At 70.7% G+C, this 228760-nt stretch carries 205 protein-coding genes, 3 tRNA genes and 4 pseudogenes (2 of these 212 only partly in view); 99 read left to right on the plus strand and 113 right to left on the minus strand.

Features of this window, described 5'->3' with window-relative positions:
- Positions 1–767, minus strand: partial view of a D-alanyl-D-alanine carboxypeptidase/D-alanyl-D-alanine-endopeptidase gene (dacB, locus tag PH203_RS16715; protein WP_289920778.1) — the 5' portion only. Its footprint begins 619 nt before the window's first position; 767 of the gene's 1386 nt are visible here — the first part of the coding sequence; it begins with the start codon at positions 765–767; the stop codon falls past the left edge of the window.
- Between the two features lie 260 nt (positions 768–1027).
- Here dacB and PH203_RS49670 point away from each other — a divergent pair.
- Positions 1028–1204: pseudogene (locus PH203_RS49670) on the plus strand (STAS domain-containing protein); the annotation flags it as partial.
- A gap of 170 nt (positions 1205–1374) precedes the next feature.
- Complete coding sequence (locus PH203_RS16720; RefSeq protein ID WP_289920779.1) at positions 1375–1626, plus strand: hypothetical protein; 252 nt, start codon at positions 1375–1377, stop codon at positions 1624–1626.
- 243 nt (positions 1627–1869) lie between these two features.
- Here PH203_RS16720 and PH203_RS16725 read toward each other — a convergent pair whose 3' ends face one another.
- Together PH203_RS16725 and PH203_RS16730 are read right to left on the minus strand one after the other, a co-directional pair.
- Positions 1870–2268, minus strand: a complete 399-nt coding sequence (locus tag PH203_RS16725) for a DUF5994 family protein (RefSeq protein ID WP_289920780.1) — start codon at positions 2266–2268, stop codon at positions 1870–1872.
- A gap of 42 nt (positions 2269–2310) precedes the next feature.
- On the minus strand, positions 2311–2550 hold the full coding sequence (locus tag PH203_RS16730; RefSeq protein WP_289920781.1) for a hypothetical protein: 240 nt from the start codon (positions 2548–2550) through the stop codon (positions 2311–2313).
- 312 nt (positions 2551–2862) lie between these two features.
- Between PH203_RS16730 and PH203_RS16735 the strand changes: the two genes are divergently transcribed.
- A complete protein-coding gene (locus PH203_RS16735; protein WP_289920782.1) occupies positions 2863–3210 on the plus strand; it encodes a hypothetical protein in 348 nt (115 codons plus the stop codon).
- Between the two features lie 304 nt (positions 3211–3514).
- Here PH203_RS16735 and PH203_RS16740 read toward each other — a convergent pair whose 3' ends face one another.
- Positions 3515–3910: a DUF5994 family protein gene (locus PH203_RS16740; protein WP_289920783.1), complete on the minus strand. Its 396-nt coding sequence runs from the start codon at positions 3908–3910 to the stop codon at positions 3515–3517.
- 628 nt (positions 3911–4538) lie between these two features.
- On the opposite strand from PH203_RS16740, the gene PH203_RS16745 reads away from it, so the two are divergent.
- The 5 genes from PH203_RS16745 to PH203_RS16765 all read left to right on the plus strand — a co-directional run bounded on the left by PH203_RS16745 (position 4539) and on the right by PH203_RS16765 (position 8327).
- A complete protein-coding gene (locus tag PH203_RS16745) occupies positions 4539–4742 on the plus strand; it encodes a cold-shock protein (RefSeq protein ID WP_004986771.1) in 204 nt (67 codons plus the stop codon).
- A 181-nt stretch (positions 4743–4923) separates the two neighbouring features.
- Positions 4924–6372, plus strand: a complete 1449-nt coding sequence (locus PH203_RS16750; protein WP_289920784.1) for a DEAD/DEAH box helicase — start codon at positions 4924–4926, stop codon at positions 6370–6372.
- 102 nt (positions 6373–6474) lie between these two features.
- On the plus strand, positions 6475–6822 hold the full coding sequence (locus PH203_RS16755; RefSeq protein WP_289920785.1) for a CBS domain-containing protein: 348 nt from the start codon (positions 6475–6477) through the stop codon (positions 6820–6822).
- A 61-nt stretch (positions 6823–6883) separates the two neighbouring features.
- Positions 6884–7213, plus strand: coding sequence for an SCO5918 family protein (locus tag PH203_RS16760; protein ID WP_289920786.1), 330 nt, complete (start codon positions 6884–6886; stop codon positions 7211–7213).
- Between the two features lie 769 nt (positions 7214–7982).
- Complete coding sequence (locus PH203_RS16765; protein WP_289920787.1) at positions 7983–8327, plus strand: MerR family transcriptional regulator; 345 nt, start codon at positions 7983–7985, stop codon at positions 8325–8327.
- A 405-nt stretch (positions 8328–8732) separates the two neighbouring features.
- On the opposite strand, the pseudogene PH203_RS16770 reads toward PH203_RS16765, so the two are convergent.
- The 4 genes and pseudogenes from PH203_RS16770 to PH203_RS16785 all read right to left on the minus strand — a co-directional run.
- Positions 8733–8915: pseudogene (locus PH203_RS16770) on the minus strand (sensor histidine kinase); the annotation flags it as partial.
- Between the two features lie 173 nt (positions 8916–9088).
- A complete protein-coding gene (locus PH203_RS16775) occupies positions 9089–9481 on the minus strand; it encodes a VOC family protein (protein WP_289920788.1) in 393 nt (130 codons plus the stop codon).
- Positions 9482–9963: 482 nt separating this feature from the next.
- A complete protein-coding gene (locus PH203_RS16780) occupies positions 9964–10566 on the minus strand; it encodes a hypothetical protein (RefSeq protein WP_289920790.1) in 603 nt (200 codons plus the stop codon).
- A gap of 124 nt (positions 10567–10690) precedes the next feature.
- A complete protein-coding gene (locus PH203_RS16785; RefSeq protein WP_289920791.1) occupies positions 10691–10891 on the minus strand; it encodes a hypothetical protein in 201 nt (66 codons plus the stop codon).
- Between the two features lie 199 nt (positions 10892–11090).
- On the opposite strand from PH203_RS16785, the gene PH203_RS16790 reads away from it, so the two are divergent.
- Positions 11091–11660 carry a TetR/AcrR family transcriptional regulator gene (locus tag PH203_RS16790; protein ID WP_289920792.1) on the plus strand — a complete coding sequence of 190 codons (570 nt, stop codon included), beginning with the start codon at positions 11091–11093 and terminating at the stop codon, positions 11658–11660.
- Positions 11661–11990: 330 nt separating this feature from the next.
- On the opposite strand, the gene PH203_RS16795 is transcribed toward PH203_RS16790, so the two are convergent.
- Entirely contained in the window at positions 11991–12692 is a 702-nt protein-coding gene (locus tag PH203_RS16795; RefSeq protein ID WP_289920793.1) for an SDR family oxidoreductase, read from the minus strand.
- 160 nt (positions 12693–12852) lie between these two features.
- Between PH203_RS16795 and PH203_RS16800 the strand changes: the two genes are divergently transcribed.
- Positions 12853–13395 carry a CBS domain-containing protein gene (locus tag PH203_RS16800; RefSeq protein WP_289920794.1) on the plus strand — a complete coding sequence of 181 codons (543 nt, stop codon included), beginning with the start codon at positions 12853–12855 and terminating at the stop codon, positions 13393–13395.
- 20 nt (positions 13396–13415) lie between these two features.
- Here PH203_RS16800 and PH203_RS16805 read toward each other — a convergent pair whose 3' ends face one another.
- The 3 genes from PH203_RS16805 to PH203_RS16815 form a co-directional block, all read right to left on the minus strand.
- Positions 13416–18269 carry a DNA repair ATPase gene (locus tag PH203_RS16805; RefSeq protein WP_289920796.1) on the minus strand — a complete coding sequence of 1618 codons (4854 nt, stop codon included), beginning with the start codon at positions 18267–18269 and terminating at the stop codon, positions 13416–13418.
- An 81-nt stretch (positions 18270–18350) separates the two neighbouring features.
- Entirely contained in the window at positions 18351–20417 is a 2067-nt protein-coding gene (locus PH203_RS16810) for a flotillin family protein (protein ID WP_289920797.1), read from the minus strand.
- A 102-nt stretch (positions 20418–20519) separates the two neighbouring features.
- Positions 20520–20933 carry a hypothetical protein gene (locus PH203_RS16815; protein ID WP_289920798.1) on the minus strand — a complete coding sequence of 138 codons (414 nt, stop codon included), beginning with the start codon at positions 20931–20933 and terminating at the stop codon, positions 20520–20522.
- 241 nt (positions 20934–21174) lie between these two features.
- On the opposite strand from PH203_RS16815, the gene PH203_RS16820 reads away from it, so the two are divergent.
- The 6 genes from PH203_RS16820 to PH203_RS16845 all read left to right on the plus strand — a co-directional run bounded on the left by PH203_RS16820 (position 21175) and on the right by PH203_RS16845 (position 25868).
- A complete protein-coding gene (locus PH203_RS16820; RefSeq protein ID WP_289920799.1) occupies positions 21175–22233 on the plus strand; it encodes a helix-turn-helix domain-containing protein in 1059 nt (352 codons plus the stop codon).
- Between the two features lie 79 nt (positions 22234–22312).
- Positions 22313–22777 (plus strand): SRPBCC family protein, encoded by a 465-nt coding sequence (locus PH203_RS16825; protein ID WP_289920800.1) that lies wholly within the window; start codon positions 22313–22315, stop codon positions 22775–22777.
- A 7-nt stretch (positions 22778–22784) separates the two neighbouring features.
- On the plus strand, positions 22785–23114 hold the full coding sequence (locus PH203_RS16830; protein ID WP_289920801.1) for a TfoX/Sxy family protein: 330 nt from the start codon (positions 22785–22787) through the stop codon (positions 23112–23114).
- 276 nt (positions 23115–23390) lie between these two features.
- Positions 23391–23978: a hypothetical protein gene (locus PH203_RS16835; protein WP_289920802.1), complete on the plus strand. Its 588-nt coding sequence runs from the start codon at positions 23391–23393 to the stop codon at positions 23976–23978.
- A gap of 116 nt (positions 23979–24094) precedes the next feature.
- Positions 24095–25297: a hypothetical protein gene (locus PH203_RS16840; protein WP_289920803.1), complete on the plus strand. Its 1203-nt coding sequence runs from the start codon at positions 24095–24097 to the stop codon at positions 25295–25297.
- A gap of 1 nt (position 25298) precedes the next feature.
- Positions 25299–25868 (plus strand): hemerythrin domain-containing protein, encoded by a 570-nt coding sequence (locus PH203_RS16845; RefSeq protein WP_289920804.1) that lies wholly within the window; start codon positions 25299–25301, stop codon positions 25866–25868.
- A 92-nt stretch (positions 25869–25960) separates the two neighbouring features.
- Here PH203_RS16845 and PH203_RS16850 read toward each other — a convergent pair whose 3' ends face one another.
- Positions 25961–26575, minus strand: coding sequence for a hypothetical protein (locus tag PH203_RS16850; RefSeq protein WP_289920805.1), 615 nt, complete (start codon positions 26573–26575; stop codon positions 25961–25963).
- Positions 26576–26775: 200 nt separating this feature from the next.
- Here PH203_RS16850 and PH203_RS16855 point away from each other — a divergent pair, with 200 nt between their 5' ends.
- Positions 26776–28002, plus strand: coding sequence for a sensor histidine kinase (locus PH203_RS16855; RefSeq protein WP_289920806.1), 1227 nt, complete (start codon positions 26776–26778; stop codon positions 28000–28002).
- 3 nt (positions 28003–28005) lie between these two features.
- Entirely contained in the window at positions 28006–28665 is a 660-nt protein-coding gene (locus tag PH203_RS16860) for a response regulator transcription factor (protein ID WP_289920807.1), read from the plus strand.
- 64 nt (positions 28666–28729) lie between these two features.
- Here the strand turns inward: PH203_RS16860 and PH203_RS16865 are convergent, their stop codons facing one another.
- Positions 28730–29488, minus strand: coding sequence for a DUF4232 domain-containing protein (locus PH203_RS16865; protein WP_289920808.1), 759 nt, complete (start codon positions 29486–29488; stop codon positions 28730–28732).
- A 226-nt stretch (positions 29489–29714) separates the two neighbouring features.
- Between PH203_RS16865 and PH203_RS16870 the strand changes: the two genes are divergently transcribed.
- Positions 29715–31064, plus strand: coding sequence for a helix-turn-helix transcriptional regulator (locus tag PH203_RS16870; protein ID WP_289920809.1), 1350 nt, complete (start codon positions 29715–29717; stop codon positions 31062–31064).
- Positions 31065–31067: 3 nt separating this feature from the next.
- Here the strand turns inward: PH203_RS16870 and PH203_RS16875 are convergent, their stop codons facing one another.
- Complete coding sequence (locus PH203_RS16875) at positions 31068–32393, minus strand: DUF5933 domain-containing protein (protein WP_289920810.1); 1326 nt, start codon at positions 32391–32393, stop codon at positions 31068–31070.
- Between the two features lie 301 nt (positions 32394–32694).
- On the opposite strand from PH203_RS16875, the gene PH203_RS16880 reads away from it, so the two are divergent.
- The 3 genes from PH203_RS16880 to PH203_RS16890 all read left to right on the plus strand — a co-directional run bounded on the left by PH203_RS16880 (position 32695) and on the right by PH203_RS16890 (position 36853).
- On the plus strand, positions 32695–32898 hold the full coding sequence (locus tag PH203_RS16880) for a cold-shock protein (protein ID WP_289920812.1): 204 nt from the start codon (positions 32695–32697) through the stop codon (positions 32896–32898).
- Between the two features lie 89 nt (positions 32899–32987).
- Positions 32988–34685 (plus strand): DEAD/DEAH box helicase, encoded by a 1698-nt coding sequence (locus PH203_RS16885; RefSeq protein ID WP_289920813.1) that lies wholly within the window; start codon positions 32988–32990, stop codon positions 34683–34685.
- A 161-nt stretch (positions 34686–34846) separates the two neighbouring features.
- Positions 34847–36853 carry a BTAD domain-containing putative transcriptional regulator gene (locus PH203_RS16890; protein ID WP_289920814.1) on the plus strand — a complete coding sequence of 669 codons (2007 nt, stop codon included), beginning with the start codon at positions 34847–34849 and terminating at the stop codon, positions 36851–36853.
- 57 nt (positions 36854–36910) lie between these two features.
- On the opposite strand, the gene PH203_RS16895 is transcribed toward PH203_RS16890, so the two are convergent.
- The 3 genes from PH203_RS16895 to PH203_RS16905 form a co-directional block, all read right to left on the minus strand.
- On the minus strand, positions 36911–37708 hold the full coding sequence (locus tag PH203_RS16895; protein WP_289920815.1) for an SGNH/GDSL hydrolase family protein: 798 nt from the start codon (positions 37706–37708) through the stop codon (positions 36911–36913).
- Positions 37709–37924: 216 nt separating this feature from the next.
- Complete coding sequence (locus tag PH203_RS16900; RefSeq protein ID WP_289920816.1) at positions 37925–38611, minus strand: hypothetical protein; 687 nt, start codon at positions 38609–38611, stop codon at positions 37925–37927.
- A 614-nt stretch (positions 38612–39225) separates the two neighbouring features.
- Positions 39226–39849: a phosphoribosylanthranilate isomerase gene (locus PH203_RS16905; protein ID WP_289920817.1), complete on the minus strand. Its 624-nt coding sequence runs from the start codon at positions 39847–39849 to the stop codon at positions 39226–39228.
- 86 nt (positions 39850–39935) lie between these two features.
- On the opposite strand from PH203_RS16905, the gene PH203_RS16910 reads away from it, so the two are divergent.
- A complete protein-coding gene (locus tag PH203_RS16910) occupies positions 39936–40262 on the plus strand; it encodes an antibiotic biosynthesis monooxygenase (RefSeq protein WP_289920818.1) in 327 nt (108 codons plus the stop codon).
- Between the two features lie 40 nt (positions 40263–40302).
- Here the strand turns inward: PH203_RS16910 and PH203_RS16915 are convergent, their stop codons facing one another.
- From PH203_RS16915 to PH203_RS16925, 3 genes are all read right to left on the minus strand, one after another.
- Positions 40303–40623, minus strand: a complete 321-nt coding sequence (locus tag PH203_RS16915) for a hypothetical protein (RefSeq protein WP_289920819.1) — start codon at positions 40621–40623, stop codon at positions 40303–40305.
- Between the two features lie 111 nt (positions 40624–40734).
- Positions 40735–41802, minus strand: a complete 1068-nt coding sequence (locus PH203_RS16920) for a substrate-binding domain-containing protein (RefSeq protein ID WP_289921291.1) — start codon at positions 41800–41802, stop codon at positions 40735–40737.
- Positions 41803–42048: 246 nt separating this feature from the next.
- Complete coding sequence (locus PH203_RS16925) at positions 42049–43737, minus strand: lysyl oxidase family protein (RefSeq protein ID WP_289920820.1); 1689 nt, start codon at positions 43735–43737, stop codon at positions 42049–42051.
- Positions 43738–44001: 264 nt separating this feature from the next.
- Between PH203_RS16925 and PH203_RS16930 the strand changes: the two genes are divergently transcribed.
- Entirely contained in the window at positions 44002–44373 is a 372-nt protein-coding gene (locus PH203_RS16930) for a luciferase family protein (protein ID WP_289920821.1), read from the plus strand.
- Positions 44374–44400: 27 nt separating this feature from the next.
- Here PH203_RS16930 and PH203_RS16935 read toward each other — a convergent pair whose 3' ends face one another.
- Positions 44401–45444 carry an NAD-dependent epimerase/dehydratase family protein gene (locus PH203_RS16935; RefSeq protein ID WP_289920822.1) on the minus strand — a complete coding sequence of 348 codons (1044 nt, stop codon included), beginning with the start codon at positions 45442–45444 and terminating at the stop codon, positions 44401–44403.
- Between the two features lie 105 nt (positions 45445–45549).
- Positions 45550–46476: a superoxide dismutase gene (locus PH203_RS16940; protein WP_289920823.1), complete on the minus strand. Its 927-nt coding sequence runs from the start codon at positions 46474–46476 to the stop codon at positions 45550–45552.
- Positions 46477–46598: 122 nt separating this feature from the next.
- On the opposite strand from PH203_RS16940, the gene PH203_RS16945 reads away from it, so the two are divergent.
- On the plus strand, positions 46599–46964 hold the full coding sequence (locus PH203_RS16945) for a DUF6479 family protein (protein WP_289920824.1): 366 nt from the start codon (positions 46599–46601) through the stop codon (positions 46962–46964).
- A 249-nt stretch (positions 46965–47213) separates the two neighbouring features.
- On the opposite strand, the gene PH203_RS16950 is transcribed toward PH203_RS16945, so the two are convergent.
- Entirely contained in the window at positions 47214–49478 is a 2265-nt protein-coding gene (locus PH203_RS16950) for a LuxR C-terminal-related transcriptional regulator (protein ID WP_289920825.1), read from the minus strand.
- A 67-nt stretch (positions 49479–49545) separates the two neighbouring features.
- Positions 49546–50049, minus strand: coding sequence for a hypothetical protein (locus PH203_RS16955; protein WP_289920826.1), 504 nt, complete (start codon positions 50047–50049; stop codon positions 49546–49548).
- A gap of 124 nt (positions 50050–50173) precedes the next feature.
- Here PH203_RS16955 and PH203_RS16960 point away from each other — a divergent pair, with 124 nt between their 5' ends.
- Entirely contained in the window at positions 50174–50641 is a 468-nt protein-coding gene (locus tag PH203_RS16960; RefSeq protein ID WP_289920827.1) for a hypothetical protein, read from the plus strand.
- A gap of 348 nt (positions 50642–50989) precedes the next feature.
- A complete protein-coding gene (locus PH203_RS16965; protein WP_289920829.1) occupies positions 50990–54412 on the plus strand; it encodes an AAA family ATPase in 3423 nt (1140 codons plus the stop codon).
- Positions 54413–54430: 18 nt separating this feature from the next.
- Here the strand turns inward: PH203_RS16965 and PH203_RS16970 are convergent, their stop codons facing one another.
- Complete coding sequence (locus PH203_RS16970) at positions 54431–55207, minus strand: carboxypeptidase regulatory-like domain-containing protein (RefSeq protein WP_289920830.1); 777 nt, start codon at positions 55205–55207, stop codon at positions 54431–54433.
- A 201-nt stretch (positions 55208–55408) separates the two neighbouring features.
- Here PH203_RS16970 and PH203_RS16975 point away from each other — a divergent pair, with 201 nt between their 5' ends.
- Positions 55409–56158, plus strand: coding sequence for a DUF4142 domain-containing protein (locus PH203_RS16975; protein ID WP_289921292.1), 750 nt, complete (start codon positions 55409–55411; stop codon positions 56156–56158).
- Between the two features lie 10 nt (positions 56159–56168).
- Here PH203_RS16975 and PH203_RS16980 read toward each other — a convergent pair whose 3' ends face one another.
- On the minus strand, positions 56169–57818 hold the full coding sequence (locus PH203_RS16980) for an alpha-amylase family glycosyl hydrolase (protein WP_289920831.1): 1650 nt from the start codon (positions 57816–57818) through the stop codon (positions 56169–56171).
- A 292-nt stretch (positions 57819–58110) separates the two neighbouring features.
- Between PH203_RS16980 and PH203_RS16985 the strand changes: the two genes are divergently transcribed.
- The gene (locus PH203_RS16985) at positions 58111–59031 is read left to right on the plus strand and encodes an LAETG motif-containing sortase-dependent surface protein (RefSeq protein ID WP_289920832.1); all 921 of its coding nucleotides are present in this window, start codon (positions 58111–58113) and stop codon (positions 59029–59031) included.
- A 131-nt stretch (positions 59032–59162) separates the two neighbouring features.
- Here the strand turns inward: PH203_RS16985 and PH203_RS16990 are convergent, their stop codons facing one another.
- On the minus strand, positions 59163–60131 hold the full coding sequence (locus PH203_RS16990) for a nucleoside hydrolase (protein WP_289920833.1): 969 nt from the start codon (positions 60129–60131) through the stop codon (positions 59163–59165).
- A gap of 28 nt (positions 60132–60159) precedes the next feature.
- On the minus strand, positions 60160–61659 hold the full coding sequence (gene thrS, locus PH203_RS16995) for a threonine--tRNA ligase (protein WP_289921294.1): 1500 nt from the start codon (positions 61657–61659) through the stop codon (positions 60160–60162).
- 6 nt (positions 61660–61665) lie between these two features.
- Between thrS and PH203_RS17000 the strand changes: the two genes are divergently transcribed.
- Entirely contained in the window at positions 61666–62454 is a 789-nt protein-coding gene (locus tag PH203_RS17000; protein ID WP_289920834.1) for a hypothetical protein, read from the plus strand.
- A gap of 282 nt (positions 62455–62736) precedes the next feature.
- Here PH203_RS17000 and PH203_RS17005 read toward each other — a convergent pair whose 3' ends face one another.
- From PH203_RS17005 to PH203_RS17030, 6 genes are all read right to left on the minus strand, one after another.
- The gene (locus PH203_RS17005; protein ID WP_289920835.1) at positions 62737–63495 is read right to left on the minus strand and encodes a GAF and ANTAR domain-containing protein; all 759 of its coding nucleotides are present in this window, start codon (positions 63493–63495) and stop codon (positions 62737–62739) included.
- A 57-nt stretch (positions 63496–63552) separates the two neighbouring features.
- Positions 63553–64614: an ANTAR domain-containing protein gene (locus tag PH203_RS17010; protein WP_354671250.1), complete on the minus strand. Its 1062-nt coding sequence runs from the start codon at positions 64612–64614 to the stop codon at positions 63553–63555.
- 615 nt (positions 64615–65229) lie between these two features.
- A complete protein-coding gene (locus PH203_RS17015) occupies positions 65230–66036 on the minus strand; it encodes a GAF and ANTAR domain-containing protein (RefSeq protein WP_289920836.1) in 807 nt (268 codons plus the stop codon).
- Between the two features lie 523 nt (positions 66037–66559).
- Complete coding sequence (locus tag PH203_RS17020) at positions 66560–67282, minus strand: TIGR03943 family protein (protein WP_289921296.1); 723 nt, start codon at positions 67280–67282, stop codon at positions 66560–66562.
- Positions 67279–68286: a permease gene (locus PH203_RS17025; protein WP_289920837.1), complete on the minus strand. Its 1008-nt coding sequence runs from the start codon at positions 68284–68286 to the stop codon at positions 67279–67281. Before PH203_RS17025 ends, PH203_RS17020 begins: the two co-directional genes overlap by 4 nt.
- 74 nt (positions 68287–68360) lie before the next feature.
- The gene (locus tag PH203_RS17030; RefSeq protein WP_289920838.1) at positions 68361–69704 is read right to left on the minus strand and encodes a tetratricopeptide repeat protein; all 1344 of its coding nucleotides are present in this window, start codon (positions 69702–69704) and stop codon (positions 68361–68363) included.
- Between the two features lie 153 nt (positions 69705–69857).
- Here PH203_RS17030 and PH203_RS17035 point away from each other — a divergent pair, with 153 nt between their 5' ends.
- A complete protein-coding gene (locus PH203_RS17035) occupies positions 69858–70031 on the plus strand; it encodes a hypothetical protein (RefSeq protein ID WP_289920840.1) in 174 nt (57 codons plus the stop codon).
- Between the two features lie 7 nt (positions 70032–70038).
- Here the strand turns inward: PH203_RS17035 and PH203_RS17040 are convergent, their stop codons facing one another.
- A complete protein-coding gene (locus tag PH203_RS17040; protein WP_289920841.1) occupies positions 70039–73851 on the minus strand; it encodes a hypothetical protein in 3813 nt (1270 codons plus the stop codon).
- 441 nt (positions 73852–74292) lie between these two features.
- Between PH203_RS17040 and PH203_RS49675 the strand changes: the two are divergent.
- Positions 74293–74382: pseudogene (locus PH203_RS49675) on the plus strand (hypothetical protein); the annotation flags it as partial.
- Between the two features lie 610 nt (positions 74383–74992).
- The gene (locus PH203_RS17045; protein ID WP_289920842.1) at positions 74993–75772 is read left to right on the plus strand and encodes an NPP1 family protein; all 780 of its coding nucleotides are present in this window, start codon (positions 74993–74995) and stop codon (positions 75770–75772) included.
- A gap of 73 nt (positions 75773–75845) precedes the next feature.
- On the opposite strand, the gene PH203_RS17050 is transcribed toward PH203_RS17045, so the two are convergent.
- Complete coding sequence (locus tag PH203_RS17050) at positions 75846–76427, minus strand: tellurite resistance TerB family protein (protein WP_289920844.1); 582 nt, start codon at positions 76425–76427, stop codon at positions 75846–75848.
- A gap of 106 nt (positions 76428–76533) precedes the next feature.
- Between PH203_RS17050 and PH203_RS17055 the strand changes: the two genes are divergently transcribed.
- From PH203_RS17055 to PH203_RS17065, 3 genes are all read left to right on the plus strand, one after another.
- Positions 76534–77061 carry a GNAT family N-acetyltransferase gene (locus PH203_RS17055; RefSeq protein ID WP_289920846.1) on the plus strand — a complete coding sequence of 176 codons (528 nt, stop codon included), beginning with the start codon at positions 76534–76536 and terminating at the stop codon, positions 77059–77061.
- A complete protein-coding gene (locus tag PH203_RS17060; RefSeq protein ID WP_289920847.1) occupies positions 77058–78293 on the plus strand; it encodes an amidohydrolase in 1236 nt (411 codons plus the stop codon). The genes PH203_RS17055 and PH203_RS17060 overlap by 4 nt, the downstream gene beginning before the upstream one ends.
- Before the next feature lie 132 nt (positions 78294–78425).
- Complete coding sequence (locus PH203_RS17065) at positions 78426–80378, plus strand: WD40 repeat domain-containing protein (RefSeq protein ID WP_289920848.1); 1953 nt, start codon at positions 78426–78428, stop codon at positions 80376–80378.
- Position 80379: 1 nt separating this feature from the next.
- Here PH203_RS17065 and PH203_RS17070 read toward each other — a convergent pair whose 3' ends face one another.
- Together PH203_RS17070 and PH203_RS17075 are read right to left on the minus strand one after the other, a co-directional pair.
- A complete protein-coding gene (locus PH203_RS17070; protein WP_289920849.1) occupies positions 80380–81438 on the minus strand; it encodes a hypothetical protein in 1059 nt (352 codons plus the stop codon).
- A 69-nt stretch (positions 81439–81507) separates the two neighbouring features.
- Positions 81508–82677, minus strand: coding sequence for a PP2C family protein-serine/threonine phosphatase (locus PH203_RS17075; RefSeq protein ID WP_289920850.1), 1170 nt, complete (start codon positions 82675–82677; stop codon positions 81508–81510).
- A 107-nt stretch (positions 82678–82784) separates the two neighbouring features.
- On the opposite strand from PH203_RS17075, the gene PH203_RS17080 reads away from it, so the two are divergent.
- Positions 82785–83234 carry a hypothetical protein gene (locus PH203_RS17080; protein ID WP_289920851.1) on the plus strand — a complete coding sequence of 150 codons (450 nt, stop codon included), beginning with the start codon at positions 82785–82787 and terminating at the stop codon, positions 83232–83234.
- A 56-nt stretch (positions 83235–83290) separates the two neighbouring features.
- Here the strand turns inward: PH203_RS17080 and PH203_RS17085 are convergent, their stop codons facing one another.
- Positions 83291–83833 carry an SH3 domain-containing protein gene (locus PH203_RS17085; RefSeq protein ID WP_289920852.1) on the minus strand — a complete coding sequence of 181 codons (543 nt, stop codon included), beginning with the start codon at positions 83831–83833 and terminating at the stop codon, positions 83291–83293.
- 178 nt (positions 83834–84011) lie between these two features.
- Here PH203_RS17085 and PH203_RS17090 point away from each other — a divergent pair, with 178 nt between their 5' ends.
- Positions 84012–84542 carry a hypothetical protein gene (locus PH203_RS17090; RefSeq protein WP_289920853.1) on the plus strand — a complete coding sequence of 177 codons (531 nt, stop codon included), beginning with the start codon at positions 84012–84014 and terminating at the stop codon, positions 84540–84542.
- On the opposite strand, the gene PH203_RS17095 is transcribed toward PH203_RS17090, so the two are convergent.
- Positions 84457–85785: a PLP-dependent aminotransferase family protein gene (locus PH203_RS17095; protein ID WP_289920854.1), complete on the minus strand. Its 1329-nt coding sequence runs from the start codon at positions 85783–85785 to the stop codon at positions 84457–84459. The genes PH203_RS17090 and PH203_RS17095 overlap by 86 nt on opposite strands.
- A gap of 94 nt (positions 85786–85879) precedes the next feature.
- Here PH203_RS17095 and PH203_RS17100 point away from each other — a divergent pair, with 94 nt between their 5' ends.
- From PH203_RS17100 to PH203_RS17110, 3 genes are read left to right on the plus strand one after another with little or no spacing between them, the layout of a single operon-like run.
- On the plus strand, positions 85880–86656 hold the full coding sequence (locus tag PH203_RS17100) for an alpha/beta hydrolase (RefSeq protein ID WP_289920855.1): 777 nt from the start codon (positions 85880–85882) through the stop codon (positions 86654–86656).
- 10 nt (positions 86657–86666) lie between these two features.
- Positions 86667–87668 carry an endonuclease/exonuclease/phosphatase family protein gene (locus PH203_RS17105; RefSeq protein WP_289920857.1) on the plus strand — a complete coding sequence of 334 codons (1002 nt, stop codon included), beginning with the start codon at positions 86667–86669 and terminating at the stop codon, positions 87666–87668.
- Positions 87669–87682: 14 nt separating this feature from the next.
- On the plus strand, positions 87683–89623 hold the full coding sequence (locus PH203_RS17110; protein ID WP_289920858.1) for an FUSC family protein: 1941 nt from the start codon (positions 87683–87685) through the stop codon (positions 89621–89623).
- Between the two features lie 76 nt (positions 89624–89699).
- On the opposite strand, the gene snpA is transcribed toward PH203_RS17110, so the two are convergent.
- Complete coding sequence (gene snpA / locus PH203_RS17115; RefSeq protein WP_289920859.1) at positions 89700–90335, minus strand: snapalysin; 636 nt, start codon at positions 90333–90335, stop codon at positions 89700–89702.
- Between the two features lie 173 nt (positions 90336–90508).
- Between snpA and PH203_RS17120 the strand changes: the two genes are divergently transcribed.
- Positions 90509–91435 (plus strand): LysR family transcriptional regulator, encoded by a 927-nt coding sequence (locus tag PH203_RS17120; protein ID WP_289920860.1) that lies wholly within the window; start codon positions 90509–90511, stop codon positions 91433–91435.
- A 17-nt stretch (positions 91436–91452) separates the two neighbouring features.
- On the opposite strand, the gene PH203_RS17125 is transcribed toward PH203_RS17120, so the two are convergent.
- A complete protein-coding gene (locus PH203_RS17125; RefSeq protein ID WP_289920862.1) occupies positions 91453–93546 on the minus strand; it encodes a PhoX family protein in 2094 nt (697 codons plus the stop codon).
- 283 nt (positions 93547–93829) lie between these two features.
- Between PH203_RS17125 and PH203_RS17130 the strand changes: the two genes are divergently transcribed.
- A complete protein-coding gene (locus PH203_RS17130) occupies positions 93830–95767 on the plus strand; it encodes a VWA domain-containing protein (protein ID WP_289920863.1) in 1938 nt (645 codons plus the stop codon).
- 134 nt (positions 95768–95901) lie between these two features.
- Positions 95902–97623: a methionine--tRNA ligase gene (metG, locus tag PH203_RS17135; RefSeq protein WP_289920864.1), complete on the plus strand. Its 1722-nt coding sequence runs from the start codon at positions 95902–95904 to the stop codon at positions 97621–97623.
- Between the two features lie 609 nt (positions 97624–98232).
- On the opposite strand, the pseudogene PH203_RS17140 reads toward metG, so the two are convergent.
- Positions 98233–98738 (minus strand): annotated as a pseudogene (locus tag PH203_RS17140) (pectate lyase); the annotation flags it as partial.
- A gap of 192 nt (positions 98739–98930) precedes the next feature.
- Between PH203_RS17140 and PH203_RS17145 the strand changes: the two are divergent.
- Positions 98931–99407 (plus strand): hypothetical protein, encoded by a 477-nt coding sequence (locus PH203_RS17145; RefSeq protein ID WP_289920866.1) that lies wholly within the window; start codon positions 98931–98933, stop codon positions 99405–99407.
- Between the two features lie 117 nt (positions 99408–99524).
- Positions 99525–99890, plus strand: a complete 366-nt coding sequence (locus PH203_RS17150) for a PH domain-containing protein (RefSeq protein ID WP_289920868.1) — start codon at positions 99525–99527, stop codon at positions 99888–99890.
- 2 nt (positions 99891–99892) lie between these two features.
- Here the strand turns inward: PH203_RS17150 and PH203_RS17155 are convergent, their stop codons facing one another.
- Positions 99893–100099 (minus strand): hypothetical protein, encoded by a 207-nt coding sequence (locus PH203_RS17155; protein ID WP_289920869.1) that lies wholly within the window; start codon positions 100097–100099, stop codon positions 99893–99895.
- Here PH203_RS17155 and PH203_RS17160 point away from each other — a divergent pair.
- On the plus strand, positions 100088–103186 hold the full coding sequence (locus tag PH203_RS17160; RefSeq protein ID WP_289920870.1) for a VCBS repeat-containing protein: 3099 nt from the start codon (positions 100088–100090) through the stop codon (positions 103184–103186). The genes PH203_RS17155 and PH203_RS17160 overlap by 12 nt on opposite strands.
- Before the next feature lie 132 nt (positions 103187–103318).
- Here the strand turns inward: PH203_RS17160 and aspS are convergent, their stop codons facing one another.
- The gene (aspS, locus tag PH203_RS17165; protein WP_289920871.1) at positions 103319–105082 is read right to left on the minus strand and encodes an aspartate--tRNA ligase; all 1764 of its coding nucleotides are present in this window, start codon (positions 105080–105082) and stop codon (positions 103319–103321) included.
- 183 nt (positions 105083–105265) lie between these two features.
- Here aspS and PH203_RS17170 point away from each other — a divergent pair, with 183 nt between their 5' ends.
- Positions 105266–107431 carry a SpoIIE family protein phosphatase gene (locus PH203_RS17170; RefSeq protein WP_289920873.1) on the plus strand — a complete coding sequence of 722 codons (2166 nt, stop codon included), beginning with the start codon at positions 105266–105268 and terminating at the stop codon, positions 107429–107431.
- On the opposite strand, the gene PH203_RS17175 is transcribed toward PH203_RS17170, so the two are convergent.
- The 3 genes from PH203_RS17175 to PH203_RS17185 form a co-directional block, all read right to left on the minus strand.
- On the minus strand, positions 107389–108447 hold the full coding sequence (locus PH203_RS17175; RefSeq protein WP_289920875.1) for an AI-2E family transporter: 1059 nt from the start codon (positions 108445–108447) through the stop codon (positions 107389–107391). The genes PH203_RS17170 and PH203_RS17175 overlap by 43 nt on opposite strands.
- Positions 108448–108519: 72 nt before the next feature.
- Entirely contained in the window at positions 108520–108768 is a 249-nt protein-coding gene (locus PH203_RS17180) for a hypothetical protein (RefSeq protein WP_289920876.1), read from the minus strand.
- The gene (locus PH203_RS17185; protein WP_289921297.1) at positions 108756–108956 is read right to left on the minus strand and encodes a hypothetical protein; all 201 of its coding nucleotides are present in this window, start codon (positions 108954–108956) and stop codon (positions 108756–108758) included. Before PH203_RS17185 ends, PH203_RS17180 begins: the two co-directional genes overlap by 13 nt.
- Before the next feature lie 119 nt (positions 108957–109075).
- Between PH203_RS17185 and PH203_RS17190 the strand changes: the two genes are divergently transcribed.
- The 3 genes from PH203_RS17190 to PH203_RS17200 all read left to right on the plus strand — a co-directional run bounded on the left by PH203_RS17190 (position 109076) and on the right by PH203_RS17200 (position 111083).
- Positions 109076–109924 carry a helix-turn-helix transcriptional regulator gene (locus tag PH203_RS17190; protein ID WP_289920877.1) on the plus strand — a complete coding sequence of 283 codons (849 nt, stop codon included), beginning with the start codon at positions 109076–109078 and terminating at the stop codon, positions 109922–109924.
- Positions 109902–110108, plus strand: a complete 207-nt coding sequence (locus tag PH203_RS17195) for a DUF397 domain-containing protein (protein WP_289920878.1) — start codon at positions 109902–109904, stop codon at positions 110106–110108. The genes PH203_RS17190 and PH203_RS17195 overlap by 23 nt, the downstream gene beginning before the upstream one ends.
- A 159-nt stretch (positions 110109–110267) precedes the next feature.
- Positions 110268–111083 (plus strand): Bro-N domain-containing protein, encoded by an 816-nt coding sequence (locus tag PH203_RS17200; RefSeq protein WP_289921298.1) that lies wholly within the window; start codon positions 110268–110270, stop codon positions 111081–111083.
- Between the two features lie 86 nt (positions 111084–111169).
- Here PH203_RS17200 and PH203_RS17205 read toward each other — a convergent pair whose 3' ends face one another.
- The 3 genes from PH203_RS17205 to PH203_RS17215 all read right to left on the minus strand — a co-directional run bounded on the left by PH203_RS17205 (position 111170) and on the right by PH203_RS17215 (position 114873).
- Positions 111170–112141: a pirin family protein gene (locus PH203_RS17205; RefSeq protein ID WP_289920880.1), complete on the minus strand. Its 972-nt coding sequence runs from the start codon at positions 112139–112141 to the stop codon at positions 111170–111172.
- Between the two features lie 126 nt (positions 112142–112267).
- Positions 112268–114193, minus strand: coding sequence for an Ig-like domain repeat protein (locus PH203_RS17210; RefSeq protein WP_289920881.1), 1926 nt, complete (start codon positions 114191–114193; stop codon positions 112268–112270).
- Positions 114194–114408: 215 nt separating this feature from the next.
- Positions 114409–114873 carry an SseB family protein gene (locus PH203_RS17215; RefSeq protein WP_289920883.1) on the minus strand — a complete coding sequence of 155 codons (465 nt, stop codon included), beginning with the start codon at positions 114871–114873 and terminating at the stop codon, positions 114409–114411.
- Between the two features lie 122 nt (positions 114874–114995).
- Here PH203_RS17215 and PH203_RS17220 point away from each other — a divergent pair, with 122 nt between their 5' ends.
- From PH203_RS17220 to PH203_RS17230, 3 genes are all read left to right on the plus strand, one after another.
- A complete protein-coding gene (locus tag PH203_RS17220) occupies positions 114996–115844 on the plus strand; it encodes an intradiol ring-cleavage dioxygenase (RefSeq protein ID WP_289920884.1) in 849 nt (282 codons plus the stop codon).
- A 195-nt stretch (positions 115845–116039) separates the two neighbouring features.
- Positions 116040–117866: an acyl-CoA dehydrogenase gene (locus tag PH203_RS17225; protein ID WP_289920885.1), complete on the plus strand. Its 1827-nt coding sequence runs from the start codon at positions 116040–116042 to the stop codon at positions 117864–117866.
- 229 nt (positions 117867–118095) lie between these two features.
- A complete protein-coding gene (locus tag PH203_RS17230; protein WP_289920886.1) occupies positions 118096–119415 on the plus strand; it encodes a M18 family aminopeptidase in 1320 nt (439 codons plus the stop codon).
- A gap of 128 nt (positions 119416–119543) precedes the next feature.
- Here the strand turns inward: PH203_RS17230 and PH203_RS17235 are convergent, their stop codons facing one another.
- Positions 119544–120539 (minus strand): LuxR C-terminal-related transcriptional regulator, encoded by a 996-nt coding sequence (locus PH203_RS17235; RefSeq protein ID WP_289920887.1) that lies wholly within the window; start codon positions 120537–120539, stop codon positions 119544–119546.
- Between the two features lie 172 nt (positions 120540–120711).
- Here PH203_RS17235 and PH203_RS17240 point away from each other — a divergent pair, with 172 nt between their 5' ends.
- On the plus strand, positions 120712–121014 hold the full coding sequence (locus PH203_RS17240; protein ID WP_289920888.1) for a hypothetical protein: 303 nt from the start codon (positions 120712–120714) through the stop codon (positions 121012–121014).
- Between the two features lie 528 nt (positions 121015–121542).
- The gene (locus PH203_RS17245) at positions 121543–122667 is read left to right on the plus strand and encodes a beta-eliminating lyase-related protein (RefSeq protein ID WP_289921299.1); all 1125 of its coding nucleotides are present in this window, start codon (positions 121543–121545) and stop codon (positions 122665–122667) included.
- A gap of 47 nt (positions 122668–122714) precedes the next feature.
- On the opposite strand, the gene PH203_RS17250 is transcribed toward PH203_RS17245, so the two are convergent.
- From PH203_RS17250 to PH203_RS17270, 5 genes are all read right to left on the minus strand, one after another.
- Complete coding sequence (locus PH203_RS17250) at positions 122715–124088, minus strand: metallopeptidase TldD-related protein (RefSeq protein WP_289920889.1); 1374 nt, start codon at positions 124086–124088, stop codon at positions 122715–122717.
- Positions 124085–125377, minus strand: a complete 1293-nt coding sequence (locus PH203_RS17255) for an MFS transporter (protein ID WP_289920891.1) — start codon at positions 125375–125377, stop codon at positions 124085–124087. Before PH203_RS17255 ends, PH203_RS17250 begins: the two co-directional genes overlap by 4 nt.
- Before the next feature lie 110 nt (positions 125378–125487).
- The gene (locus PH203_RS17260; RefSeq protein ID WP_289920893.1) at positions 125488–126678 is read right to left on the minus strand and encodes a ThiF family adenylyltransferase; all 1191 of its coding nucleotides are present in this window, start codon (positions 126676–126678) and stop codon (positions 125488–125490) included.
- Positions 126675–127583: an HEXXH motif-containing putative peptide modification protein gene (locus tag PH203_RS17265; RefSeq protein ID WP_289920894.1), complete on the minus strand. Its 909-nt coding sequence runs from the start codon at positions 127581–127583 to the stop codon at positions 126675–126677. Before PH203_RS17265 ends, PH203_RS17260 begins: the two co-directional genes overlap by 4 nt.
- A 218-nt stretch (positions 127584–127801) precedes the next feature.
- Positions 127802–127978: a hypothetical protein gene (locus PH203_RS17270; RefSeq protein ID WP_289920895.1), complete on the minus strand. Its 177-nt coding sequence runs from the start codon at positions 127976–127978 to the stop codon at positions 127802–127804.
- Between the two features lie 302 nt (positions 127979–128280).
- Between PH203_RS17270 and PH203_RS17275 the strand changes: the two genes are divergently transcribed.
- The 3 genes from PH203_RS17275 (at position 128281) to PH203_RS17285 (ending at position 129577) form a co-directional block, all read left to right on the plus strand.
- Positions 128281–128520 (plus strand): helix-turn-helix transcriptional regulator, encoded by a 240-nt coding sequence (locus tag PH203_RS17275; protein ID WP_289920896.1) that lies wholly within the window; start codon positions 128281–128283, stop codon positions 128518–128520.
- 97 nt (positions 128521–128617) lie between these two features.
- On the plus strand, positions 128618–128854 hold the full coding sequence (locus tag PH203_RS17280) for a DUF6458 family protein (RefSeq protein ID WP_289920898.1): 237 nt from the start codon (positions 128618–128620) through the stop codon (positions 128852–128854).
- A gap of 225 nt (positions 128855–129079) precedes the next feature.
- Complete coding sequence (locus PH203_RS17285; RefSeq protein ID WP_289920900.1) at positions 129080–129577, plus strand: LURP-one-related family protein; 498 nt, start codon at positions 129080–129082, stop codon at positions 129575–129577.
- A 3-nt stretch (positions 129578–129580) separates the two neighbouring features.
- On the opposite strand, the gene PH203_RS17290 is transcribed toward PH203_RS17285, so the two are convergent.
- Positions 129581–130402, minus strand: a complete 822-nt coding sequence (locus PH203_RS17290) for a carbon-nitrogen family hydrolase (RefSeq protein WP_289920902.1) — start codon at positions 130400–130402, stop codon at positions 129581–129583.
- Positions 130403–130584: 182 nt separating this feature from the next.
- Between PH203_RS17290 and PH203_RS17295 the strand changes: the two genes are divergently transcribed.
- Together PH203_RS17295 and PH203_RS17300 are read left to right on the plus strand one after the other, a co-directional pair.
- Positions 130585–131409 (plus strand): maleylpyruvate isomerase family mycothiol-dependent enzyme, encoded by an 825-nt coding sequence (locus PH203_RS17295; RefSeq protein ID WP_289920905.1) that lies wholly within the window; start codon positions 130585–130587, stop codon positions 131407–131409.
- A gap of 483 nt (positions 131410–131892) precedes the next feature.
- Positions 131893–132660 (plus strand): class I SAM-dependent methyltransferase, encoded by a 768-nt coding sequence (locus tag PH203_RS17300; protein ID WP_289920907.1) that lies wholly within the window; start codon positions 131893–131895, stop codon positions 132658–132660.
- A 109-nt stretch (positions 132661–132769) separates the two neighbouring features.
- Here PH203_RS17300 and PH203_RS17305 read toward each other — a convergent pair whose 3' ends face one another.
- The gene (locus PH203_RS17305) at positions 132770–134086 is read right to left on the minus strand and encodes an MFS transporter (protein ID WP_289920909.1); all 1317 of its coding nucleotides are present in this window, start codon (positions 134084–134086) and stop codon (positions 132770–132772) included.
- Positions 134083–134778 (minus strand): GntR family transcriptional regulator, encoded by a 696-nt coding sequence (locus PH203_RS17310; protein ID WP_289920911.1) that lies wholly within the window; start codon positions 134776–134778, stop codon positions 134083–134085. The genes PH203_RS17305 and PH203_RS17310 overlap by 4 nt, the downstream gene beginning before the upstream one ends.
- A 208-nt stretch (positions 134779–134986) precedes the next feature.
- Here PH203_RS17310 and PH203_RS17315 point away from each other — a divergent pair, with 208 nt between their 5' ends.
- Positions 134987–135886 carry a serine hydrolase gene (locus PH203_RS17315; protein ID WP_289920913.1) on the plus strand — a complete coding sequence of 300 codons (900 nt, stop codon included), beginning with the start codon at positions 134987–134989 and terminating at the stop codon, positions 135884–135886.
- Between the two features lie 121 nt (positions 135887–136007).
- On the opposite strand, the gene PH203_RS17320 is transcribed toward PH203_RS17315, so the two are convergent.
- Genes PH203_RS17320 through PH203_RS17330 form a run of 3 tightly spaced genes read right to left on the minus strand, consistent with a single transcriptional unit; the run spans position 136008 to position 138602 of the window.
- The gene (locus PH203_RS17320; RefSeq protein WP_289920914.1) at positions 136008–136469 is read right to left on the minus strand and encodes a GNAT family N-acetyltransferase; all 462 of its coding nucleotides are present in this window, start codon (positions 136467–136469) and stop codon (positions 136008–136010) included.
- On the minus strand, positions 136466–136954 hold the full coding sequence (locus PH203_RS17325; RefSeq protein WP_289920915.1) for a hypothetical protein: 489 nt from the start codon (positions 136952–136954) through the stop codon (positions 136466–136468). The genes PH203_RS17320 and PH203_RS17325 overlap by 4 nt, the downstream gene beginning before the upstream one ends.
- A gap of 25 nt (positions 136955–136979) precedes the next feature.
- Positions 136980–138602: a protein kinase gene (locus PH203_RS17330; protein WP_289920916.1), complete on the minus strand. Its 1623-nt coding sequence runs from the start codon at positions 138600–138602 to the stop codon at positions 136980–136982.
- A 336-nt stretch (positions 138603–138938) separates the two neighbouring features.
- On the opposite strand from PH203_RS17330, the gene PH203_RS17335 reads away from it, so the two are divergent.
- Positions 138939–140501, plus strand: coding sequence for a protein kinase (locus tag PH203_RS17335; protein WP_289920917.1), 1563 nt, complete (start codon positions 138939–138941; stop codon positions 140499–140501).
- Positions 140502–140541: 40 nt separating this feature from the next.
- Here PH203_RS17335 and PH203_RS17340 read toward each other — a convergent pair whose 3' ends face one another.
- From PH203_RS17340 to PH203_RS17350, 3 genes are all read right to left on the minus strand, one after another.
- Complete coding sequence (locus tag PH203_RS17340; RefSeq protein WP_289920918.1) at positions 140542–141627, minus strand: phosphotransferase; 1086 nt, start codon at positions 141625–141627, stop codon at positions 140542–140544.
- A 92-nt stretch (positions 141628–141719) separates the two neighbouring features.
- On the minus strand, positions 141720–142142 hold the full coding sequence (locus PH203_RS17345; protein WP_289920919.1) for a pyridoxamine 5'-phosphate oxidase family protein: 423 nt from the start codon (positions 142140–142142) through the stop codon (positions 141720–141722).
- A gap of 62 nt (positions 142143–142204) precedes the next feature.
- Positions 142205–142870 (minus strand): response regulator transcription factor, encoded by a 666-nt coding sequence (locus PH203_RS17350; RefSeq protein ID WP_289920920.1) that lies wholly within the window; start codon positions 142868–142870, stop codon positions 142205–142207.
- Between the two features lie 323 nt (positions 142871–143193).
- Between PH203_RS17350 and pdhA (PH203_RS17355) the strand changes: the two genes are divergently transcribed.
- From pdhA (PH203_RS17355) to PH203_RS17365, 3 genes are read left to right on the plus strand one after another with little or no spacing between them, the layout of a single operon-like run.
- Positions 143194–144342, plus strand: coding sequence for a pyruvate dehydrogenase (acetyl-transferring) E1 component subunit alpha (pdhA, locus tag PH203_RS17355; protein WP_289920921.1), 1149 nt, complete (start codon positions 143194–143196; stop codon positions 144340–144342).
- A gap of 1 nt (position 144343) precedes the next feature.
- The gene (locus tag PH203_RS17360; RefSeq protein ID WP_289920922.1) at positions 144344–145324 is read left to right on the plus strand and encodes an alpha-ketoacid dehydrogenase subunit beta; all 981 of its coding nucleotides are present in this window, start codon (positions 144344–144346) and stop codon (positions 145322–145324) included.
- Positions 145325–145334: 10 nt separating this feature from the next.
- Positions 145335–146768 carry a dihydrolipoamide acetyltransferase family protein gene (locus tag PH203_RS17365; protein WP_289920923.1) on the plus strand — a complete coding sequence of 478 codons (1434 nt, stop codon included), beginning with the start codon at positions 145335–145337 and terminating at the stop codon, positions 146766–146768.
- A gap of 126 nt (positions 146769–146894) precedes the next feature.
- Here the strand turns inward: PH203_RS17365 and PH203_RS17370 are convergent, their stop codons facing one another.
- Positions 146895–147431 carry a bacterial proteasome activator family protein gene (locus tag PH203_RS17370; protein WP_289920924.1) on the minus strand — a complete coding sequence of 179 codons (537 nt, stop codon included), beginning with the start codon at positions 147429–147431 and terminating at the stop codon, positions 146895–146897.
- A gap of 184 nt (positions 147432–147615) precedes the next feature.
- Entirely contained in the window at positions 147616–148167 is a 552-nt protein-coding gene (locus tag PH203_RS17375; RefSeq protein WP_289920925.1) for a PadR family transcriptional regulator, read from the minus strand.
- Between the two features lie 78 nt (positions 148168–148245).
- Here PH203_RS17375 and PH203_RS17380 point away from each other — a divergent pair, with 78 nt between their 5' ends.
- The gene (locus tag PH203_RS17380; protein ID WP_289920926.1) at positions 148246–149031 is read left to right on the plus strand and encodes a hypothetical protein; all 786 of its coding nucleotides are present in this window, start codon (positions 148246–148248) and stop codon (positions 149029–149031) included.
- A gap of 83 nt (positions 149032–149114) precedes the next feature.
- Here PH203_RS17380 and PH203_RS17385 read toward each other — a convergent pair whose 3' ends face one another.
- Positions 149115–150095: an NAD(P)H-quinone oxidoreductase gene (locus PH203_RS17385; RefSeq protein WP_289920927.1), complete on the minus strand. Its 981-nt coding sequence runs from the start codon at positions 150093–150095 to the stop codon at positions 149115–149117.
- 208 nt (positions 150096–150303) lie between these two features.
- Between PH203_RS17385 and PH203_RS17390 the strand changes: the two genes are divergently transcribed.
- Both PH203_RS17390 and PH203_RS17395 read left to right on the plus strand, forming a co-directional pair.
- Positions 150304–151296 (plus strand): ATP-binding cassette domain-containing protein, encoded by a 993-nt coding sequence (locus PH203_RS17390; RefSeq protein WP_289920928.1) that lies wholly within the window; start codon positions 150304–150306, stop codon positions 151294–151296.
- On the plus strand, positions 151293–152141 hold the full coding sequence (locus PH203_RS17395; RefSeq protein ID WP_289920929.1) for an ABC transporter permease: 849 nt from the start codon (positions 151293–151295) through the stop codon (positions 152139–152141). The genes PH203_RS17390 and PH203_RS17395 overlap by 4 nt, the downstream gene beginning before the upstream one ends.
- Positions 152142–152144: 3 nt before the next feature.
- On the opposite strand, the gene PH203_RS17400 is transcribed toward PH203_RS17395, so the two are convergent.
- The 6 genes from PH203_RS17400 to pdhA (PH203_RS17425) all read right to left on the minus strand — a co-directional run bounded on the left by PH203_RS17400 (position 152145) and on the right by pdhA (PH203_RS17425) (position 159030).
- Entirely contained in the window at positions 152145–153242 is a 1098-nt protein-coding gene (locus PH203_RS17400; protein WP_289920930.1) for a potassium channel family protein, read from the minus strand.
- Positions 153239–154615: a molybdopterin molybdotransferase MoeA gene (locus tag PH203_RS17405; protein WP_289920931.1), complete on the minus strand. Its 1377-nt coding sequence runs from the start codon at positions 154613–154615 to the stop codon at positions 153239–153241. Before PH203_RS17405 ends, PH203_RS17400 begins: the two co-directional genes overlap by 4 nt.
- Positions 154612–155484 (minus strand): NTP transferase domain-containing protein, encoded by an 873-nt coding sequence (locus PH203_RS17410; protein ID WP_289920932.1) that lies wholly within the window; start codon positions 155482–155484, stop codon positions 154612–154614. The genes PH203_RS17405 and PH203_RS17410 overlap by 4 nt, the downstream gene beginning before the upstream one ends.
- A gap of 86 nt (positions 155485–155570) precedes the next feature.
- A complete protein-coding gene (locus tag PH203_RS17415) occupies positions 155571–156899 on the minus strand; it encodes a dihydrolipoamide acetyltransferase family protein (protein ID WP_289920934.1) in 1329 nt (442 codons plus the stop codon).
- Positions 156899–157903, minus strand: a complete 1005-nt coding sequence (locus tag PH203_RS17420; protein WP_289920936.1) for an alpha-ketoacid dehydrogenase subunit beta — start codon at positions 157901–157903, stop codon at positions 156899–156901. Before PH203_RS17420 ends, PH203_RS17415 begins: the two co-directional genes overlap by 1 nt.
- A complete protein-coding gene (pdhA, locus tag PH203_RS17425; RefSeq protein ID WP_289920937.1) occupies positions 157900–159030 on the minus strand; it encodes a pyruvate dehydrogenase (acetyl-transferring) E1 component subunit alpha in 1131 nt (376 codons plus the stop codon). The genes PH203_RS17420 and pdhA (PH203_RS17425) overlap by 4 nt, the downstream gene beginning before the upstream one ends.
- Before the next feature lie 189 nt (positions 159031–159219).
- Between pdhA (PH203_RS17425) and PH203_RS17430 the strand changes: the two genes are divergently transcribed.
- Positions 159220–159705, plus strand: coding sequence for an Lrp/AsnC family transcriptional regulator (locus tag PH203_RS17430; protein ID WP_289921300.1), 486 nt, complete (start codon positions 159220–159222; stop codon positions 159703–159705).
- A gap of 81 nt (positions 159706–159786) precedes the next feature.
- Here the strand turns inward: PH203_RS17430 and PH203_RS17435 are convergent, their stop codons facing one another.
- Positions 159787–160377, minus strand: coding sequence for a TetR/AcrR family transcriptional regulator (locus PH203_RS17435; RefSeq protein ID WP_289920938.1), 591 nt, complete (start codon positions 160375–160377; stop codon positions 159787–159789).
- On the minus strand, positions 160374–161891 hold the full coding sequence (locus tag PH203_RS17440) for a 3-hydroxyacyl-CoA dehydrogenase (protein WP_289920939.1): 1518 nt from the start codon (positions 161889–161891) through the stop codon (positions 160374–160376). The genes PH203_RS17435 and PH203_RS17440 overlap by 4 nt, the downstream gene beginning before the upstream one ends.
- A 213-nt stretch (positions 161892–162104) precedes the next feature.
- Between PH203_RS17440 and paaN the strand changes: the two genes are divergently transcribed.
- On the plus strand, positions 162105–163811 hold the full coding sequence (paaN, locus tag PH203_RS17445; protein WP_289920940.1) for a phenylacetic acid degradation protein PaaN: 1707 nt from the start codon (positions 162105–162107) through the stop codon (positions 163809–163811).
- A gap of 53 nt (positions 163812–163864) precedes the next feature.
- On the opposite strand, the gene PH203_RS17450 is transcribed toward paaN, so the two are convergent.
- The 3 genes from PH203_RS17450 to PH203_RS17460 are packed head-to-tail and all read right to left on the minus strand — an operon-like array spanning position 163865 to position 166646.
- Positions 163865–164614, minus strand: a complete 750-nt coding sequence (locus tag PH203_RS17450; RefSeq protein WP_289920942.1) for a TrmH family RNA methyltransferase — start codon at positions 164612–164614, stop codon at positions 163865–163867.
- Positions 164611–165837 (minus strand): HTTM domain-containing protein, encoded by a 1227-nt coding sequence (locus PH203_RS17455; protein ID WP_289920944.1) that lies wholly within the window; start codon positions 165835–165837, stop codon positions 164611–164613. Before PH203_RS17455 ends, PH203_RS17450 begins: the two co-directional genes overlap by 4 nt.
- Positions 165834–166646, minus strand: a complete 813-nt coding sequence (locus PH203_RS17460) for a DUF5819 family protein (RefSeq protein ID WP_289920945.1) — start codon at positions 166644–166646, stop codon at positions 165834–165836. The genes PH203_RS17455 and PH203_RS17460 overlap by 4 nt, the downstream gene beginning before the upstream one ends.
- A gap of 280 nt (positions 166647–166926) precedes the next feature.
- Between PH203_RS17460 and paaA the strand changes: the two genes are divergently transcribed.
- The 6 genes from paaA (at position 166927) to PH203_RS17490 (ending at position 171742) form a co-directional block, all read left to right on the plus strand.
- Complete coding sequence (gene paaA, locus PH203_RS17465) at positions 166927–167922, plus strand: 1,2-phenylacetyl-CoA epoxidase subunit PaaA (RefSeq protein ID WP_289920946.1); 996 nt, start codon at positions 166927–166929, stop codon at positions 167920–167922.
- Entirely contained in the window at positions 167919–168206 is a 288-nt protein-coding gene (paaB, locus tag PH203_RS17470) for a 1,2-phenylacetyl-CoA epoxidase subunit PaaB (RefSeq protein WP_103554257.1), read from the plus strand. The genes paaA and paaB overlap by 4 nt, the downstream gene beginning before the upstream one ends.
- Positions 168203–168925 (plus strand): 1,2-phenylacetyl-CoA epoxidase subunit PaaC, encoded by a 723-nt coding sequence (gene paaC, locus PH203_RS17475; RefSeq protein ID WP_289920949.1) that lies wholly within the window; start codon positions 168203–168205, stop codon positions 168923–168925. Before paaB ends, paaC begins: the two co-directional genes overlap by 4 nt.
- Positions 168919–169464 (plus strand): 1,2-phenylacetyl-CoA epoxidase subunit PaaD, encoded by a 546-nt coding sequence (gene paaD / locus PH203_RS17480; protein WP_289920950.1) that lies wholly within the window; start codon positions 168919–168921, stop codon positions 169462–169464. Before paaC ends, paaD begins: the two co-directional genes overlap by 7 nt.
- Complete coding sequence (gene paaE / locus PH203_RS17485) at positions 169464–170522, plus strand: 1,2-phenylacetyl-CoA epoxidase subunit PaaE (protein WP_289920951.1); 1059 nt, start codon at positions 169464–169466, stop codon at positions 170520–170522. The genes paaD and paaE overlap by 1 nt, the downstream gene beginning before the upstream one ends.
- 86 nt (positions 170523–170608) lie before the next feature.
- Positions 170609–171742 carry an acyl-CoA dehydrogenase family protein gene (locus PH203_RS17490; RefSeq protein WP_289920952.1) on the plus strand — a complete coding sequence of 378 codons (1134 nt, stop codon included), beginning with the start codon at positions 170609–170611 and terminating at the stop codon, positions 171740–171742.
- Positions 171743–171764: 22 nt separating this feature from the next.
- On the opposite strand, the gene PH203_RS17495 is transcribed toward PH203_RS17490, so the two are convergent.
- The 5 genes from PH203_RS17495 to PH203_RS17515 all read right to left on the minus strand — a co-directional run bounded on the left by PH203_RS17495 (position 171765) and on the right by PH203_RS17515 (position 175658).
- Entirely contained in the window at positions 171765–172112 is a 348-nt protein-coding gene (locus PH203_RS17495; protein ID WP_289920953.1) for a rhodanese-like domain-containing protein, read from the minus strand.
- Between the two features lie 189 nt (positions 172113–172301).
- The gene (locus PH203_RS17500) at positions 172302–173147 is read right to left on the minus strand and encodes a J domain-containing protein (RefSeq protein WP_289920955.1); all 846 of its coding nucleotides are present in this window, start codon (positions 173145–173147) and stop codon (positions 172302–172304) included.
- Positions 173128–173538, minus strand: coding sequence for a hypothetical protein (locus PH203_RS17505; RefSeq protein ID WP_289920956.1), 411 nt, complete (start codon positions 173536–173538; stop codon positions 173128–173130). The genes PH203_RS17500 and PH203_RS17505 overlap by 20 nt, the downstream gene beginning before the upstream one ends.
- Before the next feature lie 158 nt (positions 173539–173696).
- The gene (locus PH203_RS17510; protein WP_289920958.1) at positions 173697–175106 is read right to left on the minus strand and encodes a DUF2252 domain-containing protein; all 1410 of its coding nucleotides are present in this window, start codon (positions 175104–175106) and stop codon (positions 173697–173699) included.
- A 192-nt stretch (positions 175107–175298) separates the two neighbouring features.
- On the minus strand, positions 175299–175658 hold the full coding sequence (locus PH203_RS17515) for a helix-turn-helix domain-containing protein (RefSeq protein WP_289920959.1): 360 nt from the start codon (positions 175656–175658) through the stop codon (positions 175299–175301).
- A 108-nt stretch (positions 175659–175766) separates the two neighbouring features.
- On the opposite strand from PH203_RS17515, the gene PH203_RS17520 reads away from it, so the two are divergent.
- Positions 175767–176420 carry an NAD(P)H-dependent oxidoreductase gene (locus PH203_RS17520; RefSeq protein WP_289920960.1) on the plus strand — a complete coding sequence of 218 codons (654 nt, stop codon included), beginning with the start codon at positions 175767–175769 and terminating at the stop codon, positions 176418–176420.
- Positions 176421–176533: 113 nt separating this feature from the next.
- Here PH203_RS17520 and PH203_RS17525 read toward each other — a convergent pair.
- Positions 176534–176617: transfer RNA gene (locus tag PH203_RS17525), tRNA-Leu, on the minus strand.
- Between the two features lie 475 nt (positions 176618–177092).
- Between PH203_RS17525 and PH203_RS17530 the strand changes: the two genes are divergently transcribed.
- The 6 genes from PH203_RS17530 (at position 177093) to pknB (ending at position 185251) form a co-directional block, all read left to right on the plus strand.
- Positions 177093–177965: a DUF3662 and FHA domain-containing protein gene (locus PH203_RS17530; RefSeq protein ID WP_289920961.1), complete on the plus strand. Its 873-nt coding sequence runs from the start codon at positions 177093–177095 to the stop codon at positions 177963–177965.
- A 10-nt stretch (positions 177966–177975) separates the two neighbouring features.
- Positions 177976–178488, plus strand: coding sequence for an FHA domain-containing protein (locus PH203_RS17535; protein WP_289920964.1), 513 nt, complete (start codon positions 177976–177978; stop codon positions 178486–178488).
- A gap of 98 nt (positions 178489–178586) precedes the next feature.
- Positions 178587–180158 (plus strand): Stp1/IreP family PP2C-type Ser/Thr phosphatase, encoded by a 1572-nt coding sequence (locus PH203_RS17540; protein WP_289921301.1) that lies wholly within the window; start codon positions 178587–178589, stop codon positions 180156–180158.
- Positions 180159–180185: 27 nt separating this feature from the next.
- Entirely contained in the window at positions 180186–181625 is a 1440-nt protein-coding gene (locus PH203_RS17545) for an FtsW/RodA/SpoVE family cell cycle protein (RefSeq protein WP_289920965.1), read from the plus strand.
- Positions 181622–183094 (plus strand): penicillin-binding transpeptidase domain-containing protein, encoded by a 1473-nt coding sequence (locus PH203_RS17550; RefSeq protein ID WP_289920967.1) that lies wholly within the window; start codon positions 181622–181624, stop codon positions 183092–183094. Before PH203_RS17545 ends, PH203_RS17550 begins: the two co-directional genes overlap by 4 nt.
- 168 nt (positions 183095–183262) lie before the next feature.
- Positions 183263–185251, plus strand: a complete 1989-nt coding sequence (pknB, locus tag PH203_RS17555) for a Stk1 family PASTA domain-containing Ser/Thr kinase (protein WP_289920968.1) — start codon at positions 183263–183265, stop codon at positions 185249–185251.
- A 122-nt stretch (positions 185252–185373) separates the two neighbouring features.
- On the opposite strand, the gene PH203_RS17560 is transcribed toward pknB, so the two are convergent.
- Genes PH203_RS17560 through PH203_RS17585 form a run of 6 tightly spaced genes read right to left on the minus strand, consistent with a single transcriptional unit; the run spans position 185374 to position 189575 of the window.
- Positions 185374–186117, minus strand: a complete 744-nt coding sequence (locus PH203_RS17560) for a class E sortase (protein WP_289920969.1) — start codon at positions 186115–186117, stop codon at positions 185374–185376.
- Positions 186118–186130: 13 nt separating this feature from the next.
- Positions 186131–187240, minus strand: coding sequence for a class E sortase (locus PH203_RS17565; protein ID WP_289920971.1), 1110 nt, complete (start codon positions 187238–187240; stop codon positions 186131–186133).
- A complete protein-coding gene (locus PH203_RS17570; protein ID WP_289920972.1) occupies positions 187237–187875 on the minus strand; it encodes an aminodeoxychorismate/anthranilate synthase component II in 639 nt (212 codons plus the stop codon). The genes PH203_RS17565 and PH203_RS17570 overlap by 4 nt, the downstream gene beginning before the upstream one ends.
- A complete protein-coding gene (locus tag PH203_RS17575) occupies positions 187872–188069 on the minus strand; it encodes a hypothetical protein (protein WP_289920975.1) in 198 nt (65 codons plus the stop codon). Before PH203_RS17575 ends, PH203_RS17570 begins: the two co-directional genes overlap by 4 nt.
- A 17-nt stretch (positions 188070–188086) precedes the next feature.
- A complete protein-coding gene (locus tag PH203_RS17580; protein ID WP_289920977.1) occupies positions 188087–188776 on the minus strand; it encodes a class E sortase in 690 nt (229 codons plus the stop codon).
- A 19-nt stretch (positions 188777–188795) separates the two neighbouring features.
- Positions 188796–189575 carry a DUF881 domain-containing protein gene (locus PH203_RS17585; protein WP_289920978.1) on the minus strand — a complete coding sequence of 260 codons (780 nt, stop codon included), beginning with the start codon at positions 189573–189575 and terminating at the stop codon, positions 188796–188798.
- A 141-nt stretch (positions 189576–189716) separates the two neighbouring features.
- Between PH203_RS17585 and crgA the strand changes: the two genes are divergently transcribed.
- Positions 189717–189971, plus strand: coding sequence for a cell division protein CrgA (crgA, locus tag PH203_RS17590; protein ID WP_289920980.1), 255 nt, complete (start codon positions 189717–189719; stop codon positions 189969–189971).
- Between the two features lie 269 nt (positions 189972–190240).
- Here the strand turns inward: crgA and PH203_RS17595 are convergent, their stop codons facing one another.
- Positions 190241–191152: a rhomboid family intramembrane serine protease gene (locus PH203_RS17595; RefSeq protein ID WP_289920982.1), complete on the minus strand. Its 912-nt coding sequence runs from the start codon at positions 191150–191152 to the stop codon at positions 190241–190243.
- A gap of 111 nt (positions 191153–191263) precedes the next feature.
- Complete coding sequence (locus tag PH203_RS17600; RefSeq protein WP_289920983.1) at positions 191264–191797, minus strand: peptidylprolyl isomerase; 534 nt, start codon at positions 191795–191797, stop codon at positions 191264–191266.
- 365 nt (positions 191798–192162) lie between these two features.
- Between PH203_RS17600 and PH203_RS17605 the strand changes: the two genes are divergently transcribed.
- Positions 192163–192864: a DUF5324 family protein gene (locus PH203_RS17605; RefSeq protein WP_289920984.1), complete on the plus strand. Its 702-nt coding sequence runs from the start codon at positions 192163–192165 to the stop codon at positions 192862–192864.
- A 464-nt stretch (positions 192865–193328) separates the two neighbouring features.
- Here PH203_RS17605 and PH203_RS17610 read toward each other — a convergent pair.
- A tRNA-Ala gene (locus PH203_RS17610) sits at positions 193329–193401 on the minus strand.
- A gap of 182 nt (positions 193402–193583) precedes the next feature.
- Here PH203_RS17610 and PH203_RS17615 point away from each other — a divergent pair.
- Together PH203_RS17615 and PH203_RS17620 are read left to right on the plus strand one after the other, a co-directional pair.
- A complete protein-coding gene (locus PH203_RS17615; RefSeq protein WP_289920986.1) occupies positions 193584–194132 on the plus strand; it encodes a DNA-binding protein in 549 nt (182 codons plus the stop codon).
- A 327-nt stretch (positions 194133–194459) separates the two neighbouring features.
- Positions 194460–195965 (plus strand): protein kinase, encoded by a 1506-nt coding sequence (locus PH203_RS17620; RefSeq protein ID WP_289920988.1) that lies wholly within the window; start codon positions 194460–194462, stop codon positions 195963–195965.
- Positions 195966–196082: 117 nt separating this feature from the next.
- Here PH203_RS17620 and PH203_RS17625 read toward each other — a convergent pair whose 3' ends face one another.
- The 3 genes from PH203_RS17625 to PH203_RS17635 all read right to left on the minus strand — a co-directional run bounded on the left by PH203_RS17625 (position 196083) and on the right by PH203_RS17635 (position 198840).
- A complete protein-coding gene (locus tag PH203_RS17625; RefSeq protein WP_289920989.1) occupies positions 196083–197141 on the minus strand; it encodes a restriction endonuclease in 1059 nt (352 codons plus the stop codon).
- A 145-nt stretch (positions 197142–197286) separates the two neighbouring features.
- Positions 197287–198549, minus strand: coding sequence for a hypothetical protein (locus tag PH203_RS17630; protein ID WP_289920991.1), 1263 nt, complete (start codon positions 198547–198549; stop codon positions 197287–197289).
- 162 nt (positions 198550–198711) lie between these two features.
- The gene (locus tag PH203_RS17635) at positions 198712–198840 is read right to left on the minus strand and encodes a DLW-39 family protein (protein ID WP_003999697.1); all 129 of its coding nucleotides are present in this window, start codon (positions 198838–198840) and stop codon (positions 198712–198714) included.
- A 338-nt stretch (positions 198841–199178) separates the two neighbouring features.
- Between PH203_RS17635 and PH203_RS17640 the strand changes: the two genes are divergently transcribed.
- Together PH203_RS17640 and PH203_RS17645 are read left to right on the plus strand one after the other, a co-directional pair.
- Positions 199179–199556, plus strand: coding sequence for a DUF6344 domain-containing protein (locus tag PH203_RS17640; RefSeq protein WP_289920992.1), 378 nt, complete (start codon positions 199179–199181; stop codon positions 199554–199556).
- A gap of 643 nt (positions 199557–200199) precedes the next feature.
- Complete coding sequence (locus PH203_RS17645; RefSeq protein ID WP_289920993.1) at positions 200200–204258, plus strand: AAA family ATPase; 4059 nt, start codon at positions 200200–200202, stop codon at positions 204256–204258.
- Positions 204259–204406: 148 nt separating this feature from the next.
- Here the strand turns inward: PH203_RS17645 and PH203_RS17650 are convergent.
- From PH203_RS17650 to dnaA, 9 genes are all read right to left on the minus strand, one after another.
- Positions 204407–204483 (minus strand) — tRNA-Ile (locus PH203_RS17650).
- A gap of 88 nt (positions 204484–204571) precedes the next feature.
- On the minus strand, positions 204572–205411 hold the full coding sequence (locus tag PH203_RS17655; RefSeq protein ID WP_289920994.1) for a DUF3566 domain-containing protein: 840 nt from the start codon (positions 205409–205411) through the stop codon (positions 204572–204574).
- 18 nt (positions 205412–205429) lie between these two features.
- Entirely contained in the window at positions 205430–208027 is a 2598-nt protein-coding gene (gyrA, locus tag PH203_RS17660; protein ID WP_289920995.1) for a DNA gyrase subunit A, read from the minus strand.
- A 42-nt stretch (positions 208028–208069) separates the two neighbouring features.
- The gene (gene gyrB, locus PH203_RS17665; RefSeq protein ID WP_289921302.1) at positions 208070–210109 is read right to left on the minus strand and encodes a DNA topoisomerase (ATP-hydrolyzing) subunit B; all 2040 of its coding nucleotides are present in this window, start codon (positions 210107–210109) and stop codon (positions 208070–208072) included.
- 416 nt (positions 210110–210525) lie between these two features.
- Positions 210526–211062, minus strand: coding sequence for a DciA family protein (locus PH203_RS17670; RefSeq protein WP_289920997.1), 537 nt, complete (start codon positions 211060–211062; stop codon positions 210526–210528).
- Positions 211059–212180 carry a DNA replication/repair protein RecF gene (gene recF, locus PH203_RS17675; RefSeq protein WP_289920999.1) on the minus strand — a complete coding sequence of 374 codons (1122 nt, stop codon included), beginning with the start codon at positions 212178–212180 and terminating at the stop codon, positions 211059–211061. The genes PH203_RS17670 and recF overlap by 4 nt, the downstream gene beginning before the upstream one ends.
- 53 nt (positions 212181–212233) lie before the next feature.
- Complete coding sequence (gene gnd, locus PH203_RS17680; RefSeq protein WP_289921001.1) at positions 212234–213109, minus strand: phosphogluconate dehydrogenase (NAD(+)-dependent, decarboxylating); 876 nt, start codon at positions 213107–213109, stop codon at positions 212234–212236.
- A 266-nt stretch (positions 213110–213375) separates the two neighbouring features.
- Positions 213376–214506: a DNA polymerase III subunit beta gene (gene dnaN / locus PH203_RS17685; RefSeq protein WP_289921003.1), complete on the minus strand. Its 1131-nt coding sequence runs from the start codon at positions 214504–214506 to the stop codon at positions 213376–213378.
- An 857-nt stretch (positions 214507–215363) separates the two neighbouring features.
- The gene (dnaA, locus tag PH203_RS17690) at positions 215364–217334 is read right to left on the minus strand and encodes a chromosomal replication initiator protein DnaA (RefSeq protein WP_289921005.1); all 1971 of its coding nucleotides are present in this window, start codon (positions 217332–217334) and stop codon (positions 215364–215366) included.
- 374 nt (positions 217335–217708) lie between these two features.
- Between dnaA and rpmH the strand changes: the two genes are divergently transcribed.
- The 9 genes from rpmH to PH203_RS17735 all read left to right on the plus strand — a co-directional run bounded on the left by rpmH (position 217709) and on the right by PH203_RS17735 (position 224657).
- Complete coding sequence (gene rpmH / locus PH203_RS17695; protein ID WP_015659252.1) at positions 217709–217846, plus strand: 50S ribosomal protein L34; 138 nt, start codon at positions 217709–217711, stop codon at positions 217844–217846.
- A 21-nt stretch (positions 217847–217867) separates the two neighbouring features.
- Positions 217868–218239, plus strand: a complete 372-nt coding sequence (rnpA, locus tag PH203_RS17700) for a ribonuclease P protein component (RefSeq protein WP_289921012.1) — start codon at positions 217868–217870, stop codon at positions 218237–218239.
- Positions 218236–218589: a membrane protein insertion efficiency factor YidD gene (yidD, locus tag PH203_RS17705; RefSeq protein WP_171142191.1), complete on the plus strand. Its 354-nt coding sequence runs from the start codon at positions 218236–218238 to the stop codon at positions 218587–218589. The genes rnpA and yidD overlap by 4 nt, the downstream gene beginning before the upstream one ends.
- 3 nt (positions 218590–218592) lie before the next feature.
- On the plus strand, positions 218593–219861 hold the full coding sequence (gene yidC, locus PH203_RS17710; protein ID WP_289921015.1) for a membrane protein insertase YidC: 1269 nt from the start codon (positions 218593–218595) through the stop codon (positions 219859–219861).
- Between the two features lie 15 nt (positions 219862–219876).
- A complete protein-coding gene (locus PH203_RS17715) occupies positions 219877–220389 on the plus strand; it encodes a R3H domain-containing nucleic acid-binding protein (protein ID WP_289921016.1) in 513 nt (170 codons plus the stop codon).
- A gap of 127 nt (positions 220390–220516) precedes the next feature.
- A complete protein-coding gene (gene rsmG, locus PH203_RS17720) occupies positions 220517–221236 on the plus strand; it encodes a 16S rRNA (guanine(527)-N(7))-methyltransferase RsmG (protein ID WP_289921017.1) in 720 nt (239 codons plus the stop codon).
- Between the two features lie 307 nt (positions 221237–221543).
- On the plus strand, positions 221544–222617 hold the full coding sequence (locus PH203_RS17725) for a ParA family protein (RefSeq protein ID WP_289921303.1): 1074 nt from the start codon (positions 221544–221546) through the stop codon (positions 222615–222617).
- Positions 222614–223714, plus strand: coding sequence for a ParB/RepB/Spo0J family partition protein (locus tag PH203_RS17730; protein ID WP_289921018.1), 1101 nt, complete (start codon positions 222614–222616; stop codon positions 223712–223714). The genes PH203_RS17725 and PH203_RS17730 overlap by 4 nt, the downstream gene beginning before the upstream one ends.
- A gap of 325 nt (positions 223715–224039) precedes the next feature.
- On the plus strand, positions 224040–224657 hold the full coding sequence (locus tag PH203_RS17735) for a GNAT family N-acetyltransferase (protein WP_289921019.1): 618 nt from the start codon (positions 224040–224042) through the stop codon (positions 224655–224657).
- Positions 224658–224751: 94 nt separating this feature from the next.
- Here PH203_RS17735 and trxA read toward each other — a convergent pair whose 3' ends face one another.
- The 5 genes from trxA to PH203_RS17760 form a co-directional block, all read right to left on the minus strand.
- Positions 224752–225084 carry a thioredoxin gene (gene trxA, locus PH203_RS17740; RefSeq protein WP_003991504.1) on the minus strand — a complete coding sequence of 111 codons (333 nt, stop codon included), beginning with the start codon at positions 225082–225084 and terminating at the stop codon, positions 224752–224754.
- Between the two features lie 47 nt (positions 225085–225131).
- The gene (trxB, locus tag PH203_RS17745; RefSeq protein ID WP_289921020.1) at positions 225132–226100 is read right to left on the minus strand and encodes a thioredoxin-disulfide reductase; all 969 of its coding nucleotides are present in this window, start codon (positions 226098–226100) and stop codon (positions 225132–225134) included.
- Between the two features lie 161 nt (positions 226101–226261).
- A complete protein-coding gene (locus tag PH203_RS17750) occupies positions 226262–227125 on the minus strand; it encodes a hypothetical protein (protein WP_289921021.1) in 864 nt (287 codons plus the stop codon).
- Positions 227122–227847 (minus strand): RNA polymerase sigma factor SigM, encoded by a 726-nt coding sequence (gene sigM, locus PH203_RS17755; protein WP_289921023.1) that lies wholly within the window; start codon positions 227845–227847, stop codon positions 227122–227124. Before sigM ends, PH203_RS17750 begins: the two co-directional genes overlap by 4 nt.
- A 29-nt stretch (positions 227848–227876) precedes the next feature.
- A protein-coding gene (locus PH203_RS17760; RefSeq protein WP_289921024.1) for a serine/threonine protein kinase crosses the window boundary here: on the minus strand, positions 227877–228760 show its 3' portion. 841 nt of this gene lie beyond the right edge of the window; only the last 884 of its 1725 coding nucleotides appear in the window; its start codon lies beyond the right edge, outside the window; its stop codon occupies positions 227877–227879.

Consider the following 228760-nt stretch of genomic DNA (forward strand, 5'->3'; position numbering starts at 1 on the left):
CCGTCCACGGTGACGCCGGCGTCGGCGAGTTGCTCGGCGAAAACCTGTCCCGCGTCGATCGAGGTGTCGTTGACGGCGTGTCCGTCGACGACGAGGGCACGGACGGGAGCGACGTCGCCCGGGAAGTAGTCGGGCTTCCAGCCGTTGGCCAGGGTCGAGTCGGAGAAGAGGCTGTCGTCCACGGCGACCTTCACGGTCGTCAGACCCGCGGCCTTCAGGCCTGCCACCGCGTCCTTGGCCATGTCGGCGAGGTCCGCGGCGGTCAGCGTCCGGTCGCCGCCGCCGACGAGGGTGAGGGTGCCGTCGCCGTAGACGACCTTCGTCTTGAACCGGTGATCCGGGCCGAGCACGGTCAGGGCGGCGGTCGCGGTGGCGAGCTTGGTGTTGGACGCCGGCATCAATGCGGTGGCGCCGTTGTGGTCCCACACCGTGGCGTCCGACTCGGCGTCCAGCACCACGCCGCTGACGTTGTTGCCCAAGCGCGCGTCGTTGACCCGGGTGTTGAGGTTCGCGGCGATCGCCTGGTCGGCGGGGTCGAGGTCGTCGTCCGCGCCCGGGGCCGCGTCGGGGGCCGTCGCGGTGGTGTTTGCGTTGGCGGCGAAGGCCGAGGGACCGGCGAGCACGGCCGACGCGACGGGCACGGCCATGGCGAGGACCAGCGCTCGGCGGGCGCCCGCGCCGAGCTGCTTCGGCTTGCGATGCCGGTGGCGACCGCCCGGGGTGAAGGCGGATGGGGGCACGGCTTCGGGGTCGGGTTCGGGGTTCATGGGGGGCTTTCCGTGATGTACGCCGACGTAAGGACAAGCCGGCGCAGTGGGGAAGGGTGTGGCTCTGTGACGCGAAATGACCAGCGTGGCACAAGTGGTGGCATGAACCCCACGGCTCACAAAAGCCAACTCACAAGTAAGAGACAGAGATCACAAGCTCGCGCACGCCAATCGGCCGGGATTCCAGGGGGAGTTGGCCGAAGTCCGTTCCGCGCAACAGAGGCCCTGCGCACGGCGAAAGCCGCGGCCGGTGGTTCCTGATCGTCGACCTGAGCGACGTGACGTTCATGGACGGCGGCGTCCTGGGCCCGCTGTGCGCGGCATGGCGCGACTGCGACCGGCGGCACGGAGGGGTACGCGTCGTCCACACCCGGCCGGGCCCCGGTCTGGTGTTCCTGGCCTGGGGCCTGGCGGAGCTGTTCCCGCGGTACGCGAGCGCCCAGGACGCCTGGCACGACGTACCCGCGGACCGCGGTGCATCAAGGGCCCCGGACGCCCGGCGCACGTACTCCCCGGCCGTCGGCCACCGGGGCGCCCGCGGGGCACGCCGGAGCAGGGTGGCAGGACCGGCGCGTCTCCCACCGGGACATCGAACTCCGAGGTCGCCATGCAGTCCACGCAAGCACCCTCGGACGGACATGCCGAGGTCCGTATCGTCGCCGCCTCGCCCGAGGTCGCCCGCCGGGTCGCGGAGGCTCTGCGCCGTTGTTCCGCCGCCACCGAGCAGCGCAGCTGTCCCGCGGGCGCCGACGGCGGAACCCGACTAACCCTCACCGTGGACACCACGCGCGCGGCGGAACCCGAACAGTCGTGGCTGGAGAGCAGCCGGTCCGCTCAGGACAGCCGGCCGCGCAGCTGAGCCGGTGCCCGGGAGACGGTCCGGCGGGTCTGCGACGGCGCCCCGGGGGAGGGTCCGTCCGGTCCCTGCGGGGAGTAGCGTGAACTCATCGGGAGCACGTCGCACACCGGCCCCGGCGCCGGTGCCGTTCCCGGTGAGCGACGACACCGGGCGGCTGCCCTCCCGCAGGGCCCGGAGACAGGTTCGACCGCCATGCTCACCTCTCTGGCCGTCAGCGCCGTGCTGATCCTGATCGTCGTCGCGTCACGTCTGGCCGTCCGCCGCGGCCGCCATGAGGAGTTCCGCGGCCTCCTCGGTCGTGTCCGGAGGCACCACCAGCAGGTCCCAGCGGCCCCGGCCGGGAGCGAGCAGGACGATCGTGTGCGGAGCTGAAGCGGTGAGGGACCTGCGCAGCCGTACGACCTGGTTGAAGACGAGCATCCGGCCGGGCACGGCGGACCACGCGGCCCCGTGGACCGTGACGCTGGTGATGTGACCCCAGGCACGTGGCAATCCGGCGAGGAGCTGGGGCAGTTCGGCGAGGAGGTCGTACGAGCGTGGCCACCACGCTCCGTCGATGGGCCGGGGCATGCCCCCGCCGGGCGCCAGGCGCAGACGCAGGAGGGGTAGGGAGGGAATCGGGGGCTGCAGTGCGGTGGTCATGAGGGCTCCTGCCAACTGCCTTACGGGGGCGGATGATCGCGGTCAGGCGCGGCGGGCGGCGACGCGGGCCGGGCTCGGCCGGCGCACGTCGTGCACCCGGCCGGGCCGTTCGAGGAGGCAAGCGCTGGTGGGTTCGGCGCGGCGGAAGTGGTGCCGGCGGTCGCCGAACGGCCGGCCGACGCGGGCGTGCAGCGGCCCCCTCGGCAGGCCGCGCAGACGGGTGCCGTAGCGGTACGGGGAGTGCGGGTCGTAGCCCGGGGGCGGGGGTGGACTGAGCGGCATACGTGACTCCTCGGCCTGGATGCGGATGGCGCGGCCGGGGTCACGGACTGCCCATGAGGACGGGTGACGTGCTCCGGAGGGAACGTGGTCCGGTGGACCCACTGGAACACGAGGCGACGGTCCGAGCCGGTTCGAGTTCCGGCATACGGAAAGTCCTCGTCCTCTCCACCGTACTCCCGTTCGTGCGACAAACGCTTCGGTCCGGCTGCGGCGCCACGTTGACACAGGCCGGCACGGGACGTTGACTGACCGCACGGCTCACGGCCACGCCGCTACGGACATCCGGCACCACGCACAGGAAAGCGGCACTTGATGATGTACGACCAGACACGCGCCCAGCAGCCCGCGGACCAGCCCCGGGGTGTCTCGGGGCGTCGCGCCCCGGGACCGGAGCCGCTGTTCCCGGCGGACGAGCGGGAGAAGATCCTGCGCCGTCTCGGGCGGGCGCTCAACACGTTCCCCGACACCCCGCTCGAGTCGCTGGAGGAATCCGAGGGCGCCTTCGACGAAGCCGTCGCCCAGCTCATGGCGGCCCTCGCCGAACAGCGCCGGCTCCTGCGCGCCGGCTGGCAGGACCAGGACCCGCAGGCCCGGTCCGCCGAACTCCATCTCGCGCTGCGGCGGTACCGGGAGATGACCCAGCGGCTGCTGGGTCTGTAGCCGTCGGCGGGGGCCTCGCTCCGACTCGTCGCCGAGTCCGGCCTGCCGCCACCGTGGACGAACGCGGGTCCGACGGTCCTGTCACCCCCGGCAGCCGGGCGGGCCGGTGGTGGGCAGGGACGGGCGTGCGGTGCGGCCCGGTCCCTCTCGCCGGGCCGGCCCGCCGGACAACCCCGCCACTCGCCGCCGCGAACGGCAGCCGGAGGGTGTTCGCGGCCTGCCCGGCCGCCGCCAAATCCTCCGCGACGACACAGACCTCCACCCCACTCCGAACGCTCGGCCGGCCCCGCTCGCCGACGTCGGGTCACAGGCCGTAGGCCGCCACGGCCGCCATGAGGTACTCGGCGTCCGCCGCGGCCAGTTCGGGGGGTACGACGAGCAGGTCCCGGCGGCCGTGGTCGGGTTCGAACAGGCCTATGGTGTGCCGGCGCTGCCAGACGGACTCCCTGCGCAGTCGCACGACGTGGTGGCCGGCGAGGATCCGGCCCGGCGCCTCGGACCACATCGCGGTGTTCACGGTGACGGTGACGATCTTCCCCCACTCCGGGGGCAACGCGCTGATCAGCGGCGGGAGTTCGGTGAGCGGCTGGTGCGAACGGGGCCACCACGCGCCGTCGACGCGCAGGGACACCGCGCCGCGCGGCGCCAGCCGCAGACGGGCCGTGGGAAGGGGGGACGGGGGCTGAAGGACGGCGGCCATCAAGGCACTCCTGTCTGGGACAGGGCCGTGTGGCCGTGCCCGGGTGTCCGCGGCTGAGCGCGGGACGAGAGGGAACGGACCGGCGTACGACGTTCCCTCGCCTGCTCACCGTAACCCCGTCGGCGGGGGAGGGAGCCGTGGCCGACGAGCCCGATGTCCCTGGGGGCTTCGGTCGTCGACCCGCGTTCTGCGAACTCCCCCGTACGGGGCACACGGCCGGCCCCAGGAAAGCAGGACCTCCAGCATCCTGATGTCCCCGCGGCACACGAGCGTGACGACGAGAGCCGCGCCGTGATCGTGATCGTGATCGTGAAGCAGCCTCTTCGGTGTGACATGTCTCGTCGAGGGAGGTCAGAGGGCCGCGGGTGAACGTCACGGCAGGAAAGCCGCGCCCGCGGAGAGCAATATCTGTACTCGCGAAATGAGAAATAGGAGGGGGCTACGGAGAATATTTTTCGACAGCCCGGACGAGCAAAATTTCGCATCGTGCAATGCCGATCGCAGCGTGCTACTGTCGAACCCAGTTGCAGGTGTGGTTGCCAGAAGGTTTTTCCGACGGCCGATCATCACGGCGACACGGAATGCGCACACGGCGCATTCCCGTACACCGCCTCCGGAGGAGAAAACAATGGCTACTGGTACTGTGAAGTGGTTCAACGCGGAAAAGGGCTTCGGCTTCATCGAGCAGGACGGCGGCGGCGCCGACGTCTTCGCCCACTACTCGAACATTGCCGCCCAGGGCTTCCGCGAGCTGCTGGAGGGCCAGAAGGTGTCGTTCGACATCGCGCAGGGCCAGAAGGGCCCGACGGCCGAGAACATCGTTCCCGCCTGACGTACCGGCACTGACGCATACTTCGTAGCTGGGGCCCGCACCTTGGGGTGCGGGCCCCAGCTCGCTTCATTTCCAGGGTGATTTTCCCCTGCCATTTTTCGGCCCGTTCTCGCGATTATCTGCGCCGCTCATTCTGTTGCGGAAATTCCTTGATACGTGCCCGCATCGAGGAAGGTTCCGCATGAACCGCACACGTACGGCTCACGCACGCACAAATCGCAATTTTGACCGCTCCGGCGCTCCACGCAACGCCAAGGGTCACAGAAACCGACAGCCTGCCCGGGGCGAGTTCGCACTGCCGAAGACGGTCACGCCCCCGTTGCCCGCTGTCGAGGCGTTCGCCGATCTCGCCATGCCGGCTCCGTTGCTGGCCACGCTCGGCCGTGAAGGTGTGACGGCACCGTTCCCGATCCAGGCGGCGACTCTGCCCAACTCCCTGGCCGGCCGTGACGTACTCGGTCGCGGCCGCACCGGGTCGGGCAAGACCCTCGCCTTCGGCCTCCCGGTGCTGGCGCGTACGGCGGGACGGCGAGCCGAGCCGCGTCGGCCGCTGGCCCTGATTCTCGTCCCCACCCGTGAGCTGGCCCAGCAGGTCACCGACTCGCTCACTCCCTATGCCCGCTCCGTGCGCCTGCGGCTCGCCACCGTCGTCGGCGGCATGTCCATCGGCAGGCAGGCCGGTGCGCTGCGGGCCGGCGCGGAGGTGGTCATCGCGACGCCCGGTCGCCTCAAGGACCTCATCGACCGGGGCGACTGCCGACTCACCGACGTCGACGTCACGGTTCTCGACGAGGCCGACCAGATGACCGACATGGGATTCATGCCCCAGGTCACCGCCCTGCTCGACCAAGTGCGCCCCGCTGGTCAGCGGATGTTGTTCTCGGCCACCCTGGACCGCAACGTCGACCTGCTGGTCCGCCGCTATCTGACCGACCCGGTGGTGCACTCCGTCGACCCGTCGGCCGGTGCCGTCACCACGATGGAACACCACGTACTCCACGTGCACGACACGGACAAGCACCGCGCGACCACCGAGATCGCGGCCCGGGACGGCCGGGTCATCATGTTCCTGGACACCAAGCACGCCGTGGACCGGCTGACGAAGCACCTGCTGAACAGCGGTGTCCGCGCCGCCGCCCTGCACGGCGGCCGGTCCCAGCCTCAGCGCACCCGGACACTCGCGCAGTTCAAGGACGGTCACGTCACCGTCCTGGTGGCCACCAACGTCGCGGCCCGCGGCATCCACGTCGACAGCCTCGACCTGGTCGTCAACGTGGATCCGCCCAGCGACCACAAGGACTATCTGCACCGTGGCGGCCGTACCGCCCGCGCCGGGGAGTCGGGCAGCGTCGTCACCCTGGTGACCCCCGGACAGCGCCGCGGCATGACCCGGCTGCTGGCCCTGGCCGGCATCAGCCCACGCATCACCCCGGTCCGCTCGGGCGAGGCGGAGTTGAGCCGCATCACAGGCTCCCAGGCGCCCTCCGGGATCCCTGTGGTCATCACCGCGCCGGTCGTGGAACGCCCCCGCCGCACGTCATCGCCGTCCGGGGACCGCCAGGGCCGGCCCGTCGGCCCGAGGACGCGCCGCAGGACACAGCGGCGGCCCGGCACCAACTCGGCCGCCTAGGCCGGCGCAGCCCCCGAAGCCCCTGTGGCCTCTGGCAAGCCACAGGCCCTCCGGGGCCGCAGGGGTCACCGAGCCGACCATCCCTTACCGAAGGAGACACCCTTGACGCCAGCGCGGACGCACCACAGCACGCCGGACCCCGCCCCCGTGACCGCGGTCGAGGACATCGAAGATCACGGGCCTCAGGTAGGTGACGACATGACCGTCGAGGTGGCTCTGGCCGTCATGGCGGGTGCCCGGGTCGAGTACCTGACCGTGTGCGACGGGGACCACCAGAGCATGGGGTTGATCACCCGGGTCCGGCTCGCCGTTCTCCGCGACAGTTCCGCGTACACGGACCGGATTCGCCTGCGGGACGTTCTCAACGAATCGCTGCCCACGCCCGGCGACCGCTCGGGCGGCTTCGCTGCGTACGGCCGGGTCCCGGGCGTACCCGCCCTCTCATGCTGATCCGCCTTGCCCCGGGCGGCCCGTTCCCCTTCTCCCCGCGGCTTCTCCCCTGTGAGGCATCATGCGCTGTGTCATCGCCCGGTACCCGTTCGACCTGACCAAGACCGGGGTGCTGGCCTTGATGAAGGGCGTCAGACCCGAGCTCGTCACGGGTGCGGCCGTGACCATCGGCCGCACCCGCTACCCCGTCAAGCAGGTGGGCCAGATCATCACGCGACAGGACCCCCGTGACTTCACCGCCGGCGAAGTCGTGCGGGCCATGACGCGTCTCGGCTTCACCTGCCACGACCGCCCCCAGGGCACACCCATGGGCGAGAGTGGACCCGCTCTCCTCTCCCCCCTCGCCACCGCGTCCGCACTGCTCGGCGGCGCCGGTCCCATGGCCGTGTGAGGCCGGGCGGGAGACCGCCCCAGGATCCCGATGGGGGCCCTGCCGACGCGCGTCGGCAGGGCCCCCATCGCTGTGTCGCCGTCCGCTGGGAAAGCGCCGGCGGGGCAGCTGGGCGGAGGCAGCGTCTCACCCGTCGAAGGTGCAGATGCGCGGGCCTCGCCGCGCCCGGGCCGGCTCCCTCGCGGACCGGGCGCAAAGACGTCCGAGAACAGGCCGAGACGGTCCGAGTCCTTCAGGACCTCTGCCACCCGCTCCCTCCACACGGCCTCCGGAGCCGGCCGGCCGGTCTGACGGCACCGTCGACGAGCAGGTGGCTTCCGCCCACCGGTGAGGGCCGGTCACGGCAGGGTTCCTCCCCCACCAGAAGAGTGAAATCTTCTCTTGCTGGAGTAGCTTTTCGTTCCCGACGTGGGTATGCTTCTTCTCGTAGACACGGTCAATGAGATCCGCCAGACACGAACTGGCGGGTGAACGAACAAGAAGTACGCAGGCCGCGATCAGCGGTTGGTTCAGAAGGAACGGAGGAGTAGACGCCATCAGGATCGCCCGGCCCGAGAAGTGACTCGGCCCGGGTACCGCAAGACCCCGGAATGGATGGTGGTCCCCGGTCAAGCAGCTGCGATCCCCCCGCACCCCCCTCTGCCGGGCCGGGTAGCGGGAAACCGAAGGTCGGCACAGCAGTAGGGCCGACAGATGGTGTTCAATTCCCTTCGGGGCCCTGGTGCCGTACGGCACCAGGGCCCCTCGACGCGTTGCACAGCGAGGTGACATGACATCGGACAACCCCCTGAATGATCGTCTGGACGACGACGACTACCCCGCGTACTCAATGGGCCGGGCGGCCGAGATGCTCGGCACCACCCCGGCCTTCCTTCGAGCCATCGGCGAGGCTCGTCTGATCACTCCGCTCCGCTCGGAGGGAGGACATCGCCGGTACTCCCGCTACCAACTACGAATCGCCGCGCGCGCCCGGGAGCTCGTCGACAAGGGGACTCCGATCGATGCCGCTTGCCGCATCGTCATCCTTGAGGACCAGCTCGAGGAAGCGCAGCGCATCAACGCCGAGTACCGTCGTGCCGCCGGCGAATCGGCGGGCCGTGCCGGCTCCAGCTGAACACGCGGGCGCGGCCGTGTCCCGAACGCCGTCTTGCGGCCGGGGCGGAGCGCGGGCCGAAAGATCGCCGGTCCGCTGCTGCCGAGCCGACGCCGCCCTCGCCCCGGAAGGCACTTCGCCAGAAGCGTTGTGCACTCGCCAAGGGTCCCCGGCGGATCAACGCAGACACCGGCGCCAAGCGCAGAGCCGGTTCACGCAAACGCTTCGGCCGGCGTCCTTCGACGCCGTGCCCATAGCGTGCCCATAGCGTGGCCATAAGAGCGGACAGGACAAAGGCCCGGGTTGTCGACCGGGGCCTTTTTGCTGTCCGCTGTGATCAGTCGCGGCGTGCCTTGCGTACGGTCGGTCGAGCCCGGCGGCGACTTCCCGCTGTCGGTCGCAGCCGGGGAGCCGGGGGGCGATCTTCCGGGCCGCGATGCCCGACAGCGCGGCGTCGAGGCCGCGATCCTCCAGTACGGCCGGGTGCAGCCCGCGCACCTGATCGTTCAGCTCCTCCATCACCTCCTTCGCCTCCCGGTGCGCCTCGTCGAGCGCACGGCGGGTGTCCTCGCTCAGGTAACCGAGCGTGGCCTTGGCGAGCCCGAGGTGCTTCCTCGCCCCGGGCACCACCGTGGCGGCCTTCCGGGAGCTGCGGCCGATGCTCTGTCCGGCCGTGGCGCCCTTCCTGCGGGACACTCGAGCCGAGGGCCTGATGCTGTGTCGCGGCTCAGCATCGCCGCAACCCTCATCAGCTACCGCCGGCTCACCACCTGACCGGCCTGTCAGGCGCTCGGGCCGGTGCGTACGAAGAGGCAGAACGGGTGGCCCGCTGGGTCGCACAGGACGCGTACGTCATCCTGAGGCTGGAAGTCCATCACCTTCGCCCCCAGAACAAGAGCATGCTCGACGGCCGATGACAGATCGTTCACCTCGATGTCCAGATGCATCATCATCTGCTGCTCGGACCGTGTGGAAGGCCACTGCGGGCGAGTGAAGAGCGGCTCGGTCTGGAACGACAACCCGGCACCGCCGTCAGGCGGAGCGATCTCAACCCAGCCGGGTTCCTCCTTCCGTATCGGCCATCCGAGCAGGCCCTGATAAAACTGCGCCAACTCGTGGGCGTCCGGTGCATCAAGAGTGGTCGCGTCCAGCCTGAAACGCGGTTGCGGCTCCATACAGTGCTGCTGCCCCGTTCCGCTGCTCCGAGGCCCGGGCAACCGGCAGGAAGCACGCCCGGACCGAGCCAGGTGAACGCCCCTGCACACACGTCGGTGTTGCTCGACCCCAGCGCAGACATCGGCGGTCGGGACGACGCCGCGATGGACTTGTACGCAACGGATGATCCCCGTGCACGCGCAGCCCTGCCGAAGGTGGCCAGTGACGTGAGCATGCCCGATGTCGTGCGGGCGAGTGCCGGTGAGTCCCTGGGCCAGATCGCCGTCGCGACAAGTCGTCCGCTGTCGAAGGCGGAGCGGACACCACTCATGCCGGAGGCACAACGCGAGTACGACGGGTTCCATGAGGTTGCGTGCACCACAGCCGCACCAGATCGCGCGGAGGACAGCGGCGAACCAGGGTGAAACCCGCGGGGCCGACGAAACAGCGCCCACTCCGTTCGCCCAGGCCAGCACCCGGCGCATGCCCAGGCTCTCCGAAGTCAGAGAAGGTCCCGCCAGAAGAGGGCCGTCGCTCGGGGGTTCCAGCTCTCGTCGACCTCGCCCCGCGCCTCGTCGAACTCCTGGTGCATGTAGTCCGCCAGGTCCAGGCCGTAATAGATGATGTCGGTCTGCCACATCGAGAGCACCGGATGCCCGAAGCTTCCCCGGCCGGCGGGCAGGTATCGGTGGGCATACACGGGCACCAGCACCGGCGCTTCCGCCAGATGATGCCGCGCCACAGCCAGTGCAGCCGCCCCGTCGGCTGGACGCTCGCCCCAGCCCTCGTACCAGAACCCGTTGTGCTCGACGCCGAGCAGAACACCCTCGACCGGCCAGCCGAGCTGTCGACGCATGCTGTTCAGATCGCCACCGCGCCACTCCGGCCAGGGCCTGGCCCAGGCCTGCCCGTCCTCGGGAGGGACGTTGACCGGGAGCCCGGCCGCGAGGAACGCTCGGTGGTCGTCCGCGAACTCGAAGCCGTACTCGCGCTCGATGCGCGTGAACTCGGCATCCGTCAGCCCCGGCTCGAACTCATAGGGACCTGTCTGTGCCAGGCGACGTGCGGCCTCCGCACCCAGGCGTACTCCCTCATTGCTGATCACCGCCGCACGGTAGCGCCGACGGGCTCGTTCAACGGGGTTGTCAGCGCGCCGGCGAGCAAGAGATTGCGTTCTCAACTTGGTTCCCCACCCTCGTTTTCCACTGCGGGCTGTGGCCTACGGCCGGTCAGCCGCCCGTCATGACAGGGACGATCACTGCAGCGATCGCCGAGGCCAGGCCCGCCACGGCCAAGAAGCCGTTGAACTTCTCTTTCGCCGTCGGGAACACGATCATCTTGATCTTCTGCCACCGGTGTTGGCGATTCCGGCACCCCATCAGTACGCCGTAGGCGTTGTTCCGGCAGTAGGTGCGTCCGTCGCGGTTCACCGCACCGCACCAAACCGGTACTTGGAAGGAGGCGTAGGCGAACACTGCTACAGACAGGGCTGCGACCTGGGCCGTCCGACGCCCCTCAACGGTGACCGATGTCGGCCGGAACGAGCCTCCGAGCCGCGCTCAGGTGACCGGAAACCCTTACGGAAACCGATCGGTTTTCTTTTCGTCCGCTGCGGGTTAACCTCACGGCATGACCACCGAAGTGAAACCGAGCCCCAGGGAGCGCCTACTGGAGGCGGCGGCCGCGCTCACCTACCGAGACGGCGTGCACATCGGCGTCGAGGCGTTGTGCAAGGCGGCGGGGGTGTCGAAGCGTTCGATGTACCAGCTGTTCGACAGCAAGGACGAACTCCTGGCGGCGAGCCTGGAGGAGCGTGCCTCCGCTTACGTGGCGACTCTCCTGCCCACCGCGGACGACGGTCGGTCACCCCGCGAGCGGATCCTGCACGTCTTCGAGCAGGTGGAAGCGCAGGCGGGGGCGCCCGAGTTCCGGGGCTGCCCGTATCTGGCCGTACAGGTCGAGCTCAAGGACCCGGGCCACCCCGCGAGCCGCGTGGCCCATCAGATCAAGGCGAATCTGACGAGCTTCTTCCGCGCCGAGGCCGAACAGGGCGGGGCCGGGGATCCGGATCTGCTGGCCCGGCAGCTCAGCCTGGTCTTCGACGGCGCGAGCGCCCGCGCGGGGATCCAGGCCGACAACCTGACCGGGCTCGTCGCACCCACTGTGACCACGCTGCTCGACGCGGCAGGCGTGCGCTGACGGCGTAACCGCCCGGGAGACTCCCTCACCTCACCTCACGGCATCCGGCGGAAGCCCGGTGGCCGTCGACGTGGTGCCGGATGTGCCGTCGGCGAAGAAGCGGGCGGTCCTGTCGGGGGCGGCGCCGGGCGACAGCGGCGCGGTTTCCCTCCTGCCGCGCATGCGCGCTCAGCGCCGCGGCGGAAGCCAGGGCGTGAGCACCGCACCGCCTGTGCGCCGTCGAGCGATACGCCGGCGGGGTCGCTCATGTCGGAACCGTCGAACGTCTGCCAGATGCAGGCGGCTGAAATACGCGAGACACCTCTCCAGTCCCGGACCGGAACCCGCGGTCTACTGGGCGAGCTGCGGATACAGCGCGGCCAGGTCCCCGGCCAGGCCCGCCTTGACCTGCCGTGAGATGTCGTCGGCGAGGACCTCGTGCGCACCCGACTCGACCCCGTCGAGGGCGAGGGAGGCGACGTCGCGCGGGTCGGACTTGAGCCCGTCGACGCCCGAGGCCAGGTCTGTGTCCACGTAGCCGACGTGCAGTCCGGTCACCGCGATGCCGCGCGGCTTCAGTTCCAGGCGCAGGGAGTTGGTCTGCGACCACAGGGCGGCCTTGGAGGCGCTGTAGGAGCCGCCGAGCGCGAGCCAGGACAGCACGGAGTGCACGTTGAGGAGGTGGCCGCCGCCGTTGCGCTCGATGACCGGCGCGAAGGCTCGGGTGACCAGGAGCGGGCCGTAGAAGTTGGTCTCGAACTCCCGGCGTATGTCGTCGACCGGGGAGTCGAGGAAGGACGCGGCGACCGAGGCACCGGCGTTGTTGATCAGCACGGTCACGTCCTGTGCCTGTGCGGCGGCGGCCGCCACGGAAGCCGGGTCGGTGACCTCCAGCGCCACCGGGACCGCGTCCGGGTGCGTCACGGTGCGCGGGTCGCGGGCCGTGGCGTAGACCTTGCCGGCACCGCGCGCGTACAGCTCTTCCACCAGTGCCTTGCCGATGCCGCGGCTGCCGCCGGTGACGAAGACGTTGGCGCCCTTCAGAACGGTCATGACTCTCTCCCGGGGAATGAGAAACCGATCGGTTTCCAGAAGAGTAAACCGATCGGTTTCCCAACGCAAGCTCAAGCGCCGGCCCAAAGAGTCCCGGAGTCTGTTTCTGCCGGGATCCGGCAAGGAACTGGCGCGCCGAGTGCACGTCAATGACCTGTCAATGCCGCGTAAAGAACGTGCGGTGCTGTTGTCGGGGCTGGCCGCCCGGACCGTGTTGTCCACCTCCCTGCTCTTCCTGGTCGGTGGCGCGCTCGTCAGCGACGGGTTCCTCGGACTGATCCACATCACCCCGGACAGCGAGATCGTGTCCGTGACCGCCGATCGCGCCCTGTTCGCGGTGCTGTTCACCGACGGCATGCACGTCTCCTTCGCCGAGCTGCGCGCCAACTGGCGCAACCCGGCCCGGGCGCTCGGGCTCGGCATGCCGCTCGCGGTCGTCGACGAGAAGCACGCCGACCGGCTGTGCGAGGCACTGGCCGGTCGCCGGGTCGGTGACTGCCTCTCCAGCAAGGCCGAGCCGCCGCCGGTCGCGGACCCCGACGACACCGCGCTGGAGGTGGCCGCGCTGATGGCCCAGGTGCGTAGTCCCGTCGTCGCGGTGGCGGAGAAGGCGGGGGGCCGGACGCGTCTTCTCGGGGTGATCACCGCCTCGCATCTGCTGCATGAGCTGCTGGGGGTGGCGGGGACCGCGCGCGGGGACTGACATGGGGCTCCGCACCGGTCTCAACGGCCCGGCATCGGGCGACCGGCTGCGCTGGTGATCGCCGATTCCACGGCCGCGAGCCGGTCGCCGAGCAGGCCGAGGGCGGCGACCGCGCGGGTGAGGGGGTCGTCGTCCGGGCCGCCGAGGGTCCGGGTGCGGACGTGGGCCGCCTTCACCTCGCTCCAGCGACGGGCCTGTTCGGGGGTGAGCGTGCCGCGCAGCTCGGCCAGTTTCAGCAGGTCGGCCTCGGCGCCGGTGGCGAGGGTCTGGGCCTCGGACCGGTAGTGGTCGTCGATCAGTGCGGCCAGCTCGGTGTCGTTCAGGACGGGCCGGATGCGCTGGGCGAGTCTGTTCATGGTGCGGTAGGAACCCTGGAGCCGGAAGGGCGGCTCGGTGCGGGTGGCCTCGGACTGGGCGGCGGAGGCGATGTAGGCGGCGTTGACCGCCAGGACCGTCTCGCGGGCGGTGAGCAGATGGCGCAGGACGGCCAGGATCCGCTCCAGTTCGGCGCGGGCGTAGGGGTGCGTCAGGCGGTCGGCGCGGGCGGCCGGGTCGCCGGCGGCGAGACGGACGAGCAGGTCGAGGTCGGTGCGGTCGCGCCCGGCGAGCGGGGCGAGGACCGGGTTGGCGGTGAGCGCGTTCTCGATGAAGCTGAGCGCGAAGGAGTCCTCCTTGCCGGTCAGGACGTCGCCGAGGTTCCACACGTCGGCGCGGTTGGCCAGCATGTCGGGCACGCGGAACCGGCCGCCGGACTCGGTGTAGGGGTTGCCGGCCATGCACACGGCGAAGCGCTTGCCGCGCAGGTCGTAGGTGCGCGGTGTGCCGTTCCGTACGCCCTCGATGCGGCGGGTGGCGTCGCACAGCGGGATGAACTTCTGCAGCAGCTCCGGCGAGGTGTGCTGGATGTCGTCCAGGTACAGGAGGGTGTTGTTGCCTGCCTCCAGCGCGAAGTTGATCTTCTCGATCTCCTGGCGGGCGGTGGCGTTCGGGGCCTCGGCCGGGTCGAGCGAGGTGACGGCGTGGCCCAGCGCCGGGCCGTCGACCTTGACCAGGATCAGCCCGAGGCGGTCGGCGACGTACTCCATCAGCGTCGTCTTGCCGTAGCCGGGCGGGGAGATGAGCAGGAGCAGGCCGCCGGTGTCGGTGCGCTTCGTCTCGCCGGTGGTGCCGAGCTGCTTGGCGAGGCTGTCGCCGATCATCGGGAGGTACACCTCGTCGATGAGGCGGCCGCGGACGAACGCCGACATGGTCCGGGGCCGGAGCTCGTCCAGGCGGAGCCGGGCGCGCTCGGCGGCGACCACCTCGGTACGGCGGCGCTGGTAGGCACGGTGGGCGGGGACCTCGTGCGTGCGGAACTCCCTTGTGCGGGCGAGGAATTCGTCGATCCGCAGGGACAGCGCCCGGTCGGTGATGCGCGGGTGGACACCGAGCAGCCCGTCGACCGTCCCGGTCAGCGGTGCTTCGGAGTCGTAGCGCGGCAGCTCGGGGCAGAGCTCGGCGGCCACCGCCTCGGCCAGGTCGCCCGCCGGGACGTCGGTGCCGGTCGAGGCGGTGTACGAGGTGAGCCACGCCTCGACGAGCTGGCGCCGGGCGGCCGGCTCACCGAGGGCGGCGAGGTCGTCGTCGTACGCCGAAGTGCCCACGGTGCGGCGGAACTTGTCGAGGAGGGTGCGCGCGGCGGCGCTGATGACGAAGCCGTCGGGGCCGCTGGTCAGTTCCTCGAAGAGGTATCCGGCGGCGGCGCCCGCCACCTCGCCTCCGATGGCCTGCGCCAGCTCCCGCCGCAGGTCGTCGATGGCGGGTGCGAGGCCGAAGGTGTCGCGGGCGCGGGCCAGCGACACCGCGCGGCGCTGCCAGTCGCGGCGCGCGTCGGCGGTCGTGCCGTACGTCCAGAAGAGCTGGGCGGCCGCGCGGGCGGCGGGTTCGTGGCGGAGCAGCCCCGCGCCCTCGTACAGGCGCAGGGCCGTCGTGAGGATCAGCGCCGCGTCGTGGTCGTGGACGCCGCGCTCGTAGCCCTCGTCGTACGCCGACTCCGCCGCCTGCCGCACCAGGGCGGGCAGGTCGGTGTCGGCGAGCGCGGCCGGGCCGCGTTCGTCCAGGAGCCGGGCGGCGAGGTGTTCGGCGCGGTAGACCTGCGGGGACTCCGACGGCAGGGGGCGGTCCCAGTACGGGCGGCTCGCCGCGAAGGCGGGGTCGGTGACCGGCGAGCGGTAGTCGGTGCCGGTCAGGGCGAAGGCCAGGCCGTCGCCGTGCGGGACCAGCGTCAGGTCGAGGGGCTGGGTGTTGACGGCGAAGCGATGGGCGCCGAGACGGAGGGTGCGGCCGCCGTCGGCGTAGAGGTCGATGCGGTCGCGCAGGGCGCGCAGGGCCTCCTGGCGGGCGGACTTCAGACGGCCGTCGAGCTCCTCCGCCCTGACCTGGTCGCCGAGTTCGCGCAGCTCGTCGGCGATGCGGGCGACCTTCGCGGGCATCGGGTCGGAGGTGAAGTAGGTGGCGACGGCGTCCGCGTCGGGGAGCACGGCCGCCCGGCGGGTGACGGTCCGCAGCACCCGGGCGGCCGAGTCGGCGAGGCGTTCGGCGCGGCGGGCGCGGGCGTCGGCGAGGGTCTGCTTGCGGGCGGAGAAGGTCTCGTGGATCTCGTCGCGCTGGTCGGCGAGCCGGCCGAGGAAGTCGTCGGACTCGGCGAACCGGGACTCCAGGTTCTCCACCTGGACGAGCAGACGGGCGAGTTGCTCGTCGCAGGCGTCCACGGTGTCGGCCGCCGCGAGGGCGCCGGTGACGGACTGGCCGAGCAGGGCGAACTCGGCGGCGAACGCGGCCCGTCCCTCGGTGTCGAGGAGGGTGCGGCGGCGGCCTTCGAGGGTGGCGCGGGCGCGGTTGACGCCGCCGAGGACGTCGGCGATGCGGGCCAGGATGCCGGTGCGGACGGTGGCGTCGGCGATGTCGAGTCCGGCGACGACCTCGGTCACCGTGCGCAGCCCGTCGGCGAGTTCGTCCAGCCGGGCCGTGAGCGGGGCGGCCTCGGCGACGGTGGCGATGGCCTCGGCGTCGGCGACGAGCCGCTCGATGTCGGCCCTGTGGTCGGCGAAGGCGTCCTCGCGGGCGAGGTGCGCGCCGGCCCGCCGGCCGGAGGAGGCCAGGTCGGCCTCGACCTCGGCGACCAGTGCGTCGATGCGGGCGCTGTCCGCGTACCGCAGGTCCTTCAGGGTCAGCACGTGGCCCTGGGCGTGACGGAGTTCGGTCAGGCCGGTGACCCAGGCGGCGGCGCTGCGGGGTGCCTCGCCACGCAGCCGCCGTACCACCGAGGCGACCCGCGCCGCCGCCTCCGTGAGCGCGTCGGCGGCCTGGCGGGTGAGGGCCTGGACGGTCTCGAACTCGGCCAGCACCTGTTCGGCGGTGACCCGGACCTGCGTCAACGGCGTGCGCAGATCGCCGAGTTCGGGCTCGCCCAGCCAGTGGTAGGAGTCGGCGGTCCGGACACAGGCGGCGGCCAGCACCTCGTACACCTCGCTCGTCGGGGTCGTCTCGGCGACCGCGCGGGTGAGGGACAGACAGTCGGAGATGCCGCGCACGAGGTCGGTGTTGCCGACGCGGGCCAGCGGGCCGGTGCCGGCCGGGCGGGTGGCGGCGTGGGTGTCGGAGACGTACGGGGAGTTCCACAGCTGAACGGGGTGCACACGCTGCGGCTCGTGGCCGTCGGCCCGCAGCACGGTGAGCGTGCCGTCGTCGAAGAGGGCCCAGCCGTGGCACGAGAGCGGGGTGGCGACCTCCTTGCGGATCATGTTGTAGGGCAGCAGCAGACTGCGTCCCGCCACGCGCGCGTGGAAGGCGTACAGGACGTCCTCGCCGTTCGGTGAGCGCACCTCGCGCTCGAACTCCAGGTCGGAGGTGTCGAGTTCATACGTCTTGTGGGCGCCGGTGGCCAGGCAGTAGCCGCCGGGGAAGACGATGCCCTGGTCCTCGGGCAGTCGGCGGCAGGCCCGGCCGATGCCGTCGAGGCGGACGACGGTCCTGGTGAGGGTGTTGAACACCAGGTGGCGGTCGGTGTCCTCGTTGTAGGGGCGGATGCGCAGCAGGATCAGCACGCCCACGCGCGCGTACGCGATGTCCGCGTCGGCGAGGGACTGCAGCGGCTCGGCGACCGGTTCGGCGTAAATGCCCTCGCCGGACCCGGTGTCGTTCTCGGCCTTGACCGTGAGGGTGCCGCCGACGGTCTCGACGAAGACCTCGTCCTCGATGGAGACGTGCGGATGGCGGCCGAGGACGTGGTCCTCACGGGTGGCCGGGGTCCACTCGAAGTCGTGTGAGGCCGGGAAGACGTGGTCGCGGTCGCCGCGCGCGTCGAGGAAGGCCGCCGAGCCGTCGTCGGTGACCGCCCAGCGCAGGACACGGATGTCGCTGGGCTTCTCGCCGGTCTGGAAGACGGCCAGCACCTTGCCTTCGACGCGGCGGAGTTGGAGGAGGTGGGCCTGGCGGTAGTAGCGGTAGAGGACGGTGAACTCGCGGACGAAGGCGGGGTCGTCGAGGAGGCCGGGCACGGCGTCGTCGGGCAGTCGGTTCAGCTCGCGGTCGTGCAGGGCGAAGACGTCACCGACGGTCGTCTCCGGCTTCAGGCCCAGGAACACGTTGTGGCCGAAGAGCAGGGTGTCGCCGACGGCGACGATGTCGCGGGGCACGCAGGCGTGCTCGGTGCGCAGCCGCTCGGTGCCGGCCAGTTCGAGCCGCAGCGCGCCGAACTCCTCGGCCCGGCGGGCGTTGAGCGCCTCGGCACGGCGGGCGAGCTCGGCGGCCTGCGCCGTGAGGCGGTCGCGGAGCACCTCGTAGGTGCCGGTGTCGAGCGCTTCGTGCGTGTGGGTGGCCGGGCCGGTGGTCATGGGGTCCCTCTCAGGAAGTCGGTGGGAAACGCGGGCCGGAGCTGCCGTCCCCTCGTGCGGCAGCTCCGGACCACGGGCCTGTCAGCTCCCGGCACTGCCGTTCAGGGCGGTCGGCGAGGCGTCGGCGACGCCCAACTCGCCTGCCGCGTCCAGCAGTTGCTGGAGCCGTCCGGCGTTCGCGCCGTCCTTCTTCATCAGCTTCATCAGCAGCGCGGAGACGGTCAGGTTCTGCACGTCGGCCGTGGACACCGAGCCCAGGACGCGCCCGAGGTCGTCGGTGAAGCTCGACGTGCCGTCCAGCCAGGGCTTCGCCAGCGCCTGCGCGGTCTCGGAGTGCTGGACGAACCCGTCGACGCCCTTGCCGAGCGCGATCGACCCGACCAGCCGGTCGAAGAACACCGACTCGCCGCCGACGATGTCGATGTCGGCGTTCTCCAGCCCGGTGGCCAGCACCGTGGCCTGCGCCTCCGCCACCTGCCGCTGCACCTCCAGACCCGCGAGCCGCACCTCCTTGTCCGCCTGGATCCGCAGCCGGTACTCCTCGTGACCGCGCGAGGCGTCGTCGAGCGCGGCCATCGCCGCCGCCTTCTCGGTGAGCCCGGCAGCCTCCGCCTTCAGCTTCTCGCCGATGCCCTCCGCCTCGGCGAGGGCCTGCGCCTTGCTGCCCTCCGCCGCGGCGAGCGCCTTCGCCCGGGCGCCCTCCGCCTCGGCCCGCATCCGCGCCTGGGTCGCCTCGGCCTCGGCACGGCCGGCCTTCTCGATGACCTCCGCCTCCTTGTCCCGGACCTGGACGGCGGCCAGCCCCTCGGCGGCGGCCTCCGCCTGGACGCCCTCGGCGAGCCGCAGCTTGGCCCGGGCGTCGAGGTCGGCGGTCTTCAACCGGGCGTCGGCCAGGGTGAGTTCCTCGGCGGCGCGGTGGGTCGCGGCCTGCTCGGCGGCCTCGGCGGCCTTGATGTCCTTGACCAGCTGCTCCTGCGCCTCGGCCTCGGCGGCGATGACGACCGCCTGCCGCTGCCGCTCCGCCTCCTCCACGGCCCGCAGGGTCTTGACGGCCTCCTCCTGCTCGGCGACCGTACGGTCCACCGCGACCCGCTCCCGGATGACCTCGGCGATCTCCCGCCTCTCCGCCTCGACCTCCTTCTGCGCGGCGATCTGCGTCAGCTGGGTCTCCCGCTCCCGGGCGATGACCTCGAGCTGCCGGTCCTTCTCGACACGCTCGTTCTCGACGGCGACGACCCGCTCGCGGTTCTTCGCCGCTACGGCGATTTCCCGGGCCTGGTTCTCGCGCTGGATGCCGAGCTGTTCCTCGGTCCTGAGGAACGCGCCCTGCGCCCGCAGCCGCTCCTCCTCCACCACCCGCGCGGTCTCCGCCTCCTCACGGGCCCGCACGGTGTCGATCTCCCGCTTCTGCTTGATCTCGGCGTCGGCCTGGCGGCGCTGAAGCTCCAGGATGGCCTCCCGGGCGTCGACGTTCTGCCGGGTGATCTCCTTCTCCTCGGTGCGCTGGGCCTCGTTGGTGCGGACGTGCTCCACGGCCGTCAGCTCGGTGATCTTGCGGATGCCCTGGGCGTCGAGGACGTTGGCCGGGTCGAGCTGGGTGAGCGGCGTCTGCTCCAGGTAGTCGATCGCCGCGTCCTCCAGGTGGTAGCCGTTGAGGTCGACGCCGATGACCTCGATGATCCGGTACCGCAGCTCCTCGCGCTTGGTGTAGAGGTCGGTGAAGTCCAGCTGCTTGCCGACGGTCTTCAGCGCCTCGGAGAACTTCGCGTGGAAGAGCTCCTGGAGGGTGTTCTGGTCGCTGGCCCGCGCGGTGCCGACGGCCTGGGCGACCTTGACGACGTCCTCGACGGTCTTGTTGACCTTCACGAAGAACGAGATCCGGATGTCCGCGCGGATGTTGTCCTTGCAGATCAGCCCGTCCTTGCCGGCCCGCGTGATCTCGATGGCCTTCACCGAGATGTCCATCACCTCGGCCTTGTGCAGCACGGGCAGCACGACCTGCCCGGTGAAGGTCACGTCGACCTTGCGCAGCTTGGAGACGATCAGCGCCTTGCCCTGCTCGACCTTGCGGAACAGCCGGGAGACGACGAAGAGGGCGAGCAGGCAGACGGCGATGAGCACGCCGATGCCCAGGGTCATGGCATTCATGGCATACGTCCTTCAGGCATGAGGAGGTCGAGGGAGTGGCGAAGACGGTCCGGGAGACGGCGGTCCGCGAGAGGGCCGTCCGGGGCTCAGGCGGGCCGGGGCTCAGACGGGCCGGTTCCGGGCCGTGCCGCCGCCGGGGCCGGGGCCGGGTTCGTCGGGGAAGAGCCGGTGCAGCGGCCGGACGAACAGACACGTCAGCCACCAGGCGGCGAGGAGTCCGGCCACCGGCACCACCAGCCGCAGCATCCCGGCCGCGGGACCGGTCGGTGCGAGGGCCGCGAGCGTCAGGGCCGCGCCGACGCCCAGGAGCCAGGAGAGTGCCGCCAGCAGGGAGAGCGCGACCGCGACCGGCACACCGCCCATTCCCAGGGCGCCGAGATCGATGTCCGTGTCGAAGCTGTCCACCGTCGCGGCACCGGAGACGACCAGCAGCCAGAAGACGGCGACCACGACCAGGGCGGCGGTGCACACGAGGACGGGAAAGCCGGTGGCGGCCTCGACAAGTGCCGTCCGCATCTTCCGACCCCCTTCCCGCCGATCCCCGGCACCCCTGGACGCTTCTCGGCTCGCTCTCGGTTCCGGTGCCTGCACCTGCCGGTGCCCGGCACCGGAACCGTCCGCAGTGCTCCCCGCACGGCATGATGCCCGTTGGGCACAGGGCCGCGCATTGCCGGTTCCCGGCAGTGTTGATTAGGGTCTGCATGCCGGTGAGCCGCTAAGAAACCGTCACCGGGGCATCAAGATCGCGGGGGACGGCATGACGGAGCGGGAGATACCCGAGCAGTATCTGGACGGCTATGCCCGCATCCTGGCGGAGGTCTCGGCCACCGGCCGCCGCCTCACCCGCGAGGAGATCGAGTCCCGGCGCGCGCTCGGGGAACAGGCGGCGGACGCCGGGCACGGGCTGCGCACCCTGGTCGTCGCCCACCTCTCCGCCGCCCGCGCCGCCTGGCCGGACGCCCCCGGCTCGGCCGACAGCACACTCGCCGCCGTGGAGCAGGTCGTCGACGCCTTCGCCGAAGGTTACGAACGCGCGCAGCGCCTGGCGGTACGTCAGGAGGAGGCTGCGCGCCGGGAGTTCATCGACGACCTCCTCTACGGCCGCAGCGACCTGGGCCGCCTCGCCGAACGCGCCGAGCGCTTCGGGCTGCGCCTGTCCCACGCCCACGCCGTCGCCGTCGCCCAGGGCCCGGCCGCCTACGACGAGGGCGGCGCGGTGCCCCGGCAGGTGGAGCAGGCCCTCATGGCCCGCTTCGGCAACCGCAGCGTCCTGCTCACCACCAAGGACGGCCGGCTGCTGTGCATCGCCCCCGGCCACGAGGACGAGGTCCTGCCCTACTTCGCCAAGCAGGCGCACGCCGCCACCGACGGCGGCCGGGTCGCCATCGGCCGCCCGCAGCCGGGCCCCGGCGGGGTCGTCCAGTCGTACGAAGAGGCCCTGAGCGCGCTGGAACTCGCGGAGCGTCTCGGTCTCGACGAGCCGGTGCTGCGCGCCACCGACCTGCTCGTCTACCCCGTCCTCACGCGCGACCGGCAGGCCATGGCCGACCTGGTGGTGAACACCCTCGGCCCGCTCACCGCCGCCCGGGGCGGCGCCCGGCCCCTCCTGGACACCCTCACCGCCTACTTCGACTCCGGCTGTGTCGCCGCCGAGGCCGCCCGCCGGCTCTCCCTGAGCGTGCGGGCCATGACGTACCGCCTGGAGCGCATCCACCAGCTCACCGGTGCCGATCCGGCGGACCCGGCCCACCGTTACATGCTCCAGACCGCCGTCATCGGCGCCCGGCTGCTGGACTGGCCGGCCGCGGAGCTGTGACAGGGAACGGCGGGGTTCCGCAGGCGGTCCGGCGCCGACCGGGTGGTGGCCGTCCGCGGTGCGGCGGAGACTCGATGTCATGACGATCGACGTGACGGCCGAACGGGTCGTCCCGCTGCCGCCCGGCCGCGTGGCCGGGTACGCCATGGACTGGCGCCACGACGCCGACTGGACGCAGGGAATCCGTACGGCGGAGCTCACCGCGCAGGCGGAGGGCGGCGGGTTCGGGGCGGGCGCCGAGGTGACGCGTACGGCGTACTTCCTGGGCCGGCGCATCGACTACGTCCTGCGGGTCGCCGCGTACGAACCGCCTCGCCTGCTGGACATGGTTTCCGTGGCGGGCCCCCTGCCGATGCACATCACGCACACCTTCGACCCGCACCCCGACGGTACCCTCGCCCGCATCCGGGTCCGGGGCGGCAAGGGCGGGTTCCACCGGCTGGCGGCACCGCTGCCGGCCCGCCAGGTCCGCTGCAGTCTGGTCAAGGACCTGCGTGACCTCGAAGCGCGACTGCTGGAGCAGGAGCCCGCCGAACAGGGGTGAGACGACGATGGCGTACGACGAAGGGCTCGCGCAGCGGATCCGGGAGCGGCTCGGTGCGGATCCGGCCGTCACCGAGAAGCGGATGTTCGGCGCAGTGGCGTTCCTGTACGGCGGCAACATGGCCGTCGGCGTCACCGGCGACGACCTCATGGTCCGGGTCGGCCCCGACGCGACCGGCACCGCCATCGCCCGGCCGGGCACCCGCGTCTTCGACATGACCGGCCGTCCGATGCGTGGCTGGGTCGTGGTCGACGGGGCAGCGGTCGCGGAGGACGACACGCTCGGCGCCTGGCTCGACGAGGGATGCGCCTTCGCCGCGGGCCTGCCGCCCAAGTAGACCGCGGCGAGGGGCACGGGGCCGGGGCGGGCAGAACAGGTCGCTCAGCCGAGCCGGTCGCCGGGCTCTCCCACCCGGGAGGGGCCGGCCGCCGGGCTGGTGAGGATCTTGAGGCGGTCCTCGGAGGGGCTGCCGGGTTCGACGAGGACACCGGCCCCGTCTCCTCACCAAGAGTCTCACGCGACCCCGGCCGCCGGTTTCCGCGGGCCGTGCGGTGGACCGGCCCCGCGGGGGCACTCGGAGACCGTCACAGGACTCGGCAGCCGGAGGGGAACCATGAACACGACAGCGCGAATCTCCGAGGACGGTACGGCCCGGCAGAAACGGCTTGTCATCTATCTCAACGACCATCTGGCGGGCGCGACGGCGGGCGTCGAACTCGCCCGCCGCACGGCCCAGGAGCATCGGCGGTCGCCCTTCGGCGAGGCGCTGGAGAACCTGCGGAAGGAGATCTCGCAGGACCGGCAGGCCCTGGTCCGCCTCCTCGGCGACCTCGACGTCCCCGTGCGGCGCTACAAGGTGTACGGGGCCTGGCTCGGCGAGAAGGCCGGACGGGCCAAGCCCAACGGGCGGCTGGTGCGCCGCTCCGGGCTCTCCGTGCTGATCGAGCTGGAGGCTCTGCGGCTGGGGGCGCAGGGCAAGGCGGCCCTCTGGCGGGGGCTGCTCGCCGCCTCGGCACAGGACACGCGCCTGGACGCCGACCGTCTGGAGGAGCTGCTGCGCAGGGCCGAGCGGCAGATCAAGACGCTGGAGTCGCTGCATTCCAGGGCCGCCACGGCACTGCTGTTCCCGACGAAGCAGACCAAGGCGACGAAAGCGACAGGGCCTGCCTCGGCGGGCGCCACGCGGAGCACCTCGGCGTAGCCGAGCCTCCTCTCGGTCCGGCTGAATCCTTCCGCCCCGGCCTTCACACATCGGTTACACCGGGAAGGCACGGGTACCCGCGCGGCTCGCTCCGGCCATCAGCCGAGGAGACCCTCATGGGATTCAACCCGCTGGACCATCAAGGCATCCCTCTGGAACGCCAGTTGCGCAACTGGCGCGAACTCGACGTCGAACCCGTCGATCCCGACCACGGTGACCCGTACACCAAATGCCGCATCATCGCGATGAACGGGATCGAGGTCGAGGCGATCCTCTTCAGCCATCAGTTCGCCCGCCACTGCCCCGACCCCGAGGTGAAACGGCAGCTGGCGCAGGTCCGTTACATCGAGGCACAGCAGCAGAAGGCGGTCAACTGGCTGCTGCCCGGCCTCGCCTCCGTGCTGGAGACGACCATCTCCTACGAGCAGGTCGCGGTGGACCTCACGGGCTGGATCGCCCGCCACGAACCCGACCCGTACTTGAGGCAGGCGTACGAGTTCGGCGTGCTGGAGGACTTCGACCATCTGTACCGGTACGCCAACCTGTACGAGATGATCGAGCACCGCAAGGCGGAGTCGATCGTCGAGGGGCTCACCGAGGTCATGCCGGGCCGGCCGACCAAGTTCCACCACCGCGATCCGGCCGACAACGTACGGGAGCCGTACGACCGTACGACGGTCAACCCGCTCTCCCGGCTGCACGCCCTGACGATCATGTCGGCGGAGCAGCAGACCATGAACTTCTACATGAACGTCGGCCCCCAGTACATGGAGCCGATCGCCCGCCAGCTGTACCAGGAGATCGGGCTGATCGAGGAGGAGCACGTCACGCACTACGAGTCGCTGGTCGACCCGGGTGAGTCGTGGTGGGAGCAGCTCGTCCACCACGAGTACAACGAGTGCTACCTCTACCACTCCTTCATGGAGCAGGAGTCCGACCCCAAGGTGCGCACGATCTGGGAGCTGCACCTGAACATGGAGCTCGAACATCTGCGCATCGCCTGCGATCTGCTGCGCCGTCACGACGGCCGCGAGCCACGGGAGTTCCTCGCACCCGAGCTGCCGAACGTGCTGACCTTCGAGGAGAACAAGCAGTTCGTACGGGGTCTGCTGGACACCCAGATGGACCTGACCACCCTCGGTACCGGCTATGTCCGGGACGCGCACGAGCGGTTCGAGCAGATGCAGGAGCGGATCCACGGCGGCGAGGAGCCGCCCAGCGAGCGGGTGATGGCCCAGCACCGGGAGATGTTCGGCCGCGAGTACCGCATCGAGACGGAGGGCGAGCACCCGGACGTCGCCTCACGGGAGAGGAGCTGACATGGCCGGGATCGCCGCGAGCGACGCCGACGTCGTCGCGCTGCTGATGCGTCAGCACGGTGACATCCGCAACCTCTTCGACGAGGTGGAGCGGACGGGCGGGGACGAGCGCCGGTCGGCGTTCCGGCACCTGGTGCGGCTTCTCGCCGTGCACGAGACGGCCGAGGAGGAGGTCGTCCGTCCCTTCACCCGCGCGTCCGTGCCGGACGGCGCGAAGGTGGCGGACGAACGGCTGGCCGAGGAGCGGGCCGCGAAGGAACTCCTGTCCCGCCTCGACGAGATGGACACCGACGACCCCAAGTTCCTCACCGAGCTGCAGACTCTGCGCCTGGACGTCATGAAGCACGCCCGCGCGGAGGAGCGCTACGAGTTCAACCACATCCGCCGCCACGCGGACAAGGCCCGCCTGGCCGCCATGGCCACCGCCCTGAAGGCGGCCGAATCGGTGGCCCCGACCCACCCGCACCCCGGGACCGAGTCCACGGCCAAGAATCTCATGCTGGGCCCGATCGCCGCCCTGATGGACCGCACACGGGACGCCGTTCGCAAGGCCATGGGCAAGGACGGCTGACAGCCACCACCGGATCCGGCCCCCGCGGCACCGCCGGGCGGCACCGCGGGGGTCGGACTCCGCGCGGTGCCGCCGGCCGGCGGGGGCGGGCCTCAGCCCTGCGGGGACTTCGCCAGCGCCGACTTCACCGGGGAGGTCGCGGCCTCCCCGTCGCCCATGCCCCACAGCGCGACCGAGAGCCGGATCAGCACGACGCCGACCACGACGTGCAGCGAACTGGTGAGCAGGGATTCGGGGAAGGCGGTCAGGAAGGCGAAGAGCGGGAGGACGACGGCGTACGACCATGACGGGAGCCTCGGGAAGACCCGGGCGCGGATCATGGCGGTGCCGAACAGGGCGCAGCCGGCTGCGAAGACGGTCGCGGAGGCGAGGAAGACGGGGACGGTGGGGCTGCCGGCCAGGGTCTCGTCGACGAGGTGCTCGTCGAAGTGGAAGAGCACCAGGTTCGAGGCGAACGCGGCACCGCCGAACAGGCCGAGGCCGGTCAGGTTCAGGGCGATGGCGATCCGGCCCAGGCTCCCGGCGGCCGCGTCCTGGCGCTGGTGCAGTGCGATGAGCAGGGGCAGGGCGACGGCGGGGGCGAAGGCCAGCGGGACGCCGGTCGCCGAGGTCTCTCCGGTGAACGCCTCCACCAGGCCGGGTACGGCGGTCAGCAGGCCGGCGAGAACCCCGCAGAGGGCGCCGATGCGAGAGGTCGATGAGGACATGGGGCCGCTCCGGTTGCTCGGACGGTAGGTGGTCGCCACCGTAGGAAGCCGCCGGGCGGGGTCGGGAGGTGCAGAACGGCACGCATCGGCGGACGGAAGTCACCGTCCTGCGTGCCGGGTTGTGCCGTTCGTCAGGTGCCGTCGGGCTCGAACCGGGCTCGAACCGGGCGGGATGTGGTCGGCGGTGTCCCGTGACGGTCGTGCGCGGCCTAGCCTGGCGGGAGCGGGTGGAGGGGGTGCGCATGGTGGCGTATGTGCCCGTGCGGTGGGTGGCTCCGGTGCTGTACGGCGTCGTGCTGGTGGGCGGGCTGTACTCGGCGGCTGCCGGACTGGGCGACGGGCCCGGGGTGGTGGGGTGGCGGACCGCCGGATTCGTCGGTGCGGTGGGTGCGTTGTTCGGACTGGAGGCGGTGGCGTCACGGCGTACCGGACCGTCGCGGCCGTCACCGTCCTCCCGGGCGGCGGTGCTGGCGGCCCGCTGTGTGCTGATCGGCGCGGTGGTGGTGCTGGATTCCTCGGGGCTGTCGCAAGTTCTGTTCGTGCTGGTGCCGTTCACCGCCTACTTCGCCTTCGGCCGGGGCGTCGCACTGGCGTTGGGCGCGCTGTGTGTGGCCGGGCTGCTCACCGCGTATGTGCTGACCGCGCCCGGTTGGTACCGCGAACAGGAGCGGGTGGCCGACCTGTTGATGCTCAGCGTCGGGCTGGTGCTGGCGGTCTCGATGGCGGCGGTGGCCGTCGGTGAGCAGCGGGCGCGGATCGAGGTGGAGGCGTACGCCGCTCGGGTCGCCGAGCTGTCCGCCGCCACCGAGCGCAACCGGCTGGCCCGGGACATCCATGACAGCCTCGGACACCATCTCACCGCGATGTCCGTTCAGTTGGAGATGGCCGCCGAGTTCCAGAGCCTGGACCCCGACGCGGCCCGGCGGGCCCTGGAGGAGGCGCGAGGGTCGGTACGGCTCGCGCTGGCCGACGTACGGCAGTCCGTGCGCGCGCTGCGCGACGAGGCAACGCGTCCCTCGCTGGCGGCGGCGCTCGCCGGGCTGGCGCGGGACGGTACGGCGGCGCGGCCGCGGGTCAGGGTCGAGGTGAGCGGTGACGAAGGGGCTTATGGCGGGGCGGAGTTGACCACCCTGTACCGGGCCGCACAGGAGGCCGTGACCAATGCGCGCCGCCATGCGGAGGCCTCGGAGGTGGTCGTCGTGGTCCGGCTGGACGGGGGCGCGGCGCGACTGGAGGTGATCGACGACGGTCGCGGTTTCGTCCCGGACTCGGCCTCCGGCGGGGTCGGGCTGGTCGGGATGCGGGAGCGGGTGCAGCTGGTGGCGGGGAGCGTCGACGTCGAGAGCGGTCCGGGGGCCGGCACCCGGGTGACGGTGACCGTGCCGCGCGGGACGCCGTCCGACACGGGCGGGGAGGCGGTGGCGTGAATCGTGAATGACGAGGCGCCCGTAAGGGTGTTGGTGGTGGACGACCAGCGGCTCATCCGGGACGGCATCGCCTCCCTGCTGTCCATCCGGTCGGGGATCGAGGTCGTGGGCACCGCGGTCGACGGCCGGGACGCCGTCGCGAGGGCACTGGAACTGGGGCCTGACGTCGTGCTCATGGATGTCCGGATGCCGGGCATGGACGGGGTCGAGGCGGTCGCCGTGCTGCGCGAACGGGCGCCCGGATGCCGGGTGGTGATGCTGACGACGTTCGACGACGAGGAGTACGTCGTCCAGGCGCTGCGGGCCGGGGCGCACGGCTATCTCCTCAAGGACCTGCCCGCCGAGGAACTCGCCCGCGCGGTCCGCCTGGCGCACGCGGGCGTCACCCAGCTCGACTCGTCCGTCGCCCACCGGCTGACCGCCTTCCTCCCGCGGCCGCTCCCCGGATCCACCGCCGCCGAGGCTCCCGCCGTCGGCCTCAGCCCGCGCGAGACGGACATCCTGCGGCTCGTGGCCCACGGCCACACCAACCGGGAGATCGCCGAACGGCTCTACCTCAGCGAGGGCACGGTCAAGAACCACGTCTCCCGCATCCTCAAGCGCCTCGCCCTGCGCGACCGCACACAGGCGGCGCTGCGGGCGCGGGACCTCGGGCTGCTGTGAGGGGCCCGGGGTTCTCACCCCGGGCCCCTCCTCGTGCTCTCAGCCGGTCGCCGTGCTCAGCGCGTCACCAGGCCAGCGCGTCGGCCATCGTGGACTGCCAGTACGTGACCTGGATCGAGGAGTCGATGTAGACGCCCTTCTTGGGGAGGGACGGCTTGGCGGCGCTGTTCGCCTTGAGGTTGAAGTAGACCTCGAGGGACTTGGCCGTGTAGCCGTCGTTGCCGTCGGCGGCGGAGAGCAGGATGCCCGCGTAGCCCGACTCACCCGGGGCCAGCGTCACGACGGCCTGCGGGATGGAGTCCCTGATGACCGGCGGGACGGACTGGGAGCCGGTGAACTTGACCGCCGGGTAGTCGACGAGGGTGCAGATCTTCGAACCGGTGTTGGTGACGGTGAGGAGCATGTGGTTCAGCGGCCGGGAGACCTCCGTGGCGGTCGTCCGGGTGGTGGCGGGGGTGCAGGCGACGATGTTGTCGGAGTCGGAATCCGAGTCCTGGGAACCCTTGGAGCCGGAGGAACCGGACGCCCCGGAGCCCGACGAACCCGACGTACCCGTGGCGCCCGAGCCGCCCGTCGTACCGCTCGAAGCGTTCGAACCGCCCGTCGAGCCCTCGGAGTTCGCGCCCGTCTGATCGGCCTTGCCCGTACCGCCGGTCCCCTCGCCCGCCCCGGTCGAGGGCGAGCCGGAGGACGTGGACGCCGAACCCGCCGGTGCCCCCTCGTCGTTGACGCCGTCCCCGCTGTTGCACGCGGTCAGCGTCAGCGTGGCGGCCATGAGCGCGGCGGCGGCGAGCACACGGGTGCGGTGGGTGCGAGTGAACATGGTGGTCCCCCTTGGGTGTTACGGACTTCGGTATCGGTCCCGCATGGGCCGCTCGACCGGGTGCCGGGAGCGGCGTGCTTGGATGACCACAGCTTGTGCGGTGATCCGTCCCGGCCGCCACAACTGCCCGGGCATCCGGGACGCCGGAATGCTTGCAACGCCTCTGACCTGGGGAAATGACCTCCCCCTGGAACGACGGCACGGGACGCGGGGAGAGGGAGGAACCGTGGCGCGGGACGATTTCCCGGAGCTGCTGGGCCAGTTGAAGGAGCGCTCCGGGCTCAGTTACGGGGTGCTCGGGAAGCGGCTGCACATGAGTGCGTCCACGCTTCACCGGTACGTCAACGGGGATGCCGTACCGACGGATTACGCGCCCGTGGAACGGCTCGCGCGCCTGTGCAAGGCGACGCCCGAGGAGCTCGTCGAGCTGCACCGGCGGTGGGTGCTCGCGGATGCGATGCGGGGGCGGAAGTCGGGGGGCGGGGCGGCTGCGGCGGCCACGGCGACCGAGCCGTCCGAGGCGACCGAACCGTCCGAGCCGTCCGGCACCACCGGAGCGAGCGAGCCGGCCACAGCGGCAGCGGCGCCCGCGGCAGCCGCCGAAGCTCCCGCCGAGGTCGAACCTCCCCTGGCGGAGGCCCCCTTGGCGGCCTCCCCCGGCCCCCGTCGCCGTACCGTCGCCCTCGCCGGTGCCGCCGTCGCCGCCGTCCTTGTGACGACGGCGCTCGTCGCGGCGAACCTCGTGCCCGGCGGCGGCGGTGACGACGACCGGTCGGGGAAGGGGTCCGTGGGAGCCTCCCGGTCCGCCGGCGCGAGTGCCGGCGCCTCCGGGTCGCCGGGGGCGACGGCCGGTTCCGCGTCACCGTCCACATCCACATCCGCTTCGGCGTCGGCGAGCGGCGGTCCTGCGGCCGCGCCCTCCCGGAGCGAGGCCGCTCAGGGCGACGCGGTCCGGGACGGGGCCACGGCGCCCGCCGTCGCCGTCAACCCGTACAAGTGGGAGAACCCCTGTGGGCCGCACATCCTGATCGACCGGGCGCCCGAGCAGGTGCCCCCGCCGCCGACCGAACCGGACGCCCGCGGGTGGACCACCGCGCTCGGCGGGGTCACGGGCGGGCAGCAGATGGTCGCGCTGACCGTGCAGGGGAAGGGGAAGGCGACCGTCGTCCTCGACGCGCTGCATGTGCGGGTGGTGGAGAAGAGCGCGCCGCTCGCCTGGAACGACTTCACGATGGGCGTCGGCTGCGGGGGCGACGTGGAGAGCGCGGCGTTCGAGACGGACCTCGACGCCGGGCGGCCCGTGATCACGCCCAGGACCGGTCAGCGGGACTTTCCGTACAAGGTGAGCGAGTCCGACCCCGAGGTCTTCTACATCTTCGCGAACGCCCGGACGCACAACGTCAGCTGGTATCTGGAACTGGAGTGGTCCAGCGGCGACCGGCACGGTGTGGCCCGTGTCGACGACAACGGCAAGCCCTTCCGCACCAGCGGAAATGTGGGCCGCCCCGCGTACGACTACCCGCTCGGCGCCTCCGAATGGGAGCGCAACGAGTACGAGCCCGACATTCCCGGGTGACGCTCAGACCGTCTCGGGTTGCGGCTGCGGCTGCCGTATCTGCTCCGCGGCCGGTTCCCAGCGTGCGGTGGTGCGGATGTAGCCGTAGATCACCGAGGCCATCGCCAGCAGCAGGAGCGGCCCGGAGAGCCAGGGCCGCTCGGCCATCTGCACCGGCAGGAAGCGGTACGACAGCAGGAGCGCGGTGAAGACCGCGGCGCCGTACGCGACCAGCCGGAGCCCCGAGCGGTCCCAGCCCTGGTCGTAGGTGCGCAGGGCCGCCTCGATGGTGAGCACGAAGACCACGCCGGCGACCAGGTCGACGCCGTAGTGGTAGCCGAAGCCCAGGGTCGCGGTGAGGGTGGCGAGCAGCCAGAACGTGCCCGCGTACCGCCCGGCGCGCGGGCACTTGCGGGTGTGGATGTAGATCGCGACGGCCCAGGCCGTGTGCAGGCTGGGCATGCAGTTGCGCGGGGTGATCCCGTCGAACGGCATGAGCTGGGGGGTGGTGATCGGCGGCAGCGTCCGCGGCCACAGGTCGGCGACCGCCCAGCGGGCGGTGTCATGGGTCTCCGCCCACAGGGCGACCCCGGCCCAGTGCTCGGTGCCGTTGCCGTAGGCGAAGATCGGGCCGACCACGGGGTAGATCATGTAGACGGCCGGGCCGAGGAGGCCGATCACCACGAAGGTGCGGACCAGGTGGTGGCGCGGGAAGCGGCCCTCGGCCGCCACGTTGCGCAGCTGGTAGAGCGAGGCGACGACCGCGGCCACGGCGAGGTTGCCGTAGACGAAGTCGAGGGTGTTGAAGCCGATCGGGCCGGTGGCCCCGACGATCCGGCCGACCAGCCAGGACGGTTCGCCGAGCGCGTGGTCGGCGGTCGCGACGTACTGGTCGAGCACCTTCGGGAGGGCGCTGGAGGTCAGGAGCAGCCAGGTGTCGCCGACCTTGCGGCCGGTGATCAGCAGCAGGGCCATCCCCACGCCCTTGAACAGGAGTGTGCGTTCCGGGCCGGTGCGGCGGGTGTATGCAATGACGCCGTAGCCGAGGATCACCCACAGCGCGCCGGTGCCGAAGGCGTGGCCGCCGTGCAGGGGGATGTCGGCCGCCCAGCGGACCAGGGCGAGGCCGAGGTCGATGCCTATGGCGGCGCCGAGAGCTTGGAACCGCTGCCGCCAGGGGAGCACGACCAGCATCAGCGCCAGGCCGGCGTAGAGCAGGCCGCCTGACTTGGGCGGGAGGGCCAGCTCGCGCAGCTGGTAGGTGAGGGGTCCGCGCAGGCCGTAGTGGCGTGCGGCGATCTCCAGTACGACGAAGAGTCCGAGGAACGCCACGCCCGCAGCGCCGAGCACTGCTCTTCTCGTTATTCGCGAAGACGCCCGCGATGATTCCGGTATCAAGATATTTGACCAGTTTGGTAGTTATGCCCGATTCGGTTGCTCATCGCGCCAGATGGGGGGTTCGTCGCGAGCCCGAACATGCTAGCGGATGCACGCACAGGGTTCACCAAAGTTTCGTCTCGGTTTCCAAGGAACCTGTGATAGCTTGGTATGAAGTGGCAGTTTTGGTTACCAGAGGCTTCTGAGTGCTCTTCGACCTTCCGTCGGCGGGCACTCTTTTTGTTTCCGGTGCCTATTCCTTAGGAGATTCAAGATGGCGACCGGCACCGTGAAGTGGTTCAACTCGGAAAAGGGCTTTGGCTTCATCGAGCAGGACGGCGGCGGCCCCGACGTCTTCGCCCACTACTCGAACATCGCGACGTCCGGCTTCCGTGAGCTGCTCGAGGGCCAGAAGGTGACCTTCGACGTCACTCAGGGCCAGAAGGGCCCCCAGGCCGAGAACATCGTTCCCGCCTGACGCTGACGCGTACACAAAGGCCGGGGCCCGCACCTTCGGGTGCGGGCCCCGGCGTATGCGCGACAGTGCCGTATCGAGGGAAGGTCCCCATGAACCGCTCGGCCCGTACGAACACCGGCTCCTCCCGCTCCCGTCGGCAGGGCGCTCCCGCCCGTTCGGCCAGGACCGGGCGTGGCGCTCGCGGCGGCCGGCCCGCGGCGGCCGGTGGGGAGTTCGCCCTCCCGGTGACCGTCACCCCGGCGCTGCCGGCGGTCGAGACGTTCGCCGAACTCGATCTGCCCGACCGGCTGTTGACCACCCTGGACGCCGAGGGGGTCACCGTCCCGTTCCCGATCCAGGGCGCGACGCTGCCCAACTCGCTGGCCGGCCGTGACGTCCTCGGCCGTGGCCGCACGGGCTCCGGCAAGACCCTCGCCTTCGGCCTCGCGCTGCTGGCCCGTACGGCGGGACAGCGGGCCGAGTCCAGGCAGCCGCTCGCGCTGGTCCTCGTCCCCACCCGGGAGCTGGCCCAGCAGGTCACCGACGCCCTCACCCCGTACGCCAAGGCGCTGCGGCTCCGGCTCGCCACGGTCGTCGGCGGGATGTCGATCGGCCGCCAGGCGTCGGCTCTGCGCGGCGGCGCCGAGGTCGTCGTCGCGACGCCGGGACGGCTCAAGGACCTCATCGAGCGGGACGACTGCCGGCTCGACCGGGTCGCGATCACCGTCCTGGACGAGGCCGACCAGATGGCCGACATGGGCTTCATGCCGCAGGTGACCGCCCTGCTCGACCAGGTGCGGCCCGACGGCCAGCGGCTGCTGTTCTCGGCGACCCTGGACCGCAACGTCGACCGGCTGGTCCGCGACTACCTCGACGACCCCGTCGTGCACTCCGTCGACCCGTCCGCGGGCGCCGTCACGACCATGGACCACCATGTGCTGCACGTCGAGGACGACGACAAGCACGCCACCACGACCGAGATCGCCGCCCGCGACGGCCGGGTGATCATGTTCCTCGACAGCAAGCACGGCACGGACCGGCTGGTCAAGAAGCTCCTCGCGGTCGGCGTACGGGCCGCGGCCCTGCACGGCGGCAAGTCCCAGTCCCAGCGCAACCGGGCCCTCGCCCAGTTCAAGGACGGCCAGGTCACCGCCCTGGTCGCCACCAACGTCGCCGCCCGCGGCATCCACATCGACGCCCTCGACCTCGTCGTCAACGTCGACCCGCCCGGCGACCACAAGGACTACCTCCACCGCGGCGGCCGCACCGCCCGCGCGGGCGAGTCCGGCACCGTCGTCACCCTGGTCCTGCCCCACCAGCGCCGCGACATGACCCGGCTGATGGCCGACGCGGGCATCACCCCGACGACCACCAAGGTCCGCTCGGGCGAGGCCGAACTGAACCGCATCACGGGCGCGCGGACACCCTCCGGCGTCCCCGTCGTCATCGCGCCGCCGGTCACGGAGAACCAGCCGGGCCCCACGGGTTCGGGCAAGGGGTCGGGCTCGGGCTCCCGCCGTGGCCGCCGCAGCCGCTCCGGCCAGGGCCGCCGCGGCGGCTCCGCCACGACGGGCGGCGCCTCCCCCACCACGGGCGGCACCTCGTCCACGGGGCGCTCGGCCTCGGCGGGACGCACGGCGGCCGCGGGACGCACGGCGTCCACAGGGCGTACGTCGTCCACGGGCCGTGCCGCATCCACGGGCCGTGCGGCGACCACCGGCCGTACCGCGTCGACCGGGCGCTCCTCGTCCGCCGGGCGTTCGTCGTCCTCCGGCCGTTCCAACTCCGGCAAGGGGCAGGGCCGTTGAGACACGGCTACGGCGTCGGCGGCGCCGGGGTCTGACCGCGGCGGCCGTCGACGCCGACGCCGTACCGAGTCCTGTGGCCGATTGTGACCATTTGATGACCGCCGAAAGTGCTTTCGTGTTCAAGGAGTAGCCTGCATCCGCGTCAGGAGGAGGCCCGCCCGTTGAACTCATGTCATGTACCCGCGTTGCGGTTCGGTGTCCTCGGCGCCGTCGAGGTCACGAAGGACGGCGTCCCGCTCGACCTCGGCCCCCGGCAGCGCCGACTGCTGCTGCTGCGACTGCTCGTCGAGGACGGACGGCCCGTCGCGCAGGAGATCCTGCTGCGCGACCTGTGGCCCGTGGACCGGCCGACCGGCGCCGCCTCCTCGGTGCGCGCCCACATCAGCCGGCTGCGCGCGGTCCTCGACCCCAGCCCGTCCACGCTGCTGGTCAGCGAGCCTTCCGGGTACGCCCTGAAGGCACCCCGTGAGGCCCGCGACAGCGCACTGTTCGAGGACTCCGTCGGCCGGGCGCGCGAGGCCCTGCGGGTCCGTCAACTCCCGCTCGCCCGCCAGGAGATCGACGCCGCGCTCGCCCTGTGGCGCGGCGAGGCCCTCGCCGAGGCCGCCGAGCACGCCTTCGCCCGGCGCGAGCGGACCCGGCTCGACGCCGCCCTGCAGGACGCCAAGGAACTGCGGGCCACGATCCTCGTCCAGCAGGGCGAGACCGAGCAGGCCATCGACGTCGCCGAGGACCTCGTCCTCGGGGAACCGCTGCGGGAGACGTCCTGGGCGCTGCTGATGCGGGCGCTGTACGCGGCCGGGCGGCCCGTGGAGGCGCTGCGGCGGTACGAGAAGTTCCGCGACATGCTCGCCACCGACCTGGGCCTGGACCCAAGCCCGCAGTTGAGGGACCTGCACACCGCGATACTCCGGCACGACGCCGTCGTACTCGGACCGCAGTCCCTGGGCTCTGCCGGTGTTTCCGGTGTTTCCGGTGTTTCCGGCGCGCACGACCGGGGTCCTTCCGGTACGGGCCTCTCCGCCGGGCCCGACTCCGCCGCCCCCCGTCCGCTGTCCGCGCCGGTGCCGTTCGTGGGCCGGCGGGCGGAGACCGCGCAGTTGACCGCCCTGTTGCAGGTCGCCGCCGCGGGGCGGCCGCAGTGGGCCGTGGTGCACGGGGGGCAGGGATCCGGCAAGACGCGGCTGATGGAGGAGCTGTCCGCACGGGCCGCGGCGGCCGGGTTCACCGTCGCCCGCACCAAGGCAGGGCAGGCGCTGAGCGGGAACCGCGGAATCTCCCAGACCTGTCCCACCGTCCAGCTCCTGGACGCGCTGCGGCAGGACGGCCGGGACTCCGCCGAGGACGAGGTCGCGCAGAAGGACCCGCTCGCCACGGTGGTCCGTGAGCTCACGGCGGGCCCCACCCTGCATGTCGTCGACGACCTCGACCAGGCACCGCAGGGCTACCACCGGCTGCTGCTGAGGCTCGCCAAGGTGGTGCGGGAAGCCCCGGTGCTGTTCGTGTGCACCCTGCGCAACCCCGACGCCCCCGTCTCCAGCAAGCTGCTCGCGGAGCTGGCCCTGCTCGGCGCGACCTGGCTGACGCTGGACCCGCTGACCACCGACGACGTCACCGAACTCCTCACGGCACACGGCGAGAACAGCACGCCCGAGGAGGCGGCGGCACTCAACCGGCGCGCTGAAGGACACCCCTTCACCCTCGCCGAGCTGCTCAAACTCCCCCCGGAACAGCGCGGCACACAGATCCCGGCCGCCGTACGGGGCATCCTGCACGCGCGTTTCCTCGAACTCCCTGAGCAGGCGCGGACGTTGCTGACCTACGCCGCCGCCGACGGGGAGTGGCTGGACATCCGGCTGCTCGCCGAAGTCCAGGGCCTCGCCCCCGACGAACTGCTGCCCCTGATCGACGCCGCCGTCACCGCCGGCATCCTGGTCTGGGACGCGGACCCCACCGCGGGCGGCACCGGCCGCTACCGGCTCCCCGAACTCCCCCGCGACGTCGTCCTGAGCACCCAGACCCCGTCCTCCCGCCAGCTCCGCCATGCCGCCCTGGCCCGCGAACTGGCTTCCCGCGACGACACCGACCCGGCCCATCTGGCCCGCCACCTCCACGAGGCGGGCCCCATGGCCCCGGCCACCCCGCCTCACCACGCGGTGACACCATGAGAAACCCCCGGGCCGACGGCGGGGGTGGCCGCCGACCCGGGGGTGCATGGGGGGGCTTCAGCTCAGCTCGGCCTCGAGTGACCCGTAGTACCCGCCGATGTAGCCCGCCGGCGTGGGGTGGAAGACCTCGGTCCCGGCGGTGAGGTCGTTGATCCACGAGTCGGATCCGCACGCGCCGTGGCCCTTGAAGGCGTCCCGCACATCGAGGAAGGTGACCGGCTCCTTGGCCGCCGCGGCCTCGGCGCCCACGGCCAGCGCGTCGGCGAGGTTGTTCATGTAGGTGCGCTTGGCCGCGCTGAGGTCGATCACCGGGCAGGTCCCGATGGTGGAGAGCGCCTGCGGATAGCCGAGGACGATGATCTCGGCGTGCGGGGCGCGTGCCTTGATGTCCTTGTAGAGCGCGGCGAGTTCGTCGACCAGCTGGTTCTTCGCGTAGTACGACATCCAGTCCGTGGCCGTCCTGCAGTAGCTGTCGGACTCGGTGAGACAGGCCTTGACCACGGAGGAGAACTGGGCGTCGTTGCCGCCGACGGTGAGCGTGACCAGGTCGGTGCCGGTGTTCAGGGCGGACAGCTGGCCGGCGCGGACGTCCGCGATGGTCGCGCCGCTGCAGGAGACGTCCGTCAGCCGGGCCTCGTCGTGCACGGCCGCCCAGAGGGCCGGGTAACTGAGCGAGCTGCGCTTGCAGTCACCGGCGGCGCTGTCGTAGTGGCCGGCGCCGACACCGGCCGCGTACGAGTCGCCGAGGGCCACGTAGTCCACGCCGGTGGCGGCGTGGGCGGGGGCACCGGCGGTCGCCGCGAGACCGGCGAATGCCAGAACGGCACTGACTACTGCTGACTTGAATCTCCGCATGATCGGGGATCGTACAGAGTTTCTTCGATACGTCGACTTGCCTTTGTTGTCAGTGAGTTGCCGGTGAGTTGCCGGGGTGTTGTCGGGGTGTTGTCGCACGTCCGAGGGGGTGCGTGAGCCGTCCCTTGCAGAAATTCGGTGCGCGGACGGGTTTTTGGCTCATGTGCCGTTCCGGGAGCGCTTCGAGAATTGATCTCCGCTTATTCGGACGGAATTTCAGCGCACGACCAGCACCCGGCACGACGGCGCGAGGAGCGGCTCGTGTGCCGCCGGGACATATCGCCAGCCCCAGGACCACAGCGCCTCCAGCAGCTCGGAGTCACCGCGGTTGACCAGGGTGACGCCGAGGGTGGCGGCGTGGTCGGTGAGCAGCCGTTGCTGGAGCCGCCGGGCGAGGTTCCAGTCGCGGTCCTGGTCCTGGGTGCGTACCCGGCGTCCGACGAGGATCTCGGAGATCGCGAAGAGCCGGCCGGCCTCGGCGACCTTCCGCAGGCTCAGCGGGAGGGAGTCGTACAGACCCCGCCACCAGGGTCCGTCGCCGCGTACGGGAAAGCCATGGGCGCAGCCCGTCAGCACGGTGCCGCCACGGGAGGCGGCGCACTCCGCGACCAGCAGGGCGAACCCCGGCCGTCGTACATCGGCCGCGAGCCGCCGCAGGAAGGCCGAGCGGGCCCGGGCCTCCGCCCACGGCTCGCCGCCGGAGATCCGTGCGTACAGATCGCCGAGCTCGGGCGTACGGTCCTCGACCTGAAGCCGGGTCAGCGGGCGCAGACACTCACCGGCCAGCGGCGACGGGCCCTGCCGGCGCCGCGAACGCCCCGGTTCCCCGAACCGCCGCCGGCCCGCCGCGGGCTCCCGCCCCTGACCCCCGCTGGTCGTCCGGTCCGGCACTTTCGCAGTCATGGGGCGAGCCCTGCCCCGGGCACGGACCACATCCGCCCCGGCATCAACGTTCCCCGAGAACGGCACCGGCGAGACGACCGACGCACGAAGAACCCTCGGTTTCTCCAGCGTACGCCGGACCGCGGGACCCTTGGCCTTCGCGCCTTCGGGGGCGCGCCCCGGCTTGGACCGACGCCGGGCGGGGGCCACGGGCGACCGGCCACCCGCCACCGGCCACCGGCCACCGGCCACCGGCCACCGGCGAGTCAGCCTGCCTCTTCGGGCCCGGCCCAAACCACACCCGGGGGCCCAGACCCGAGCCCCCGCCTGAGCCCGCGTCTGCGCCACGCGCCCGCACCCTCGGCCGCGGAACGTCCTGCCGAGGCCGAGCGCCCCGTGGACGAGGTGCCGCCCGAGGTGGGGGAGGCTCCGCCCGTCGTGGCGGAGCCGCCGCGGCGGCCCTGGCCGGAGCGGCTGCGGCGGCAGCCAGAGCCCGCGCCCGCAACACGAGCCCCAAGGCCACGCGCCCGACCCCGCACCACGAGCCCCAAGCCACGCGCCGGCCCCGCACCCGTCTCACGAGCCCCGAGCCACGCGCCCACGACCCGGCCCCTCAACCAACTCCCACCCCGCCCTCAGCCCTCCGCCCGCGCCGCCTTCACGAACGCCGTGATCAGGGCCGGGTCCTTCACGCCTCGGCTGTGTTCCACGCCGCTGGAGACGTCCACGCCCCAGGGGTTCGTCGCGGCGACGGCCTCGCGGACGTTGTCGGGGGTCAGGCCGCCGGCGAGGAGCCACTTCTCGCCCGGGGCCGCGAGGGGCTTGCTGGACCAGTCCCAGGCGATGCCGGAGCCGGGGATGGGGGCGTCGAGGAGGAGCATGTCCTCGCCGTACTCGCCGACACGCGGCACCGTGTCGCCGAAGGCGGCCGCGCGGATCAGGGTCCGGCCGGCGGACGCGAGGGCGTCGTAATAGGCACGGTCCTCCGGGCCGTGCAGCTGGACGGCCCCGATCCCGGACTCGACGGCCGAGGAGCGTACGAAGTCCAGGGGGTCCTTGCGGAAGACACCGACCGTCAGGACGTGCTCCGGCACCCGGCGGACCAGCCGGGCGGCCGTGGCGGCGTCGATCTGACGCGGGCTGTCGGTGAAGACGAAGCCGATGGCGTCGGCCCCCGCCTCGACGGCCGTGTCGACGTCCCGCTCGGTCTTCAGACCGCAGATCTTGATGAACAGAGGTTCGCTGGAGTTGTTGCTCACGGGTCCCAGACTGCCGTATCCCACCGCGAAGGCCCGGCTCGGGGTTTCGCGGACCGACGTCCGGCGCACGGCGCACAATGGGAGCCATGAGCATCGTAAAGATCAACGTACTCACGGTCCCGGCGGAGCAGCGCGAGGAGCTGGAGAGGCGGTTCGCCGCTCGCGCCGGTGCGGTGGAGGGGTCGGACGGCTTCGAGTGGTTCGAGCTCCTCCGTCCCGTCGAGGGCACCGACACCTACCTCGTGTACACGCGCTGGCGCTCCGAGGAGGACTTCGAGAAGTGGCGGTCCAACATGGGCGCCTCGCACGGGGGCGGCGGTGCCAAGGGCGGGGAGCAGCAGAAGCCCGCGGCGACCGGGGCGACGCTGTGGTCGTTCGAGGTGGTGCAGTCGGCGGGGCCGAAGGAGGCCTGATCAGTCCTGGGCCGCCTTCGTCACGCGGCGGTGGCGGGCCTCAGCGCTCCAGGAAGGGCGCCGTGTCCAGGACGGGATACGGCGCCGGCAGCGGCTCGCCCAGGTCGACCTTGACGTCGGTGTCGTAGTACGCCTCGGTGGGGTCGTCGCCGGGGAGGATCGGGTTCGTGTAGCAGTGGGCCGTCTTGGAGTGGCGGTCGATGAGGATGTGGACGGGGGCTCCTGCGGCGGCGTAGGCGCGGAACTCGGGGCCGGTGTCCGTCCAGTGGTCGGTCGAGGTGGCCTCGCCGAACAGGGCAAGCAGGGCGAGCAGGTCGATGGGTACCAGCCCGGGTGATTCTCGTAGTGCGACTCGTCGCATTCCGGGCGCACCGGCATCGGCGACACCTGCTCGTACCGGCCGACCATCACGACCGGCTCCGTCTGCGGCAGGAGGCGCACTTCACTCGAACGAGACGGCTGAACCGGTCCGCTACTCCAGCCCGATGGCCGCGCACTCCGCCGCATACGCCGCCGTACAGATCTCCTTCACGGTGTAGACGCCGTCCTTGACCACCGTGTCCTTGATGTTGTCCTTGGTCAGGGCGACCACCGGGACCAGCATGGACGGGATGTCCTTCTGGGTCGGGCTGTCGACCGTGTTCTGGGCGAGGGAGTCGAAGACGATGCTCTGGCCCTTGACCTTGGCGACCGCCATCTCCGCGGCGCCGTTGGCCTCTTCGAGGAACGACTTGTAGACGCTCATGTACTGCTCGCCGGAGATGATCCGCTGGACGGCCGCGAGGTCGGCGTCCTGCCCGGTGACCGGGGGGATCTTGGTGGCGCCGGCCTTCTTGAGGGCGTCGATGGCGGCACCGGCCATGCCGTCGTTGGCGGAGTAGACGGCGGCGATGTCGTTCAGGCCGATCGCCTCGATGGCCTTGGTCATGTCGGCCTCGGCGATGGCCGGCTTCCACTCGTTGACGTCGTACGACTTGGCGATGACGACGTGGTTCTGCAACTCGCTGAGCGCGCCGTTCTTGAAGCGGGCCGTGTTGGGGTCGGCGGGCGAGCCGTTGATCATGACGATCTTGCTGCTGCCGGCCTCGTCGCCGAGCGCCTCCATGATGGAACGGCCCTGGACCTCGCCGACGAGTTCGTTGTCGTGCGATATGTAGGAGTCGATCGGCCCCTCGGCGAGACGGTCGTAGGCGATGACGGGGATGGCCGCGTCCTTCGCCTTCTGGACCTCCGGCGCGATCGCCTTGGCGTCCACCGCGTTCACCAGGATCACGTCCACCCTGGCCGCGATCATCTGCTCGAACTGCCGGCTCTGCCGGTCCGCACTGGCGCGGGCGTTGGCGTACCGCACCTTGCCCTTGCCGTCGGTGAGTTCCGCGAACCGCGCCTCGATGAGGGGGTAGTCGAACTTCTCGAACCGCTTGGTCTCCTTGTCGGGCATCAGCAGGCCCAGCGCGATGTCGTCGCCCTTCTTCGGACTCGCGGAGCTGTCACTTCCGCTGACGGCGTCGACGGCACTGCACGAACTGAGCAGGAGCATCGAGGCGGCGGCGAGAAGGGCGGTCCTGTGGGGGGTGGTACCAACGTTCACTTACGTGCCTTCCGAGCAGTGGAGCGGCCGAGCGCTCCGAGCGTCTCGCGCCAAAACCGCTCACAGGAGACCCGTACCGAATCTCCCCCACCCACCACGCCTTGTTTCACATTTGACCAACTGACGGCGCAAGGCCTTCCGGCTGTCCCCGGAGCCCGTCACGGACCCCGGGGACACCCCACGTACTGCGTACTGCTACTGCGCGTTGACCAGGCCCAGCGCCGGTACCTTCACCGTGCGCTTGCCCGGCTCGCCGCCCAGGATGACCTTGCGGAGGGCGACGTTGTTGTTGAGGTTGGTCTCCTGGAGACGCTTCTCCGGGTTGGCGATGACCTGGATGTGGTACGTGCCGTTCGGCAGGTCCGTGATGTCGAAGGACTGGCCGGGGCGGTACTGGGTGTAGGTGTCGCCGGAGCCGACGTCGAGGACCTCACGGACGGAGATGGAGTTCTGCTGGCCGCACGCGGTCGACAGATCCGTGTTGTACGGCTTCCAGTTGGCGTTCTTCACCGTGTAGTCGACCGCGTCGGTGTTGGCGAGACAGAACGCCTCCTTGCCGCTGCGCACCTCCTTCGTCTGGTCCTCGCTCAGCAGCCGGTAGCTGGCGAAGTCGGTGAAGTGCCAGTGCTCGTGGCCGATGCGCGGGTCCCACTCCATGGTGCCGGTGGGGGTGTAGCCGACCTGCTTGCCCTTGGCGTCGTAGAAGTACTGGTACGCGTCCATCAGATCGGCGCCCTGCTTGCGGAAGCCGTCCACCACGAGGGGCGCCGGGCCCGCGTTCCAGACGTTGGCGCTGAAGGCGAGGTAGTCCTTGCCGGGTACGTCCCCGTCCTCGCCGTCGGTGATGGCGATGTCCCAGGCCGGGAGCGAACGCAGGTCCGGCTTCGGGACGTTGGAGGGCACGCTCGCACGGCCGGTGGGCCGCTTGGCGTTGGGCGTCAGCGCGGGCGCGATGCGCGAGCCGTCGGTGTGGCCGCGGCCGTCGCCCAGGTGGTGGGCGAGACCCCGGTCCTCCAGGGCGTGGGAGAGGGCACCGGGCGTGGGCTCGTCGGCGCCGCGGGGGCCGTAGTGGTGAGCCATGCCCTGTGCGCTGCCGTGGCCCGAGCCGTGCCCGGCGCCGTGGTGGGAGGTCATGCCCCGGCCGACGCCGCCCTCCCCGCCGCCGTTGCCGACCTGGCGGACCGTCACCTTCACGGTCGGCCGGTCATTGGGGATGCCGAACAGATCCCGGTACTTCTTGGCGACCGACACCTTGGCCGTGTACTCGCCCGCCGGAAGGTCGACCGGCTTGTCGTAGTCGACCGTGCTGGAGTTGGACGCCCAGCCCTTCTCGACGCCCCACACCGAGCCGAGCGTGAAGGGATTGGTCGGGCAGCTCTCCGGATAGTGCGAGGTCGCCGGGGCGTCGGGCCGAATACGCCCGGAGGCGTTGTTCGGGCAGAAGTTGCCCTTGCTCTTGGCCACCTCCTTGCCCGTCGCGTCCTTGACGGACACCTCCAGGAACCCGGGCAGTCCCGAGAAGTCCTTGACCAGCCCGGCGGGCAGCGTTCTGGTCTGCGTCCTGGTGCCGTCGCGCAGGATCTGCTGCGCGACCACGGGGTCCTTGTACGACTTCCGCTTCACCTTGAACTCCAAGGGCGCGTTGTCGACGGTCACATACGTGCCGAGGTCGAGATAGACCCCGTTCTCCCCCTGGTACCGGTCGAGTGTCACGGAGTTCGACGCGGCGATCAGCTTGAGCTGCGGCTTGCCCGGTGTGGCGGCCGGTGCGGCGCCGGCGCCCGGAGCGGCCCCGGCGCCGGTGACGACGACGGTGAGCGCGGCTCCGGCGGCGAGCGTGGAGCGCTTCAGCCGGGTTCGACTGCGGTGTTGCTGACTGGTCATCGGTTCCTCGTCTGCGAACGCCCTGGTCAGGGGCATCGGACTGGACAACCCACGAACGACCGGCGTCGTCCCGACACTACGAACGCACCCCATGCGCCCCGGTCATATCTGTGAGCAACCTGTGAGAGCCGTAAAGAGGGTGTCCGGGTTGCCTGTTGAGCGGGAAATCAATCGATCGGTCGGCGTGCGCCTGCGTACCTCACGCGCCGGTTACTTTTCCCTCAACCCCTGGTTGCGCCGGGGTGAGCAGGCGACCATGGGCGTATGAATCTCGCCGAGCGCGCCTTCGAGCGCCTCCACGTCTGGCCCGACCTCCGTGCGGGACAGCCCAGTTGCGGCACCGGCGTCGCGCTGCGCTCCGTCCACGGCGAGATCGTGCACTTCCACTCCGACCGGGACGTGGACCTGCATCTCACCGGCCACACCATCGAGCGGTTCGCGCAGGACCTGCGGGAGTCCACCGCCATCCATCTCGTCCCCGGCTCCCGCTGGGTCACCGTCCACCTGGACTGCGACACCGACGTCGACCTGCTGCTGAGCCTGGTCAGCATGGCCCTCAAGGCCTACCAGGGCCAGCAGGCCGAGTCGGCGGCGGCGTGCAACTTCCGCCGCGTGACGGTCGTCCCACGGGGCTGAACCCCGTCCGGCAGCGGGATCGGGGGGTCATCCCGCCGGTGCCCGCCATGCCCGGTAGTGGTCGAGGACCGTCTCCTCGATGGGGCGGTAGGTGAGGCCCAGCTCCCGTATGCCGCGGGAGTTGTCGACGGCGAAGCGGATGCCGAGGTGCTTGCTGATGTAGTCCTGGGTGAGGCCGAAGGCGGGGCCGAGGACGCGAACCGGCCAGTGGGGCAGGCGGGTTCGGGGCAGGCGGAGGTCGCGGGGGTGGTGGGCGCGCAGGATGCGGGACATGTCGTGGAAGGACGTCATGGTCTCGGCGGCGAGGATGTACCGGCCGTGCGCCTCGGGCTTCTCCGCCGCCGCGATGTGCGCGTCGGCCACGTCCCGCACGTCCACCGTGGTGAAGCTGAAGTCCGGGGCGCCGTAGAAGAAGTAGCCCTTGAAGAGCTCCTCCAGGAGGAAGAGGCTGCCGGAGTCCGAGGCGGGCGTGAGGGAGGGGCCGAGGATCAGGCCGGGGTTGACGGCGACCATGTCCCAGCGGTCCTGTGCCTTCGCCGCCTCCCAGGCCGCCTGTTCGGCGACGGTCTTGGCGTAGTGGTACGGGTTGTTCTCGATCGTGCTGGTGGTGTTGAAGTACTCCTCCGTGAGCGTCCGGTCCTTCATCGCCAGTACGTCGGCGTAGTCGCCGAAGATCGCGCCGACGGTGGAGGTGAAGACGAGCCGGCGGACGGCCGGGGTGCGCTCGATGGCACCGAGGACGTTGCGGGTCCCGTGCAGGGCGGGCTCCACGACGTCCTTCCGGCCGTCCTTGATCTTCTCCGGTACGAGGAACGGGGAGGCGACATGGAAGACGGTCCCGCAGCCTTTCGCGGCCTCGTCGAAGGAGCCCTCGACGAGCAGGTCCGCCTCGAACAGGTCGAGCCTGCCGGGGTGTTGGGCCTGGAGTGCCAGCAGCGGCCGGGTCTTCGCCTCGTTCGCCGTGCTGCGGACCGTCGTACGGACCTGGTAGCCGCGTTCGAGAAGCCGTTTCACCAAGTGGCTGCCCACGAACCCGCTGCCGCCGGTCACCAGGACCGGGGTCCTCCCCATGTCGCCCACCCGCGCTCCTCGATCCGTCTCTCGGTGATCCGCGTTGCCGACCCGGCGCTCATGAGGAAACCGCACCGGCCGGTCGGCGTCCAGTCATGGAAGTGATCACAGGGACACGGCGACCGCGCTGTACGTCGTCTCCGGCGTCGGCGGGGTCGTGAAGCGCGCGTTGACCAGGTACAGCCGGTTCCCGAAGCGGGCGGCGGTGGTCGGCACGTCGAAGCGCGGGTCGGTGATCGTGCCGGTCAGCGTCGCGGTGGTGGCCCCGGCGTCCAGGTGCCAGACGCTCACCTTGTTGAGGCGGTTCTGGACGACGTACAGCGTGCGGCCGATCCGCCACAGACCGTCGCCGTTGGCCACGTCCGCCTGGCCGGTCAGGGTGATCCTCCTGGCCGCCCCCGTCCTTGGATCGACGTGGTACAGCTCGCCGGGTGTGGACTTGACGACGATCAGGCCGCGGCCGTCGGGGGCGGAGACGATGCCGTTGGCGTTGTTGACGTCCGGCAGCTGCACCCAGTCGCCGGTGAGCGGGAGGGTGCGGACGGCGCCGTCGCGGCCGCGGGGGACGCTGTAGAGCTGCGCGGCGCGGGAGTCGGTGAACCAGGCGCGGTCGCCGACCAGGCTGACGTCGTTGACGAAGTGGCCGGTGGCCTCGCTCAGTTGGAAGGCGCGCACGATCTCGCCGGTGCGTGAGTCGTGGACGCGGGCGACGCCGGTGTTGCCGGCGACGTACAGCAGGCCGTCGCGGTCGATCTTCAGCCCGACGGCGATCTGGCCGGCGGCACCGGCGTAGAGGATCCTGCCCTCGCCGGTGCGCAGGTCGACGCAGAAGATGCCGCCGTTGCCGCGGGAGCCGAAGTACGCGTACGGCTTGGCGCCGATCGCGATGCCCTCGGGCAGCCAGCCGTCGGGCAGCGGGAACTCGGTGGGCCACTCGGCGGTCCCGGCGGCGGCGGGAGCGGCCGTCACCGCCAGGGCGGCCAGTGCCGCGGCACCTCCGAGGACGGCTCTGCGGGTCGGGTTCTGGACCATGGTGGGGCCTCCGTGAAATCCAACTCCGTTTACTGTTCCTTTAGTTGGCAACGACACGGCGGATATCCGAGTTCCCTGAATTCAGGACTCCCCTTTTGTGCGATTTCGGCGATAATTGCAATATGAGTACGGCAGCCTTTGTAGGAGCGGCCGCGGGGAGCGACGTGCTCAACGTGATCGCCGCTTTTGTCGGTGGCGCGGTCATCGCCGGTGCCCTGATCTGGGCCGTACAGCTCGGTATGCGGGTGATGGACCGGGAGGCCGTCCGGCCGCGCCCGGAGGAACAGCCCAGCCTTCCCAGCACCGGCGCGATCCACGAGATCAGAGAGATGCGGGAGCCGGACGAGGTCCCGCTCGCGGAGCAGGAGCGGCTCATGCCGTACCAGCTCCACCACTCCGGAAGCAGACGAGGCAAGGACCAGCACCGCAAGAGGTGGCTGCCGGGGTCCAGCGGATCCTTCGGCAGCGGCGGCCTGGGACACGTATGACGGCGTGACGGTGCGACGGCCAGGGCTGCCCCGCCGACCAGGGCAGCCCCTCTGCGCCGATGCCGTCCGGAGGACGCGCGAGGGCGGACGCCTTTGCCATGACAGCGTGCGGTAGCGCTGCCGGCGTCCGGCACGTCCGTCCTCCGGGCGGCCGTTCCAGGCTGCCCGGACGCGCGACCGGGTGCGGGCCGCTTCCGCGAAACCCCGTACGAAGATCCGTATACCTACGCCCCGCGCCCGCCTACCTACTCACGGCCCCGCGACGGCCGGGATCTCGGTGCGCGAGGCGATACCGAGCTTGGCCAGGATGTGCTCGACATGCGCGTCCACGGTCCGCTTGGAGATGACCAGCCGCTCGGCGATCTCCCGGTTCGACAGCCCCTGCGCGACCAGCGCGGCGACCTCCCGCTCCCGCCGGGTGAGCAGATCGGCGGGGGCCCGGGGCGCGGGCGGCCGGGCCTCGCTCAGGGGCAGGTCGAGATCGGCGCGTACGGCGTCCAGGATCTCCCCGGCCGACAGCCGGGCCCCGACAGCCCGCCACCGGTCGTGGTCCGTCGCGCCGAGCGCCGCCCGCACCGACTTCTGCACCGCCTCCTGCTCCTCCAGGAGCCGGGGCAGCATGGCCACCGGGTCGCCGCTGAGCCTGCGTGTCGTCTCCCCGTAGCCCAGCAGCCAGCCGGCCCGGACGTACCGGCCGGTGCGGGCCGCGTCCCAGGCCAGCGCCATGCAGGCGAGCCCCGCGACCAGCACCTCGCCGACCTCGACCGCGGCCTCCAGTCCCCGGCGCAGCTGCGTGACGCTCTCCTCGTACCGCCCGGCGAGCGCGAGGACGACTCCCTGCGCGGTGAGAGTGGCGCCGTACAGCTGGCGGTCGCCGCTGCCCTCCAGGAAGCCCAGGCCCTCCTCGGCGAGCCGCAGCGCGCCCTCGGTGTCGCCGAGCACGCCCAGCAGCAGCGCGCCCTCGTAGTGGACGACGCCGATGGTCATGAGGTCCCCGGAGGCGATGATCCGCAGCCGGGCCTCCTCGAACGCCGCCAGCGCCCCGGGCTCCCCGCCGAGCGCGGCCAGCGCCGAGAGATAGGCCTCCGTGAGGGTCACCACGTAGTGCTCGCCGGTGCTCCGGGCGACCTCCCTGGCCTGCGGGAACCGCTCCAGAGCCATCTCCAGGTCGCCCGACCACACGCCCAGCGCGCCGGTCATGAGCAGCCCCCACGCCCGCTCGCCACGGTCGGGCGGGGTGCGGTCCAGCCCCTTGTCGATCCAGTAGCGCCCCTCGGAGATCGCGCCGGCGGCCCGCCAGTACCCGCCGAGCCGGGCCGCCATCCACACCGCCCGCGCCGCCCGGTCGCCGCCCGCCCCGCACCCGTACTCCAGCGCGGCCCGCACATCGGCGACGTCCTCCCGCAGCGTGCGGTACAGCTCCACCTGGGCGGGGGTGGCGAACTCGTCCCAGAACCGGCCCACGAGCTCCTCGTAGAGCGCGAAGTGCCGCTCCCGTACGGCCTCGGCGTCCCCGCCCTCCGCCAGCCGCCCGGCCCCGTACTCCCGGATCGTGTCCAGCAGCCGGTACCGCCCGCCGTCCTCCCCGATCCTGCGGACGACGGACTTGTCGACGAGCCCGATCAGCGCCTCCACGACCTGCCCGGCCGGCAGCCCGTCCCCCGCGCCGACCCGCTCGGCGGCCGACAGCCGGAAGGACCCGGCGAACACGGACAGCCGCGCCCACAGGATCCGCTCCTCGGGGGTGCACAGGTCGTACGACCAGTCGATGGCGGTGCGCAGGGTCTGGTGGCGGGTCAGCGATGTGCGCCGGCCGCCGTTGAGGACCTCGAAGCGGCGGTCGAGACGGGCGACGAGTTCGGCGAGGGGGACGGCCCGCAGGCGTACGGCGGCGAGTTCGAGGGCGAGCGGGATGCCGTCGAGCCGTTCGACGAGGGCACGGGCCCGCTCGCGGTCGGTGGCGGTCGCGGTCACGGCGGCGGCGCGCTGCAGGAACAGTTCGACGGCGTCCTCGGCCGGCAGCGGGGCGATCGGCACGCAGTGCTCGCCGGGGACGTCCAGGGGCTGGCGGCTGGTGGCGAGGACGCTCAGACCTGCGGCCTCGCGCAGCAGGATGTCGCAGAGCATCGCGCAGGCGTCGACGAGGTGTTCGCAGGTGTCGAGGAGGATCAGCGACCGCCGGTCCCGCAGATGTTCGACGACGGCGTCCAGGGCCGACATCCCCGACTGCTCGGGGAGTCCGAGGACTCCGGCGAGGGTCGCGGGGATCAACTCCGGGTCGTGCAGGGCGGAGAGCTCGACGAGGCGGACGCCGTCGGGGAAACGGCCGGTGAGGTCCCCGGCCGACTGTAACGCCGTACGGCTCTTGCCGACGCCTCCGGGGCCGACGAGCGTGACGAGTCTCGCCCTCTCCAACGCGTCGTCGATGAGGGCGAGTTCGTCCGTCCGTCCGACGAAACTGGTGAGCTCGACGGGGAGTTGTCCGCCGCGCCGCTGCCCGAAGCCGAATGCCATGCGACAAAGCGTAGCCAGCCGGACGCTTAGGGTGAATGGCGCACGGGCATACCGGGGCCGGGAAACACTAGGAAACCCTGGTCCTGGCCGGGTCTGGAGCGGTGGCCAGCGCCCAGATCACGAAGAAGTCCACGCCGATCATGATCACGGACCAGACGGGCGCGTACGGCAGGAACAGGAAGTGCAGCACCATGGCCGCCGAGGCCAGGAAGATGCCGGTCATCCGGGCCCACCAGGCACCCTTGAGGACGCCGTAGCCGACGCCCACCAGGACCGCGCCCAGGACGAGCATGATCCAGCCCCAGCCGGTGAGGTTGATCTTGTAGACGTAGTCGCCGATCACGTCGTAGATGTCGTCGGCGGCGATCGCGGAGATGCCCTGGAGGACCGCCAGCACACCGTTGACCAGCATCAGGACGCCGGCGAAGACCATCCCGCCGGTCGAGAAGCCGCTGCCGGCCGGCAGATCCGCCGGTGCGGGTGCGGCCTGCCGGTGTTCCTTGTCCCATACGGGCGGTGCCGCGGAGGACGGCGTCGCGGAGGGCGGTGTCGCGTGCGGTTGCTGAGTCATGGTTCGACGATCCGTCCGGGCCCCGGGGTGCACCACGGAGACTGGGCCGTTCGGGTGACGGCCCGGGTGCGGCCGCGGGCGGGCCGATCTTCACTGGAGGGACCCGCAGCACCCTGGAGGCGATATGACCGGCTACCGCCGGGCACCGGCGGCGGCCGCGGCCGCCGTGCTCACCGCACTCGCCGGGCTCACCGGTTGCTCCGACGACGACACCCCCGCGTCGGTGGCCAGCAAGGCCGCGTCCCTCGCCTCCCAGGGCGCGGACGTGTTCGCGTCGGCGACGGCGGAGGTCGGCGAGAGGTTCGACGACATCAAGAACGGCGTCGACGTCAAGGACGACGTGAAGGTGGGCACGCCCACCAGCACGGGCGGGCGTGCCGAGGTCGAGGTGACCGCGGCCAACACCGGCGACTCGCAGAAGTCCTTCCTGGTGCAGGTCGACTTCACCGACGGCGACGGCAACTTCCTCGACGCGGTCGCGGTCACCGTCTCCGACGTGGCGGCGGGCGCCTCCGGGACGGCGACGGCCCGCAGCAACCGCGATCTGTCGGGCGAGGTGAAGGCGGAGGTGGGCCGGGCGGTCCGCTACTGATGCCGCGGCCCGGCACCGAAGCCTCGCCCCCGAGCACCGGTAATTCACCAGTAACGCCCGCTGCCTAAGCTCCCGCGCATCGGCCCTGTTCCGACACATTGGCCACGAGCAGGGCCGTGTAAACCCTTCGGGACGGGAGCCGCCGTATCCCTCCTGTGGGGGGTAGGGATACACGCCGGGAGCCCCGTGAGGCCGATGAGGATGATCGACGGGGGAGCACCGCGGGGCCCTCGGTCGTCCGTCCATGCGCACGTCCGTCCACGCACCCACGGATGCACATGTACGGACATTTTCTTTGTCCGGTCATATTCCGGTGCAAACGGGTACTCGGGCTAGAGTGCGGCCCTCATGAGCAGCGACAACGCCGGAACGCCGGACGGTGCCGTGCGCCGAGCGGCGCCGCCCGTCCTGCGGCTGTACCTGCTCGGCGGCTTCCGCGCGGAGCGTACCGACGGCGCCCCCGTCGCCGACCGCTGGCCCCGCCCCAGCTCCCGCCGTCTCGTGGAACTGCTGGCCGTCTCGCCGGGCCGGGTCCGGCACCGCGAGGAGATCATCGAGATGTGCTGGCCGGACACGGCCGGCACCCCCGCCGCCCTCGGCAGCCTCCGCGTCGCCCTGCACGCCGCCCGCCGCGCCCTGGAACCCGAGCTCGCGGCCCGCGCCCCGTCCGCGTACCTCATCAGCGAGGGCGCCCTGCTGCGGCTGGCCCCCGACACGGTGTGGATCGACGCCGACCAGGCCGAGACCCTCGCCGAGCGCGCCCTGCGCGGCGGCGGCACCGCGGAACTGGCCGCGGCCCTGGACACCTTCACCGGCGGACTCCTCCCCGAGCACCGCTACACCCCCTGGGTGGAGGCCCGCCGCGAGCGCCTGGACGCCCTGCGCGAATCGGTGCGCCTCACCCTCGCCGAGGCCTGTCTGGCCGACGGCGACCCGGAACGCGCCGCGGCCACCGCCCGCCGGGTCCTCGCCGACAGCGCGGCCGAGGAACGCGCCCACCGCGTCCTCATCGCCGCCTACCTCCACCAGGGCATGCGCCGCCGCGCCCTCGCCCAGTACCACCAGTGCCGCCGCGCCCTGGACGCCGAGTGGGGCATCCGCCCCGGCCCCGAGACGGAGGCCCTGCACCGCGCGGCCCTGGGCACGGCCGCACCCGCCCCGGAACGGCGATCCGCCCCCGCAGGGCCGACGCCGCCGCCCCCGGTCGTCCACACCCTCTCCGCCGCCGCGCCCTTCGTCGGCCGCCGCACCGAACTGGAACGCCTCCTCGACCCCGCCCGCCCCGCCCTCTGGCTCGTCGGCGGCGAGGCCGGCATCGGCAAGACCCGGCTGGCCGCCGAGGCATCCCGCCGGGCCGCGGCGGACGGGACGGCCGTCCTGTGGGGCGCGGGTCACGAGACCGCCGAGCAGGCCCCGTACGGCCTCTTCGTCGAGGCCCTGGAGGGCTGGCTCGCCGGCCGTCCCGCGGCGGAACGGGCCCGGGCGGGCACGGAGTATCCCGAGCTGGCGGCCCTGCTGCCGTCCCTGGGCCGGACAGGCCCGCTCCCCGGACGCCTCGGCGGCCCCGCATACGAACGCGAGCGCGTCTTCGCCGCGGTCTCGGGCCTGCTGTCCGCCGCCGCGACCGGATCGCCGGGCGGCGCCCTGGTGGTCCTGGACGACGTCCACGCCGCCGACACGGCCTCGCTGCACCTGCTGAGCCGGCTGGCCCGCCGTACGCAGGGGCCGGTGCGGTTCCTCGCGGCCTACCGCCCCGAGGACCTCCCGGAGACCGACCCGCGCCGCACCCTCCTCGACACCCTGGTCCGCCAGGGCGCCGCGAGACGCCTGCGCCTGCCGCGGCTGGACCGGACGGACTGTCTGGCGCTGGCGGCACAGGCGATGGGCGATGCCGGTGAGCCGTCGGCACCGGCACTGGAGCGGGTCTGGGAACTCTCCCTCGGCCATCCCCTGTTCGCCCTGGAACTGGCCAAGTCGACGGGCGGAAGGTTCCCGTACGAGGACATGACGGCTCCGGAGGGCATCCGCCTGCTGGTCGCCGAACGGCTGTCCCGGCTGAGCCCGGCCGCCCGCCGCGTGGTCGAGGTGGTGGCCGTGGCCTGCGGCGGGGTCGCGACCCTGGCGGAGGTGGAGGAGATCGCGGGCTCCGAGGCCCTCGTCGACGGCGTCGACGCCGCCCTCGCCGCCGCCGTACTGGAGGAACGGTCCGTGCCGGCGGACGGCCGGACCGTGGCCGGAGTGGGTTTCCGGCATCCGCTGATCCGGCTGGTGTGCCGGGAGCGGCTGTCGAGCGCCCGCCGCCGGCAACTGCACTCCGCGTACGCCGAGTTGCTGCTGCGCAGCCGCCCCGGAGCGGTCGACGCCGTGGCCGCGCACCTGGCCGGCGCCGACGACCCCCGAGCCGCCGACCACCTCCACCGGGCGGCCCGCCGAGCCGCCGCCGTCGGCGCCGACGACACCGCCGACCACTACTACGGCGCCCTGACGGCCCGCCTGGACACGATCGCCGTCGAGGCCGCGCTCATCCGCCTCGACCATGCGGCCGTGCTCCGCCGCATGGCCCGCCACGAGGACGCGGTGTGTGTGCTGCGGGAGGCGCTGACCGACCTGAGGCGCCACGGCAGCGCGGACGAACAGGTGCGGGTGGCGGCACAGTTGGCGGAGGCGCTGGCGAGGACGGGGGCGGCGGCGGAGGGTTTCGGCCTGCTGGACACATACCGTCCGAGCGCCGGGACTCCGGGGGAGACGGTGGCGGCGCACTGGATGGCGAGGGGTGTCCTGTGCTTCGTGACGGGGGACTACGAGGGTTCGCTGAGCGCGGCCCGCGCCGCCGAACGAAGCACCGGTGCCGGTAGCCCTTTCAGGGGCGCGACCGGCCCCCGCCGACCCGCGGCCGCCGACGGCGAGCACACCCCCTCCGGCCTGCTGGCCCGCGCACTGGCCCAGCAGTCCACCTCCCTCGCCCTCACCGGAAACCTCCGCCAGGCCCGCGCGGCGGCTGACGCCGCTCTCCCCCACGCCGAGGCCCACGGCGACCCCCGCCTCCTCGCCACCGTCCTGTCGGTCCTGCGCGAACACGCCCGCCGCGCCGGCCGCATCCATGAGGCCCTGGCCACCGGCACCCGCGCCCTGGACCTCGCCGACCGCTGCGGCGACCCGGAGGCGGCGGCGTTCGAGAGGGCCAACCTCGCCGAAGTACACCTGCTCCTGGGCGAGTTCGAGGAGGCCGCGGCACTGGCCTGCGAAGCGGTGGACGAGGCCGAGGCCCACGCCGGCTGGTGTCTGCCGTACGCGCTCACCGCCCTCGCGAGGGTCCAGCTCCGCGGCGGCCCCCGCCCCGCGCTGCCCGGCCCCCGGGAACTCCTCAGCCGCGCCGCGGACTGCCTCGCCCGCCGCCCCGACCACCAGGCCGAGTACGAAGTCCGCACCGCGCAGGCGGAGTTGGCCCTCCGCGACATCCGCCCCGAGCGCGCCCTCGCCCTGCTGTCCACGGTCTCCGGCACCGGTGTCCCCGTCCTCGCCGCGTGGGCCCACCTCACGGCGGGCGACCCCGCACGCGCGGTACGGGCGGCGCAGGAGGAGGCGGCACGGGCCGCCGGAGCCGGCGAGGCGGTCACCGAGTGCGAGGCCCGCACCGCCCAGGCGGCCGCCCTCGCGGTGCTGGGCCGCACGGAGGAGGCTGGCCGCTGTGCTGACCGGGCACGGGAGCTCGCCGCGGCACTGCCGTATCCGTCGGTGCTGCGCAGGGTGGCGCACTCGAACCCGTCGTGACGGCAGCCCGGGCGCCGCTCAGCGCGTCGCGGTACCGACCGTGACATAGATCTGCTCGCTGACCGCGCTGACCCCGTTGAGGGTGGCGGTCGCCTGCAGTCGCCCCGGCCCGGCGGGCAGCGCGGCGGCGGGCTGGCAGGACCACTTGCCGTCGGCGCCCGCCGTCGCCGTACAGACCTCGGCGCCCGGCTCCGGCCCCTGCCCCGTGACCCCCTCGTCCTGCGCGTCCTCGTGCCGCACGGTCACCTGGGACCCCGGATGGGCGGTCCCGGCCGTCTCCGGCCGTGCGACGAGGGCAACGCCCGACGCGGGCCGGGTCAGCGTGGGTTCGGGCAGACCGACGGTCACCGCGCAGACCCCGTGGTCCTTGCGGGTGCCGCGGGCGTCCGTGAGCCGCATCGCGCAGCCGGTGAGCCTGGTGCCGGGCACCGCGTCGGCCGGAACGGCGATGACGAAGGGGAAGCTCTGCTCCTGCCACGGCCTGCCGGCCGCGGGGCCCGTGTAGGTGTACGTCGCGCTGTCGCCGTCGGTGTCGACAAAGCCGCGGTAGCCGCTGGCGTCGAGGGGGGTGTCGGTGACCTCGGTGCCTTCGGGGGCGGTGAGGGTCAGCCGTGAGCCTCTGCCCAGGGCGGGACCGGTGTATCCGCTGACCTGCACGATGCCCTGCCGGCCGGGGACGATGCTGACGGCGCCCCAGAGCTCCCGTCCACCGGTCGCGAGTGCCTTCGGCGATTCGGCGGCCGTGAGGACCAGGGTGAGTGTGGCGATACCCAGGGCGAGTGTCTTCCAGCTCATTGCTCGATTCTGACGGGGCAACGGGGGCGGGGCCCGCGCTGCGCGTCCGGATGGGCGGTCTTCGCCCCGAAGTGACGTACGCGACGCTCCTGAGCAACATCTGAACAACGGTGGCTTCTGGTCCGTACTCGAGGGTCGACCATTCCCGACCGGACAGGAGCCACGGTGCGCTTTTCGCGGAATGCCACGGGAACGCTCTTCGTGGGCGGTGCCCTCAGCCTGACCATCGTCGCGCTCGCGTACCCCGCGATGCTCGGCTTCGACAAGGTGTCCACCGCACAGGACCGAGTGATCGCCCAGACCCAGTGGGGTCCGCTGACCGAGCAGGACCGGGACTTCGTGGTGAAGGTACGGGCGGCCGGGCTGTGGGAGTACCCGCTGGGCAACGTCGCCCTGCAGAAGGGGACGACCGAGGAGGTCAAGGAAGCGGGACGGCATCTGCTCGACGGTCACGCGGCCCTGGACGCCGCCTGCCGCAAGATCGCCCCGATGCTCAACGTCACCCTGCCGAACGTGGCCAGCCCGCAGCAGGTGGCCTTCGTGAACCAGATCCAGACCGCCAACGGCCGGGAGTTCGACTCGACCTTCGCCAACATCCTGCGCACGACTCACGGTTCGATCTTCAACACGATCGCCAAGATCCGCTCCACCACGAAGAACTCACTGGTGCGGTCCCTGGCCGACATGGCCAACAACACGGTCCTGGACCACATCACGGTCATGGAGAAGACCGGTTTCGTCAACTTCGACCAGGCCCTCTTCCAGCAGACCACCCCGCCGAAGCTGCCCACGGACGACCTCACCCCGCCGGCGCCGCAGCCCGGCGAGCCCATGGTCGTGCTCAGCCCGCCGGCGAACCCGACGTCCACACCGATCGCGATCCCCGGCGAGCAGTCGAGCGGCACCGCCGCCCCGAACACGGGCCCGCTCCCGACCCCGACCCTCGGCTAGCCGCCGGCCGCTAGCCGAGCCAGACGGTCGTGTCCGGTCCCAGCAGCCCGTCCTCCAACGGGCCGCTGGAGACCAGCACTTCACCGGCGGGCAGCGGGACCGCGGCCGCGGACAGATTGGCCACACACCGCCACCCGTCGTGCCGTACGAAGTCCAGCACGCCGTCGGGGGCCCCGTCCGACCAGGTCAGGGTCTCCCCCTCCAGCAGCTTGCGGCGCAGCTTCAGGGCCGTGCGGTACAGCTCCAGGGTCGAGCCCTCGGTGCCGTCCTGCGCCTCGACGGCGTACTGCGCGAAGCTCTCCGGCTGCGGCAGCCAGGCACCACCCGCCCCGAAGCCGTACGACGGGCCCGTGCGCGTCCACGGCAGCGGCACCCGGCAGCCGTCGCGCCCCTTGCGGACCCGTCCCGTCTGCTCCCAGACCGGGTCCTGGAGCACCTCGAAGGGCAGGTCGGCGACCTCGGGCAGCCCGAGTTCCTCGCCCTGGTAGACGTACGAGGACCCGGGCAGCGCCAGCATGAGGAGCGTGGCGGCGCGAGCGCGCCGTAGCCCTGCCGCGGTGTCGACGGCCGGGGCATTGCCGCCGGAGAGCAGCCAGGCGTTCTCGTCGGTGCCGGGCGGGAGCATCAGGCGGGAGGTGTGGCGTACGACGTCGTGGTTGGAGAGCACCCAGGTGGCCGAGGCGCCGGCCTCGCGGGCGCCGGCGAGGGAGTCGACGATGACCCCGCGGAGTTCGGCCGCGTCCCAACCCGCCAGCAGATAGGCGAAGTTGAAGGCCTGTCCGAGTTCCTCGGGGCGGGCGTAGAGGGCGCGTCTGGCCGCACTCGGGACCCAGGCCTCGGCGACCGCCATACGGGGCGGGCGGTAGGAGTCGAAGACCTTCCGCCAGTCGCGGTAGATCTCGTGGACCTCGTCGCGGTCGAAGAAGGGGTGGGTGCCGGGCGCGAACTCGGCCAGCGCCTCCTCACCGCTCAACTCCGGTGCGCCGAGGTCGCGCAGGGGTTCGGCGAGGTCCTTGGCGAGCGCGTGCGCCACGTCCACGCGGAAGCCGTCCACGCCCCGGTCGGACCAGAAGCGCAGGGTGGTGCGGAAGTCGGCGCGCACCTCTTCGTTGCCCCAGTTGAAGTCGGGCTGTTCGGGCGTGAAGAGGTGGAGGTACCACTGCCCGTCCGCGACCCGTCTCCACGCGCTCCCGCCGAACACGGACTGCCAGTCGGTGGGCGGGAGTTCACCGTGCGCGCCGCGTCCGTCCCGGAAGACGTACCGGTCGCGGGCGGCCGAGCCGGGCCCGGCGGCGAGGGCCTCCTGGAACCAGACGTGCCGATGGGAGCTGTGGTTGGGCACGAGGTCGACGATGACCTTGAGCCCCAGCCGGTGGGCCTCGGCGACCATGGCGTCGAAGTCGTCGAGCGTGCCGAGCCGCGGGTCGACGTCCCGGTAGTCGGCGACGTCGTAGCCGCCGTCGGCCAGTTCGCTCGGGTAGAAGGGGCTGAGCCACAGGGCGTCGACGCCGAGGCCGCTGAGGTGGGTGAGGCGTTCGGTGATGCCGTTCAGGTCCCCCAGCCCGTCGCCGTCGGCGTCACCGAAACTGCGGGGATAGACCTGGTAGATGACGGCCTGCCGCCACCAGTTCGGGTCCTTGGACGAGAGGTCGATCGTCACGCATTCTCCTGGCTGATCCGAGCGGGCGGAAAAGACCAACAAAAGGGAATCTGTCCACCGTGGCGGAAGGACAAAACCCCGCACTACCGGAGGGGCCCGTTCCTCGTGTGGCGGAATTGTGATGGCTTATGAACAGACCTTGCATTCCCGCAGGTTGACACCGTTCCGGGCCGAGATCCACGATGTCCGCACGCTGTCGCGCATGTGACCAATGGGCTCAGTGTTGCGCGGGCTTCCTCGCGCCCTTTCAACGTTCTCAGATCGATCCACTCTCCACCCTGATGGGATACGCATGTCCATAGCGAGACGTGTCACCGTGCGCCGCCTGCTGGGGACGGGCGCCGCGACGCTCGCCCTCTGCGCCTCGGGCGCATCCGCCGCGTGGGCCACCGGGCCCGGCGGCGACGGCTGGAACCACGGCGGTACCTACAAGCCCGGCACGGGCGCGGGTACGGAGACCGGAACCGACCGCTGCCAGTTCTCCCTCGACGGGACCGGCTTCTTCGACTCGGTCAAGGTCGACGACCAGAACCTGAAGCCGACCGAGGACGGCAAGGTCCACATCAAGGTCCGCGCGGCCCAGGACGCGGCCACCTGCACGGCCTCGCTCGCCTCCTACATCGCCCACGGTCCGACCTTCGAGACCTCCGGCGAGCAGGTCTTCGTCGACTTCGACACCGTGACCGTCAAGCCGGGCCAGACCGACTCCCTCGACATCGCGGTGCCGGACGCCGGCTGCTTCGCACAGATCGACCTCTACCGCGGCGCCACGAAGTTCGACGGGAACCTGGACGCCAATGACGGCTTCACCCACGGCGACCTGCCCAAGGGCCCGGACCGCCCGGTCATCAAGGACAAGCTGATCGCGGCCTGGAACGGCGGCACGAAGGACTGCACGAAGACGCAGACCACGCCCCCGCCCGCCGAGTCGACGCCCCCGGCGTCCGAGTCGACCCCGCCGGCCTCGGAGTCCACGCCCCCGGCGTCGGAGTCCACGCCGCCGGCCTCCGAGACTCCTTCGACGACCAGCCCGACCCCGTCCGCCTCGGAGTCCACGACGGCTCCCGCCGCCACCCCGAACGGCGGCGGCGACCTCGCGGAGACCGGCGCCAACAGCAACACCCCGGTCATCGTCGGCGGCGCTGCGGTGCTGCTGGTGGGCGGCGCGGGCATCGTCCTGGCGACGCGCAAGCGCAAGGCGACGCGCGCGTAAGCCCCAAGGGCAGGCCCTCAAGGGCAGGCCCCCAGGGGCAGGCTCACAAGGGCAGGCAGAACGCCGGGCACTGGGCGACCAGGCCCGGCGTTCGTCTTGAGGGACGCGGTGGCCGGCAGCCACCACACGCCCTACGCCCCCTCCACCGCCGACAGCCACAACTTCACATACCGCTCGACATCGACGTCCAACGCCACGTCCACCAGCTGGAGTTCACGCCCGCCCTCATGGATCTCCGACTCCCCGGGACGCGGCCGCCGGTCGACGACCGTCTGCCCCCGGGTCGGGCCCGGCGCGAGGGACACCTCGACAGGCAGGTTCCGCGTCCAGATACCGGCCGGATCGACCACCGCGCACACCGCACCGGCGTCCCCGAGACCGCCGTCCGGGTCGTCGCCGTCCGGGTCGGGCGACGCGGGCCGGTGAGCGAGGAGTTCACCGGCGAGCCGGGTGCCCGGTTCCTCGCTCGCGCGAAGCCGCCGTACGTCCGCCGCGGGCACCACGACCCGGGTGAAGACATCGAGCCCGTACATGGTGATCGGCACCCCCGCGGTGAGCAAGATCGCCGCCGCCTCCGGGTCGTGCCAGACATTGAACTCCGCGACGGGCGTGGCGTTCCCGCAGGCCACCGCGCCGCCCATGAACACGATCCGCTCGATGTTGCGGACCACCTCAGGGTGGGTCCGCAGCAGCAGCGCGATGTTCGTCAGGGGCGCGGTGGGGATGAGGGTGACCGGGGTCGGGGAGGCGAGGATCTCACGCCGCAGCAGGGTCACGGCATCGACGTCGACGGACTCCCGGGACGGCGCCGGCAGCCCCGGGATGTCCCCCATCCCGTCCTCCCCGTGCACATGCCGGGCCGACCGCGCCGGCTCGATCAACGGCCGCGCCGCACCCCGCGCCACCGGGATGTCCCCGGCCCCCGCCAGCTCCAGCACCGTCAGGGTGTTGCGCACCACCCCGTCCACGTCGGTGTTCCCGGCCACGCAGGTCACCGCGCGCAGATCGAGCCCCGGGTGGCGTACGGCGAACAGCAGGGCCAGCGCGTCGTCGACACCGGTGTCGCAGTCGATGATCACGGGGATGGGCTTGGCGGTCACGGGGACTCCTTCCGTCGTGTGGTCGACCTTACGAGGCCGCCCACAGTTCGGCGCCACGAGCCGCCACGACGGCCCCCACCCGCCGCAGCAGCTCCTCCGCCGGTACGGCCCCGGGCCTGCGCCCGTCCCGCAGCCGTACGGCGGCCAGGTCGCCGTCGGCCTCCCGCGCCCCCACCACCGCGACGTACGGCACGAGCCGCGCCTCCCTGATCCGGGCGCCGAGACTCCCCTGCCCGGGCCCGGCGAGCTCGGCCCGCAGCCCGAGGTCGAGAGCCCGTCGCAGGACCCTCTCGGCCTGCTCGGTCTGCTCCTCCGCCACCGGAAGGACGACGAGCTGCACGGGCGCGAGCCACGCAGGGAACGCCCCGCCGTGCTCCTCGATGAGATGCGCGACGGCCCGCTCCACGCTGCCGATGACGCTGCGATGCACCATGACCGGGCGGTGCTTGGCGCCGTCGGGGCCGATGTAGTGCAGATCGAAGCGTTCGGGCTGGTGGAAGTCGATCTGCACGGTGGACAGGGTGGACTCGCGTCCGGCACGGTCGGCGATCTGCACGTCGATCTTCGGCCCGTAGAAGGCGGCTTCGCCCTCGACGGCCTCGTACTCGACGCCCGCGCCCGCCAGCACCTGTTCGAGGAGTGCGGTGGCCCGCCGCCACAGCTCCGGGTCGGCCACGTACTTGTTGCCCTCCCCCGGCAGGGACAGCCGGTAGCGGGCGGCCCGGATGCCGAGGTCGGCGTAGGCGCGGCGGATGAGGCCGAGGGCGGCGCGGGCCTCGTCGACGGCCTGGTCGAGGGTGCAGAAGATATGGGCGTCGTTGAGCTGGATGGCCCGGACCCGGGTGAGCCCGCCCAGCACACCCGACAGCTCGGACCGGTACATGCCGCCCAACTCGGCGATCCTCAACGGCAGTTCGCGATAACTGTGCGACCGGGACCGGTAGATCAGGGCGTGATGCGGACAGAGACTGGGCCGCAGGACGACCTCCTCGGCGCCGAGTTTCATCGGCGGGAACATGTCCTCGCTGTAGTGGTCCCAGTGCCCCGAGATCTCGTACAGCTCCCGCTTCCCCAGCACGGGCGAGTACACATGCCGGTACCCGGCCCGTCGCTCGGCCTGCCGGACGTACTCCTCCAGGGTGTGCCGTACAACCGCCCCGTCCGGGAGCCAGTACGGCAGCCCCGCGCCCATCAGCGGGTCGGTGTCGAACAGATCGAGCTCGCGGCCGAGGCGGCGGTGGTCGGACATGGTGAGTTCCTCTCGGGTCGGAACGAGAGGGCGAGCGCCACACAGCGGAAAACCCCGGGGCCCTCGCCCCGGGGTTCGCGTCAGCTCATGGTTCAGCGCGCCGGGACGTGGTCCGGCGTCGTCGTGAGATACGGGTTGGCGCGCTTCATGGGGCGAGGATAGCGGCGGGGGCGGCCGGGCCACGAACGGTTTTCGGCGGGCCCGCCCACTCCTCGGCCGCAACGCCGGTAACCCATACGGCTCGCCGCGCTGGTGGCCCGCCACCCCCGACGCTCCCATGGACACATGAGCCGCCCTCTCCTCGCCGCCCTCCCCCTCGCCGCGCTGCTCGCCACGACCGCCTGCTCCGCCATCGCCACGGACAAGGCGCTCCCCGCCAAGCAGCCCAAAGCCTCCCCGACCACGGCCTCCCCGACGGCCGCCCCCTCCACCGCGCCCCCGTCCCCCACCACGGCCCCCGCCCTCTCCCCCTCCCAGGCCCAGGCGGCCCTCGTCACCGACACCGACCTCGGTGAACCCTGGGCCCCCACCGAGGGCGCCGCCACCTGGCGCGACGGCCTCCTCAAGGCGACCACCGACGCGCCCGACTGCCAGCGCCTCCTCGACGCCCTGTACGCCGAGGAACTCTTCGGCGCGGACGCCCGCGTCACCGCCGCGACCGGCCTCGACGACACCTGGAACGACGCCCAGCTGCACCACCAGGTCGTCGCCGACCGCCCCGCCGACGTGGACAAGACGCTGGCCTGGCTGAGGACCCTGCCGAAGAAGTGCGGGAAGTTCACGGCCGCCACCACCACCGGCGCGGTCCAGAACGCCGAGGTCACCGAGGCGGACCTGCCCGGGAATCTCGGCGACGCCCGCCAGGCGCTGCGGCTCACGATGAACGGCGAGAGCCCCGACGGCGAGCCGACCACGCTCACCTTCGACGTCGCCGCCGTACGCGTGGGCGACGACGTACTCGTCCTCACCAACGGCGGCCTCGGTGACGTGTACGCCGAGGTCACCCGGGCGGTCGCGGAACTGGGCACCAAGCGCCTGGCGGACGTACACAAGCAGGCCCGGGTACAGGTCTGACGGCGACAGCGGACCGGCGGAGTGAGCCCGCGCCCGCCGAACGGGTCGGGTGCCTGCACCGGACTGGTCGGGCGGTGCGCTGCTTCGCCGGAGCGATGGGGCGCGCTGCTTCGCCGGACCGACCGGGTGCGGTGCATCGCCGGACCGGCCAGGTGCGGTGCATCCGCAGATCGGGCATGCGCACTGCCCGGACCACTCACGCACGCCACGCCCACCTGACCGCTCCCGCCCGCCCGGGCGTACCCACCCGGACCGGTCAAGTGCGGCGCATCGCCGGATCGGTCACCCGCCGGGAGGCCCCCGCAGGGCTTCGCTCGGGGATCCCTCCAGTACCTCGGCCGGGGTGAGCACGCGCTCCGCGAGCGCGCGGGCGACGACCGTCATGGGCAGCCGCTTCCGCGAGGCGTGGCCGGCCAGCAGGTCGAGGGCGGCGGCGAAGGAGACGTCGGCGTACTCCGAGAGCAGCCCCTTGGCCAGCTCCACGGCCGCCTTCGCCGACAGCGCCGCCTGAAGGAGCGTCAGCAGATCGTACGGGCGCGCGTGTTCGCCCGGCCCGTGGGTCAGGGTGAGCGCGGTGACATCGCTCATGCCCTGGGCGACGACGAGGTCGGCGTCGGGCAGCACACCGCTGCGCCGGTTGGCGAGGGCGACCGCGCCGATCGCGCCGCCGTCCAGCCGCAGCGGCAGGACGTGCACGGAGACATAGCCGGCCGCGAGGGCGCCCGCCGTGTACTCGGGCCATCGGGTGCCGATGCGCAGATCGTCGGCGGTGACGGCCTCGCCGGAGCGGAAGCAGTCCACGGAGGGGCCGTCGTCCTGTTGGAGCTGGAGCAGGTCCAGTCGGCCCAGGTCGACGGCGGACGAGGACATGGTGCGCAGTTCGCCGCGCGCGTCGGACATCACCACGCCCACCGCGTCGACGGCCAGCAGGCCCAGGCAGTGCTCGCCGAGCCGGGTGAACAGATCGAGCGCGTCGTACTCCGCGCCCAGTGTGTCCGCCAGGTCGACGAAGGCCCGTGTGAGCCTCAGTTCCCGGTTCATCCGGTCCTCCTCACGCCGCCGCCGAGGCCGGTCGTCGGCTGTCGTGCCGGGGCGTACTCAGTCACGGTCGAACCTCTTCCTGTGCGAGACCACGTCACGCGCCACCTCCAGGGCGGTGCGGTTGTGCGCGAAGGCGTGCGCGCGGAGCCGGGCGAGTGCCTCTTCCGAGCCCACTCCGAGCTGCGCCATGATCATGCCGATGGCCTGGTAGACCTCGTCGTAGTCGGTGGCCAGCCCGCTCAGCCAGGGTTCGTCGCCGCCGGGGCCGTTGTCGTCTCCGTGGGGCAGCGCCATCAGGGCCACCGTGATGACGCCCGCGACGAGTTGGGCGGTGCGCAGTTCGCGGTTGGTGAGCTCTCCGGGGGTGTCGCGGTAGAGGTCGAGGGTGCCTACGCACACGGCGTCGTTGCCGAGCGGGATCGAGTACACCGCCGCCACGCCGACGGCGATCGCCTGCTGGGCGAAGACCGGCCAACGGCGGTTGTCCCGGCCCTCGGTGAGGTCCGCGGCGAGCACGGGGGCGCCGAGCCGGGCGGCGTGCAGGCAGGGCCCGTCGCCCAGGGTGGCCTGGATGTCGGCGAGCCGGGCGGCCTGATGGCTGCTCGAACTGAGCTGCACGGGAAGCCCGTTGCTACGAAGCGACACACTCGCGCCGGTCACCGGCAGCAACGTGACTGCCACGTCGCACAGCCGCCCCGGCATCTCCGCGGGCGCCGCCCCCCGCACCCCTTCAGCGATCACGGCGGTAACCCGCGCCCGATCCCCCTCCCCGCTCGCCCCCCACCCACGCCGCTCCACCACACCCCGCCCGAACTCCAGCCCCCGCTCGGCCACGGACTCCTGCGCCCACTCCGGCGCCACCACATCCGGCCCCCGCCCACGCTCCGCGCCCGAGCCCGACCCACGTTCCCGCTCCGCCCCCGGTTCCCCCGCCCGCTCCCCCGCCGCGCTCCGCCCGTGCTCCTGGGACCGCTGTCCCGCAGCATCCCGCCCACGCTCCACATCCGAGCCCGACCCGCGCTCCCGCTCCGCTGCCGGATCCTCCGCCCACTGCGCCGCCGAGTCCTCCGGCCCCCGCTTGCGCTCCCGCCCCGCCCCAGCCCCTTGCCCGTCCGCCACGGAGCCCGGCCCAAGCCCCTCCGTCGAACTCCGCCCGTGCTCCCGCCGCCGCTCACCTGCCTCGTCCCGCCCGCGCTCCTCATCCGGGCCCCCGCTGCGCTCTGCCGCCCAGCCCGGCCCACGCCCCTCCGTCGGGCTCCGCCCGTGCTCCCGGCGCCGTTGTCCCGCCGTATCTCGCCCTGGCTCCGTATCCGAGGACGGCCCGCGCCCCTCGACCGACCCCCGCCGCCGCTCACCCCCCGCACCCCGCCCAGGCTCCACATCGGAGCCCAGCCCACGCTCCCGCTCCCGCTCCGCCCCCGGATCCCCCGCCCACCCCGCCGCCGAGTCCTCCGGCCCGTGCCCGCACCCCTCCGCCGACCCCGGCCCGCACCCCTCCGCCGCCCTCGGCCCGCGCCCCCCGCCCCCATCGTCACCGGAGTCCCCCCGACCCCGACCCTCGCCCGACTGTTCGCGCAGTTCTGGGTCGTTGCCGAGGTCGTCGTAGTGGTCGTCCCTGGGCCGCACGGCCACCGCCTCCTTCGCTCGGCGCGGCCGGTGGTCGTCCCCGGCTCCCGGCGCGGGCTCACCCGGAGCGTGGGACGGCTCGTGGCCTGCCCGCTCGCGCACCCCCGACTACCCCTCGCCCGTCGGGCGAAACGCTCCGGGACGGTCGTCGGCCCGTGATCGGCGTGGCCGCGGCGGCCGGGAGGAGGGCGGCCGCCCGGTGACGCTCTCGACGATGTCGGCGGCGAGGTCGCGCAGCTTCATGTTGCGGTTCTGCGAGGCCCGGCTGAGGAACTCGAAGGCCCGCTCGGCGCCGCAGCGCTCCTGGGACATGAGGATGCCGAGAGCCTGGTCGATGACAGTGCGCGAGGCGATCGCGTGCTGCAGGTCGAGACTGAACTGCAGATGCCCGGCGATCTTCAGGGCGACGCCCAGCGCGCCGGCCACATGCCCGGCGAACACGGCGGCCTCCTCCCGCACGGGCCGCGTGAAACTGCCCGGCTCGGTGGAGTACAGGTTCATCACCCCGGCCAGCTGCTGGCGCGGCGGCACCAGCGGCAGCGCGAGCATGCTGCGCAGACCGCTCTCCCGGGCGATGCCGGGAAAGTCCCCGAACCGCTCCTCCAGGTCGACGTTCTCGACATGGTGCGGGTCGCCCGTGCGCAGCGTCGCCAGACAGGGCCCGTCGCCCACGGCGTACTGCCGCTGGTCGAAACGGTCCACCAGCTCGTCGCTCGCGGCCGCCGTGTAGGGCTTGGTACGCCCCTCCGAGCCGAGGGTGATCGAGCAGTGCGCCGGGACGGGCAGCTCGCTCGCGGCGAGGGTGACGAGTTCCTTCAGGAAGTCCTCCAGCCGGTCCGCCTCCAGCAGAAGCGTCTGCAGCCGGCAGAGAAGACGCTCGCCGGGTGCCGGCCCTAGGGGTTGCGGGTCCGTCACGACGTCTCCTCCATCGGCGGAAAAGCTCCGGACCGGACGCCGGGTACCCCCGTCACGGCCGGACATGGCCCGTTTCCGGCGGGGGAGCGGCTCGGAGAAGGTCTTCACAGGCGGCGAGCGGGTCGCTACCTTCGGTGGTGGTGCGAGTCAGGAAGCGGCCGCCCACGAGATCGCCCGTGCTGGAGTGCCGCTCATGCCCCTGCCCACTCTCCCCCGGACGTACCCGCCACGGACCGCCGCCGCCTGCCGGCTGTCCGGTCCGTAGCGCCGTCCCCTTGAACCAGCGTCTCCGTGCCCGCGACGCCGACCGGGGCGTTCCCGCCGCCCCGCGCGGGAACGGGGATGTCCGGCGAGGACCCGCAGGGGAGCGGTGCGTCCTCGCGAGGGCGGTCGCCACCGGCCACCAGGAAGGCGACCGCCCTCACCTTCCGCCGCCGCGCACTTTCCGCCACCGCGAACCGTCTGCCGCCGGTCACCTCTCCCGGCCGTTCACCGCTCCCGGCCGTTCACCGCTCCCGGCCGTTCACCGCTTCTCGTACGGGTCCGCCGGCTGCTTCGCCTGCTTCACCGCCGTCGCGTCCAGTACCGGCGGCCACGCCGAGTCCGTGCCGAGCTTCCCCTCGGGGTGCCAGGTCCCGGTGACGGTGACCCAGCTGTCGGCGGGCGACGCATCCTCGCCCCGCACCTCGACCTTGCTCGTGGTGGCGTCGGCGGCACAGCAGGAGACGAGCAGCCGGGTGACGTACCAGCTCCCGTCGTCCCCATGCGTCACGAACCCGGTCATCCGGACGGTACGGCCCTTCAGCGACCGCCCGCTGTCATAGACCGCCCGCGACGCGAACTCCCCCACCGCGATCTCCACCGGATCCCCGGCCGGCAGCGCGGGAAAGGTCCCCACTGCCCGAGCCGCCCGCTGGGCCGCCTCCCGCTCGGCGCTGTAGGACCCGAGCGCGGGCGGCGGGAAGAGCAGCAGGGCGAGGGCGGGAAGGGTGAGAAGCCAGGCGACACGGGGCCCATGACCATGACCGTGCCCCGGATCATGCTCGCCCCCGTCCTCATCGTCCCGTGCCGACCGCCGTACGACGGCCATGGCGGCCCCCAGCAGCACCAGCGCCGCCCCGGACACGATCAGATACGGCCGCAGCCCCGCCTGCACATACCGCAGATACAGCGTGCTGAACGCCGAGATCCGCAGGATCGCCGCCCCGACGAGCATCAGCAGCAGGGCAGGCCCGTACCGCCTCACAACAGCCACCACCCCACGAGCACACTGCTCATCACGGCCACCACCCACGTCACGGCCGAGAACCGCACCGCGAAGCCCCGCCCGAACGTCCCCGCCTGCAACGCGATCAGCTTCAGGTCGACCATCGGCCCCACCACCATGAACGCCAGCCGCGCGGTCGGCGAGAAGCCGCTCAGCGAGGCCGCGACGAACGCGTCCGCCTCGCTGCACACGCACAGCACCACGGCGAGAACCGCCAGCAGCAGCACCGACAGCCAGGCGGACCCGGTGAACACATCGAGCACCGACCTCGGTACGACGATGTTGAAGGTCGCCGCGGCCGCCGCACCGAGCACGAGGAACCCGCCGGCGTGCAGAAAGTCGTGCTGGAGTCCGGCGCCGAAGGCCTTGAGGCCGCGGGCCTCGGGAGCGTGCCGCTTCGGGGGCCGCAGCCACTCCTCCTTGCCGAACCGCGCCCACAGCCACCCCATCACCACGGCCGCCGCCAGCGAGGCGACGAGCCGGCCCAGCACCATCTCCGGCTGGGTGGGAAAGGCGATGGACGTGGCGACGAGCACGACGGGGTTGATCGCGGGCGCGGAGAGGAGGAAGGCCAGCGCGGCGGCCGGGGCCACGCCCCGCCGCATCAGGCTCCCGGCCACGGGCACGGACGCGCACTCACAGCCGGGCAGTACGACTCCCGCCGCCCCCGCGACCGGCACGGCGAGGGCCTGATTGCGCGGCAGCAGCCGGGTGAAGACGCGCTCCGGCACGAACGCGCCGATCGCCGCCGAGACGACCGTCCCCAGCAGCAGGAACGGCACTGCCTGGACGGTGATCGCGGTGAAGACGGTCCACCAGGCGGCGACGGGCGGGGTGTAGAGGTCGAGGGCGAGGGTGGGCCCGAGCACGGACACGACGGTCGCGATGGCGAGCAGCGCGGCCCCGCCGAGGACGGCGTGGACGAGCGCGCGCACGACGAGCCGCAGCCCGTCGGCCGCGGTCCTCTGGTTCTCCACGCGCATGCCCCGTCGGTCGGTCAGCGTTCCGCTCCCCCGCGAAGGCTAACCGGTGGGCGCTGTGCGCAGGATCGGGACGGTCATAGCGGAGGTTGTGCGGGCGCGGGCCCGAGGGTGGTGGTGCCGGGGGCCGTACGGTGTCCAAGTCCCGTCCGGTAGGCGTCCAGTGCCGCCTCCACGCGCCCCTCCCGTCGCAGCAGATCACCGAGGAGCCGGCACAGGTCGGCCAGGTCCCCGGCGGCCCCGGCCCGCTCCAGCAGACTCAGGGCGCGTACGTAGTGCTCCTCGGCGGCCTCGGGGTCACGGGCGTCCTCGGCGATGATCCCGAGCAGCCGGTGCGCGGCGGCGGAGTGCACGGCGCCGCGCTCGGGGGAGAGGTCCCCGAGGACGTCCTGGAGCAGGGCGGCGGCCTCCTCCGACTTGCCGCGCCGGTGCAGTACGTCGGCCAGCTCGACGGCGGCCTGGCTGCTGTAGAGGGCGGCGCGGGAGGCGGAGAGCATGGCGAGGGCCTGCCTCAACTCGGCTTCGGCCTGCTCCAGTTGGTTGTTCTGCGCGTACACGTACCCGCGCATCCAGTGGCAGTTGGCGAGTTCGGTGCGCAGCTGGAGCTGCCGGTAGAGCTCGGCCGCCTTGGCGAGCGAGGCGTCGGCCTCGGCGACCCGGCCCTCGGCGATGAGGGTGCGGGCGACGGACCGGTGCATCCGGGCGACCAGGGCGGGGTCCCCGGCCTGCGGGGCGAGCGCGAGCGCGAACTCGGCGGCCTGGGCGGCCCGTGCGTGGGCGCCCATGTCCATGTAGGGCCCGATGATGCTCGCGTAGAGCAGGAGCAGTGCGTCGGGGTCGTGCAGTCCGCCGCGGTTCAGCTCGTCGAGGGTGGACTCCAGCAGATAGACGGCGTACCGGAGTTCACCGGCGAGATAGTGGGCGACGGCCCGGCCGCGCAGGGCCGGGACGCGGGCGGGCAGGGGCGCGTCGGCCATGGTGACCTCGGCCCGCTCGAAGTACGTACGCCCCTCCACGAGTTCACCCGTCTCCAGGGCGCACTCCCCCAGTCCGAGCAGTGCGGCGGCCCGTACCTCGTCGAGCCGGAGGCGCTCGGCCTCCTCCAGGAGCGCGGCGTACTGGCGGGCGGCCTCCTCGGCGGCGCCGGTGGCGAGGGTGCGCTGGGCCTCCACGATCCGCAACCGCAGATCGGTCACGAGATGGGCGGGCCGCCCGGTGGCCAGCTCGTCGAACTCGACCCCGAGCCGCTCGGCGAGATGCCGCAGCGCCTGGTCGGAGGGGCGCACCCGTCCCGCCTCCAGCGTCGAGACATAGGCGGCGGTGTAGGCGGGTTCGGCGACCTGCCGCTGGGTGAGGCCCCGTTCGACGCGCAGTTGCTGGACTCTCCGCCCGATGGTCTCCGGATCGTCACGTTCAACCATGAGCCAACTCCCCCTGCGCCTCTTGCCGTTGGGCATCACCGGGCTCTAGGTTAAACGGCGTATTAAGCCTGCTTAATACGTGGTCGCCGATGTAGCCGTTGTTGCTGTTGTTGCTGTTGTTGCTGTTGCAGCTGTCGTCACTGCGAGGTCGTCGTGCTCGAACGCACCAGCACCACCGAGCGTTACGCAAGGAGCATCATCGCCGCCGTGGTCGCCGTGGCCGCCCTGGTCCTGGCGGCGAACGCGGGGCCTGCGCGAGCGCTGGAGCAGGGCCCGGACCGGCAGGCCGACCAGGTGCGACACGTCGAGCACGTCCAGCGGAGCTGAGCACGCATCAGTCGCCGCACACCTCGCGGTACGGAACGTCACGCGCGTACGTCCGCCACTGCGCCCGCGTCAGCTCGCGCGCTCCCGCCCGCGCGCACACCGATCGGACCGCCTGGGCCGGGTCGATGACATAGCGCTGGAGAGGCACGTGCGCGCTTCCCGCGTACACCGTGCCGCTGTCCGGGCCGAACGCGACCGTGTCGATCGCGTCGCCGGGTGTGGACAGGAGACCGCCGAGCGGCTGGTGGGTGGCGATGTCCCACAGCTGGAGGCTGCCCGCCTCGCCGCCCACCGCGAGCGTGCGGCCGTCGGGGCTGACGGCCAGGGCGCTGACGGCCTCGGAGGTGTCGTCGAAGACCGGGTCGGGGCCGCCGTCCGTCCGGCCGGTCTCTCTTTCCTCTCCCTCGGGGAAGACGTTCGGCAGGATGCCCTCCCGCTGCCGGACCGCCGCGTCCCACAGCGCCACCCGGCCCGTCTGGTCCCCCGCCGCGAACCGCGAACCGTCCGGGGCGAAGGCGAGGGCGCCGATCTCGTCGCCCTGGACCAGGTCGCGTCCGGTGGTCCTGCCGCCCGGCAGGTTCGCCGTCCGGTTGTCGCCGGCCAGGAGGCGGCCGTCGGGGCGGACGGCCAGGTGACTGCTGGACAGGCCGGTCAGGACGGTCGTCCGGCGGTGGCGGGCGATGTCCCACGTCTCGTTGGTCAGCTCGCCGATGGCGGTGGTGCGGGTGAGGTGGAGCGTGCGGGCGTCCGGGCCGAGGGCGATGGTGATCACCGCACCGGCCGAGGTCTTCTCCGCCAGGTCCAGTGTCGTGCGGACCCGGCCCCGGGCGACGTCCCAGACCGTGAGGCGCTGCGGGGAGGCCTCGTAACCGGGCGCCGCGACGGTGTACGCGAGCGCCTTGCCGTCGGGGGAGAAGGCCAGACCGGGGAGGGTGTACTCCGGGAGTACCGGACGGGCGGGGTCGTGCGATACACCGAGCGGTATGGACGGCAGTGTCCTGAGCAGGCGTCCGATGGGGGTCTCCCCGCTCGAGCGAAGCCGAGAGTGGGGGAGGGTGTCGCGCAGCTCGAAGCGGTAGGTGTCGCCGGTGCGTCGCGCGGTGGCAAGCGTGCGGCCGTCCGGGCTGATCAGCACCTTGTCCACCGGCCGGTCCTGCCAGGCGGACGTCACGGCCGTCGCCACGTCCAGGGTGTGGACCGTGCCGGCCTCCAGATAGCGCAGTACCGGGCGGGCGGGGTCCCAGGCCAGACCGCCGAGGTGCTGGTTGTTGAGGGAGTACCGGAACACCGGGGAGCCGAAGCCCAGCCGCCACAGCGTGATCTCCTCCCCGTCGGCGATCGCCAGGAACTTCCCTTCCTCGTCGAAGGCGGCGTACCTGACTCCGGCGCCGGGGAGGTCGGGCAGCCGTTTCCCCGACCGGACGTCCCAGAGCCGCACGCCGCTCGGGACCACCGCGGCGAGCCGCCGTCCCCCGCCACCGAGCACCAACTGCAGGCGCTCCCGGTCCTGGCCGCAGATGTCGCCCTCGCGTTCCCAGGGCCCGTGCACCGTGCGCCGGCCCGTGAGGTCCCGCACCTGCGGCGCGCCGCCTTTCCCGAGGGGGCAGTCCGCGATCAGCCGGCCGTCCTCGCTCGGCACCGCGGTGTCCTGCGCCTCGAACAGCAACTTCCCGTCCGCGGCCGAGTGCACCACCGCCCGGGACCCGTCCACACCGCGCACGGTGTACGTGCTCGTGCCGAAGTCCACGACGGACGACACCGGCAGCGGGTCACCCGCCCAGCGTCCGGCGGCCGTGTCCCACAGCCGCACCCCGTCGCCCCGGCCACGCCCGTAGAGGGCCAGCAGCCGCCCGTCCGGGCTCGCCCCGACCGCGATGCCGGCAGCCGGCAGCCGCCCCTCGGCGATCCGCCGGTGCCGTGCCACGTCCCAGGTCCGCCAGGTGCGCCCCTCGACACTGAGCAGGGTGCGTCCGGAGTCCGTCAGACGGCGGAAGGGACCGTCGCCCGGTGCCGGTTCGCTGAACGAGTCGAGCTCCTGCTGGTGGAGCGCTCCCAGCAACGCCTGCCGGGTCTCCGGCAGGCGGGACACGCGCCAGGCGGCGACGCCCAGCAACTGTGCGGTGCGCGGATCGGTGGTGGTCAGGCCCTCCGCGACGGAGGCGATACGGCGGGCCGCGTCGTCGACGCGGTGGCGTTCGTTGTCCCGGCCCTGTGTCCACGCGGCGAGACCCGCGATCAGCGCCACCGTGAGAACGGCCGACAGTACGCCCACCGCGGCCCGCGCCTGGCGCGTGGAGCGGGCGGCGGCCCGGCGTTCCGCCTCGCGGGCGGCCAGCGCGGCGGTGAGGAACTCGCGCTCCGGCGCGGTCAGGGAGAGGTCGTGCTCGTGGTCGGGGAACAGCTCCGCCACCCGGTCCAGGCGGGTGCCCCGGTACAGGGCGCCCAAGTCGCGGTCGTGCTCCAGCCAGACGCGGGCGGCCTCGGTCAGCCGCCGGTGGTGGCGCAGCCGCTCCCGGTCCCCCTCGATCCAGCAGCGCAGCCGCGGCCAGCTGGTGATCAGCGCCTCGTGGGCGAGCTGCACGGCGTCCTCGTCGACCGTCAGCAGCCGGGCGCGGGCCAGCCGCTCCACCACCACGGGCACGTGGGGACACGCCCAGTCCCGGCACTCCGCCCGGATCAGCGGGCGCCGGGTGTCGGGGGTGCCCTGGCCGGGCTCGACCATCCGCAGCAGCAGCCGCCGCGCGGCGTCCGCCTGCTCCCCGGTCAGCTGCCCGTACGCCTCCTCGGCGCTCGCCGCGATGGCGCCGCGCACCCCGCCGGCCGCCTGGTACGCGGCCAGGGTGAGCACCCGGCCCTTGCGCCGCCGCCAGGTCTCCAGCAGGGCGTGCGAGAGCATCGGCAGCCCGCCGGGCTCGTCGAGGACCTCCTCCACGATCCGCGCGGTCAGCTCACGCTCCACCAGGAGCCCGACCTCCTGCGCGGGCTTGACGACCGCCTCCCGCAGCTCTTCCGCGGTCATCGGTCCGACCAGCAGTCCGGCGCCGCACAGCGTGTCCGCAAGGCCCCGGTGCTCGCCGCAGCGGGGGTAGAAGTCGGCCCGTACGGAGATGAGCACCCGCAGCCGGCTGTCCGGGTCCCGGGCGGCGAGCAGCAGGTCGATGAAGCGGGAGCGCTCCCGCTGGTCGTGGCAGAGGGTGAAGACCTCCTCGAACTGGTCCACGACCACCCAGCTCTCCGGCTCGTCCGCGGCCGGGGTCAGCAGATGGCCGTAGGTGGCGGCGGGCCGGTCGCCGGGCGTGAGCACGCGCAGCACCGCCGGACGCCCCCGGCCGGCGATCTCGTTCTGGAGCCGGGGTATGAGCCCTGCCCGCAGCAGCGAGGACTTCCCGCTGCCGGAGGCGCCGAACACCGCGGCGAAGCGGTGCCCGCACACCAGCTGGAGCAGGTCCTCCGTCAGCCGGGCCCGCCCGAAGAACAGCCCCTGGTCGGCCGGCTCGAACCGGGCGAGACCCCGGTACGGCACCCCGTACTCGTCATCGTCGCGGACCTCCCCCGCCGCCTGCGCCTCGGCGTCCTTCCACCGCGGCTCCCACGCGTCCGGGTCGCCGCCGCAGGCCCGTACATAACCCAGGACGACGGCGAGGGACGGCAGCCGTTCGCCGGCCGCGGCCTGCGACAGCGTTGTCGCGGAGAAGCCCGCCGACTCGGCCATCTTCCGGTACGAGGGGCTCCCCGCCGCCTTGCGCAGCTCGCGCAGTTCGTGCGCGAGCCGCGGCACGGGCCCGGCCGTCGGGTCCAGCGGTCTTTCCGGGCGCCCCATGCGCACACCTCCGTACAGCTCGCGAAAGGGACATCGAGCGCGACGAACGTACAAGTCACGCGGTGACGCACAGGTTGCCGACAGGTGACGTACCGGCGATACGGCATGTGATGTCCATCAACACCCTTCCGCCCGCAAGGTTGATTGATCCGATAAAAGGGACATGTCAATCAACATTCCGGTTGCGAACGTCGGTGGAACAAGGCCGCGAACGCCGCCGAAGGTGCGGGGGCGAGCCGCGGGCAGGTCCTCCTTCGACCCGCTCACAACCGCGACGAAGGCCTACGCCGCCGACGGCAACCCCACCTTCCGGATCGGCATCGACGGGACAGACGAGTACAAGCGATTCATCCAAGCGGTGGCCGACCGAGCCGGCAGCGGCCCCAGCACAACGTCAACACGGCGGTCTGGGACCTCTACAACGCCAGAGACCCCAGGACGATGGCGCGCGCGTTCCTCACCATGACGCAGTTCGTGGCGGAAGCGGCCCGGTTCCGGCCGATCGCCTATGACATCGGCCTGGTCATGGGCCACGACGGCGGCCAGCTGCGCCTCCCCAGGAACTTCATCGAGCAGGAGAACTCGTGGGACGCAACTACGGCAATCCGGTCGCCTTCCGGCTCCTCACGGCGATCATGTACGCCGACTACCTCCTTTACACGGCGAAGGGCGGGAACCGCTGACCCCCACAGGGTGTCCGCTCCACCGCCCGACCGCTGCCCCGGCGCCGTCCCGCCGGGGCAGCGGTGTTCCCGGGATTGATCACCCTGATCGGACGGGCTGCAGATCAACTCTCCGGCTGCCAGTCTTGGACCCGTGCCGCTCATCCCCCCGAGGGGCACACCCAGGCCGGAAACCTCGTCATCCCCCTGACCGAGTCCCGGCCGGCCGCCGGTGGACACCCCCCGTCCACCGGCGGCTTCTTGCATGGCGCGGGCGCCGCGCGCTCCTCGGCGCCGGCCGGTCTCCATGACGTCGCTGTCCACAGCTGTGGACGAACTCGCCGAGGATGATTGAAAACCCTGTTCAGAGCATGCCGCCAATCAACTCCCGGTGCTCCAGTCTCTGTCTCGTCCCGCCGGGATCCCGGCCGAACGAACCAGCAGAACGAACCAGCACAACGAACCACTGGAGCACCCACATGCCGCAGACAGCCACGCCCCGCCGACGGTCCCGCCTCGCCCGCGCCGCCCTCGTCCTGGGCAGTGCCGCTGCCCTGACCGTCGGTCTGACGGGAAGCGCGAGCGCCGAGATCCTGAACCCGCTGCCGTGGAACGCGAGCACCTTCCAGAACAAGTACATGCCGCTGTTCGACTACGACACCGACGGCTGCTTCCCCGCGGCGGCGGTGGACGCGAGCGGACACCTCAACGGCGGCCTCAACCCCAGCGGCTCGATCACCGGCGGCTGCCGGACCGACCACCTGGGCAGAGCCAACACCTACTCGCAGTCCCGGTGCGCGAACGGCTGGTGCGCCTACGTCTACGCGCTGTACTTCGAGAAGGACCAGACGCTCAACGGTGCCGACGCCTTCGGGCACCGCCACGACTGGGAGTGCGTCGTGGTCTTCCAGAAGCAGGGCGAGGAGCGGCCCCGTTACCTGGCTGCCTCCCGGCACGGCGGCTTCAGCACCCACCCGATCAACGAGGTGCCGATGGACGGCAACCACGTCAAGATCGTCTACCACAAGGACGGCGCGAGCACGCACGCCTTCCGCTTCGCCAAGTGGGGCGAGGACACGGAGGCCTGGGGCCCGGGCAACCACTGGGACACTCCGGGCCTGGTCACCATGGAGCAGATGGACAAGGCGCCGCGCGACGCCCTGTGGAACTCCCAGTGGGGCAGGGCCAACTTCCCGCTGACCAACAACCTCGTCAGCAACATCAACAAGGCCCGGCCCTCGGAGGTCCCCGCCTTCTGACGTGCACCGAGACGCCGCTGCCCCAGGCGGCCGACGCTCACTTAGCCTTGTGCGTCGGCCGCCGGGGCCGCGGTCAGAGCTGGAATTCCGCCGGGTTGAGGCCCAGGGCCGCGCAGGCCTCCTGGAGGACCATCTGCTCCGCCTGGGAGAAGTGGCCGTCGGCGCCGGCGATGACGATGCCGGTCTGGACGACCGCGCGGGCCTCGGTCGGCTTCTTGGCGGCCTTGGCGATGTCCTGGAGCGCCTCCGCCTTGCCCTGCGCGAAGTTGCGGGTGAGCTGGTCCACATGCTTGTGGAAACGCGTGCGCAGCTGCTCCGGCGGGAAGTTCTGCAGCACCTCGTTGCTGAGGATCATCGACTCCATCTGCTGCATCTCGGTCGCGTCCACATGCCCGTCGGCCGCCGCGACCAGCGCACACATCGCCATGCTGGCGTCGCGGTACGCGCCGCTCTTCAGCTCGGTCTTGATCGAGCCGAGCTGGTTCTTCAGCAGCCCGACCAGCTGGGCGCGGGAGCCTGATCCGCCATGCGACCCGGTCCGCGAACCGCTGCTCGAACCACCGTGCGAACCGAGTCCGCCGGTCGCGCCGCGTCCGCCCTGCGCCTGCTGCTGCAGGGCCTTGGCCTGGTCCTTGAGCCGGTCGAACAGTGCCATTGACGTCACCTCGGTACTCGTCTGAGCGATCTCATCCGCACAACGGCCCCGCCCCGGCAAAGGTTCCATCGAGCCTGGGCTCAGCGGCCGCGATACGTTGCCCGGCATGAGTGATCCAGGACCCGTCGCCTGGCCACCCGCCCCGATACGGACCGAACGGCTCGTCCTGCGCGCCGCCGAGGCACGGGACCGCATGACGTTCATCGAGCTGCTCGCCTCGGCGGACGTGCACACCTACCTCGGCGGACCCCGATCGCGCGACGAGCTCGAACGCGAGACTCCCGAGGTGCCCGCGCGATGGCCCGGGAGTTTCGTCGTCGAGGCGGAGGGGGCGATGATCGGTCAGCTCCTGCTGAGGCGGGCGCCGGAGCACGCTCGTCCGGCCGCCGCGGGGAAGGTCGATCTCGGCTACCTGTTCCTGCCGCGCGCGTGGGGGCACGGATACGCCGGCGAAGCGTGTACGGCCGCGCTCGGCCGGCTCGCCGAGGCGCTGCCCGGGGAGCCGGTGGTGCTGCACACCCAGACCGCCAACGCCCGCTCGATGCGGCTCGCGGCGAGGCTGGGGTTCACCGAGGTGGAGCGGTTCCGTGCCTGGGACGCCGAGCAATGGCTCGGCATACGCTGCCCCGCATGACCTCCGCCGCCGCCCGTACCGCGCTGGAACTCACCGCCGACCTCCCGCTCCCGGACCTGGAGGATCTCTACCGGGACCTGCACCGCCACCCCGAGCTCTCGGGCCGGGAGCACCGCACGGCCGGGCTGCTCGCCGAGCGGTTCAAGGCGGCCGGGTACGACACCGTCGAGGGCATCGGCGGCACCGGGGTCGCGGGGGTCCTCCGCAATGGCGACGGGCCCGTCGTGCTCCTGCGCGCCGACATGGACGCGCTGCCGGTCCAGGAGGAGACCGGGCTGCCGTACGCCTCCGGGACGGCCGGTGTGATGCACGCGTGCGGGCACGACCTGCATGTCACCTGGCTGGCCGGGGCCGCCCGGGCGCTGGCCGCCGGGCGGGACGCCTGGTCCGGGACGCTGGTGGTGGTCGGGCAGCCCGCCGAGGAGACCGGGGGCGGGGCGGCGGCGATGGTCGCGGACGGGCTGTACGCGCGCGTGCCGCGCCCCGACGTGCTGCTCGGCCAGCACGCGGCGCCGGGCCCGGTGGGGCTGTACGCGCATGTGCCCGGGCTGATCCTGTCCGCGACGACGGACGTCGACATCGTGGTGCACGGGCGGGGCGGGCACGGGTCGAGGCCGGAGACCACCGTCGATCCGGTGGTGACGGCGGCGTACATCGTGACGCGGCTGCAGACCGTCGTCAGCCGGGAGGTGGCCCCGCGCGAGTCGGCGGTGCTGACCGTCGGGCGCATCGAGGCCGGTACGGCGGCGAACATCATCCCCTCCACCGCCCGGATCTCCCTCAATCTGCGCACCCGGTCCGAAGCCGTACGGGACCGGATGATCGCCGCGATCCGCCGTATCGCCGAGGGCGAGTGCCTGGCCGCGGGCTGCCCGCGCGAGCCCGAGGTGACCCTCGGCGGCTCCTTCCCGGCGACCGTCAACGACGCCGGGACCGACCGGCGGGTGGCCGCCGTTCACCGCGAGGTCTTCGGCGACGGCACGGTCATCGACCCGGGCGCGGCGATGGGCAGCGAGGACTTCTCCCTGCTGGCGGCGGACGGACAGCCGTACGCCTACTGGTTCGTCACGACCACGCCGGCCGAGGTCTGGGACGCGGCGCCCGGCGGTGACGACCTGCTGGCGCGGCTCGACGCGGTCCCCAGCAACCACAGTCCGCACTTCGCACCGGATCTGTCGGTGGTGGGGCCGGGGGTGCGGACGCTGGTGTCGGGTGCCCTGGCCCACCTGTGACCCCTGTGGCGTCGTTGTCCGTGGCATGACTTACTCTTCGCTCACTCGCCACACGCGACGCACAGGTCCCGCACGTGACCGGCCGCGTGCGGCCTCCACATTCGTTCCGGGGGGTTCGAAACAGAAGTGCGTATGCGCTCCCTCGCGGCCGCCACCACGCTGGCGGTCCTCTTCAGCTCGGCGGCGCTCACCGCCACTCCGGCGTTCGCCGACTCGGTCAAGCCCCTCACGGCCATCGAGGACGCGGCCGTCACCGTCGTGGACGGCACCCACCAGCGGGTCTTCATCAGCGATGCGTCCACGAACCGGATCGCCGTCACCGACGACGCGGGCAGCCTCATCGGCACGCTCACCGGCCTGCCCCAGGTCCTCGGCCTCGCGCTCAGCCCGGACGACAGCACCCTGTACGCCGCGGTCCACGGCGCCGACAAGATCGTCGCGTACGACACGGCAACCCTCGCGCAGACCGCCGAGTACGCGACCGGCACCGGGACCACCCCGTCCAGCCTCGCCCACGCCGACGGCAAGCTGTGGTTCGGCTACGGCGACCAGTGGGACTCCGACCTCGGCGTGGTCGACCTTTCCGCCGAGACGCCGACGGTCACCCTGGGCCTCGCGGTGGGCCACGACTTCGCGAGCCCGCCCGCCCTCTACGCCGACTCCGACAACCCGGGCATGCTGCTCGCCCTGGACACCAACATCAGCTCCGGCCCGATGGTCGTCTACGACATCTCCTCCGGCACGCCCGTGCTCCGCGTCGCCGAGGACAAGGGCGGCACCTACACGGGCGCGGCCCTCACCCCCGACGGCCAGAACGTCGTCGTGGCGGGACCCGGCATCCGGACTCTGATCGAGTACCGCCTCTCCGACCTGGCCGAGGTGCGCACCTACCCCCTCGCGTCGAATCCGCTGAACGTCGCCGTCGCGCCGGACGGCACGATCGCGGCCACCGTCCTCGACACGGACGACGTGGGCGACACCTACGTGTTCCCCACCGATCCGAGCAAGCCGGTCAGTGTGCGCAACCTGTCGCACGCATGGATGCCGGGCGGGAAGCTCACCAGCTGGTCGGCGGACGGCAGCAAGCTGTTCGTGGTCACCGACACCTACTACACACCCCAGTTCCGCGTCGTCGACGAACCCCGCAAGTACGCCGCCACGCTCAAGGTCGACGCCCCCGCCTCCGCCCCCCGGGCCAAGACCCTGACGGTCACCGGCACGCTCACCGCCGACCTGGCCCTGCCCTCCGGCACGCCGATCACGGTCACCCGCACCGACACGGAGTCGCCGAACGGCAAGCCGCTCGGCACCAAGTCCCTCGGCACGGGCGGCAGGTTCAGCTTCACCGACGTCCCGCCGGCCGGCGGCAAGGTCAAGTACACGGTGACGTACGCGGGCGACGCCGAACACACGAGCGCTTCCGCCACCGACACCGTCGACGTCTCACGCGCCACCCCGACCCTGACGCTGAACAACAACGGCAAGGTCTACTCGTACGGCCAGGACGTGAAGTTCACCGCGCACCTGGGGACGACGTACAAGAACCGCACGGTGGAGATCTGGGCCGACCCCTACGGCGCGGACAAGCCCAACAAGCTGGTGAAGACCGGCACCGTCAACTCCGACGGCAACCTGTCCGTCGTCGTGGACCTCAAGCGCAAGACCAAGCTCACGGCGAAGTTCGCGGGCGACGCCCGCTACGCGCCGAAGTCCACGCAGAGCACGGTCGGCGCCAAGGTGTCGATCTCCACGTCGGTCAGCGGCGCCTACAAGTCCAAGTACACGTGGAACCACACGTACTTGTTCTTCCGCCAGTCCAAGGACCCGGTCGTCACGGCGACGCTGCCGCCGTACGGGGGCCGCACCCAGCTGCTCCAGATCCAGTACTGGTCGGGCACCGGCTGGGTCACCACGTACCGCGAGTACTTCAAGCTCGACTCGGCCGGGAAGTCCGCCGTGCAGCTCACGGGCACCCCGCCGAAGGGCGTCCGCTTCCGGGTCCGCAACTCCTATGTCAGCGGCTCGGGCGACAGCGTGAACACCACGACGTACGGCTCCTGGAAGTACTTCACCTTCACGAGCTGATTCACGAGCTGAGCGTCTGCAACTCCCGCAGATGCCTGTGCACATGGTCCAGGGCGCCCTCCCGGCGCCCCGGCACCCGCGCCCTCAGGTCGGCCAGCGCGGGCCCGAGTTCCCGGGCCCGTGCCGGGTCGCCGATCCGCCCCCACTGGTGGTGGGCCCGGTCGACGGCGGCCTCCACGGCGGGCGCGTCGGGCGCCTGTCCGGCGGCGAGCCGGGTGGTCGCCACCGCCAGCCACGCCCGGCAGCTGCGCGCCGGATCCCCGGCGAACATCGCCAGATCCGCCCGCACCTCGGTCCAGTGCAGCGCCTCCTCGGACGCCGGCCCGTGCGCGCGTACGGCGGTCAGCTCGTGGTGCGCGGCGAGGGAATCGGCGTCCCCGTGCCGCCGGGCGGCGACGGCGGCGGAGATCAGCACATGCGGGTCACCGGCCGCCGGTCCCTGTGCGGTCAGGGTGTATCCCACGCTGTCCTGCGGGATCCGGCTCAGCGCCTGCTGGTGCAACTGCTCCGGCGGGGGCCGGTGTCCACTGCGCAGGATCGTCGCGACCGCCTTCATGTACGCGGGCGTCGCCACCGTACGTCTGGACGGCGGCGGCGCGATCCTGCCGTACACCGCGTTGTTGCGGCCCGTGTCGAAGGGGTTGGCCCGCAGCCACTCCCAGGTCTCCGCATCGGCGTGCAGATCGAGGACGAAGGTCGTCGCGCCGGCCGGGCGCAGGCGCAGTTCCTCCCTGAACCAGTGCCAGGGGAAGGCGGTGTAGCGGACCGTCGAGGGTGTGGTGCGGGCGAGCGCGAGGTGGGGCAGGTGCTGGCGGCGGTCCAACTGGAGCTGCCCGGTGACGAACACGGTCAGCGGGCCCGGTGCCGCGGCGGCCGCGCGCAGTCGCGTCAGCACCGCCTGCGGCTCCAACGGGTCGGCGAGCTCAACCACGTTGGCCGTGTCCGTGCCGGACAGGACGGCGGGCGGTACGGCGGCGAGGACGGGGAGCACGGAGGCCGCGTCGACCAGACACCCCTTGCCTGCCGGTGCGGCGGCGAGCAGCAGCACGGTTCCGGGCATCGGTCCCTCCCCATCCCCCGTCGATCACGTACGGCAGCACCGTAACCGCTGCGGCTGCAAAGGTGGACCTCAGGACTGCAAACGTCCCTTTCCTGCCGGGTCGCCCAGCTGTTGCCGTGCGGGCCGCCGTACCGCGAACACCGTCGTGTCGTCCGCAAGGCGCCCGCCGCAGTGCCGGAGCGTGCCGTCGCGGACGAGGTCGACCAGGCGGCGGGGTTCGGCGGTCCGCGGATCGGCGGCGACGGCGTCGGTGACCTCGGCGGCGAGCGGGTAGAACAGGCCCTCGGCGTCGCGGGCCTCGGTGACCCCGTCCGTGGTGAGCAGCAGGGTCTCGGCGGCGGCCAGGGGCACGCGCCGCACGGGCGGCGGTCCGTCGGCGGCGAGTTCAGCGAGGCCGAGCGGGAGCCCCTCGCCGGCCGGCAGCTGGCGTACGCCGTCGGGGCCGACGATCAGCGGGGGGTCGTGGCCGAAGACGATCACGTCCACCGCGTCGGGAACGTCGTCGGGGAAGCCGAGCAGTACGGCGGTGGCGAACCGGTGCTCCTCGTCGCCGCGGCCGAGGGCCTTGATGTGCCCGCGGTGCCGGAGCATCCGTGTCTCCAGCCGGTCGGCGACCGTCCGGAGGTCCGGCTCGTGGTACCCGGCCTCCCGGAACGTGCCGAGCAGCGCGGCCGCCGTCTCCACCGCGCCCAGCCCCTTGCCCTGGACGTCGCCGACCAGCACGCGCGTGCCGTGCGGGCCGGGCTGGATGTCGTAGAAGTCGCCGCCGACCCGGGCGTCGACGTCGGACGAGAGATAGACCGCCGCGTGCTCCAGACCGGCCCAGTCGGAGGGCAGGGGGCGCAGCACGGTGCGGCGGGTGGTGTCGGCGACGTCCCGCATGTGCAGCATCTTCCGCTCGCCGCGGACCCGGACCGCACAGGCCAGCACGGCGAGGACGCCGCCGATGCCGACGAGGAGGAAGTCGGGCAGGCCGCTCTGGTACCGGTTGGGGTACGAGGTGTCGGCGAGGAGGTAGGTCAGCAGCGCGAGCACGGCGAAGACGGCGGTGCCCCGCACCCCGCAGATCGCGGCGGCGATGCCCGGCACCAGCACGACCCAGGTGATCATCCGGAACTCGCCCGCGGTGTTGAAGTCGATCAGCGTGATCCCGGCGAGCAGCAGCAGCGGCGGCACCCAGGCGACGCTGCGGCCGCGGATCCGCAGCAGCTCGCCGCGGCTACGGACGTCGCCCTTCATGACGTTCAGCGAAACACGGGCGGTCCGGGGTCGCCATCCGACTTGCCAGGGCTGCTCGGCAGGTGTGCTCTGGAATCCGGGGGCGAGGAGAGAGAAGGAGTCCTCTCATGGCTCATGCGGCACCCGCGTCCGGCGGGATCAGCGGACCGGCCGGCGGCACCCGACTGCCCGACATCTTCAGCGAGCGCGCCCACCTGGCGGCGCGCTACGGCATCCCCGTGGTCCTCGGGCTCGTCTACGGCTACTGGGCCGCGGCGAACCGGCGCGGCGGCGGCGAGATCACCGGCTGGAACATCCTGTTCGGCTTCGTGACCGCGATCGCGTTCATCGTGCTGTGCATCGCGGTGGCGACCTTCGCGCCCCTGCTCAAGCGGGAACTGCACTCGCTGGTGAAGTCCGCGTTCGCGGGGGCGGCGATCGGGTTCCTGTACAGCCAGACCGGGGAGAGCGTGCTCCGGTCGACGGCCCTGGGACTGGGCGTCATGGCGGGCATCTTCATCGGGTTCTTCTACCGGTACTACACACATGAGGACGCCGAAGGGAACCGGCTGTACTGAGAGTTCCCCGCGCCCCCCGCGCCCCCGCGCCCCTCAGGAGGCGCGGGGAACGGTTCTCACCACCCGCCCGGATACGGCCCCCACGCGTCCGCCGAGGATCCGGCCGCGCTCCAGCTCCACGAGCCGGACGCGCTCCACGAGCCGGATCCCGACGCGCTCCACGAGTCGTTCCAGTACGGGTCGTCCCAGTTGCTCCAGGAGCCGTCCTTCCACTCCGGGCATGGATCGGAACAGCTCGGCACCCAGCGGCCGCCGGTGTCGACGAACGCGGCGCTGGCCCAGCCCTGGGCGCCGACGAGCCAGTACCAGTACGGGTTGCCGTTGACGCTCTGTCCCCGGACCCTGCACTCCACGCGGTCCTGGCTCCAGGGTGAGAGCCGGTCGACGACGGGTGAGTGCGTGGTGGGCGCGGCTCTCACATTGAGGGCGACGCCGGAGACGATGGTGCCCCAGATCGGACCGCCGGATCCGCCGTGTTGTCCGTCGGCGTATGTCGGCGGGGTCGCGGCTGCCGCTGATGTCCCCGCCGCCGCGGCGGCCAGGGTGCCACCGGTGAGCAGGACAGCGGCCAGGGTCCGCAGGGCCGGAGTGGTGCGCATGATCGGCCTCCTTCTCCCCAGAACCAGGAAACACCCGTTCGGGTGAACCCTCCACCGGAGAGCGGAATCCCCAGTTCCGCCAAGGGCGACCGCCCGTGCACCGGCCCGTAAACCGCCCGTACACCCGTATGCAGTCACCCCGCTCGCGCCCCCGCCCGCACGCGCCTTGCCTGGAAGCGTGCGCCCACGTACCCGCGACGCCGCCTCGGCCGTCCTGATCGCCCTGGCCTGTCTCCTCGTGCCGTTCGGGGTCCTCGCGGCCTGGGCGACCTACGGCAGGAATGCCGAGCTCCCCCGGCTGCGGCACCAACTCACCGATCCCTACGTGCCGTTCGAGCTGGCCGGGCTCTGGCTCCCCGTCAGCGCGCTGGCCCTCGCGGCCGCCGGGATCGCGGTGGCCGTCTGCCGTCGCCGGGCGGTGACGGCGACCTCGCTGGGGACGGCGCTGGGCGGTGCGTTCCTGGGGCTCGCGGTGGCACTCGGCCGCCGGCTGACCCTCTCCGATCTGCACGAGCTGCACCGCCCGGCCGCGGGCGCCGTCTACGACACCCTGACCGCCACCCTGCGCACGGTCTCCTGGCTGCTGGTCGCTCTCGGGCTCACCGCGGCCGCCGCGACCCGCCTCACGGCTCTGTGCGCGCGACGCCGGCGAGCGTCCGAAGCGCCCGTCGCAGATCCGGCGGTGCGGTCGACGCGAGTCCGAGCCTGACCGCGTCCGGCGTCCGGTTGGGATCGACGGCGAAGGCGGGCCCCGGCGTCACGGCGATCCCGTGCGCCGCCGCGGCCGCCGTGAAGGTGTCGGCCCGCCAGCGCGCGGGCAGCTCCCACCAGGCGTAATAGCCCTGCGGATGGGCCCGTACGGCGAAGCCGTCGAGCTCCTGCGCCAGCAGCCGCTGCCGCTCCGCCGCGTCCGCCCGCTTGGCCTCCACGAGCCGTTCGACCACCCCTGCCCCGGCCACCCGCACGGCCGCCTCCAGCGCGAACCGCCCCGCGCTCCACCCCCCGGACCGGATCGCGGCGGCCACGGCGTGCACCCGGTCGTGCGGTACGACGACGAAGCCCACGGTCAGGCCCGGCGCGACCCGCTTGGAGAGGCTGTCGACGACGTGGGTGAGGGCGGGGGCATGTGTGGCGAGGGGGTCGGGGGTGTGCGGGTGGAGGAAGGACCAGACGCGGTCCTCGACGACGGGCAGGTTCAAGTCGGTGACGGTCAGGGCGAGTTGACGGCGGCGCTCCCAACTGGTGGTCAGGGAGGTGGGGTTGTGGAGCGTCGGCTGGAGGTAGAGGGCGGACAGGGGAGCGGTGCGGTGGGCGGCGGTGACGGCCTCCGGCAGCGGGCCGTCCGCGTCCATGGCGAGCGGGACGAGGCTGATGCCGAGCCGGCCGGCGATCTCCTTGACCAGCGGATACGTCAGCTCCTCCACCCCGACCCGGCCGCCGGGCCTGACCAGGGAGGCGAGGGTGGCGGCGATGGACTGCCGGGCGTTGCCGGTGAACAGCACCGAGGCCGCGTCGGGCCGCCAGCCCGGCGTCGCGAGCACCTCGACCGCCGCCGCGCGCGCCGCCGCGGTACCGGTGGCGGCGGCCGGGAGCAGGGCCTCGGCGAGGACGTCGGGCCGCAGCAGCGGCTCCAGGACCGGGGCCAGCAGCTTCGACTGGCCTGGCGCGGTCGGGTAGTTGAGCTCCATGTTCACGGGCGCCCGGGTCGCCTGCTCGGTCAGTGCCCGCCCGGAGGGCCCGGCCGGGGCCGCCCGTACGAAGGTCCCGCGCCCGACCTCCCCCACCACGAGGCCCCGGCGCACGAGTTCGCCGTACACCCGGCCCGCCGTCGATCCGGCGATCCCGCGCCGCCGTGCGAACTGCCGCTGCGGGGGCAGCCGTTCACCGGGTTTGAGGCGTCCGGCGGCGATGTCGTCGGCGAGCCGGTCGGCGATGCGCCGGTAGTCGTCCATGGTCACGGTCCCCCTGTGGTGACGGCTGTCGCGATTGCACCGAGGGCAAAGATCTTATTGCACCGAGGAGTTGAGCCGATCTAGGGTCGTGGCCATGGCAGAAGAAGCGGCAAAAATCCCCTTGGTCCTGGTTCACGGCCACCCCTTCGACCATACGATGTGGGACCCGCAGCGCACGGCCTTCGCCCCCTCCCGCCGGGTGCTCGCCCCCGACCTGCGCGGCTACGGCAGTGCACCGCGGGGCCCCGAGATCACGGACTTCGGTCAGTTCGCGCAGGACATCGAGGCGCTGCTGGACGAGCGGGAGGTGGAGTCCTGCGTCCTGGCCGGCCTCTCCATGGGCGGCCAGATCGTCATGGACTGCTACCGGCGGTTCCCCGAGCGCATCCGGGGCCTGGTCCTCGCCGACACCTTCCCGGCGGCGGAGACACCCGAAGGCGTCGAGTCCCGGCACGCCATGGCGGACCGGCTGCTGCGGGAGGGCATGCGGGGGTACGCCGACGAGGTGCTGGAGAAGATGGTCGCGCCCTACGCGGACGCCGAGATCAAGTCGCACGTCCACCGCATGATGACGGCCACCGACCCCAAGGGCGCCGCAGCGGCCCTGCGCGCCCGCGCCGCCCGCCCCGACTACCGCGACCTGCTGACCCGGGTGACGGTCCCCGCGCTGGTCGTCGTGGGCAGGGACGACGAGTACACCCCCGTGAGCGACGCCGAGGCGATGCACGCGGCGCTCCCCGACTCGACCCTGCTCGTCGTCGAGGGCGCCGCCCATATGCCGAACCTGGAGCGGCCCGCGGAGTTCGACGCGGCGCTCGGGGCGCTCCTGACAAGGGTGGACTCCCTGACAAGGGCGGACAGGGCCTCGTAGGCTCGGGACCGTGACATACCAGTCCATTACGGGGGACCCAGATGTCCGGACGGGTCCGGAGACACGGGGTGGACGGCGGATCGGCGCCTGGTTCGCGGGACTGCTGTTCGCCGGGGTGAGCACGGTCGTCGGCTGCCGGGTCGCGGACGTCGACGGGATCACACCGGTGCCGCAGCTGCTCGCGTTCCTGCCGTGGCTGCTGGCGCCGACCGGGGTGGGGCTGGTGTTCTCGCTGCTCGGCCGGTGGTGGACCGGGCTGGTGTGGGGGGTCGCACTGCTGGGGCTGCTGGCCTGGTTCATCGAGCCCTACGGCAGGAGCGGGCAGCCGGACGGGCCCGCGGTCGCCTCGCTCGACGTGCTCACCTCCAACGTGGAGTTCGGTCAGGCCACGGGGGCGTTGATCGACACCGTGCGGCGGCAGAAGCCCGACCTCGTCTTCGTACAGGAGTGCGAGTACATGTGCGACGCGGAGCTGAAGCGGACCCTCGGCGGTGACTACCCGTACCGGCAGGCCGTCGCGGGCGGAGGCTCGGCGGGGTCGGTGATCCTCAGCCGGTTCCCGCTCAAGGCGGCCGCCCCGGTCCCCGGCACGATGGGCATGCCGGGCGCCGTCGCCGAGGTGCGCGGGCACGACGTACGGCTTCAGCTCGCGCATCCGATGCCCCCGCTGCCCGGGCAGGTCGACGTGTGGCGCCGGGAGCTGGGCGCGCTGCGGGACTTCGCGGCCGGGCAGCGGGACGCGTCCGTGATCCTCGCCGGTGACTTCAACGCCTCGCAGGACCACGCCGCGTTCCGCCGCATCCTCGACGCCGGGCTGCGTGACGCCGCCCGGCTCGCCGGGTCCGACCGCACCCCGTCCTGGCCGGCCCGGACCGCGCCCGCGCTCGGGGCGCAGATCGACCACGTGCTGCTGTCCGCGGACTTCTCGGCGGGCGAGGCCCGCTTCCTGGACCTCGCCGGCACCGATCACCGCGCCCTGCTGGTCGAGATCACGCTGCACGACCGGGAATGACGTGTAATAGCGGCATGTCCCGAGAGTTCCCCATCGGCCTCACACCCCCCGACTGGCTGGTCAGGAACCTCCGGCCCCAGAAGGCCCCGCCGGTCAACTGGGCGGCCGTGGCCCGCGCGGCGATCGCGATGGCCCTGCCGCTGGCGATCGGCCTCGCGGCCGGCGAACCGGCGTACGGCGCCCTCGCCTCCATGGGCGCGCTCTCGGGCGTCATCGGCGACACCGCCGACGCGTACCGCATGCGCATCCTCAACATCGCGATCCCCCAGCTGTTCGGCGCGGTCGGCGTGACCCTCGGCTCCCTGGTCCACGGCCACGGGTGGGTGGCGGTCGTGACGGTGACCGCCGTGGCGCTGGTCTCGGGGATGATCTCGACGATCGGCGCGGTGGCGTCGGTGTCGGGCCTGCTTCTGCTGCTCAACTCCGCGGTGGGCGCGGGCCTGCCGATGCCGGGGGACTGGTGGCTGGCGCCGCTGCTGATGACGGGCGGCGGGCTGCTGGTCCTGGCGCTCGCCCTGCTGGCCTGGCCGCTCCGATCCGGGGTGCCGGAGCGGGCGGCGGTCGCGGGAACCTATCGCACGGTGGCCGACCTGCTGGCGGCCTGCGGCACCCCGGACTACGACGAGGCCCGCCAGGCCGTCACCCAGTCCCTGAACCAGTCGTACGACCTCGTCCTCGCCCGCCGCGCCCGCCACCACGGCCGCAGCCCCGAACTCACCCGCCTCCTGGCCCAGTTGAACGCGATCACCCCGGTCGTGGAGGCGGCTCCCGCGGCCCACCTCACCGGAAAGGAGCTGGCCCCGGAGATCCCGGAGGCGGTCCGTCATCTGGCCCAGGCGGTGGAGACCGGCTACACGGGCCCCATAGGGCTCCGGCTGCCGGCGCCCGCGACGGAGACGACCCGCGCGGTCGACCACGCCCTGCGCCACGCGGCGGACGTCGTGACCGCCCCCGACATCGACCCCCGCGGCATCGACGACCGCCTCGGCCGCCCGGGCTCCCTGCGCTCCCGCGCCGCGAGGGCCGCCCGCGACGTGGCTCTCTCGGCGGCCTCCTGGCGCTACGGACTGCGCCTGGCACTGTGCATCGGCGTGGCCCAGGCACTGGTGTCGATCATCCCGGTGCCGCGCTCGTACTGGGTGGCGCTGACCATCACCTTCGTCCTGAAACCGGACTTCGGCTCGGTCTTCTCCCGCGCGCTGCTGCGGGCCCTGGGCACGGTGGCGGGCCTGGTGATCGCGGCGGCGGTGCTGGCCGAGCTGGAGCGCGGCTGGTGGGACGTACCGGTGATGCTGGCACTGGCCCCGCTGATCCCGGCACTGACCCCCCGCGGGTACGGCTACCAGACGGCGGCCATCACCCCGGTCATCCTGCTCCTGTCGGACGTCCTGAACCACCAGGGCACGGGGCTGCTGATGCCGAGACTGGTGGACTCGCTGATGGGCTGCGGGATCGCCCTGGTCGCGGGCTATCTGCTCTGGCCGGAGAGCTGGCACACCAGGGTCGGCGACCGTCTCGCGGACGCGGTCTCGGACACCGCCCACTACGTGGAGGCCGCCTTCGGCCCGGAACCCGTGGACCCGCCGGCCCGCGCCCGTATGCGCCGCCGCCTGTACCGCGACCTGTCCGTCATCCGTACGGAGTTCCAGCGCGCGCTGACCGAGCCGCCGCCGACGGGACGCCGGGCGGCCGCGTGGTGGCCGCTGGTCGTGGCGGTGGAACGGATCGTGGACGCCACGACCGCGGCACGGGTGCGGACCAGACACGGGGCGCCCGCGCCGTCGGCGGCCGAGGTGACCCAAGTACTGCTTCAGCTGCGGGAGTTGGCGGAGGGCGTACGGGAGGCGGAGACGCTGTACGCGGTGCGGACGGATCTGACGGGGCCGGCGGGGAGCGTGCTGGAGCCGTTGCGGCAGGAGGTGGCGGCGGCGCGGGCGATCGCTTCGCCGCGGTGACCGGGGCTGCCCCCGCCGACGAAATGGGTGCGGCCGCCCTGTGCAGGAGGGCGGCCGCACCGGTGGGGGGTGGCGGTCAGTCGTTCTGCAGGGCCTTGTCCATCGCGGCGGCGAGGCCGTTGGCCCAGAGCTGGTTCACCCGGGAGCGCTCGGCCGAGTTGGGCTGGGCGTTGGTGCAGGAGGGACCCGGACCGCCGCCCGACATGAGCTCGCTGCACGGGCCGGAGTAGTGGTCGGGGAGGCCCAGGACATGGCCCGTCTCATGGGCCGTCACCCGGGTCGGGTCGTACTGCTGGTTCTGCCGGTAGTCCAGGAAGATGTAGCCGCTGCCGTGGCCGTCCGTGGAGGCGTAGGAGCCCCGGGAGTCGTTGCCCTCCCGGTAGGAGAAGTCGGCCGTGCCCGCCGAGCCGGACTGCAGCTTCACGTTCGACACCGCGCTGTTCCATATCCGGGTGCTGGAGGCTATCTGCGAGGCGAACGTGGGGGCGCGGGAGGCGTCGTAGACGACCGTCACGGCCGCCGTACCGGTCGGGTCGGCGGCGCGCTTCTCCGCGACCGACTTCAGGACGGCCTGGAAGAAGGCCTCGCTGCTCTCCGCGTTCGCGGTCGAGGTGTAGCCGGCACCACCTGCCGCGTTCGCGGGAACCGCCGTACCCAGGCCGAGCGTTGCCAGACCCAGGCTCAGTGCCGCCGCGATGACTGACTTGCGCATCGATGACTCCTTGGTGGGGGGTGAGTCGTCGATGGTGAGTCTGAGGTCCCGTGCGGCCGCTGTGATGATGGCAATCGGGGATAGGACCGGGTTATCGGGAACCCGATTCGCCTGCGTAGACGGCGAATTGTGCGTCTGGTGGAACCCGTGGGGCCGCTTTAGTCTTCCCGTGCATGGAGCTCGAGGTGAGGCACCTCCGCGCGCTGTGCGCCATAGCCGACACCGGCAGTCTGCACCGGGCCGCCCGCCAACTGGGCGTGTCCCAGCCATCGTTGAGTACGCAGCTCAGACGGATCGAGCAGGAGCTGGGCGGCGCGCTGTTCCGCCGGGAGCGGACCGGGTGCCGGCCGACCCCGCTGGGGCGGCTGGTGCTGAGCCGGGCCAGACCGCTCGTGACCGAGATGCGGGCCCTCGTCGCCGAGGCGCGGGCCGCCGCGGTGGGCGGGCCGCAGCTGCGGGTCGGATCGACGGCCAGCAGAGCGCTGGCCGGGTGGCTGCGAAGACTCAGGGCCCGGGGCCAGGAGCCCACCCTCCACATGGACGTCTCCCCCAACGCCCTGCTCTGCATGGTCGCCGACGGGCAGCTCGACGTCGCCTTCGTGCACGAGGTGGAGGGGTCGCCGCTGCGGATGCCGGAGGGTCTGCGGCTGCGGGTGCTCATGGAGCGGGAGCCGCAGTTCGTGTGTCTCGCCGCCGATCATCCGGCGACCGCCAAGCCCGTCGTCGACCTCGCCGATCTGGCCGGGGACCGGTGGATGATCGACCCGACCGTCGACGGCGAATGGGACGCCGTGCAGCGGATGTTCCGGGCCTCCGGGGTCAACCCCCGGGTCCTGCACGGGGATTACCACACCGCCGCCGCCCTGGTCACGACCGGCGAGGTCGTCACCGTCTGCCAGCCGTCCTGCCTGCCCCGCCCCGACATGGCCGTACGCCGGCTGCGGGGCGACCCGCTCGGCGTACGGCTGCTGCTCGCGGCCCGCACCGAGACGGACCTGGACGGGGTCCGTCCGGCGCTGGAGGAGGCGTACTGGGAGGCGGCGCGGCAGGCACCGGCGTACCGGGAGTGGCTGGAACAGACGGCTCCAGCCACTCCATAGGCCATGGGCGGGCGACCTCAGACGCCGATGCAGCCGCCGTCGGTACGCCACACCGCCACGACCGCCGGGCGGACGAACTTGCCGGGCCCGTCGGGCCACACGGACGCCGGCTTCTCCACCGTGGCGCCGTCGACCTCGCCCGGGTGCTGGACGGCGACCAGGACACGGCGGTCCTGGATGATCGGGCCGCAGGTCTCGGCGCCGACCGGCATGGTCAGGAACTGCTTGAGCTCACCGCGCCGGTCGCCCTTGGTCGCGACGCCGAAGAGACCGTCGTGGTAGCCGAGCTGGGCGCCGTCCGTGGAGATCCACAGGTTGCCGTACGGGTCGAAGGCGACGTTGTCCGGGCAGGAGATCGGGCTGACCTTGCCCTTCGGGAAACCGGCGAAGTAGGTCGCGGGGTCGTTCGGGTCACCGGCGACGAGGAACAGCGACCAGGCGAACTTGGTGCTCTCGGCGCGGTTCCAGCGCTCGGTCAGCTCCAGGATCTGGCCGTGCTTGTTGCTGTTGCGGGGGTTGGCCTCGTCGGCGGCGGCGAAGCCGGTCTTGCCGCGGTTGGAGTTGTTGGTGAGGGCGACGTACACCTTGCCGGTGTGCGGGTTGGGCTCGATGTCCTCGGGCCGGTCCATCTTGGTCGCGCCGACCTTGTCACCGGCGAGGCGGGTGAAGACGAAGACCTCGTCGGCGGTCATGCCCTCGACGTGCGAGACGGCCCCCTTGGCGGTCGCGGTGGCCAGCGGTATCCATTCCCCGCTGCCGTCGAACTCGCCGTCGGAGGGCAGCTTGCCGGTGCCGTCGATCTCGATCGCGGGGGAGTCGCCGGTGAGCTTGGCGACGTACAGCGTGCCCTCGTCCAGCAGCGAGAGGTTGTGCTCGCGGACGGCGCGGCTGGTGCCCTTCTTCATCCGCTTGCTGCTGACGAACTTGTAGAAGTAGTCGAAGCGCTCGTCGTCACCGGAGTACACGACCGGGCGGCCGTCGTCGGTGAGCCGGATGGTGGCGCCCTCGTGCTTGAAGCGGCCGATGGCGGTGTGCTTGCGGGGCGTGGAGGTCGGGTCGTACGGGTCGAACTCGACGACGTAACCGAAGCGGTGGACCTCGTTGGGCTCCTGGGCGACGTCGAACCGCTTGTCGAACCGCTCCCACTTGCGCTCGCTCGCGCCCGTGCCGATCCCGTACCGCTTGTCGGTCGCGCGGCTGCTGTTGGCGAAGTACTGGTTGAAGTTCTCCTCGCCGTGCAGGGAGGTGCCCCAGGGGGTGGTACCGCCGGAGCAGTTGTTGAGGGTGCCGAGGACCTTGGTGCCGGTCGGGTCGGCGGAGGTCTTGAGCAGGTCGGACCCGGCGGCGGGCCCGGTGAGCCGGAACTCCGTCGTGGCTGTGATCCGCCGGTTGAGGGGATGCCGGGGTACGACGGTGAGCTTGCCGTTCTTCCGATTCTCCTCCACGACGACGGCGGACAGCCCATGCGCCGCCCAGGCGATCTCGACCTGCTCACGGGTCGGGTTCGCGGCGTCGTAACCACGGAACATGAGCACCTCGTCGGTGTACTCGTGGTTGGCGACGAGGAGCTGCTTGCCGTGGCCCAGCGGGAGGAGGGTCAGGTAGTCGTTGTTGTACCCGAACTGACCGGCCTGCGCGGCGGCGGTCTGCTTCTCCGGGTCGAAGGCGGGCGCACCGCGCAGGATGGGCTCGCCCCAGCGGATCACGACGTTCTGGGCGTAGCCGTCCGGGATGGTGACCTGGTCGGCGGTGTTGGGGGCGACGGGGGTGAACCGGAGCCCGCGGGCGGCCTTGCCGGCGCCGGGCTTGTAGGAGGCGGCGGTGACGTCGGCGGCCTCGGTGGCGGCGGCGGCCTGCGGGGCGTTGCCGACGACGGCGGCACCGGCCGCGGCGGTGACCGTCACGACGGCGGCGGCCTGCATCACCGTACGACGGCTCACGGCGCCGGCGATGACGTCGCCGACGTACTCGTTCGCGCTGGTGTTGGGCGCCTCGTGGAAGCAGGCATTGCCACAGCGGTAGAGGCAGGTCAGGGCGGAGCGGCCACCCGCGTGAGTGCCCGACGAGTCCGGGTTCGACGACGTTCTGACGATCGGCAGCAGTTTGCGCATTTTGTGTTCCCCTTGCTTCCCCATGGAATCCCCTTGAATCCGCGTCACGGACGCTAGGAGCACGTGTGTGCGGGAGCAGGGCCGCGTGGTGAACTCTCGGTGAACTGGAGGTGGCTTTACGGGAGTTGCGCTGGACGATCTACCCGCGTCCGAGTGCACCCCTTGACGCGGGCCGTTTCCGGGCCCCCGCCCCTCCCCAAGATCCCCACCGGGGGCCGCTAACCTTACGTGTCCGTCCTGGCCAGGGATTTACGGGCATCAACTCATGCGAAGGGTTGCGCACATGGGCATTCTCACTCTCCTGCGGAACGCGTTCGGCGGCCGGTCACGCAAGGGGCGTACCGCCGAGGCAGAGGGTGCGGAGGGGACGACGCAGCCGACGACTCCGACGACTCCTACGGTGCCGTCCCCGTCGCCCGAGCCGGGGTCGTCCCGGGATTCGGCGGAGGCCCCGGAGCGGGAGTCGTCCCGGGTCTCGGCGGAGGCCCCGGAGCGGGAGTCGTCCCCGGTCTCGGCGGAGGTCCCGGAGCCGGGGGCGTCCCGGATCTCGGCGGAGGTCCCGGAGCAGCGTCCGGCGTCGACGTCCCTGTCGACCAAGGACGAGCACGACCTGGTGGCGGCGGCCTTCGACAATGTGACGGTGCCGAAGCCGGCGGGGCCGGTGGGGGAGGAGGCGCCTGTCGCGGCGGAGGAGAGCGTTGCGGCGGAGCCGGTCGTGGAGGAGCCGGTCGCGGCCCAGGAGACCGTTGCGGAGGAGCCGATCGCGGAGGAGGCGACGCCGGCTGCGGAGGAGCCGACACCGGTCGCCGAAGAGCCCGAGTCGGTGAAGGCGGAGGAGTCCGCGCCGGTGACCGTGGAAGAGTCGGCGGCTGAGACGGAGGCGGAGCCTGCGGCGGTGGTCGAGGAGGCTGCTCCGGAGGCCGATGTGGAGGCGCCGGCGCCGGTGGCCGAGGTTGCCGTGGAGCAGCCGGCTGCCGAGGCCGTCGCGGAGGAGAAGGCTGCCGAGGCCGCCGCGGAGGAGGCCGCCGCCGTCGAGGAGACGGTGGCCGAGGAGGCACCCGTCGCTGAGGAGACGGAGCCTGCTGCGGAGGTCGAGCCCGAGGCGGAGGTCGAGCCCGAGGCGGAGCCCGAGCCGGTGGCTGCCGAGCCTGCGGTCGCCGAGGAGCCCGCTGCGGAAGAGTCCGCCCCGGAAGCGGAGCCCGAGGCGGAGCCCGAGGCCGAGGACACCACGGCGGAGCCCGCCGCGGCGGCCGAGGCCGAGACTGCCGTGGAGACCGAGGGCGCCGAGCCCGTCGTGGAGACGGAACCCGAGCCGGTCGCGGAGACCCAGCCGGAAGCCACCCCGGAACCGGCCGCCGAAGTCACGCCGGAGCCGGAGCCCGTCGTAGAGCCGGAGCCGGAGCCCGTCGCGGAGACGACGCCCGAACCGGCCGCCGTCCCCGACACGACCCCCGCCCCCGAACCGATCGCCGCAGCCGCCGACGACGAGTCCGCCCCGCAGGGGCCACCCGCAGACGACATCGAAACTGTCACGGGTGGTGCGGGTGGGAACACGGACGCCGAAGGCGAAGCCGAGGCGCCCCTGGTCACACCCACCGTCGCCAACGACGCCGCCGCCCTCGCCCTCGCGAAGGCCGGCCTCACCACCGCCCGTGCCCGGACCTACCTGGTCCTCGACCGTTCCGCGAGCATGCGCCCGTACTACAAGGACGGCTCGGCCCAGGCGCTCGCCGACCAGACGTTCGCCCTGGCCGCCCAGCTCGCGCCCGACGCCCCCGACGTGCACGTCGTCTTCTTCTCCACCGAGGTCGACGGCACCACCGACCTCACCCCCGCCTCCCCCAAGGACGCGATCGACGAGGCGCACGCCGGTCTCGGCCGTATGGGCCGCACCAGCTACCACGCCGCCGTGGAAGCCGTACTCGCCCACTACGACAAGACGACGACCCCCGACGCGAAGACGCCCGCTCTGGTGATCTTCCAGACAGACGGCGCCCCGGACGCGAAGACCCCCGCCACCCAGGCCCTGACCGACGCCGCGAAGACGCACCCCTCCGTCTTCTTCTCCTTCGTCGCGTTCGGCGACCACGACAACAAGGCCTTCGACTACCTCCGCAAACTGAAGACCGACAACACGGCCTTCTTCCACGCGGGCCCGACCCCGAAGGAACTCACGGACGCGGAGCTCTACGACGGCGTACTGATCGACTGGCGCCCGTAGCCACCGGAGATCGACAACACCCCCGGGCCGTCCGCCTTCCACCCTGCAATACGGAAAGCGGGCGGCCCACCCGTGTCGGCTACGATTTCTTGGTTCGTAAAGCGTCACGAAATCCGACCTGGGAGCAGCCCCCGATGGCTCGACACCTCATCACCAGCGCCCTTCCCTACATCAACGGGATCAAGCACCTGGGCAACATGGTGGGGTCCATGCTCCCGGCGGACGTGTACTCCCGGTACCTCCGCCAGCGCGGCCACGACGTCCTCTACATCTGCGCGACCGACGAGCACGGCACCCCGGCGGAGCTGGCCGCGAAGGAAGCGGGACTGTCGGTCGCCGAGTTCTGCGCCCAGGCCCACGACGCCCAGAAGGCGGTCTACGACGGCTTCGCGCTCGCCTTCGACTACTTCGGCCGCAGCTCCAGCCCGCAGAACGTCGAGATCACCCAGCACTTCGCCCGCCGCCTCAACGAGAACGGCTTCGTCGAAGAGCGGGCCATCCGCCAGGTGTACTCCCCCACGGACGGCCGTTTCCTCCCGGACCGCTATGTCGAGGGCACCTGCCCCCACTGCGGCTACGACAAGGCCCGCGGCGACCAGTGCGAGAACTGCACCCGGGTCCTGGACCCGACCGACCTGATCAACCCGCGCTCGGCGATCTCCGGCTCCACGGACCTGGAGGTCCGCGAGACCAAGCACCTCTTCCTCCTCCAGTCGAAGCTGCAGCACGAGGTCGAGGAGTGGGTGGCGGCCCACGAGGCCGAGTGGCCGCAGCTGGCGTCCTCCATCGCCCGCAAGTGGCTGACCGAGGGCCTGCACGACCGTGCGATCACCCGTGACCTGGACTGGGGCGTCCCGGTCCCGGCCGACACCTGGCCGGAGCTCGCGGCCGAGGGCAAGGTCTTCTACGTCTGGTTCGACGCCCCGATCGAGTACATCGGCGCGACGAAGGAGTGGTCGGACGCGGCCCCCGCCGGAGAGACCCGCGACTGGAAGTCGTGGTGGTACGAGTCGGACGAGACGGTCCGTTACACGGAGTTCATGGCGAAGGACAACGTCCCCTTCCACACGGTGATGTTCCCGGCGACGGAGCTCGGCGTGCGCGAACCCTGGAAGAAGGTCGACTACGTCAAGGCCTTCAACTGGCTGACGTACTACGGCGGAAAGTTCTCGACCTCGCAGAAGCGGGGCGTCTTCACGGACCAGGCCCTGGAGATCCTCCCGGCGGACTACTGGCGCTACTTCCTGATCGCCAACGCCCCGGAGTCGGACGACTCGTCCTTCACCTGGGAGCACTTCACGGCGACGGTCAACAAGGACCTCGCCGACACCCTCGGCAACTTCGTCAACCGCGTCCTGTCCTTCTCCCGCAAGCGCTTCGGCGACGACGTCCCCGCGGGCGGCGAGCCGGGCGAGGCGGAGACGAAGCTGGGCGAGCAGATCGCCGAACTCCTCGCCGAGTACGAGACCCAGATGGAGTCCCTCCAGTTCCGCAAGGCGGCAGCCGCCCTCCGCGCCCTGTGGTCGGCGGGCAACTCCTACCTGGAGGAAAAGGCCCCCTGGCTGGAGATCAAGACCAACCCGGAGGGCGCGGCCCTCACCCTCCGCACGGCGATGAACCTGATCCACCTCTACTCGGTGGTCTCGGAACCCTTCATCCCGGCCTCCTCGGCGGCCATGCGCCAGGCCTTCACCCTGAAGGACGACACGGCCACCTGGATCACCGAGGCCGAGGCGAAGTCCCTCACCGCCGTCCCCGCCGGCACCCCCTTCACCGTCCCCCCGGTCCTCTTCGCCAAGCTCACGGACGAGGACCTGGAGACGTACAAGGAGCGCTTCGGCGGCGAACCGGCGTAACGCGTCAAGCCACGAGGGGCCCGAAACCGACACCCGGTTTCGGGCCCCTTCTGCGCCCTGTTCAGGCCGACCACTCGGCGAACCCGCACCTGTCCCGCCCACCAGGGCGGAACGGCTACAGAATCCTGGGCTCGTGCATCGCGCCCGTGTGCCGTCGTTGCCGTCAGTGCTCGCCCGCAGCGTGCTCGACACCGGCGAAGCCGAGCCCACCCAGGAAGCCGACATACGTCCCGCGCTGCGGCACGGTGTAGACGTACCCGAGTTCCCGCAGATGCCGCCAGCGGGCCGGACTCGATGTCCCGAATGATCTCCGCGGCGATCTGCTGATACGGCGGGGTCGGCGCGTCGTAGTCGATGCTCGAGCTCATGGTTCGTGAGCGTGGCCATCGGCCCACGGCTGCGCCCGCATCCGTACGTAGGTAGACGAACGTGACTGTCGACGCTGCCCCTGTACGCCGACCCCCTCCCTGGAGAGTTGACCCACCGCGTAGTCCAACCTTCGAGCCCAGGCCTCCAAACCACGGGCCTTTGATCCTGTGATTGGCAGATCCGTTCCCCTTCAGGGCAACGAATGAGCAGGTCGCCGCTACCCGCTGTGGAACATATCTGCCAATCGCCCCCTACGCCGTCCGTCGGGGCCCACTGCGGGAAGCAGGTCTCGGTGGCGGCGAAGGTGAGGGTGCGGACGAGGGCGTTGTCGACGTTCTGGATCTGGAGCATGCCGCTCGTGAGGCCGGCGTTCGGCCCCGGGACGCCGACGATCGTCGTGTCCGCCGGGACCTTGAAGACGATGTTCGCCGCCTGCTTCTTCTGCGCCGCCGCCCGCGCCGTCTCCTGCGTGCCCAGCCCGTACCCGCCGCGTAGTTCGCGCACGTCGGCTTCTTGCCCGCGGCATCCGTGATGGCGTCGATCGTGCCCTTGATCCTGATGATCCGGGGAGTGGTGCCGGAAGCCGAGCCCAGCGCCTTCACCAGCTGGGCACCGGTGGACACTGTGAACGTGTGCGCCGCGTCGGCCTTCGAACCACCGGTCGTGCCCGAACCCGAGGCGGCCCAGCCATCCTTCGCGGCGAGGGTCTCGTGATACACGTCGACGGTGCCGGCGTTCGCGTTCATCACGACCACGCCCGCGCTGGCCCCAGCCGCGACCACGGCGGCGGAGACGACGAAGGTGCGGCGCCTGCGGAGGGACCGGCGGCGGGTGAGCCGTGGAGATCCAAAAGGCTGCGGTAAAAATTTCGGCCGATCGGTGTTCAACTGGTGGATGGGGGGCGGAACTTGCCAGAGAACATACGTATGGTTTGCGCCATGGCAGTACCTGGGATCATCCCGATCGCCTACGAGCCGCACGGCCGTACCGAGGCCATCGGGCTGTACGCGGAAGGGCAGTTCCTGGGGTCGGTCACCTACGCCTTCCCCAAGGGGTTCCAGCTGGACAGCGGCTGGGAGGAGCACAAGCGGCTCTACGCCGTGCTGCACACCTTCGACGCGGAGGGCAACCACCGCGACTCGGAGATCTGGTGCGCCGGCACATGGGCCGCCCAGCAGCGCGCCCCGCACCCTTCCGTCTCCCCCCTCGCCCGCGCCCGCGCCCACCTCGCGACACAGCTGCGCAGCCTGCCCCGGCGCACGTACACGGACATCGCCGTACGCCCCTTCCAACTCACCGTCGACGGCGTGCTGTTCGGGATGGTCGCCGGGGAGGAGGACGGGGAGGGCTGGGCCGAGCTGTACCCGGACAATCTGGGCTTCGGGCCGCCCTGGGACGGGAGTTACGACACCTGATGCACACCGGTTACACACCATTTCCCCACCTGATCTAGGCACACGCACCCACAAGGCGCTATACATGCCCGAAGATCACTGAAGATCACCAGTGGTCACGAGTGGGGGGTTTCATCCATGGCACTTTTCGGCAACGCGCACACCATCGACCCCGGCCAGGCGGCCTCGGACTTCGCCAAGCTGCTGGGCGCCGGTGAGGGCGTACAGGCCGCGTACCAGCTGGTGCGCGACGTCATCATGTTCACCGACCGCCGCCTCATCCTGGTCGACAAGCAGGGCATCACCGGCAAGAAGGTCGAGTACCACTCGATCCCGTACCGCAGCATCACGCACTTCGCGGTGGAGACCGCCGGCACCTTCGATCTCGACGCCGAGCTGAAGATCTGGGTCTCTGGCAACTCCGTGCCGATCCAGAAGACCTTCACCAAGGGCGTCGACATCTACGAGGTGCAGGCGATCCTCACCCAGTACGTGGCCCGCTAGCACTACGTGACCCGCCAGCAGCACCTGGCCGCGGTGACCGTGGCGATCTCGGCGGCCCCGTCGAGATCGCCCGCCGCGTACATCCCGCCGGTGTCGTCGCCGGTCACCTCGCCGCCCGGGTGCAGTCCCCGACGCTTGGTAATATCCGGCCACTTGTGCGAGAGCAGGGGGCTCTCGTGGCGGGAGGGACTACATACGTGGGCAGACACGCCCTGAGACGGGGCGGTCTTGCCGCCGCCGTCTCCTCGCTCGCGGTCGCCGTGGCGGCCGCGTCGGTTGTCGTGCTGGGGGAAAGCGGGAGCTCCGCGGAAGCGGCCGAGGCCGGGACCACCGCGGTGACGCTGGTCGACCCGAGTTCGACCACACCGCGGGCCGTGCGCCCGTTCGTCGCCGGTGACAGCGGCTTCCTTCACCGGCAGACCGGCTTCACCGACCTGCGGTGGACCGACTACGCGACCGGCCGCAGCGTGCCCGTCGTGGACGCCGACGGGGCCTACACCCCGGTCATCGCCTGCGAGTACCTCGGTACCGAGTGCACGATGCCCGGCTGGTACGGCTCGGACAGCGACCTCGTCGCCCTTCCGACGACCGAGTCCGACACCTACGCCACCCTCTGGGACCCGGCCACGGCCACCTCCAGGAAGGTCAGCTGGACCTCCGGCAACGGCTACTACCAGGCGCTGGCCGGGAACAGGATCGTCACCACCTACTCCGTGATCGACAAGGTCGACGGCGCGTGGCGGGCCCGCAAGGTCACCGGCGACACAACCGGCGTGGAGACCGGCGAGGTACGCGCCGCCGACTCCACCGGCGTGCTCTGGTCACCCGACAGCAGCACCCTCGTCTACCTCGACACCGCGTCGGCCGTGAGCACCGACGTCTTCACGGACGTCGACACCGACGGGCAGTACGTGATGAGCGCGGACCGCATCGGCTGGTACCACGAAGACACCGCCGAGCTGCATCTGAAGTCCCGCACCGACCTCACCGCCGCCGAGCAGGTCATCACCCTGCCCGCCAACCCGGGCACCCTCGACGGCGACCCGGTCCTGGTCGGCGACTGGCTGCTGCTGCCGCTGGCCACCAGGTCGGTGAGCCCGAAACTCCTCGCGGTCGACGTCACCGACCCCTCCGTGCAGCAGACCTTGCTGGCCGCCTCCGGCGAGTACTCCGTGGAGTCCGGCGACGGCACCGCCCTCATCACCGGCGGCACCGACGCCGACGACTGGTGGGTACAGCGGGTCAGCCAGGCCGAGGACGGTTCGCTCAAACTGGAGAAGGTGCACCAGTCACCGGCACCGGAGAACGCCAAGACGGGCATCGCGCTCAGCCGCGGCAGCCTGCGGGTCGCCGAGTCGAACCGTACGACGTCCGTGCGCACCCTCACCACCAACGGCTCCACGGAGCTGACCGCGTCCGCAGCGACGGCAAGTGCCTCCTACAACTCCGCGGTCGTCTGCCCGTACGCCGGCACCACCTGCGCACCGCTGTGGGGCAACCTCTCCGGCGAGGACGTCTACCTCGACACCAACGGCGAGACCGACAACCCCGAGGCCGGCGGCGCCGACCGGCTGGTGGCCATCGGCGGCCATCAGCTGGAGTTCGGCACCACGGGCGGCTCGATCGTCGACGCCGCCGACGACTACGCCGTCTACAACTCCGGCGGCACGAGCCCCATGCAGTACGTCGGCGAGTTCGGCCAGGGCCAGAAGCTGAAGCGTTCCGTGCGCGCCGCCGCCCTGAGCGGCTCCACCCTCTGGAGCGCCACGACGACCGCGGGCAAACTCACCTCGTACAGCATCCCGCTGGAGAAGACCCTCTCCACGGTGACCGTCCCGGGTCTGGCCTGTGTTCCGAGTGAACTCCAGGCGGCGGGCCGCTGGTTGTACTGGGCGTGCGGGACGGATTCGGCGGGGGTGTACGACACCAAGGCGGGGACGTCGAGGGCGGTCACCCCCGGTGACGTACTGCTCGGCGACGGCTTCACGGTCCGCCACGACCACACCACCGACACCCTGGACCTGACCGAGGCGGCCACCGGCACCACGCGGACGATCGCGTCCGGCCTGCCCGACAAGGGACTGACCGTGGACCGGCGTTACCGGTGGACGGTGGACGAGTACACCGGTCTGGTCGCCTGGTTCGACGACTACGAGCGCACCCACGTCACGACCACGGGCATCGCCCCGTCCGCGGTGACGGTCTTCGACGCGGAGACCCACAGCTACCTGGACGCGTCCACACCCCTCACGGGCTCCTGGGTCCTGTCCCGCCCGGTCACCTCCTGGTCCCTCGTCTTCACCTCGGTGCAGAGCGGCCCGACCGGCAAGGGCACCCGCACGATCACAGGCGGCGCGACCGCGGCGCGGGTGTCGTCGACCTGGAACGGCAAGACGGCGAGCGGGAGTTACTTCCCCAACGGCTGGACCAAGTGGACCCTGAAGGCGACCGGCCTCGGCACCGCCACGACGAACACGGTCACCTCCGGCGAGGTGTTCCTCCAGGGCGGAGCGCCGGTACGCCACGACTACGTCAGCCCCGACGGCCCCGACGGCCGCGGTGACCTGCTCACCCTCAACTCCTCCGGCGGACTGACGTACCACTCCGGCACCGGCACGGGGAAGTTCGGCGAGAAGACCACCGGCACCGGCTGGGCGACGAGCATCAAGGCCATCCCGATCGGCGACCTCAGCGGCGACCGCTACAACGACGTCCTCGTGCGGTACAGCAGCGGCGCCCTGCGCCTGTACAAGCCGGGCCGGGGCGCGGCGCTGAAGCCGTCGACGTCGTACACCACCCTCGGCACCAGCGGCTGGACCCAGTACGACATCCTCACCTCCCCCGGCGACGTCAGCGGCGACGGCCGCCCCGACCTGATCGCCCGCAACGCGTCCACGGGAACCGTGTACCTCTACAAGGGCACCAGCACCGGCAAACTGTCGTCGCGCGTGAAGCTGTACGACAACTGGAAGGGCTACAAGAAGATCGTCGGCGCCGGGGACCTCAACGGCGACGGCATCGGCGACCTGCTGGCCCAGGACAAGTCCAACGTCCTCTACCGCTACGACGGCAAGGGCGACGGCACCTTCAAGGCGCGCGTGAAGCTGTTCGCCGACTGGGGCGGCTCGTACAACGCGGTCGTGGGCGTCGGCGACATCACCGACGACGGCAAGGCCGACCTCGTCTCCCGCGACACGAGCGGCAACCTGTACCGCAACAGCGGTGACGGGAAGGGGTCGTTCGGCGGCCGTACGAAGATCGCGACCGGCTTCGGGGCCTACAAGTTCCTTTCCTGAAAAAGCAGTTCGCAGGTTGCACGAGTTTGAGGCGCCCGGGGTCCGCACGGTCCCCGGGCGCCCTTGTGCTCTGCTAGGAAAAGAGGAAGGGCTCGAAACCGACGCCGGTTTCGAGCCCTCCACCCTGACTTCCTACTTCGGCTGCGGCTTGCGCACCGTCAGGTGCAGCTCCTTCAGCCGCGCCTCCTCCAGCTCCGTCGGCGCGCCCATCATCAGGTCCTGGGCGTTGCCGTTGAGCGGGAAGGCGATGGTCTCGCGGATGTTCGGCTCGTCCGCGAGGAGCATCACGATGCGGTCCACGCCCGGCGCGATGCCGCCGTGCGGCGGGGCGCCGAAGCGGAACGCGCGCAGCATGCCCGCGAACTTCTCCTCGACGGTCTCCCGGTCGTAACCGGCGATCTCGAAGGCCTTCAGCATGATCTCGGGCTCGTGGTTCCGGATCGCGCCGGAGGACAGCTCGACACCGTTGCAGACGATGTCGTACTGCCAGCCCAGGATGTCCAGCGGGTCCTGGGTCTCCAGGGCCTCAAGGCCGCCCTGCGGCATCGAGAACGGGTTGTGCGAGAAGTCGATCGCGCCGGTGTCCTCGTCCTTCTCGTACATCGGGAAGTCGACGATCCAGCAGAACCGGAAGACGTTCTCCTCGAAGTGCCCGGCACGCTTGGCGGCCTCGACGCGCACCGCGCCCATGATCTTCGAGACCTCGTCGAACTCGCCCGCGCCGAAGAACACCGCGTGCCCGGCGGCCAGCGAGAGCCGCTTGGTCAGCTCGGCGACGTTCTCCTCGGTGAGGAACTTCGCGATCGGGCCGGACAGCGAACCGTCCTCCTGGACCCGCACCCAGGCCAGGCCCTTCGCGCCCAGCGTGACGGCGAAGTCGCCGAGCTGGTCGAAGAACTTCCGCGGCTGGGCGGAGACGTCCGGCACCGGCAGCGCACGCACGTGCTTGCCGGCGAAGGCCTTGAACTCCGAGCCCTCGAAGATGTCGGTGATGTCGACGAGCTCCAGCTGGGCCCGCAGGTCCGGCTTGTCGGAGCCGTACTTCAGCATCGCCTCACGGAACGGGATCCGCGGGAACGGCGAGGTCACATGACGCCCGTTGCCGAACTCCTCGAACAGCTCCGTCATGAGCTTCTCGATCGGCTGGAAGACGTCCTCCTGCTCGACGAAGCTCATCTCGACGTCGAGCTGGTAGAACTCGCCCGGCGAACGGTCCGCGCGCGCGTCCTCGTCACGGAAGCAGGGTGCGATCTGGAAGTAACGGTCGAAGCCGGAGATCATCAGCAGCTGCTTGAACTGCTGCGGCGCCTGGGGGAGGGCGTAGAACTTGCCCGGGTTCAGACGCGACGGCACGACGAAGTCACGCGCGCCCTCGGGGGAGGTGGCGGACAGGATCGGCGTCGCCATCTCGTTGAAGCCGAGAGCCACCATCTTGGAGCGGATCGAGGCGATGACCGACGACCGCAGCATGATGTTCTTGTGCATGCGCTCGCGGCGCAGGTCCAGGAAGCGGTACTCCAGGCGCCGCTCCTCGTTGACCCCGTCCTCGGTGTTGATCGTGAACGGCAGCGGGGCGGCCGCGCCGAGCAGCTCCACCTCGGAGACCTCGACCTCGATCTCGCCGGTCGGCAGATCCGGGTTCACGTTCTCGGTTCCACGTGAAACAACGCGGCCGTCGATCCGGACGGTCGACTCCTTGGAGACCTTGTCCAGGGCCTCGTAAGCGGGCGTACCCGGCCGGGCGACCAGCTGCGTGATGCCGTAGTGATCGCGCAGATCGATGAAGAGGATGCCGCCCAGGTCGCGCCGATTGTGCAGCCAGCCACTCAGCCGGACGTCGGTGCCGACGTCAGAGGAGCGGAGCTCGCCGCAGGTGTGGGACCTGTACCGATGCATCGTCGTTCATCGTCCTTACAGTGTGGGCGTGTGCCGAGGGTCACTCCCCGACAGGAACGGGCCATGGTGCCCGGACCTCCCAAGGGTACCGGCCGCCCCAAGATCGGCTCCCCACCATTAATCGCGGCCACAGCGACCGCGCAACGGTGGCGGCTGCCGATCAGCTGTTCCTACAGTGGTCCAATGCGCACTGGTGAGCCCCTGCCCGCCGTGGGGGAGGTCCTCGCCGCCCTCGCGACCGGCCTGTGGCACTGGGACACCGCAACGGGCCAGGTCACCGTGGACGCCGAGGCCGCACGACTGCTCGGGCTGCCCGCCGAGCCCACCACCCTCACCGAGGTCCAGGCACGCGCGCGCATGCACGCCGTCGACTGGAACGAGATCACCGGCGTCATCCAGCTCGCCGTCGCCGAGGGCACCCTCGCCGAGGTCCGCATCCGGATCATGGACGAGCAGAACCGGGTGATCCGCGTCGTACGCAGCCGCTCGAACCCCACGTACGACGCCGAAAGACGCGCCTTCGTCCTGATCGGCACCCTGCAGGAGGTCACCGAGCCGTCCCCCGGCACCCCGGCCGCCCGCAGCGCGGTCACCGGCGACTGGCGCCGCTCCAGGGAGGCGTTCCTGCTGGACGCGGGCCGCGCCCTCGCGGAGGCCCGCTCCACCGAGGAGGTCCTCCGGGTCGCGGCAGGCCTCTCCATGCCGGGCTTCTCCCCGGACGGCCTGGCCGTCTTCGGCGTCGAGGGCGACCGCCTGAAGATCATCGGCCACCACGGCCAGCAGCCCGGCGACGAGGGCCCCTTCTCCCACATGGCCCTGGACACCGACTACCCGGCCGCCGAGGTGGTCCGCACCGGCCGGGCGGTGTACCTCTCCACCCCCGAGCAGTACCGCAACCGCTACCCGGTCACCTGGCCCCTCGCGGCCCACTTCGGCCGCCAGTCCTGGGCCTTCCTGCCCCTGACGGTCGCGGGCCGCACGATGGGCGCCTGGATGGCGGCGTTCACCTACCCGGTCGCCTTCACCCCCGACGAACGCTCGGTCCTCACCACCGTGGCCCGCATGCTCGCCCAGGCCCTCTCCCGCGCCGAGGCCGCGGAATCGGCCCGGGCGCTCACGGACGGCCTCCAGCGCTCCATGCTCCCCAAGCTCGGCCCCGAGATACCCGGCATGCGCGTGGCCGCCCGCTACGTCCCGACCGGCGGCGGCCTCCAGGTCGGCGGCGACTGGTACGACATGATCCCGCTGCCTGGGGGCACCTCCCGGACGGAGTCCGGGGGAGGCCGCTTCGCCCTCGTCATCGGCGACGTGCAGGGCCACGACGTACACGCGGCGGGTCTGATGGGCCAGCTGCGGATCGCATTGAGGGCATACGCGTCCGAAGGGCACCGCCCCGACGCGGTCCTCTCCCGCGCCTCCCGCTTCCTCCACGGCATGACGCACGACGCCGACGACCCCGCCGACCTGCGCTTCGCCACCTGCCTCTACGTCGAGGTCGACCCCGCCACCGGCTGCCTCGACATCGCCCGTGCCGGCCACCCCGACCCCGCCGTCCGCATGGCCGACGGCACCGTCCTGATCCGCCGCACCGACGGCGGCCTCCCCCTCGGCATCGACCCCGACGCGGACTACCCCACGACCCGCCTCACCCTCGAACCCGGCGAGACGATGCTGGTCTGCACCGACGGCCTGATCGAAACGGGCGGCCACGACCTGGAGACCGGCTGGGTGCGGGTCCGCACGATCCTGGAGGGCCACAAGGGCGACCTGGAGGAACTGGCGGACGCCCTGGTCCAGGCGGTCCACGGCCCGTCCTCCCACCACACGACGGGCCCGCTGGCCGACCGCCGCGAGGACGACATAGCGGTCCTGCTGCTGTGCCGCGAGGGAGAGGGCTGCGGATGCGGCGACACGGTCGTGACCGCACCCCAGGTCCGCCGCACGATGCTGTCGGTGGCCCAGGCGGAACCGGAGAGGGTGGCGGTGGCCCGTCAGCAGCTGAGAGAACTGCTGCACGACTGGCAATCGGAGGACCAGGTGGACTCAGCGGTCCTGCTGCTCTCGGAGATGCTGACGAACGTGCTGGTCCACACGGACGCGGACGCCCTGCTCCTCGCGGAGGTCCGAGGCGCCCCCGGCGAACGCCGCATGCACGTGGAGGTGACGGACACCAGCGACGACCTCCCCCACAAGCGCCGCCCCGGCGAACTGGCCTCGTCGGGCCGCGGCCTGATGCTGATCGAACTGCTCGCGGACGCGTGGGGGGTGGACCCGCGGGGCGAGGGCAAGAGCATCTGGTTCGAGCTCTACGAGTCGACGGCGGCGGACTCCCCGGAGCCGCCGGAGTAGAGCTCCCGCAGCTCATGGGCGATCCCGAAGGCGGCGGCGGTGAGCGGTACGGCGAGCAGCATCCCGAGAATCCCGGCGACGGACGCCCCCGCGGTGATCGCCAGCATGACGACGGCCGGATGCATCTGCACGGTCCGGCTCTGGATCATCGGCTGCAGCACATGCCCTTCGAGCACCTGCACGGCGAGCACCACCCCGAGCGCCCACAGCGCGATGACGAACCCCCGGTCCGCCAGCGCGACGAGCACGGCGACAGCCCCGGAGATGAAGGCGCCAAGGTAAGGGATATAGGCCCCGACGAAGACGAGCGCCCCCAGCCCGACGGCCCCGGGGACATCAAGGACGAGCAGCCCGACCGTAATGCAAAGGGCATCGATGAACGCGATGATCGTCGTCCCCCGCATGAACCCCTCCACCGCCTCGTAGGCCCGCCGCCCCATGGCCTCGGCGACATCGGCGGAGGAACGGGGAACGAGGGAGCGCAGGGTCCCGACGGCCCGATGGGAATCACGCAGAAAGAAGAAGACGAGCAGCAGCGCCAGCACGGCCATGGCAATGGTCTCGCCGACGACACTCACCCCACTGATGACCCCCGACGCCGCCGTCCCCCCGAACTTGCTCAGCAACTCCTTGGCATTGGAGGCGATGTCATCGAGCGAGGTCCCCGCAGCCCCGAAGTGATCGGCAAGCCCCTGAGCCGCGTCCTTCAGCGAGGCGAGGATCTGATCCCCGGTGTCGATGAGCGCGGCGACGACGATATAGACGGCCCCACCGACGACGGCGACGACCGCGACACAGGTGAGCCCGGCGGCAACGGACCGATTGACCTTGCCCTTGACGAGCCACCGATGAAGCGGCCCAAGAAGCGCGGTCCCCAGCAGCGCGAGCAGCACGGGCACGACGGCGGTACGGAACTCCACACACAGCCGGATCCCGACGTAGACGACACCGGCGACGAGCAGGGTGACGGCACACCAGGCGGCGAGACGACGAACGGGATCGGGAAGCAGTTGCACACACCCAGCGGATCACGCGCCCACGGCCTTGTCCTGCGCGGACGGCCGGTCAGGTGACGGAATGTCAGCGCTTCAGGCCTTCCACCAAGCACGCCAAGGCCGGACGATGACCTCCCGATAGCTGTGATGCGACGGATTCCGCCCGCCGTGCGCCAGCACCCACCCCTGCGGCACCCCGAAGTCCACGCTGGCCTCCGACCGCTCACCGCACACCGCACACTCCATCGCGTACGTGACCGGCTCGGCATCCGGCTCCCGGTCCGGCTCCAGCGTCCACTGCACATGCCGTACGACGGAACGCGGCCCGCTCACTTCCCCCACCTCGCATTGGCGACGGCCACCTTGGCGCTCAGCACCTCACCGGGCTCCGGCTCGCGGAGGAGGTCCGGGGGCACGTCCCACTCGACCCCGCCCTGCGGGGGCCGCAGCTGCACATACGGCCCCTCGTTCCCCATGACCACACCGACCCGCCCGTCACGGGTGTCGACCATCAACGCCCCGGTGTCCATCTCCGCCGCCTCCCACCTGCCTGATCTCACTGTTCGTATCCACAGCGTGACGATGCGCGGCTACCGTGGACAGAGTGATCGGCTCTACAACGCGGCCGTCAAGAAGGGGCGTTGCGCGGATGACAGGTCGAGCAGGACACCACGAACCGCTCTCCAACGAGCAGCGATACGGCGACGAGTTGCGCCGAAGAAGAGAGGCGGCCGGCCTCACCCAGGCCGAACTGGCCGAGCGAGTCGTCTGCTCACCGTCCCTCATCGCCCACTACGAGGCGGGCCGCCGCACCCCCTCACACGCGGACGCACAGCGACTCGACCAGGTCCTGGGCACCGACGGCTTCTTCACCCGCTGGCGCAAGACCCTCGCCAAGTCCCGTTTCGCCGAGCACTTCCAGGAGGCGGCCGAGGCGGAGCAACTGGCGGTTTTCATCGAGGAGTACGCGGTTTCGCTGGTGCCGGGGCTGTTGCAGACGAGGGCGTATGCGCGGGCTGTGTTCCGCGGTTTCCGGCCCCACGCCACGGCGGACGATGTTGACAAGAAGGTCGTCAACAGGCTGGAACGCGCCCGCATCCTGGAGCACCCGGAAACCCCTCGCGTATGGGCGATCCTGCACGAGAGTGTCATCCGCACCCTTGTCGGCAGCCCGGAGGTAATGACCGAACAGCTACGCCACATCGCACAGTTGGGACGCTCCGGTCGGGTTCTGGTCCAGGTGGTCCCGTTCAGTGCGGGAATCCACGCGACCATGAACAGCATGGTGAGCCTGATGCGTTTCGCCGACGCTCCTGACATGGCCTATGTAGAGGCGCTGCACACCGGTTCACTGACCGACGAACCGTCACTGGTCCGCCGTTACCGCGACGCATACGATCTGACCAGGGCCGCCGCGCTGCCGCCGGAGGCGTCCCTGGACCTGATCGAGTCGGTGGCGGAGGACTACGGCAACCATGAGCGCCCACCACATCCCTGACGCGTCGGCCCTCAGCACCTGGCGCAAGTCCAGCCACAGCGGCGGCGACAACGGCAGCTGCGTGGAGGTCGCCGACGGCCACCCGAACCTCACCCCCATCCGCGACAGCAAGAACCCCACCGGCCCGGCGCTGCTCTTCGGCCCGACGGCCTGGTCCGCGTTCGTCACCGGCGTGAAGGGCTAGCTCACCGTTTCGGGTGAACATCCTTTATCTGTAAGCGAGTTGCACCTTCGTTGTCTCTAGGTTCCGACACGGAGGTGATGCTCGATGAACGAGCAGAACATGCAGAAGCCGGACGCGATCGACATCAACGACTTCGTGTTCGCAGCCACTGGGGCGCGGATGCGGAGGGTGACCACGCCGGACGGGGAACATTGGTTCGTAGCGGCGGACGTAGCCACGGATCTCGGCTACGCGAACACGCGGCAAGCACTCGGGTGGCATGTTGCACCCGAGTGCCAGATGAACTTGGGCGATCTTGCACGAAGCGTCTATGGAGTAGACGCTTCGAGCAAAATTGCAGGTCACGGGCTCAAGAAGTCAATGCGGATGGTGAATCTTCGCGGCCTCATCGCACTCGTCAACGGTTGCACCAAGCCCGAGTGCGAGCCGTTCAAGACCTGGGTGGCCGAAGTCATCGAGACGATCCACCGCGACGGCTCCTACGCCCTGGAACCGTCTCCCGCCCAAACCCCCGCCACAGGCACCCCCGCCTACGTCATGCCCCAAGCGGTCGCCGACGCCATCGTCCGACTCGAACAGCGCAACCTCGAGGCGGACGAGAGGCTGGCCGCCATCGCCGGGGAGCGCAATGAGCTGCTGCGGCAGATCAGCGGCAGCCTGAGCGACATCGCCGAGTCCCTGAGGAACCGACGCAACGACCGGTCCACCCCGGCCCCGAAGTTGACGCCCCAGGAACTCCTTGCCGCCTGGAAGGCGAAGAACCTCGTCGTCACCGAGGACGTCCACTCGGTGGCCGCCTACCTGGCCCCGGCCCTGCTCAACGGCGGTGCCCACTACCGCGTGACGGAGATCGCCAACCGGACCGGGCTGTCGCACGACCGCGTCCACGACTGCCTGCGGATGCTGCTCAAGCGCGGCTGCATGCGCCAGGCCGGCTGCACTCCTGAAGGTGCGCCGGTGTACGTACTGCCGTAACAGCGCCCGAACGAGACAGGCCCGAAGCCGCAATCCGAACTTGCGGCTTCGGGCCTGTCCTGCAACCTACCGAGTCTCAGCCCGTCTTACAGGCCACCCTCCGACATCCCATGCACGGCGGGGATCGTCCCCAGCCGTCCCTTCTGGAAGTCCTCGAACGCCTGCTGCAGTTCCTCACGGGTGTTCATGACGAACGGGCCGTAGTGCGCCATGGGCTCACGGATCGGCTGTCCGCCCAGGAGTACGACCTCCAGGTCCGGCGCGTTGGAGTCCTGCTTCTCGTCCGCGCGGACCGTCAGGGAGCCGCCCGCGCCGAAGACCGCCGTCTGGCCCAGGTGGATGGGGCGCCGGTCGGTGCCGACCGAGCCGCGCCCGGCCAGGACGTAGGCCAGCGCGTTGAAGTCCTCACGCCACGGCAGCGTGATCTCCGCACCCGGCGCCAGCGTCGCGTGGATCATCGTGATCGGCGTGTGCGTGATGCCGGGGCCCTCGTGGCCGTCCAGCTCACCCGCGATCACCCGAAGCAGCGCGCCACCGTCCGGCGAGGTCAGAAGCTGGACCTGGCCACCGCGGATGTCCTGGTAGCGCGGGTCCTTCATCTTGTCCTTGGCGGGGAGGTTGACCCAGAGCTGGAGGCCGTGGAACAGGCCGCCGGACATCACGAGCGACTCGGGCGGGGTCTCGATGTGCAGCAGGCCCGAGCCCGCCGTCATCCACTGGGTGTCCCCGTTCGTGATGGTGCCGCCACCACCGTTGGAGTCCTGGTGGATGAAGGTCCCGTCGATGATGTACGTGACGGTCTCGAAGCCGCGGTGCGGGTGCCAGGGGGTCCCCTTCGGAGTGCCCGGAGCATAATCCACCTCCCCCATCTGATCCATCATGATGAACGGATCCAGATGCCGGTAATGAATCCCCGCGAACGCCCGGCGCACCGGGAAGCCCTCGCCCTCGAAGCCGCTCGGCGCGGTCGTGACGCCGACTACGGGACGGGACACGGCGTCGGCCGGGGCGGCCACGCGCGGGAGCGTCAGCGGGTTCTCGACGGTCACTGCAGGCATGTCGGTACCTCCTTGGTGCGTCCAGTTTAGTTGAGCGTTGAACTTTCTGCCACCCCTAACGGAGAAAACCCGGAGGGCATTCCCTCCGGGTCTCCCCGTCAGAACCACGTCCGAGCCGGACCGGTGTCAGTTGCTGAAGTACAGGTACTTCCACGCCCCGTACGTCGTCGAGTTCACGCTGTCACCGGACGAACCGTTGACGTACACGGACCGCACGCGCGCCTTGATCCCGGACTCGCCGGGTGCCTCGAGGGTGATGGCCGACTTGCCGTTGCTGCCGAGCGGGAAGTACTCCTGGCCCAGCGTGTGCCAGGCGCCGTTGTAGTAGGCCTGGAGGTCGAAGCGCTGCTGGCGGCCCGGGTAGTAGGACATCGTCGTGGTGAGCAGCGGGTCGGTGCTCTTGTGGAACCAGTAGTAGTTCTTCGTGCCGATCTTCGCCGTCTTGTAGTGCTTGGAGACGGCGGTGGAGATCTTGACCTTGGCGTAGGCCGTGGACTTGACCGTCTTCGGCTTGTAGCGGGCGTCGCCCGAGAAGACCGCGGTGACGGCCGTGTCCCGGGTCATGTCCACCCAGGCGCTGATGTTGCCGTCGGCGTTGACCGTGCCGGTCTTGATGAGCTTCTTGCCCTTGTCGCTGCCGAAGGGGTCGGCGTAGATCGAGACCGAGCGGTTCTTGTACGTCGTCCCGAGGTGCGCCGTGAACTTCACGTCGGCGCCGTACGAGTAGAGCTTGCCGTTGTTGTTGAGGCTGAGCGTGGTGGCGGCGCGGGAGACCTCGACGGTGTCGGAGGCGCTCACGGCCGTGTGCTGGGCGTCGCCCGCGTACTTGACCGTGTACTTCACCTTGCCGCCGGCCGGCGGGGTGTTGGTGAAGGAGTACGTGCCGTCCGCCTTGACCGTCACCGGCGCCAGCGCCTTGCCGTTCGGGCTCTCCAGGTCGGTGCGGGTGACCGTCAGCTGGACCCCGGCCGGCAGCGGTACGGTCGCCGAGAGCTTGCCGGTGACGGTGAGCGGCTTGGCGCGGGTGGCCGTGGCGGGGGCGTTGACGGTGAGGGTGGGGACGTTGAGCGTGGTGCCGGTCAGCGCCTTGAGGGTGTAGCCGGAGGAGGAGGCGACCAGCGCGAAGATCCGCGAGGCGTCCGGGGACCAGGTCAGGTCGGCCGTGCCGTTCGTGCTGGTGGTGTAGGTCCGCAGCGGCTGGGTCGCGCCTGGCTGGTATACGGCCACCTTGTCGCCGTTGATCTGGGCGACCAGGCCGTTGGCGGCGATGTCGGCGCGCTGGCCGGACGGGTAGGAGCCGGCGAGGGTGAACTTGCCGTCGGCGTACTTGGCCCGGTCCTTGCCGTTGAACAGCACCTGCGGGGCGCCGGGGACGAGGTCGATGTCGCCGATGCCGTTGTTCAGCGAGTAGTCGCCGTTGTGCCAGGCGAGCTGCTGCGGGGTGCCGCTGGAGACGTCGAGGACGGCCATGGAGTCGGTGGACAGGCCGGTCTCGCCGACGGCCAGCAGACCGGGTGCGGTCGGGTCGGTGTCGAGGAGCGCCTGGCCCCAGACCTTGCCCGAGAACTGGCCGAGCGCCACCGGATCGGTGCCGCTCGCCGGGTCCACCGCGGGGTCGACCGAGCCGATGTCGCCGGACCACTGGTCGCCGTAGCTGAACCAGACCTTGCCGCCGGCGACGGCGACATAGCGCGGGCCGTCGGTGGTGGCGACGGTGTAGCGGGCCTTGACGTCGAGGGTGGCCGTGTCGAGGGCCACGATCTCGTGCAGTTCCGGCGTGGCGGCGTACAGCGTGCCGCCGTCGGCCGACAGGGCGAGGTCGGTGACGCCGGGGATGCCGCTGACCGAGTCGACGACATTGCCGGCGTGGTCGGCGGCCAGGACGGTGCCGGAGCTGTTGTCGCCGAGGAAGACGCGGGTGGCGTCCGCGACGAGACCGCCGGGCGTGGTGACGGAGGCCGTCGCGGCCGACGCGGAGCCGGCCGCGGCGACGCTGAGTGCCGCCGAGCTGAACAGGACCGCGAGCGCCGTCGCGGCCGAAGTGCTGCGCATGCGCACAGTGATGAACCCCCACGGAGAATCCCGGTGGTGCCGGGAAGGTGAAAGCGCCGCGCGGCGCCCGACGCGGACCGTGAAAGCGGTGGCGTGCGGGGCGCGGCTGCCAGGGGGCACTCTATGGCATGGCTGTGACAACGGGGGAAGGATATTCCGGCGGCCGGGCCGCGGGGCGGTGACGCCGCGGCCGCTCCAGCCGTAGATCAGCTAGATCAGCCGTACATCCGCCGCATCGCGAACTCGACCATCTGTTCCACGGCCTTGGCGTCGAAGACCATCCGGTGCTCGCCCTCCATGTCGAGGACGAAGCCGTAGCCGGTGGGCAGCAGGTCGATCACCTCGGCGCCGGTGATGACGAAGTACTTGGACTCCTTGCCCGCGTACCGGCGCAGTTCCTTCAGCGAGGTGAACATGGGGATCACCGGCTGCTGGGTGTTGTGGAGGGCGAGGAAGCCGGGGTTGTCGCCGCGCGGGCAGTAGACCTTCGACGTGGCGAAGACCTGCTGGAAGTCCTCGGCGGTCACCTGTCCCGTGGTGAAGGCGCGCACCGCGTCCGCGAGGGACGGCGGGGACGGCTCGGGATACAGCGGCGGCTGCTGGCCGTACCCGCCCGGCATCTGCTGCTGCGGCGTGGCGTACTGCTGCTGCGTACCCGCGCTCTGGTCGTAGCCGTACATGGGCGCAAGCGTACCGAGCGGGGCGGGGTGGCGGACGGCTATGGGGTGGCCGGTAAACCGACAGTGACTTGACAGGGCCTTTCCCTGGGATTCCCGGGGGCCCGGCTTCTAGCGTTTCCTGTATGCGCGAACACCGTGACGACGAGTTGCACGAGCACGACAGAGGTCTCTCCCACGACCTGCCCGTCCTGGCCCGGCGGCGGATGATCCGGCTGATGGCGGGGGCGGCTCTGGTGCCGTTGGTCGGGTGCTCCGCCGACGAGGACGCGGCCGCCGGTTCCCCGAGCGGTTCGTCCGCCTCGGCCGGGGGCTCGTCGGCCGCTGCCGGTGGTGGCTCCGAGTGCGCCGTGATCCCCGACGAGACGGCCGGTCCCTTTCCCGGCGACGGCTCGAACGGTGTGAACGTGCTGAAGGAGAGCGGTGTGGTGCGCAGCGACATCACCCGGAGCTTCGGCGACTCCGCGGGCGGTACCGCCGCGGGCGTGGCCCTGACCGTCACCCTCACCGTCGTGGACGCGGCCTCCGGCTGCGGTACGCCGAAGCAGGGCGCGGCTGTGTATGTGTGGCACGCGGACCGGGAGGGGGGTTACTCCCTCTACAGCGACGGCCTCACGGACGAGAACTATCTGCGGGGCGTGCAGGAGACCGACGAGCGGGGTCAGGTCACCTTCACCAGTGTCTTCCCGGGCTGCTACCCGGGCCGCTGGCCGCACATTCACTTCGAGGTCTACGGGAGCCTGGCGGACGCGACGGCGGCCACGTCGATCACGAACACCTCGCAGCTCGCGTTCCCGAAGGACGTGTGCGAGGACGTGTACGCGACGGAGGGTTACGGCGACAGCGTGACCAACCTGGAGTCGCTGTCCCTGGAGGAGGACGGCATCTTCAGTGACGGCTACGAGCAGCAGCTGGCGGTCATGAAGGGCAGTGTGGACGCGGGGTACACCGCCACGCTCACCGTGCCGGTGTGACGCTCCCGTGCGGCGTTCCCGTGTGATGTTCTGCTGCGTTCCCGTGTGACGTTTCGGTGTGAACCGTCACAGATGGCGGGATCAGGGTTGCGGTTTATTACTGGCGGGTAGCATCATCGTGTCGAAGCTACTTGTTGGTATGTGAACTAGCGCGAGGATCCAGTGCCTCGCCCGCCTCTCCAGGGAGCCGTAGCCATGGGGCACTACAAGTCGAACCTCCGCGACATCGAGTTCAACCTCTTCGAAGTACTCGGCCGCGACAAGCTGTACGGCACGGGTCCGTTCGAGGAGATGGACGTCGACACCGCGAAGAGCATCCTCGACGAGATGAAGCGCCTCTCGGAGAACGAGCTGGCCGAGTCCTTCGCGGACGCCGACCGCAACCCGCCGGTCTTCGACCCGGAGACCAACACCGCGCCGGTCACGCCGTCCTTCAAGAAGTCGTACAAGGCCTTCATGGAGTCCGAGTACTGGCGGCTCGGCCTGCCCGAGGCCATCGGCGGCACGACGGCGCCCCCGTCGCTGATCTGGTCGTTCGCGGAGCTGATCCTCGGCTCGAACCCGGCCGTGTGGATGTACACCTCCGGTCCGGCGTTCGCCGGGATCCTCTACGACGAGGGCAACGACGTACAGAAGAAGATCGCCCAGATCGCGGTCGAGAAGACCTGGGGTTCCACCATGGTCCTCACCGAGCCCGACGCGGGCTCGGACGTCGGTGCCGGCCGCACCAAGGCGATCCAGCAGGAGGACGGCTCCTGGCACATCGAGGGCGTGAAGCGCTTCATCACCTCCGGTGAGCACGACATGGAGGAGAACATCCTTCACTACGTGCTCGCGCGTCCCGAGGGCCACGGACCGGGCACCAAGGGGCTGTCCCTCTTCCTCGTGCCCAAGTACCTCTTCGACTTCGAGACCGGCGAGCTGGGCGAGCGCAACGGCGTCTATGCCACGAACGTCGAGCACAAGATGGGCCTGAAGGCCTCCAACACCTGTGAGATGACCTTCGGCGACCAGCACCCCGCCAAGGGCTGGCTGATCGGCGACAAGCACGACGGCATCCGGCAGATGTTCCGCATCATCGAGTTCGCCCGGATGATGGTCGGCACGAAGGCCATCTCGACGCTGTCGACCGGCTACCTCAACGCCCTTGAGTACGCCAAGGAGCGCGTCCAGGGCTCCGACCTGGCCGCCTTCGGCGACAAGACCGCGCCCAAGGTCACCATCACGCACCACCCCGACGTGCGCCGCTCGCTGATGACGCAGAAGGCGTACGCGGAGGGCATGCGCGCCCTCGTCCTCTACACCGCCTCGATCCAGGACGCGATCGCGGTGAAGGAGGCGGCGGGCGAGGACGCGAAGGCCGAGCACGCGCTCAACGACCTTCTCCTCCCCATCGTGAAGGGCTACGGCTCCGAGAAGGGCTACGAGCAGCTCGCCCAGTCGCTGCAGACCTTCGGTGGCTCCGGGTTCCTCCAGGAGTACCCGATCGAGCAGTACATCCGTGACGCCAAGATCGACACCCTGTACGAGGGCACGACCGCGATCCAGGGCCAGGACTTCTTCTTCCGGAAGATCGTCCGCAACCAGGGCGCGGCGCTGAACGGTCTCGCCGAGGACATCAAGAAGTTCCTGGCGCTGGGCACGGGCGGCGAAGAGCTGGCCGGGGCCCGCGAGCACCTCGCGAAGGCCGCCGTCGAGCTGGAGGCGATCGTCGGTCTGATGCTGACCGACCTCGCGGCCACCGAGTCGGACGTCAAGAACATCTACAAGGTGGGCCTGAACACCACCCGCCTGCTGCTGGCCTCCGGCGATGTCGTCGTCGGTTACCTGCTGCTCAAGGGTGCTGCGGTCGCCGCCGAGAAGCTGGAGACGGCCTCGGCGAAGGACAAGGCGTTCTACGCCGGCAAGATCGCGGCGGCGAAGTTCTTCGCGGCCAACGTCCTGCCCGGCGTGACCGGTGCCCGCAAGCTGGCCCAGGGCGTCGACCTGGACCTGATGGAGCTGGACGAGACGGCGTTCTGAGGCTCCGCCTTCCGGCAGACCTCCGACTCGCTGAACGGCGACGGCCGTTTCCCTTCTCATGGAGGGGGACCGGCCGTCGCCTTTCTGGCTCTGTTTTCTGGCACTGCGCCGCTGATCCACAAGGGCCGAGGGGGCGTTCCGGGACACACCCGTACAGCCTCACACCATCCCCGCGGGGGCCCTCTTCCATCGCCGGGAGCGGGCCCTCGTACGTCGTTAAGGTGAACCCATGAGCCATGCCTCCCGCTTCGACCGCGGCCACACCGACGACCTGATGTCCTTCCTCGCGGCCAGCCCCTCGCCGTACCACGCGGTGGCGAACGCCGCCGAGCGGCTGGAGAAGGCCGGCTTCAAGCAGGTCGCCGAGACGGACGCCTGGGACGCGGAGACATCAGGGGCTTCCGCCGTGGGCACCGGTGGCAAGTACGTGCTGCGCGGCGGCGCGATCGTGGCCTGGTACGTCCCCGAGGGCGCCGAGGCGCACACGCCGTTCCGGATCGTCGGAGCGCACACCGACTCCCCCAACCTGCGGGTCAAGCCGCTGCCCGACACCGGGGCGCACGGCTGGCGGCAGGTCGCCGTCGAGATCTACGGCGGCCCGCTCCTCAACTCCTGGCTCGACCGCGACCTCGGCCTCTCGGGCCGGCTGGTCCTGCGGGACGGCTCGACGCGACTGGTGAGCGTCGACCGGCCTCTGCTGCGTGTCCCGCAGCTCGCCATCCACCTGGACCGGAACATCTCGGCGGAGGGCCTCAAGCTCGACAAGCAGCGGCATCTGCAGCCGATCTGGGGCCTCGCCGACCATGTCCGCGAGGGCGATCTGATCGCCTTCCTGGAGGAGGAGAACGGCCTGGCCGCGGGCGAGGTCACCGGCTGGGACCTGATGGTGCACTCCGTCGAACCGCCCGCCTACCTCGGCCGCGACGAGGAGCTGGTGGCCGGGCCGCGCATGGACAACCTGCTCTCCGTGCACGCCGGCATCGCCGCGCTGGCCGCGGTCTCCGCCACCCCGGACCTGCCGTACATCCCCGTACTCGCCGCCTTCGACCACGAGGAGAACGGCTCGCAGTCGGACACCGGTGCGGACGGCCCGCTGCTCGGCAGTGTGCTGGAGCGTTCGGTGTTCGCGCGCGGAGGGTCGTACGAGGACCGGGCGCGGGCCTTCGCCGGTACGGTCTGTCTCTCCTCCGACACCGGCCACGCCGTCCACCCCAACTACGCGGAACGCCACGACCCCACGCACCACCCGCGCGTCAACGGCGGCCCCATCCTCAAGGTCAACGTCAACAACCGCTACGCCACGGACGGTTCGGGCCGGGCGGTCTGGGCGGCGGCCTGCGAGAAGGCGGGCGTCCCGTTCCAGTCCTTCGTCTCCAACAACTCCATGCCGTGCGGCACCACGATCGGCCCGATCACCGCGGCCCGGCACGGCATCAAGACCGTCGACATCGGTGTGGCGATCCTGTCGATGCACAGTGCGCGCGAGCTGTGCGGCGCGGACGACCCGCATCTGCTGGCGAACGCGCTGGTGGCGTTCCTGGAGGGGTAGTTGCGAGTCGGTCCTGGTCGAGGAGTTGGCGGTGCCGTGGCAGGCCGGGGCCGAGTCGTCGCCATGGTGCGCTAGGCGGGGCCGCGAGCGGGCCTGGCCTCAGGGATGTCTTCCGGGGCTGACCGACGTCACCGCGATGAAGGCAGCCAGCCGTCCTGCACGGCGTGGACGCCGGCCTCGAAGCGGCTGCGGGCCTCCAGTCGCTCCATGAGGTCGGCGGCGATACGGCGGGCGGTACGGGGCGAGACTCCGAGCCGATTGGCGATCGCCTCGTCGGTGTAACCCTGGGCGAGCATCTTGAGGACGGCGCGCTCTTGGGGCGGCATCTCGTCGGCATCGGCCTTCGGCATGGTCCCCAGCGGAATGGAGCTGCTCCATATGCCCTCGAACAAGGCGCACAGAGCCGCGACGGTGCCCGCGCCGTGCAGGATGACGGCTCCTGCCCGAGCGTCGACGGTGTCGATGGGCAACACCGCCTGCCGGCGGTCGGAGATGACCATGCGGATGGGCAGGGTGGGAGCGGTGCGGACCTGTCCGCCCCGGGCGTTCAGCCAGGTGACATGGTCCAGAGTCGGCTGGTGATTGCGCACGCTGTCCAGATAGACGGTGCGCATCCGGACGCCACGCTCAAGAAGGGCCGCGTTCGGGATGCGGCTTGCCTGGAGGTCCTCGGCCGAGTGCGCGCCGCCCGGAGCGAAGGTTGCGATCTCCTGCTTGGTCTCCTCGGCCAGCTGCGCCAGTCTGTCGCGGATGGCCTCGGGACCGATGAGACGCTCGGAGTCGTCATCGAGCACACGGGGGCGCAGGGTGGAGCATTCTGCGATCAGCTTGGCCGCAGCAGCACGCGAGGCTTCCACTCGCATCTGCTGTGCGGCCAGCTCCGCTTGCTGGCGGGCCAGCAAGGCTTCCATCGCGGTTTCCGGACTGATGGTCCGAAAGCCGGTTCCTTCTTGGGCCGAGGGTTGGATCAGAGCCAGTGCGCTGAGCCGGTCCAGGCCGGCGCGGACTTGTTCTTCCGAGAGCTGAAGTCGGGTGACCAGGTCGGCGACTCCGTCATGGGGATGGCTGAGCATGGCCCGATAGATCGTTTCTGCTTCCCCGTCGAGCCCCAAGACGTCGAGCACGCTGCCTCCCCCTGGTCGCGATAGTCACGTACATGTCGCGTACATGCCCTTACTCGGCGCCGATCCTATGGGAGTAACGATCATGCGGCAATGCTGGCCTGTTCATGCGGTGGCACAAAGAGGCCAGTCCGGACGATTGCATGTTCCATCCAGTGGCTAAACCATTGAATTCATGTATCTCATTCACGTCCGACTTCGGGCTCCAGCTGGTACGGCAATGCCTTCCATCGCATCCGGAGCCTTCTCGCCGTTCTTCGGACGTGGCGATGGCGTGGAGCACATTTCCGCCCATCTGGATGCGCCGGAAGGGCCGACTCTGGGTTTCTTCATCGTCTCCTCCGATCTGGCAGCCGCCGAAGAGACCGCCTTCCATGTCTCCCGTCAGGTCGTGGCCGAGCGCGCCGACCTGCAGGGCTTCACCGTTGTGTCCAGCAAGGCAACACTTGCGCCCGGTCCGTGGTGGGACGAGGAATGACCCGAGACGGCGGTGGACGACTTATGCCACTGCATATTCCGTCCACCCCGGATCGCTTCCCTCCGCTCCTGCAGCCGATCAGAGTAGAGGCATCGGCAGGTCCACTGAAGCCGAGAAGCCAAGGAAAGCAGCCGGGCAAGTAATCCACTTCTGGAGGAATTCCGTGATGGTCAAGTGTGTCGCGCGGGTCGCCGCAGCATTTCTCATCGCCTTCGGCGGACTTACGACCGCCCTGACTGTCACGCCCCATGGCTCCGACTCCGAACGAGCCGCCGGCACCAGCGAGAGCCACACCCTGGCCACCACTGCCGGGAAGGGAGACGTCACCTGGGGCCCCTGACTCGCCCGGGGGACTTCTCCCAGGTGCCGGTTGCCTCGCGGAGACGGCCCATGGATCAGCAAGAGAACCGATGTGAGCGGGCCGGTTGAGCCGGCGGTACCGGAGGTGACGTGATGAACGAAATGACCAAGGTCGGCGCCAGTGACGGGCAGGTGACCGCGGTGGCCGCCGGCGAAGAAGAGCCGGGCATGGAGACGCCCGAGAAGCGGACCGCGCCGGAAGCGAAGCGTCTTCTCGCCCGACCGTCGGCGACCATGTCGTTGGGAGAACGGCTCGCCGCGCTCGTCGAGCAGGCGCCGGGGGCTTATGACCTCTCCCTCTCCACCGATGTCTACGGCGACGGAGTCGTGTCCGAGGTGGAGAACCGGATCGCGAAGCTGTTGGGCAAGGAGGATGCGGCCTTCTTCCCGACCGGCACCATGGCACAGCAGATCGTCCTGCGATGCTGGGCGGAGCGCACCGGCAACAGATACGTCGCCCTCCATGCGCTGTCCCACCCCGAGGTCTTCGAGGCGGACGCCTTCCGCAGGGTGAGCAATCTGCACCCGCTGCGCCTGACGGGGGCCCCGCGCCAAGTGACCGGCGAGGAAGTCCTCTCCTGCCCGGAACCGTTCGGCACGCTGATGCTGGAACTGCCTCTGCGTGACGCCGGATATCTGCTGCCCACCTGGGACGAACTGGTGGAGGTCACCCAGGCGGCACGTGAGCGCAATGCTGTCGTGCACTTCGACGGGGCGCGGCTGTTCGAGTGCACCACGCACTTCGGACGCCCGCTGCAGGAGATCGCCTCCTTGGCCGACACCGTGTACGTCTCGCTCTACAAGTCGCTCGACGGGCTGTCCGGTGCCGTCGTGGCCGGCCCGAGCTCGCTCATCAAGGAGGCGAGGATCTGGCGCCACCGCTACGGAGGAAGAGTCTTCCATCAGTTCCCGGCAGCGCTGTCCGCGCTTGCCGGACTCGACCGTGAACTGCCGCGACTGCAGGAGTACGTCGGGCATGCGAAGGCGGTCGCGCGCGCCATGGCGCAGGGGTTCGAGGAGGCCGGGGTCGGGTGGTCCAGAGTGCAGCCCGAGGTGCCGCACATCCACCAGTTCCAGGTATGGCTTCCTTTCCCCGCCGAGAAGTTGAACGACGCGGCCGCCCGTCAGGTCGGGGAGAGCGGTGTCGCCGTGTTCCAGATGCCCTGGTGGGAACCGGGCATGCCACCGGGAGTCTCCGTCACAGAGGTGACCGTGAGCGAGGCCGGTCTCGACTGGGCGGCTGCCGAAGTACGTGACGCCGTCATCGACTTCGTCCGGCACATCGACCGATAGGAACCCGACGCCGGCGGGCGGCGGGCGGCTTCGAGTCCGTACGCCGGTCAGGGCCTCGTGGGGAAACCGTGTTCCAGTGTGGTCAGCGGGCCGGTGAGTACCGTGGGTGTGCTCGCACCGACGGGCAGCCGGCCGGAGGTGGCAAGGCAGTAGGCCGACCATGTCGCCATGGTGTCCGCGCCGCCCACGGCCTGGATCCCCAGGAGGACTTGGCGCGCCTCCGCAGTGACCCGGAACGGCGGTAGCCGCTGAAGACCGGAGTCCTGCACGTAGGTGGCGTCCTTGACCTCCAGCACGACTGTGCCGTCGCGGTGATCCAAAGAGCCTGCACCGAGCCGGTGGACACGGACGATCGGTGCGCGGGCGTTGCCCAGCGCACGGTCCAAGGTGACAGGGCAGGGCGCGGGCGTCAGTTCCAGGTGACTCATCCGGGGCTGGGGCATGCGCCGCGCGTCCTCGGCGCGCCATGGCCCGTGGGGGCAGTCCTCCAGCAACCCTGCGAGCAGCCCTGCGCTCAGCAGAGAGCGGCGGCGCGTGTCCGTCCCCAACAGGGTGTATCGATGCGAACCGAAACCAGCGTCGTGGCGCGGGTTGTCGTCAACGCTCAGCTGATGGTGTGCCACCTGCCGGCTTCGGTGCCGGGCCAGCAGTGACGGGCGCTGACGCGAGCTCTCCAGCAGGTGGCCGCACACCTCGTGCAGGAGTGCGCCTGCGCTGCCGTCGACCAGCAGCATCTGCACACGGGAAGGCACTGCTCGCCGCGGTGCTCCGGCCCGTTTCAACGCCTGTTCCACGCGCGCGCCCAGTTGGTCGATGTCGGGCAGGACATCGCCGCTCCAGGCAACGTCCACATCGGCCACCAGGGAATCTCCCCTCAGGACGTCGATGACGGCCGCTCCGGTGTGCACGGTCTCGCCCACAGGTGTCCGTCCTGCGGGAATCAGCAGTCGGCTTTCGGTGGTGACATGAGCCTGGGCGGCCACCTCGAAGCCGTCGAAGGACAGCTGTCCGAGGAGTTTCTCCACCAGCTCAGCCGGCTGCCGGTCAGGGTGGGGCCGGGTGACCAGCGCACTGCCGGGGGGAGGTGCGAGGGCAGGGGCGGGCCACGGGCGTCCGAGTCGTTCGGCGGCCAGACGCACGGCGTCACGGACGGCGTGAGACCCGCTGCCCCGGACGGCGGCGTAGCGAACTGCGCTCTCTTTCGGACCGGCGGATCCATCGAGCAGCAGGGCGGCGGTGGTTTCCTCGGCGTGGTCGCGGCCTGAGCCGATCCGCGAGGCTCCGCCCGAGCGGGTGCCCGCCGCGGTGGTGATCCGGTGGCTGCGCACGGTCACACAACCGTGGTCGTCCGGCTCTGCCGAGGTCGTGTCCCCGGTGCCCGAAGGGTCGAGGACACAGCTCGCGGTCGTCGTTGCGGTCACGGTGTGACTCCTGCGCAGTTCTCGACCGGCACGGAGGGCGGTACCGCCGCCTTTGCCCGGTGACGTCGCAAGGCGGGCACGAACGCTGTGGCAGCGACCAGGCTGGCCGCGATACCCACGGACCAGGCAGCCGTCGGAGTACCGACCGCGGCAATGGTCGCTCCCAGGATGGTGCCGCCCAGAGAGAAACCTCCGGTGATGGCCGACTCGACCAGCCCGTACACCGGTCCGGAGTCGGACTCCTTGACTTCCTCCGCGTAGGAGGTCCAGTACATCGGCTCCGGCAGGTTGGCGGCCACACCCACCAGGGCTGCGCATCCCAGGGCGAGTGGCAGGCTCGGGCTGGAGCCGAGCAGACCGAGGATCACGCCCATCGTGACGACGCTTGTGACGCACATCAGAAGTCGCCCCTGGCGAGCGATCGCACCACCGGCCAGGACCCCGAGCAGGGAACCGATTCCGATCGCGGTGGTCAACCAGCCGATCGCGCCGTCGCCCGCGTGCAGCCGGCTGCTGAGCGGAGGCAGGAGTACCAGTGCAGCGCCGGCGACGGTACATGCTGCGGCCTGGGTGATGAGGCAGGCGGTGACGACCGGCTGCTCCTTGAGTACCCGCGTCAGCGTGGCGAGGGTTCCCTCGCGGCGGCCGACGGCCGGCTCGGGCTGCGCCTGCTTCTGCGAGGCCGTGGATGTCGCGGCGGGTGTGGCAGTGCGGACGCCGGCCACGATGAGTGCCGACATGATGAAACTGATGGCGTCGACGACCAGGGAACCCACGTTGCCGAGGGTCGTCGCCATCACGGCTCCCGCCGCCGGGGCCGCGATCATGACGGTGGTGGCCGTCGCACCGATGACGGCGTTGAAGTCGGCGCGCTGCTCCGGAGCGATGGCGTCGCGCTGGAAGCGGCGCTCGGCCGGGGAATGGAAAGCGGCCAGGACCGCGCATCCCACGACGAGAGCCTCCAGCAGCCATACGGACTGGTGCGTGTGCGCGGCGGCCGCAGCCAGCAAGAGCAGCACGCAGCGGCCGAGATCGACGCTGATCATGAGGGTGCGCGGTGCCAGAACCATTCCCCAGCTGCCTGCCCAGGGTCCCAGGAGAGCGGGGATCAGGACCCGGGCGAGGCTGAACAGCGCCAGCGCCTGGGCCCCTCCGGCCTCGAAGACGAGTGCGCTCATCGCGACGAAGAGGACCCAGTCGCCGGCCTTGGAGATGGCGTCGGCGGCCAGCAGCCGTCGCGCATGGGGGAGATGTGCGATGTTGTTGTACTTCACCAGGGCGGTCTTCACAGGTGGCCTCGCTCTGTTTGCCTGGGCCGGTGGCACGGTGCCGCCCCTGGGCGTGGAGCCGTCCAGGGGCGGCACCGTGTCACCGGCACCGGATATCCGAGGGAGTGGGTTCAGGAGAGCGCGTGTGCGGCAGCTGTCGGGGCCGAGCACGCGCAGGCGGGATGCCCGGGGAACGGCTCGACCACCGTGTTCGGGTGCTGGTAGCGCAGAATGCCACCGGCCGAGGGAGGGATCGCGGCACCCGTCAGATGGAGCACGATCTCTGTCGTCATGAGATGTGAGACAGTCAGCGGCCCGGAGACGAAAGCCGGATATCGCCAGGACTGCTTCGCAGCCAGCGCATCGACGACCATGTCGTAGCGCTCGCCCAGCTCCTCGCGCAGCCTGTGTTCGAAGCAGCTGAAGCAGCCCGCTGATCCGGGCCGGTACATCGGCCCGACGGAGCCCGCGAAGGCACCGAGATAGGGCACCGCGCTCTCCTTGCAGGCGGTGTCGATCCACCGGTTGAGGGTGAAGCGGGGTGCGTCCGCGCAGACGGCCACGAAGTCAGCACCCTCGATGCACGTCTGGACGTCTTCAGGCTGGCTGACGTACTGCTGTATGACCCGGTACTGGGTGTACGGGGAGAACCGCTCGAGCTGTTCGACCAGGCAGTCCGCCTTGCTGAGGCCGTCCTGGCCGGGGTGGTAGAGGATCTGGCGCGTGAGGTTGGAGACCTCCACGGTGTCGCCGTCCACCAGAGTGAGTTGGCCGATGCCCGCCGCGGCCAGAGCGAGGGACAGCAGGCTCCCGGCCCCGCCCAGGCCGATCACGGTGACCGAGGCATTCCGCAGGCGCTCGAAGTAGTCCCAGTGTCCGTACGGTGTGGTGGACAGGGTGCCGAGCCACTCGATCTGTGTGGAGAACCGCTCCGTCAGGGCATCGTCCGCCCAGTCGGGGCGCTGGTCCTCGCGCAGCGGCACGAGGATGCCGGCCTTGGCGAGAGGCAGCAGGAGCCGTTCGATGCTCTCGACCGTCGCTGTGTCGGCGTGGCCGGTGAGGCGCTCGGCGACAGCCTGAAGTGTCGGCTTGCTTTCCTCGATCATCAGGAGGATCCGCCGCAGCGCATCGGAGGGCGCGGAGATCGCCCGGTGATCGGCGTAGGTGCTGTCGAAGAACAGCGATCCGTCGGCCAGTTCGAGCATCTCCCACTGGGTGCTGAACTGCCAACGCTGTCCTGGCCGGCCCAGGACGACCGTGCGCTCCGCTCTGGAGCGTCCGCTGATTCCCAAGCGGGGGCCCGTCACTGTCGCTGTTGTCATGACCGCACCTCCAGATCCGCGGCTTCACGCCGCGCGCAGGTTTCCAGGGCGGCCTTCAGGACCAGTCCGTCCTCGGTCCACTGAGCGGATTCGTTCAGGAGCGTCAGCGCCGCCTGCAGCGACTGCAGGGCGAAGGTGCGCCGCTCGCTGACGGGACAGCCGTCCAGCGGGCCGCCGGCGGGATGGCTGTGCTCGTAGCGACGAAGTCCTTCGGCGATGCGGCACATGACGAATGCGGCATGCAGGACACCGCGCAGTGGCCGCGGGTCGGGGCGCAGCGCATGGGTGCCCAGGGCGTCGGGGTTGTCGATGAAACGCGTGAACTGTTCCCGGAGAGAGAGGGCGTGATGTGCCGTCTCGTGCAGAAGCAGCTCGAACATGCGTAGCGGGTCGCCTGCCTCCTGCAGCTCGGCGTAGATGGCGCCGAAGGTGCTCTGCAGCGTCGCCGAGCGCACCGGGCCCTGCACGAAAACCAGGTACTCCACGAGTGTGTTGTGCTCGCTCCACGCTTCGGGCCAGGCCGAACGCAGCGCCAGACGGGCCAGTTCGAGCGAGCGTCGTACGTCGTGCGGCAGCACGGTGACCACGGAGCCGACGTTTTCGTCACCCCAGTCGAGGGAGTTCAGCACCTCCCGCAGCCCGTCCCGGAGCCACCGGGGATCGTGTGCGCCCGTGTAGACCGAAGTCGGAGCCGGCGAGCCGGCCCTTTCCAGCTGGCGTCTGGTCTCAGCCAGGTCGGCGTCACCGACGTCCTTGTACAGGAAGTGCACGGCAGCGGGCGTGAGCCGCCGGGTGTGTCGGACGAGGTCCTCCACCTCGGGCCGCTGAGCCTCACCGAGTTTGCTCGCCGCACGGCGGGCGAGGCTGCGGTGGAATATCGCCGCGAGTCGCACGGTCGCGGTCATTTCTATACCCACCGAGCACACTTGCTCGGCAAGTTCAGCGGGTATTGCCTTCACTGCTCCTCCAGCGTGATGTGCCTTTTCTCCTCCGGTGTCGCAGCACGCGAAGAGCTGGGGGCGGGACCCTGAGGTCCCGCCCCGATGCGGCTGCCTGTCGTCCGGATATCCGGAACCGCGGAAGAGGAGGTTTCCACCGTCTCCACGTCCGCGCCGAGATCGGGCTAGAGAGCGCGCGGCTCGCCGAAGGTGAAGGAGGTGTCCGCCGTCTCCAGCTCGACCTCCGTGTCGAGGTCGAGCGCGAGGGCACGCGGCTCGCCGAAGGTGAAGGAGGTGTCCGCCGTCTCCAGCTCGATCTCCGCGCCGAGGTCGGTGTTCACGGGGGCGATGTTCTCAGACATTTTCGATCTCCTCTCGTGGCCCGCTGTTCGGGCCTGAGAAGATCCTGCGCCACGCGGCAGCGCCGAACTAGTCACAAACTTTCATGACTTGACGCAACGCCACTTCGCATCTATAAGAGCCGGCTACTTGCCTGCCAGCAGAGGTGGACGGCTTATGCCATTGCATAAGCCGTCCACCTCAGAGCTATTCCGTCCGCCCCGGCGAACTGCGAGGTTGCAGATAAGCAGCAGAGCCTGTTCACCGGACATGCTTTACCCCTTACTCCCGGAGTCGGCTCAATCGCCTGTCAACGGAGGAATGCATGAACACAGTTGCGTTTTCGCCCAGCCGGACGGACGCTCCGACCGACGACGTCGGCCTGTCCCCGCGCGAACTGCAGGTTCTTCGTCACATAGCGTCGGGACACACCAGCCAGCAGACGTCGCGCCGGTTGGGGATCAGCCCCAGCACTGTCGAGACGTACCTGATCCGACTGCGGACAAAACTGGATGCTCCGACTCGTGCCCATCTCATCAGGGCCGCGGTCCGGTTGGGCCTCTAGCCGCGAACGCGCAGCTCGTGAGGAGTGGGTAGTTCGTGAGGAGTGGGTACCCGGCGTCCGGACCGGAACGACCGGACCGGACAGGGAGGCGACACTCATGGGCCTCGGCGGATGCATCATCCTCATCGCCGCGGGAGCCATCCTCACGTTCGCGACCGACTGGGAGATGCAAGGCGTCAACCTCGACCTGGTCGGCGTCATCTTCATGATCGTCGGGCTGATCGGCGTGGCGACGTTCAGCAGCATCGCCAGGCGCCGGCGCGTGGTGGTACCGCCCAACTCGCCGGTCATCGACGAGGGGCGGCACACCGGACGCGACGGTTACGGCGCCTGATCACCGGCATCGTCCACACCGGCGTGCGAAGGACGGGGGCGGCCGGTCGGTCCCACCGCGGTGAGACGGACCGGCACCCCCCAGTCCTGCTGTCCTGCTGTCCTGCTGTCCTGCTGTCCTGCCGGCCTGCCGGCCTGCCGGTGGACATGGCAGGCCGGGTACGCGTCGGCGACGAATCCATGGCGACCCGTGATGATCTCCACCCCACAGGGAAGCCGTACCGGCATGAGATTCCTCGTACGCGACCGGCTCCTCGGCTTCGGTGACGACTACTGGATCGAGGACGACAACGGCAACAAGGTGTTCCTCGTCGACGGCAAGGCCATGCGGCTCAGGGACACCTTCGAGCTGAAGGACACGCGCGGGCGCGTCCTGATCGACATCCGCCAGAAGATGTTCGCCCTGCGGGACACGATGGTGATCGAACGGGACGGCGAACCGCTGGCCACCGTCAAGCGCAAACGCCTGTCCCTCCTGCGCAACCACTACCGCGTCGCCCTCGCCGACGGCAGCACCGAACTCGACGTCAGCGGCCGGATCCTGGACCGCGAGTTCGCCATCGAGTACGACGGCGAACTGCTCGCCGTCGCCTCCCGGCGCTGGCTGCACGTCAGAGAGACCTACGGCGTCGACGTCGTACGGGAGGACGCGGACCCGGCGCTGCTGATCGCGGTGACGGTGTGCGTGATCCACCTGGCGGACAAGGAGCGCGAGTCGGACTGAGACCTACGGCCGGCGGGGGACGTCGAGCCCCAGCACACGGTCCTTCAGCGCCGGGAACTGCTCGCGTGTCACGGCCACCTTCCCGGGGTCGAACTCGACGGTGAGGACCTCCTCGCCGGCCCCGGCCTCCGCCAGCACCTCGCCCCACGGATCGACCACGATCGAGTGACCGGCCTGCGGAACTCCCGCATGTGTCCCGGCCGTTCCACACGCGAGCACATACGCCTGGTTCTCGACCGCCCGCGCCCGGGCCAGCAGCGTCCAGTGCGCCCGGCGGCGCTCCGGCCAGCCCGCGGGGATCACAAGGGTCTCGGCGCCGGCGTCGACGAGGCCGCGGAAGAGTTCGGGGAAACGGAGGTCGTAGCAGGTGGCGAGACCGAGAGTGGTCTCGGGCAGCCGGACCGTCACCAGATCCCGGCCGGCGCCCATCAGCACGGCCTCGCCCTTGTCGAAGCCGAAGCGGTGGATCTTGCGGTAGGCGGCGATCAGATCGCCGGAGGGGGAGAAGACGAGAGAGGTGTTGTAGAGGGAACCATCGCCCGTGGCGGAGCCGCCGTCGGATGCCGCCCGCTCGGGAATCGACCCCGCGTGCAACCACACGCCCGCGTCACTCGCGGCCTTCGCCATGGCCTCGTACGTCGGCCCGTCGAGCGGCTCGGCCTCACTGCCGAACCCCTCGTACGCGAACGCGCCCGTGGTCCACAGCTCCGGCAGCACGACCAGATCGGCCCCGGCCTGATCCCGTACGAGCGAGGCCATTCGCCGTCGGCGCGATTCGACCGATTCGCCCTCACTTACGGCGATCTGGATCAACGAGGCGCGCACACTACCACCGTCCTGGCATTCGAGCCGTTCACACGGGCCTACGATCGTCACACGAAAGCACTGCCGGGGTGCCTCACAGCAGCGTAACTTAGCGTTCCAAGACACCCGCCGACAGCCACCACCTCCCACTGGCAACGCCGCCAACACCAGCCCGTGCTCCGACCGCCGAGGGGTCCCGTTCCGTGAGTCTGCATCCCACCCTCCAGCCCTACGCCGACGCCTGGACCCACTCCATCGAAGCGATATCCGAGCTGGTGGGGCCGCTTGTGGAGGGAGAGTGGAACCGGCGCACACCCTGTCCCGGCTGGTCGGTCCGTGACGTGGTCTCCCATGTCATCGGACTGGACTGCGAGATGCTCGGCGACCCGCGGCCCATCCACACCCTGCCGCGCGACCTCTACCACGTGACCAACGACCACCAGCGGTACATGGAGATGCAGGTCGACGTCCGCCGCCACCACACCGCGCCGGAGATGACCTCCGAGCTGGAGTACGTGATCATCCGCCGCAACCGCCAGCTGCGGAACGAGTCGCGCGACCCCGGCACGAAGGTCCGCGGTCCCCTCGGCAGCGAACTGACTCTCGAAGAGTCCATGCGCAAGCACGCCTTCGACGTCTGGGTCCACGAACAGGACCTCCGCGCCGCCCTCGGCCGCCCCGGCAACCTCGACTCCCCGGGCGCCCCCATCGCCCGGGACGTCCTCCTCGCCGAACTCCCCGCGATAGTCGCCGAGAAGGCCGACGCCCCGCGCAGCTCTGCCATCGTCTTCGACGTCCACGGCCCGATCGAGTTCCTCCGCACCATCCGCGTCGACATCCAGGGCCGCGGCACCCTCGAAACCGCCCCCGCCCTCGGCCCGGCCGCCACCCTCACCCTCGACTGGGAAACCTACGTCCGCCTCTCCTGCGGCCGCGTCCCCCTCGACACGGTCGCAGACCGAGTAAAGGCAGAGGGCGACCCAACCCTGACAAAGGCGATCCTGCGCAACTTCACGGTCACGCAGTAACGCGGTGGCGGTGGGGGTGAGTTGAGCGGGGCGAGGCCTGAGGGGGCACGCTCCGACGGGCCGCGGTCTGAGAGGGCACGGCCTGAAAGCCGGGGCGCCGCCTGAGGAGGGCGCGGCTTTAGAGCGGGGCGCGTTCTGAGAGGACGCGGTCGGGGAGCGGGCCGCGACGAGAGCGGGGCGCGGTCTTGAGAGCCGGGTGGGTCACCGGGTGCCGTGACGCGGGTTTGCGGGCGGTCCGGCCTGCGCTCGCAGCCACCCACCGAGCCTGCGGGCATTCGTGCCGCCTAGGGCGGCACGGGTGGGCCCTGGGGGTCCCCCTCTGGGGGAGGCACCCCGTCCCGCCGGGCTGCGCACCCACCCCGCCCCAGCCCTCACCCCGCCCCCACCCCGGGCAACCAGTCACCCCCGGGCAACGCACACCCCACCCCCACCCGCCCGAATACTCCCTGTCCCCCACCCCCCACACCGCGCTACCGTCCGCCCATGACCGAACTCGACACCACACCCCCACCCCGCCTCACCCGCCTCACCTTCCACAGCCCCCTCTCCACCCCCCGCGCGAACGCGATCGTCCACCGCCTCGCCACCGCCACCCCCACCACGGTTCTGGACATCGGCTGCGGCTGGGGCGAGCTGATGCTGCGAGTCCTGGAGGCCGTACCCGAGGCACACGGCGTAGGCGTGGACATCAAGGCCGAAGACCTGGACCGGGGACGGCACAACGCCAAGGCACGGGGCCTGTCCCAGCGCGTCGAGTTCGTCGAGGAGTCGGCCACCGGCACCACCAGGGCCCCGGCCGACCTCGTCCTGTGCGTAGGCGCGGCCCAGGCCCTGAGCGACGCCACCCCACCGCACCACACCGCCGAGGCCCTCCGCGAACTGCGCCGCCTGGTCAACGACGGCGGCCGCGTCCTGCTCGGCGAAGGCTTCTGGCACCGCACCCCCACCCCCACCGAGCTCGCCAGGATGTGGCCCGGCGCCGAAGCAGGCGAGCACTACGATCTCGCGACCCTCGTGGACCTCACCGTGGAGGCGGGTTTCCGCCCGGAGTGGACGGAGACGGCGACCGTCGAGGAGTGGGAGGAGTTCGAGTCGGCGTACCAGGCGGACACCGAGGTGTGGCTGGCCGACAACCCGAAGCACCCGCTGGCGGAGGAGACCCGGGAACGTCTGGACCGCCACCGCGCCCAGTGGATGGGCTACCGAGGCATCCTGGGCCTGGCCTACCTGACCCTGGTCCCGATCCGCTGACCCGACCAGACCGGACCTGACCCGACCCGGCCGAGCCCCCGGACCCGGCTGGGTCACCCAGGCCGCCCTGAGCCGCCGCCCTGAGCCGCCCTAAGCCACCCCACACGCCCTACGCCGGAACATGCACCGTCTCCACCCGGCTCGCCACCAACCGCTCCCGCTCCCGGCGGATCGCCCGCCTCCGCAACCGCAGGATCTGGCTCACCCCCAGCGCCTGCAGCACGAACACCGCGGAGAAGGCGATCCGGTAGTTGTCACCGGTCGCGTCCAGCAGCACCCCGACCGCGAACAACGTCGTCATCGAGGCCATGAACCCACCCATGTTGGTGATCCCGGACGCGGTCCCCTGCCGCTCCGGCGGATTCGCCGGCCGAGCGAAGTCGAACCCGATCATCGAGGCCGGCCCGCACGCCCCCAGCACCGTGCACAGCACCACGAGCAGCCACATCGGCGCATGCTCGCCCGGGTACGCCAGCGTCACCGCCCACAGCAGCCCCGTCGCCCCCACGGTCCCGAGCGCCAGCGGCAGCCGCGCCTCGTGGTGCCGGGCGACGACCTGGCCGTAGACGAGCCCGACCACCATGTTGGAGAGCACGACGAGGGTCAGCAGCTCACCGGCGGTCGCCCGCGACAGCCCCTGCGCCTCGACCAGGAACGGCAGCCCCCACAGCAGCAGGAACACCATCGCCGGGAACTGGGTCGTGAAGTGCACCCACAGCCCCAGCCGAGTCCCCGGCTCCCGCCAGGACGCGGCGATCTGACGTCGTACGTAGGCCGCCCCCTGGTGCGGGAAGGGCTCCGGCTCGTGTCCCTCGGGATGGTCCTTGAGGAAGAGCAGCAGCAGGACCAGTACGACCACCCCCGCGAGCGCGCTGCCCGCGAAGGCCGCCGTCCAGCCGATGCCGTGCAGCAGCCGGGCGAGGACGAGCGTGGAGACCAGGTTGCCCGCCATGCCGGCCAGCCCCGCGAGCTGCGCGATCATCGGGCCGCGCCGGGCGGGGAACCAGCGTGTGCCGAGCCGCAACACGCTGATGAAGGTCATCGCGTCGCCGCAGCCCAGCAGCGCGCGCGAGGCGAGGGCCATGCCGTACGAGGGGGAGAAGGCGAACCCGAGCTGTCCGGCCGTGAACAGCACGACCCCCATGGCCAGCACCTTCTTGGTGCCGAGCCGGTCGACGAGCAGGCCCACGGGTATCTGCATGCCCGCGTACACGAGCAGCTGCAGGATCGAGAACGTCGACAGCGCGGAGGCGTTGACGTGGAAGCGGTCGGCGGCGTCGAGGCCGGCCACCCCCAGCGACGTACGGAAGATCACGGCGACGAAGTAGACGGAGACGCCGATCCCCCAGACGGCGAGGGCCCGCCGCCCGCCGGGAGGATCCCCCGGCAGGACCGCGCCACGGCTACTGCCGGTGCTGCCGCTCATCGGACCTCGCCCCGGGCCAGGTGCGAGAACCACTCCACATGCCCGTGGACGATCCCGACGACCGCCTCCGCGTCCCCGGCGCGCAGCGCGTCGAGGATCTGCTCGTGTTCGACGAGGGTCTTGGTGATGCGGTCGGGGTGGGCGTGCATGACGGCGACGCCCATCCGCAGCTGCCGGTCGCGCAGCTGGTCGTAGAGGCGGGAGAGGATCTCGTTGCCCCCGCTGCGCACGATCTCGGCGTGGAAGCAGCGGTCGGTGACGGCGGCGCCGGCCAGGTCCCCGGCGGCGGCCTGTTCCTTCTGCTGGGCGAGGAGCTCCTCAAGGCGCGCGATGAGCTGCGGAGACGCCGGTACGGCCTTCCGCGCGGCGTGCTCCTCGACAAGCTGGCGGGTCTCCACCACGTCGGCGATCTCCTGCGCGGAGACCGGCAGGACCAGGGCGCCCTTCTTCGGGTAGAGCTTGATCAGCCCCTCCACCTGGAGCCGCAGCAGCGCCTCGCGCACGGGCGTCCGCGAGACCCCCACGGCCTCGGCGAGCTCGCCCTCGGTGAGCAGGATCCCGCCCTCGTAGCGGCGCTCCAGCACCCCCTGCTTGACGTGGTCGTAGACGCGGTCGGCGGCGGGTGGCTGCTTGACGGGAGCGGGGTGGACGGCCGGGCCGACCGAGGGGGCCGGGGAGGGAGCTGAGGGCATGCGCACATCATAGATACAACACGTACGCATGACAGGGGCCGTCCACGATCCGGACTTCAGGAGCCCCATCCATGGCGCACAGCCACACCCGGCCCAGAAGCCGCGCAACCATCCGTGCTAAATACGTGTCTCACATGTGCGGCCCTATCTTCCTCCCGTCCAACTCGGCCGCATTTCAGGGGCATTCGACGTATTCGGGGTATTTCAGTTGATAACCGCCACCAAGGGCTTCCGCTTCCGCAGGGCCGCAGCCGTCGCCGTGACGACCGGCGCAGTGCTCGCGACCGGAGCTCTCACCGCGGCACCCGCGCAGGCTGTCACCGCGCCCACCATCACCGCCAAGAGCGGCTTCCTGATGAACAGCGCCACGGGCACGACCCTCTTCAGCAAGACCGCGAACACGCACCGTCTCACCGCGTCGACCACGAAGATAATGACCGCGAAGGTCGTGCTGACGCAGTCGAACCTGAACCTGGACGCCAAGGTCACGATCAAGAAGGCGTACAGCGACTACATCGTCTCCAAGGGCGCCTCGTCCGCGAAGCTGATCGTCGGCGACAAGGTCACCGTCCGTCAGCTGCTCTACGGGATGATGCTGCCGTCCGGCTGTGACGCCGCGATGGCGCTGGCCGACAAGTTCGGCACGGGCACGACGGTCGCGGCCCGTACCAAGAACTTCATCGCCAAGATGAACAAGAAGGCCGATCAGCTCGGCATGACGAACACGCACTTCGACTCGTTCGACGGCATCAGCAACGGCTCGAACTACTCGACGGCGAAGGACCTCACGCTGCTCGCCCGCAGCGCGATGAAGCACTCCGCCTTCAAGTCGGTCGTGAAGACCAAGTCGTACACGGCGAAGACGATCACCAAGACCGGGTCCACCCGCACGATGGCGGCCTGGAAGAACACCAACACCCTGCTCGGCTGGAACGGCACGCTCGGCGTGAAGACCGGCTCCGGCACCGAGGCCAAGTACTGCCTGGTCTTCGCCGCCACGCTCAACGGCGAGTCGGTGATGGGCGCCGTCCTCACGGCCTCCTCGGCGGACAACCGCACGGCGGACGTGAAGAAGCTCATCAACTACGGCTACGCGAAGATCAGCTGACGCGCGGCACGAAAGCGGCATGAAAGGAGGGGGGCTGCGGCGGCAGGCCCCCCTCCTTTCATGCGAGGGCTTTCATACGAGGGCTTTCGTGCGAGGGCCCTCAAGCGAGGGCGCCAGGGCGTCAGTCGACCGGCAGGGAGAAGCGCCGCTTGTCCTTCGCCACGGCCCCGATCCGCTCGTAGAAGCGGATGGCCCCGTCGTTCCACGCGGGCGTCTGCCACTCCACATGCCCCAGCCCGAGGGCCCGCGCCTCGTCGCGTACGGCGTTCATGAGCGCCTCCCCGATGCCGAGCCCGCGATGGCCGTCCCGCAGGAACAGACAGTCCATGTGCAGATACTCGGCCCCGTCCCAGGTGGACACCTCGGCGGAACAGGTGGCGTATCCGAGGACGCGCCCGTCCGACTCCGCGACGAAACAGCGCAGCCGGGGCTCGGAACTCCCGAACAGCAGCCGCTCCAGGCGCCCTTCGAGCCCGGCGGCGGGCGGATCGGCCTTCTCATAGGCGGCGTGCTCGCCGATGAGCGCGACGACCTCCGCCAGATCCCCGACCCGGGCCGGCCGCACCACGGGGCGACGGCTCACCGGACCTCACCCTCCAGCACATCCGCGGACCAGGCCGCGAGCCGCTCGCCGATCTCCCCGTCCCCGTCCAGCACATGCCGCACCCAGGCGTCCCGCTCGTACGCGAACACCGCCGCCTCCCACACGCACGGAGCCAGCCCCTGCCGCCCGGGCCGCAGCCCCTCCGGCCCACCGACGGGGCCGACGAAGACCGCGAGATCGGACATGTCCCCCTCGATCCAGGTGTGCACGAGGACGTAGTCACCGTCCCCGCCCGCGTGCACGAGCAGCACGGCGACCCCGAGCGAGCCACGGAGCGCGGCGCCGGCGAGATGCGCCTCGGCGATGGAGAGCCCGGCCGCGACGTCCTCTACCGCCCGCCCGGGCGCCTCGATCCCGTACGCCTTCACCAGGTGTCCGGCGACCTCGTGCACCCCGAACGGCCGCACGGCCCGGGCGTGGTGGGTGTCGGCGAGCACCTTCAGCGCGACCTCGTCGACTGCCATGGCGTTCCTCCGGCTCGTCCCTCCGTCAACTGGCGGGCAGACCCGTCGAGACGCCGAACTCCATGTCCGGCGGCTCCTTCGGGTCGAAGTCCGTGCCGGCCGTGGGGAACTGGTTCATGACCGTCCCCTGGCCGTACGTGTTCTCCGGATAGTCCTTGTCGGTGTATTTCCAGCCCGCGGCCTGGAGGCACTTGAGAACCGAATCCCAGTTCTTGAACTGGAAGTCCGGCATCTCCACCTTGTCGGGGTCGTTGTACGACTCCCGCGGCTCGGTGCACTCGGTCGTCTCCACCGTGCGGCCCGCGTCGCCGGTCCGGTAGCCCGACGGCGTCGAGGACGTGCTCGCGCTGCCGCCGCCCTTGGCGTCGTCGTCCGTCCCGCCGCCGTTCAGCGTCAGTGCCGCGATCAGACCGCCCACGGCCACGACGGACACGATGATCGAGCCGAGGATCACCGGCCGGTTGCCCCTGCCGCCGCCACCGCCCGAGGCGGGCGCGTGCTGGGGCGTGATGTTGTACGGCGGAGGAGTGGACGCATACGCGTTCGGCGCCGGCGTCGGCGCCTGGTAGCCGCCCTGCTGCGGGTAGCCGTACGCCGGAGACGGCGGCGGCGTCGGGGTGCCGTACGGGTTCGGGGCCGGCTGGTACGGGGTCTGGACCGGGCCCGCCGGCGCCGGCGTCGCCTGGTCGACCGGCGGGAACACCGCGGAGCCCACGCCCGCGCCGCTCGACGTCTGCGCGCCGGGCACGATGCTCGGCGCCGCCGCCTGGAAGGAAGCGGCCACGCGCAGGCACTCGTCGCGCATGGAGTCGGCGCTGGGGAAGCGCTCGTTCGGGTTCTTCTTGAGGGCGCGGGCGATCAGCGCGTCGACGGCCGGCGGCAGCGATCTGTTGATCGACGAGGCCGCCACGGGCTCTTCCTGCACATGCGCGTACGCGATCGCCAGCGGCGAGTCCGCGTCGAACGGCAGCCGCCCGGTGACCAGTTGGAACAGCATGATGCCGACCGAGTAGAGGTCGGAGCGGGCGTCCACACCGCGGCCGAGGGCCTGCTCGGGGGAGAGGTACTGGGGGGTGCCGACGACCATGCCGGTCTGCGTCATCGACGTCACGCCCGACTGCATGGCGCGCGCGATGCCGAAGTCCATGACCTTGACCACGCCGCGCTTGGTCATCATCACGTTGCCGGGCTTGATGTCGCGGTGGACCAGGCCCATCTCGTGGCTGATCTCCAGCGCCGCCAGCACATCCGCGGTGATCTTCAGCGCCTTGTCGGCGGGCATCGCGCCGTACTGCCGTACGTCCTCGTCGAGCACCGAGCCGAGCGGGCGGCCCTCGACGTACTCCATGACGATGTACGGCATCGTCGTGCCGTCGAGGGTGTCCTCGCCGGTGTCGAAGACCGAGACGATGTTGGTGTGCGTGAGCTTGGCCACGGCCTGGGCCTCGCGGCGGAAGCGCTCGCGGAAGGCCTGCTCGCGGCCCAGCTCGGTGTGCAGCGTCTTGATCGCGACGGGGCGGTCGAGCACGGTGTCGTGCGCGAGGTGCACCGAGGCCATGCCGCCCTCGCCGAGCAAGTCGCGCAGCTGATAGCGGTTGTTGGCGATCGCCCGCCCCGCGTACCGGCCGTGTGCGCCGTCCTGGCTCATGTTCCGTGTCCCCCATCGGCCATCAGGCGCCGGCCCGACTGTCGTTGATCGAATGGCTCATTCCCGGCCAAGTCTGCCCCACGGCACTGACAGGTCAAGCCGGGTGCCCGTTCCGTGACCGTACGCGAAAGAAGCGTCGCGGAAGCGTTACAGGTGCCGTACTGCCGGTACACAGAATTTGCACGACAGCGCGTGCTACCGCTTTGATGGCCGGTCCGTCTCGGACCGGTCCCCGGGGTCGTCCCGGACCGGAGGCTTGCGCGGAGGCTGTAGCGTGGCCGACGGAGACCGTAACAACACCGCGCGCACCGCGGGCAGAAACGACGGCGAGGACCGATGGCACAGCAGCAGCGCGCTCAGGGCCCGTCCGACCCCGAGGCGACTGGCGGCGGAATGTCGGATGCGCCGGAGCTGTGGGGTAACGGCGGGCTGGTCGGTGACGGCCGTTATCGGCTGACCCGCAGACTCGGCCGCGGCGGCATGGCCGAGGTGTTCGCCGCCGAGGACGTACGCCTGGGGCGGACCGTGGCGGTCAAGCTGCTGCGCGCCGACCTCGCCGAGGACCCGGTCTCCAAGGCCCGCTTCACGCGCGAGGCCCAGTCGGTGGCCGGTCTCAACCACCATGCGATCGTCGCCGTGTACGACTCCGGCGAGGACCATGTGAACGGCCAGGCCGTTCCGTACATCGTCATGGAGATCGTCGAGGGACGGACGATCCGCGATCTGCTGATCAACGCCGAGGCGCCGGGCCCGGAGCAGGCCCTGATCATCGTCTCCGGCGTCCTGGAGGCGCTCGCCTACTCGCACCAGCACGGCATCGTGCACCGCGACATCAAGCCGGCCAACGTCATCATCACCAACAACGGCGCCGTGAAGGTGATGGACTTCGGCATCGCCCGCGCCCTGCACGGCGCGCAGTCGACGATGACGCAGACCGGCATGGTCATGGGCACCCCTCAGTACCTGTCCCCCGAGCAGGCGCTCGGCAAGGCCGTCGACCACCGCTCCGACCTGTACGCGACGGGCTGCCTCCTCTACGAACTCCTCGCCCTGCGGCCCCCGTTCACCGGCGAGACGCCGCTGTCGGTGGTCTACCAGCACGTCCAGGACATCCCGACCCCGCCGTCCGAGGTCTCCGACGCGACCCCGCCGGAGCTCGACGGCCTCGTCATGCGCTCCCTCGCCAAGGAGCCCGACGACCGCTTCCAGACCGCCGAGGAGATGCGCGGCCTGGTCCAGTACGGCCTGCAGATGCTGTACGAGCAGGGCGGTCACACCGGCACCTGGAACACCGGCCCGGTCGCGATGCACGAGGGCCGCAACACCCCGGCGGGCGGCTTCGCCCACACGACCGTCATGCAGCACCCCGGGGACGCTTCCGGCACCAACCAGATCCCCCAGCCGATCCTCCCCGCCGGCTACGGCGGCGGTGACGACGGCGGCTTCGAGGGCCACGGCAACCGGGGCAGCGGCCGCGGCAAGCTCTGGATCCTCGCCGTCCTCGCGGTGATCGCCATCGCGGCGGGCGTCGCGCTGGCCCTCAACGGCGGCGGCGGGGGCGGCGGGGGCGGCGACACCACCAAGTCGCCGACCACCTCCACGACGCCGTCGGAGACGACCAGCGAGTCCCCGACCGACGACCCGACGGACGAGCCCTCCGACGACCACACCGACGACGGCACGAGCAACGGCGGTCCCTCCTGGACGCCGTCGTCCAAGCCCTCGTACACGCCCTCGGCGACACCTTCGGAGACGGCCACGCAGCCGACGGAGGACCCCACGACCGCGGACCCGACGACCGCGGACCCGACCACCGCGGACCCGACCACCGCGGACCCGACGGAGACGGGCGGCACGGACGCGGGCACCACGGACGGCGGCAACGAGGGCAACCCCTGAGCCCTTGAGTCTGTGAGCCTTGGGCCTGTGAGCCGGGCCGTCAGTCCGCGAAGGCCTCGCACACCGTCTCGTACTCCCGGGTCCACCACACCGCCAGGGCCGAGGCCGCCGGGAACTGGGGGTCCGCCCGGGTGTCGCCGCGTTCGTAGTGCCAGCGGAGCATCCAGAAGTCGTTGAGGCGCTCCCACCACACGCGATGGACGGCCGCCGCCAGTTCCGAGGGCGTGGCTCCCGCCGCACGCCGGTACGCGCGCGCGTACGCCCGCACCTTCGGCAGGTCGAGCGCCCCCGTGGGCCGTACGAAGAAGATCGCGGCGGCGCGTACGGCCTCCTCCGCGCGTGGCTGCACGCCGAGCCGGTCCCAGTCGACGATCGCGGCGGGCGCGTCCCCCTGGTAGAGCAGGTTGAACGGGTGGAAGTCCCCGTGCACCCACCCCACACACCCGCCCCGCGGCGGCCTCCGGTCCGCGTGCCGCTCCAGCAGGGCCTGCCGCTCCAGAAGCCGGTGCCGCGCGAGTTCGTCGAAGGAGTCGGCCGGGCGGTGGCGGCGTACGAGGGTGAGGAGGCCGTCGATGAGGGCGAAGGTGTGGACGGGGTCGGCGCTCTCGGCGCGGGGGCCCGCCGCGGGCGCGGGCGCGCCGCTGGTCGGCCCGGCGCACTCCTCGCCCCGTGCGCCCCGCCCCTGCTCCGGCATCACCTGCGCCGACATCGCCTGCCCCGGCATCACTCGCTCCAGGCTCGCGTGCACCACCCCCAAGAGCGCCCCCAGCCGCCCGCACTGCTCCGGCGTCAGCTGGCCCCCGTGCCGGTGCCGCCCCTCGATCCACGGGTGCAGCGCGTAGGCGTGGCCGCCGACCACCGCGACCGTGCGGCCGTCACGGCCGGGCAGGGGAGGGGCGACCGGGACGCCGAGGGCGGCCAGCCGCTCGGTGGCCCGGTGCTGGCGGGCGATGGCGGCCGGGTCTGCGGTGTCGGGGTCGAAGTGGTGCTTGAGGAAGTAGCGGCCGCGGGTCGTGCACAGGCGGTAGCCGCGGTTCAGGAGCCCCTGGTCGACGGGGTCGCAGGTGACGGCGGAGCCGGCGGCGTACTGGCTGAGGAGGGCGCGCAGCGGGGGCGCGGAGGGCACAGGGGGTGGTACACAGGGGCGCGGCACGCGCCAGATGCTAGGGCACGAGCCGGGCCCGTGAGCTGGGCGTTGTCACACACAGCCACTTTCGATCACGCTATGTGCGCGAAGTGACTTTCGAGGGCGCCGTCGGTCGAATGGACCGTCCCGAACTGCGGCTCGACGCGCAGATAGACGGGCTCGTACGGCGCACCGTCGACGGTCCGGGGCGCCGGGCCGAACCGCTCCAGCTCGGCCGCCGTCGGCTCGTACGCCGTGCACGCGCCGACGACCTGGACGGACCACAGCCCCTCACCGGGCCGCGCCGAGCTCAGATTGTCCGAGCCGTACGCCACGACGCTGCCGACGCACGCCCGGTGGTAGTCGCAGCTCCTGGGCAGCCGCAGCAGCACCCGCCCGTCGTCCACGATGTGCCGGGCGAAGGCGAGGAAGGGCAGGGCGCGCATGCTGGTGGCCACCCGGCCGTAGTCGGTGCGGGCGAGCAGATCGACGGCGAGCTGTTCGTCGGAGGGCATGCATCCAATGTCGGACCTGCGCGCCGTTCGGTGGAGAGGTCTTTGGTCCTCAATGCGGGCACTTAATGCCGCTGCTGTTCCGCCTGCATACGCGCCACATAGGCCGCCGCCTGCGAACGCCGCTCCATACCGAGTTTGGAAAGCAGACTCGACACATAGTTCTTGATCGTCTTCTCGGCGAGATGCAGCCGCTCGCCGATCTGGCGGTTGGTGAGCCCCTCCCCGATCAGATCGAGGATCTTGCGCTCCTGCTCGGTGAGGTGCGCGAGCCGGTCGTCGCCCTTGGCGCTGCCGCCGTCCCGCAGCCGCTCCAGCACACGCGCGGTGGCCACCGGGTCGAGCAGGGACTTGCCGGCGGCGACGTCACGGACGGCCGTGAGGAGCTCGTCGCCCCGGATGGCCTTCAGGACGTAGCCCGAAGCGCCCGCCATGATCGCGTCGAAGAGCGCCTCGTCGTCGGCGAACGAGGTCAGCATCAGGCACTTGACGTCCTCGTCCCGGGACCGGATCTCCCGGCAGACCTCGACCCCGCTGCCGTCCGGGAGCCGTACGTCCAGCACCGCCACATCAGGGCGGGTGGCCGGAATGCGTACCAGCGCGTCGGCCGCGGTACCGGCCTCGCCGACCACCTCGATGTCGTCCTCGACCGAGAGCAGCTCATGGACGCCGCGGCGTACCACCTCGTGGTCGTCGAGGAGAAATACCCGGATTTTTCCGTTATCGCGCACGCGGTAAGTCAAACACAGAAACTCTTCCCGTGACCTGGGCACCCGGGATAACGTGCCGTTGCTCCGGCCTCCTGCAAGGCTGTGACCAGCGACTGTTCCCGATTTTGCGTTCTTTACTTGGAAATCCAAGTAAAACCGCAGGTCAGGAGGGGTTTCACAGAAATGTGCAGCACTGGGTAACGTGCCTTTTGCAGGGCGCTCGCCGGGGCACCTGTCACGCCTGTTCCCGACCGAACCGCACCCACCCCGTGCGTCGTAGGGCTTCAGGTGAGCCGCACTGGCGCCCGGCGAACCCGGGTGGCCGGACCGACGGAGGAGCACACGTGACCGTGGAGAGCACTGCCGCGCGCAAGCCGCGACGCAGCGCCGGGACCAAGAAGTCCCCCAGCACCGAGCCCGAGCTGGTTCAGCTGCTGACCCCCGAGGGCAAGCGCGTCAAGAACGCCATCTACGACAAGTACGTCGCCGGCATCACCCCCGAAGAGCTCCGCGGTCTGTACCGCGACATGGTGCTCACCCGCCGCTTCGACGCCGAGGCCACCTCCCTGCAGCGCCAGGGCGAGCTGGGCCTGTGGGCCTCGCTGCTCGGCCAGGAGGCCGCCCAGATCGGCTCCGGGCGGGCCCTGCGCGACGACGACTACGTCTTCCCGACCTACCGCGAGCACGGCGTCGCCTGGTGCCGCGGAGTCCCGCCGGAGAACCTGCTGGGCATGTTCCGCGGCGTGAACAACGGCGGCTGGGACCCCAACAGCAACAACTTCCAGCTCTACACGATCGTCATCGGCTCCCAGACGCTGCACGCCACCGGCTACGCGATGGGCGTCGCCAAGGACGGCGCCGACAGCGCGGTCATCGCCTACTTCGGCGACGGCGCGTCCAGCCAGGGCGATGTCGCGGAGTCCTTCACCTTCTCCGCGGTCTACAACGCCCCGGTCGTGTTCTTCTGCCAGAACAACCAGTGGGCGATCTCCGAGCCCACCGAGAAGCAGACCCGCGTCCCGCTCTACCAGCGCGCCCAGGGCTTCGGCTTCCCGGGCGTGCGCGTGGACGGCAACGACGTGCTGGCGAGTCTCGCGGTGACGAAGTGGGCGCTGGAGCGCGCCCGCGCCGGCGAGGGCCCGACGCTGGTCGAGGCGTACACCTACCGGATGGGCGCCCACACCACCTCCGACGACCCCACCCGCTACCGCGGTGACGAGGAGCGTCTGTCCTGGGAGGCGAAGGACCCGATCCTGCGCCTTCGCCGGTTCCTGGAGGCCTCAAACCACGCGGACGAGGGATTCTTCGCGGAACTCGAGGCCGAGAGCGAGGCGTTGGGCAAGCGAGTACGTGAGGCGGTCCGTGCCATGCCGGACCCGGACCACTTCGCCATCTTCGAGCACGCGTACGCGGACGGACACGCGCTCGTCGATGAGGAGCGCGCTCAGTTCGCCGCCTACCAGGCGTCGTTCGCTGACGGAGAGGGGGCCTGACATGGCGACCGAGAAGATGGCTCTGGCCAAGGCGATCAACGAATCGCTGCGCCGCGCCCTGGAATCCGACCCCAAGGTCCTCATCATGGGCGAGGACGTCGGCAAGCTCGGCGGCGTCTTCCGTGTGACGGACGGCCTGCAGAAGGACTTCGGCGAGAGCCGCGTCATCGACACCCCCCTCGCGGAGTCCGGCATCGTCGGCACCGCGATCGGCCTCGCCCTGCGCGGCTACCGCCCGGTGGTGGAGATCCAGTTCGACGGCTTCGTCTTCCCGGCCTACGACCAGATCGTCACGCAGCTCGCGAAGATGCACGCCCGCTCGCTGGGCAAGGTCAAGCTCCCGGTCGTCGTCCGCATCCCCTACGGCGGCGGCATCGGCGCGGTCGAGCACCACTCCGAGTCCCCGGAGGCGCTCTTCGCGCACGTGGCGGGCCTGAAGATCGTCTCGCCGTCCAACTCCTCCGACGCGTACTGGATGATGCAGCAGGCCATCCAGAGCGACGACCCGGTCATCTTCTTCGAGCCCAAGCGCCGCTACTGGGACAAGGGCGAGGTCAACACCGAGTCCATCCCCGGCCCGCTGCACAAGGCCCAGGTGGCCCGCGAGGGCACCGACCTGACGCTGGTGGCGTACGGCCCGATGGTGAAGACCTGCCTGGAGGCCGCGGACGCCGCGGCCGAGGAGGGCCGCTCGCTGGAGGTCCTGGACCTGCGCTCGGTCTCCCCGCTGGACTTCGACTCCATCCAGACCTCGGTCGAGAAGACCCGCCGCCTGGTGGTCGTCCACGAGGCGCCGGTGTTCTTCGGCTCGGGCGCGGAGATCGCCGCCCGCATCACGGAGCGCTGCTTCTACCACCTGGAGGCCCCGGTGCTCCGGGTCGGCGGCTACCACGCCCCCTACCCGCCGGCCCGCCTGGAGGAGGAGTACCTGCCGGGCCTGGACCGGGTGCTCGACGCCGTCGACCGTGCCCTGGCGTACTGAGGAGAGGGTCGTGACGACGATGACGGAAGCGTCCGTACGCGAGTTCAAGATGCCGGACGTGGGCGAGGGCCTCACCGAGGCCGAGATCCTCAAGTGGTACGTCCAGCCCGGCGACCAGGTCACCGACGGCCAGGTGGTGTGCGAGGTCGAGACCGCCAAGGCGGCCGTCGAACTGCCCATCCCCTACGACGGTGTCGTCCGGGAGCTCCACTTCCCCGAGGGCACCACGGTCGACGTGGGCACGTCGATCATCGCGGTGGACGTGTCGGGCGGGGCGGCGGCAGCTCCGGCTGCGGCCCCTGCGGAGACCGCTCCCGCGCCCGAGAAGAAGCCCGAGGGACGCCAGCCGGTGCTCGTCGGGTACGGCGTCGCCGCGTCCTCGACGAAGCGGCGGCCCCGCAAGGGCCCCCAGATCCCGGTCCAGGAGGCCTCGGCGGCGATCCAGACCGAGCTGAACGGCCATGGGGCCACGGGAGCCACGGAGACCGCCAAGGCTCTCCAGACCCCCCAGGCCCCCCAGACCCCCCAAGCCGCTGTCCAGGAGCGCCCGCTGGCGAAGCCGCCGGTGCGCAAGCTGGCCAAGGACCTCGGCGTCGACCTGACCACGGTCGTCCCGTCCGGCCCGGACGGCATCATCACGCGCGAGGACGTCCACGCGGCGGTGGCCCCGGCACCGGAGGCGACGCCCGCACCGGCACCTGCGCCGGTCAAGGCCCCCGCGCCCGTGCCGACGTACGACACCGCGCGCGAGACCCGTGTCCCGGTCAAGGGCGTCCGCAAGGCGACGGCGGCGGCGATGGTCGGCTCGGCGTTCACGGCGCCGCATGTCACGGAGTTCGTGACCGTCGACGTGACCCGGACGATGAAGCTGGTCGAGGAACTCAAGCAGGACAAGGACATGCAGGGGCTGCGGGTCAACCCGCTGCTGCTGATCGCCAAGGCCCTGCTGGTCGCGATCAAGCGCAACCCCGAGGTCAACGCGTCCTGGGACGAGGCCAACCAGGAGATCGTGCTCAAGCACTACGTGAACCTGGGCATCGCCGCCGCCACCCCGCGCGGCCTGATCGTCCCGAACATCAAGGACGCCCACGCCAAGACCCTGCCGCAACTGGCCGAGTCGCTCGGCGAGTTGGTGTCCACGGCACGGGACGGCAAGACTTCCCCGGCCGCGATGCAGGGCGGCACGGTGACGATCACCAACGTCGGCGTCTTCGGCGTCGACACCGGCACCCCCATCCTCAACCCCGGTGAGTCCGCGATCCTCGCAGTCGGTGCGATCAAGCTCCAGCCGTGGGTCCACAAGGGCAAGGTGAAGCCGCGTCAGGTCACGACCCTGGCGCTGTCCTTCGACCACCGCCTGGTGGATGGGGAGCTGGGCTCCAAGGTGCTGGCGGACGTGGCCGCGATCCTGGAGCAGCCCAAGCGGCTGATCACCTGGGCGTGAGACCTGGGTGAAGGGGCCGGCGTCCGATGACGCCGGCCCCTTCACGATGCCTGTCCTGAGCTGTCTTTGCTTAGCTGTCTGTTGCTGAGCTGCCTGTTGCTTAGCTGCCTGTCCTGAGCTGTATGTCTAGAGGTACGGCCCGCCGGAGCGTCCGCCCGGGTGCCCGTCCTCGCCGTCGTGGCCCACGCCCGGCGGCAGCGCCCGCCGCATCTGCTCCAACTGCGCCCGCGCGGCCATCTGCTGGGCGAACAGGGTGGTCTGGATCCCGTGGAAGAGACCCTCCAGCCAGCCGACCAACTGAGCCTGGGCGATCCGCAGTTCGGCGTCGCTCGGGGTCGCCCCGTCCGAGAAGGGCAGGGAGAGCCGCTCCAGCTCCTCGACGAGCTCCGGCGCCAGACCGTCCTCCAGCTCCTTCACCGAGCTGCGGTGGATCTCCTTCAGCCGGACCCGGCTCGCCTCGTCCAGAGGAGCCGCGCGCACTTCTTCCAGCAGCTGCTTGATCATGCTGCCGATCCGCATGACCTTGGCGGGCTGCTCCACCATCTCCGTCACCGGAAGCTCGCGGGAGTCCTCGTCCCCGGTGCCGCCGAGCGCCATTCCGTCCTGGCCCACGACCAGGATCTGCGGCTGTTCGGACGACCGTTCGTTCCTCGGCATCTCCATGCCGCCATTCTCTCGCACCACTACACCTCACCACTGAGGTGCCCCCGGTGGAGGGTGATCCACCGTTTACGGGGTGGCAGTTTCCGTCGGTGGCGTTTCCGTCGGTGGCGGCGAGGCCCGGGGAGCGCGGCGGAAGGGCCAGGGGAACGTGGCGGAAGGGACCGGGGAACGTGGGCGAGGGCCGTCAGTCCTCGGAGCCCCGGGTCTGGGTGAGCCGCAGGAGGCGGGCCTCGCAGTGGTCGAGCCAGCGCAGCTCGGCCTCCGTGTGGCAGACGAGCTGCTCCAGCACCAGCAGCCGGGCCACCTCGTCCGGATGCTCGGGCGCCCGCGCCAGAGCCTCGGCCCGTTGCCGCAGATGGAGGTGGAGCACCCGGGAGACATGCCGCCGCTGGGCCTCGACGACATCCCGTACATCGACACCGGCCGTCCCCACCGCCATCACCAGCTTGATCGCCAGCTCGTCGCGCGGCGGCGTCTCCCGCTCCACGGGCCCCGCGAACCAGCCCCGCAACTCGTCCCGGCCCGCCTCCGTGAGCCCGTACAGCGCGTGCCCCGCCTCGTCCGCGCCCTCCTGCACGACCATCCCGTCCCGCTCCAGCCGGCCGAGCGTCGTGTACACCTGCCCGATGTTGAGCGGCCAGGCCCCGCCCGTACGCGCCTCGAACTCGGTGCGCAGCCGTGACCCGTAGCGGGGGCCGCTCTCCAGGAGGGCCAGCAGTCCGTGTCGTATCGACATACCCGGATTGTGCGGCCGTCCGCCGACTTCGGCGGCTCCCGGAATGCCGGAATCCCGACCCGGTGTGACGCTGGTCCAGTGACGCGATGGCTGCACACGGTGCGCGCTACGGGACTGCTGCTCGCCCTGGGAGCGGGGGCGGCAACGGTGCCGTGCGGGGCGGGGGCGTCGTACGGTGCCGAGTGGGTGCGGGGGGTCGAGCGGGGGGCGGAGGGGCGGAGTGACGAGACGGTGTCCCGCGTGCGGAGCAGCGAGGCCGGCCCGGTCACGCCCGGCGGCGGCAGAACCACGCCTGGTACCCAGATCGCCCAGCCCCCGCCGGGGACACCGGGTGGCGCGACCGCCCCTGTCGGGCGGGGCGGCGGGAACCCGCCCCCGATCAGGGACAACGGGACCGCACCCGGGGCGCCGGGCAGCAAGGCCACGCCGGGCGGGCGGGTCACCCCGTCCGCACAAGCGGTGCACGGCGGCCGGTCCGAGGCGCGGGTGAAGACCGCTGCGTCCCCGTCCGCCGCCGAGCCGTCCCGGGCGGGAAGCCGGGCGGGTGAGGGACGGGAGCGGCCGGGACGGCAGGAGGCGGCCAGAACCGGCGAGGAGGACCAGGGGCCTGCCGAGGACGCGGACACGGGCGCAGAGCCCGACAGCGAGACCGACGGCGCCGCCGACGTCGTACCGGAGCCGTCGCGGGATGCTTCCCCGCCGGTTGCCTCCGCGCCGCCGCTTCAGCCTGCCCAGCAGGCCGTCGCGCGCGCGCAGCGCCCGGCCGAGCCCGTCCTGCGGATACTGCCCCTCGGCAGCGGCATGGTCCTGATCGGGCTCGGTCTGGCACTCGCCATGCTGGGCGTACGACTTCGCAGGGGCTGACGACCGGCACCGCCGCCCCGGTCCCCACCGGGCCCCCGCGAGCCCTGCGACCGGCCCCAGGCCCCGGCCGGGGAGCCGCCCGTCTACTCCACGACCAGCAGCACCTTCCCCACGTGCCCGCTCTCCTCCACCACCCGGTGCGCAGCCGCCGCGTCGCTCATCGGGATCTCGCGGTCCACCACAGGACGGACATGGCCCCCGTCCAGCAACGGCCAGACATGCTCGCGTACCGCCGCCACGATCGCCGTCTTCTCGGGGAGCGGGCGGGCCCGGAGCGAGGTCGCGCTGATGGCGGCGCGCTTGCCGAGGAGGGCCGCGATGTTCAGCTCACCCTTGATGCCGCCCTGCATACCGATGATCGCGAGGCGGCCGTTGACGGCGAGGGTCTGGACGTTGCGGTCGAGGTACTTCGCCCCCATGTTGTCGAGGATGACGTCGGCCCCCGCACCGTCCGTGGCCTTCTTCACCTCGGCGACGAAGTCCTGCTCGCGGTAGTTGATCAGGACGTCGGCGCCCAGGTCGGCGCAGTGCGCCAGCTTCTCCTCCGTGCCCGCCGTGACCGCGACCTTCGCCCCGACGGCCTTCGCGAGCTGGATCGCCATCGTGCCAATGCCGCTGGAGCCGCCGTGCACGAGCAGCGTCTCGCCGGGACGGAGGTGGGAGATCATGAAGACGTTCGACCAGACCGTGCACGTCACCTCGGGCAGCGCTGCGGCGTGCCGGACATCGACCCCCTTCGGCACGGGCAGCAGCTGCCCCGCCGGGACGACGACCTTCTCGGCGTACCCGCCGCCCGCGAGCAGCGCGCACACCTCGTCGCCGACGGCCCAGCCGGACACACCGGGCCCGACTTCGGCGATCCGGCCGGAGCACTCGAGTCCGGGGTAAGGGGAAGCGCCGGGCGGCGGGTTGTAGAAACCCTGGCGCTGCAGGATGTCGGCCCGGTTGACGGCACTGGCCACCACCTCGACCAGTACCTCGCCCTCACCGGGCTCGGGCTCGGGGACCTCGCTCCAGACCAACGCCTCGGGACCACCGGGTTCAGGAATCGCGATCGCATGCATGCCCCCGACGCTACAACCGGCGCCGCCCGCACCGCCCAAGGGCCGGGGGACCGCGTCGATGCGTGGCTCGGCCGCCTGGATGCGGGCGGCGACGAATATCCCCGGAGGAAATCGAATGCGAAACCGATGAGTTTGCGCGACGGTAAAGGTCTCCTCATGCGTAGCCCAAGCACGCGCAAGCGACATGCACGCGGAAGGAAACCCCACCATGAGCCAGCACACCTCCGGCCTGGCCATCGAGACCGCGGGACTGGTGAAGACATTCGGCGAGACCCGGGCCGTCGACGGAGTCGACCTCGCCGTCCCGACCGGCACGGTCTACGGCGTCCTCGGCCCGAACGGCGCCGGCAAGACGACCACCGTGAAGATGCTCGCCACCCTGCTCCGCCCCGACGGCGGAGAGGCCCACGTCTTCGGCCATGACGTCGTCCGTGAGGCCGACGAGGTGCGCGGCCGGGTGAGCCTCACCGGTCAGTACGCCTCCGTCGACGAGGACCTCACCGGCGCCGAGAACCTGATCCTGCTCGCCCGTCTCCTCGGCCACCACAAGAAGGCCGCGCGGGTCCGTACCGCCCAGCTCCTGGAGGCCTTCGGGCTGACGGAGGCGGCGAACAAGCAGGTCAAGCACTACTCGGGCGGCATGCGGCGCCGTATCGACATCGCCGCGTCCATCCTGAACACCCCCGACCTGCTGTTCCTCGACGAGCCGACGACCGGTCTGGACCCGCGCAGCCGGAACCAGGTGTGGGACATCGTGCGTGCCGTCGTTGCCCAGGGCACCACCGTGCTGCTGACCACGCAGTACCTGGACGAGGCCGACCAGCTGGCGTCCCGGATCGCCGTCATCGACCGCGGCAAGGTGATCGCCGAGGGCACGAAGGGCGAGCTGAAGGCGTCCGTCGGCGCCGGATCCGTCCATCTGCGGCTACGGGATCCCGCACAGCGGCCGGAGGCGGAGCAGCTGCTGCGGCTCGCGCTCGACACCGACGTACAACTGGAACCGGATCCGGTGGCCCTGACCGCGCGTCTGTCGGGAACCAACAGCGACTCCGCCGCCGAGCAGGCGTCCCGTGCGCTCGCCGAACTGGCCCGCACCGGCATCACCGTCGACAACTTCTCCCTCGGCCAGCCCAGCCTGGACGAGGTCTTCCTGGCCCTGACCGGACATGACACGCGTGACACCGAGGAGGTGGCGGCGTGAGCACCGCTACGACAACGGAGACCAAGGACCTCGCCCCCGTCAGCGCCGAGTCCCTCGCCGCGCTGCTCGTCACCGGGGAGCGGCCGCCACGGCCCAGCGCCCTGTCCGCGTCGCTGACCTTCGGCTGGCGGGCGATCCTCAAGATCAAGCACGTCCCCGAGCAGCTCTTCGACGTCACCGCGTTCCCGATCATGATGGTGCTGATGTACACGTACCTGTTCGGGGGTGCCCTGGCCGGGTCCCCGAAGGAGTACATCCAGTTCCTGCTGCCGGGCATCCTGGTGATGTCGGTCGTGATGATCACCATGTACACGGGTGTCTCGGTGAACACCGACATCGAGAAGGGCGTCTTCGACCGCTTCCGGTCACTGCCCATCTGGCGGCCGTCGACGATGGTCGGCTATCTGCTGGGCGACGCCCTGCGCTACACGATCGCGTCCCTGGTGATGCTCACCGTCGGCATGATCATCGGCTACCGCCCGGACGGCGGGGTCGGCGGTGTCCTCGCCGGGATCGCGCTGCTGGTCGTCTTCTCGTTCGCGTTCTCGTGGATCTGGACGATGTTCGGGCTGCTGCTGCGCACCGAGAAGTCGGTCATGGGCGTCAGCATGATGGTGATCTTCCCGCTGACGTTCCTGTCCAACGTCTTCGTCGACCCGAAGACCATGCCGGGCTGGCTCCAGGCCTTCGTCAACAACAGCCCCGTCACCCATCTGTCCTCGGCCGTGCGCGAGCTGATGGCGGGCGAGTGGCCCGCCGACGAGATCGCCTGGTCGCTGGGGTGGGCGGGTCTGTTCGTGGCGATCTTCGGTCCGGTCACGATGCGGCTCTACAACAGGAAATGACGGTCAGTCGTGCGGTAGCGGACGGACGTCGGGTGCGACCTGCGTACCCGGCGTCGCCCGCACGATCGTGATCAGCCGGTCGGTCAACTCCAGTGTCCCGACGGCCGCGTCGTCGTATCCGAGCACCCGGTGCCCGCGTACGACGCTCACCACCAGGTCGTTCGTCTCCCGTGGGCTCTTGCCCACCTCGGCCTTTATGACCGGCCGTTCGATGATGTCGAGCCCACTGCCCTGCTGAATGAGGTCCTCCATCACCATGCCGGCGGCGGGGCTCAGCACGGAGAGTCCGAGGAGCCGCCCGGCGGCACTGGCGCTGGTGATGACGGCATCCGCACCGGACTGCTTGAGCAGCGGCGCGTTCTCCTCCTCGCGGACCGCGGCCACGATCTTGGCGCCCTTGTTGAGCTGCCGGGCGGTGAGCGTCACAAGAACGGCCGTGTCGTCCCGCTGCGTGGCGATGATGATCTTCCGCGCCTTGTGCACCTCGGCCCGCTTGAGCACCTCGCTGCGCGTCGCGTCCCCGACGATCCCCGCATAACCCTCGGCGGTCGCCGCGTCGATCACCTTGGAACTGGGGTCGACCACCACGACCTGCTCCTTCTTCAGTCCCGTCGCACAGACGGTCTGGATCGCCGACCGCCCCTTGGTGCCGAATCCGACGACGACGGTGTGGTCACGCAAGGTGGACCTCCAGCGATTCAAACGCCATTCCTCCCGGGTGCGTTCGGTGAGGACTTCGAGCGTGGTGCCGACCAGGATGATCAGGAACAGCACCCGCATGGGCGTGATGAGGAAGATGTTGGTGAGCCGGGCGCCGTCGCTGACCGGGGTGATGTCGCCGTATCCGGTGGTGGAGAGCGAGACGGTCGCGTAGTAGAAGGCGTCGAGAAGGTCGACATCGCCGTCGGAGTTGTCGCTGTAGCCACCGCGGTCGGCGTAGACGATCAACGCCGTGCCCACGAGCAGCAGCAACGCCATGATCACCCGCCTGGCGACCTGCCGGAACGGGTGCTGCACCACCTTCTTCGGGAGTTTCACCCGATGGGTCACGAGATGTTCGTCCGCCTGGCGGGCGATCGCGTCATGGCCCGGAAGTTTCACGTGAAACACACCTCGATTCCGGCGGACGCCCAGGGCAGATCGAGCAGTTCGAGCTCCTGACCGGGACGGGCACCACCGGGTGGTACGACGGCCAGCGCATCCGCCGCCGCGATGCCCCGCAGCATGGCCGGACCGTTGTAGTGCAGCGGCACGGCACCTTCGCCGCGCAGTACGACGGGGACCAGCCGGGTGTCGTACGGGTGACCGTGCACCTCGTCCCGCAGAGGCAGGGCGTACGGCTCCGGCGCGGGGCGTGCGGCGAGCGTCCGCAGCAGCGGCTCGGCGAGCGTGAGCAGGCCGGAGACGGCGGCCAGGGGGTTGCCGGGCAGGCCGACGAGGTGCTGGTCGTCCTTGAGGCGGGCCAGCAGCATGGGGTGACCGGGGCGCACCTTCACGCCGTTGACCAGGAGTTCGGCGCCGATCCGCTGCAGGGTGGGGTGGACATGGTCGACGGGCCCGGCTGCCGTGCCGCCGGTGGTGACGATCAGATCGGCATCGGAACCGGTGATCGCCCTGTGCAGGGCGCTCGCGTCGTCCCCGAGCCGGCGTACGGCGATGACCTCGGCGCCGAGCGCGCGCAGCCACGGCGGAAGCATCGGGCCGAGCGCGTCCCGGATCAGTCCGTCGCGCGGGCGCCCCTCGGTGAGCAACTCGTCGCCCAGGACGAGGACTTCGACACGGGGGCGGGGGATCACGGTGAGGGTGTCGTACCCGGCGGCCGCGGCGAGCCCGAGGACGGCCGGGGTCACGAGGGTGCCCAGGGGGAGGAGTTGGTCGCCGCTGCGGCACTCCTGGCCCCGTGGGCGGATGTCCTGACCGTGCCGGGTGTCGCGGGTGGCGTGCAGCCGGCCCTGGGCGTCGGTACGGCCGTGCTCGCTGCGCAGGACGGCGGTGGTGTCCGGCGGGATCCGGGCGCCGGTGGCGATCCGTACGGCTTCCCCGTCGGTGAGCGGTACGGGCTCGGCGTGACCGGCCAGCACGCCCTCGTCCCGTACGACCCAGGGGCCGGGGCCTGCGACCGCCCAGCCGTCCATCGCGGAGGTGTCGAAGGAGGGCAGGTCGGTGAGGGCGGTGAGGGGGGCGGCCAGGGTGAGGCCGAGGGCGGCGTCGAGGGGGACGGAGACCGGGGCGCGGCGGGCGGCTCGGGTTCCGCCGCGGGCGGCGCCTCCGGCGATGGCGCGGGCCTCGGACCACGGGGTGGCCCGATGGTGGGCGTCGGGCTTCTCGGCCGGCCCGGTGGGTGCGGGGGCGTTCTGCGGCGCGGGTGCCTTGCCGGCGGATGTGCGGCCGTCGTCGCCGTTCACGAGGGCGAGCACCTCCTCGACATCCAGGTCCTCGGCGTCCTCGGCGTCCGCGCCGGCCCGGGGCGTCATCCGGCGTCCGTGTCGGGCTTGGCCTTGCCCTGGGCGTCGGCGGCGTCCTCCTCGGACCAGCCGAGCGCGAGATCGGCGGCCTTGCGAGCGAGTTCGGCCACCTTCTCCGGGCCTCCCCCGGCCTGTGCGGCCGCATACCCCACGAGGAAGGTCGTCAGCGGCGCCGCCGGCCTCGCCACGTTGTGCGCGGCGTCGCGGGCGAGGTCGAGCAGGACGCCGGTGTCGACGTCCAGGTCGATGCCCAGCTCGTCCTTGACTGCGGAAATCCATTCATCCAACACGTGCCCATGCTCCCTGATACGTGCCCTGGCGGTGGCGATGTCGTCCCAGGTGTCGCAGTCGAAGGACGCGACGGGGTCGGGGACGCGGGTGAGGTGAAGTGCGGTGGTCAGGCGCCGCAGAGGCAGCCCCGTGAGGCCCTCGTGCTCCTTCGCGAGCGCCGTGAGCTCGTGGCGCAGCGGCGCCGCGCGGTACGCCGCCACCAGGGGCTGGTCGCGGCCCTCGGCATCGGTGAGGAGGGCGCCGTCGGCGTCGGTGGTGCGGAGGGCGGTGAGCAGGTGCCGGACGGTGTCCGCCGCGAGAAAGGGCAGGTCGGCGGAGAGGACGACCACGTCGGGCGCCGTGGTGTGGGTGAGGCCGGCGCCGAGTGCGGCCAGCGGGCCGCCGCCGGGCGGATGCTCGCGGGCCCAGGTGACGGGGCGGGCGGTGGGCCGGGGATCGGCGACGACGACCGTGGTCCGTGCGTCGGCGCAGGCCGCCAGGACCCGGTCGAGCAGCGCCCGGCCGCCCACCCTTACGCCCGGCTTGTCCGCACCGCCGAGCCGCCGGGCGGCACCCCCGGCGAGCACGACGACGTCGTAAGCGGTCACCCCCCGAGTATGCGTGCCGTGGCGATCACAGGGAACGCAGGGGAGGCCGCGCAATCAGAGCTTGTGCGGTCCGTGTCCGTGGGCGGTCAGAGCGTGCGCAGGAGAACCGCCGGCTGTTCCACACAGTCCGCGACGTAGCGCAGGAAGCCGCCCGCCGTGCCTCCGTCGCAGACCCGGTGGTCGAAGGTGAGCGACAGCTGCACGACCTGCCGCACGGCCAGCTCGCCCTCGTGCACCCACGGCTTGGGGACGATACGGCCGACGCCGAGCATGGCCGCCTCGGGGTGGTTGATGATCGGCGTGGAGCCGTCGACCCCGAAGACCCCGTAGTTGTTCAACGTGAAGGTCCCGCCGGTGAGTTCGCCGGGTGTCAGCCTTCCGTCCCGCGCCGCCTCGGTCAGCCGGGCGAACTCCGCGGTCAGCGACTCGGCGTCCCGCGCGTGCGCGTCCCGGACGACGGGCACGACGAGCCCGCGCTCGGTCTGCGCCGCGAACCCGATGTGCACATGGTCGAGTTGGACGACCTCCCTGGCCTCCGTGTCGACGGTCGAGTTGAGCTCGGGGAACCGGCCGAGGGCGGCGGTGCAGATACGGGCGAGAAGGGCGAGGAGCGAGATCTTCGGGCCCCCGGCCGCGTTCATCGCCGTACGCGCACGCATCAGTTCCGTCGCGTCGGCGTCCACCCAGCAGGTCGCGTCGGGGATCTCGCGCCGGCTCCGGGAGAGCTTGTCGGCGACGGCTCCACGGACGCCCTTGAGGGGGGTGCGGATGCCTCCGGCGGCGGTGGCCGCGGGTGCTGCGGGCGCCACGCGTGCGGGTGCCACGGGCGCCACGCGTGCGTGCGCTTCAGCAGCTCGCAGCGCGTACTCGACGTCGGCCCGCAGGATCAGCCCGTCCGGTCCCGAGCCGGTCAACTGCCGTAGATCCAGGCCGTTCTCACGGGCGAGCCTGCGCACCAGCGGCGAGATCACGGGGACGGGGCCCTCCACCGGCTCGGGAGCCTCCGGCCGCCCGTTCGACGCCGCCGACACCCGCTGCTGCGGCCGTACCCTGCGCCGCCGGGCCGGTGCCTCCGAAGTGCCGTAACCCACCAGCACGTTCCCGGAGCCCTCGGTCCGCTCGCCGTCCGCCTGCGCCGGGCCGTCGGAGACGGACGCCCCCACGGCCACCGTGATCAGCGGCGCCCCCACGGGAAGCTCCGTGCCCTCCTCGCCGAAGCGGGCCGTCACGACACCGCCGTACGGACACGGCACGTCGACCAGTGCCTTGGCCGTCTCGACCTCGACGACCGGCTGGTCGACGGCGACGAGGTCCCCGACCTCGACGAGCCAACGGACGATTTCCGCCTCGGTGAGCCCCTCCCCGAGGTCGGGGAGCCTGAACTCCAGGCTGTGCATGTCAGAAGCGCGTGCCATCAGCCCTCGGCCTCCCACTGCAGACGCCCCACGGCGTCCAGGATCCGGTCCACGCCGGGCAGATGGTGACGCTCCAGCATCGGCGGCGGATAGGGGATGTCGAACCCGGCGACCCGCAGCACCGGCGCCTCCAGATGGTGGAAGCAGCGCTCCGTGACCCGGGCCGCGATCTCCCCGCCCGGCCCGCCGTACCCACCCGACTCGTGTACGACGACCGCGCGTCCGGTCCGCCGTACCGAAGCGCAGACCGTCTCGTCGTCGAACGGCACCAGCGAACGCAGGTCGACGACTTCGAGGTCCCACCCCTCGGCCCGGGCCGCCTCGGCGGCTTCGAGGCAGACGGGTACGGACGGCCCGTACGTGATGAGCGTGGCGCTCCGGCCCGAGCGCCGCACCACCGCGCGGCCTATCGGTTCAACGTCCGCCGGACGCTCCGGGTTCCAGGAATCCTTCGACCAGTAGAGGCGCTTGGGCTCCAGGAAGACGACCGGGTCGTCGGAGGCGATGGCGGCCCGCAGCAGCCCGTAGGCGTCGGCGACGGTCGCGGGCGTGACGACATGGAGCCCCGGAGTCGCCATGTAGTACGCCTCGGAGGAGTCGCTGTGGTGCTCGACGCCGCCGATGCCGCCGCCGTAGGGGACGCGGACGGTGATGGGGAGCGGCATCCTGCCGCGCGTGCGGTTGCGCATCCGCGCGACGTGCGAGATCAGCTGCTCGAACGCGGGATAGGCGAACGCGTCGAACTGCATCTCCACGACCGGCCTGAGCCCGTACATGGCCATGCCGACGGCCGTGCCGAGGATGCCGGCCTCGGCGAGGGGGGTGTCGGTGCAGCGGTCCTCGCCGAACTCCTTGGCGAGTCCGTCGGTGACCCGGAAGACCCCGCCGAGGGTGCCGACGTCCTCGCCCATGACGTGCACGGTCGGGTCGGCGGCCATCGCGTCGCGCATCGCGCGCGTGAGGGCCTGCGCCATGGTGGCGGGCTTCACCGCGACGGTGGTCATCGCTCTTCTCCCTCCGCGTGCAGCTCGGCCTGCAACAGGGCCTGCTGCTCGCGCAGTTGCGGGGTGGGCTCGGCGTAGACATGGGCGAAGAGGTCCATAGGGTCCAGCGCCGGGTCCTGGTTCATACGCTCGCGCAGGTCGGCGGCCATGGTCTCGGCGGCGTCCCGCGCGGCCTGGATGCCGTCGTCGTCGAGGAGTCCGCGCGCGGTCAGCTCATGCTCCAGGAGCGCGATCGGGTCGTGCCGGCGCCAGGTCTCGACCTCGGAGTCGCCGCGGTAGCGGGTCGCGTCGTCGGCGTTGGTGTGGGCCTCGACGCGGTAGGTGATCGCCTCGACGAGGGTCGGTCCGCCGCCCTCGCGCGCGTGCCGTACGGCATCGCTCAGCACCTGGTGCACGGCGGCCGCGTCGTTGCCGTCGACCAGCCGGCCGGGCATCCCGTAGCCGACGGCCTTGTGGGCCAGCGACGGGGCCGCGGTCTGCTTGGCGAGCGGTACGGAGATCGCGAAGCCGTTGTTCTGCACCAGGAAGACGACCGGGGCCTGCCAGACGGCGGCGAAGTTCAGCGCCTCGTGGAAGTCGCCCTCGCTGGTGCCGCCGTCGCCGACCATGGCGAGCGCGACCACGTCGTCGCCCTTGAGGCGGGCGGCGTGGGCGAGGCCGACGGCGTGCGGGAGCTGGGTGGCGAGCGGGGTGCACAGGGGGGCGATCCGGTGTTCGCGCGGGTCGTAGCCGGTGTGCCAGTCGCCGCGCAGCAGGGTCAGCGCCTGGACCGGGTCGAGGCCGCGGGCGACGGCGGCGAGGGTGTCGCGGTAGCTGGGGAAGAGCCAGTCACGGTCCTGAAGGACCAGTGCGGCGGCGACCTCGCAGGCCTCCTGGCCGGTGCTGGAGGGGTAGACGGCGAGGCGGCCCTGCTTGGTGAGGGCGGTGGCCTGCGCGTTGTAGCGACGGCCGCGCACCAGTTCGGCGTAGAGGCGGCACAGGAGGCCAGGGTCGGCCTGCGTGGCCGCCTCGGTGCCGAGGACGCGGTAGGGCTCGGCGTCGGGCAGCAGCGGCGCGGGGTCCGTGCGGGGCTGCCAGGCGGGCGGCGGCGATGGCCGGTACGCGCCCCGCTGCTCCATGACCGTCATGACGGCACCTCCTCGTGGGAGCGGCTTCAGACGCGTCACGGTTGTGATGCGCCTCACCTACCGATTGTTCGGTCGTCGGCACATTTTGGCTACAGGCACCCTCAGGCTGTGGACAAACGGTTCTGCACAGCCTGAAATGAACGCAGTACGTCCATGGTAGGGAGGCGGGGGGACATGGCACCTGAACAAATGGCCGAAAGCCCGGACGGCGGCCGCCCGCTGCCGCCCCCGCGTCCCCTCGACGCCATCGACGAGGACATCCTGAAGATGCTCCAGGCGGACGGCCGGGCGTCGATAAGGTCGGTCGCCGAACGCGTCCACGTCTCGCGCGCCAACGCCTACGCGCGTATCAACCGTCTCGTCGAGGACGGCGTGATCCGCGGTTTCGGCGCCCGCGTCGACCACGAACGCGCCGGTCAGGGCACCTCGGCGTACATCACCCTGAAGATCGTCCAGAACACCTGGCGCACGGTCCGCGAACAGCTCATCCAGCTGCCCGGCGCCTCCCACATCGCCCTGGTCGGCGGCGACTTCGACGTCCTGCTGCTGGTCCACACGCCCGACAACAGGGCCCTGCGCGAGCTGGTCCTGACCCGGCTCCAGGCGATCCCGGAAGTGCTCAGCACGCGCACGCTGCTGGTCTTCGAGGAGGAGGACCTGGAACCGCAGGCCTGAACCTGCCCGAGCAGGGCCGAGCAGGGCGGAACGGGGCCGAGCAGGGGTGAACCCTTTCCGCGCTGCGGGCCCCTTCCCGGCTCAGTGCTCCTTGCGCAGCCCCGAGAACACCAGCTGCACGACCGCGTCCGCCACTTCGCGCTCGCTCATGCCCCGCCCGTCCGGCCGGTACCACTCCACGATCGAGTTGATCATCCCGAAGACCAGCCGGGTCGCGAGCCGCACCTCCACGTCCCCGCGCACATCGCCCTCCGCGGCCGCCGCCTTCAGCAGTTCGGCGACCCGGTGGTCGAAGTCGCGGCGCCGCTCCAGCGCCCAGCGCTCGGTGCCGGTGTTGCCACGGACGCGCAGCAGCAGGGTCACGTACGGCAGTTCGGTGATCAGCACCTCGACCATCCGCCGCACGACGTACTCCAGACGCTCGACCGCGTGCCCCACGCGCGCGTGCTCCTCGTCGAGGATCCCGAAGAGGCCGTCCAGCGCGCGGCTGACCGCCCTGCGCAGCAGCTCCTCCTTGCCCGCCACATGGTGGTAGATCGAGGACTTGGAGATGCCGGCCGCCTTGGAGAGGTGCTCCATGGAGGTGCCGTCGTAGCCGCGCTCGTTGAAGACCTGGACGGCGACGGACAGCAGCGTCTCCGGGGTGTACGTGTCGCGCTTGGCGGTGGTCATGAGGTGCTGCCCTCCCGCTTGTCGGTGGCGTACGCGTGGCGGTACAGCGCGAGGGACGGGGCGTAGCGACCGCTCGGGTCGCGCAGATGCAGATCGTCGAGGAGGGCGTAGGCCCAGTTGCGGCCGAGCCTGCGGCTCCATTCGAAGGGGCCCAGCGGGTAGTTGACGCCCAGGCGCATCGCGGTGTCGATGTCCTCCTCCGTGGCCACACCCTTGGCGACCGCGTCGTGCGCGAGGTCGACCACGCGCGCGACCGTGCGGGCGACGATCATGCCGGGCACGTCACCGATGACACTGACGTCCTTGCCGAGCGCCTGGAAGAGACCGATGGCCTCGCTGAGGGTCTGCGGGGCGGTGTCCTGGGAGGCGGACAGCGCGATGCGGGTGGCGCGGCGGTAGTCGAGCGCGAGGTCGAAGTAGACGACGTCCCGGAACTCGACGGAGGTCTGCCCGTCGGCGAGCGCCAGCTGGCCGCCGCTCGGCAGCACCAGCCGTGTGCCGTGGTCCTCCTCGTCCTCGCGCACCTGGATGCCCGCCTCGCGGATCAGGGCGAGCAGTTCGGAGGCGGGGCCCAGGTCGCCCTCGGCGGCGACGTACGCGGGCGGCCGGCACGGTTCCGCGGTGTGCGGCTCGGCGGGCTCGGCGTCGGGGCCGTACTCGTACCAGCCCTGCCCGCTCTTGCGGCCGAGCCGGCCGGACTCGACCAGACGGCGCTGGGCGAGCGAGGGCGTGAAGCGCACGTCCTGGAAGAAGGACTGCCAGACGGAGTGCGTGACCGACTCGTTGACGTCCTGGCCGATCAGGTCGGTGAGTTCGAAGGCGCCCATCTTGAAGCCGCCCGACTCGCGCAGCACCGCGTCGATGGTGGCCGGGTCGGCGCCCTGGGCCTCGTAGACCGCGAAGGCTTCGGCGTAGAAGGGCCGGGCGATGCGGTTGACGATGAAGCCGGGGGTGTCCGCGCAGGCGACCGGGGTCTTGCCCCAGGCGCGTGCCGTCTCGTACGCGCGCGTGGCCGAGGTGACGTCGGTGGCGAACCCGGAGACGACCTCGACGAGCGGCAGCAGCGGCGCCGGGTTGAAGAAGTGCAGGCCCACGAAACGGCCCGGGTTGCGCAAGGCGCCGCCGATGGCCGTCACCGACAGGGAAGAGGTGTTGGTGGCCAGCAGACAGTCCTCGCCGACGACGTCCTCCAGCGCCCGGAAGAGCTCCTGCTTGACGTCCAGCCGCTCCAGGGCCGCCTCGACGACCAGGGCGCAGTCCGCGAGGTCGGCGAGGCTGTCGGCGGGCGTGAGACGCGCGCGGGCCGCGTCCCGGTCGGCGGCGGTGAGACGGTCCTTCTCGACGAGCCGGTCGAGCCGGGCGCCGATCGCGTCGGCCGCTTCCCGGGCACGCCCCGGAGCGACGTCGTACAGGCGTACGGGATGGCCGGCGACCAGCGCGACCTGGGCGATGCCCTGGCCCATGGTGCCGGTGCCGACGACGGCCACGGGGCTGCTGAGGTCGAGTGCTGTCATGTGCGCGATCCTCCCGCACGGGGTTTTCCACAGATGCGGCGGACCCCCTTGTCCCGACCGATCGTTCGGTTACTCTAACTCTGACCCGCCCACCCGTCACCCGCCACCACCCTGCTCGAGGCGCTTCGCGCCACACCTCTCGATTTCCTGCCCCTGTTTCTGCCCAGGTCATGAGCTCGACGAAGAGTTCTTCAGACGAGGAGTTGGTCCCGCATGGCCGCCGAACTGACCGCCCACGAGCTGATCGCCAAGCACCGGCCCACCCTCGACCAGGCGCTCGAAGCGATCCGCACACGCGCGTACTGGTCGCCGCACCCCGAACACCCCAAGGCCTACGGTGAGAGCGGCAGCCTGGACGCAGCGGCGGGCAAGGCCGCCTTCGACGCCCTCCTGGGCACCCGCCTCGACCTCGGCCAGCCCGGCACGGACGACTGGGTGGGCGGCGAGGTGTCCCCGTACGGCATCGAGCTGGGGGTCACGTACCCGCACGCGGACATCGACGTGCTGCTGCCCGCCATGCGCGCGGGGCAGCGCGCGTGGCGCGAGGCGGGCGCGGAGATCCGCGCGGTGGTCTGTCTGGAGATCCTGAAGCGGATCAGCGACCGGACGCACGAGTTCGCGCACGCGGTCATGCACACCTCAGGCCAGGCCTTCATGATGGCCTTCCAGGCGGGCGGCCCGCACGCGCAGGACCGCGGCCTGGAGGCGGTGGCGTACGCGTACGTGGAGCAGGTCCGCACCCCCGACACCGCGGAGTGGTCCAAGCCGCAGGGCAAGCGCGACCCGCTGGCGCTGACCAAGCGGTTCACGCCGGTCCCGCGCGGTATCGGCCTGGTCATCGGCTGCAACACCTTCCCGACGTGGAACGGCTACCCGGGTCTGTTCGCGTCCCTGGCCACCGGCAACGCGGTCCTGGTCAAGCCCCACCCGCGCGCGGTGCTGCCGCTCGCGCTCACCGTCCAGGTCGCGCGCGAGGTGCTGAGCGAGTCCGGCTTCGACCCGAACCTGGTCGCGCTGGCCGCCGAGCGGCCCGGCGAGGGCATCGCCAAGACCCTCGCGACCCGCCCGGAGATCCGGATCATCGACTACACCGGTTCCACGGCGTTCGGCGACTGGCTGGAGGCCAACGCCCGCCAGGCACAGGTCTACACGGAGAAGGCCGGCGTCAACACCGTGCTGGTCGACTCGACGTCGAACTACAAGGGCATGCTCTCCAACCTGGCCTTCTCGCTGTCCCTCTACAGCGGCCAGATGTGCACCACCCCGCAGAACCTCCTCATCCCCCGCGACGGCATCCGCACCGAGGAGGGCCCCCGCACCTACGACGAGGTCGTCGCCGACCTCGCCCGCGCGGTGGACGGCCTGCTCGGCGACGACGCCCGGGCGAACGCCCTGCTCGGCGCGATCGTCAACCCGGACGTCAAGGCCCGCCTGGAGACCGCGGCGGGCCTCGGCGAGGTCGCCCTCGCCTCCCGCGAGATCGCCAACCCGGAGTTCCCGGACGCGGTCGTGCGCACACCGGTCGTCGTCAAGCTGGACGGCGCACGGAAGTACTGGGAAGGGGCGGACGACGAGGCCGCCTACATGAGCGAGTGCTTCGGCCCCGTCTCCTTCGCGGTCGCCGTCGACTCCTCGGCCGACGCCGTGGAGCTGCTGCGGCGCACGATCCGCGCGAAGGGCGCGATGACGGTCGGCGCGTACACCACCGACGACGAGGTCGAGCGGTCCGTGCAGGAGGTCTGCCTGGAGGAGGCGGCTCAGCTGTCGCTGAACCTCACGGGCGGGGTGTACGTCAACCAGACGGCGGCGTTCTCCGACTTCCACGGGTCGGGGGGCAACCCGGCGGCGAACGCCGCGCTGTGCGACGGGGCGTTCGTGGCGAACCGCTTCCGGGTGGTCGAGGTGCGCAGGGAGGCCTGAGCGCTCCGCTGGAGGTACGGCCAGGGGTTGCCGGCCGGCTCCGCCGGATCCGCTCAGAAGCCGGCGGCGCTCCAGTGGTACAGCGTCATGCCCACGCTGGTCGCCAGGTTGTAGCTGGACACCTGCGGACGCATCGGCAGGGACACCAGATGGTCGGCACGCGCGCGCAGCTCGGCCGACAGACCGCTGCGCTCCGAGCCGAACGCGAGGACGGCGTCGTCCGGGAGCTTGAGCCCCCGGATGTCGTCGCCCTCCGCGTCCAGGGCGAACACCGGCCCCCACGGCAGCTCCTCGACGGCCGTCCGTTCCACGGCGGTCGCGAAGTGCAGCCCGGCCCCGCCGCGCACCACCGTCGGATGCCACGGGTCGAGCGTCCCCGTGGTCACCACACCGGTCGCCCCGAAGCCCGCCGCGAGCCGGATGACCGCGCCCGCGTTGCCGAGGTTGCGCGGGTTGTCGAGGACCACGACGGGCGCGGTGCGCGGGCGGTGCGCGAGCCGCTCCAGATTCGCCGCGCGGGACGGCCGTACGGCCAGGGCGGCGACCGCGGTGGGATGCGGGCGCGGCACCAGCGAGGCGTACACCGGCTCCGGGACCTCGGTCAGCAGGGCGTCCAGCGTCCCGCGGACGTCGGGGGCCAGCTCGTCCGCGAGGGCGAGGGCGGCCGCGCGGTCGGTGGTGACCGCGACCGGGATCTCGGCCCCGAAGCGCACCGCGTGCTTGAGGGCGTGGAAGCCGTCGAGCAGCACGGAGGAGTCGGCGAGGCGGTGCCAGAGTCCGGCGGGGTCGGCGGGGTCGGTCATGCCGTGAAGCCTACGTGCGCCTCCTCGGCGCTCTCCGGGGCGCGTGGTTCGGGTACCGGCGTACGGCCGCGCCGTCGCGCCGCCAGTCGCGCCGTCAGCCGTTCACGCGTGCGTGCCGCCCAGCCGCCGAGCCGGCGCAGGAACGACGTCGGCAGGAAGACCGCGTCGGCGGCGATCATCGCCAGCGAGAAGAACGGCAGCCCGAGGACGACCGCGATGACGGCGTGCTCGGTGATCATGGCGGCCAGCAGCACGTTCTTGACCCGCCGGTTGAACAGGGTGAACGGGAAGGCGACCTGCACGGCGACGGTCCCGTAGGTCACGAGCAGCACCATGACGGCGCTGGCAGTCAGTGCGTCCGCGAGGGCGGGCCAGGGCGAGAAGTAGTCCAGGTGGAGCGGGTAGTAGACGGCGGTGCCGTCCTGCCAGCGCGAGCCCTGGATCTTGTACCAGCCGGCCGTCGCGTAGATCAGACAGGCCTCGGCCATGATCACGAACAGTGCGCCGTTGTGCACGATGTCGGCGATCACGCCGAGGAGGATCCGCGGCTGGTCCGTCTGCGCCAGCTGTCCGATCGTCCACCACAGGCCGAGCCCCAGCCACACCGTCCACAGCAGCACGGGTATGAACGGATCGCCCTCCAGCCGTCCGAGCCCGGTCACCGCGATCAGCGTCAGCCCGAGCACGATCCACAGGGCCGGGCCGACCCGGTCCACGACCCGCTCCCCACGCGCGCGTGCCTCGCTCTCGCGCCGCGCCCTGCGCGCGTCCAGCGACCAGACCCGGCCGCAGCGCGTGAAGACGAGGTAGACGCACATCAGGTGCAGGACGTTGTCGCCGCCGTCGCCCATGAAGATGGACCGGTTCTGCAGCGACAGCACGCCGACCATGAAGAGCACGGACATGGTGCGGGTGCGCCAGCCCAGCAGCAGCAGGACGCTCGACAGGACGGCCAGGGCGTAGACGCTCTCGAACCAGACCTGGCCGTCCGACCAGAGCAGCGCCGTGAAGGCGCCGTTGCCGGCGATCAGCTGCTCGGCGAGGTCCCGGCTCCACGGGCCGTCGGGGCCGTACAGCTCCTGGCGGTGGGGCAGCTCGCGCAGCAGGAACAGCAGCCAGGTCGCACTGAAGCCGATCCGGACGACGGCGCTCTGGTACGGGCCGAGCGCCGACCCGGTGACCCGGGCGACGGCGGTGGAGAACGCCACGGCGAAGCGGTTCACCGGCCACCTCCCGGGAGGTCGGCCGACGTGACCGACCACCAGGGCAGCTCGCGGTACAGGGGCTTCAGCGAGACCTGCTCCTTGCTCCACTTCGGCGGCCGCACACTGGTCGTACGCGACCGGACCTGCACCCGCTCGACGCTGCCCCCGGGCCCGGCCGCGTCGTCGCGGTCCAGGCGCAGCATCACGATGCGGCGCAGATAGGTCTCGGACAGGGCGCCGCGCAGCCCCACGGGCCGGTTGTCGGTGCCGTGCGTGGCGACGAAGAAGTCCCACGCGCGGCGCAGCTCGTTCTGCTGTGTGTGGCTGGGCAGCAGATTGCCGTCGATGGCCCGGCCGTCCTCGGCGGACAGGTCGTACCAGCCGGTGGTCCGCACGGTCCCGTCCTCGGTGAGCACCTGGGCGCGCACCTGGACCGCGATGTTCTGCTGCAGCGGGTTCGGCGCGAACAGCTTCCAGTTCTGCTCGAACTCGGGGTAGATCCAGTCGTCGATCGCCTGGCCGTGCTGCTTGGTGACCGCGTTCGCCGGCGCGACGTGCAGAAAGGTCATCCCGAGATGGACGCAGACGGTGACCGCGACGACCGCGAGCGCCAGCGCGGCACCGATCTGGTAGCGGAGCGAGAGGGCGGCCACACCGGTACGGGGTTCGGGCGGCGGGGGCAGGTCGTACGGCGGTGGCGGGTGAGGCACGGCGAGGGGCTCGCCGGCCGCGGGCAGGACGGCCCGCGCTCCGGCGCCCCCCTCCGGCGCCCCGGGCTCGCCGTCCGGCCGCTGCCGGGCGTCCGAGCCTGTGTCGTACGCGTCCATTCCGCCCCGATTCCCGATTCCGGTCCGTCTTTCCGGCCGCCCGGCCGCAGAGCTCCGTACGGCCCGCAGGCACCGCTCCGCCGCGCTCGCAACCGGAACCGTACTCAGGCCCGCCCGCCCGGCACACCCCTCGCCCGCCGAACCCTCTGTCCACAGGGGACACCGGCAGGTTATCCACAGCGGTTGACACCTTACGGCGCCCGGCACACCATGGGATCGACGAACCGAACGATCGGTCGGGAGCCTGCCCCGGGGCAGCGCACAGGGTCGAGGGGGCCAGATGGCAACAGCAGCGCAGGCGTACGACAGGACGGACACCGCAGGTCAGGACGCGTACGAGCGCGCCTTCGACGCCGCCGTGGCCGCCGACGAGCGCATCGAGCCGCGGGACTGGATGCCGGACGCCTATCGCGCGACGCTGGTGCGCCAGATAGCCCAGCACGCCCACTCCGAGATCATCGGCATGCAGCCGGAGGCGAACTGGATCACGCGCGCGCCGAGCCTGCGCCGCAAGGCCATCCTGATGGCCAAGGTCCAGGACGAGGCCGGACACGGCCTGTACCTGTACAGCGCCGCCGAGACCCTCGGCACCGGCCGCGACGAACTCCTCGACAAGCTGCACTCCGGCCGCCAGAAGTACTCCTCGATCTTCAACTACCCGACCCTGACCTGGGCGGACGTCGGCGCCATCGGCTGGCTCGTGGACGGCGCCGCGATCACCAACCAGGTCCCCCTGTGCCGCTGCTCCTACGGCCCGTACGCGCGCGCCATGGTCCGCATCTGCAAGGAGGAGTCCTTCCACCAGCGCCAGGGGTACGAGCTCCTGCTGGCCCTGAGCAAGGGCACCCCCGAGCAGCACGCGATGGCCCAGGACGCGGTGGACCGCTGGTGGTGGCCGTCCCTGATGATGTTCGGCCCGCCCGACGACGAGTCGGCGCACTCCGCGCAGTCGATGGCCTGGAAGATCAAGCGGCACTCCAACGACGAGCTGCGCCAGCGCTTCGTCGACATCTGCGTCCCCCAGGCCGAGTCCCTCGGCCTCACCCTCCCCGACCCGGACCTGAAGTGGAACGAGGAGCGGGGACACCACGACTTCGGGGCCATCGACTGGACCGAGTTCAAAAACGTCCTCAAGGGCAACGGCCCCTGCAACGAACAGCGGATCACCCAGCGCAGGCGCGCCCACGAAGAGGGCGCCTGGGTCCGCGAGGCCGCCGCGGCCTACGCCTCCAAGCACAGCGGCACGCACACCGAGACGGGAGCCACGCGCGCATGACGAACACCGACTGGCCTCTGTGGGAGGTCTTCGTACGCTCCCGCCGCGGCCTCTCGCACACCCACGCCGGCAGCCTGCACGCGCCCGACGCGGAGCTCGCCCTGCGCAACGCCCGCGACCTGTACACCCGACGCGGCGAGGGCGTCTCCATCTGGGTCGTCCCCTCCGCCGCGATCACCGCGTCCTCGCCGGACGAGAAGGACCCGTTCTTCGAGCCGTCCGCCGACAAGCCCTACCGCCACCCGACGTTCTACGAGATCCCGGAAGGGGTGAAGCACCTGTGACCGTCGACCTGACCGCGAACGCCGCCGCCCTCGCCCTCGGCGACGACGCCCTGGTGCTCTCCCACCGCCTCGGCGAATGGGCCGGCCACGCCCCCGTGCTGGAGGAGGAGGTCGCCCTCGCCAACATCGCGCTGGACCTCCTCGGACAGGCCCGCGTCCTGCTGTCGATGGCCGGCGACGAGGACGAACTCGCCTATCTGCGCGAGGAGCGCGCCTTCCGCAACCTCCAGCTGGTGGAACAACCCAACGGCGACTTCGCCCACACCATCGCCCGCCAGCTGTACTTCTCCACCTACCAGCATCTGCTGTACGCCGAACTGGCCGCGGGCGAGGGCCCCTTCGCCCCGATCGCCGCGAAGGCCGTCAAGGAGGTCGCCTACCACCGCGACCACGCCGAGCAGTGGACGCTGCGCCTCGGCGACGGCACGGCCGAGAGCCACGAGCGGATGCAGCGGGCGTGCGAGGCGCTGTGGCGGTTCACCGGGGAGATGTTCCAGCCGGTGGAGGGCGTGGCCGCCGACTGGGCCGCGATGCAGGCCGCTTGGCTGGCGTCGGTCACGGCCGTGCTGGACCGCGCCACCCTGACCGTCCCCGAGGGCCCCCGCACGGGCGCGTGGACGGCCGGCGCGGGCCGGCAGGGCCTGCACACCGAGTCCTTCGGGCGGATGCTCGCCGAGATGCAGCATCTGCACCGCAGCCACCCGGGGGCGTCATGGTGACCGTGACACCGCTGGAGGCGGAACTCCTCGAACTGGCGGGCTCGGTGCCCGACCCGGAGCTGCCCGTGCTCACCCTGCGGGAGCTGGGGGTCGTGCGCGCGGTGCGCGTCCGGGGCGAGGACGCGGAGCACGCCTCGGCCGAGGTCGAGCTGACCCCGACGTACACCGGCTGTCCTGCGATCGAGGCGATGTCCACGGACATCGAGCGGGTGCTGCAGGCGCACGGGGTCCGCGAGGTCACCGTGCGCACGGTGCTCTCGCCCGCCTGGTCGACGGACGACATCTCGGCCGAAGGGCGCCGCAAGCTGCGGGAGTTCGGCATCGCCCCGCCCCGCGTCCAGCGGACGGAGGGGTCGGAGGGGCCTGTCCCGGTGACTCTTGGCCCGACCCGGACCGGGGAGCCCGTGGAATCCGTCCGCTGCCCGCACTGCGGATCCGCCGACACCGAGCTGCTCAGCCGTTTCTCCTCCACGGCCTGCAAGGCGCTGCGGCGCTGTCTCGACTGCCGTGAACCGTTCGACCACTTCAAGGAGTTGTGATGGCCCGCTTCCACGCGCTCCCGGTGGCGGCGGTCGACCGGCTCACCGACGACTCCGTCGCCCTCACCTTCACCGTCCCGCCGGAACTCGCCGAGGCCTACCGGTTCGCACCGGGCCAGCATCTCGCCCTGCGCCGCACGGCCGACGGCGAGGAGATCCGCCGCACGTACTCGATCTGCTCCCCGGCCCCGGCCGACCGGGCACCCCGCCAACTGCGCGTCGGCGTACGTCTGGTCGAGGGCGGCGCGTTCTCGACGTACGCCCTGAAGGAGATCTCCGTCGGTGACGAGCTGGAGGTGATGACCCCCGCCGGGCGCTTCACCCTCGACCCCGCGCCCGGTCTGTACGCGGCGATCGTCGGCGGCAGCGGTATCACCCCGGTGCTGTCGATCGTCTCGACGCTGCTGGCGCGTGAGCCGAAGGCGCGGTTCTGTCTGATACGCAGCGACCGCACGGCCGCCTCGACGATGTTCCTGGACGAGGTGGCCGATCTGAAGGACCGCTACCCCGAGAGGCTTCAGCTGGTCACCGTGCTCTCCCGGGAGGAGCAGCAGGCGGGACTGTCGTCCGGGCGGCTCGACCGGGAGCGGCTGACGGGGCTGCTGCCCGCGCTGCTGCCGGTGGCGGATGTGGCGGGCTGGTTCCTGTGCGGGCCGTTCGGGCTGGTGCAGGGCGCCGAACGCACCTTGCGCGAGCTCGGCGTGCCGCGCACCCGCATCCACGAGGAGATCTTCCACGTCGACGAGTCGGCGGCCTCCGCACCGAGGTCCCCGGCCCCCGCGCACAGCACGGTCACCGCCCGACTCGACGGCCGCGGCGGCACCTGGCCCGTCCAGGACGGCGAGTCCCTCCTCGACACGGTTCTGCGCAACCGGCCCGACGCGCCCTACGCCTGCAAGGGCGGCGTGTGCGGCACCTGCCGGGCCTTCCTGGTCTCCGGCGAGGTCCGCATGGACCGCAACTTCGCGCTGGAGCCGGAGGAGACGGAGGCGGGGTATGTGCTGGCGTGCCAGTCGCATCCGGCGACGGAGCAGGTGGAGCTGGACTTCGACAGGTAGGAGTACCAGGCCCGTTCCCTTCTTCTAGAACCTGTTCTATCTTGACGGTCCGTCAGATCGGCTGGCCCGTCGGAAGGACAGGGACCGTGGACTTCACCTTCACCGAGGAGCAGCAGGCGGCGGCCGAGGCGGCACGGGGCGTGTTCGCCGGGGTCGCGCCGGACGGGGTGCCGAGCCCGGCGCTCGCTGTGGGGGCCGTCGCCGACGAGTTCGACCGTGCGCTGTGGAGCAGGCTCGCCGAGGCGGATCTGCTGAGCCTGCTGCTGACGGAGGAGTACGGCGGGGCCGGTCTGGACGCCGTGGCCCTGTGTCTGGTGCTGGCCGAGTCGGCGCGGGTGCTGGCGCGGGTGCCGCTGCTGGAGAGCAGCGCGGCCGCCGCGGCCGTACAGGCCTACGGCACCGAGGAGTTGAGGTCCGAGCTGCTCGCCCGGGCGGGCCGCGGCGAGGCCGTACTGACCGTCGCGGCGAGCGGCCGCACCGGCCACGACCCGGCCGAACTCTCCGTCACCGCACGGCAGGAGGGCGCGGCCTGGGTGCTGGAGGGGGTGCAGACCGCGGTGCCGTGGGCGTACGACGCCGACCTCGTCATCGTCCCCGCGCACACGGCGGCCGGGCGGACGGTGCTCGCGCTGGTCGCACCGGACGGCGCGGGGGTCTCGCTTGCCGAGCAGTTCTCCACCACGGGCGAGCGGCTGGGCGAACTGCGCCTGGAGTCGGCCCGGATCGCGTCCCGGGACGTCGTCGACGCGGACGGGGCGTGGGAGTGGCTGCGGCATCTGCTGACCGTGGGGACGTGTGCGCAGGCGCTCGGTCTCGGCCGCCAGGTCCTGCGGATGACAAGCGAATACACCAGCAAGCGGGAGCAGTTCGGCTTCCCGGTGGCGACCTTCCAGGCGGTCGCCGTGCAGGCCGCCGACCGCTACATCGACCTGAAGGCGATGGAGGCCACGCTGTGGCAGGCGGCCTGGCGGACCGGTTCCGGGACGCAAGGGGCGCTGCCCGTCTCCGGTGAGGTGGCCGTCGCGAAGATCTGGGCCTCCGAGGGCGTACGGCGGGTCGTGCAGACGGCGCAGCATCTGCACGGCGGGTTCGGCGCCGACGTCGACTACCCGCTGCACCGGTACCACGCCTGGGCCAAGCACCTGGAACTGTCGCTCGGCCCGGCGGCGGCCCATGAGGAGACCCTGGGCGACCTGCTGGCGGCACATCCGCTGAGCTGACGGCCGCTCCGGCGGGCGGTGGTTACAGGACGAAGGCCGGCGACCCGTTGTCCGTGACCATCGGGCGCCCGGCGCCGTCCCAGGCCAGCATGCCGCCGTCGATGTTCACGGCGTCGATGCCCTGCTGGACCAGATACTGGGTGACCTGCGCGGAGCGGCCCCCGACGCGGCACATCACATACGCCCGCCGACCGTCCGCCACCGCCTCGGTCACCTCACCGAACCGCGCCACGAAGTCACTCATGGGGACGTGCAACGCGCCCTCGACATGCCCCGCGGTCCACTCGTCGGCCTCGCGGACATCCAGCACGAGCCCGTCCGCCGGCACACCAGCGACATCGACCGAGGGCAAAGCAGCTCCGAAACTCATGGCCCGAGGCTACCTGAGCGGCCCTCGGACCCGACGGCCACGGGATCCACACCCACCGGACCGCCACCTGACGCCCCCGCCCACCGCCGCCCGGCGCCGGTCGGCCGTCCGCCCCTACCGCCGTCCGGCGCGTCCACGAGCCCACCCCGCACCGCCCCGCGCACGGCACCGGCACCGGCACGCGCACGCCTACTGCCCGAGCAGCTCCGCCAGCTCCCGCTCCCGCTCGGCGACCTGCGCCAGCAGCTGCTCGGCGATCTCCTCCAGCAGCTTGTCGGGATCGTCCGGGGCCAGGCGCAGCATCGACCCGATCGCGCCCTCCTCCAGCTCGCGCGCGACCACGGTGAGCAGTTCCTTGCGCCGGGAGAGCCATTCGAGGCGGGCGTAGAGCTCCTCGCTCTCCGTCGGCCCCTGCTCCGGCGGCTTCGGTCCTGCCGCCCACTCCTCGGCCAGGTCCCTCAGCAGCGGCTCGTCGCCACGGGCGTAGGCGGCGTTGACGCGGGTCATGAACTCCTCGCGCCGCGCCCGCTCGGTGTCGTCCTGGGCCAGGTCGGGGTGGGCCTTGCGGACCAGCTCGCGGTAGAGCTTGCGGGCCTCGTCGCCGGGCCGCACCCGCTGCGGGGGCCGCACCGGCTGGTCCGTGAGCATCGCCACGGCCTCCGGGAACAGTCCGTCCCCGTCCATCCAGCCGTGGAACAGCTCCTCCACGGCCGGCATCGGCATCACCCGGGCCCGGGCCTCGTCCGCCTTGCGCCGGTCCTCGGGGTCACCGGAGCGCTCGGCCCTGACCTCGGCGATCCGCGCGTCCAGCTCGTCGAGGCGGGTGTACATCGGGCCGAGTTTCTGGTGGTGCAGCCGGGAGAAGTTCTCGACCTCGACCCGGAAGGTCTCCACCGCGATCTCGTACTCGATCAGCGCCTGCTCGGCGGCCCGCACGGCCCGCTCCAGCCGCTCCTCGGGCCGGGGCGCACCGTCCTTAGGCACCGCCCGCGTCTCGCCGGCGACACCCCCCTGCTCAGCTTCCGGGCTCGTCACCCGACCAGCGTAGGCCACGGCCGGGGCAGCCCCTCAGCCCTGGGCCGCCTCCCGGCCCCGGGGATCTCCCGGCCCCGGGAGCCTCACCGCCGGCATCCGGGCAGACCACGGGCTCCCACACCGCCACGAGGTCCCGGCAGGCCACGACCAGCGTCCCCGGCCGGCACGCGACCTCATGTGTGCACCCGCCCTCGACCGGCAGCACCTCGTCGACAATCACGTCCCCGAGCGCGGCCACGTCGCACCCGTCCAGGACGTCCACCTGGAACCGCGAGACACCCCCGTACCGGACGACCAGATCCTCGTCGTGCTTCCAGCAGCTGTGCCCGAAGCGGATCTCGATCTCCTCGTCCCCGATGCGCCGCACCTGCCGCGGCCTGAGATCCTTCACGCACCGCTTGCCGGCGAACGCGTAGTGCCCCGGATCGGTGGCGAAGGCCCGCGCCCCCGGCGGGAGCCGCTCCGCCAGCCCGGGCGGCTTCGCGAGACAGGGCCGGGGATCGATGATCCCGGTTCGGTCCCCGTCCCGCCCATCCAGTTCGGCCTACCTCACACCCCCAGCTCCGCCGCGACCCTCCCCGACCGCACCGCCGCCACCAGCTCCGCGTGATCCGCCTCGGTGCGGTCGGCGTACGCCACGGCGAACGCGGCCATCGCCTCGTCCAGCTCCTCGTTCTTGCCGCAGTACCCGGCGACCAGACGCGGGTCGGCGCTGTGGGAGTGGGCGCGGGCCAGCAGGGCTCCGGTCATGCGGCCGTAGTCGTCTATCTGGTCGGCGGAGAGCGCGGCGGGGTCGACGCTGCCCTTGCGGTTGCGGAACTGGCGGACCTGGAAGGGGCGGCCCTCGACCGACGTCCAGCCCAGCAGGATGTCGCTGACCACCTGCATCCGCTTCTGGCCGAGGACCACCCGCCGCCCCTCGTGCTCCACGGCGGGCGCGTCGAAGCCCGCGGTCACCAGGTGCGGCAGGAGCGCCGAGGGGCGGGCCTCCTTGACCTGGAGGACCAGTGGTTCGCCGCGGTGGTCCAGCAACAGCACGACGTACGAGCGCGTGCCCACGCTGCCCGTGCCGACGACCCGGAACGCCACGTCGTGCACCGCGTGCCGGGACAGCAGCGGAAGCCGGTCCTCGGCGAGCGACTCCAGGTACTGCTCCAGCGCCCCGGCCACCGCCGCGGCCTCCGCGTCCGGCACCCGCCGCAGCACCGGCGGGGCGTCGACGAAGCGGCGCCCGCCGTCCTCGGTCGGCTCGGTCGACTTCGCCGCGAAGCGGCCGCTGGTGTTGGCCCGCGCCTTCTCGGAGACCCGCTCCAGCGTGCCGACCAGGTCATGGGCGTCGGTGTGCGAGACGAGCTCCTCGTCCGCGATGGCGTTCCAGGCGTCCAGGACCGGGAGCTTGGCGAGCAGCCGCATGGTGCGGCGGTAGGCACCGACCGCGCCGTGGGCCGCGCCGCGGCAGGTGTCCTCGTCCGCACCCGCCTCCCGGCCGGCGAGCACCAGCGAGGCGGCGAGCCGCTTGAGGTCCCACTCCCAGGGACCGCTGACCGTCTCGTCGAAGTCGTTGAGATCGATGACCAGGCCACCGCGCGCGTCCCCGTACAGACCGAAATTGGCCGCGTGGGCGTCGCCGCAGATCTGGGCGCGGATCCGGGTCATGGGGGTACGGGCGAGGTCGTACGCCATGAGGCCCGCCGAGCCCCGCAGGAAGGCGAAGGGCGTGGCCGCCATCCGTCCCACCCGTATCGGGGTGAGCTCGGGGATACGGCCCTGGCTGGACTCCTCGACCGCGCTCACCGCGTCGGGCCGCGCGCCGTCGAGGTCGAGCTCGGAGTGCGCACTGCGCGGCACCTTCCGCCGCAGCGTCCTGCCCTCCTCCTTGGGCGACCCCTGCGCGGGCCACCGGGCGAACCCCCGCGTCCTCGGCAGCCTGAGCACCGCCTCGCCGGCACTCTCGCCCACACCCGCGACGGCACCTTCCGCGGCAAGTCCCGCAGACGTCCCCGCACCGACCTCGGTCACTTGGACCGCCTCCCCCGAACACGCACGCACCCGAACATCAACTCGTCCAGACCGTACCGCCGGTGGCCGAAACACGTCAGACCCTGTGGACAACTCCACTGCTGTGGAAAATCCGTCCCCCGGTCACGCGCCTCAGCATCCGCCCTGCGTCCCCTCCGGCAGATGCCGCACCGCCCACTCCCGCAGCTCCGCGAACGCCGGCTCCAGCGCCGCCCCCGCCTCGGTCAGCCGGTACGACACCCGCAGCGGCGGCCCCTCGTCGACCTCGCGGACCACGAGCCCCGCGGCGGCCAGCTCGGTGAGGCGGTCGGAGAGCATCCGCTCGCTGATGCCGGGGACGGCCCGGCGCAGGTCGACGAAGTAGGCGGGCCCCGGCGTCAGGACGGCCACGATCGGGCCGGTCCAGCGCTTGCCCAGCAGCTGGAAGACACGGGTGATCCCGTTGTCGACCTGCTTGCACGCCTCGGTGCCGTGCCTTTCCTCGACCGTCATGCCTTCAGGGTACTGCTCTCCCGTAGGGGGGTGAAAAAAAGTAAGTCCCTGTGTTATCAATAGTCGGGTACGAAATTTAAGCCACGCACCGCTCCTCAGGAGATCCCCATGGCCACCCTGCTGCACATCGACTCCTCCGTGTTCCCCCACGGCGTCTCCGCCTCCCGCTCCGTCACGGACGCCTTCCGCAATGCCTGGCAGGAGCAGCACCCCGACGGAGAGGTCATCTACCGCGACCTCTCCCAGAACCCCGTGCCGCACATCACCGCCGACGCCCACACCGCCGGCTTCTCCGATCCCGCCACGCACACCCCCGAGCAGGCCGCGGCCTTCCACGCGCGCGTGCAGCTGATCGAGGAACTGGAGAGGGCGGACGCCGTGCTGATCGGCGCCCCCATGTACAACTTCGCGATCCCCTCGACCCTCAAGGCCTGGCTGGACAACGTGATCCTCATGGGCCGCACGGCCATGACCGAGGACTCGAAGATCAAGGGCACCCCGGTCACCGTCGTCGCCAGCCGCGGCGGCTCCTACGCGCCGGGCACCCCGCGCGAGGGCTACGAGTTCGTGCAGAACTACCTGCAGGCCGTCTTCGCCGACGCCCTCGCCATGGACCTCGACTTCATCGTCCCGGAGTTGACCATGGCCCCGCAGAACCCGGACATGACCGAGCTGATCCCCCTGTACGAGGCCTCCCGCGCGCGTGCCCACCAGGACGCGGAGACCAAGGCAAAGGTCCTCGCCGAGCGCCTCGCCGCATGAGCACCGGCATCCGGGAGCACGCCGTGTGATTGTCCTCACCCGGGACATCGCCCGGCCTGCCCCTGGACAACGCAAAAGCCCCGCAGGTCCAAGACCTGCGGGGCTTCCAGCTGTGCGCGAGGGGGGAGTTGAACCCCCACGCCCTTGCGGGCACTGGAACCTGAATCCAGCGCGTCTGCCTATTCCGCCACCCGCGCATTGGGTGTGTCCTCGGGCCCGTTTCCCCTTGGGGCTGGCGCCTTCCGACATCCAGAACATTAGCACGCTGGCCGGGGTGGGTTCACATCCCTTATCGGCGGGCAGCCGCTCACCTGGGCCGTAGACATCCCGCACCAACCCACGAGCCCTCCGGCTACGTATCACCACGTGTCTGTTCACGTATCAACCTCGTACCGGTACCGACCGTCTCCCCAGGAGCAGGTCGGGGTCCGCAGTCAGGTGCGGGACACTTGTCTGCGGCCGCCTCTACGATCCTTGACAGGAGGAGTTGGCCGGGGGAGTTCGAAGAGGAGCTCCACAGGGAACTTCGGAGGCGTCGACATCCGTCGACGGGGCCGACAGGGGGAACCAGCCGATTTACCGGCGCGTGGATACGATCAGTAAGCAGTACCAGGTAAGGCAGTACCCGCTCTGCGGGGTGCAGGACGGCAGCGGCTACGGAGGAGGTGCCCCATGGGAGTCCTGAAGAAGTTCGAGCAGCGTCTCGAAGGTCTGGTCAACGGCACCTTCGCGAAGGTGTTCAAGTCCGAGGTACAGCCGGTGGAGATCGCGGGCGCACTGCAGCGCGAGTGCGACAACAACGCGACCATCTGGAACCGCGACCGTACCGTCGTACCCAACGACTTCATCGTGGAGTTGAGCACACCGGACTTCGAGCGCCTGAGCCCCTACTCCGGCCAGCTCGGCGACGAGCTCGCCGGCATGGTCCGCGACTACGCCAAGCAGCAGCGCTACACCTTCATGGGCCCCATCAAGGTCCACCTGGAGAAGGCCGACGACCTCGACACCGGCCTGTACCGGGTGCGCAGCCGCACGCTCGCCTCCTCCACCAACCAGCAGGCCCCCGGCGCCGCCCCGGCCGCCCGGCCGACGGCCGCCGGCGGCTACGGCTACCCGCAGCCCGCGGCCCCGGCGGGCGCTCCCGGCGCCCCTCCCATGCCGGCCGCGCCGCCGCCCGGCGGCCGCCCCGGCGGTTACGGATACCCGCAGCCCGCCCAGGCCCCGCGCTCCGGCGGCCCGGCCGGAGCACCGGCGCCCGGCGGACGCACCCGCCACTGGATCGAGATCAACGGCACCCGCCATCAGATCTCCCGCGCGACGCTGGTGCTGGGCCGCAGCACCGAGGCCGACGTGCGGATCGACGACCCCGGCGTCTCCCGCCGGCACTGTGAGATCCGGACCGGAACGCCCTCGACGATCCAGGATCTCGGGTCCACCAACGGCATCGTGGTGGACGGGCAGCACACCACCCGCGCTACGCTCCGCGACGGCTCGCGGATCGTCGTGGGCAGCACCACCATCATTTACCGGCAAGCCGAAGGGTGAAGCGGGGGCAATGTCAGAGCTGACCCTCACGGTCATGCGGCTGGGTTTCCTGGCCGTACTGTGGCTGTTCGTGATCGTGGCCGTGCAGGTCATCCGCAGCGACCTGTTCGGTACGCGCGTCACCCAGCGCGGCTCCCGGCGTGAGTCCGCCCGGCCGCAGCAAGCCGGGCGGCAGCAGGCGCCCCCGCAGCAGCGCCAGCAGCCCTCGGGCGGCCGCCGCGGTCGTAACGCCCCCAGCAAGCTGGTCGTGAGCGAAGGCACACTCACCGGCACCACCGTCGCGCTCCAGGGCCAGACCATCACGCTCGGCCGGGCGCACGACAGCACCATCGTGCTGGACGACGACTACGCCTCCAGCAGACACGCCCGGATCTACCCGGACCGGGACGGCCAGTGGATCGTCGAGGACCTCGGGTCCACCAACGGCACATACCTGGACCGGAGCCGGCTGACGACCCCCACACCGATTCCGCTGGGCGCGCCGATCCGCATCGGCAAGACAGTTATCGAGCTGCGGAAGTAGTGCTACGTCATGAATGAGCGCGAGCGGAGCGAGCACGCAGCGGCGGCCCCCACCCCGGGCCCCGGCGCGCTCCCGACCGGAGGGTGGGCACCGTGCGGATGTACCCGGAGCCGACGGGCGAGGTGCGCATGAGTCTGTCACTGCGCTTCGCCGCCGGATCGCACAAAGGCATGATCCGCGAGGGCAACGAGGACTCCGGATACGCCGGTCCCCGACTGCTCGCCATCGCCGACGGCATGGGCGGCGCCGCCGCCGGTGAGGTCGCCTCCTCCGAGGCCATCTCCACCATCGTCGCCCTCGACGACGACGTGCCCGGCTCCGACGTCCTGACCTCCCTCGGCACCGCCGTCCAGCGCGCCAACGACCAGCTGCGCGCCCTCGTCGAGGAGGACCCCCAGCTGGAGGGCATGGGCACCACGCTCACCGCCCTGCTGTGGACCGGCCAGCGCCTGGGCCTCGTCCACGTCGGCGACTCGCGCGCGTACCTGCTCCGTGACGGCGTACTGACCCAGATCACCCAGGACCACACCTGGGTGCAGCGCCTCGTCGACGAGGGCCGGATCACCGAGGAAGAGGCCACCACCCACCCGCAGCGCTCCCTGCTGATGCGCGCGCTGGGCAGCGGCGAGCACGTCGAGCCCGACCTCTCCATCCGCGAAGTCCGCGCCGGCGACCGCTACCTGATCTGCTCCGACGGCCTGTCCGGGGTGGTCTCCCACCAGACGCTCGAGGAGACCCTCGCCAGCTACCAGGGCCCCCAGGAGACCGTGCAGGAGCTGATCCAGCTCGCGCTGCGCGGCGGCGGCCCCGACAACATCACGGTCATCGTCGCCGACGTCCTGGACCTCGACACCGGGGACACCCTCGCCGGACAGCTCTCCGACACCCCGGTCGTGGTCGGCGCGGTCGCCGAGAACCAGCTCCAGCTCCACGACAACGGCATCATGCAGACCCCCGCGGGCCGCGCCTCCGGACTCGGCCGGCAGGTGCCCGGACAGGGCGGGGGCGGCGAGTTCGGCCCGCCCGGCTCCGGCAACGACGTCACCGGCTTCATCCCCACCAGCGGCTTCGGCGACTACAGCGACGAGGACTTCGTCAAGCCCCGCAAGGGCCGCAAATGGCTGAAGAGATCCTTCTACATCGCGCTCACCCTCGGCATCATCGGCGGCGGCCTGTACGGCGGCTGGCGCTGGACCCAGACCCAGTACTACGTGGCCGCCAACGACGAGCACGTCGCGCTGTACCGGGGCATCAGCCAGGACCTGGCCTGGGTCTCGCTGTCGGAGGTGGAGAAGGACCACCCCGAGATCGAACTCAAGTACCTGCCGCCGTACCAGCAGAAGCTCGTCGAGGGCACCATCGCCGAGGGCGACCTCAAGACCGCCCAGAAGAAAATCGACGAACTCTCGGTACAGGCCTCCGCGTGCAAGAAGAAGGCCGAAGCCCAGGCCACCGAGAGCGAGAAGAACTCCAAGACCGGCGAGGGCGAGGCCGGAGGCACCACGGGAACCACCCGGACCTCCCTCACGTCCAAGGCCTCACCCACCCCGTCCACCTCGACCTCACCGTCCCCGAACGCGTCCGCCTCCCCGACCGCGCCCACTCCCACCCCTGGCCCCACCCTCTCGGACGAAGAGAAGCAGGTCGTCGGGCAGTGCGGTACGCAGTAGGCAAGCCGTGAGAGGCCCTGTCACACGATGAGCAGTACAACCAACACGTCGACGCAGCACACGTCCACGATCGGCTCGATCGGCACCCCGAGCCGACGCAACACCGAGCTCGCGCTGCTCGTGTTCGCCGTGATCATCCCGGTCTTCGCCTACGCCAACGTGGGCCTCGCCATCAACGACGAGGTGCCCTCCGGCCTGCTGAGCTACGGCCTGGGCCTCGGCCTCCTGGCCGGCGTCGGCCATCTCGTCGTACGCAAGTTCGCGCCGTACGCCGACCCGCTGCTGCTGCCCCTCGCCACCCTCCTCAACGGACTCGGCCTGGTCGTCATCTGGCGGCTCGACCAGTCCGAACTGCTGCAGTCGATCAACCAGGCCGGCAACGCGGCCTCCCGGCAGCTGCTCTACACGGCCATGGGCATCGCCCTGTTCATCGTCGTGCTGATCTTCCTCAAGGACCACCGCGTCCTGCAGCGCTACACCTACATCTCGATGGTCGGCGCACTGGTGCTGCTCCTGCTGCCGCTGGTCCCGGGCCTCGGCACCTCCATCTACGGCGCCAAGATCTGGATCTCGGTCGCCGGATTCTCCATCCAGCCCGGTGAGTTCGCGAAGATCGTCCTGGCGATCTTCTTCGCCGGCTACCTGATGGTGAAGCGGGACGCGCTCGCCCTGGCCAGCCGCCGCTTCATGGGCCTGTACCTGCCCCGCGGCCGCGACCTCGGACCGATCCTGGTCGTCTGGTTCATCTCGATCCTGATCCTGGTCTTCGAGACCGACCTCGGCACATCGCTGCTGTTCTTCGGGATGTTCGTCATCATGCTGTACGTCGCCACCGAGCGGACCAGCTGGATCGTCTTCGGTCTGCTGATGTCCGCCGCCGGCGCCGTCGGCGTCGCCAGCTTCGAACCGCACGTCCAACAGCGCGTCCAGGCCTGGCTCGACCCGATGAAGGAATACACGCTCTCCCGGCAGGGCGTCGCCGGCCACTCCGAGCAGGCCATGCAGGCACTGTGGGCGTTCGGCTCCGGCGGCACCCTCGGCACCGGCCTCGGCCAGGGCCACTCCGACCTCATCCGGTTCGCCGCCAACTCCGACTTCATCCTCGCCACCTTCGGCGAAGAGCTGGGCCTGGCCGGCATCATGGCGATCCTCGTGCTCTACGCCCTGATCGTCGAGCGCGGAGTGCGCACCGCCCTCGCCGCCCGCGACCCCTTCGGCAAGCTCCTCGCCATCGGCCTCTCCGGCGCCTTCGCCCTCCAGGTCTTCGTGGTCGCCGGCGGCGTCATGGGCCTGATCCCGCTGACCGGTATGACGATGCCGTTCCTCGCCTCCGGCGGATCCGCGATCATCGCCAACTGGGCACTCATCGGCATCCTGCTGAGAATCAGCGACACCGCCCGCCGTCCGGCGCCCGCCCCCGCACCCAGCCCCGACGCCGAGATGACCCAGGTGGTCCGCCCGTCATGAACAAACCCCTGCGCCGGATCGCGATCTTCTGCGGCCTCCTCGTCCTCACCCTGCTCATCCGCGACAACTGGCTCCAGTACGTCAAGGCGGACGAACTGCGCACGGACACCGACAACCGCCGCGTCGCCATCGAGCGGTACGCCACCCCGCGCGGCGACATAATCGTCGACGGCAAGGCCATCACCGGCCACAGCACCACCTCGGGCGACTTCAAGTACAAGCGCACCTACAAGGACGGCGCCATGTGGGCGCCCGTCACCGGCTTCGTCTCCCAGGCCTACGGCGCCAACCAGCTGGAGAACCTCGAGGACGGCATCCTCACCGGCAACGACGACCGGCTCTTCTTCCGCAACACCCTGGACATGATCACGGGCAAGGCGAAGGAGGGCGGCAACGTCGTCACCACCCTCAACTCCGCAGCCCAGAAGGCCGCCTACGAAGGCCTCGCCAAGCGCGGCAAGGGCGCGGTCGTCGCCCTGGAGCCGTCCACCGGCAAGATCCTCGCGCTGGCCTCCTACCCGTCGTACGACCCCGGGACGATCGCCGGCGGCAGCGAGGCGGACGAGAAGGCCTGGAAGGCCCTCGACAAGAAGAACAACCCCGACGACCCGATGCTCAACCGGGCACTGCGCGAGGTCTACCCGCCCGGCTCGACCTTCAAGGTCCTCACCGCGGCCGCCGCCCTGGAGGACGGCCTGTACGACAGCGCCGACGAAAAGACCGACTCGCCGCTGCCCTGGACCCTGCCCGGCACGGTCACCCCGCTGAAGAACGAGGGCAACATCCCCTGCAAGAACGCCACCCTCCGGGTCGCCCTGCAGTGGTCCTGCAACACCGTCTTCGGCAAGATCGGCTACGACCTCGGCAACGACAAGATGCTGGAAGAGGCCAAGAAGTTCGGCTTCACCGAGGAGCAGTTCACCCCGGTCCGCTCCAGCGCCTCCGTCTTCTCCGAGGACATGGCCGACTCCGAGGTCGCCCTGTCCTCCATCGGCCAGTTCAACACCGCCGCGACCCCGCTGCAGATGGCCATGGTCGCCTCCGCGGTCGCCAACGACGGCGTCCTGATGAAGCCGTACATGGTCGACGAGCTGCAGGCCTCGAACCTCGACGTCATCGAGAAGAACGACCCGACGGAGTACAGCCGGCCGATGTCGGCGAAGACCGCGCAGATCGTGCAGTCGCTGATGGAGACGGTCGTCGAGAAGGGCACCGGCACGACCGCCCAGATCGACGGCGGCGTCACCGTCGGCGGCAAGACCGGCACCGCCCAGCACGGCGAGAACAACAGCAAGAACCCGTACGCGTGGTTCATCTCGTACGCCAAGCTCGGCGACGGCAGCAAGCCCGTCGCCGTGGCCGTGGTCGTCGAGGACGAGAGCGCGGTCCGCGAGAACATCTCCGGCAGTGGCCTCGCGGCACCCATCGCGAAGAGCGTGATGGAGGCGGTCATCAACTCCAAGAAGTGACCCCCATCACGTCCCCTTCACAACGGTGCACGTTGCGATACCGGTCCTGTATCGGGTGACGCACTTGGACAGGTCACACAAAGCCAGCCGGGTACGGTAGGCCCGGACGGCAGCCTCCGACCGCACACCCGTGCCGGTCGGGACCGACGGAGAGGGCTGGTAGGAAGCATGGAAGAGCCGCGTCGCCTCGGCGGCCGGTACGAACTGGGCCAGGTGCTCGGTCGTGGTGGCATGGCGGAGGTCTACCTCGCGCATGACACCCGCCTCGGCCGCACCGTGGCGGTGAAGACGCTGCGCGCGGACCTCGCGCGCGACCCTTCCTTCCAGGCCCGGTTCCGCCGGGAGGCCCAGTCGGCCGCCTCGCTCAACCATCCCGCGATCGTCGCGGTCTACGACACGGGCGAGGACTACATCGACGGGGTCTCGATCCCGTACATCGTCATGGAGTACGTCGACGGCTCCACGCTCCGCGAACTCCTCCACTCCGGCCGCAAGCTCCTCCCCGAGCGCACGCTGGAGATGACGATCGGCATCCTCCAGGCCCTGGAGTACTCGCACCGCAACGGCATCGTCCACCGCGACATCAAGCCGGCCAACGTCATGCTGACGCGCAACGGCCAGGTCAAGGTCATGGACTTCGGCATCGCCCGCGCCATGGGCGACTCCGGCATGACGATGACCCAGACCTCGGCGGTCATCGGCACGGCGCAGTACCTGTCGCCGGAGCAGGCGAAGGGCGAGCAGGTAGACAACAGGTCCGACCTGTACTCGACCGGCTGCCTGCTCTACGAACTCCTCACCGTCCGCCCGCCCTTCGTGGGCGACTCCCCGGTGGCCGTCGCCTACCAGCACGTCCGCGAGGAGCCGCAGCCCCCGTCGGTCTTCGACCCCGAGATCACGCCCGAGATGGACGCGATCGTGCTGAAGGCCCTCGTCAAGGACCCCAACTACCGCTACCAGTCCGCCGACGAGATGCGCATCGACATCGAGGCGTGCCTGGACGGCCAGCCGGTGGCGGCCACAGCGGCGATGGGCTCGGTCGGCTACGGCGCCTACCCCGACGACCAGCCGACGACCGCCCTGCGCTCCACCGACGCCGGCGCCACGTCGATGCTCCCGCCCATGAACCCGGACGACCCGGGCTACGGCGGCTACGACGACCGCCCGGACCGCCGCCGCCAGCAGAAGAAGAACAACACCTCGACGATCCTGCTGATCGTCGCGGCGGTGCTGGTGCTGATCGGGGCGATCCTGATCGGCAAGTGGGCGTTCAGCGGGAACAACAGCGCCGACGACCAGGTCGCTGTGCCCACGTTCATCGGCGAGACAAAAGACAGCGCCGAGAACATGGCGAGGAACGCCAGTCTGAAACTGGCGTTCACCGAGAAGACCTGCGAGAACCAGCCCAAGGGCAACATCTGCGAGCAGGACGTCAAGGCGGGCGAGAAGGTCGCGAAGGAGTCCACCGTCAACCTGGTGGTCTCCACGGGCGCCCCCAAGGTCACCGTGCCCAGCGTCATCGGCGACCAGTTCGAAGACGCCAAGACGAAACTCGAGGGCGACGACTACAAACTGAAGGTCGAGAAGAAGGAGAAGGAGTCCACCGAGGAAGCGGGCTCCGTCCTCGACCAGGACCCCGTCTTCGGCAAGGAAGTCGAAAAGGGCACGACGATCACCCTCACGGTCGCCGTCGAGATCAAGAAGTCCACGGTCCCGGACGTCACCGGCAAGACCTGTGACGAGGCCAAGGCCCTGATGACGCAGAACAACCTCACCGGCAACTGCGTCACCGACACGGAGACCCAGGACCCCAACCTCGTCGACAAGGTCATCAGCACCGACCCGCAGATCGGCGCCTCGGTCGACAAGAACTCGACGGTGACGATCCACCTCGGCAAGGCCGCCGAGAAGGAGCAGGTCCAGGTCCCGCAGGTGACCCAGATGACGCTCAAGGACGCCAAGAAGACCCTTGGGGACAACGGCCTGTCCGTGGGCCAGATCAGCGGCGCCGCGGACGACAACGCCGTCGTCGTCGCCCAGGACCCGCAGCCGGGCACCACGGTCGACCAAGGCACGCCGGTCAACCTCATCGCCGTCGCCCAGAACAACGGCGGCAACAACGGCGGAACCCAGTTCTTCGGCGGCACGAGCGGCTGACGGCCCGCCCGCACGGAGGCCTGAAGCCGCCTCCGGCAACGACTGAGCCCCGGCTCCCTCACACAGGGAGCCGGGGCTCAGTCGTACAGGGATCGGGGCTCAGTCGTACGGCGAACTTCCCGCTACCGAAGTTCCTTCGGCACAGTCCGCTCGCTGTCCACCTTCTCCACCCGCACCAGCTCCCCCCACACCACATACCGGTACCGGGACGTGTAGACGGGCGTGCAGGTCGTCAGGGTGATGTACTTGCCGGCCTTCTTCTTGCCCGACTCCTTCGGGACGGCCTCCAGCACCTTCACGTTGTACTTCGACGTCTCGGGAAGGATCGCGTACGCCTTGTAGACGTACCACTTGTCCTTCGTCTCGAAGACGATCGCGTCGCCCTTCTCGATCTTGTCGATGTTGTGGAACTTGGCGCCGTGACCGTCGCGATGGGCGGCCAGCGAGAAGTTGCCGTCCTTGCCGGACATCGGGAGCGTCGCCTTGACCGGGTCCGTGTAGTACCCCGCCACACCGTCGTTGAGGATCTTCGACGTCGTGCCCTTCTCCACCAGCACCTCGCCGCCGCTCATCGCGGGAACATGCAGGAACCCGATGCCGTTCCTCGTGTTCAGCGCACCCGGCCCGCTGTCCTGGGCCCAGTTGTCGCGGACCTTGTCGGCCTGTTTGCCGGCCTCGCGGTCGGCGATGACGTTCGTCCACCACAGCGAGTAGACGACGAACAGCCCGAGCACCAGGCCCGCCGTGATGAGGAGTTCACCGAAGACACTGACCGCCATGGCGACACAGCCCATACGGCGCCGACGCGGCGCGGGCGGGGCATTGTCGGTACCGGTGTGCTCTTGCTGGTCGGTGGTCGCTGCCACTGGTCATCTGCCCTTACTGGACGAGCGCATCCGGCTTGCCCTTGCTGCGCGGCCGTTCCTCGACCATCTTGCCCCAGACGATCAACCGGTACTTGCTGGTGAACTCCGGTGTGCACGTCGTCAGCGTGATGTAGCGGCCCGCCGCGGTGAACCCGCCCTGCTTCGGAATCGCGTCCAGCACACTGGTGTTGCTCGGCGGCGTCACCGGCAGGGACGACGTCATCTTGTACACGTAGTACTCGTCCTGCGTCTCCACGATGATCGCGTCGCCCGCACTGAGCCTGTTGATGTACCGGAACGGCTCGCCGTGCGTGTTCCGGTGCCCCGCCAGCCCGAAGTTCCCGGCCTTCGCACTCGGCATCGCCGTCTTCAGCGGGCCCTCTGAGTAGTGCCCGACCATGCCCCGGTCCAGCACCTTCTTACTGTTGACGCCCTCCGCTATCGGCACGACCACGTCCAGCTTCGGAATGTGCAGCAGCGCGAACCCCTGCCCCGGCTCGAACTCGCCCGGCGCCCGCTTCCCGCTCTCCCACTCCTCCTGAAGGTTGCTCGCCTCCTTGCCGGCCTGCGCGTGCGCCCGCACGTTCGTCCACCACAGCTGGTAGGTGACGAACAGCAGCATCAGCACACCGGTGGTGATGAACACCTCACCGATCGCCCGGCTCGCCAGCACCGCAGGGCTCGCCTTGCGCGCCCGCGCCTGCCGCCGGGCCTCGACCCGCGAGAGCGGAACCGACGGCGAATCCTCCGCCGTTTCCTCGGCAGCGGGCCTCGGTACGCCCCCATGGCGCCCACCACGCCGCTTGGCGGCCTTTCTGCGGGCCGCACGGCCCCCCGTGGGGGTTCCCGTGGCTCCTGTGGCGGATGAGGCGTCAGAGGCCGCTACAGACCCGCCCTCTGCCCCTATTCGGGACGGCGGCGGCTCCGGCATCCGTATCGCCAACGTCTCGTCGTCGGCCGGCGGCACCCAGGGCTCCCCGACACCCGCGTTCGCCGCGCCCCCCGAGTCGTACGACGCACTGTCGTACCCACTCTCGTACCACTCCCCAAGCGCACCGGCATCCTCGTACGACTGCTCCCCGTACGAGGTCCCGGACTCGCGCTCGGGGCGCAGTGCGGTCACGCCGAGGCCCTGCCCACCACCGGGGCCAGCCCCGCGCTTCTCGCCACCGCACCCCGGTCGCCGCACTCCACCAGCCAGTTGGCCAGCATCAGATGCCCGTGCTCCGTCAGCACCGACTCGGGGTGGAACTGCACGCCCTCGACAGGCAGTTCACGGTGGCGCAGCCCCATGATGATCCCGTCGTGCGTCCGAGCCGTGACCTCCAGCTCGGCCGGCACCGTCCCCGGCTCCGCGGCGAGCGAGTGATAGCGGGTCGCGGTGAAGGGCGTCGGCAGACCCGCGAACACACCCTTGCCCTCGTGCTCCACCAACGACGTCTTGCCATGCAGCAATTCCGGCGCACGGTCCACGACCCCGCCGTACGCCACCTGCATCGACTGCATCCCCAGGCACACACCGAAGACCGGCACCCCGGTCGCCGCGCAGTGCCGCACCATCTCGATGCAGACGCCCGCCTCCTCCGGCGTCCCCGGACCCGGCGACAGCAGAACGCCGTCGAAACCGTCCTGGGCATGCGCCGTCGACACCTCGTCGTTGCGCAGCACCTCGCACTCGGCGCCGAGCTGGTACAGGTACTGCACGAGGTTGAAGACGAAGCTGTCGTAGTTGTCGACGACGAGAATCCGCGCACTCACTGGTTGTCCACCGTCACATCGTTGAAGGGCAGCAGCGGTTCGGCCCACGGAAAGACGTACTGGAACAGGACATAAACCACAGCCAGCACCAGCACGAGCGAAATCAACACCCGCACCCATGCGTTCCCCGGCAGATGCCGCCAGATCCAGCCGTACATGCCGTCCCTTCCGTCGCACCACGGCACCAGACTCACGCCGTACAGCCACCAGACTAACGGCGCAGCGCTTCCGGTTTCCCTTCCTCCACAGGCTGTGTGGAGTCCAGATGCGCCCACACGATCAGCCGGTGGCTGTGCCCCCACTCCGGATCGCACGTGGTCAGGGTGAGATAGCGGCCCGACCGCGTATACCCCGACTTACGTGGCACAGGATCGATCACCTCAACGTCCGTGGGCACGGTTTTGTAGGGCCCTTTGTCGATCCGATACGTGAACCAGGTCGTCCCGTCCGTCAGCACCACCGCGTCCCCGCGCCGCAGCTTGGGAAAGTCCTTGAAGGGATCGCCGTACGTCCGCCGGTGCCCGGCCACGGAGAAGTTGCCCTCCTCGCCGAGCTGCGAGGTCCGCGCGTAGTGCCCAAGGCCCTTCTTCAGCGTGCCGACGGCCGTACCCTCCAACACCGGCTTGTTCCACGTGAAACCAAGACGCGGGATGTACATGATCGCGAAGGGTTTACCGCTCTTGTACGGCGCCGGCTCGGCCGGAGCCGCCTCGGCACCCCCCGTCGCCTTGGGCTGTTCCACGCTCCCCTTGGCCCACTGGTCCTGCAGCTGGTCGATCTGGTCGCCCATGACGTTGTCGGCCTTCACGCCGGTCCAGAAGAGCACGTAGACCACGAACAGACAGATCAAGGCGCCCACGGTGATGCACAGCTCGCTGACGGTCCTGACGACGACACGCACCGGCGGCTCCAGAAGAGACCTACTCCACAGGCTTGGCGTACTGCAGATCCACTGTGCCCGAGTAGCCGGGCAGAGTCACCGCCTCTTCGTCCTCGACTTTCCAGCCGAGCCCGTAGACGTTGACGTACACCATGTAGTTCTGGATCGCCGGACTCGCCGCAAGCGACTCCCGCAACTTCTCCGGATCCCCGACCGCGGTGATCTTGTACGGCGGCGAGTAGACCCGGCCCTGGAGGATCAGGGTGTTGCCCACGCAGCGCACGGCACTCGTGGAGATCAACCGCTGGTCCATGACCTTGATGCCCTGGGCGCCGCCCTGCCACAGCGCGTTCACCACGGCCTGGAGGTCCTGCTGGTGAATGACGAGATAGTCGGGCTGCGGCTCGGGATAGCCGGGAAGCTTGGCGGTGGCGTCCGGCGGAGCGTCGTTGAGCGTGACGGAAATCGCCTCGCCCTTCAGCTGCTGGGTGCCCGCCTTCTTCTCCAACGCCGCGAGCTTGTCGTCCTCGGCCTTGGTGCTGCCGTCGTCCCGCTCGGCCAGCGCCTCCACGTCATCCCGCAGCGCACCATTGGTCTCGTCCAGCTGACCGTTCTTGTGGCTGCGCTCCTGGATGAGGTCGGAAAGCTTCAGCAACGAGGCGTCCGTGCGGATGTTGGTGCCCTTGGCCGTGTTGAAGCTCGTGAAGAAGATCAGGCCGGCGAGCGCGAAGACGGCCACCGTGAGCAGCCGCACAGGCCGGAAACCCCGACTGCGGGCAGGACTGGATTCGGCCTGGGGGGAGTCGGCAGAATTGCTCAACGTACCCTTATCTCCTTCGGCGCCGCGGAAGCACTACGCTAACTGACGCCCGGGGGAGCACTAAGTGTCCCCTTGTACGCTGCCCCGAGCCCGACCCAGTTACCTGCGCGGCCACGCAGCGCATCGACAGGAGAGACCCTCGTGCCGAAGTCACGTATCCGCAAGAAGGCCGATTACACGCCGCCGCCCGCGAAGCAGGCGACGAGCATCAAGCTGAACAGCCGCGCCTGGGTCGCACCCGTCATGCTGGCCTTGTTCGTCATCGGGCTGGCCTGGATCGTCGTCTTCTATGTGACCGACGGTTCGCTGCCCATCGACCAGCTGGACAACTGGAACATCGTGGTCGGCTTCGGCTTCATCGCCGCCGGCTTCGGTGTCTCCACGCAGTGGAAGTAGCTCTGCCCCAAGCTATTCGCTGAGTTATCCACAGATCGCCAAAATATCCACAGGCTGCCTGGGGACAATAGAACGACGATCTGTGGATAACTCACACAGGGTTGACGCCGATACGACTGCCACACCGTTCGCCCGGAAGCTTGTTCGCCCCCTGTCTGACCTGCGAAAACACGGGTGGAGGACAGGGGGCACAGTTGTTCGCGCACACTATGCACAAGATTCGCCACCCGCTGTGGACAACTGATCTGCTCAGTGGACAACCCACCAGCTCAGGTGAGCTGAGCAGTCCTCACCAGCGTCAGTACGACGACCAGGGCGAGGACCAGTGCGCAGGTGCCGTACTGCACCAGGACCCGCCGCTCGCGCGGGGCATGCAGCATGGCGTAGCCGATGACGACACCGCCGACGAGGCCGCCGATGTGGGCCTGCCAGGAGATGTTGGGCCAGCCGAAGGTGAAGATCAGGTTGATCACCAGCAGGGCGATGACCGGGCGCATGTCGTAGTTGCGGTGACGCATGAGGACGGCCGTGGCGCCGAAGAGGCCGAAGATCGCGCCGGAGGCGCCGAGCGAGGGCTGGTTGGCGTCCGCGAGCAGATAGGTCAGTGCGCTGCCGGCCAGGCCGGAGGCGAAGTAGAGCGCGAGGTAGCGGGCACGGCCGAGGGCTGCTTCGAGGGGTCCGCCGATCCACCACAGGCTGAGCATGTTGAAGATGATGTGGATGTAGCTGCCGTGCAGGAACATCGCCGTCACCAGCCGGTACCACTGCCCCTCGGCGACGCCCTCGATGTCGCCCAGGACAGGCACGTACGCGCGCCCGATGAGGTCGAAGCTGTCGGTGAAGCGGTCGCCGACGGAGAGCTGGACGAAGTACACGGCCAGGCAGATGCCGACGAGGACCTTGGTGACGAGCCGCGGGTCCGCCGCGACCGTGCCGCCTGCGAGGGTGCGGGGCATCGTGGCGTCGGGGCGGTGACCGGTGCCGGAGCCGCCACGGACGCAGTCGGGGCACTGGAAGCCGACGGAGGCGCTGACCATGCATTCGGGGCAGATCGGGCGCTCGCAGCGGGTGCAGCGGATGCCGGTCTCACGGTCCGGGTGGCGGTAGCAGCCGGGCAGGCCCTGGGCGGGCTCCGGCCCCCGGTCCTCCGGGCCCCGTGGGCTGCCTGGCACCTGGTCCATGAAGTCCCCTAAGTCGTCGAATGCAATGAATCCGCCCCGCCCATCCATACGGACGAGCGAGGCGTTTGGTTCCCTGCGGGCGTCGGCGTCGCTGGTCACGCGCCGTCGGGCTCAGCCCTCGCGGGTCTCGACGATGACCGTCTCGATGACGACGTCTGTCACCGGACGGTGGTTGGGTTTGGTGGTCGGGACACCGGCGATGTCGTCCACGACCTTGCGGCTGCCCGCGTCGGTGACCTCGCCGAAGATGGTGTGCTTGCGGTTCAGCCAGGCCGTCGGGGAGACGGTGATGAAGAACTGCGAACCGTTGGTACCCGGGCCGGCGTTGGCCATGGCGAGCAGGTAGGGCTTGTCGAAGCGCAGGTCAGGGTGGAACTCGTCCTCGAACTCGTAGCCGGGGCCGCCGATGCCGGTGCCCAGCGGGTCGCCGCCCTGGATCATGAAGCCGCTGATGATGCGGTGGAAGACCGTGCCGTCGTAGAGCCTCGCGGTGGACACGTCACCGGTGCCGGGGTGAGTCCATGTGCGCTCGCCCTGAGCAAGCTCGACGAAGTTCTTCACCGTCCGGGGGGCGTGGTTCGGCAGAAGCCGGACTTCGATGTCGCCGTGGTTGGTCCTCAGGGTGGCGTAGAGCTGCTCGGCCACGATCTGCCTTCCCTTGCCTTTTGTGTGACCCCTCGATCCTTGCACGGTCGGCAGGTTCCGTCGCCCGCCGTCCCCTTCCCGCCGTCCGTTGCGGAGTGTCGCTTGCAGAAAACCGGTCGAGTACGCCCGGGCCGGGAGCGCTCGGCGGCGATCCGTGGCATTGTCGACGACAAGCTCCCGTTGCCCCGTATTCATCCGCTATTGCATGTGATCGGTTCTTCAGCAGCGCTTGATCGTAGATCGTCTGGAGTCAGCGTCCATGACCCGGATGCCCGCCCTCACATGCCCCGGTCCCCGTTGCCAGGCATGATCCGTAAAAGGGTGGAAAGTCGAAATACCGTACGCCACCGAGGAGGAGGATTCCCGTGACCCGCATCGACAGCGTGCGCGCCGCGACCGGTTCGGCGAAGGACAGCGTGCTGCACGCCGCGGAAGTGGTGGCGCCCTACGCCGACACGGCCAAGGACAGGGCCGCGCACTACGCACACGAGGCACGCGTACGGCTCGCGCCGAAGGTGTCGCAGGCGGCCGAACAGGCCCGCGTCCAGTACGGCGCACATGTCGCGCCGCGCATGGAACAGGCGCTCACGCATGTGCCGCCGAAGGTCGACCAAGCCGCCCATGAGGCCGCCGTCCGCACCCGCAAGGCTGCCCGGCAGGCCGCCGACTATTCACGTCCGAGGATCGAGCAGGCCGTGGCCGCGGCCGGTCCGGTCCGGGACGAGGCCGCTTCCCGCGGGGCGGCCGCGCTCCTCGCACTGCGCGGCCAGGTCTCGCCCAAGGAGATCGAGAGGCTGACCCGCAAGCACGAGCGGCGGGCCAGGGCCGGCCGTCTGGCCAGGGCTCTGGCGATCGCCGGGATTCTGGCGGGCGGCGCCTTCGCCGCCTGGAAGTGGTGGGACAAGCAGGCCAACCCGGACTGGCTGGTGGAACCGCCCGCCGCGACGGAGGTCCCGGAGTCGACCCGGCTGACGTCGGTGGACGGCAGCGGCCAGTCCGTCCTCGACCCTGAGGTGCAGGCCAAGGAGGCCGAGGAGGAGGCCGCGCACCGCGACGAACACCGGTGACGTCCGGCGCTTCGAACATCGCTGTGGGGCAGGAGACTTGAGGGTCTCCTGCCCCACAGCGATGTTTCACGTGGAACAGCGGGTGTGTGGCGCAGGTGTGTGGCACGTACAGCCACGATGACGTTTGCAACGGTTCAGGTGTGCAGGTTCCGCACGGATTGCATGGACGGAGCGCTTCCCTCCGGTTATCTGTGCGGGTTCTCACCAGTCCCCACAAGGCCTCCACCAGCGGAATCCATGCCTCCGGCATCTCGTGAGTCACTCACGGGACAGCCCGCGACACCTTGCCGCCACTCGCGTTTGCGCAAATATCTGCAACGTCTCCGGGGATCCCGAGTGACTCACGTCACCTCCGGAGACCGACTCCGTCCACATCTGCCGCACGCACACATGCGTCGCGTGAAAAACCGGTACATGCAAGAACCGGCCAGCGCCCGTGAAGGGCGTCTGACCGGTCCGAGGTGTGGAGCCTAGGGGAGTCGAACCCCTGACATCTGCCATGCAAAGACAGCGCTCTACCAACTGAGCTAAGGCCCCGGAAGCGGAACGTCCGGCCGGAAGTGACTCATACCGGCGGGCGTCGCAGACCAGAGTACCGGGTCGCCCCCGGTATCTCGCAAAAAGATTGGGGGTCCCGATGAACGACCACTCTCCGTAAGATGCTCGGCGTGGTTCGCTAGAGCGAACCGCGGTATTTGGGGAAGCGATGGGGAGACGCAATGGACGCCGCACAGCAGGAAGCGACCGCAAGAGCGCGGGAACTGCAGCGGAACTGGTACGGGGAGCCGCTGGGGGCGCTCTTCCGTAAGCTCATCGACGATCTTGGTCTCAACCAGGCTCGTCTCGCGGGGGTGCTGGGGCTGTCCGCACCGATGCTGTCGCAGCTGATGAGCGGTCAGCGGGCGAAGATCGGCAATCCGGCCGTGGTCCAGCGGGTGCAGCTGCTGCAGGACCTGGCGGGGCAGGTCGCGGACGGCAGCGTCAGCGCCGCCGAGGCGACCGAGCGGATGGACGAGATCAAGAAGTCGCAGGGGGGCTCGGTGCTCAGCAACACCACGACCACGACGAGCAGTTCGGGAGCACCGACGGTCAAGCGGGTCGTCCGCGAGATCCAGTCGCTGCTGCGCTCGGTCGCCGCCGCGGGGGACATCATCGACGCGGCGGACACCCTCGCCCCGACCCATCCGGAACTGGCAGAGTTCCTCCGGGTCTACGGCGCGGGCCGCACCTCGGACGCGGTCGCGCACTACCAGTCCCACCAGAACTGACCTCGCGGCCCGGTCACCGAAGGGGGTTCGGCAGCCGGGCCGAGGGTCGGGAGACCACGAAGAAGGCACGAGGAGAGCACGAGGGGTCGCGCCCTATGGGGGCGATCACGGGGGCGTCGCTCATCCGGGAGGCACACGGGGGTCTGGCCATCGCCGGTCGGAAGACGGCCGGGCCACGGGACCGTGGACTGGGCCGCGGGAGCGTGTCGCTCACCCGAGCGGTACTGCGAGGGGTGTCACTCATCCTGAGCGGTGCGGCGGGAGTCGTATCGCCCGCAGCGGGGGAGGCAAGGGGGAAGACCGAAGGGGGAGGAGCGACGCACTGTCATGGGTGAGGTCTTCGCCGGCCGGTACGAACTCGTCGACCCGATCGGACGCGGAGGTGTCGGGGCCGTCTGGCGTGCCTGGGACCACCGCCGCCGCCGGTATGTCGCCGCCAAGGTGCTCCAGCAGAGCGACGCGCACTCGCTGCTGCGCTTCGTCCGCGAACAGGCGCTGCGGATCGACCACCCCCATGTGCTCGCGCCGGCCAGCTGGGCCGCCGACGACGACAAGGTCCTGTTCACCATGGACCTGGTCGCCGGTGGCTCTCTGGTCCATCTGGTCGGGGACTACGGCCCGCTGCCAGCGCCCTTCGTCTGCACACTGCTCGACCAGCTCCTGGCGGGGCTGGCGGCGGTGCACGCGGAGGATGTGGTGCACCGCGACATCAAGCCCGCCAACCTGTTGCTGGAAGCCACCGGCACGGGCCGGCCACGGCTGCGCCTGTCCGACTTCGGCATCGCGATGCGGCTGGGCGAGCCACGGCTGACCGAGACCAACCTCGTGGTGGGGACGCCCGGTTACATCTCGCCCGAGCAGATGATGGGCGCGGAGCCGGACTTTCCCGCAGACCTGTTCGCCGTCGGCCTGGTCGCGCTGTACCTCCTGGAGGGCGCCAAACCGGACGCCAAGGAACTCGTCCAGTACTTCGCGGCGCACGGGACACCGAGCGCGCCCAAGGGCGTCCCCGAACCGCTCTGGCAGGTCGTGGCCACCCTGGTGCAGCCGGATCCCCAGGCCCGCTTCCGCACCGCCACGGGGGCACGCAAAGCGCTGGCCGCAGCCAGGGAACTCCTGCCGGATCCCGGCCCCGACGACGAGCTGATCGAGATCTTCGATCAACTCGGGCCACTGCCTCCGGGGTTCGGCCCCGAGGGGCCACTCAAGCCGGCGCCGGGGGTGCAGACGGGGTTCTCCAGGCCGGTGGGGGGCGGGGACACCTGGGGTTCGAGCACCGGCTTCCGGCCGTCCGTGGAGGGCGGCTCGGGTCCGGGCGATCCCCGTCAGGGCACCGAGGCACCGCCGACGCCGTCCTCCGGCTCGGGCTCCTCCGGTGCCGGGCAGCCGCCCAGCATGTCGGACACCGGAAGCTTCCATCTGCCGCCACCGCAGTCCACGGTCTCCTCGCCTCATCAGGAGCCTCAGGAGCAGCAACACGAGCCCCTGGCACCGGCACAGCCACATCAGGGCAGCGAACAGCACCAGCCCGCGCCCTCCACCCCGCATGACCCCACGCACGTCCTGGCCTCCCCCCGACAGCAGACACCGCCCTACCCGGCAAGTCCTCCGAGCTCGCCGCCACACCTCCGCGCCGACGCCTCTACTGCTTCGTACACCGCTCAGGTCCCGCAGGTTCCACCTCCGGCCCGAGAAAACTCACGGCACCGTGCCCGCCGGGCCACAAACAGGGCCCGCCGACGCCCCGGCCCTCCGGCCAAGGTGGTCATCCCAGTGCTGCTCCTGGCGCTGGCCTGTTACGCCGTGGGCTTCTGGGCGCTGGCGCAGCTCTGAACGCCGCCGAAGCAACCGCGCTGACTGAGTTCCTTTCAGGAAGTCGGTCGTTAGCATGGCGGAGGCCCGAAGCCGCAACTTTCTCTTGCGGCTTCGGGCCTCGTCACATCGCCGTGCCTACTCCAGAGCCTTCAACGGTTCCCCGGCGCTCCACTCCTCCAGCACCCCGCGGTGTACGGCCGTGATGCCGGTCTCGGAGGCGAGGGCGAGGGCCTCAGGTGTGAAGGGGCACGTCGCCACGAAGAGCGCCACCTCTGCGCTGTACAGGACCTTCGCCGAGCCGATGAATTTCTGGATGTCGGAGCTGGCGATCGTGAGGTAGGGGGCGCGCCTCTTGCACTGGACCACCATGCGTCGTCCGTCGGCCGTGAGCCCGATGAGATCGACACCCCTGTCTCCGTGACCGCCTTGTACGACGACGTTGGTGCAGCCGTCCCGGGCCAGCAGTTTGGCGATGTGGCGCTCGAACGCGTGGCCGTTCATGGCGTCCATGGCGGCCATGACTCCTACGGCAGGCCGGTCGTCCCGTAGCCCTTCGAGCCTCTTCAGCCGCTCATGGTGATGGTGCAGCCGTCGCTCGATGCGCTGGACTCCTGAGCGCAGGGCGATCAGCTCCTTGCGGTGTTCGCCCGAGGTTTCGATCAGGGTGTTGAACATGGGGACGACCGTCTTGCCGAGGATGCGGGTGATGCGCTGGTCGATGCGGGCGTCGAGGTCGTCGAGGTCGTCGCTGTCCTTGTGGACGGAGTTGTCCACAGGTTGTGTCCGGGCCAGGTACTCCATGTCCAGGAGGTACACGCGTACCTGGCGTGCGACGTCGCTGTCGCGGAGCAGCATGGCAATGTTGAGGACGGCTCGGCGGGAGTAGACGGTGAGACTCCGGCGGGCCTGTGGATAACTTCCCAGCGAGAGTGACATGTTGTCACTCTCGAAATTTCGCAGGTCAGCGCCCCGCAGCACCACCATGCCATTGACTTCCAGCTCTTCGCGGTGCCGTTTGGTGAGCTGCCGGACGACCTCGGCACTGACACCGAAGTACGCCGCCACCATCGCCGTGGTCACATGCATCCCGTCCGGCAGCAGCGACAGCGCCTTGACTCTGTCGAGCACGTCCGTCCGTTCGAGCACGCTGTTGCGCAGGCTCTGCGATTCCAGCAGCGCGGAGTCGTTGATCATGTTCTGCCCTTCCGTTCACGGTGCGGCTCCATGGCCAGGGCAGAGCACAGGCACCCCACCCCATCCGATCAACGAATCGTCATAAGGGAAGACACGATCGAAGCAGGAACAAATGCCCGGAAAGCATCTTCCGGAACGGCCGCCCCTACCTGGCCCCGGCCCTCCGCCGAGCCACCACGCTCCACGCCCCGAGCACCGCCAACAACAGCGTCCCCGCCCCGATCCCGGCCGCCGCGACGACCGTCAGCACCGCATCGTCCCCCACGCCCCCGCCCCCCTCCGGCGCCGTCGCCCGGTCCTGCGCCGGGACCTCGAACAGGCCCTGTGGATCGGACGGCCCCGAGTACCCGGGCGCCGCCTCGCTCGTCCCCCGGACCCGAACCCGCAGCGTCACCTCGAACGGCCCGTCGCCGTACTTCTCGGCCACCCGTTCCGAGAGATGGAGGACGAGGTAATAGGAGCCGGCGAACCGCAGGGCGGCGCGCGCCCGGTCGGCGGTGGCGTAGCGGTTTTCGTAGTCGACCGGCGGCAGGGCGTTGAAGGACTTCGCCTTCTGGGTGCCGCTGTAGAGGAGGACGACTTCGGCGACCGGCATGCGCGCGGGGTTGTAGAGCGACATGGTGAGGGCGTTGGACACAGCGCCGCTGTCGCCGGTCGCGCTGCCCAGTTCGGCGGTGGCTTCGAGCTGTCGGCCCCAGTCGACCGGCACTGCGTAGAAAAGCGTCTGCCCCGGTTCGATGCCGGAGCTCCAGGCCCCCTGCCCCACACGCGCGGCTTCGTCGAATCCCGCGCCGCCCGGGCGCCGTACCGCCTTGGACGTAAGGGGCTCGGGGGAAGCGGAGTCCCAGTCCTCAGGCGGGCTCGTCCCACCGTCCTGCTTCAGCCCCGGCTCCGACACCGGCGCGAGCTCCAGCTCCCAGTCGTCCGGTGACGCCTCCGTTCCGTCCAAGCGCTCGACGACGACGTAATAGGTGCCGCCGCCCTTGCACAGCGCGCGTGGGGAGAAGGTCTCGCGGGCGCCCCAGGCGACGATCGGACGGGGGCTGCGGCCGACGTAGGTGGTCTTGGCGGAGCAGGAGCGTTCGTCGGCGTTCTGCAGGAGGACACGGATGCCGGCGGTCGGGGAAACCTTCGTACGCGCGCGTGGGACGGCGGTCACGGAGACGTAGACGTTCGACGTGTCGTCGAGGGTGAGGCCGTAGTAGAGCTTGCTGCTCGCCGGAAGGGAGCTTCTGTAGGTCCGGCCGACTTCGAGGGGCGCGGCGTCGACGGTGCTCGTGGCGCCGGTGACCGATGGGGTGTCCGGGGCGAATGCGTAAGGGCTGGGCGTACCTGCCGCGTAAGCGACCCGGCCGGGCAGCAGGGCCGCCGTGCACAACACAGCCGCGCCCACGACGGCCGAGCCCATCCCGCGCCACCGCACGGTTTGCCACCGCCCCGTACGCCGCCCCATCACGCGCCACCCCTCGCCGTAGCCGGACCGTGGGCCATCCTGCCCCGCACCGCCCCGGGCAACACAAAACCCCGACCGCGAGGCGGCCGGGGTCTGTTCAGAACCGGATCTCGGTACTCACGAACCCGTGGGCACGGAGTCAGTCGCCTCCGTCCACAGATCCTGCTCGGCGCGATCCGCCTGGATCTGGCGGTACACGAGGAGCCCGCCGATGGCGGCCAGTGCGACCAGGAGAAGCTTCTTCACCGCGCGACCTCGTCTTTCCTTGACGTAGGGGACTTCTGGCGCCCGACTATACACACCGACCGATACCGATCGGTGACCTGCGTCAGCCCCTCAACTTCCGCTCTGCGGACCGTAATAGAAGCGGATTACGCCGCTCCGATCGGAGGGTGATCACACCCCCACGGACGGTCATTTCAACCTCTCTCCTCCACTCTCCTCCACTTTTCGGGCCCCTTGCACCCATCCGAGTGGTGTTCATCTGAAGATCGACGCGCCACGGGCGTCGGTCCATGATTTCGCCGCCTCCATACACATCATGAGGAAAGTACGCAAATCGCCCAACCCGAAAGTGAGGGGCCATGACCCAGAACAAGGTCATGAAGCTGTGGACCGCCGTCATCACCGCCTTCCTGGCACTGTGCACGGCGCTCGGACTCGTCACCACGACCGCCGCCGCGGCCGTACCGCAGACCGAGACCACCCGCAACAGCACCCCGGAGGTCACGACCCCGGCGCTGCCCCTCTGGTCCTGGGCCTTCACCAGGTCCCTGCCCCCCACGATGAAACAGCGCATCCGGGCCGAGGCCCACGGCAAGACCCCGAGCTGCCGCCACCGCCCGCCGGCGGACGAGCAGTCCGCGGACGAAGCGGCCGCCCTGCGCGACGCCGGCGCCACCGCCGCCACCGCCTCCGCCTCCGCCTCCGAGGCCGAGCCGGTCACCCACCTTCAGCGCTGAGCCCGCCCCACGGAAGGGCACGGCACCTCATGTGCCTTCCTTCACCGGCACGACGTACACGTCGAAGGGCTACAACGTCCAAGGCGTACAGGTCCAGGGCGTACAGGTCCAGGGCGTACAGGTCCAGGGCGTACAGGTCCAAGGCGTACAGGTCCAAGGCATGCACCTCCCCGTCGTACACCCACGTCGTACACCCCCACGACCTCACGGCGAACTTGCGTACACGCCGGCCAATGAAGACGTACGGGATGACGTAGACGACGTAGACAGAGCACAGGCGATGGCCCCGGTTCGGGCGGACCGGGGCTCCTCGTGCTGTCGGTTCGGTCCTGAATCCGGCGCGCCGGTCGGTGCCGGTCCCTCCCCTCGTGGGGACCGGTACCGACCGGCGCGGACGAAACCGATCCGCGGCGGCGTGGATCGGGGAACGGCCGGACCAGTGGCCGGCGGGCACGGTGGGTTCTCGCGGCGCGGACCTCGATCGCCCGCCGGGGCGATGTCCGGGTGCCGCGCGCTGCGCCGTGATCGTGCCAGCTATTGCCCTCCGTGAGGAGGATCCGGTGTCCGGACGACTACATAACCGCAGGTCAGCCGTATAAGGTGAGTTTTCCGGTCCGGATACCAGGTGCGAGGGAAGTAAGGGGTGGGGACCTTGAGTTCCGACTCAGGGGCGCGCACAGCCTTCGCGGAGCGACTCGCGCTGCTGTACAAGGAGGCCGGTGATCCTCCGCTCAAACGTGTGTCCGAGGCCGTCGCGCGGCTGCAGCGGGTCGACGAACGAGGACGGCCCGTACGGGTCTCCGCGCAGCGGATCAGCGACTGGCGGCGGGCCAGGAACGTACCCGCTCAGTTCACCGCTCTCGCAGCGGTGCTGCACGTCCTGATACCCGACGCACGGCGCTCGCGCCCCACGCCCGTCTCCCCCGGCCTCTACGACCTGGCCCAGTGGCAGCGCCTGTGGGAGGACGCGGTGGCCGACCCGGTCGGTGACCGCCCCGCGGCCGCGGAGGACGCGGACCGGGTGCTCACCGAGGCGCCGCCCGCTCCCGGTGTCTGCCCCTATCGCGGCCTGGCCTCCTACCGCCAGCAGCACGCGCGCTGGTTCTTCGGCCGGGAGCGGAGCACCGCCGCTCTCCTGGACCGGCTGCGGGCCGCCGAGCGGACGGGCGGTCTGGTCATGCTCGTGGGCGCCTCCGGTGCGGGAAAGTCCTCCCTGCTGAGCGCGGGCCTGGTGCCCGCCCTGGAGAGCGGGGCGCTGAACGACGAGGTCCGGTCGACGACGGGCCTCCTACAGCTCGTACCGGGAGCCGACCCGCTGAAGGAGCTGAGCCGGCAGATCCCCGGGCTGGAGGACATCGTGGCCGCCGCGCCCGCCGCGGCCTCCGCACCTGCCGCGGCCGCCGTGGCGGAGACGGAAGGGGACGAGCAATCGCCCGGTGCCCCGCACTTCGCGGACTCGGTGCGTGCGGCCTTCAGTGCGTGGGCCCGACGTGAGCCCTCGCCGCCCGCCCGTGCCGTCGTAATCGTAGATCAGTTCGAGGAAACCTTTACTCTCTGCCCCGACGAGACGGCCAGGCGCACCTTCATCCAGCTCCTGCACGCCGCGTCCACGCCCGCCGACACGGGTGAGCCGGCCCCCGTGCTCGTGGTCCTCGGCATGCGCGCCGACTTCTACGAGCAGTGCCTCGCCCATCCCGAGCTCGCCGACGCCCTGCAGCACCGGCACATGGTGCTCGGGCCCCTGACCACCACGGAGCTGCGGGAAGCGGTGACCGGGCCCGCCAAGGCCGTCGGTCTGGAACTCGAACCGGGGCTGGCGGAGCTGATCGTCCGGGAGGTCAGCGCCGACGGCCCCCGCGGGGCGCACGACGCGGGCGCCCTGCCGCTCCTCTCGCATGCGCTGCTCGCCACCTGGCAGCGGCGCAAGGGAGGCCGTCTGACGCTGGCCGGCTACCGGGCCGCGGGCGGCATCCAGGGCGCGGTGGCGGCGACCGCCGAACGGGCCTGGTCCGGTCTCGACCCGGCGGCCCGCACGGCGGCACGGCTGCTGCTGCTCCGGCTGGTCCGGCTCGGCGAGGACACCCAGGCCACCCGCAGAAGGGGGACGCGGCGCCGGCTCGCGGAGGAGTCGAGGGACCCCGAAAAGACGGAGGAGTCCCTGGAGGCCCTGGTTCGGGCCCGGTTGGTGACGCTCGACGCGGAGAGCGTGGAGATCACCCATGAGGCGCTGCTGCACGCCTGGCCCAGGCTGCGGAACTGGATCGACGAGGGCCGCAGTGACCATCTGCTGCGCCAGCGTCTGGAGGAGGACAGCAGGTCCTGGGAGAGCTCGGACCGCGACACGGCGCTGCTGTACCGGGGTTCTCGGCTGGAGCAGGCCCACACCTGGGCCGAGTCCGCCGGGGACACCCTGCTGACCCGCGGTGCGGCGGAGTTCCTGGCCGCTTCGGTCAGGCTGCGCCGGCGCGTGCTGTGGGTCAGCCGGGGTGCCGTCGCGGCGCTGGTCGCCATGGCGATCGTGGCCGCCGGTGCGGCGGTGTGGGCGATACAGCAGCGCGACGACGCGGTGTTCGAGCAGGTCCGCGCCGAGGCCGATCGCGTCCAGTCGACCGATCAGTCGCTGTCCGCCCAGCTCGGCCTGGTGGCCCACGGACTGCGGCCGGACGACGACGGCACGAACAACCGGCTGGTCTCGATCGTCAACGCCCCGCTGGCCACACCCCTGCTGGGCCACACCGGCGCCGTCTACCTCACCACGTTCAGCCCGGACGGCCGGCTCCTGGCCAGCGCCAGCTACGACCGGACCGTACGCCTGTGGGACGTCTCCGACCGGGCCCGCCCCAAGCCCCTGGGCAAGCCCCTGACCGGGCACACCAGTTGGGTGAGCAGCGCGGTCTTCAGCCCCGACGGCCGCACCCTCGCCAGCGCCGGGGACGACGGCACGCTCCGGCTGTGGGACGTCACCGACCCCCGTCACCCACGCCCCCTCGGCGCGCCGCTCACCGGTCACGACGGCACGATCTACCTGGTCGCGTTCAGTCCGGACGGGCACACGCTGGCCACCGCCGACGAGAATCGGTCCGTACGGCTGTGGGACGTGCGCGACGTACGGCGGCCGAGGACGCTCGGCACGCTGAGCGGGTTCACCGCCCCGGTGCGCGCGGTGGCGTTCAGCCCGGACGGGCGGACGCTGGCGGCGGGCGGCGACGGCTTCGAGGTCTCCCTGTGGGACCTGCGCGACCCGCGGCACCCGGACCGGCTCGGTACGCCGCTGACCGGCCACACCGACACCGTGCACTCCGTGGCCTTCAGCCCCGACGGCCGTACCCTCGCCAGCGGCAGCTCGGACAACACCATCCGGCTGTGGGACGTCACCGCCCCGAGGCGGGCGCGCTCCCTCGGCGCTCCGCTCACCGGGCACACCGGACCCGTGTGGTCCGTGGCCTTCGACGCGGACGGCGGCATGCTCGCCGCCGGCAGCGCGGACAGCACGGCGAGCCTGTGGAACGTCGGCAACCCGGCCCACCCGTCACAGATCGGCATGCCCCTCACCGGCGGCAGCGGGGAGATGTACGCCGTCGGCCTCAGCCCCGACGGCCGCACCCTCGCCACCGGCAGCGGCGACAGCAAGATCCGGCTGTGGTCGATACCGACGTCCGACATGATCGGCCGCGTCGGCGCCTTCACCCGGGACGGGCGGATCCTCGCCACCGGCAGCACCGACGGCAGGATCCGGCTGTGGGACGTGGCCGATCCCGACCGGCCGGTGGCACTGGGCAGGCCGTTCCGGGTCGGGGAGGACATGGGCGTCCAGCAGCTGGCGTTCTCGCCGGACGGCCGGAGCCTCGCCGTCCTGACCGGCACCCACAACACGGTGCAGCTGTGGAACGTCGCCGACCCCGCCCGCCCGGTGGCCCACGGCGAACCGGTGCGGCTGCGCACCCGTTACGCGGGCGCCGACTCGATGGCCTTCAGCCCCGACGGCCGCACCCTCGCCGGCGCCTACGACGACCGCACGATCCAGCTGTGGGACGCCAGCACCCCGGACCGCCTCGTCCCGCTCGGCAAACTGCTCACCGGCCACAAGGGGTACGTCAACGCCCTGGCCTTCAGCCCCGACGGGAACACGCTCGCCAGCGGCAGCTCCGACCTGACGGTCCGCCTCTGGAACGTCACGGACCCGAGCCGCGCGACCCCGCTGGGCAAGCCGCTCACCGGGCACACGGGCCCCGTCAACACCCTGGCCTTCAGCCCAGACGGCCACACCCTCGCCAGCGGCAGCGGCGACGACACGGTCCGCCTGTGGAACGTCAGCGACCCAGCCGCGGCGGCCCCGCTCGGCTCCCCCCTGACCGGCCACACCGAGGCCCTGGTCTCCCTCACCTTCAGCCGCGACGGCCACACCCTCGCCAGCGGCGGCAACGACAACACGGTCCGCCTCTGGGACGTCACCGACCCCACCGGCGCCGCCCCCATCGGCCAGTCGATGAGCCCCAACGCCAAGACCGGCAACTTCCTGCTGTTCAGCCCCCGCAACGACATGCTCGGCGTCTCCAGCGGCACCGACACCGTCCGCCTGTGGAACCTGGACGTCGACCAGGCCATCGACCGCATCTGCGCGACCACCCACGGCGTCCTGACACCGGAGAAATGGCACGAGTACCTGCCCCGGCTCTCGTACGACCCACCCTGCGACCACTAGTGTTGGCCAAAGCCCGACCGCCTGCGCATCCCCCGTCGTCGGCGGTCGGGCGTCTTCCTGCCCTGCCATCGCACGGCCGTTGATGTGCTCTTTGTGTCTCCTTGAACGCCGAAGACCCCCAACCGCTGCCGGTTGGGGGTCTTCGTGCTGGTGGGGCTAACAGGATTTGAACCTGTGGCCTCATCCTTATCAGGGATGCGCTCTAACCAACTGAGCTATAGCCCCGCCGCGCTCTGCGGTGTGTGTCCCGCGCGCTGACTCCTGAAGATTAGCGCACGACCGGGGCAGTCCCAAAATCGATAGTCGGGGCCGGTCACTCGTCCTCGGCGAGCGTCAGCTCGACGCCGCCGACGAAGCCCGCGGAGAGGTTGTAGATGAACGCGCCGAGGGTGGCGAGCGCCGTCGCGAGGACGACGTCGATGACCGCGATGATCGTCGTGAACATCAGGACGTTGGGCAGCGACAGGAAGGACTGCAGGTCGAAGCCGTTGGACTCGTTGGAGCCGGTGGCTTCCGAGATGGTGCCGCCGACCGTCGAGAAGACGCCCATCGCGTCCATGACCATCCACAGCACCGCGGCCGCCACGATCGTGCAGATGCCGAGGGCGATGGAGAGCAGGAAGCTGACCTTCATCACCGACCACGGGTCGGCCTTCGCCACCCGCAGCCGCGCCTTACGGATGCGGGGCGTCGTGCGCGCGCCGGTGCGCGGACGGCGTACGGCGCTCGTGGGGCCGCCGGCCGGTGCCTGCGCCTGGTAGGCCTGCGGCGGGTGGTACGGCCCGGCGGCGGCCTGCTGCTGCCGCTCCCCCGGCAGCGGCGACGGCGCCGGCGGCTGGGCCGGAGCCTGATGCTGCGCCGGTGACTGCGGCTGAGGCTGTGCGCCCGGAGCAGCCGAGCCCGCGCCGGCCGCGTACTGCTGGGTCTGCGGGCCTCGGGTGTCCGTCACAGTTCCCCCCTGTGATCCAGATGTGTCGGGCGAGGGTGAGTCCTTCGCGGGCGGCTTGATCGCCTTGAGCTGGGTCGTGTGCGAATCTGTCGCGCGCGCGTCGGTCGTACGCGCGGCGGAGCCACGGCCACCTCCGTCCGTCTCCGAACCGGTCTGAGAACCGGTAGAGGTACCGGACGATCCGGCGCCCGTGGCTCCGCTCACGATGACTCACTCCTCGTGCTACTCGGCCGAGGGCGACTCACCCTCGTCCGTGCCGATGGCCGCGGCGCCCTCGGCGGTCTCGTCGACGGCGTCCTCGCCGTCGACCTCCTCCGCCTCGCGCCCCGCCTCGGCGTTACGTGCGATACCCACGACGGCATCGCGCTTGCCCAGGTTGATCAGTTGGACGCCCATGGTGTCACGGCCCGTCTCCCTGACCTCGTTGACTCGCGTACGAATCACACCGCCGCCCAGCGTGATGGCGAGGATCTCGTCGGTCTCCTCGACCACCAGCGCGCCGACGAGAGAACCCCGGTCCTCCACGATCTTGGCGGCCTTGATGCCGAGGCCGCCGCGACCCTGGACGCGGTACTCGTCGACGGCGGTCCGCTTCGCGTACCCACCGTCTGTAGCAGTGAACACGAACGTACCGGGTCGAACAACATTCATCGAGAGCAGCTCGTCTCCCTCACGGAAACTCATGCCCTTGACACCCGAGGTCGCACGGCCCATGGGCCGGAGTGCTTCGTCGGTGGCGGTGAACCTGATCGACTGTGCCTTCTTGCTGATCAGAAGCAGATCATCCTCGGCCGAAACGAGCTCGGCTCCGATCAGTTCGTCGTCCGAACCGTCATCCGTTTCCCGGAGGTTAATCGCGATGACACCGCCGGAACGGGGCGAATCGTAATCCTTCAGAGCCGTCTTCTTGACCAGACCGCCCTTGGTGGCGAGCACCAGGTACGGCGCGACCTCGTAGTTGCGGATCGCGAGGATCTCGGCGATCGCCTCGTCCGGCTGGAAGGCCAGCAGGTTGGCGACATGCTGTCCACGCGCGTCACGCCCGGCGTCCGGCAGCTCGTACGCCTTCGCCCGGTAGACCCGGCCCTTGTTGGTGAAGAACAGCAGCCAGTGGTGGGTCGTGGAGACGAAGAAGTGGTCGACGATGTCGTCTTCCTTGAGCTTCGTGCCCCGTACGCCCTTGCCGCCGCGCTTCTGGGCGCGGTAGTCGTCGGTCTTGGTGCGCTTGACGTAACCGCCGCGCGTGACCGTGACGACGATGTCCTCCTCGGCGATGAGGTCCTCGATGGACATGTCACCGTCGTAGGGGACCAGCATCGTCTTGCGGTCGTCGCCGAACTTCTCGACGATGACGGCGAGTTCCTCGCTGACGATGCCGCGCTGGCGGACCGGCGAGGCCAGGATCTCGTTGTACTCCCTGATCTTCGCCTGGAGTTCGTCGTGCTCCTGGATGATCTTCTGGCGCTCCAGGGCGGCGAGGCGGCGCAGCTGCATCTCGAGGATGGCGTTGGCCTGGATCTCGTCGATCTGGAGCAGGTCCATCAAGCCGGTGCGCGCGATGTCGACCGTCTCACTGGCCCGGATCAGCGCGATGACCTCGTCGATGGCGTCCAGGGCCTTCAGCAGACCGCGCAGGATGTGCGCCCGCTCCTCGGCCTTGCGCAGCCTGAAGCGCGTACGGCGGACGATGACCTCGATCTGGTGCGTCACCCAGTGGCGGATGAACGCGTCCAGGGAGAGCGTGCGCGGGACGCCGTCGACCAGGGCCAGCATGTTGGCGCTGAAGTTCGACTGCAGGTCCGTGTGCTTGTAGAGGTTGTTCAGTACGACCTTGGCGACCGCGTCCCTCTTCAGCACGATGACCAGACGCTGACCGGTGCGCGAGCTGGACTCGTCCCGGACGTCCGCGATGCCGCCGACCTTGCCGTCCTTGACCAGGTCGGCGATCTTCTGCGCGAGGTTGTCGGGGTTGGTCTGGTACGGCAGTTCCGTGACCACCAGGCACTGGCGGTTCTGGATCTCCTCGACCTCGACGACCGCCCGCATGGTGATCGAGCCGCGGCCCGTGCGGTACGCCTCCTCGATGCCCTTGCGGCCCACGACCAGCGCGCCGGTCGGGAAGTCCGGGCCCTTGATGCGCTCGATCAGCGCGTCCAGGAGCTCCTCGTGCGAGGCCTCCGGGTTCTCCAGGTACCACTGGGCACCGGCCGCGACCTCGCGCAGGTTGTGCGGCGGGATGTTGGTCGCCATACCGACCGCGATACCGGCCGAGCCGTTGATCAGCAGGTTCGGGAAGCGGGCCGGCAGGACGGTCGGCTCCTGGGAGCGGCCGTCGTAGTTGTCCGTGAAGTCGACGGTCTCCTCGTCGATGTCGCGGACCATCTCCATGGACAGCGGCATCATCTTGCACTCGGTGTACCGCATGGCGGCCGCCGGGTCGTTGCCGGGAGAGCCGAAGTTGCCGTTGGAGTCCACCAGCGGCATGCGCATCGACCACGGCTGCGCGAGGCGGACCAGCGCGTCGTAGATCGAGGAGTCGCCGTGCGGGTGGTAGTTGCCCATGACGTCGCCGACCACGCGCGCGCACTTGTAGAAGCCGCGCTCGGGGCGGTAGCCGCCGTCGTACATCGCGTACAGGACGCGGCGGTGGACGGGCTTGAGGCCGTCCCGGACGTCCGGCAGCGCACGCGAGACGATGACGGACATCGCGTAGTCGAGATAGGAGCGCTGCATCTCCGTCTCGAGCCCGACGGGCTCGATGCGGACCGTGGTGTCGCCTTCAGCGCCCTCGGGCGTGACAGGAGTGTTCTCGTCGGCCATTGCTGGTGAAGATCCTTCCTGGTGCGGTCAGCTGAGACCGACTCAGATGTCGAGGAAGCGGACGTCCTTGGCGTTGCGCTGGATGAACGCGCGACGGGCCTCGACGTCCTCGCCCATGAGGACCGAGAACAGGTCGTCGGCCTGGGCGGCGTCGTCGAGGGTGACCTGGCCGAGGACGCGGTGCTCGATGTCCATGGTGGTCACACGCAGCTCCTCGGCGTTCATCTCGCCGAGACCCTTGAAGCGCTGGATCGAGTCCTCGCGCACGCGCTTGCCGCGCTGCCGGCCCATCTCCAGGAGCGCGTCGCGCTCGCGGTCCGAGTACGCGTACTCGATGTCGTCCCGGCCCCACTTGATCTTGTACAGCGGGGGACGGGAGAGGTACACGTGCCCGGCCTCGACCAGCGGCCGCATGAAGCGGAACAGGAAGGTCAGCAGCAGGGTGGAGATGTGCTGACCGTCGACGTCGGCGTCCGCCATCAGGATGATCTTGTGATAGCGGAGCTTCTCGATGTCGAAGTCCTCGTGCACACCCGTGCCGAAGGCCGAGATCAGCGCCTGGATCTCCTGGTTCTGCAGGATCTTGTCGATCCGCGCCTTCTCGACGTTGAGGATCTTGCCCCGGATCGGGAGGATCGCCTGGTACTGCGGGTTACGGCCGGATTTGGCCGAGCCGCCGGCGGAGTCACCCTCGACGATGAAGATCTCGCACTTGGTCGGGTCGTTGGACTGGCAGTCGCTCAGCTTGCCCGGCAGCGACGCCGACTCCAGCAGACCCTTGCGACGCGTCAGGTCACGCGCCTTGCGGGCCGCCACGCGCGCGGTGGCCGCCTGGATGCCCTTGCGGATGATGTCCGCGGCCTCGACCGGGTTGCGGTCCAGCCAGTCGTTGAGGTGCTCGTAGACGGCCTTCTGCACGAAGGTCTTCGCCTCCGTGTTGCCCAGCTTGGTCTTCGTCTGGCCCTCGAACTGCGGCTCGCTCAGCTTGATCGAGATGATCGCCGTCAGACCCTCGCGGATGTCGTCACCCGTGAGGTTGTCGTCCTTCTCGCGGAGCAGCTTCTTGTCGCGCGCGTACTTGTTGATCAGATTCGTCAGCGCCGCACGGAAGCCCTCTTCGTGCGTACCGCCCTCGTGCGTGTGGATGATGTTGGCGAACGAGTACACACCCTCGGTGTAGCCACCGTTCCACTGCATCGCGACCTCGACGGAGAGGTTGCGCTCCTTGTCCTCCGCCTCCAGGTCGATGATCGAGGGGTGGACCACTTCCCCCTTGCGGGAGTTGAGGTACTTCACGAAGTCGACGATGCCGCCCTCGTAGTAGTACGAGACGGTCTTGACCTGGTGCTTCTCGTCCTCGCCCGCCTCGTCCGCGCCCGCGGTGGCCTTCGCCGACTCGCGCTCGTCGGTGAGGCTGATGCGCAGCCCCTTGTTGAGGAACGCCATCTCCTGGAAACGCCGCGACAGCGTCTCGAAGGAGTACACGGTGGTCTCGAAGATGTCCGGGTCGGCCCAGAAGGTGACCGAGGTGCCGGTCTCGGAGGTGGCCTCGTGCCGCTCCAGCGGTGCGGTGGGGGCGCCGCCCTTGTACTCCTGCGTCCAGCGGTAGCCGTCGGTCCTGATGTCGACCGCGAGCTTGGTGGACAGCGCGTTCACGACGGAGACACCGACGCCGTGCAGACCACCGGAGACGGCGTAGCCGCCGCCGCCGAACTTGCCGCCCGCGTGCAGCACGGTGAGCACGACCTCGACGGCCGGCTTCTTCTCGACCGGGTGGATGCCCACCGGGATGCCACGGCCGTTGTCGACGACACGCACACCGCCGTCGGCCAGGATCGTCACGTCGATGGTGTCCGCGTGCCCGGCCAGCGCCTCGTCGACCGAGTTGTCGACGACCTCCTGCACAAGGTGGTGCAGGCCGCGCTCGCCGGTCGAGCCGATGTACATACCGGGTCGCTTGCGAACGGCGTCCAGGCCCTCGAGGACGGTGATGGCGCTGGCGTCGTACGAGGAGGTGACCTCGCCGTTGACGCCGACGTCGGTGGACGGGATGTTCTCGTTGGGGTTGCCGGAATCGGCCACGAAGCGCCCTTTCTGGCACAGCACGAGCCAGGCTCCTCGGCGGGTTGCCGGAGCGGCTGCGGCATGTTGCGTTGGTAAGCCTTGATCAGCGTTGCTCAGCGTTTCCCGGGCGGTCCCCACGTTTGGGGCGGGATTGGCTTCCAGTCTACCGGTAGCGCCGACAGTGATGGGGGTTTGCCGGTACCTGAGTCCGCATGTGCCGCCCTGAATAGTCCTCCGCCGGGTCCCCATATACGGAACGGGGCTCCAAGAGGCTCACGGAGGCACTCAGCGCTTCCGGCTGTCAACCCTTGGCTACTTGGGAGTCAGGTCGATGTTCGCAACCGCGTGCGGTCCCACGGCACGACGGCCGCCGGGAGTCCCTGAGGACCACCGACGGCCGTCGATGTGATGTCCGTCACCCGCAGGTTTGCGGGTCACCCGTAGGTGTCACCAGGGCCTGTGCTGCCCGGGGCACGCAGGGGGCCGTAGCGCCGCGCGGGACCACCGGGCCCCTGCACCTTGATGATCCGCACGGCCCCGTGCCCGAGATCCTCGTTCAACCGCGCGACGAGCGTCGGCGCGAGCAGCCGCAGATTGGTGGCCCAGGCCGTCGAGTCGCACCGCACGACCAGCACCCGCTCGTCCTCGTCGTACCGCTCCGGCTCGCAGTGCTTGGCCACGTCCTCGCCGACGATCTCCGGCCAGCGCCCCATCACACCGCCGACCGCCGCGGGCGCCTCCCAACCCCGCTCGCTGAGGAGCCGGTTGATCGCCGACCCCAGCGCCATCGGGTCGCGCCCGTCGGCGCGCGCGCCGGAGCGCAGACCGCCCCGCCGCGCCTGCTTCTTCTGCTGCGCCGCGTCCCCACGCGCGCGTGCCTGCTCCTTGGCGGCACGGAGCGCCACGCGCGCGAGGTCGACGCCGGAGGGCTCAGGCGCCTTCTTGGGCGCCGGCTCCTGAGGGCTGCTCATACCCGCTCCACCACCCCACCGGACACCGAGTACCGCGCCCCCACCAGCAGATGCGGTACGTCGTCGTCGACCGCAGCCGTCACCAGCACCTGCTCACCGGGCGCCACCAACTCCGCCAGCCGCTCGCGCCGCCGGGTGTCCAGCTCGGCGAAGACGTCGTCGAGGACCAGCACCGGCTCATTGCCCTCCGCGCGAAGCAGGTCGTACGACGCGAGGCGCAGCGCCAGCGCGTACGACCAGGACTCCCCGTGCGAGGCGTATCCCTTGGCGGGCAGCTGACCGAGTTTGAGAACCAAATCGTCTCGATGGGGGCCCACGAGGGTCACACCCCGCTCGATCTCCTGCTTACGGGCCTCCGCGAGCGCCGCCATCAGCTGCTCGTAGAGGTCCTCGCGCGTGTGCGCCTCACCCGGCGCCGACGGCTTGTACTCCAGGGCGATCGGGCCGCCGCCGGGCGCGAGCTGCTCGTACGCCTTGTCGGCCAGCGGCTGGATCGCGGCGATCAGGTCGAGCCGCTGAGCGAGCAACTCGGCGCCCGCGCGCGCGAGGTGCTGGTCCCAGACGTCGAGGGTGGACAGGTCCATGGAGCGACCGCCGTGCCGCCGGGCGAGCGCCGCGGACTTCAGCAGGGTGTTGCGCTGCTTGAGGACCCGCTCGTAGTCCGAGCGCACGCCCGCCATGCGCGGGGAGCGCGCGGTGATCAGCTCGTCCAGGAAGCGGCGCCGCTCACCGGGGTCGCCCTTGATCAGGGCGAGGTCCTCGGGCGCGAACAGGACGGTCCGCACGATGCCGAGCACGTCACGCGGCCTGACCTGCGAGGACCTGTTGATACGGGCGCGGTTGGACTTGCCCGGGTTCAGCTCCAGCTCGACCAACTGCTGCCGCTCGCCCTGCTTGACCTGCGCCCGGATCACCGCGCGGTCGGCGCCCATACGGACCAGGGGCGCGTCGGAGGCGACGCGGTGGCTGCCGAGGGTCGCGAGATAGCCGACCGCCTCGACCAGATTCGTCTTGCCCTGCCCGTTGGGGCCGACGAAAGCCGTGACGCCCGGGTCCAGTGGAACTTCGACCCGGGCGTACGAGCGGAAGTCGGCCAGCGACAGATGCGTGACGTGCATGGTCGGGCGCCGACCTCCCCCAGCTTGCGAGCTGTTGTGAACAGCCCTGTGGATTACTTCTTCTCTACCGCGTGGCCGCCGAACTGGTTGCGCAGCGCCGCGATCATCTTCATCTGCGGCGAGTCGTCCTGCCGGGACGCGAACCGCGCGAACAGGGACGCGGTGATCGCCGGGAGCGGTACCGCGTGGTCGATGGCGGCTTCCACAGTCCAGCGGCCCTCGCCGGAGTCCTGTGCATAACCGCGCAGCTTGTCCAGGTGCTCGTCCTCGTCGAGGGCGTTGACGGCCAGGTCCAGCAGCCAGGAACGGATGACCGTCCCCTCCTGCCACGACCGGAACACCTCACGCACGTCCGTGACGGAGTCGACCTTCTCCAGCAGCTCCCAGCCCTCGGCGTAGGCCTGCATCATCGCGTACTCGATGCCGTTGTGGACCATCTTGGCGAAGTGGCCCGCGCCGACCTTGCCGGCGTGCACCGAGCCGAAGTCGCCCTCGGGCTTGAGCGCATCGAAGACCGGCTGCACCTTGGCGACGTTCTCCGCGTCGCCGCCGTACATCAGCGCATAGCCGTTCTCCAGGCCCCATACGCCGCCGGAGACACCGCAGTCGACGAAACCGATGCCCTTGGCCGCGAGCTCCTCGGCGTGCTTCTCGTCGTCCGTCCAGCGGGAGTTGCCGCCGTCCACGACGACATCGCCCGGCTCCAGGAGCTCGGCCAGTTCGTCGACCGTCGACTGGGTGGCGGCACCGGCCGGGACCATCACCCAGACCACGCGCGGACCCTTCAACTTGCCCACAAGCTCTTCCAGGCTGTGGACATCTGCGAGGTCCGGGTTGCGGTCGTATCCGACGACGGTGTGGCCTGCGCGGCGGATCCGCTCGCGCATGTTGCCGCCCATCTTGCCGAGGCCGACGAGACCGAGCTCCATCAGTTGTTCCTTAGGTTGCTGTGGCGTGAGTGGCACCTTCGTACCCACGTCCGAGCCTAAACCCGGACGCTCACGCACACCTGTGGGCATACGCGCTCATACGTACGCCCTCACCTGCGGGTTCTCCCCAGGCCCGGGCCCTCGCACCCACAGCCTGGGGACAACTTCCGCCAGCTCAGCCGCTCAGCCGCACCGGCATACTGCGATCGTGTGGGGGATGACCCCCACACCCCCAGCAGGCGTCCGGCCCAGGCACGCTGCCAGGCTCAGCCGCTCAGGCGCACCGGCATGATCAGGTACTTGTAGGCCTCGTCCGCCTCGGCGTCCAGCGCCGGCTTGCCGCTGAGCAGCGCGGGCTTGGTGGACGTCGTGAAGGACAGCTGGGCGACCGGGGAGTCGATGGCGCTCAGGCCGTCCAGCAGGAAGGTCGGGTTGAAGGCGATCGAGATGTCGTCGCCCTCCAGGTTGGCGTCAACCCTTTCCACAGCCTGTGCGTCGTCGCTGGAACCGGCCTCCAGGATGAGGACGCCCTGCTCGAAGCTCAGCCGCACCGGGGTGTTCCGCTCGGCCACCAGGGCCACACGCTTGACGGCCTCCACGAAGGGGGCGGTCTCGATCACGGCGACGGAGTTGAACTCGGTCGGGAACAGCGTGCGGTACTTCGGGAGGTCGCCCTCGAGGAGACGGGTCGTCGTACGACGCCCGGCGCCCTCGAAACCGATCAGGCCCTCGCCCGCGCCGGAGCCGGAGAGCGCCAGGGTGACGCTGTCGCCGCTCGTGAGCGCCTTGGCGGTGTCCAGGAGCGTCTTGGCGGGCACCAGGGCGACCGCGGACGCGTCGGGGTTCTCCGGCTTCCACAGGAACTCACGGACCGCGAAGCGGTAGCGGTCGGTGGAGGCCAGCGTGACGGTGTCGCCCTCGATCTCGATGCGCACACCGGTCAGCACGGGCAGCGTGTCGTCACGGCCGGCGGCGATGGCGACCTGGGAGGCGGCGGAGGCGAAGACCTCGCCGGGGACGGTGCCGGTCGCGGTCGGCATCTGCGGCAGCGCCGGGTACTCCTCCACAGGCAGGGTGTGGAGTGTGAAGCGCGAGGAGCCGCAGACCACGGTCGCCCGTACACCGTCTGTGGAAATCTCGACCGGCCGGTTGGGGAGAGCGCGGCAGATGTCGGCGAGGAGTCGGCCGGACACCAGGACCGTGCCCTCCTCCTCGACCTCCGCCTCCACGCTGACCCGCGCGGAGACCTCGTAGTCGAAGCTGGAGAGGCTGAGCGCCCCGTCCTCGGCCTTCAGCAGGAGGCCGGCGAGGACAGGCGCCGGCGGACGGGCCGGGAGGCTGCGTGCCGCCCAGGCCACTGCCTCCGCGAGTACGTCGCGTTCCACCCGGATCTTCACTGTTGCCGCCTCCTGCTGTTGCCGGCGCTTCGCTCTGCCTGGCCCTCGTCGTCTGTCTCGGTGTCGTCAGCCCCTGTGAGGGGAAGGACACCGGGGAACAGTCTGACGCACCCCACTGACAGTAGGTGCCTCTCGGGGTCAAGTCGTGACGAGGGGCAGCAGGGAGCCGGACAGCGAGTTGTGCACAGCCCCCTCTTCGAAACGGATTCCCAGCTCTCTCTAGTTGGGAGTAGTAGTAGGGGCTGTGGAAACCGTGGATAACCCCGTTTTCCCAGGTCAGGCGGCAGATTTTGTCCACGGGCCCTGTGGGCGAAGACGGTGGACAACTCGGCGGATCTGTGGAGAACAGAAAGTTCTGCACACCCCATGCACAGCCTGAGGCGACTTCTCCCCAGCGCCGTCCCCAGCTTTACCCATGTTTCCCACACCCCAACCCGGCACCTTCGTGTGACGCCTTTCACTCGACCCGGTGAGCAGCCGCGTCGCGTTGCCGAACAGTGGACAGCGATGTGGAGAAACTGGTGATCGCTGGGGACAACGTGCCTCAGCCTGTGGGTTGCCGGTGGACAACTTGATGCACAGCCTGTGGATCTTTTCTCTGTCCACAGCCTGTGGAGATCGTTCATCCACCAATCCACAACCAGGTGACCAGTGCTGATGACCTTTCAACAGGGGCCCCTGTGGACACAGTCTGGACAACTTCCCAGTCCCCAGGGTGTGGACGGCAGAAAGTCACCGAATCTGTGGAGAGAGGCCGTAACGCGGCGGCTATTCGAACACCGGGCTACGGCGACGTGACGAAGGGCGCCCTCGGGAACGTGTCCCGGGGCGCCCTCAGCGACGGACGACCGGCTTGCTCAGCCGTTCTTGATGCGGTTCGTGAGCTCCGTGACCTGGTTGTAGATGGAGCGCCGCTCGGCCATCAGATTGCGGATCTTGCGGTCCGCGTGCATGACGGTCGTGTGGTCGCGGCCGCCGAACAGCGCGCCGATCTTCGGCAGCGAGAGGTCCGTGAGCTCGCGGCAGAGGTACATGGCGATCTGGCGGGCGGTGACGAGCGCGCGCCCGCGTGAGGTGCCGCACAGGTCCTCGACGGTGAGGCCGAAGTAGTCCGCCGTCGCGCCCATGATGGCCGTCGAGGTGATCTCGGGGGCCGAGTCCTCGCCGCCGGGGATCAGGTCCTTCAGGACGATCTCGGTCAGGCCCAGGTCGACCGGCTGCCGGTTGAGCGACGCGAACGCCGTCACGCGGATCAGCGCGCCCTCCAGCTCGCGGATGTTGCGCGAGATGCGGGAGGCGATGAACTCCAGCACCTCCGGCGGGGCGTTGAGCTGCTCCTGGACCGCCTTCTTGCGGAGGATCGCGATCCGCGTTTCCAGCTCGGGCGGCTGGACGTCGGTGATCAGGCCCCACTCGAAACGGTTCCGCAGCCGGTCCTCCAGCGTGACCAGCTGCTTGGGCGGCCGGTCGCTGGAGAGCACGATCTGCTTGTTGGCGTTGTGGAGCGTGTTGAACGTGTGGAAGAACTCCTCCTGCGTCGACTCCTTGTCCGCGAGGAACTGGATGTCGTCGACGAGCAGGATGTCCATCTCCCGGTACCGCTTGCGGAAGCTGTCGCCCTTGCCGTCGCGGATGGAGTTGATGAACTCGTTGGTGAACTCCTCCGAGCTCACGTACCGCACGCGCGTGCCGGGATACAGGCTTCGTGCGTAGTGCCCGATCGCGTGCAGCAGGTGCGTCTTGCCGAGCCCGGACTCCCCGTAGATGAAGAGGGGGTTGTACGCCTTCGCCGGTGCCTCGGCCACGGCCACCGCGGCGGCGTGCGCGAAGCGGTTGGAGGCGCCGATGACGAACGTGTCGAAGAGGTACTTCGGGTTCAGGCGCGCGGTGGGCTCACCGGGGCCGGACGCCGGCGCGGGCTTCGCGGCCAGCGGGCCGGGGGCGCCGCTGGAGGCGGGCAGTGTCGGTCCGCCGCGGTGCACATGCCCGGCGCCGGAGGGCGGCTCGGGCAGCTCGCGGCGGGGGTCGCGCGGGTCGTAGTCGTTGGCGGGGCGCGGCTGGTCGTAGTCCGGGCGCTGCTGCTCGTACTCGGGACGCTGCGGCTCGTAGTCGGGGCGCTGGCCGTCGTAGGACGGGCGGTCCATCGGCTGCGGGCGGTAGTCCTGCGTGTGGGAGGGCGCGGAGTAGGAGTCCTGGGAGTACGGCTCCTGCGGCGGCGTCGCGTACGGGTCCCGCTCGGGGAAGCCGAGGCGCGGCTGCTGCCAGCTGTACTCGTCCTGCTGCGGGCGGGGCCAGGCGCCGGGTTCGGGGCGCTGGTACTCGCTCGGGTAGGCGGGGCGCGCGGTGGGCAGCTGGTCGTTCTGGTCGGCGCGGCCCTGCCGGTTGTCGTCGGCGCGGTGGCGGCCGTAGCCGTCGTACTGCCGGTCGCCCTGACCGTCGTAGGGGCTGTCGTACTGGTTGCCGCCGTCGTACTGGCCGGCGGGGAGCTCGGGCTCCTCGTAGCGCGGCTGCGGGCGGGCGGCCGGGGGTGCGAGCGGGGCGGGGGGCTCGCCGGCGGAGTCGTCGACGGTGATCGCGATACGGATCGGGCGGCCGCACTCACGGCTGAGGGTGTCGCTGACGATCGGCGCGAGGCGGCCTTCGAGTACGTTCTTCGCGAATTCGTTCGGTACGGCGAGCAGGGCGGTGTCGGCGACCAGCGCGAGGGGCTGGCAGCGGCGGATCCAGTGCTCGTCCTTGGTCTCCACGCCCTGCCCGCGCCCCCCGTCGAGGAGTTGCTCGAGTACTCGTGGCCACACTGCGGCAAGATCGGCAGGTACGTCAGCCACAGGGCACGCTCTCTCACGGGGTCCCACGAACGTGTGGTTGTGGGACGGGTCGGGATTCAAAGGGGGTGGGACAGATACATGGGAACGAATCGGAGTTCAGCCACGGTAGTCAGGGCGACGGGTGCGGTTCAAGTTGTTGTCCCCAGCCTGTGGATAGTGTCTCCCGGCGGCCGCTGGTTTGACCGGATGGCGTAGCCGCGCGTACCGTAACCAGGTCGAGTTGTCGATGGCTGCTGCCGCCTGCCTCCGATGGGCACAGATCGCGTCAGGTGATCGGGAAGCGGTGCACTCGGGCGTAACGAGAGCTACTCGTGGGCGCACGGTGACAGCCAGGACGGCACCCGCCACCACCGATTGATTTCTGGAGCCCCCGAGTGAGCAAGCGCACCTTCCAGCCGAACAACCGTCGTCGCGCCAAGACCCACGGCTTCCGCCTGCGGATGCGTACCCGTGCCGGTCGCGCGATTCTCGCGAACCGTCGTGCCAAGGGTCGCGCCAGCCTGTCCGCCTGATCCCGGTCAGGTCATGCCGTCGTGCTGCCCACCGAGAACCGGCTGAGGCGGCGCGAGGACTTCGCGACCGCGGTACGACGAGGGCGCCGGGCCGGACGCCCGTCCCTCGTCGTCCACCTTCGTAGCGGTGCCACGAACCCGCACGCGCCTGGGGAGAGCGCTCCCCCGACGCGTGCGGGTTTCGTCGTGAGCAAGGCCGTGGGCGGTGCGGTGGTGCGCAACAAGGTGAAGCGCAGACTTCGCCACTTGATGCGCGACCGGGTCGACCTGCTGCCCCCCGGTAGCCTGGTAGTCGTACGAGCGCTGCCCGGTGCGGGTGACGCCGACCATGCACAGCTGGCCCGAGACCTGGATGCCGCCATCGAGCGGTTGCTGGGAGGGGGCGCGCGATGAAGTACCCGCTGCTGGCTCTGATCAAGCTGTACCAGTGGACGATCAGTCCGCTGCTGGGGCCCGTCTGCAAGTACTACCCGTCGTGCTCCCACTACGGCTACACGGCCATCGACCGGCACGGTGCGATCAAGGGCACGGCGCTCACCGCCTGGCGGATCCTGCGGTGCAATCCGTGGTCGCTGGGCGGTGTGGACCATGTTCCGCCCCGCAAGCGTCCGCGGTGGCACGAAATGCTGCGTAACGCCTGGCGTGCACGCAAGGGCGGGCCCTCCGCCGCCGAAACGGCCATTGAAGGACAGACGCCTTCGAGCCCGGCCGCAGAGACACCGTCCCATGCCCAAGGAGCATGATTAGTGGACACGATTGCCAGCCTCTTCAGCTTCATCACGACACCTGTCTCCTGGGTCATCGTCCAGTTCCACAAGGTGTACGGCGCCATCTTCGGCCCCGACACCGGGTGGGCCTGGGGCCTGTCGATCGTGTCCCTGGTGATCCTGATCCGTATCTGCCTGATCCCGCTCTTCGTGAAGCAGATCAAGGCGACCCGGGCCATGCAGACGCTGCAGCCCGAGATGAAGAAGATCCAGGAGCGCTACAAGAACGACAAGCAGCGCCAGTCCGAAGAGATGATGAAGCTGTACAAGGAGACGGGTACCAACCCGCTCTCCTCGTGCCTTCCCATCCTGGCGCAGTCTCCGTTCTTCTTCGCGCTGTACCACGTGCTCAACAGCATCGCGAACAACGACACCATCGGCTCGATCAACCAGAGCCTGCTGGACAGCGCGCAGAAGGCGCACATCTTCGGTGCCCCGCTGGCTGCGAAGTTCACCGACAGCTCCGCGGACGTCACCGCGCTGGACGCCAATCTGGCCAGCGTCCGCATCGTCACTGCGGTCATGATCGTCCTGATGTCGGCGTCGCAGTTCTACACGCAGCGCCAGCTGATGACGAAGAACGTCGACACCACGGTGAAGACGCCGTTCATGCAGCAGCAGAAGATGCTGATGTACGTCTTCCCCATCATGTTCGCCGTCTTCGGCATCAACTTCCCCGTCGGTGTCCTCGTCTACTGGCTGACCACCAACGTGTGGACCATGGGCCAGCAGATGTACGTCATCCACAACAACCCCACCCCGGGGTCCAAGGCTCAGGCCGCGTACCTGGAGCGTCTGACCAAGCACGTCACGCACAGCGGCAAGACCCGCGGTCGTGGTCAGAAGGCCATCGTCAAGGCCATCGTCGCCAAGGGCCGGGACCGCAACGAGTTCGAGCGCAAGTTCATCAACGCCCTGAGCAAGGCGAGCCTGGTGGCCCAGGCGGACGGCACCGTGGTGAAGGGCGAGGCTCAGGCCGTCGAGACCGAGGACGGTACGCCGACGACCGGTGCCCCCAAGCGTCAGCAGCCGAAGCGGCAGAGCAAGTCGCAGCGGCAGTCCGGTGGTGCTTCGGGTGCTCCGAAGGCGGCCGGCGAGCCCACCTCGCTCACCAAGTCCGACGAGCCCGAGGACGCCAAGCCCGCCGCCGCTCCCGCCAAGAAGCAGTCCGGCAGCGGTACCCGCAGCAAGGCCCAGTCCGGACAGCGCAAGGGTCCGCAGCGGCCCAAGTCCCCGTCCAAGAAGTAAGAAGGAGTCCATCCCGTGACGGAAGGCACCACCTCCGCCGCTGCCGAGGGTGTAGACACCCTGTCCCGCCTGGAGCAGGAGGGCGAGATCGCGGCGGACTACCTCGAGGGTCTGCTCGACATCGCCGATCTCGACGGCGACATCGACATGGACGTCGAGGCCGACCGCGCCGCTGTGTCGATCATCAGCGACTCGGGCGGCCGCGACCTGCAGAAGCTGGTCGGCCGGGACGGCGAGGTGCTGGAGGCGCTCCAGGAGCTCACGCGCCTGGCCGTGCACCGGGAGACCGGGGACCGCAGCCGGCTGATGCTGGACATCGCGGGCTACCGGGCCAAGAAGCGTGCCGAGCTCTCCGAGCTGGGCGCCAAGGCCGCCGCCGAGGTCAAGAGCACCGGCGAGCCCGTCAAGATGAAGCCGATGACGCCGTTCGAGCGCAAGGTCGTGCACGACGCCGTCAAGGCCGCCGGTCTGCGCAGCGAGTCCGAGGGCGAGGAGCCGCAGCGCTTCGTCGTTGTGCTTCCTGCCTGATCGGCCCGTACGTTCCTCCGGCCCCGTCTGTAGCGCAGACGGGGCCGAACTTTGTCAGCCTGATAGTTCTGGTGGTTGTGGTGATCGGCGCAGGGTGCGCCCATCGCGGTACGGAAGGACGGTCCCCGTGACGGAGGCAGCGGAGCTTCCCCCCGCGCCCGAGCAGGCGCGCGAGGTGTTTGGCAATCGCTTCGCGGATGCGGTCCGATACGCGGAGCTGCTCGCTGAGGCGGGCGTGCAGCGTGGTCTGATCGGCCCGCGTGAGGTGCCCCGGCTGTGGGAGCGGCACTTGCTGAACTGCGCGGTGCTCTCGGAGGTCGTCCCCGAGGGCGTGACGGTGTGCGACGTCGGTTCGGGCGCCGGCCTGCCCGGCATCCCCCTGGCGCTGGTCCGCGAGGACCTCAAGATCACGCTGCTGGAGCCTCTGCTGCGGCGTACGACCTTCCTGACCGAGGTCGTGGAGCTGCTGGGCCTGGACCATGTGACGGTCATGCGGGGCCGCGCCGAGGAGGTCATGGGCAAGCTGCCCCCGGTCCACGTGGTGACGGCACGGGCCGTGGCTCCGCTGGACCGGTTGGCCACGTGGGGCATTCCGCTGCTGCGTCCGTACGGCGAGATGCTCGCCCTCAAGGGCGACACGGCGGAGGAGGAGCTCAAGGCGGCGGGCACGGCGCTGAGCAAGCTGGGCGCCGTGGGGACGTCGGTCCTGCAAGTCGGGGAGGGCGTGGTGGATCCGTTGTCCACGGTGGTGAGGGTCGAGGTCGGGGAAAGCCCCGGCGGTGTGCGCTTCGCGGCGAAGCGGGCCAAGGCGGCTCGTACAGGCCGGACGCGTCGGCGTCGTGGATAGGTGATCGTCGCGTAGGGGAGGGTGGCGTCGCGTTGCCGCTGATCCGTCCTGACGACGAGACGTACTCCACACAAGCTGCCAAACCTACGCATGCCGGAGTGTCGCGACAGTTCGGCCCCTGCTGCTGTGCATCGTGTTTCACGTGAAACGTCGCTCACTGCTGCACGGCATCATCAGTCGTGGCCGCGCCGCGGCCGAACCGCGCGACCGGAAGCCTCTCGGGTCACTCAGAGAGGTACCGGAGTTGTCCACAGAGGTGGATTTCTCCACAGAACACCAGGCCTCACTGGTTCACGACCCCGAAGACATGGGAGGCTCTGTTCATTGCGAGCCTGAAGTCGAGGAGAGTGAATCCTTGCGGTCCGACGCCAACATCGCGGGACCGATGACCGATCCGGTCCCCGGTCCCCGTACCGAGTCGATGGGGGACGATGTTTCACGTGAAACACCGCCCCCGATGGACGACACTCCCATCGGTCGTGCTGCCCAACAGGCGGTGGAGGCTCTGGGACGAGCCGGCGAGGGCCTGCCACGTCCCGAGCAGACCCGAGTCATCGTCGTCGCCAACCAGAAGGGTGGCGTAGGGAAGACCACGACAACGGTCAACCTCGCCGCTTCTCTGGCGGTGCACGGCGGTCGTGTCCTCGTGATCGACCTCGACCCACAGGGCAACGCATCGACGGCCCTGGGGATCGACCACCACGCCGAAGTGCCATCCATCTACGATGTGCTGATCGACAGCAAGCCGCTGGCCGAAGTTGTCCAGCCGGTCCCGGATGTCGAGGGCCTCTTCTGTGCTCCCGCCACGATCGATCTCGCCGGTGCGGAGATCGAGCTGGTGTCCCTGGTGGCACGTGAGAGTCGGCTGCAGCGGGCGATCCAGGCGTACGAGCACCCGCTGGACTACATCCTCATCGACTGCCCGCCCTCGCTCGGCCTGCTGACCGTCAATGCCTTGGTGGCCGGTGCCGAGGTTCTGATCCCGATCCAGTGCGAGTACTACGCGCTGGAGGGCCTGGGGCAGCTGCTCCGCAACGTCGATCTGGTGCGGGGGCACCTCAACCCCGCCCTGCATGTCTCGACGATCCTGCTCACCATGTACGACGGCCGGACGCGCCTGGCGTCCCAGGTCGCGGACGAGGTGCGCACCCACTTCGGTGACGAGGTGCTGCGGACGAGCATTCCTCGCTCGGTCCGTATCTCCGAGGCGCCGAGCTATGGGCAGACGGTGCTGACCTACGATCCAGGATCGAGCGGCGCCCTCTCCTATCTTGAGGCGGCACGAGAAATCGCGCTGAAGGGCGTGGGCGTCGCCTATGACCCGACGCAGGTCCATATCGGCACCCAGAGCAACCCGAGCATGGTGGAGGGCATCCAGTGAGCGAGCGACGGAGGGGTTTGGGCCGTGGGCTCGGCGCACTGATCCCTGCTGCCCCGACGGAGAAGACGCCGGCTCCGGCCGCGGTGGGAGGCGCCGGTTCGGCGTCCCCGTCGGCGGTACCGGTACTGACGACCGACCGCGGAGTGGCCGCGGCGAAGGTGGCCACACTGCCGCCTGTTTCACATGAAACCGAGGAGCCGTCGCTGAACGGTGCCGTGGAGACGCTTGCCGCTCCGGTCGGTGCCCACTTCGCCGAACTGCCCCTCGACTCCATCAAGCCGAACCCGCGCCAGCCGCGTGAGGTCTTCGACGAGGACGCCCTCCAGGAACTCGTCACCTCCATCAAGGAGGTCGGCCTTCTCCAGCCGGTCGTCGTACGTCAGGTCGGTCCCGCGCACTACGAGCTCATCATGGGCGAGCGGCGCTGGCGGGCCAGCCGTGAGGCGGGCCTGGACGCCATCCCGGCCATCGTGCGGGCTACGGAGGACGACAAGCTCCTCCTGGACGCCCTGTTGGAGAACCTGCATCGGGCTCAGCTGAACCCGCTGGAAGAGGCCGCCGCCTACGACCAGTTGCTGAAGGACTTCAACTGCACGCACGACCAGCTGGCGGACCGCATCGGCCGGTCCCGTCCGCAGGTCTCCAACACCCTGCGTCTGCTGAAGCTCTCGCCGGCGGTTCAGCGCCGGGTGGCTGCGGGGGTTCTCTCCGCCGGGCACGCGCGGGCGCTGCTCTCCGTCGAGGACTCGGAGGAGCAGGACCGGCTGGCCCACCGCATCGTCGCCGAGGGGCTCTCGGTGCGTGCCGTCGAGGAGATCGTGACCCTCATGGGCTCGCGTCCGCAGACGGCTCAGCGCGCCAAGGGGCCGCGAGCCGGCACGCGGGTCTCCCCGGCCCTGAGCGATCTGGCGGGCCGTCTCTCGGACCGCTTCGAGACGCGGGTGAAGGTCGACCTGGGGCAGAAGAAGGGCAAGATCACGGTCGAGTTCGCCTCCATGGAAGACCTGGAGCGGATCCTCGGCACGCTCGCCCCCGGCGAGGGCCCTGTCCTGCAGAAGAGCCTTCTGGACGGGGACGACGAGGACGCGGAGAACTGATCCTCCGGCCGACAGGGCGAAGACGCCCAGCGGCCGAATAGAGCGGGCTGTGTCCGGTGCTCACCGGACACAGCCCGCTCTTTGCTTTCAGGCGGTATCGACGCCCTCACATCGTGGATACGATGCGTTCGGGTATGGCGCATCCACCCGGCAGCACCTTCAGGGGAGGGGTAGGTGTCATGCGAACGGTGAGCCGCACCGGACTGGTGAGCGCGGGACTGGGGCTGGGAGCGGTCGGCGGCTTCGTCGGCAGCCTGCTCCGGGAACGGAGCGCTCTGACGGCCGCCCGCGACGCCGCGGGCGAGGGAAGCGAGGAACAGCCTTCATGGGGCGACGGCTCGTACCGCTCACGCTGGACAACCTTCAGGACATTCCCAAGCGCTGTCGCTCGTGTGTCTTCTGGGAGTTGGACCCAGTCAGCGGTGAAGCCGCGGTAAAAGCCGGCACACCCGCTCTGGAGAAGGAAGCCTGGATCTCCGCCGTACTGTTGGACTGGGGATCGTGCGGCCGTGTCGTGTACGTCGACGAGGTACCGGTGGGCTTTGTGCTCTACGCTCCTCCGGCCTATGTCCCCCGCTCCACGGCCTTTCCCACGAGCCCTGTCTCGCCCGACGCCGTGCAGCTGATGACCGCGTTCATCATGCCGGGCTATCAGGGGCAGGGGCTGGGCAGAGTGATGGTCCAGACGGTTGCCAAGGATCTGCTGCGACGGGGCTTCAAAGCCATCGAGGCATTCGGGGACGCCCGCTGGAAGGAACCGGCCTGTCTCCTTCCCGCAGACCATCTCCTGGCGGTGGGCTTCAAGACGGTCCGCCCTCACCCCATGCACCCACGCCTGAGGCTGGAGCTGCGGACGACGCTCTCCTGGAAGGAAGACGTGGAGATGGCGCTGGACCGGCTTCTGGGGGCGGTACAGAAGGAACCAGCGCTGCGGCCGCTCTGACACGGGTTCACGGGTTCACGCAAAATGGGCCAGCCCTCCAGGGCTGGCCCATTCGTGTTTCACGTGAAACATCACTCGGGTTTCACGGGGAACGTCACTCGGCGATGAAGTCCTCGAGGTCGCGCACGATCGCGGCCTTCGGCTTGGCGCCCACGATGGTCTTGGCGACCTCGCCACCCTGGTAGACGTTCAGGGTCGGGATGGACATGACGCCGTACTTGGCGGCCGTACCCGGGTTCTCGTCGATGTTGAGCTTCACGACCTCGATCTTGTCGCCGTACTCGGCGGCGATCGCCTCGAGGGACGGAGCGATCTGACGGCACGGACCGCACCAGGCGGCCCAGAAGTCCACCAGGACGGGCTTGTCGCTCTTGAGGACGTCCTGCTCGAAGGAGTCGTCGGTCACGTTCTTCAGGGTGCCGGCCACGGCGGGCTCCTTAACTGGTTGTGCGGGGTGGGGTGGAAGGGAGGGGGTCAGACAGCGGTCTTCTCGGGCTCGGCCTGCTCCTCGTCGGCGAGAGCCGCGAGGAAGCGCTCGGCGTCGAGGGCGGCGGAACAGCCGGTGCCGGCCGCGGTAATGGCCTGGCGGTAGGTGTGGTCGACGACGTCACCGGCGCCGAAGACACCCGTCAGGTTGGTCCGCGTGGAGGGGGCTTCCACCTTCAGGTAGCCCTCCTCGTCCAGCTCCAGCTGGCCCTTGAAGAGTTCGGTGCGCGGGTCGTGGCCGATCGCGATGAACAGGCCGGTCACCGCGAGGTCGGAGAGCTCGCCGGTCTTGAGGTTGCGCAGCTTCAGCCCGGCCAGCTTCGGGTCGCCCTGGATCTCGGCGACCTCGCTGTCCCACACGAACTTGATCTTCGGGTCGGCGAAGGCCCGCTCCTGCATCGCCTTGGAGGCGCGCAGGGTGTCCCGGCGATGGACGATCGTGACGGACTTGGCGAAGCGCGAGAGGAAGGTGGCCTCCTCCATGGCGGTGTCACCGCCACCGATCACGGCGATGTCCTGGTCCTTGAAGAAGAACCCGTCACAGGTGGCACACCAGGAGACGCCACGGCCGGAGAGCGCGTCCTCGTTCGGCAGACCGAGCTTGCGGTGCTGCGAGCCGGTGGTGACGATGACCGCCTTCGCCTTGTGGACCGTGCCTGCGGTGTCCGTGACGGTCTTGATCTCACCGGTCAGGTCGACGCTGACGACGTCGTCCGGGACGAGCTCGGCGCCGAAGCGCTCGGCCTGGGCGCGCATGTTGTCCATGAGCTCGGGGCCCATGATGCCGTCCTGGAAGCCCGGGAAGTTCTCCACCTCGGTGGTGTTCATCAGCGCACCACCTGCGGTGACGGCGCCCTCGAAGACCAGCGGCTTCAGCGACGCGCGCGCGGTGTAGAGCGCCGCCGTGTAGCCGGCGGGCCCGGAGCCGATGATGATCACGTTACGGACGTCGCTCACGGCTTGGTTCCTCGTCTCTGGACTGCGTCAGTACGGCCGGTGGAGCCCTCTCGGAACTCTCACCCCACCCAACGGATCCTAAGGGGCGCGCATTCCCGGTGTGTCCGGGCACACGGAGAGGCGCCCCCGTACGGGATACCACGCTGGAAGAAGACGAAGCGTCAGCCTGTGGACCGCGCGTAGGAGTGGGTCAGCAGAACCTTCGCCGAGACCGACGAGTCCTTCTTGCAGGCGGCGTCGACCACGTAGGCGTCGACCCGACTGGTGTTCTTCTCGTCGAGCATCACCACGAGGTAGGCGGACGCTCCGTTGTAGGTGCCTTCCTTGGCGGCCAGCGCGTCGTCGTCTCGGCCGATGCCTTGGAGGACGCAGGCGGGTACATCAGGAAGGGGCTCGTTGAAGACCTTGTTCTCGGGGGCGGTGTTCGTACCGAAGCTGTGCACGGGGCGGCGGGAAGTCTTCGCCATGAGGTCCGAGACCTGAGTCTCCACCGGCTTGCCGGAGAACGTGCCGGCCTGTGTGGTCGGGTCGGACGGCTTGCCGTCATTGAGAGAGGACAGCAGCACCGAGCCGAGTCCCAGGGCGGCAACGGTGAAGACCGTGCCAAGGATGGCGATCCTGCGGCGTCCGCCACGCGTGCGTCCCTTGCGCCCGGGACCGGTGGTGGAGGTACGGGCGTGCCCTGCGGGGCGATCCGCTGATACCGATGTTTCACGTGAAACATGCGCGCTGTCGACGAGCTCAGGTGAGTCCGAGGCGCCGGGGGCGGTGGCGCTCAGCAGAGCCTCCGCGGCGAGAGCGGCGTCGATACGGCCCGCGACATCGGCGGGCATGCGGGGCGGGCCCGGCAACGAGCCCAGCAGACCCCGGATCTCCTCCAGGGATGCGTGGACATCCGCACAGAGCTCGCACTCATCCAGATGCTGTCGTACATCCGAGATCCGGGTCGGGGGGAGCAGGCCCTCGGTGAGGTCGGAGAGCTCCGCGACATCCGGGTGCCCGGTCGTGTCTGTCGTGGATGTCACGTTCGCCCACCTCCGCCCTTCACAGCAGCTGAATCGCCTGGATCTGTCTCGCGGGGACCTGTGGCAGGAGGCCCCGCTGCGGGTGGGACGGATGTCTCCTGCACCTGGTTCCGTCCTCCGCCTCGCTCTCTGCCGCCACCGGTGTTTTCCGGCCGCAGATGAGTGAGGAGGGGAAGGAGTCTGGCTCTGCCGCGAGCGCAGCGGCTCTTGACCGTGCCGGTCGGCACGTCGAGCATGCGGGCGGCTTCGGCTACCGGGTAGCCCTGCATATCCACCAGAACGAGGGCGGCCCGCTGATCCGGCGGGAGCGTGCCGAGAGCTTCCAGGAGTTGGCGGTGCAGATCATTGCGCTCCGCCGGTGCCGAGGCTTCCTCGTGCGGCTCCAGGAGCTGCTCCAGGCGCTCGGTGTCGTCGACCGGGGACGTCTTGCGGGAGGCCGCCTTGCGGGCTCGGTCGAGACAGGCGTTCACCGTGATCCGGTGCAGCCACGTCGTGACGGCCGACTGACCCCGGAAGGTGTGTGCGGCCCTGTAGGCGGAGACAAGGGCGTCCTGGACCGCGTCAGCGGCCTCCTCGCGGTCTCCGAGCGTCCGCAGGGCCACGGCCCACAACCGGTCCCGGTGCCGCCGCACGAGCTCACCGAAGGCGTCCGGGTCGCCCTCCACATGACGGGCGAGGAGGTCCTGATCGCTTGCGTCGCCATATGCGGTGCCATCTGCCATCGGACCCCCTCCCCTGGGATGCGGTGTGGTCAGCCCTTGCCCTTGAACGTCACGTCGGTGATCGCCTGCTTGTATCCGGAGCTGCTGTAGCCGTCGGACGGCGCGTTCGGCACGGCCGTGATCCACAGCAGTACGTACTGCGCCTTGACGGACTTCGACGCCTTCACCGTAAGAGATCTGCCGTCGGTCGTGGCGGTTCCGATCTCCGTCATCCCCTCGACCCCGGTCGAGGGCGAGAGGGAGTCCGTGGCGTAGAGCTTCACAGTCGTGTGGTCACCGTCGTACCGGAGCCCTATCGACGCGTTCGAGATCTCCTGCGACGAGCCGAGGTCGTAGACGATGCCTACGCCCGGCTTGTAGGGAGCGAGCGTCGGCCCCTCGTTGTAGCGCTTGGTACGCCAGTACGTGGAGCTCTTGCCGTCGTAGGTCAGCCCGACGTCGCCGGGAGCCTGGGCGTCGCCGCTCGCTACGTACTCCTGGGCGCCTTTGATGGTGAGCGACTTGACCGGCTCGGTCTTGCCGCCGCCCTTGTCGTTGCCGTCCGTCGTCTGCGTCTGGTTGGTGTCGTCGGACTTGTTGCCCTGTTCCATGAGGGCGTCCGCGAGCTGCCAGCTGCCGAGTCCCAGGGCGGCGATGAGAAGCGCCGACACGGCCCACTTGAGGGCCCTCCCGGTGCGGCTCTGCAGCGGGGGCGGAGGCGTTGGCAGAACCTGAGTGGAGCCCGGGTGCGGCGCCGGGCGGCCGTACGTGCCCTGCTGGTACGTCGTGCGTTGGTACTCCGGCGGCGCGGTGAACGCCGGCTCCGGCGGGCGGATGCGGGGCATCTCGCCGATCGCCTTCACCAGCTCCTCGGGCGTGGTGCACGCCGACTCGTGGCGGGAGGCGGTCGCGCCGTCGTTGACGAGCGCGCGCA

This window comes from Streptomyces sp. S.PB5 (assembly GCF_030403745.1).
In the GTDB taxonomy this organism is placed as follows: Bacteria; Actinomycetota; Actinomycetes; order Streptomycetales; family Streptomycetaceae; genus Streptomyces.

Bases quoted from the DNA above. Each gene is read 5' to 3' on its own strand.
- PH203_RS17085 (WP_289920852.1), bottom strand. From the start codon at position 83,833: ATGCGCACCACTCCGGCCCTGCGGACCCTGGCCGCTGTCCTGCTCACC.
- PH203_RS17515 (WP_289920959.1), bottom strand. From the start codon at position 175,658: ATGACGGTCGAGGAAAGGCACGGCACCGAGGCGTGCAAGCAGGTCGAC.
- PH203_RS16720 (WP_289920779.1), top strand. From the start codon at position 1,375: ATGCAGTCCACGCAAGCACCCTCGGACGGACATGCCGAGGTCCGTATC.
- PH203_RS17230 (WP_289920886.1), top strand. From the start codon at position 118,096: ATGAGCCATGCCTCCCGCTTCGACCGCGGCCACACCGACGACCTGATG.
- paaE (WP_289920951.1), top strand. From the start codon at position 169,464: ATGGCCCGCTTCCACGCGCTCCCGGTGGCGGCGGTCGACCGGCTCACC.
- PH203_RS17460 (WP_289920945.1), bottom strand. From the start codon at position 166,646: ATGGACGCGTACGACACAGGCTCGGACGCCCGGCAGCGGCCGGACGGC.
- PH203_RS17435 (WP_289920938.1), bottom strand. From the start codon at position 160,377: ATGACCACCGCCAAGCGCGACACGTACACCCCGGAGACGCTGCTGTCC.
- PH203_RS17345 (WP_289920919.1), bottom strand. From the start codon at position 142,142: ATGCCCTCCGACGAACAGCTCGCCGTCGATCTGCTCGCCCGCACCGAC.
- PH203_RS16950 (WP_289920825.1), bottom strand. From the start codon at position 49,478: ATGGCATTCGGCTTCGGGCAGCGGCGCGGCGGACAACTCCCCGTCGAG.
- PH203_RS16795 (WP_289920793.1), bottom strand. From the start codon at position 12,692: ATGACCGTTCTGAAGGGCGCCAACGTCTTCGTCACCGGCGGCAGCCGC.
- PH203_RS17405 (WP_289920931.1), bottom strand. From the start codon at position 154,615: ATGACGCCCCGGGCCGGCGCGGACGCCGAGGACGCCGAGGACCTGGAT.
- PH203_RS16945 (WP_289920824.1), top strand. From the start codon at position 46,599: ATGAGTACGGCAGCCTTTGTAGGAGCGGCCGCGGGGAGCGACGTGCTC.
- PH203_RS17530 (WP_289920961.1), top strand. From the start codon at position 177,093: ATGGGAGTCCTGAAGAAGTTCGAGCAGCGTCTCGAAGGTCTGGTCAAC.
- paaA (WP_289920946.1), top strand. From the start codon at position 166,927: ATGGCAACAGCAGCGCAGGCGTACGACAGGACGGACACCGCAGGTCAG.
- PH203_RS16840 (WP_289920803.1), top strand. From the start codon at position 24,095: ATGGGATTCAACCCGCTGGACCATCAAGGCATCCCTCTGGAACGCCAG.
- PH203_RS17275 (WP_289920896.1), top strand. From the start codon at position 128,281: ATGAACACAGTTGCGTTTTCGCCCAGCCGGACGGACGCTCCGACCGAC.
- PH203_RS17100 (WP_289920855.1), top strand. From the start codon at position 85,880: ATGGCAGAAGAAGCGGCAAAAATCCCCTTGGTCCTGGTTCACGGCCAC.
- PH203_RS16835 (WP_289920802.1), top strand. From the start codon at position 23,391: ATGAACACGACAGCGCGAATCTCCGAGGACGGTACGGCCCGGCAGAAA.
- PH203_RS16940 (WP_289920823.1), bottom strand. From the start codon at position 46,476: ATGGTCCAGAACCCGACCCGCAGAGCCGTCCTCGGAGGTGCCGCGGCA.
- PH203_RS16805 (WP_289920796.1), bottom strand. From the start codon at position 18,269: ATGACCACCGGCCCGGCCACCCACACGCACGAAGCGCTCGACACCGGC.
- PH203_RS16735 (WP_289920782.1), top strand. From the start codon at position 2,863: ATGATGTACGACCAGACACGCGCCCAGCAGCCCGCGGACCAGCCCCGG.
- PH203_RS16985 (WP_289920832.1), top strand. From the start codon at position 58,111: ATGTCCATAGCGAGACGTGTCACCGTGCGCCGCCTGCTGGGGACGGGC.
- PH203_RS17415 (WP_289920934.1), bottom strand. From the start codon at position 156,899: ATGGCACGCGCTTCTGACATGCACAGCCTGGAGTTCAGGCTCCCCGAC.
- PH203_RS17450 (WP_289920942.1), bottom strand. From the start codon at position 164,614: ATGACCGACCCCGCCGACCCCGCCGGACTCTGGCACCGCCTCGCCGAC.
- PH203_RS16915 (WP_289920819.1), bottom strand. From the start codon at position 40,623: ATGCGACGAGTCGCACTACGAGAATCACCCGGGCTGGTACCCATCGAC.
- PH203_RS17000 (WP_289920834.1), top strand. From the start codon at position 61,666: ATGAGCCGCCCTCTCCTCGCCGCCCTCCCCCTCGCCGCGCTGCTCGCC.
- paaN (WP_289920940.1), top strand. From the start codon at position 162,105: ATGGCCGCCGAACTGACCGCCCACGAGCTGATCGCCAAGCACCGGCCC.
- metG (WP_289920864.1), top strand. From the start codon at position 95,902: ATGGCTCGACACCTCATCACCAGCGCCCTTCCCTACATCAACGGGATC.
- pdhA (WP_289920937.1), bottom strand. From the start codon at position 159,030: ATGACGGTCATGGAGCAGCGGGGCGCGTACCGGCCATCGCCGCCGCCC.
- PH203_RS16960 (WP_289920827.1), top strand. From the start codon at position 50,174: ATGACCGGCTACCGCCGGGCACCGGCGGCGGCCGCGGCCGCCGTGCTC.
- thrS (WP_289921294.1), bottom strand. From the start codon at position 61,659: ATGGGAGCGTCGGGGGTGGCGGGCCACCAGCGCGGCGAGCCGTATGGG.
- PH203_RS17620 (WP_289920988.1), top strand. From the start codon at position 194,460: ATGGGTGAGGTCTTCGCCGGCCGGTACGAACTCGTCGACCCGATCGGA.
- PH203_RS16765 (WP_289920787.1), top strand. From the start codon at position 7,983: ATGACATCGGACAACCCCCTGAATGATCGTCTGGACGACGACGACTAC.
- PH203_RS17280 (WP_289920898.1), top strand. From the start codon at position 128,618: ATGGGCCTCGGCGGATGCATCATCCTCATCGCCGCGGGAGCCATCCTC.
- PH203_RS17535 (WP_289920964.1), top strand. From the start codon at position 177,976: ATGTCAGAGCTGACCCTCACGGTCATGCGGCTGGGTTTCCTGGCCGTA.
- PH203_RS17595 (WP_289920982.1), bottom strand. From the start codon at position 191,152: ATGGACCAGGTGCCAGGCAGCCCACGGGGCCCGGAGGACCGGGGGCCG.
- PH203_RS16925 (WP_289920820.1), bottom strand. From the start codon at position 43,737: ATGACCAGTCAGCAACACCGCAGTCGAACCCGGCTGAAGCGCTCCACG.
- PH203_RS17625 (WP_289920989.1), bottom strand. From the start codon at position 197,141: ATGATCAACGACTCCGCGCTGCTGGAATCGCAGAGCCTGCGCAACAGC.
- PH203_RS17305 (WP_289920909.1), bottom strand. From the start codon at position 134,086: ATGAGCGGCAGCACCGGCAGTAGCCGTGGCGCGGTCCTGCCGGGGGAT.
- PH203_RS17110 (WP_289920858.1), top strand. From the start codon at position 87,683: ATGTCCCGAGAGTTCCCCATCGGCCTCACACCCCCCGACTGGCTGGTC.
- PH203_RS17360 (WP_289920922.1), top strand. From the start codon at position 144,344: ATGGCGACCGAGAAGATGGCTCTGGCCAAGGCGATCAACGAATCGCTG.
- PH203_RS17270 (WP_289920895.1), bottom strand. From the start codon at position 127,978: ATGTCTGAGAACATCGCCCCCGTGAACACCGACCTCGGCGCGGAGATC.
- PH203_RS17225 (WP_289920885.1), top strand. From the start codon at position 116,040: ATGGGGCACTACAAGTCGAACCTCCGCGACATCGAGTTCAACCTCTTC.
- PH203_RS16930 (WP_289920821.1), top strand. From the start codon at position 44,002: ATGAATCTCGCCGAGCGCGCCTTCGAGCGCCTCCACGTCTGGCCCGAC.
- PH203_RS17060 (WP_289920847.1), top strand. From the start codon at position 77,058: ATGACCTCCGCCGCCGCCCGTACCGCGCTGGAACTCACCGCCGACCTC.
- PH203_RS17385 (WP_289920927.1), bottom strand. From the start codon at position 150,095: ATGCATGCGATCGCGATTCCTGAACCCGGTGGTCCCGAGGCGTTGGTC.
- PH203_RS17145 (WP_289920866.1), top strand. From the start codon at position 98,931: ATGGCAGTACCTGGGATCATCCCGATCGCCTACGAGCCGCACGGCCGT.
- PH203_RS17080 (WP_289920851.1), top strand. From the start codon at position 82,785: ATGGCTCATGCGGCACCCGCGTCCGGCGGGATCAGCGGACCGGCCGGC.
- PH203_RS17265 (WP_289920894.1), bottom strand. From the start codon at position 127,583: ATGACCGCGACCGTGCGACTCGCGGCGATATTCCACCGCAGCCTCGCC.
- PH203_RS16820 (WP_289920799.1), top strand. From the start codon at position 21,175: ATGACGGAGCGGGAGATACCCGAGCAGTATCTGGACGGCTATGCCCGC.
- PH203_RS17260 (WP_289920893.1), bottom strand. From the start codon at position 126,678: ATGACAACAGCGACAGTGACGGGCCCCCGCTTGGGAATCAGCGGACGC.
- PH203_RS17440 (WP_289920939.1), bottom strand. From the start codon at position 161,891: ATGACAGCACTCGACCTCAGCAGCCCCGTGGCCGTCGTCGGCACCGGC.
- PH203_RS16745 (WP_004986771.1), top strand. From the start codon at position 4,539: ATGGCTACTGGTACTGTGAAGTGGTTCAACGCGGAAAAGGGCTTCGGC.
- PH203_RS16935 (WP_289920822.1), bottom strand. From the start codon at position 45,444: ATGGGGAGGACCCCGGTCCTGGTGACCGGCGGCAGCGGGTTCGTGGGC.
- sigM (WP_289921023.1), bottom strand. From the start codon at position 227,847: ATGGCAGATGGCACCGCATATGGCGACGCAAGCGATCAGGACCTCCTC.
- PH203_RS17195 (WP_289920878.1), top strand. From the start codon at position 109,902: ATGAGCGCCCACCACATCCCTGACGCGTCGGCCCTCAGCACCTGGCGC.
- paaD (WP_289920950.1), top strand. From the start codon at position 168,919: ATGGTGACCGTGACACCGCTGGAGGCGGAACTCCTCGAACTGGCGGGC.
- PH203_RS17285 (WP_289920900.1), top strand. From the start codon at position 129,080: ATGAGATTCCTCGTACGCGACCGGCTCCTCGGCTTCGGTGACGACTAC.
- PH203_RS17430 (WP_289921300.1), top strand. From the start codon at position 159,220: ATGGCCGAAAGCCCGGACGGCGGCCGCCCGCTGCCGCCCCCGCGTCCC.
- PH203_RS17520 (WP_289920960.1), top strand. From the start codon at position 175,767: ATGGCCACCCTGCTGCACATCGACTCCTCCGTGTTCCCCCACGGCGTC.
- aspS (WP_289920871.1), bottom strand. From the start codon at position 105,082: ATGCATCGGTACAGGTCCCACACCTGCGGCGAGCTCCGCTCCTCTGAC.
- PH203_RS17170 (WP_289920873.1), top strand. From the start codon at position 105,266: ATGCGCACTGGTGAGCCCCTGCCCGCCGTGGGGGAGGTCCTCGCCGCC.
- PH203_RS17200 (WP_289921298.1), top strand. From the start codon at position 110,268: ATGCGGAGGGTGACCACGCCGGACGGGGAACATTGGTTCGTAGCGGCG.
- PH203_RS17640 (WP_289920992.1), top strand. From the start codon at position 199,179: ATGACCCAGAACAAGGTCATGAAGCTGTGGACCGCCGTCATCACCGCC.
- PH203_RS17205 (WP_289920880.1), bottom strand. From the start codon at position 112,141: ATGCCTGCAGTGACCGTCGAGAACCCGCTGACGCTCCCGCGCGTGGCC.
- PH203_RS16810 (WP_289920797.1), bottom strand. From the start codon at position 20,417: ATGAATGCCATGACCCTGGGCATCGGCGTGCTCATCGCCGTCTGCCTG.
- PH203_RS17210 (WP_289920881.1), bottom strand. From the start codon at position 114,193: ATGCGCAGCACTTCGGCCGCGACGGCGCTCGCGGTCCTGTTCAGCTCG.
- gyrA (WP_289920995.1), bottom strand. From the start codon at position 208,027: ATGGCCGACGAGAACACTCCTGTCACGCCCGAGGGCGCTGAAGGCGAC.
- gnd (WP_289921001.1), bottom strand. From the start codon at position 213,109: ATGGAGCTCGGTCTCGTCGGCCTCGGCAAGATGGGCGGCAACATGCGC.
- PH203_RS17190 (WP_289920877.1), top strand. From the start codon at position 109,076: ATGACAGGTCGAGCAGGACACCACGAACCGCTCTCCAACGAGCAGCGA.
- PH203_RS17150 (WP_289920868.1), top strand. From the start codon at position 99,525: ATGGCACTTTTCGGCAACGCGCACACCATCGACCCCGGCCAGGCGGCC.
- PH203_RS16740 (WP_289920783.1), bottom strand. From the start codon at position 3,910: ATGGCCGCCGTCCTTCAGCCCCCGTCCCCCCTTCCCACGGCCCGTCTG.
- PH203_RS16885 (WP_289920813.1), top strand. From the start codon at position 32,988: ATGAACCGCTCGGCCCGTACGAACACCGGCTCCTCCCGCTCCCGTCGG.
- PH203_RS17615 (WP_289920986.1), top strand. From the start codon at position 193,584: ATGGACGCCGCACAGCAGGAAGCGACCGCAAGAGCGCGGGAACTGCAG.
- PH203_RS17070 (WP_289920849.1), bottom strand. From the start codon at position 81,438: ATGCCCGGAACCGTGCTGCTGCTCGCCGCCGCACCGGCAGGCAAGGGG.
- PH203_RS16970 (WP_289920830.1), bottom strand. From the start codon at position 55,207: ATGAGCTGGAAGACACTCGCCCTGGGTATCGCCACACTCACCCTGGTC.
- PH203_RS16815 (WP_289920798.1), bottom strand. From the start codon at position 20,933: ATGCGGACGGCACTTGTCGAGGCCGCCACCGGCTTTCCCGTCCTCGTG.
- PH203_RS17735 (WP_289921019.1), top strand. From the start codon at position 224,040: ATGGGGCGACGGCTCGTACCGCTCACGCTGGACAACCTTCAGGACATT.
- PH203_RS17670 (WP_289920997.1), bottom strand. From the start codon at position 211,062: ATGAGCAGCCCTCAGGAGCCGGCGCCCAAGAAGGCGCCTGAGCCCTCC.
- PH203_RS17245 (WP_289921299.1), top strand. From the start codon at position 121,543: ATGGAGACGCCCGAGAAGCGGACCGCGCCGGAAGCGAAGCGTCTTCTC.
- pknB (WP_289920968.1), top strand. From the start codon at position 183,263: ATGGAAGAGCCGCGTCGCCTCGGCGGCCGGTACGAACTGGGCCAGGTG.
- PH203_RS17055 (WP_289920846.1), top strand. From the start codon at position 76,534: ATGAGTGATCCAGGACCCGTCGCCTGGCCACCCGCCCCGATACGGACC.
- PH203_RS17040 (WP_289920841.1), bottom strand. From the start codon at position 73,851: ATGGGGCGCCCGGAAAGACCGCTGGACCCGACGGCCGGGCCCGTGCCG.
- PH203_RS17550 (WP_289920967.1), top strand. From the start codon at position 181,622: ATGAACAAACCCCTGCGCCGGATCGCGATCTTCTGCGGCCTCCTCGTC.
- PH203_RS16880 (WP_289920812.1), top strand. From the start codon at position 32,695: ATGGCGACCGGCACCGTGAAGTGGTTCAACTCGGAAAAGGGCTTTGGC.
- PH203_RS17370 (WP_289920924.1), bottom strand. From the start codon at position 147,431: ATGGAGATGCCGAGGAACGAACGGTCGTCCGAACAGCCGCAGATCCTG.
- PH203_RS17300 (WP_289920907.1), top strand. From the start codon at position 131,893: ATGACCGAACTCGACACCACACCCCCACCCCGCCTCACCCGCCTCACC.
- PH203_RS17220 (WP_289920884.1), top strand. From the start codon at position 114,996: ATGCGCGAACACCGTGACGACGAGTTGCACGAGCACGACAGAGGTCTC.
- PH203_RS17125 (WP_289920862.1), bottom strand. From the start codon at position 93,546: ATGCGCAAACTGCTGCCGATCGTCAGAACGTCGTCGAACCCGGACTCG.
- PH203_RS17030 (WP_289920838.1), bottom strand. From the start codon at position 69,704: ATGGTTGAACGTGACGATCCGGAGACCATCGGGCGGAGAGTCCAGCAA.
- PH203_RS16730 (WP_289920781.1), bottom strand. From the start codon at position 2,550: ATGCCGCTCAGTCCACCCCCGCCCCCGGGCTACGACCCGCACTCCCCG.
- PH203_RS17065 (WP_289920848.1), top strand. From the start codon at position 78,426: ATGCGCTCCCTCGCGGCCGCCACCACGCTGGCGGTCCTCTTCAGCTCG.
- PH203_RS17420 (WP_289920936.1), bottom strand. From the start codon at position 157,903: ATGACCACCGTCGCGGTGAAGCCCGCCACCATGGCGCAGGCCCTCACG.
- PH203_RS17050 (WP_289920844.1), bottom strand. From the start codon at position 76,427: ATGGCACTGTTCGACCGGCTCAAGGACCAGGCCAAGGCCCTGCAGCAG.
- PH203_RS17310 (WP_289920911.1), bottom strand. From the start codon at position 134,778: ATGCCCTCAGCTCCCTCCCCGGCCCCCTCGGTCGGCCCGGCCGTCCAC.
- PH203_RS17120 (WP_289920860.1), top strand. From the start codon at position 90,509: ATGGAGCTCGAGGTGAGGCACCTCCGCGCGCTGTGCGCCATAGCCGAC.
- PH203_RS16750 (WP_289920784.1), top strand. From the start codon at position 4,924: ATGAACCGCACACGTACGGCTCACGCACGCACAAATCGCAATTTTGAC.
- PH203_RS16790 (WP_289920792.1), top strand. From the start codon at position 11,091: ATGACCACCGAAGTGAAACCGAGCCCCAGGGAGCGCCTACTGGAGGCG.
- paaB (WP_103554257.1), top strand. From the start codon at position 167,919: ATGACGAACACCGACTGGCCTCTGTGGGAGGTCTTCGTACGCTCCCGC.
- PH203_RS17130 (WP_289920863.1), top strand. From the start codon at position 93,830: ATGGGCATTCTCACTCTCCTGCGGAACGCGTTCGGCGGCCGGTCACGC.
- PH203_RS17375 (WP_289920925.1), bottom strand. From the start codon at position 148,167: ATGTCGATACGACACGGACTGCTGGCCCTCCTGGAGAGCGGCCCCCGC.
- snpA (WP_289920859.1), bottom strand. From the start codon at position 90,335: ATGCGCAAGTCAGTCATCGCGGCGGCACTGAGCCTGGGTCTGGCAACG.
- PH203_RS17240 (WP_289920888.1), top strand. From the start codon at position 120,712: ATGTATCTCATTCACGTCCGACTTCGGGCTCCAGCTGGTACGGCAATG.
- PH203_RS16775 (WP_289920788.1), bottom strand. From the start codon at position 9,481: ATGGAGCCGCAACCGCGTTTCAGGCTGGACGCGACCACTCTTGATGCA.
- PH203_RS17325 (WP_289920915.1), bottom strand. From the start codon at position 136,954: ATGGCAGTCGACGAGGTCGCGCTGAAGGTGCTCGCCGACACCCACCAC.
- PH203_RS16830 (WP_289920801.1), top strand. From the start codon at position 22,785: ATGGCGTACGACGAAGGGCTCGCGCAGCGGATCCGGGAGCGGCTCGGT.
- PH203_RS16760 (WP_289920786.1), top strand. From the start codon at position 6,884: ATGCGCTGTGTCATCGCCCGGTACCCGTTCGACCTGACCAAGACCGGG.
- PH203_RS16825 (WP_289920800.1), top strand. From the start codon at position 22,313: ATGACGATCGACGTGACGGCCGAACGGGTCGTCCCGCTGCCGCCCGGC.
- PH203_RS17330 (WP_289920916.1), bottom strand. From the start codon at position 138,602: ATGAGCCAGGACGGCGCACACGGCCGGTACGCGGGGCGGGCGATCGCC.
- PH203_RS16955 (WP_289920826.1), bottom strand. From the start codon at position 50,049: ATGACTCAGCAACCGCACGCGACACCGCCCTCCGCGACGCCGTCCTCC.
- PH203_RS17390 (WP_289920928.1), top strand. From the start codon at position 150,304: ATGAGCCAGCACACCTCCGGCCTGGCCATCGAGACCGCGGGACTGGTG.
- PH203_RS17095 (WP_289920854.1), bottom strand. From the start codon at position 85,785: ATGGACGACTACCGGCGCATCGCCGACCGGCTCGCCGACGACATCGCC.
- PH203_RS17540 (WP_289921301.1), top strand. From the start codon at position 178,587: ATGTACCCGGAGCCGACGGGCGAGGTGCGCATGAGTCTGTCACTGCGC.
- PH203_RS16725 (WP_289920780.1), bottom strand. From the start codon at position 2,268: ATGACCACCGCACTGCAGCCCCCGATTCCCTCCCTACCCCTCCTGCGT.
- PH203_RS17725 (WP_289921303.1), top strand. From the start codon at position 221,544: ATGGGAGGCTCTGTTCATTGCGAGCCTGAAGTCGAGGAGAGTGAATCC.
- PH203_RS16865 (WP_289920808.1), bottom strand. From the start codon at position 29,488: ATGTTCACTCGCACCCACCGCACCCGTGTGCTCGCCGCCGCCGCGCTC.
- PH203_RS17025 (WP_289920837.1), bottom strand. From the start codon at position 68,286: ATGCGCGTGGAGAACCAGAGGACCGCGGCCGACGGGCTGCGGCTCGTC.
- PH203_RS16910 (WP_289920818.1), top strand. From the start codon at position 39,936: ATGAGCATCGTAAAGATCAACGTACTCACGGTCCCGGCGGAGCAGCGC.
- PH203_RS17495 (WP_289920953.1), bottom strand. From the start codon at position 172,112: ATGAGTTTCGGAGCTGCTTTGCCCTCGGTCGATGTCGCTGGTGTGCCG.
- PH203_RS17045 (WP_289920842.1), top strand. From the start codon at position 74,993: ATGCCGCAGACAGCCACGCCCCGCCGACGGTCCCGCCTCGCCCGCGCC.
- yidD (WP_171142191.1), top strand. From the start codon at position 218,236: ATGAAGTACCCGCTGCTGGCTCTGATCAAGCTGTACCAGTGGACGATC.
- PH203_RS16900 (WP_289920816.1), bottom strand. From the start codon at position 38,611: ATGACTGCGAAAGTGCCGGACCGGACGACCAGCGGGGGTCAGGGGCGG.
- PH203_RS17075 (WP_289920850.1), bottom strand. From the start codon at position 82,677: ATGAAGGGCGACGTCCGTAGCCGCGGCGAGCTGCTGCGGATCCGCGGC.
- PH203_RS16965 (WP_289920829.1), top strand. From the start codon at position 50,990: ATGAGCAGCGACAACGCCGGAACGCCGGACGGTGCCGTGCGCCGAGCG.
- PH203_RS17185 (WP_289921297.1), bottom strand. From the start codon at position 108,956: ATGGACACCGGGGCGTTGATGGTCGACACCCGTGACGGGCGGGTCGGT.
- PH203_RS16800 (WP_289920794.1), top strand. From the start codon at position 12,853: ATGCCGCGTAAAGAACGTGCGGTGCTGTTGTCGGGGCTGGCCGCCCGG.
- PH203_RS17005 (WP_289920835.1), bottom strand. From the start codon at position 63,495: ATGAACCGGGAACTGAGGCTCACACGGGCCTTCGTCGACCTGGCGGAC.
- PH203_RS17215 (WP_289920883.1), bottom strand. From the start codon at position 114,873: ATGTACGGCTACGACCAGAGCGCGGGTACGCAGCAGCAGTACGCCACG.
- PH203_RS16920 (WP_289921291.1), bottom strand. From the start codon at position 41,802: ATGCTCCTGCTCAGTTCGTGCAGTGCCGTCGACGCCGTCAGCGGAAGT.
- recF (WP_289920999.1), bottom strand. From the start codon at position 212,180: ATGCACGTCACGCATCTGTCGCTGGCCGACTTCCGCTCGTACGCCCGG.
- PH203_RS16850 (WP_289920805.1), bottom strand. From the start codon at position 26,575: ATGTCCTCATCGACCTCTCGCATCGGCGCCCTCTGCGGGGTTCTCGCC.
- PH203_RS16845 (WP_289920804.1), top strand. From the start codon at position 25,299: ATGGCCGGGATCGCCGCGAGCGACGCCGACGTCGTCGCGCTGCTGATG.
- PH203_RS17630 (WP_289920991.1), bottom strand. From the start codon at position 198,549: ATGGGCTCGGCCGTCGTGGGCGCGGCTGTGTTGTGCACGGCGGCCCTG.
- PH203_RS17545 (WP_289920965.1), top strand. From the start codon at position 180,186: ATGAGCAGTACAACCAACACGTCGACGCAGCACACGTCCACGATCGGC.
- PH203_RS16895 (WP_289920815.1), bottom strand. From the start codon at position 37,708: ATGCGGAGATTCAAGTCAGCAGTAGTCAGTGCCGTTCTGGCATTCGCC.
- PH203_RS17335 (WP_289920917.1), top strand. From the start codon at position 138,939: ATGGCACAGCAGCAGCGCGCTCAGGGCCCGTCCGACCCCGAGGCGACT.